Genomic DNA, 188254 nt, shown 5'->3' with positions numbered 1-188254 from the left:
GCCACGGCTCGTGACGGGACCACCCCACCGGAACCTTCTGTTTCAAGCTTTCACTGCTCGGCTTCGCCATCGCTTGGCTCGCCTTCGGCTTCGCGGTCGGCTCGCCTTCGGCTTCGGCTTCGCGTGCCTGCCGTCGTGTGCTCGCCAAAGCTCGCCGTTCGGCCTCGCCGGAGTGTCAGACCCCGTCTGTACGTTGGGTCGCGGGGGAGCCGAAACTCAAGGGGACCCTTGCGTCAGCCTGGACACGCGAAAGGGCGGCCCGCTCCTGCACGGGCCGCCCTTTCGTGCGGTCTTACTCGGAGAGCTCAGCCAGCTGGGCCTTCACCTTGGCCAGCTCGGCCTCCAGCTCCTCCATGCGGGTGCGGTGCTGGTCGCGGGCCGCTTCCAGGACCGACTCGATGCCCTGGGCGATGTCCTCGTGCAGCTCCTTCGCCGCCTTGGCCACGGCGATGGCCGGGATGACCAGGCCCGACACCACGCGCTGCGTGCCGTGGACCAGGTCGGCCTGCCACTCGCCCTCGGCGGTGCCCGTCACCGTGAGCGTGAGCTCGACGGTCCGGGTCTTCTTCGCCGTGCTCTTCGGGCGGCCCGCCTTCGGCTTCTCCGGCTTCGGAGCCTCGGCGGCGGTGGGTGCCTCGACAGGCTTCGGCGACTCTGCCGGCTTGGGAGCCTCGGCCTTGGGAGCTGCGGTGGCCGGCGCGGGAGTCTCCTCCACGACGGTCTCCTCTGCTTCCTGCACCTCGGTGAGCGTGTCCGACACGATCAGGTTTCCTCTCTGCGCAACGACGTGACCCCGCGCACAGTCTAGAACACGTGTTCGATCAGACGTGAATGGGGTCGACGCAGAGCCTAGTCAGTACGGCGGGAGCTGCACGCGCCACTGCCGTTCGACGTCGAGCACGCCGGGTACCGCCTGGAGTGCCGGGATCGCCTTGACCTCCACTGTTCCGGTGATGACGCCCAGCGCCTCCAGGACCGTGTCGACCACCAGGCCCGCCTCCCTCAGGTCGTCGAGGACCTTCGGGAGGCTGCCCTCCGTCACGGAGACCATCACCTGGTCCACCGGGGTGGTCATGGCGCCTGGACTAGCCCGCCGCCGATGTCGGTGGACGGCAGTGGCAGCCGCAGGGCCGTCGAGGACAGGCGGGCCCACAGCTCGTAGCCCCTCGCGCCGGTCCTCTCCGCGATCAGGGCGGCCACGCCCGACACGTGCGGGGTCGCCATCGACGTGCCGCGCAGGCGCTTGTACTTGTCCGGCAGCTTGAACGACGAGTAGACGTCCACGCCGGGGCCTGCCAGGTCGACCTGGCCGATCTTGTCCACCGTGCCCGACGAGAACGAGGCGATGGCCCTGTTCACGTCGACCGCCGCCACCGCGATGATGCTGGGGCAGCGCGCGGGGTGGCCCACCGGCGCCACGCGGGCCGGGCGGGTCGAGGCGTTGCCGGCCGCCGCGATGATCAGCGTGCCCTTGGCCAGCGCGCGCTGGGCGACGGTCTCGTAGATCTGCGAGTACGGCGTGTTCGCCGGGACGTCGGCGCCCAGCGACATCGAGATCACCGCGCAGCCGTTGGCGACGGCCCAGTCGATGCCCGCGAGGATGCCTCCGTCGGCGCCGGAGCCCGCGTTCGACAGGACCTTGCCCGCGAAGATCTCGGCCTCGTACGCGATGCCGTAGCCGGGCAGCGTGGCCGGCTTGCGCGGGCCGCAGGACGTGCCGATGCAGTGCGTGCCGTGGCCGTGGCCGTCCTGCACGTCCTCGCCGGTGATGAACGACTTCGTGGTGATCGTGCGGCCGGCGAAGTCCGGGTGGTTCTGCTCCCAGCCGGTGTCCAGCACCGCGACCTTGACGCCCTTGCCGGTGGCCGTGCTGACGTCCGCGCCGACGGCCTGCAGGCCCCAGGTCAGCACCGACTCGTCGGCGGCCGGTTCGACCTCCTCCTCCGCCGGTGCCGCGAACGCGTGCACGACGCGTTCCGGTTCGACGATCTGCACCGGGCCGGGGCGCTCGGCGGCGCCGTTCAGCTCGGCCAGCAGGTTCGGGTCGGCGGACACCACCGCGACGCCGAGCTCCGGGAACACCTGCACGGTGTCCACGTCCAGGTCACCGCTGTTCGGGTCGAACCCGGCGATCGCGCCGAGCTCGGCCACCCCCTCGTCGACGGCGTCCTCCTGCAGCAGCACCAGGAAACGGCCTGTGGTCTCCACTTCCGCGGGTTCGGTCATGACGTTTCGCCCCTACTCTCCGTCTTGCTCTCACTAGAGAGTCGTCACGCGGAGGCGGTTGTTTCAGGCCATCTGCCGTCTGCGTTGAAAGAATTCACCGATTGGCTCAACGTACTTGGCCGCGATGGGCCCGAGGATCGCCATCAGCAGCACGTACGCGGTGGCGAGCGCCGCCAGCTCGTCGTCCACCTGACCAGACGCGACGGCCAGACCGGCGATCACGATGGAGAACTCCCCGCGTGCCACCAGCGCCACACCCGCGCGCATGCGTCCCATCTTGCCGATGCCCTGCCGTCGTGCCGCCCACCACCCGGTGACGATCTTCGTGGCCGTCGTGACGACCGCCAGCGCCACCGCGATTCCGAGGACGGGTGGAATCGTGCGCGGGTCCGTGTTGAGGCCGAAGACGACGAAGAACATCGCGGCGAACAGGTCCCGCAGCGGCTCCAGCAGGCGCGTCGCGTTCTCCGCCGTCGAGCCGGAGATCGCGATGCCGAGCAGGAACGCGCCGACCGCCGCCGACACCTGCAGCTGCGACGCGACACCGGCGACGAGCAACGCCGAGCCGAGCAGCTTCAGCAGGAACACCTCGTGGTCCGGACTGTCCACAATGGCCGAGATGAACCGCCCGTACCTCAACGCCACCACCAGCACCACGGTGATCGCGAGCAACGAGATGCCGACCGACGTGAGCCCGCCGAGGAAGCTGACACCGGACAGCACGGCCGTGAGCACCGGCAGGTACACGGCCATCGCCAGGTCCTCGAACACGAGCACGGACAGCACGACCGGCGTCTCGCGGTTGCCCAGCCGGCCGAGGTCGCCGAGCACCTTCGCGACGATGCCGGACGACGAGATGTAGGTGACGCCCGCCATCGCGAGCGCGCCGACGGGACCCCAGCCGAGCAGCAACGCCGCGATCGCGCCCGGAGCCGCGTTCAGCACCAGGTCGAGCACGCCCGCCATCCACGAGCGCTTCAGGCCGGTGGTGAGCTCGGCCGCGGAGTACTCGAGACCGAGTAACAACAACAGCAGCACGACGCCGATCTCGCTGGCGAGGTGCGTGAACTCGTCGATGCCGTGCAACGGGACGAACCCGCCCACGCCGAAGCAGAGACCGCCGACGAGGTAGAGAGGGATCGGCGAGATGCCCATCCTCCGAGCGACGCGGCCGAGGAGTCCCAGACCGAAGAACACCGCGCCGAGCTGGATGATGGCGATGGTCGTCTCGTGCACTGTGCTTAACCGCCGTGGAGGATCTCGGCGGCGGCGTCGAGGCCCTCCGCGGTGCCGACGACGACCGCGAGGTCGCCGTTCTCGAACAGGAAGTCGGGGCCGGGCGACGGGTGGGCGTTGCCCGCGCGCACCACGGCCACGATGGACACACTGGTCCTCGTGCGCAGGGCGGTCTCGCCGAGCGTGCGGTTCGCGAACGCGGTGACCGGCAGCTGGCGGGTCGTGATGCCCTCGATGTCGCGGTGCTCCTCGCGCAGGTGGGCGACGAGCTGCGGCGCGCCGAGCAGGCCCGCGAGCGTGTTCGCCTCCTCCGGGGAGAGGGGTATCGACGCCGAGCAGGAGTCGGGGTCGTTGGCCTTCGAGACGATGAGCTCGAACTTGCCGTCCCGGTAGGTGATCACGCCGACGCGGCGTCCGGCGCGGATCATGAAGTCCTGGCGCGTGCCGATTCCCGGCAGGGGCGTGATCTCTACGTTCACACAGATCATGATACGGGGATGTTTCCGCGAGTACGCCCTGTGCGACATGGGTGGGTGGTACGCGACCGGGTGCCGGGACCCGACGTCGACGAGTTCGCCGAACCCGGTCAGGTGATCGGCGCGCTCGCGAGAGCCCCGCACGGCACGTTGCTGGCCGTGCAGCACCCCCACCGCACGCCCGCCGCGCTGGCCGCGGGCACCGGGCTGCTGGACGCGTTGCCGCACGCCCGCGCCGAGCTCTCGGCGCTGATCAGACGGGCGTATCGCGAGGTCAACGACGTCGTGGCGCCGTATCGGGTGGATGGACCGGACGGGACGGCGTGCGGGCTGTTGTGCCTCGTCGACCCCGACGCCATCTCTCACACCGAGGACGTCTATCCGGACGTGGTCGCCGAACGCGGTCAGGTGCTCGCGACGCTGGGCATCGCGACGAGCGCGGCGATGCTGGTGCCGGTCACCCCGCACGACGGCCTGACGTCGCTCGTGCTCGGGATGACCGACGAGCCGGCCGCGTCCGTCGTGGACTCGGGCGGGCGCCGTCACTGGGTGTGGCTGGTCGGGCCGGGAGAGCTGCAGGACGCGTTTCTGGACGCGGCGGGCGCGCACCCGTTGCTCGTGGCGGACGGCAACCACCGGGTCGCGGCGGCGCGGTCGGCAGGGCTGTCCGGGCTGCTGGCGTTGATCACCTCGGGGCCGGGCTTGCGGGTCGGGCCGATCCACCGCGCGATCGTCGGCACCGGCTTGGGCGCGGCCGACCTGGTGGCGGCGTGGGAGCGCGTCGGGCTGACGGTGACCTCGCTGCCGTACGTGGTGGATCCGGAACCGGGCGTGGTCGTGGTGCGGTGCGCCGACGAGGTGCTGCGCGTCGAACTGCCCGCGGGGCAGGGGATCGACCACGCCGTCGTGGAGTCGGTGCTGCTGGACTCCGCGCTCGGGCTCGACCCGGAGAGCCCGTGCGTGCGGCCGGTCGTCGACCCGTCGGTGGAGGCAGAGGCGGTGCTGCTCATCGCGCCGGTGCCGCTGGCGGAAGTGCTGGCGGGCACCAAGATGCCACGCAAGAGCACGTATTTCACGCCCAAGCCGCGCAGCGGGCTGCTGCTGGCCGACCTGACGCCTTAGGGGAGGTTCGTTTGGCTCCGGTCGTGGGTGGGACCTGGGAGAGCCCTCTGGCACTGGCGAAGGTGGGGCGCATGTCGTCTCATGGCGGTGCAGGACCCGCTGCACCCCCGACTCATGAGGCGCCAGAGATGAAATCCGGACCACGCTTGCTGGAGGTGCGTCGTCGGGGCGCGTCGCTGGCGCTCGTCGGAGAGGTCGACCTGAACACCAGCGACCTGCTCCGGTCGGAGCTGGAGCTGGCCTGCGCGTCGGGGGAGGGCGATGTGGTCGTCGACTTCACCGACCTGACGTTCATCGGGTCGAGCGGCCTGCACGTGCTGATCGAGACGGCGGAGTCGCTGCGGGAACGGCGGCTCGTGCTGCTCGGCGGCGGCTGGGCGGCCTACGTGGTGAACCTGCTCGGCCTCACCGTGCGGTACCCGAACATCGTCGTCGGCGGTGACGTCCACTGAGGACGCGCTAGGGTCGGTGTCATGGCGGTGCGAGCGATCAGGGGAGCCACGCAGATCGACGCGGACTCGCGCGACCTGCTGCTGGAGGCGACGGCCGAGCTGGTGCGGGAGGTCATGTCCCGCAACGGCCTCACGACGGACGACCTGATCAGCGTGGTCCTCACGGCCACGCCGGACCTGGTGTCGGAGTTCCCGGCCTACGCCGCGCGCCAGGCGGGTTTGTCCGATGTGCCGCTGTTGTCCGCGACCGAGATCGCCGTGCCCGGCTCGATGCCGCGCGTGGTCCGACTGCTCGCGCACGTGGAGACGGACCTGCCGCGGTCGTCGGTGAAGCACGTCTACCTGCGCGGCGCCGCGGCGTTGCGGACCGACCTCAACCACTGACCGCCCGGCTGATCGCGTCGACGTGCCGGTGGTCCGTCCCGCAACAGCCGCCCAGCACGGTGATCTGCGGGAACTGCTCCCGGATCCGGACGTAGCCGGCGGCCAGCGCCTCGGGATCACCCCGGTCGAGCGTCTCGGCCTCGTCGAGCTCGGCGTGGCTGAGCGTCGACGCGTTGGCCCGCATCCCCCTGATCCGACCGGTCCAGGGCGCTCCGGGTTCGAGCGCCGGCGCGTAGTGGGTGGGGTGCGCGCAGTTGACCATGTAGTAGGCCGGGTAGGCGTCAGTGTCGCGGTCGACGGCCTCGATCGCCGCTCCGAGCGTCTGGCCGGACGGCAGCCTGCCGTCGGTCTCCACGGTGAACGAGATGACGACCGGTGTGCCGGCCTGCCTCGCGGCGTCGACGATGCCGGTGGCCTCCTGGCTGGTGGTCAGCGTCATGGCGGTGACCAGGTCGGCGTTGGTGTCGGCGAACGTCCGGACCTGCGGCGCGTGGTAGGAGCACGCTTCCTCGCGAGTCATGACGTCGTCCACGCGGTAGCCGTCGCCGCGCGGCCCGATGCACCCGCTGATGACGACCGTCGTGGCGAACCGGCGTCTGATGTCTTCGAGCAGCTCGACGGCCTTGCGGTTGGCCTCGTGGAGTCTTGTCCCGTCGTACCCGCGTCTTCTCGCCCAGTCGGGGTTCGCCCGCCACGTGACGGTCTCGAGCACGATCCCGACGCCGTCACGCTCGGCGATGCCCGCGTACCGCTCGAAGTACCGCGTGAGCGCCGCCCGTCCGTCGGGGTCGTCGAGCAGCGGGAACGCCGCGAAGTCCGGCAGGTCGATGCCGTCGTCGAAGATCAGCGTGGTCTCGGCGCCGCCGTCGGTGAGGAAGACGCCGGGGGAGAGCTGGGGCAGCGTGGCCATCGGGTGCCTCCAGGGCGGAGGCACCAGTGTGCGGCGCCCCGCACGATCCCGCAGGGCGCCCGCCCTCAGAACTCCTTGCCGGGCAGCCAGCCGTTGGGGATGTCCGTGACCCGCCACCGCGGCACGTCGATCCTGACCGTGCGGATCGGCGTGGCCAGGAACGGCCCGACCTCGGGCACCTTGGCCACGAGGCGCTGCCGGGCAGCCTCGTCCTCGGCACCCTCGACGACCACGGCCGTGCCGCGCGCCTGCAGGAACGGCTCCATCGGCGACCCGGTCGACACGACGAGCGCGACCTCGGGGTTCTCCTTGATCGCCTTGAGCGTCCGCCCGCGCTCCTCCAGCACGAGCACGAGCGCGTTCGGCCCGTCCTCGGCGAAGTAGACGCCGCTGACCCACGACCCGTCGGCGCCCGCCGTGGCGAGGAACATCGACTTGTGCGCGGCCAGCGTGCTGTGCAGCAACGCCTCGACGGCGTCGTGCTGTTCGATGGTGGTCACTGAGCCCTCCGTGTGTTCGGTGATGCGCACACGAGATCGGCCTCGGCGCAGTACGGCTGTTGTGGATTCAACCGATCGATACCGCGGAGGCGCCGTGGGCGAGGAGGTACGGCAGTACCCCGAACGGCTGCCAGATCATGGCCAGTTCGTTGTCACCACCGCTCTGGCGGACAGCCCGAGTCCTACTGTGCCGTGTGGCAGAGCAGGGTGAGTCCGGAACAGAGGACGACGTGGCAGCAGACTTCTTCGTGTCGTTCGCCAAGCACGAAATCGACTGGGCGCGCTGGATCGCGGGCGTACTGGAACTGGAGGGCCACACCGTGGTCTTCCAGGAGCAGGACATGCTGCCGGGACACAACGTCGTGCGGCAGATGCAGCTGGGCGCGGCGGCGACGCGCACCATCGCTGTCCTGAGCCCGACCTACGCGGACCGGCCCTACCCGCTGTCGGAGTGGGCCGCCGCGTACGTGCGGGACCCCGTCGGGGTGGAGCGCACCCTGATCCCGGTGCGGGTCAAGGAGTGCAGGCCGCCTGGTCTGCTGGCGGCCATCGTCTACATCGACCTGGTCGGAACCAACCGGGACGAGGCGAAGCGGCGGCTGCTCAGGGGGATTGAAGTGGAACGCCCGAAACCGACCGAGGAACCGCCGTTCCCGGGAGGGTGATCAGTCCGGGAACAGCCGAGGCCGGCCCTCACGCGACCGTGTGCCGTCGAGCCCGTCGAGCAGTCGCGCCACCGCGAGCCGCTTGTCCAGTCCGACGAGGTCGATGCAGCGAAGATCCCTCAGCAGTCCCTCCGGTCGGCATTCCGCGACGCGGACCGGGACCAGCTTGCGGCGGACTCCGGCGGGATCCGCCTCCCAGGCGGAGTGCCACTCGGTCGCGAGGGCCTCGTCCGCCAGATAGGTGGGGGACAGCACGACCAAGGTGCGCCGGGACGACCTCACCGCCTCGTCGAGCCGGTGAACCCGGTTGTGTCCGGGAGCGCGGTCGCGCACCTCGACCCGAACGTGGTGACCTGTCCGCTCGAGGTGGAACGCCACCCACTCCGCCCAGTCCCGATCGGATTCGGAACTGGACACGAAGAAATCCCAGAGCATGTATTCCACCCAGTTGCCGAATAGTTCCCGCCGCGTGCGCCTCTGGTGGCAGAATAGTCGGCCTTCACGAGACTTGGGGTGTGGATGACTGTCTACGGCATCGACCTCGGAACAACATATTCCTGCATCGCACGAATCGACGAGGCGGGAAAGCCTCACATCATCAGGAACGCCACCGGTGACGAGTCGACGCCCTCTGTGGTGTTCTTCGAAACCGCTTACAACGTGGTGGTGGGCAAGGACGCGAAGAACGCCGCGTTGAGCGATCCGGAACTCGTCGTCTCGCTCATCAAGCGCGACATGGGCAAGCCGGACCTGTCGCTCGACTTCCACGGCGTCGACTACACGCCCGAAAGCATTTCCGCGCTCATCCTGAAGGAGTTGGCCAAGTCGGCAGACGGCGCCGGTGAGACGGTCCAGGACGTCGTCATCACCGTGCCGGCGTACTTCGGCGTGGCCGAGCGCGAGGCGACCAGGGCTGCCGGCGAGATTGCCGGGCTCACCGTCGTCAACGTGGTGCCAGAGCCTGTCGCGGCGGCGTTGTACTACGGCGTGCTCAACAGCGGGGTCAACCGAACAGTGCTGGTCTACGACCTCGGTGGTGGCACCTTCGACACCACGGTGATCAAGCTGGCGGGTGACGACGTGACGGTGGTCTGCACCGACGGCGACCACGAACTGGGTGGCGCAGACTGGGACGACAAGCTGGCCGGACTGCTCTGCGAGCGGTTCATGGCCGAGCACCCCGACTCCCGCGCGACCGAGAGCGAGGGTTTCCTGCAGGACGTCGGACTGGTTGCGGAGGACCTGAAGAAGGTGCTGAGCACCAGGCAGAGCAGGCGGCAACTCGTCCAGTTCGAGGGCCGCAAGGCGATGCTCGAGATCAGCAGGCTCGACTTCGAGCAGGTCACGGCCGAGCTGCTGGAACGCACCATGGACATCACCGAGCGCACCCTGGCGCTGGCGGCGCGGCGCGGCGTGACGCGGTTCGACGAGGTCCTCCTGGTCGGAGGCTCGACGAGGATGCGTGCGGTCGGGGAGGCGTTGCGCTCCCGCTTCGGGTTCTCGCCGAAGATGCACGAGCCGGATCTCGCCGTGGCGAAGGGCGCGGCCCTGTTCGCCCTGGCCGAGTCGCTGAAGCTGGCCGGGAGCGACACCCAGCAGCTCGGCGTCTCCAGCGCCGCTGTGGCGGCGGCTGCCTCACGCAAGGTCACGATCGTGACGCCAAGGGCGTTCGGGGTGGCTGTCGTCGACCCCGCTCACCCGGACGACGACGACCGGTTCCTGGTGGCGCACCTGCTGGAGGCCAACACCCCGCTGCCCGCGCAGGAGACCGAGCAGTTCCGCACGTCGGGGCACGACCAGCGCGCCATCCTGATCCAGATCTGGGAGCAGGCCGGCGCGATCGCCTCCGACCAGCCCGAGCACAACAAGCGCATCGGCGAGGCCCTGATCGACAGGCTTCCGCCGTTGCCGAAGAACTCGCCCGTGAACGTCACCTTCCGGATGGACGAGAACGGGATGCTACACGTCACCGCCCAGGACCTGCGCACGAACAAGACCGCGGTCACCGAGATCAAGATCGGAGACCTCACCAGGCAGCAGATGGCGGCCGCGAAGGACGCCGTCGCGCGCCTGTCCTGACCGCTCAGACCGACGGCGTCACGACCGCGGGCACGCTCGACACCCCGGACGGCAGCGGTGCCAGTTCGCGCACCACGTCGTCGATCGACGGCCCTACACGGGCCACCAGCCGGTCACCGGAGGAGATCTCGCCGTCGGACGCGCGGCGGCGGCGCAGCCACAACAGCTCCGTGAACTCGGCGTTCGCCGCGGGGACGAGGGACGGATCGCCGCTCAGCAACGCCTGAGCGGCGGCGAACGTGGCCGGCACCCGGAGCTCCTCGGCCAGGACGGCGGCCTCGGCCAGTTGGCGGCGGTCGCCCAGGGTGGCGCCCCACATCCACCGAACGTGCATGGTCATCAGGTGGTCCTTCTGCCGTTCGCTGACCGCGAGCGCCGCGGCGAACTCGTTCAGCGCCTCCTGCTCCTTGCCCTGGTGCGCGGTGACCAGCGCCAGGTGCAGCCTGCAGTCGGCGAGCAGGGAGTGCGCGCCGGTGTCGATCGCCAGCCGACGGGCGTCGTGGTAGCGGTTCCACGCGGAGTCGAGGTCGTCCTCCGCGCAGGCTCCGTCGCCCGCCAGCAGCAGACCGACCACCGCGGACGCGGACGGTGGCACGTCCTCGGCGATCCAGCCGGTGCCGCGCATCACCGCGGACGCCGACGGCCGGCCACTGGCCGACAGCACCCAGCTCAGGGACACGAGCGTGGTCAGCACGTCGGGGTAGCGGCCGCGTTCGCCGAAGATCTCCTCCGCCGTGGCCAGCGCCTGGACGGCCGCAGTGGTCGCCCCCAGGCTCGCCAGGCATCTGCCGGTCTGGCGGAGCAGTTCCGCGTGCAGGTCGGGGACGCCCACGTCGGCGACGACCTCCGCGCACTCGTCGTAGAGCTCCATGGCCCCGGCCGCGTCCCCCTGCTCGAACAGCAGGTCCGCCTTGCGGATGAGGCCCTCGGACACCAGCCGGGGATCGTCCTCGGCGACCGTGACCGCCTCGTTGTACCAGCTCACGGCTTTTCGGGGATCGTGGCGGGACCGGGCGATGAGCCCCAGGGCCAGCATGCACACGGCTCCGCCACGGCGGCTGTTGAGCGCCAGCGCTCGGTCGATACCGCGCCGGAACAAGGCTTCGGCACCGGCGATGTCCTCCAGCCGGAGGCGGACCAGCGCCAGCTGGATCACGAATCCCATCGCGAGCAGGTCGGCGCTGGCGGCGAGACCGCTCTCCAGCACCGTCGCAGCCTCCTCCAGCTGCCCCGCACTCGCGAGCACACCGCCGAGCACCAGCTGAGCTGTGCCGGCCAGCAACGGGTCCATCGCGACCGACCGCCGCAACGACTCACGTGCCGAGGCGAGATCGCCCCGCGCCGCCCAGATGCGGCCGAGTTGCTGGTGGGCGACGGCCTGGCCGCGACGGTCGTCGAGGCTCTCCGCCAGCTCGATGAAGTACTCGTAGGTCTCGCGCGCCTCGCTCAGCCTGCCCAGCTGCAGCAACGCCTCGCCCTGCAACTGGACGCAGACGGCGTGCAGCCCGACGTCCCTGACCGCCTCCGCGTGCTCGCTCGCGGCGGCGAGGTGGTCCTCCGCCTGGTCGAACAGCTTTCGCACGACGCACACCGCCCCGAGCTGCAGCAACGCCGCCGCGATCACGCGTCGCACGTCGACTCCGGCGGCGGAGACCTCCTGGGCGTGCAGTTCGTGCTGTTCGGCCGCGGCGTGGTCGCCGCACGCGCGGGCGAGTACGGCGAGATCGGAGTGGATTGTGACGGAGTCGGTCTCCTCGCCGATCTCCCCGGCCACCTCCAGCGCACCAACGCTGAAGAAGCCGGCCTCCTCCTCGTCGCTGCGCGCGAGCGCAAGTCCGCCGAGACGCTGGTAACAGCCCGCCAGCACGATCCGCGCGTCGAGCCGCTCGGCGATCGCCGCGTCACCGGCGACCTTGATCGCCTCGCGATAGGCATCCTCCGCGGTCGCCGCGTCGTCGCCGAGGTGCGCAATCGTGCCGAGTTGCTGCAGCCCGGCCGCCACCGCGACCAGGTCACCGGCCGCCCGCGCGAGCTGTTGGGCTCGCAGTTGGGTGGCCTTGGCCCGGCTGAAGTCGCCGCGGCGCAGCGCCACCACCGACAACCGGTGGTGGAACGACCGTGCCCGCGGATCTTCGTCTCCGACCAGGGCGAGCGTCTCGGTGCACAGGTGCCACTCCCAGTCGAGCGCGCCGATGCGGTCGAGTACCGCGCACATCTCCGCGCTGATGGCCATCGCCTGGCCCGTCATGCCCGCGGCCCAGCTGTGGTGCCGAGCCTCCTCCATCGCGAAGAGGCTGATGAACAGGTCGGACCGCCACAGCCCCGCCCGCCAGCGGTGGTACTCCGCCGCCCTTCGGTGGGCCGCGGTGAGCTCGCTCGGCCCTGCCAGTCCGGCGAGCGCGTCGGCGGTCCAGCGGTGGACCATGAAGCCGTCGCCGGACGGCGTCAGCAGGGTGAGTCTCGCGAGCTCGGCACACGCCTCGGTCAGCTCGGCGCGTTCGGCGGGCAGCAACGCGGCCAGATCGGTGTTGAGCTGCGCGTGAAGGCTGTGGGGCAGCGGGAGCTCCGCACGTGAACGGGCGGTTCCGTGCCGTTCGGCCTCAGTCAGTCGCGCATACGCGGCGGTCAACCGGGCCCGCGCGGCCGGGCTGGGGCTCGGGTCGGACGCGACGACCCAGGCGATTCCCTGGGCATCGACCGGCTGCCGGTAGACCGAAGCCGCGACGAGGAGCCGGGCCGTGGCGGGTGCCGCCTCGGCCAGACCCGTGAACAGATCCTCCAGCAGCACGTCGGAGGCCGCGATCGCCACGGTCGCGGCTATCGCGGTGTCGAGGTCCCTGCCGTCCTCGCGCCACCACGTGGCCTTGTCGGTCAGCCTCTCAATGCGGCGCACGACCGTGTCGAAGTGCGCGCCGGAGCCCCGTGCCGAGGTGTCCCGCCTGCCGCCGCGCAGCACCGCGTCGAGGTACTCCAGCGCTCGCGGATGGCCGCCGACCGCCTGGTGGGCGCGTCGTACGTCGTCCGGGGGCAGCCTGTCGAGCGCGGGCAGCCGGTAGATCAGCTTCCTGGTCTCCGCGAGCGACAACGGGCCGAGGTGGTGGGTCGCCAGGCCGTCCGGCTCCTGGCTGAACGGGACACGGGTGGTCATGATCAACCGGGCCGGTGTGCGCAGGCCGAGCCAGGCGGGCACCAGTTCAGGCAGGCCGTCGTTCTGCTCGCCCTGGTCGAGCGGGTCACCGACGGGGTCGTCGAGCAGCAGCACGACCTCGGCGCCGAGCCGCGGCAGCACGTACTCGTCCAATTCGTCGAGCCGGTCGCGCCACGGCTCTGATTGGTCGAGCAGGAACTCCAGGTCCTCGCGCCGCACCCCGCGCCAGCGCAGCGCCTTGGCGAGGCTTTTGAGCACCTGGTTCGGTTCGCACCTGCCGTGCACCGCGACGGGGACGATCGCGCGCGACTCCCCGAGCAGGTGCACCAGCGCCGCCGCGAGCGTGCTTTTGCCGACGCCGCCCATGCCGTGCACGAGCACCCCGCGCAGCAGCGTGAGTCTGCGCAGCAGTTGGCGCAGTTCGGCGCGGCGCCCGACGAAGTCGCCGATGCCGAGGTCGGTGATGCCCTTGGCCAGCACCTCGCGGCTCAGACCGTCGACAGGGCCGGTATGACCGGGTTCGAACAGTCGGTGCTGCCGGACCCGCTGGAACAACGCCGGCGTGGCCCATTCGGTGAACCGCCGCTCCGCGTCGACCTGTCTGCGCACCTCCGCCACCGCCGCAAGCGGTTCGGGTGCCTCCTGGCTCGCCAGTTCGCCGTACACGCGGGCGAGGAACTCGGTGGCGTAGTCGTCACTGACCGACGCTGTCATCGCGAGCACGGCGGGCACCCCGTGCTCGATCAGGCCCTGTGCCAGTCCTGGCATCTCGTCGGCGGACTGCGCTGTGCCGCAGCCGGCGAGCACGACGAACGGCACCACCCGGCCCGCGACGATCAGCTGGTCGATGAATTCCCTGGTCGTGAGTTCGTGGGCGCGGCCGTCGACCGTCTCCAGCACCAGTGCGCCGGGCCGGGCGTGGCAGGAGATGTGCAGGACGTGGAAGTCCTCTTTGAGGGCCTCCTTGATGGCGTCGACCGAGCCCCAGTTGAGGATGCGCACGTGGGCCTGCCGCCGTCGGGCGCCATGCACCTGGTCGAGGATCCTGGCCAGCTCGTACTCGTGGTCGAGCAGCTCACCGCCGCCGGTGTCCGGGCTCGCGATCACCGCCAGCACCCGCAACGGTCCCGGCACGTCGGTTCGTGCGGTCGGGCCGAGGCCGGGGAGGTGGCGGTAGACAGCCACTCCCGCGCGCAACGCGAGCGGGCTGCCGTCGAGGACGAGGCTCTCCCACGGCAGGTCGGCGAGTTCTGGCGCGACGTCGAACGCGACGTGCGCGGGTCTGCCGGACCGGGTGGACTCGCCGAGCCGGTCAGTGAGAGCCGCGGCCACTGTGCCTGGCAGGAAGGCGGAGGCGAGCGTGCGACCGAACGAGCGCGTGGCGGTGTCGAGATCGCGTTCGGCGGCTGCCCGAACGGGGCCGTCTCGCAGGATTCGGCCGGAGGCGGACCGGGCCCGCTTCAGCTCCCACTGCTCGTGCCGCACTCGTTCCGTGAGCCCCCGGTGCGCCGCGGACACCTCCGCGGTGTCGGTCGTCAACGTCGTCGAGAAAGGCCTGACCTGGATCGTCGTCCACAACGGGCCGCTCGCGGTGCGAGCGTGGTCGGCGGGCACCAACAGCGAGACGTCACCACTGCGCCCCGGTCGTCCGGATCTGAGCTCGGCGATGAGGCCGCTGGTGAGAGCGTCGAAACTGGCCTGGTCCACGGCGGCGGCGAAGTCGTATGCGCGCCAACTGTTCAGAACGGGTGGCAACACCGCCTGGGCGTCGCGCAGCACCGGGATCAGCCTGTGCAGCCGGCCCTCGAGCGCCTTGGTGGCGAGCGCGGCGTACTCCTCGGTGACCCGGAGGTCGTTCCTGTTGGTGCCGCTGCACACCACGATGCCGATGCCGGCGGCCGCGAGCGCCTCGTCGATGCGGCCGATCCGGGACTGCCCCGGGAGCACGTCGAGGGCGTAGAGGAAAACCTCGAAACCTTCCGACCTCAGCTTGGAGTGGAGCTCCTCGGCGAATAGTTCATCCGCCGTGGAATATGAGATGAAAATCGGCGGCTCCATTGTTCGAACGATGTCACTCCTTCTGTGAAGAGTCGGCGCTGACAACTAGTTGGCATTGAACTGACCACCTATAGGAGAGTCTGCCGGTGATAGGAAATGCGTCATGTTTCCCGTGCCGGGCACGCCCGCCGAAGAAATCCGAACCGAGCCGGCGGGGCCGGACGGCCTTGTCGAACTTGCTGAACGCCTCGGTGCCGTCGAAACGGCGCTGAAGGATTTCCATCGCAGGTCCGCACATCGTGAATCGGTGATCGACCGGCTGCACGAGGAAAACCAATCGCTGCGGACGGGGATGCGCCGAGAGGTGCTCGAACCCGTGGTCGCCGACCTCGTGCGGCTGCACGACGGGCTGGCCGCGCAGGCGGAGCAGTCGTCGAGCGAACTGTTCGCGAGCTTCGCCGACGACGTGGTGCTGGCGCTCGACCGGTGCGGAATCGAGGTCATGCCCGCCCGGCGGGGTGACCTGTTCACGTCTGGGCTGCACGCTGTCGGCTCCGTCGAGGAGTGCACCGACCCGGCGCTGCACAACACCGTGGCCGTCCCACTGCTCGCGGGTCTGCGCGACCGCGACACGGGCCGGATCCGACGGCTGGCGAAAGCGGCCTTCTACCGCGCCAACGAGACCGAGGCCTGAGGAGAACGCAGTGGGCATCTACGGAATCGACCTCGGAACGACGTACTCATGCGTCGCGCACATCGACGACACCGGGCGGCCGACGATCGTCAAGAACGCCGTCGGCGAGGACACCACTCCATCGGTGGTCTTCTTCGAGACACCGGACAACATCGTCGTGGGCAGGGACGCGAAGAGTTCGGCGAAGATCAGCCCGGCGCTGGTGGTGTCGCTGATCAAGCGGCAGATGGGCGACAAGGTGTCGTTCACGTTCCACGACGCCGAGCACACGCCGGAGAGCATCTCCGGGCTGATCCTGCGCGAACTGGCGCGTGCGGCCGCCGAGCACACCGGTGAGCCGGTGCACGACGTCGTGATCACCGTGCCCGCGTACTTCGGGGTGAGCCAGCGGGAGGCGACGCGAAACGCCGGCAAGATCGCCGGTCTCAACGTGATCGACGTGGTGCCGGAGCCGGTGGCCGCAGCGTTGCACTACGACGCGATGAACACGGGCGAGGACCGCACGATCCTCGTGTACGACCTGGGGGGCGGCACGTTCGACACCACTGTGATCCGGTTGACGGGCAATGACGTCTCAGTCGTCTGCACGGACGGCGACCACCACCTCGGTGGTGCCGATTGGGACGAGAAGATAGCCGGTTTCCTGCTGGACGCCTTCGTATCCGAGCACCCCGACGCGGGTGCCGCCGACAGCGAGGACTTCCTGCAGGAGTTGGCGAACGCCGCTGAGGAGCTCAAGAAGGCGTTGTCCGTGACGACCTCGCGACGGCACAACATGCGGTTCGCAAGCCAGGTGACGCGGGCCGAGCTGACCCGTGAGCTGTTCGAGCAGACCACGGCCGAACTGCTGGACCGGACCATGGACATCACGGCGCGCACCGTGGAGACCGCCAAGTCCAAGGGAGTGACGAAGTTCGATGACGTGTTGCTCGTCGGCGGCGCGACCCGGATGCCCGCTGTTGCGGAGGCGCTGCACTCGAGGTTCGGCTTCGATCCCAAGATCCACGACCCGGACCTGGCAGTGGCCAAGGGCGCTGCCATGTTCGGGCTGATCCAGTCGGTGAAGATCGCGCTGCCAGATGGTGAGGGCACCGGCGCGCCGCCGAGCGAGAGCGCTGTGGCGCTCGTCGCCGACCAGTTGGGCATCGCTCCGGAGCAGGTGGCGGAACTCGCGGAGAAGAAGGTCGTCACCGTGTCGCCGCGGGCCTTCGGCGTGAAGATGCTCAAGGGCGACAGCGACGTGCAGTTCATCGATCACCTGATAAACGCGAACGACGCACTGCCGGCCGCACCCCCGTCCAAGCAGTACTACACGCGCTACGACCGGCAGGTCTCCATCCTGATCGAGGTGTGGGAGCAGGCCGGGGCGCGTGCGTCGGAACTGCTGGAGGACAACGAGAAGATCGGGGACGGCCTGATCAGCGGCCTGCCGCCGTTGCCACAGGGGTCCCCCTTGGACGTGACGTTCCGGATGGAGCACAACGGGACGTTGCGCGTGCACGCGGTGGAACTGAGCACCCGCAAAGAGCTCGCGATCGAGCTGATGATCGACGGGCTCAGCGGTGCTGAGGTCGAGCAGGCGCGCGACGTAGTGGCGCGCTACACAGTCGGTGGGTAGTCGCTGATGGCGGACGACTTCGACGCATACCGCGAGACCGTGCTCGACCCGTCGAGGACGGCGGGCAACGTGCCGCCCGCGGATCTGTTCGTGCGGTACCACCTCGAACCCGGTGCCGTCGGCGACCCCGCGGAGTTCACCCGCCGCGTCGACCTGGTGGTCAAGTACTGGCGCAAGCTCAAGCTGCAGAAGAAGTACCTGGCGCTCGCCACCGCGTTGCTGGCGGCGGACACGGACCTGCGGCGCAACAGCCTGCTGAACCTGGAGGCGTTCACCAAGCGGCGTGAGGAGAGCAGGGGAGACGCTCACGGGCGGCTCGACGAGGAGATCGCCGTCATCGCCGCGGACAGGCCTTGCGTCACGCAGGCCGGCCTGCGCCGGCTGGTCGCCTCGATGGACAACGTGTTCTCCGCAAAGGAGATCCAGGACGCCCTCGCGCAGCGCAACGTCAGGGTGATCGACCCTCCGTGGGAGCTGCCGCCGGGGCAGCCGATCCCCGCGGTGCGGTCGTTGCGCGCACCATTGACCGCGCTCGGCTTCCAGCTCTCGCCCGAGGCGCTGTTCGGCACCGAGGCCGTTCGCCAGGGGTTCACGCTGCGCAAGGGTTTCCGACTCGCCGACGGGCGGGCGGTGACCGTCGACGTGCTCGAGAAGGCGCGCGCCGAACAGTCGCGGAGCAAGCAGGACGAGCGCAAGACCGCTATGGACAACGTCATCGCCATCCTGCTCAACGCCGCCACCCAGGCCGCGAACCTGGATGAGCTGCTGCTGTGGGAGATGAGGGAACAGCTTCGGCCCGCGATCGAGGCGGGCGAATCGGACAAGCTCGTGGCGCTCGTGGCCACCAGGCTGGGTCTCGACGCCGAGGAGGCGATCGAGCTCGCCGTCACACTCGCCGGACAGAGCGGGGAGGTGCGGCGCGGCGACGACACGGCCGGTCAGGTCGCGGAGGCCCTGCGCGCGGGTGAGCTGCTGGAAGCCCGCAGACTGCTCGATGGAGTGCCGCCGGGAGACTGCGCCGAGCAGCGGGCGCAGCTCGACGAGGCTCTGCGGCGCGTGGCCGATCTCGTGGGACAGGCCGAGGAAGCTCTGCGCGGCGACGACTTCGAGGAGGCGGCCGGGTTGTTCGCAGCCGCCGCCGAGATCGCTCGCGATGACTACGCCCTCGAGGCTCGGCTGGCGGAGATCCCGCCGCCCCCGGTGCCGGAGGTGTCCGCCGGCACCGACTCCGGCCGCGTCGTGGTGAGATGGGTGCCGAGCCGCGCTCGCACTCCCGGCGTCCGGTACCGGCTCGTCCGTTCGGAGAGCGCGCCCGCGATGACGAGCGCGTCCGGGACCGCGGTGGTCGAGACGCAGGGCAACGAGGCGTCCGACGACCTGCCACCGCCCGCGGTTCCCCTGTACTACACGGTCTTCGCGTCTCGCGGCGAGGTGTGGTCGGCGGGCACGAGCGCGCCTGTGCTGGACGTGACGCCCCAGGTCAGCGACGTGGTGGTGCGCACGGACGAGGGTTCGGTGAGCGGGTCGTGGCACGCGCATCCGGCAGCGACCGAGGTGGTGGTGACCCGTGCCGCCGGGAACGGGGGTGCCGAACGCCGGATCCCTGTCACGGCGGCCGCGGCGACGTTCAACGACAACGACGTCGTCAGCGGCGAAACCTACGAGTACGCGTTCCGCGCCGTGTACCTGAACAAGAGCGGCGAGCGGCGGACATCCGACCCCGTGGTCGTCTCGGCGCGACCGGACGCCCGGCCCGATGCGGTGACCGATCTCGTCCACGAGGTCCGCCAGGAGCAGGGCAAGGCCGTGCTGGTCGTGGGGTGGCGACCGCCCCGGGCCGGCGCGGTCGAGTTGCGCACGTCGGCGAGCACCCCTCCATGGCCGGCGGGCACCCTGGTGACCAGGACCGAGGCACAAGGGTTCGGTCAGCCCGTCGGTGGCTCCGCGACGCCGGGTGACGACGGCCGAGTGCGGGTCGCGTTGCCGGTGCGCAGCGGCCGGGTGACGGTCACCGCGGTGACCGTGTCCGGTGACCACGCGGCGATCGGCGGCACCGTGACGCAGTCGCTGGTCGAACCGGTGACCGGACTCCGGACCGAGCGGTTCGGGGACGTGGTCAGGGTCCGCTGGGTGTGGCCCTCGGGCGCGACCGTCGTGCGCGTCCGCTGGTGGCCTGCCTCTGAAGGGGACACGCCGATTCACGTGGAGGAGCAGGAGATCTCCGCCCGCGTGCACACCGACTCCGGCGGTGCAGAGCTCAAGGTCGGCCCGGACTCCGCGGTCGTCGCACTGCAGGCAGTCGCGCAGGATCGGGACGGGGAGAGCGTCTCGGCCGCCGTGCGCGCCTCGGTGGCGGGACGGACGGTCACCGTCGCTTACTCGATCCGCCAGGCCGGCCTGTTCGGCAGGCGCCTCGACGTCACGTTCACGAGTGATCACGCTTGCAGAGCGCCCGGAATCGTCGTCGTGCACCGTGCGGACGGGATCCTCCCGCTCCGCGCCGATCGCGGCAGGGTGGTCGCCACGCTGCCGCCGTGCAGCTTGACAGCCGGAGTCCCGGTGACCGTGACGCTGCCGGAACGGGTCAGCCCGCTGTCCGGCCTCGCCTGCTTTCCCGACCCAGCCTCCACGACCTCCGACGAGGTGACGCTTGTTCCCCGCACTGCTCGGTAATGGGATGCACTGCCCGTACTGCTACCGGTCCTTCCGCGCCAAGGAGATCCGCTTTCGCTGTTCCGGCCGGGTCGGGACGAAGAAGCGGTGCGAGACGAAGCTCGACCGGGTCCTCGCCGACCAGATGGGCGATCACGACCCGCAGTACCCCGTGTTCGACGGTGACGGGCGCAAATCCACCGCGGTGCACGACGCGTGCCGCGCGGAGACCCACTACCGGGTCTGCCCGCGCTGTCACAGCCAGCTTCCCGTCCAGTTCGGACAGATCGACAGCAAGCTGATCGCGTTGGTGGGGGCCAAGGACAGTGGCAAGACCGTTTACATGACGGTGCTGCTGCACGAGCTGATGAACGATGTCGGCGCGCGGATCCGTGCCTCCGTCCTGGGCGCCGATGCATCCACGAACACCCGGTTCGAGAACGTCTACCAGCACGTCCTGTACGAGAAGCACGAGCTGTACCGGGCGACGCGCACCGCGAGCGCGGAGAAGGGTGGGCGGCGTCCTCTCGTCTTCAACCTCACAATTGGCGGCCGCAACAAGGTGCGTAGCACCCTGCTGTCGTTCTACGACACCGCCGGTGAGGACATGAACAACGAGCGCAGCATCGACCAGAACGTGCGCTACATGACGAGCGCGGATGGCATCGTCCTGCTCCTCGACCCGTTGCAGATGCGAGGGGCACGGCCGCACGCCGACGCGGACGCGTTGCTGCCCAAGCTCGTCTCCGCCGAGGACTCGCCGTCCGCCGTGCTGGCGAACATCATCAAGCAGCTGCAGGGCAGCACGAGCGTCAAGGCCGGCAAGCGCATCGACAAGCCGATCGCGGTGGCGTTCACGAAGATGGACGCCTTGCAGGGCTCCCTGCCACCGGGCAGTCCGTGGCACCGCACCCCACCGGACAGCGCTGTGTACAACGAGCCGGACAGCCTCGAAGTGCACCGGCACATGCAGGCGCTGTTGCACGAGTGGGCCGGCCGCAACCTCGACGAGACGCTGGCCAACAGCTTCACCCGGTACCGGTTGTTCGGGCTGTCCGCGCTCGGCGAGAGCCCCAGGCTGGAAGGGGAGGACACGCAACGGGTGTCCGACCGTGGTGTGCAGCCGCACAGGGTCGAGGACCCGTTCCTGTGGCTGATGAGCGAGTTCGGCGCCATCCGCAAGACGACGAAACCGGCAGGTGAGTGAGATGGGGTTCAGCCAGCTCTACTACACCTCCTGCGAACGGGGACTGTCCGGTCACCCCGGCTACCAGTTCAACGCGGCGACGCCGGGCGTGAGCCACGAGGCCATGGCCGAGGCGGAGAAGATGACCGGGTACGAACCACCCGGCTCACTCACGTACGGCGCGGACGCCGCCGCGATCGCCGCGGCGCCGGTGAACCTCTGCTACCAGCCGGGGGCCACCAGGACGATGCTGGCCCAGGTCGCGTTCGTCGGCACCGACTACTCGCGCCGGTTCGGCAACTACTTCGCGCACACGCTCGTCACCTCGAACCCCCGCGCGGACTTCGGGGACGTGCTGCCGATCGAGCTGTGGGGTTCGGCGCTGTGGAGCAGGGAACCGGTCGACGACCCGGCATTGCCGGCACTCGGCGGCCTCGTGCCCGGTGCTCTGGACCGGGCCGCCGCCGCGGCGTTCGTCGAGGCGCATCCGGGAAGGGCACATCTGCCCGCGTTGCTGACCGCGATCGACCTCGCGTTGCGCCCAGGAGGCCGCAGGGTCGTCGTGGTTGAACGCGACGCGGCCACGGTGGCCGGCTGGATCGCCGCGGCCTCGTACCTCCTGCCACAGGAGAGCGTGCGCCAGATGTCGTTCGCCACTTACGAGCACGAGCCGCGGTACAGCGGCATGCACGTGGTGGGCACACTCGCCGAGTCCGAGGTGAACAGGGCGGCGTTCGACACCTACCACCTGTTCGACTTCGTGGCGGACGAGATCAGCCCTGTTCCGGTGCATCCGCTGGCCGAGTACCTCGCCGAGACCGTCGGCGTGGAATCGGCGGAGGCGCAGTGGCAGCGGGCCGCAGCGCTGGCCGAGGGCGACGAGCACGGTCTCGACGGATGGCATCCTGTGGTGCTGGCGGACGCTGGCACAGGTGCGGCCGTCGTGGCGCCGTGGCTCACCGAACACGCACCACGGCTCGGTGGGAGGACCGTCGAACAGATCGGCTCCCTGCTCGACGTCGGGGAGTGCTCGCTGGACGTGCTCGCCGGGATGGCGCAGGCGGCCGGCGCCGTCGGTGCCGCGGTGTTCGCCGAGGCGGTCGAGTTGGCCTGGGCGAAGAGGTTCATCGAGTCGGTGCCCGCCGGGCAGGCGCTGCCGGTGCGGTCGGCCACCACCCGCGACTACGTGGCGGCGGCGCTGGCGGAGCGGTTGCCGCGCGTCGACGCCCACAGCGCGGCGGCGTTGCTGAACTGGGCCGGGGCGTGCGGTATCCGCATACGGGACGACGTGCAGTACCAGACCGGAGTCCGAGCCGTCGGACCGGCGGCGTTCGACGAGGGCGCGGCGGAGTGGCTGGTCCCGTTGCTGCGCTCGTGGCCAGGCTTGGGAGACGGCATCGTGGCGCACATCTCGTCATCCGTCCGCGCCAGGCTGTCCGATGTGGTCGATGTCGTGTCGTCGGACCTCTCGCCCGTCTTGAGGTTGCGGGACGCGCCAGGACTGGCCGTCGCCGTGTCGATCGCGGACGCGAAGGCGGGGCGGATTCCGCCGACAAGGGCACTGGCACGGGTGACGGACTCCGGGTACGTGCCGGTCGAGGTGTTGACGTTGCTGTGGCCGGACGGCTGGACGCACCACGACGCGTTGTTGCTGCTGGAGAACGTGGAAAAGCGGTTGTTCTGCGAGTCGCCTTTGCTGGAGTGGCTCAACTCCGTGTTGCTGACGCCGGTGTCCGGCGGCGACACCTACGACCGGCTGTGCGCGAAGGTGCGCGAGGAGCCCGTGCTGGAGGTTCTGCCGCGGGACACGGTCAAGCGGATCACCGCCCGGTTCGAGGCGGCTTCGCAGGTGGACCGGATGGTTCGGGCTCGGTCGGAGCAGCAGTTCAGTCATGCCATGAACGAGTTCATCGGCGCGTACCGCGGCACCCGCAACGAGCACCGTCGCACTGAGCTGATGGCGGTGCTGATCAGCAAGGCGGGGGAGATCCCGCCGGACCGGTTCGCGGTGCTGTACGCGCGGCTGCAGGACCTGCGCGACGCCTACCGGGCCGCGGCACAACCTTCCCTCGAACCGCGCCAGGCCGATCCCGCGGTCGCCGCCGACCTGCTCATGGTGGCGCGGTACCTCGGCGACGTTGTCGGAGTGCGGGGGACCAACGCCATGCGCCACGAACTCCACGAGCAGATCCTGCCGGCCGTGCGGAAGTGGCGACGTCCGTTGGTGCGCCAGGTTCTCGACCTGCTGCGGCGGCGCGGACCGCAGGACTTGGCGGACTGGTTCGCTCACAAGTCCCAGGCCTACGCGGGAAATCCACTGGCGAGGTTCGCGCTTGAGCAGATGCGCTCCAAGAAGCGGAGTCGGTGATGCTCGTGATCCTGGTGATGGCGCTGTTCCTCGTGGTGTTCGTCCCGCCGCTCGTCGCGGCGATGGCGTTCGCTCACAAACTGCTGCGCGGGTACGTGGTCTCGCTGGCGGCCGGTTACGGGATGGGCAAGGAGGCCAACGCCGCCACGGCGAAGAGGCCCCCGGCGAAGCGATCGGCCAAGGAGGAGCCCGCGTGGGACTTCTACCTGCGTGGTCAGGCGTGGCGCGACATCGTCCACGCGCACCGCGCCGGTGCGGCCGCAGCGCGCGGTGTGATCGTCAAGCGCGCCAAGGAGATCGGGGAGAAGTACTTCAAGAACCCGGTGGGCAAGAACTGGTTCGGAGTGTTCCACTACCTCGGTCTCGCGCTCGGTCTCCTGCTGGCGTTCGCGGCCCTCGCGAGCGCAGGGGTGGGGGCAGGGCTGTCTCTCCTGCTGCTGCTCGGACTCAGCTACTTGGCGCTGTACATGTTGCGGCTCGTCGACGTCGTGATGCTGAGGGTCCGCGGGATCACCATGACGTGCAAGGTGTGCGGACATCGGGTGAACAAGGTGCTGTACGGGTGTCCCGGCTGCAAGACGACGCTGCACGGCGACGTTCGGCCGGGCCGCTACGGCATGACCTATCGCAGGTGCCAGTGCGGCAAGCCGTTCCCGTCGCTGATGGTGCTGATGTGGTTCATCAAGCAGGACGACAAGCCCACGCTGTGGTGCCCTCGCTACCGCGAAGGTGAGGAACCGCACCAGCTCACCGGCCACACCGGGGAGATGGCCGAGATCGTGCTGCCGGTGTTCGGCGCGCCCAGTGCCGGCAAGACGCAGCTGATCACCGTGCTGATCATCGCGATGGAGGCGATGACGACTCGGTCCGGCGGTGACTTCACCTACGCCGACGACCAGAGCAGGAAGTGGGCGGAGGACGGCCAGCGCAAGCTTGCCGCCACCTCACGCCCGGACAAGACCAAGGTCGCCACCAAGGGAGGTGTCGCGCCACCCGCGTGCTCGGTGCTCGTCGCACCGCGTCGCGGCACCCGCAAGCTGGTGCATGTATTCGACGCCGCCGGTGAGGTCTTCAGCAACGCCAAGCAGATCCAGGAGCTGCAGTACTTCCGGATCGCGCGGACGTTCGTCTTCGTCGTCGACCCGATGTCGATCAAGTCCGTGTGGGACGAGTTCGACAGCGTCGAGCGCGAGACGCTCGAGGAGCGGCGCGCACAGCAGGAGCCGCACGTCACGTTCTCCGAGACGGTGTCGACCATGACGGCCATGGGCGTGGATCTCAGCAAGATCCACTTGGCCGTTGCCGTGAGCAAGGCTGACCTGATCAGGCGGATGCTCGCGGACGTCGACACCGAGGACTCACTCGCGATCAAGGAATGGCTACAGGGCGTCGGCCAGGGCAACATCGTCCGCCGCATGGAGGCGACCTTCAAAGAGGTGACGTTCTTCCTGACCGCCGCGCTGCCCGACGAGCACAACGACGCGCACCCGAGCGTCGAGGCGTTCACCGGCCGCACCCTGGCCGACGAGGGACTCCGCCTCTAGAAAGGTAGATCAGACGTGCACAAACAGCCATACCACCGATGGCGGGTGACCACGTTCGTGCTGACCGTGACCATCGGATCGATCATCGTGCTGGTGTTCCTGCTTTTCGTCGTGTTCGGTGTCCTGGGGCTGGTGATGGCACCGTTTGGTTAAGTCCACAATGGATCCGGCAGGCGGCCGAAACGCTGTTGGCCAGGGGTGCGACGGACCAGCGTGACGTACGCGGCCTCGCGAGAGCAGATCGGCGAGGCCGGAACCGTTGTTGTGGAAGCGCCCGCCATGTCGCCTGGCAGCTCCACCTGCACGGTTCCAGCTGACGCGGCTGTATCGGCAGTACGGGGGTATCAGCCGCAGGTCGCCAGGATCCTCAACGACCACACCTCTACCACAAGGAAAGGACCTCGTCCGGCCCAGGTTCGGTGCCGGACTGGTCTACCGGCTGGTGGGGAAGTACGAGGAGCGGCTGGTCTTCACTCAGGGCGTGCCGATCTTGAGTCGCACGTGCTGGGCCACATGCGGCGGTAGTGCGCCTTGGACGACATCGCCCTGCTCGACAGGTCCGTCAGTCCGCGCGGTGCCGGCGGTTCCGCGATGGCTGCTACGCGGGGAGACCACCAGCGTCAGTCGTGGGACACGACCCGGTGTCGACATCTGGGACGAGGTGTTTCGGACGCCCTCGAGGAGCTCCTGCTGAGCCATCTGCCGCACCTCTCCTGGGGGTCCCCGTCCCCGTTCCCTCCTCGTGAATGACGTGGTCCGGCTCTCCGGGGCGTCCCGGTGCCGATGTGAGCGTCCGCACCAGGCACAATGTGGACCGTGGGTGTCTCGGAGGGAGCTGTGGTGGGCCAGGGTCAGTTGCGCGGCGTGGTGGCACTCGACGGACCGGCCGGCACCGGCAAGTCCACCGTCGCGAAGCGCCTCGCCACGGCGTTGGACGCCCGCTACCTCGACACCGGCTCGATGTACCGGGCGGTCGCGCTGGCGGTGCTGCGCGCGGGCGTCGACCCGGCCGACGAGGTGAAGGTCTCCGAGGTCGCGGACAACGCCGTGCTCGTCGTGGGCACGAGCCCCGAGAAGCCGGGCATCACGCTCGACGGCGACGACGTCGCTGCCGAGATCCGCGGGCCCGAGGTGTCGCTGGCCGTCTCGCCGGTGTCCGCGACCAGGCACGTGCGGGAGCTGCTCGTGGCCCAGCAGCGCGCGATCATCGCCGACGCGCTGGACCACGTGGGCGGGATCGTCGTCGAGGGGCGCGACATCGGCACGGTCGTGTCGCCCGAGGCGCCGCTGAAGGTCTTCCTGACGGCGTCGGCGGACGCGCGGGCCGCGCGCAGGACCAAACAGGACACCGCGGCCGGCCGTCAGTCCACTGTGGACGCCGCGCTGGCCGACGTGCGGCGCCGCGACAAGTACGACTCCTCGCGTGCCGTGTCGCCGATGAAGGCCGCCGACGACGCGGTCGAGGTCGACAACACCGAGCTCGACCTCGCGGGCACCGTGGACGCGTTGCTGGACCTGGTGCAACAGCGCGGGCTGCGGGTGACAGGGTGACCCTTCCCCGCGGGAGCTCGCCGTGGCTCACCGATCTCGGCCGGTGGATCGCGCGCGTGCCGTACGCGTGGCAGTTCCGGATTCGGGTGCACGGCCGCGACCGCGTACCCTTGAGCGGCGGCGTGGTCGTCGTCGCCAACCACAGCTCGATGACCGATGGGCCGATCCTGTTCGGTGTGCTGCCCCGGCGCGTGACGTTCCTGATCAAGCAGGAGATGTTCAGCGGCGTCGTGGGCCACCTCCTGGGCAGGATCGGGCAGATCCCCGTCAAGCGGGGAGAGGCTGACCGCACCGCGCTGACCAGCGCGTTGTCCGTGCTCAAAGCCGGTGGGGTGATCGGGGTCTTCCCCGAGGGCACCCGCGGCGAGGGCGACGTGGCGAACGCGCAGAACGGCGCGGCGTGGCTGGCCAAGACCTCCGGCGCGGTGGTGCTGCCGGTCGCCTGCCGCGGGACCTACCAGGCCAAGGGCTTCCGGCCCGAGGTCGACGTGCTGATCGGTGAGCCGTTCCACCTCCCCGAGGGGAAGGGGCGGGCGGCCCTGGGCGTTGCCACCGAGCAGGTGCGCGACCGCCTGGCGACACTGGTCGCCGAACTCGATGGACTTCGTGTGAGTGAGGGAAGACGATGACGGACCTGGACGGCACCTGGGAGGACGAGGCCGACTGGTCAGCCTTCGACGACCTCGACGGCACGGGGGAGGACGAGTCCGCGCCGCCGCAGCCGGTGCTCGCGGTGGTCGGACGGCCGAACGTCGGCAAGTCCACGCTGGTCAACCGCATCATCGGCCGCCGTGAGGCCGTGGTGCAGGACGTGCCGGGCGTGACGCGTGACCGGGTGGCCTACGACGCGCTGTGGAACGGCCGCAAGTTCACCGTGGTCGACACGGGCGGCTGGGAGCCGGACGCGCAGGGCTTGCAGGCCGCCGTGGCCGCGCAGGCCGAGCTCGCGATGGCGACCGCCGACGTGATCCTCGTGGTCGTGGACGCGTCCGTCGGCGCGACGACGACCGAGGAGGCCGTCGCGAAGGTCCTGCGCCGGTCCAAGAAGCCGGTGATCCTCTGCGCGTCCAAGGTGGACGACGACCGCCTGATGGCCGACGTCGCGTCGCTGTGGTCGCTCGGCCTCGGCGAGCCGTTCCCGGTGTCCGGCCTGCACGGCCGCGGCTCCGGCGACCTGCTCGACGTGATCCTCTCGAAGCTGCCGGAGACCCCGCGCGACGACTTCGGCGCCCGCGGTGGTGGCCCCCGCCGCGTCGCCCTGGTCGGCAAGCCGAACGTGGGCAAGTCGTCCCTGCTCAACCGCCTGACCGGCGAGAACCGCTCGGTCGTCGACTCGGTCGCCGGCACCACCGTCGACCCGGTCGACTCGCTGGTGGAGCTCGACGGCGAGGTCTGGCGCTTCGTCGACACCGCCGGCCTGCGCAAGCGCGTGAAGTTCGAGAGCGGCGCGGAGTACTACGCCTCGCTGCGCACCAAGTCCGCGATCGAGACCGCCGAGGTCGCGATCGTGCTGCTGGACTCGCACGAGCCGCTGTCGGAGCAGGACCTGCGCGTGCTGACGATGGTCGTCGAGTCGGGCCGCGCGTGCGTGCTGGCGTTCAACAAGTGGGACCTCGTCGACGAGGACCGCCGCAACGAGATGGTCCGCGAGCTCGAACGCGGCCTGGTGCGCGTGCCGTGGGCCGACAAGGTCAACATCTCGGCCCTCACCGGCCGCGCCGTCCACAAGCTCGCCCCGGCCCTGCGCACGGCGCTGAACTCGTGGGACACGCGCGTCCCGACCGGCCGCCTGAACCAGTGGCTGACCGACCTGATCGCCGCCACCCCGCCGCCCGTGCGCGGCGGCAAGCAGCCGAAGGTCCTGTTCGCCACCCAGGCCTCCACCCGCCCGCCGACGTTCGTGCTGTTCACGACCGGTTTCCTCGAGGCCTCGTACCGCAGGTTCATCGAGCGCAAGCTGCGCGAGGAGTTCGGCTTCGAGGGCAGCCCGGTCCGCATCTCCGTGCGCGTGCGCGAGAAGAAGAAGGCCGGCGCCGGCAAGAAGTAGTTCTTCAGGATCACCTGGCTGATCTATTTGCCCTCCGGCCGTGCGTGCGGTTGGTTGGGTTGGTGGCCGTAAGCGTGGTGCTAGCCGACGACGAGGCCCTGCTGCGGCGGGGCCTCAAGGTCCTCCTCGAAGCCGACGGCAGAGTCGAGGTGGTCGGCGAGGCCGCCGACGGCGCCGAGCTCGTCGACGTGGCCACGGCCCACCTGCCCGACGTGGCGCTGGTCGACGTGCAGATGCCCGGCGTGGACGGCCTGGAAGCGGTGCGCAGACTCCGCGCGTGGGCCACCCCGCCCGCCATCGCCGTCCTGACCACGTTCGACCTGGACGACTACGTGGCCACGGCCCTCGACCTGGGCGCTCAGGGCTTCCTGCTGAAGGACGCCGAACCGGACACCCTGGTCCAAGCCGTGGTGGACCTGGCAGCCGGCGGCGCGGTCCTGGACCCGCGCATCACCGCCCGCCTGCTCCCTCGCCTGAGGGGCTTCCGAGCCAACCGCCAGCTGGACTCCTTGTCAGCCCGCGAACGCCAAGTGCTCGAACTGGTGGCCGGCGGCCGCTCGAACCACGCGATAGCCGACGAGCTCTGCCTGTCCGAGGCAACGGTGAAGAGCTACGTCTCCACCGTCCTGACGAAACTGGGCGTCGAGAACCGGGTGCAGGCGGCCTTGGTCGCCCACCAGGTCGGTGTGTGGTGAAACGGCTGCTGCGGGAGCTCCTCACCGTGACCCTGGTCGTGGGCGTGGTTATGCTGACCCAGGACCGTCCGTTCCCGTGGTCGCTGTGGACAGCTCTGGCAGCATCGTTGCTGCTCCCTCTACGCCTCCGCTGGCCCTGGCTGACTTCACTGCTCTGCGTCCCGGCCGTCGCAGGCGGCCTGGGCTGGGCCCCAGCGCTGGTAGCCCAGTACCGCCTGGGCCGCAAGGAGAAGTCCTTCCCCGTCCAGCTCTTCTGGGTCCTTTCCCTGACCTTCGCCGCCATCACCCCAGTACTCCTGACTGGTTCGATTCCCCTGGCGCCGCTGCTACTGGCCTCCGCGTTCGCCTTCGGCCTGGCAGCGGCTCCCACGGCCCTGGGCGCCCTGGTCACCACCCGCAAGGACCTGACCCGCTCACTGCACGAAACCCGCAGAGCCCGCGCGGCCGAGCTGGAAGCCCAGGAAACCTCGGCCAGAGCAGCAGAACGAGCCCGCATAGCCCGCGAGATCCACGACGCCGTAGGCCACCACGCCACCCTGATAGCCGTGGAGTCAGCAGCCCTCGCATCCACCGCCACCGACCCGTCCGTGCGAGACACAGCCCTGCGCTTGCGTTCCCTGGCAAAGGAATCCCTGTCGGAGATGCGAGCCGCCCTGGGCCTGCTGAACTCCTCCGACGTGGCCTACCCGTCCGTGTCCGAACTGGTGGACCGAGCCCAAGCCGCAGGCGTCTCCGTAACGCTGTCGGAAACAGGCGACGGGATGTTGTCGCCGGCCATCTCCAGGGCCTTGTTCAGGGTTGTGCAGGAAGCTCTGACGAACGTGACGAAACACGCCCCAGGCGCAGCCGTGACCGTGACAGTGGACCGCTCCTCACCAGTACGAGTGGCCGTCGTGAACGGCCCAGGCGCATCGCCTGTGTCGGCTGACCGAGGCGGCGCGGGCCTGCACGGCCTGTCCGAACGAGTCCGCCTGGCAGGCGGCACCCTGACCACCTCGTACCGAGCGGACGGCGGCTTCAGCGTCAGCGCCGTCCTACCACCCGGTAAGTCGAAGGTTGACGGACAAGACTCGACTTTCGGCGGTGGTGGCACTGGTCCGACCGGCGCATAGTGGACGCTGTCGGTCGAGGATCGGGGGATCGGTCGGACCGAGGGACGCGGGGACCCGAACTTCGGGTCCCCGCCGTATATCCGCAGGTAGCGACCGTTGTGGGGTCCCGTTTTTGATCTCTGTCCGCGGTGTTGTACGATTCTTCCTGCACGCCGGGGAACCGGGAGTGTGGCCGGGACGTGGCGCAGTTTGGTAGCGCACTTGACTGGGGGTCAAGGGGTCGCAGGTTCAAATCCTGTCGTCCCGACGGTCTGAATCAGCCCGCTGATTCTGGGTGAAATCCCAGGTCAGCGGGCTTTTTCGTGCGCTCGAAACGATCTTCGCTTGATCATCAATTTCATGATCAACAGGCGGATGAAGGAGTGAATAAGGAGCCGCTGGCTCCTTCGTTTTGACCAACGCCAAATGGGGTCGCCACGAACGGGTGAACTTGCCGAACGGCGCTGAACAAGCGTCAATCTGCGGGAACTGACGTCGGCATCAAACTGGCCTAGTGGCGTGCTGCCGCGACTGAACTAGCAGGAGGCGGCGTTGCGACTCGCGGCCATTCTCATGATCTTGTCGCGGTAGGGCGACAAGATCGTCGAAGTGCTGGAGACTACGCGCGGCAGCACATTTTCCCGGTGAGCTGGGATCCCTTTTCAATCTTACGTGCTGGTCGAGGAAGTCGCCCGCAGCATCGGATAGGGCCCTGTACACATGACCAAGCGCTCTCGGGCACTGTCGTCGCGGAGGTCCAGGAGATGTTGGTGGTGGTCGAGCATGCGGAGTTGGGTGACTTTTCGGGGCGTGCGTGGCAAGCGGTGCGGTTGAGTCGTGCGGATGCGTCGCCGCTGTATGAGCAGCGCTGCACAAGACTTTCTGAGTGAGCATCCGCTGTGGCCGAGCGAGCTTTCGACGAGGTCGGTCCGATCGCGGTGGCCGTGGCTGCGTCGCACTGGCTGCGTGTCGCCGCCAGGATTGCGAGCGAGGTGTCAGGTGTCGCCCCTGCGAGTGTGATCGTCCGCGTCCGTTTCGCGTGGGTCTTTCGTGAACGACTCGTGCACTCCGTATCGGTGGCGTGCTTCGTCGGCGAGGTCTGAGTGTTCGTGGCGGTCCAGCAGATCTGCCAGATGATGGCCGAACAAGACGTTGTGCTCGTCGCCCGGACGGGGGAGCAAGTCGTCTGGGGAGTTGACTTGCTCGGCATGGCTGTCGACAGTGCCTGAGCTGTCCACAACGAACACCGTCTGACCATTGGAATCGGCTGAGCTGCCGTTGGCCAGGTCGAAGAGGATGTCGTGTTGTGCCGATGTGGGCCGCAGGTGTTCGGGCAGCAGGTGCCGGAATGCGCCGTCCACCTTCGCGTCGTTGGCCGCCGCCGAGAGCTGGGCGAGTGTGCCGATCAAGTCGACCGTTTCCCGGACCCTCGTCCGGTCTTGCGCCAACCACCACACCACGGTGCTGCCAACGCTGGTGAGGACCTCCTCGCCCAGGTACGAGCGCACCATTCGCTCGTGGTCGATCCGCAGCACATCGAGCTGCCGCTGCCTGCGCAAACTCGACAAGTCCTGCAGGTGAGCGCGATGTTCCTCACCAACGGTCAGCTTTGTTGCCGTCGCCCAGGCCATGACCGCGTTCGTGTCGTCGGGCGCCGGCTGGCCCAGTGTGGATGCGAGCACGACCGCAGCGGCGACGCTGTCCTCGGGATGGTGCAGTTCGGTCACCTGGCGGGCTCTCTTGAGCACTGCTTGAACGGCCAGAGCCGCGGGCTCCGCGTGCGTTACCCCAGAGCCGTACCCCTGTGCGAGCCAATGCACGGTGCCGTCGAAGGCGAATGGGATTTCGTCGACTGAGCTGGGCAGGCGCACGGGGGTGATCGACACGGTGGCAGGCGGGTCTGCTGCCGGGGGTGGTTCGGGTGGCGGTGAGTGCTGCTCAGCGCGCTCCTGTTCCCGTTCGCGCCGCCACTGCTCGGCCAGAATGCTCTGCTGGATGTGGTGTTGACGACGACGTAGCACCACCACCGCGGTGGCGGTGAGCAGAACGATCACCATTACGGCGGTGACCCAGGTGGCCCACTCGAAGAGCGCACCCACGCAGATTGGCAACAACAGGGAGAACGTCGTGCCTGCTGCCACCTCCTTCATGCTCCTGTCCATCCCTGTCCCTTCGGTTCGTCGATGCGCAGTGCCGTGTTGATGTGCCACAGCAACGTTCGGACGCGCTCGGTGGCCGTTCGCCGTGTCGCCGCGTCCTCTTCGCGCCGTGCCCGAGCCGAGGCCAGCACGAAGAGATCGTTGAGCAGGGCCACCCGGCCGTCGCATGCCTCCACAAGCAGTGCTGGATGCTTGCCGATCCACTCCCACAACTTCGCGGGCGCGATGTCGTGCGTGCTGACGCTGAACAACCGCCGCCACAGGTTCAGCAGGTTGCGCCTCGTATGAGGCTCCCGAGCCATGCGCGGGGGCACGTTGAGGTCGAGCAGGATGTCGCGGTCGGTTTCTCCCAAGTCGCCTCGAACCAACCGGTAGAGCAGCCACCTCTGGAAGCCGTAGCGCTCCGTCGAACCGATCAGCGCGTCGTGTGCGGCAGACCGCACCGAACTGTCGTTGTGACGGGTGAAGTGGTGCAGCCGGACCAGCGCCTGCGGTGGCTGGTTCGGAGCTATGTCGTCCACGCACACGGCTATCAGCACCTGGGCGAACGGAGCCGGCAGGTTGTGTTCGCGTGAGCGGAAGTAGACGTACTCCCTGAACTTCTTCGACCACCTGTCGTGGCGCAGTCCGATCGCCAGTGCCTGTGCCGCCAGTTCGGGCTTGCCCTTGGCATCATTTCCGGCCCACCTGCGTGCCAGGTTCATCAGCGGCTCGGGAGGGCCTGTGAGCAGTACCAGTTCGGCAAAGCGGTCCAGCAGGTCGGCTGCGGTCTGGTGCGGCGTGGTCGGCAATGAAGGGACGGCCTGAACCCATTGCTCCACCCGGTCTCGCAAATCCGGGAAGTAGGTCCAGAAATGGGTGCGCAGGGCGCTGTCCATGGCGAGGTCGGTGAACTCCACTGTGCGACGCCCGTCGACGCGCAGGGTCGCCTGTTTCATGCGCTCGGCCAGGTGGGCGCCGTCCAGGACGTGTCGGTCCTCGCGGGGGAGCCGCACCATTCCACCGAAGACGGCTTCAGCCGAGACCATGGCTTCCAGCGGTGCTCCTGGTAGAAAAGCGGCAACGACCAGCAGGGCTCGCGCCGAAGCACGTTGTTGGTCGGTGAACAGCTTCGCCGCATTGGCGGCTCGATCGAGCCGGGCTCCCAGCGCTGCGGACAGCCACTCCGTCAGGTTCGTGCCACGTCCCGTGTCACGTGCTTCGACAGTCAGCTGAGCCAGGGCCGCGATGTCGCCCACCGTGGAGTTCCGCAGGTAGTCAGGCAACCGGTCTGCGGAGGGCAGCGGGTCGGGAAGGTTGATGTCAGCGGGAGCAAGGTGTGCTTGCAGGACCGCGGTGCCGTCAGGACGTTCGAACCTCACGACGAGCGCGGCCAAGGACGCGGCCAAGTGCTCGACCTGATCGGAGCGCACGACTACGACGAGGCGGGCTTTCTTCTCGGCCACGGCCGCGCGGTAGAACTCCAGCTGCGGCTGCAGTTCGCGAACGCGAGCCTCGTCCGTCTCGCGCAGGTCGAGCAGGAGCGGTTCACCAGGTCGTAGTTCCTCGACGTCGAACGCGTCTTCGTCTGGATCGTCGGTCCTGTCGTCCAGCACCCGCAGCCGGTCTACGTCGTTCCTGCCGACATCGGTCAGCAACATGAGCGCGGTAGTGCGTCTGCCGGATCCGTCCTGCGCGGTCAGGACGGCTGTGCTGGACACGGTGAACGCGTCGAACGGGAACCGCGCCGGCCGGACGAACCGATCGGCCAGGCGGCGGATCTCCTCGCCCGCTACGACGCGCAACTCGCGTCGTCGTCGCAAGGGGATGTGGAGGAAATTGATCTGCGTCCCGTTGCCGCTGTTGACGTTGCCGGTGCCCTGGAAGTCATAACTGGTGGTGGTTGGGGTGACCGGCGTTCCGATGTCGGTCATCACGACCCGCGCCTGTCGTAGTACCGGGTATCGGCGCCGTTGAACTGGTTGCCCGCACCGCTGTTGACGTTGCCCGTGCCGTGGAAGGTGTAGTTGGTGTTCCCCTGGTTGACGTGATCGCGACTTTGGGAGAGAACACCTCGCACGTCCTGAGAGCTGTTGGTCGTGGAGCCTGCTTCCTGCGGGCGGTCCTCGGTGCTCGCGTGTTCGTCGATGCCTTCTCCGCCCGGTTCGGTACGCGGCAGGAAACCGCTGTGCAGCAGGTCGCCGGTCGGTGAAGGAACCCTGAGGTACGCCACGTCGGTCAACTGCTTGACCTGAACCGGCGCTGGTACGTACAGGTCTTGGGAATCTTCGGTGTAGCCGCCGACGACTGCATCGTGAAAAGCGCGGACGGACACGATTGCCGCGACTCGGGTGGCAGGACCGGAGCGGGACAGCAGATCGCGCACGGGCTGGGCGTCCAGCAGCCGGTGTGTTTCCACCCTGGATGCCCCGCTGCCCTCGCTCATCAGCTCCTGACCGGAATCGGTGACCGCGCCGATGTTGACGCTGACCCGCATCCGGAGTGGCATCGGGTCAGCGCGTACTTGGTCGCGGTAGTCCAACTCGTCCTGCAGGCCTTGGAGGAACGGAGTCAGCAACAGCGGAAGCACTGCGGACGGGAAGCCCATCGCGCAACCGTCGCCGGTGCTGATGAAGAAGCGCCTACCGGACCACACCTCGATCAGGCCGCAGCGTTCGAAGGCCGACCGCAGGATCACCGGCACCAGGTCGGTCACCTCAGCCTGGTACCGCCCAGGCACACCGCTGAATTCCTTGATGTCCACCACCAGCAGAGCGCGGTAGGGCGGTAGTTCGGACGCCTTGTGGACCACGTCTTCCTCCTCGTCGTGTACTTGACGAGGAGCTTGGCGATCCTGGACCAGGACTGATGTCCGCTGTCGGACAATTGGAATGTGACGCGAGTCACAGTCCTGCAATGGCTTTCAGGTGATCCGGGTCCGCCACTGAGAGGCGTGGACCGGTTCGCAGGGCTCCGCAGGCCTTGAGACGCTGCACGTAGTGCGCGACGGTGCTGCGAGCCATGCCCAGGGAATCGGCGACCTCCTGCTGGGAGAACGGCACCCGCTCGGGATCCGAGGACGCCTCATCGGCCAGCGCGACGACTTCCAGCAGCAGGCGCGCGATCTTGCGCTCCGGGCTGAAGTGGACCATCTCGACCTGATAGGGGACGGTCTGGGACAGTTTTGCGATCGAATAGTCGGTGAGAGCTGCTTCGCCGTCGTGTTCCTGCAGGAACGTGTTGAAACGATCGGCCGACATCATGCGGACGGTGCACCGATCGATCGTCTCCGCGGTCGCCGTGCGGGGTGAGGTTGAGCGCGCTGAGATTTCGCCCAGGAGATCCCCGGCGCCGCGTAAGGCGAGCAGCACACGCCCTCCATTTCGCTCGGTGCCGAAGACCTTCACTCGTCCGGAGACCACCGCGAGGACGGTCGTCCCAGGTTCTCCTTGTCGCAGCAGGGGAACTCGAGGACCGTGAACACGATCCAGGCCCTGCTCGAGCAGGCGCGCCCACTTCCGCTCTCCGAGCAGGCTGCGGAACCCCCTGGGTGGCCGTGGCATGACGATTCGCACAGTCGATGAGTACCGCAAGTGTCGAACCGAGTGCGCTCCGTCATCGGCACATCACTCGATCGCTGTAAAACTTGCCAGCGGTGGTCATCCGCCGACGGGGGTGGTGCCGGCCTGCTGGAGCGTTGCTGTCGAGGGCCTGCGCACCGCGCACAGCTGGTCCAGCTGTGCGGCGCTGCTATCCCAGTGCGCAACGCCGATGTCTCCATGGTCGACGAGTGGCCAGTGCGGTACGTCCGAGCGCCAACCGCACCGGACGGCAGCTCACGCTCGATGATCGACCTAATCACACGCGAAGAGAGCATCAGGTCGCTCTTCCATGCCGACGTCGGCACCAGTCGAGTGGATGCGCGACTGGGGCTCGGCGTCCGAGGCACAATGGCCGACCAGCCGCACTCTGTGTAGCGCCTGGCCGATCAACTCATCCCGCTCGGCACGTCACTGTTCGGCGACGGCGCCCACACGTGGGTCCGGATCCGCTGACCGTGCACCGGCGTTGTGATCAGCCGATGTTCGAGGTTGTCAACACCATCGCCCATGGTGGCCTGATGATCGACGGCACCGCTCACCGACCCGGTCTGAGCGGAGTGGGACGCTCGACTACAGCAGCCGGGCGTACAACGAGTCAGGACCGGTCCATATCCGGAGAACGGCGTCACGTCCTCTGCGCAGACCGCGCTCGGAGGTGCGCGTCGCCCCCGTGGCCACGGTCCTCCCGGATGGACCGTCTGGTGGGCGGGTCGAGCACGGCGCCTGTCGAATCAGGTCGGATTGCATCGCATCCTCCGGAGGCGAAGCAATCCGGTGAACGCTTCGCATGGCCAAGTCCTCGCTGAAGAGCTGGGTGTTTTGCGGCGTACTCGGCGATCTGCGCGGGCGGTGCGTGACGTGGAACGATCAGTTCGCCCCAAGCGATCGCGACCGGCCGGGTCGATGGACCTCATTTAAGTTGCTTCGCGTCAACTTCGTATAAGCCGACGTGTGGTGAGCCTGTCCATGTATTGTCCACTATTCCAGTGGTCGATCCTGTGGCTCGCGTGTATTCCATGCGAACCACTGCTCAAATGGTTGCCGGGCGAAGGTTATGTGTTCGTTCGGGGCTTTACAGTCGAGAAAGAAGATGGCCATACTCTCTCGCTCGTCGAACCTGCAGTGATGCGTTGAGAGGGTCATGGTCGAGGAAGAAACCCGTTTCGCTGGGGTGAGAGGTGTAGGCCAGCTAGTCGGTGAGCTGCTCGGACGTCCGGATCGGCAAAGCCGTTCATTGCCCGTGGTGGTTGCGCTCGGATCGAGAGGCGCCGGCAAGACGGCATTGGTGAACGCGCTGGAAGAGAGCTTCACCGGACATGTGCCCAGGGTTCTCCTGGACTTCGAGAAATACCCGGACGCGCGACCGTACGAGGTGTTCTCGAAGCTTGCTGTCGGATTGAGCAGGAGCTGCCCGCAGTTCGGGAGGTTGCCGTTTCCGCTCGTCTCGCTGTGCGCGGCAGTTGTCGCCAGGAAGTCGGATGTCGGTGCCGGGACGCGTGTCGGTGACGAGCTGCGCGCGGTGATCGACCAGGTCAGTCCCACGGTCGGTTTCGCGACGAGGATGGGTGAGCTGGCGCGCAAGGTCACCGAGGCCGGAAGCGTGCCCGAGCTCAGTGGCGCCGTGGACGTCTTGCTGAAACTGATCGCGGCGGCCGAGGGGCGGCGGCTGTCGAACCGGTTCCGCACCATCGGAGCGGGCGACGCCCAGTCGGTTCTCACCGATCTCATGACGGCGATCGGTGACGGTGCTGACGACGACGCCGTCGACACGACGTTCGGCAAGGCCTTCTTCTCCGATCTGCGATACGCCTTCGCCGGCTGGGTCAACCGTGCACGCAGGTCGGCGAACTGCCTGGTGTTGCTGGACAACAGCCATGCGCGGTCCGGTCAGGCGTTCCTGGATGTGCTGCAGCGGGTCCGGGGAGAGGATCCCGTTGCGTTCGTCGCGACGAGCAGGGAGTGGAACGCGTCGTGGCGGGACGCGTGGCAGCGGCCGGGAATCGCCGACGAGCGAGGCGCCGCGCTCGAGCCTCCTCGTCGTCCCGCCCAGGCGGCCGGTGACAGCACGAAGCTCGAGCGCTGGGGTACGCCCTGGTACTTGGTCCTGCTCGGTGAGCTCACCGAGCAGGACACGGCCGAGCTGACGCCCTCGCACGCGCCGTTCGTGCACCGGCTGACCGGAGGGCTGCCGTGGGCGGTGCGTCGGGTGACCTCCGTGTTGCCGGGCTCTCCCAAGACGACGGAACTGCGCTCGGTGCTGGACGGGCTCGCGGAGGAGAGCACGGAGTACCTGTTGCAAGAGTTCGGGAGCCTGACCGAGCGGGACGATCTGATCACCGCCAGCGCGGGGCCGGGCATCGAGCTCCTCGCGGACACGAAGGTGCTCGGCTCTGAGATGTCCTACGGCCTCCACGCCCTGAAAGCGCCACTGGTCAACAACTTCTGGGTGCGCAGGGAGCACGGCCGGCTGGTGTTGAACCCCTGGCTGCGCCGCGTTCTGCTGCATCAGCTGGCGGTGCGTCCCGACGACCACCGGGCGAGCTGGATCAGGGTGCACACGCAGTGCCGAACGCGGCACGAGAAACACGACAGCCAGGTGGACGCTCTTTATCACGGCCTCGCGCTCGGCGACGTCGAAGCCGTCGTCGCCCACCTGAGCGGGCCGCTCGACGCCGATGAGGTCCACTTCGACGAGGACGCCGGTCGGCACTGGCTCCACGACCTGGACGCGATCACAGCCGCGCCGAACCGGCTGACGCCGGACGCTGATCCGCGCGACCAGGTCGAACACATCATCGGAACGGCCAGGCACGCCAAGGACTCCCGGGCCCTGTCCCGTCTCGTGGCGGCGCAGTGGTTGTACGGCGATCCACTGGCCGACCCGTTCAGGACGCTGCGGCAGACGATCGCGACGGCGCTCGACCACATCGCGATCCAGGTGCACGGCGCTGGGACGTTGGCACTCCAAGACCGCGCGGAAGCATATCGAAAGGGTTTGCTGTGAGCAGCTTGGTCACCCCGCACGTTCCCAGGCCCTGGTGGCGCAGGAGAACCCCCTGGATCCTCATCGCGGTCGCGGCCCTCCTCGCCGGTGGCGGTGTCGCGGTGCCGATGGTCATGGGCGCGGCGCGCACGTGTGCCGAAGGCGTCGTTCGCCGAGATGGCGAATGTGTCGGTGTCACGGATGGCAGCTACGAGTTCGCTCCTGAACTCGCGAACGTCCAGCAGCGCATCCGCGACGAGAACGACGATGTTCTGCGTTCCAAGAAACCTTACGTGACCATCGGGTTCTTCGCGCAGATGACGGTGACGGAGAAGGACTCGGTGTCGATGAGCTGGGTGAGGCACCAGCTGCAGGGCGCCTACCTGGCGCAGTACCGCGCCAACCACGACCACGTCGCCGGCGACCTGCCGCGGGTCCGCTTGCTGATGGCCAACGCGGGCAGCCAGCTCGCGGGGTGGGAACCCGTCGTCGGCGAGCTCTTGGCCAGGACGGCCGCACCCGACCACCTGGTGGCAGTCGCCGGTATGGGGACCAGCACCGACAACGCGCGGAAGGCGATGAACCGGCTGTCCGAGCGGGGAATCCTGATGCTGGGATCGACAGTCACGTCGGACGATCTGCGGACGGTCCCGAACCTGCTGAGGATGGCGCCGACCAACTCCGGGCAGGCGAAGGCCATCGCCACCTACATCAAACCGAGAGCGCACAGAGCACTGCTGGTGCAGGACGCCAGCAAGACAGATCTGTACCCGGCCACGCTCGCCGAGTCGTTCACCGATCACTTCCCCGACCAGGACCACACACTGTTGGGGCAGACCGAACTCTACGACTCCAGCCTGCCGAGCGTGGACAACACGTTCCTGCAGATGATGCCGAACATCTGCAACAGCAAGCCGGAGATCGTGTTCTTCGCGGGCCGCGGCAAGCACCTCGCATCGTTCGTCGCCCAACTGACCGGACGCCGCTGCCGGGAACATCCGATCACGGTCCTCACCGGGGACGACGTGTCCACCGCGATCTTCGGCGACGGTGTCGTCCACAGGGCGCTGGAGTCCGGGGTGGAGGTCGTGTTCACCACGCTCGCACACCCCGAGGCGTGGAGCCGTGAACCGAAGGCGTTCGAGAAGGACGCCACGTTCATGCTCGTGGAGAAGATCTGCGGATACTGCTTTCCCAGCGCGTTCCCAGGCGACTCGCTGGAGGACGCCGCCGCGATCATGGCCTACGACTCGGTGCTGACCGGCGTCTACGCGATCCGCTACTCGACCGGCAAGACCGCTGACGTGGTCAGCGCGGAGGACGTTCTCCAGACCAAGAACCGCTTGCACAACACCATGTCCGTGCCTGGCGCGAGTGGGCGGTTGTCCTTCGACAAGGACGGTACGGCCGTGGACAAGGCGGTGCCGATCATGAAGCTGCGCTCGGACGGGACCGCGGAGTTCCTCAGCCTCTCGTCGGCCTGACCGGTCGAGTCGCCGCAACGCCGATTCCCTGAGCTCGCCAGGAACCGACTTCAGGGTCGGTGACGCGACGAAGGAGAAGACATGACCAAGTCTCGCGCGCGCCGCCGCCACTACGTGGCGCTCGGTCTGGAGCCCAGCCCTCGCAGGCAAACCGTTCAGAACGCCGCGGTGAGCGTTCTGTCGACGACCTTCCTGGTCATCCGTCTCGGTGACACCTCGCCCACACCGACGGATATCACGGCTCGGTGGGCCATCGGTCTCTTCGTGGCATGTTCATTGCTGGCCACCCTGGGTGCCGCTCGTCTTTGGTACACGATCAACCAGGTCGTACGGCTATCAGCTGAGCCGGATCTGGCACCGGCTGAGGCGGAGCGGGCAACGGACGCGGAGCCCTTGATCGCGCCGTCGCAGCCACCACCCGTGGTGCTCTTCGAAACACCTCCGACGCTGTTTCGCCGGGTAGGGCGACGTCGGCGGGTGACGGCCACCGCGAATGTCCTGGGTGGCCAACCCTTGCAGATCGTCTACCTTCGTCTGTTCGCGAACCGCGCCCGTCAGGACTGCTTCGAGCGAGGTGCGTGGCGGGAGTTCGGCTACGTTCATCTGCTCTCCGACGCCGAGTTCGTCGCACCTTCGGAGTTGGCGCGCCTGAGGCGGAAAGGCCGACTGGATGAGCTGTTCGTGACCTCCGAACGACAACTGCTCGATCACCTTGACGCCGCGCCGACCGGGCCGGAGCAGTGGGACTGGTGGAGCTGGTACGGCCAGTACCCCGTCCGGGCAGCGTTGTGCCACGACGCCTTCTGGAAAAAGGCTGTTGCGGTGCTGCTTCACCAGGCCGATCTCGTGGTGCTGGACCTCTCGGGATTCGACCTGTCAGCCCGGGGAACGCTTTACGAGCTGCAACAGGTCGTCAACACCGTGCCGGCACATCGGACGGTGCTGCTCGCCGATCCGAAAAGCGACATCGACTTCCTCACCACGCAGATCAAGTCTGCGTGGAGCACCATGGCAGAGGGTTCTCCGAACATCGGAATCGCACCGCGCACGCTGCACGGCTACGTCATCGACTACTTCCGAGACGTCCACGACAAGGACGGCCACGTCGTCGGCAGGCAGCTGCACGCCAGTCGTTCGGAAACGCGCTGGCTGATGCGCCAGGTCCAGGACAGGCTTGTCGCTGCGGCCGACAGACTGGACTCGGTTTGCGACCAACGCCGAGTCTGAGCGCCCGTGGGACGCCAATGCGGTAGAGCCTACGGTCGTTTCGCTTGGTCGAGTGGGCCTTGAGGTGGCGCTCCGTGCAAGCCGCACGATCGGGATCGACAAGCCGAACCCCCAGGCCCGGAATAGTCTTCCATGTTAGGCTGATTGGCGTAATACTGGTTTGGGGTGCGTGAAGTTGGGCGGTGAAGTGGGACGGTTTCGCGGCGGAGATCGAGCCCGGTCCCGGCTGCTCGCTGGCGCTTTCGGCGGCACCCTGTTGATGACCTACATGACCGCGTTGCAGGTCGCCGCGACGGTGCGGGTGCGGGCTCGGGCCGGCGAACTGGATGAGGCGCGGCCGGTCGGGTTCGAGAGCTGGTCTGCCGCTGAGGAGGACTTGGACGCGTGGCTCGCCAGGATCCAGGCCCGGCAGGCCGAGGTCGGGCGGTGACTGCGAGAGGCGCGGGAGAAGAGCGACAGTCGCTCTCGTGACGTCACGGAGATTCGCGGTACGTACGGGTGCGCGGTGTTGCAGATGCGTGTGGGCGCACTGGTCGGTCTGACCGTGGATGCCGATCGGGTGCTGCTTGCGGAGGTGGGGTCGGCAAGGTGGCCATGAGCGCGTCGCAGTCACCCTTGGCCTCGCAAACCGTTGTGGTGAAGGACAAGTACGTCGGGAGCGTTCCCGGCTGCGCGGAGCTGGCGCGGCGGGTGCCGGGACTGCTGCCGGTGGCGCGGGACGACGACACGCCCACGAGTGCCGACATGAACCTGCGCTGCGAGTTCAGTGGTGCCGCGGGTGCGTTCGTCGAGGTGGACCTGGCGGCGTGGAAGAGCGATCAGGACGATCCGAGTTTCCCGGCCTAGGTCGACAGGGGCCGGGGGATGGCACGAGAGAAGTTCGCCGCTGGCAAGGACGTCGTGGACGACGGGGCCGCGGACGCCCTCGGGCTGGGGTAGAAGGCCGTGTGGCAGTATTCGGCCACCTATCGGGGGTGTTTTCTCACCGTCCTCGACGATAACGCGGTGGTGAGAATGCGGTACTGACGCGATTGCCGAAAGCGAACGGGATCCCGATGTCCGCGTGGTGTCGTAATGCGGTTTCCTTTGTTTTCAAAGAAATTTGTGGTGTCTGACCTGCGTCGACTGTGCGCATGGGACGTTCGCTGCTTCTGCTGGTGTTGACACGGGCACTCTCGCGATCAACTATGGAAGCGCTCTCATAACCGGTATGTACCAGTTCTCGGAGCGCGCGGGCCCCGGCCGTCCCTGAAACCAGGTCGGGTGGCCTGCTGACAGAGCACCCTGCACAAGGAGTTTCATGCGTACGCGAACGAAGTGGTTGAGCGCGCTGGCCTCGCTGGCGGCGATCGCCTCGGCGGCGGTCGCGACCACACCGGCACAGGCTGTTGGTCCTGAGCTGTTGCCGCTGAACGTTACGAACAACAGTGGCCGGTCCGAGGCCGTGCATCTCTATGTTTTGGGTACGGACATTCGCAGTGGCCGGCTCGGGTACGTCAACCAGGCCGGCGCCTTCACGCCGTGGTCGCCTGGTGGGAACCCGCCCACGCCGGCACCGGATGTCTCGATCGACGGGCCCGGCGCTGGTGGTACTGCCACGTTGCAGGTGCCGCGGTTCATCTCCGGGCGTGTGTACATGTCGTTCGGGGAGAAGCTGAAGTTCTTCCTCACGCCGGACGGGCTGGTGCAGCCGGCGCCGTGGGCGGGTGGGGACCCGAACAGCGGGATCTTGTTCGACTGGAGCGAGTTCACCTACAACGACGCTGGTCTGTGGTTGAACAGCTCGCAGGTGGACATGTTCGCTGTGCCGCACGCGGTGTCCGTCACGGGCGCCGGCGGTGAGACGAAGAAGGCCGGTGAGCTGAAGGCCGGTGGGCGGGACGCCGTCATCGACGGTCTGCGCAACCAGGCCGGCTGGTCCGGGGCTGTCGTGTCCGGTTCGGACGGTTCGGTGTTGCGTGTCCTGGCGCCTGGCAAGGCGGCTGATGTCGGCAAGTTCGACGCGAACTACCTGGACCCGTACATCGCCCAGGCGTGGAACGCCTACACGGGCAAGACGTTGACGGTGCAGCCGTTCGGTGATCGGCCGGATGTGAAGTACTTCGGCCGGACTTCCGGCAACAACATGAACTTCACCGACTCCACCGGGAAGCAGGTGGCGTCGTTCGCCAAGCCCTCCACGTCCAACGTGTGGGGTTGCGATGGCGCGTTGCAGGCTCCCAACGACCAGGTGGTCGGGCCGATCGCACGTACGTTGTGCGCGGCGTTGCACCGGACCACGTTGGACCGGATCGACGTTCAGCCCGGTGGTGGGGCCGGTGACTTCTACCAGGGGTCGATCACGAACCACTACTCGCGGCTGGTGCACCAGAACATGGTGGACGGCAGGGCCTACGGGTTCGCGTTCGACGACGTTCAGGCGCAGGAGTCGCTGGTGCACGATGGCGACCCGCGTTCGGCTGGGATCACGCTCACGCCGTTCAGCGGCGCTGCCGCTGTCGCTCCTGTGGTGAGCAGCGGTGCCGTTGAGTCGTACGTGCCCAACTGGAACTTCGTGCTGAACTGAGAACGACAGGAGCCTGGTGACCAGGCTTCGGCAACGGCGTCGCGGATCTTGTCCGCGGCGCCGTTGCCGTTTTCGGGCATGGTGACTCGAAGTGATTGTGGTTGCTCTCGGTGGCACCGGTCCGTTCCGGTATTGACAGAGGTTGCTTCCGCGCACAACCATGGAAGCGCTCTCATAACCGGTCTGGACCAGTTCTCGGAGCGGAGGCCGCCCGACCGTCCCTGAAGCCGGTCTGGCGGCCTGCTGACAGAGCATCCCTGCACAAGGAGTCACATGCGTACGCGAACGAAGTGGTTGAGTGCGCTGGCCGCGGTCGCGGCCACCGCGTCGGCGGCTGTCGCGATCTCGTCGCCCGCACAGGCGATCGGGCCTGATCTGTTGCCTCTCAACGTGACGAACAACAGCGGCAGATCCGAGGCCGTGCACCTGTACGTCTTGGGCACGGACATTCGCAACGGGCGCCTCGGGTACGTCAACCAGGCGGGCGCGTTCACGCCCTGGTCGCCGGGCGGCAACCCGCCCACCCCGGCACCGGACGTGTCCATCGCCGGTCCTGGGCTCGGTGGCACCGCCACGTTGCGGGTGCCGCGGTTCATCTCCGGGCGTGTGTACATGTCGTTCGGGGACAAGCTGAAGTTCTTCCTCACGCCGGACGGCCTGGTGCAGCCGGCGCCCTGGGCGGGTGGCGACCCGAACAGCGGCATCTTGTTCGACTGGAGCGAGTTCACCTACAACGACGCCGGGCTTTGGCTCAACAGCTCGCAGGTGGACATGTTCGCGGTACCGCACGCGGTGTCCGTGACGGGCGCCAGTGGTGTCACCAAGAAGACCGGCGAGCTCAAGTCCGGCGGGCGGGACGCCGTCCTCAACGGCCTGCGCAACCAGTCCGGGTGGGGCGGTCTGCTCATGTCCCGTTCGGACGGCACGGTGTTGCGCGCGCTGGCGCCGGGCAAGGCCGCCGACGCCGGCAAGTTCGACCGCAACTACCTGGACTCGTACATCACGCAGGCGTGGAACACCTACACGGGCAGGACTCTGACCGTGCAGCCGTTCGGCGACCGTCCGGACGTGAAGTACTTCGGCCGGACCTCCGGCACCACGATGAACTTCACGAACACGTCCGGGCAGCAGGTGGCGTCGTTCCAGAAGCCGTCCACGGCGAACGTGTGGGGTTGTGACGGCGCTTTGCAGGCGCCCAACGACCAGGTGGTCGGTCCGATCGCGCGCACCCTGTGTGCCGCGTTGCACCGCACCACGCTCGACCGCATCGACGTTCAGCCCGGCGGCAGTGCGTCCGACTTCTACCAGGGCTCGGTCACCAACCACTACTCGCGGCTGGTGCACCAGAACATGGTCGACGGCAAGGCCTACGGCTTCGCCTTCGACGACGTTCAGGCCCAGGAGTCGCTGGTGCACGACGGTGACCCGCGTTCGGCAGGCATCACGCTCACGCCGTTCAGCGGTGGCTCCACGCCTCCGCCGTCGACCACCACCAGCATCGTCAGCGACTGGCACGGCAAGTGCATCGACGTTCCGAACTGGAACTTCGCCGACGGCCAGCGGCTGATCGTCTGGAACTGCACCGGTGGCACCAACCAGAAGTTCGAGTGGGTCAACGGCACGCTGCGGACCGAGAACAACAAGTGCATGGACGTGGCTTGGGGTTCGACGGCCAACGGCGCCGCCGTGCAGATCGCGACCTGTTCCGGCAACCCGGCTCAGCAGTTCGTGCTGTCCGGTGCGGGTGACCTGGTGAACCCGCAGGCCAACAAGTGCGTGGACATCGCGGAATGGAACCCGAACAACGACGCCGTCCTGCACATGTGGGATTGCGTCGGCGGCGCCAACCAGAAGTGGCACCGCGGCTGATCCAGCATTGCCAGACCCGACGCCGGGGCGCACGCCGCGCCCCGGCGTCTCCCTGTGTCAGGGGGTGGGAAGGCGCCGTCGGGCCGAGCTCCTCGGCAGGTCGAGGTGTGCCGTCAGGCCGCCGCCGCGGTTGGGGTGCAGCTCCAGCCGGCCCGCGTGGGCCCTCGCGACACCGGAGACGATCGCGAGGCCCAGGCCGTGCCCCGACCCGCGGGTGAGCACGCGGCCGGAGCCCCGGACGAACGGCTCCACCAGGGCGTCGAGGGAGTCCCCTGCCACGGGCTGCCCGGTGTTGGTCACCGTGATGCGCGCCTTTCCGTCCTGAGTGGACAGAACGACGGTGGCGCGTCCTCCTGGTTCGTTGTGGCGGACGGCGTTGCGCACCAGGTTCGAGATGGCCTGCCGGACTAGCACCGGGTCGCCGACCGCGAACGCGTGCCCCGTCGGCTGGGGCAGGTCGATCCTCGCCGTCACCGCCTCGGCGCGGAGCTCGCCCACGACCGCGCTGGAGATCTCGCGCAGGTCGAGAGGCGCGCTGACCAGGGGGCCGCCGTCCACCGCCGCCAGGTCGAGCAGGGCGTTCACCGTCTCGATGTTCGACCCGTTCACCTCCCGGACGCGTTCGGCCAGCGCCCGCAGCTCGTCGGCGTCCGCGTGCGGGTTGGCGAGGGTCACGTCGATCATCGTCTTGGTGGTGGCCAACGGCGTCCGCAGCTCGTGGGAGGCGTTCGCGGCGAACCGGCGGTGGGTGGCGAAGGAGCGTTCGAGCGAGGCGAGCATGCGGTCGAACGTGTCGGAGAGGTCGCGGATCTCGTCGCGCGGCCCGCCCAGGCCCACCCGGTGGTCCAGTTCGCCCGTCGCCGCACGGGTGGCCGCGGCGTTGATGGCCGCCAGGGGCTTGATGATCCGGCCCGCGACGACCCATCCCACGGCACCGCTGAGGACCGCGAGCACCACCAGCGCCACCAGGGAGACCATGAGCAGCACCGTGAGGAAGTCGGTGGGCGTGACGATCGAGATCGAGTCGGTGCGCGGCGTGGTCCGCTCGAACGGCCGGGGCACCGGCGGTGACCCGTCGACGACCAGGTAGCTCGGCACGAACCGCATGAACAGGTAGACGATCACGACGAACGCCGCACCGCACCCGGTGACCATGCCCGCGTAGCTCAGCGTCAGCCGGACGCGGATCGGCAGCCTGCGCACCCGCACGTCACACCCCGAACCGGTAGCCGGCGCCCGGCACCGTCTGGATCACCCGCGGCTCGCCGAGGCGCTTGCGCAAGTGGGAGATCGTCACGCGCGGGGTGTTGGTGAACGGGTCCGCGTTGGCGTCCCAGGCCTTCTCCAGCAACGTCTCCGCGCTCAGCACGCCGCCGTCCGCGCTCATCAGCACCTGCAGCACCGCGAACTCCTTGCGGCTCAGCCTGACCAGGCGGCCGTCGCGGTAGACCTCGCGGCGGAACGGGTCGAGGCGCACGCCGTGCGACTCCAGCACGGGCGGCCTGGCCGGTTGGCTGCGCCGTTCCAACGCCCGCAGCCTGGCCACGAGCTCAGGGAAGTCGAACGGCTTCATCAGGTAGTCGTCCGCGCCCAGCTCGAAACCGCCCACGCGGTCGCCGAGCGACCTGGCGGCGGTGAGCATCAGCACGCGCACCTCCGGGTGATCGGCGGCGATCCGGCGGCAGACCTCGTCGCCGTGCACGACCGGCAGGTCGCGGTCGAGCACGACCACGTCGAAGTCGCTGACCGCGATCGACTCCAGCGCGGCCGCCCCGTCGTGGACGACGTCGGCCGCGATGGTCTCGCGCCGCAGGCCGATGCGGATCGCGTCGGCCAGGTACGGCTCGTCTTCGACGATCAGGACGCGCATGCGGTGATTCCTCCGCCGGTGGGCACCGGGGCAGCCAACCACGTCCGTTGTTGCGGGTTCATAAACGAATTCCTGAACGTCCCGGCAACCCCCGCGTTGATCGACTTCCCGGCGGCCGCGGCACGACCGCCGCGGTCCGCGAAGGAGTGATCACGATGGTGAAGCGCTGGACCACGATGCTCGTCGCCGCGGCGGCGGTCTCGCTGCTGGGCGCCTGCGGCTCGGCCGACAGCCCCGCCGGTGGGGGACCGAGCACGTCGAAGCAGGCGGGGAAGTCGTTCGAGTCGCTCGAGCAGTTCCAGTTGGCGTTGTCCGCCTGCCTGCGCGAACACGGGGTGAACGTGCCCGATCCCTCGGCAGACGGGGGTTTCAGGCTCGACGGCAGCCTCGACATGGCCGCGTTCGAGACCGCGGCCAAGGCCTGCCGGGAGCAGCTGGGCACGCCTCCCGCGCAGGAGGGCAAGGGCGTGGGGAAGTCGGACGAGGAGCTGCTGGCCGACCAGCTGAAGATCGCGCGGTGCCTGCGCGAGCACGGCCTGGACGTGCCGGACCCCACCGCCACCAAGCCGCTGGACGTCCCGCGGGACGCGCCGGAGGACGTCCTGACCAAGTGCGCGCCCAACGGCGTCGTCGGCCGCACCGGGGGCAGGTGATGGGGCGACGTCCGCTCCTGGTCGGCGCCGTGGCGGTCGTCGTCCTCGCCGCGGGAACAGGCGCCGGGATCGCCGTGGTCGGGTCGCGGGACGACGGCGAGAGCGCGGCGCAGACCTTCGACGGCGCCACCGAGGAGGTCGTGAAGGGCAACCTCGAAAGCAGCACGAGCACGTCCGGCAAGCTGCGGTTCGCCGACGCGCGCACGATCCAGTCCTCGCGCAGTGGTGTGGTCACGGAACTGCCGACGCCCGGCTCCGTGGTGAAGCTCGGCGGCAAGCTCCACGCCGTCGACAACGTCCCGGTGTTCCTGTTGCGCGGCACGGTTCCCGCGTGGCGCGACTTCCAGTCCGGAATGGACAGAGGGCCGGACGTGCGGCAGCTGGAGGAGAGCCTGCGCGACCTCGGCCACTTCACGCAGACCCCCGACGACCAGTTCTCCTGGTACACCCTCGACGCGGTCCAGCGCTGGCAGAAGGCGGCAGGGCTGCCGGTCACCGGCAGGCTGCCGCTCGGGTCGGTGCTGTTCGCCGCCGGTGACGTGCGGATCGGCACGGTCAAGGCGAAGGTGGGCGACCTGGCCGCTCCGGGAGTCGAGCTGTTCGCGACGACGGCCACGACCCGGATCGTCGACGCGGACCTCAAGCTGGCCCAGCAGAAGCTCGGCGTCGTCGGCGCGAAGGTCGGCCTGCTGCTGCCCGGTGGCGTCCGGACCGCCGGGACGATCGCGTCGGTCGGCACACCGGCCGAGAAGCCGGGGGAGCAGAAGGAGACCGTCATCCCGGTCGTCGTGACGCTGGACGACCCCGCGGCAGCAGAGTCGCTGCAGGAGGCGTCGGTGACCGTCAGCGTCCCGAGCGCGCGCCGGGAGAACGTGGTGTCCGTGCCGGTCGGCGCGTTGCTCGCGCTCACGCCCGGCCAGTTCGGGGTCGAGGTCGTGGACGCCGGTGGCGCGACGCGGAAGGTGCCCGTGACCACGGGACTCTTCGCGGGCGGACGGGTGGAGGTCACCGGCGTCGAGGCCGGGCAGCGAGTGGTGGTGCCGAAGCGATGACCGCGATCATCTCGCTGGAGGACGTCCAGCGCTCCTACGGGCGACCCCCGGTGCTCGCGTGCGCCGGCGTGACGCTCACGGTCGACCGGGGTGAGCTGGTCGCCATCGTCGGGCCGAGCGGGTCCGGCAAGTCGACGTTGCTGAACATCATCGGGACACTCGACCGCCCCACGGCCGGTGTCGCGCGCATCGACGGCCAGGTCGTGGGCGACCTCGACGACCGGGAGCTGTCGGCGTTGCGGGCGCACCGGATCGGGTTCGTGTTCCAGCAGTTCCACCTCGCCGAGGGCGTGAGCGCGGTCGACAACGTGGCGGACGGCCTGCTCTACACCGGGGTGCCGCGGGCCGAGCGCCGCCGCCGGGCCGTCGAGGCACTCGGCAGGGTCGGTCTCGGGCACCGGCTGCGTCACCGGCCGGACCAGCTGTCCGGTGGCGAACGCCAGCGCGTGGCCATCGCCCGCGCCGTGGTCGGCGACCCGCCGCTGCTGCTCGCCGACGAGCCGACCGGCAACCTCGACACCGCCTCGGGAGCCGCCGTCGTCGACCTGCTGCACGAGCTCAACCAGCAGGGCACGACCGTCGTCGTCATCACCCACGACGTGGAGCTGGCCGCGACGTTGCCGCGGCGCATCGCGATCAGGGACGGCCGTGTCGTCGCCGACTCGGTGCCGGCATGAGCGTTCCCCGTTCCCGGTTGCTCGGCCGCGACGTGCTGCGGCTCGGCACGACCGGCCTGCGCGCCCGCCCGACCCGCGCGGTCCTGTCCGCCCTCGGCATCGCGATCGGCATCGCCGCGATGATCGCCGTGGTCGGGATCTCCGCGTCCAGCCAGGCCCGTCTCGACGACGAGCTGGACCGGCTCGGCACCAACCTGCTCACCGCCAGGGCGGGCAAGAGCCTGGACGGCAAGGCCGTGACGCTCCCGCCCGACGCCGTGGGCAAGGTCGGCAGGGTCGAGGGCGTCGAGTCGGTGGCCTCCGCCGCCGCGCTCACCGTCCCGGTGTTCCGCAGCCCGCTGTCGGACCCGGCGGAGACGGGCGGGATCACGACCGTGGTCGGCGACGAGTCGTTGCTGCGCGTCGTGTCCGGCAGCGTGCGCGGCGGCACCTGGCTGAACCCCGCCACCTCCACGTTTCCGGCCGTCGTGCTCGGCGGGGTCGCCGCGCAACGGCTCGGCGTCGTGACTCCCGGGACGCAGATCTGGCTGGGCGGCAACCACTTCACCGTCGTCGGCGTCCTGGAGCCCGTCGCGCTCGCTCCCGAGCTCGACCGCGCGGCCGTCATCGGCGCCCCCGTCGCCGAGCAGCTGTTCGGGTTCGACGGCAGCCCCACGACGATCTACGAACGCTCCGCCGATTACGCCGTGGACCGCGTTCGTGCGCTGCTCGGCCCGACCATCTCACCGCAGGCGCCCAACGAGGTGGAGGTGTCGCGGCCGTCGGACGCCCTCGCCGCCCGCAACGCCGCCAACCAGGCGTTCACCGGCCTGCTCGTGGGGCTCGGGTCGATCGCGCTGCTCGTCGGCGGCATCGGTGTGGCCAACACGATGGTCATCTCGGTGCTCGAACGCCGCCGCGAGATCGGGCTGCGGCGGGCACTCGGCGCGACGCGGTGGCACGTGCTCGTCCAGTTCCTCGGCGAGGCGCTGTTGCTGTCCGCGCTCGGTGGCGTCGTCGGTTCCGCGCTCGGCGCCGCCGTGACCGGGGTGATGGCCGTCGTCAACGACTGGCCGTTCGCGTTGCCCGCGGTGACGATCGCCGCCGCCGTCGGGGCGACCTTGGTGATCGGCGCGGTGGCCGGGTTCTACCCCGCAGTGCGTGCCGCACGCACCCCGCCGACCGCCGCCCTGAGTTCGTGAGGTTTCCCAGTGAGGAGTGTCGTGTTCAGAAAGTTGTTGTGCACCAGCATGATCGTGGTCCTGGCGGCGGGCATGCCCGTCCCGGCCGCGGCCGATCGGGGGGTCGAGTGGAGCCCGTGCGCGGAACCTCCGCCGCCGGACCCCTCGGAGGAACCCGACAACGGCATCAGCTTCGACCTGTGGAAGGGGCAGTGGAAGTACATCGAGTGCGCCACCGTGATCGTCCCGGTGGACCACCGCAGGCCGCAGGACGGCAGCCTCCGCATCGGGATCAGCCGCCTGAAAGCGGGGGATCCCGTGCTGCGCAAGGGAGTCGTGCTGTTCAACCCCGGTGGTCCCGGCGGCGGCGGGCTGAGCATGCCCTTGGCGCTGCGCGGGTCGGAGCTCGCGAAGCACTACGACATCATCGGGTTCGACCCGCGAGGAGTAGGGCGGTCCAGCGCGGTGAAGTGCGAGCGGATCCCCGACACTCGGCCACGCACCTCGCGGCCGACTGACGCGGAGTTCGTCGCGTTCACCGAGTACGCCCGCGCCCACGAGGACGCGTGCCGGCGGGCGGGTGGCGGCATCCGGCCGTTCATCAACACCGCCAACACGGCTCGTGACATGGACGTCATCCGCACCGCGCTGAGCGAACGGAAGATCAACTACGTCGGCTACTCCTACGGCACCTACCTGGGAGCCGTCTACGGCAGCCTGTTCCCCCACCGGTTGAACCGCAGCGTGCTCGATTCGTCGATCCACCCGGACTGGCCCTGGCGGGACCAGGGCCGACAGCAGTCGGTGGCGGCGCGGTTCAACGTCGAGCAGTGGACGGACTGGGTGGCGCAGCGCGACGGCACCTACCACCTCGGCACGACCCGGTCCGCGGTGCTGGCGACCATCGAGGAACTGGCTGCCCGGCTGGCGGACACGCCGGTTCCGTTCACCCGCGATCGTCCGGAGAACTGGCCCACCTACTGGCCGCGCAGCTTCGACCGCACCGTGCTGGACCGGTTCCTGGCCCTCGCCACCCAGCCGCGCTCGGTCTGGGACGTGACCGCCGAGGTCGTCGCGGAGGTACGTCGGGCCGTGGCGGACGGCACGGCGATGTCCGCGGACGCGAGCACCGCGGTGAGCCTGGTTCGCGGGATCGCCAAGGTAGACGACGGCGTCTACGACACCGTGACCTGCGAGGCCGACTGGCCGACCGACCTCGCCGCGTACTACGAGGACATGCGGGCCGTCCGCGAGCACTCACCGTGGGTCGACGGCAACGGCAGCGGCGTGATCAGCGCGGCGCCGACCAACTGCACGTTCCGCTCGTTCACCCCGCCGGAGCCGCTGGTCCCGCTGCGGCGCGCCGGGTACCCGGCCGGGCTGGTGGTCCAGGCCGACGGCGACCCCGCGACCCAGTACGACGGCGGGCCCGCGATGGCAGCTCGGCTGGGTGACCAGCTGATCTCGGTGCGGGACAGCGGACGGCACGGGCACTACGGCTCCAACCCGTGCGTCACGGCGAAGGTCGACGACTACCTGATCAACGGCGTGCTGCCGCCGTCGAGGTCGGAGTGCGCGGACGAGCCCCGTCCGTCGACGCCGGCCGACGGGGGTGGGCGGGACAAGGCGGACCGGGTCCGGATGGCCGCTGACCGCTCGTACTGGAGGTGACCGGGTCGCCGCTGCCCGTCGTCGCTGTCACGGGCAGCGGCGACGCGCCGGTATGACGTGCGTCTCCGCGGTGAACCGTGGTGAGCCCCCGTCCGTGTGACCGGTGGCGGCCGGATGTGGCTGTGCCGCAACGACCACGGGAGGACGGGTTCGCATGTACGTCGTCGGTGCCAACGACGCTGTCCCGCTCAAGGACACCGTCTCCTCGGGTCAGGTGCAGCTCGACCCGGAGGCGGGGGAGGAGCTCCGCAAGCAGTTCCAGGCCCAGATCGACCAGGTCGACTCGTGGCTCGAGCGCGCGAACACCAGCATCGCCCGGCCGGCCGCGCTCGGCGCGAACCCGGTCGGTGACGCGATGCGCGAGAAGTTCGCCGACCGGGCGGAGGGTGAGCAGTACTCGTTCGTCAGCGTCATGACGGCGTACCGGACCGTGCTGGAGCAGACGAAGAACTCGATCGTGGAGGCGATCGAGAACTTCACGCGCCTCGACGAGGAGCAGCAGGCCGAACTGAAGAAGCACATGGGTGTGGGCTGAGCCCGTGCCGAACGAGTCGAGAGGCGGGCCGGTCATGGTCCAGGAGAGCGACCTCCGCGAGGTCGAGAACGTCCCGGTCCTCACGGACCCGCAGAACTGGGCGTCGCGGTCGCACCAGGAGCTGTTCGCCGCGGTGCACAACAACAACGACCCCGGTCAGGCCGGGCAGATCAGCTCGGACTGGGGCAAGTACGGCAGCGAGCTGACCGAGGCGTCACGGGTGATCAACTCCGTGATCACCGCGTCGGAGTCCAGGTGGACGGGCGGGGCAGCCGAGGCCGCGCGGGACGCGATGAAGAAGCTCGGGGACTGGGTCGACCAGACGGCGCGGACGGCCGTCGAGGTCGGCACCAAGGTCGCCGACCAGGGCCGTGTGATGGAGTCCGCCCGCGCGCAGATGCCCGCGCCCGTCGAGTTCGACTGGGACCGGGCCGCGGCGGCGTTGGCGCAGCCGGGCACGCCCGCGTTCGTGCTGGCCACTGTGGACATCGCCATCGCGAACGTCGTGTCCCGTGCGGCGCATGACGAAGCGGTGTCGGTGATGACCGCGATGGAGAGCCAGTCGCGGCAGATCGACTCGTCCGTGCCGGCCTTCACGCCGCCGTTCAACCCGAACACCGGCCAGATCGAGGAACCGGTCATGGCCGTGGCGCGTTCGGGTGCCGCGCCCGCGCTGGGTGGCGTCGACTCGTTCATGTCCACGCAGGCCGCGAGTGATCGTGCCGTGGCGGCCCCGCCCGCGGTCGGCGGTGGGGCGGGCGCCGGTGGTGGCGCGGGTGCGAACCAGCCGGTCGCGTACTCACCGTCGGCTCCTGCGGGTGGCGGCTCCGGTGGTGGCTACCCGCCGCAGATGCCGAGCTACAACCCGGGCACCACCAATGCCGCGGCCGCGTACACGCCTTCTGCGCCGGGCTATTCGCCGGCAGCCGGCAGCGGCAGCACGTACACCAGTGGCGCCGGCAGCACCTACACGCCTCAGATGGGCGGCTTCACGCCTGGCAGCACCACGAACAAGGGCGGCGAAAGCCAGTACACGCCGCAGAATCCCAAGTTCACCCCGACGGCGCCGGGCTTCACCGGTCCCGGCGGTCCTGGCGGTTTCGGTAGGCCTGGTGGGTTCGGCGGGCCCGGCGGCGGTGGCGCGGGTGGCGGTGGTGGTGCCGGTGTGAAGGGCGGCCCGATGCCGTTCACGCCCTCGATGGGCGCCGGTGGTGGCGGTGGCGCGTTCGGTGGTGGCGCGGGAGGCGGCGGTGGTGCGGGCGGTTCGATGACGTCCGGCGGTGCCGCGGGTGTGCAGAGCCAGATGCGCGGCGGCGTGCCGATGGGCATGACCGGACCCGGCGGTGCGTCCGCGGCGGGTGCCGGCATGGGCGGTGCCCCGATGGGTGGCGCTCCCGGTGGTGGCAAGGGCGAGGACGACAAGGAGCACCGTTCCGCCAGCTACGTCATGGGCGGCGACCTGTTCGAGCTGCCCGGCGAGAACCTGCCCCCGTCGGTGATCGGCGCCGCGAAGGCCAGGACGCGCTGACCAGGGCACCTCACGGCTGCCACGCGTGGACCGCGAAGACCACGGCCGCCGACGAGTCGAACTTCGACGCCGTGGTGGCCTTGATGCGCAGCCAGCCCACGCGGCCCGCTGAGGTGACGAAGCAGTACTGCGTTCCGACCGTGCCGGGGAACACGGAGGTGGTGCTGTTGTCCCCGTGGGCGACGGCCTCGGTGCACCGCTTCCGCGCCTCCTGCTCCGGGCCCCGGTCATCGGAGAAACCGCTTCCGTTGGCGTTGAGCAGGCTGAACTCGGTCAGGTACAGGTCGGTTTCCCCGGTGGCCCCCTCCACGCGTCTGGCCGTGGGGTCGTCCCCGTCGACGTCGACACCGGTCTTGGGCTGCAGGCGCACTTCTCGCGTGGCCGTGGCGCTGCCCTGCGCGGGGACCGACGAGGTCGGTGGTGTCGGGCCGGGAAACGGGTCGTCGGTTGCCAGCACCTTCCACACCACCAGGCCGATGACCACGGTCATCACCACGCCGATGACCACTCCGACGGCGGAGAGGCTGACCGTCGTCGTGCGCGAGTGGTAGGTGGACGTGCCGACGTTCACGTCGCCCCGAGCTTCACCCGTCTGGATGGAGTTTCCGAGGTTCTGGTCCACCCGGTTGTGCGTCCAGGCTCCGTCGCCGCCTCGCTGATCAGGTTCGATCACGTCCTCCTCGTCGTCCGCGGGCCACGAGGGCCGATGAACCATCGCCGCGGGGGCCTCGGACGTTTCTCGTTTCCCGTGGCCATTTTTTGTCCTCTTTTCCGCCTAACGCCCGGCCGTCACCGAACGATGAGAGGTCCGAACGGGCGAACGGAGGAAGCGGGTGAGCGTGGTGATTCGCACCGGCGTCACGACGCATCCCGGTGTGGTGCGGGAAGTCAACGAGGACAACGCCATCGCGGGCCGCAGGGTGTTCGCGGTGGCGGACGGCGTGGGCGGGCACGCGGCCGGTGAGGTGGCGAGCGCTCATCTCGTCGCCCGGTTGCGGCAGCTCGACGAGCTGGACGGGCACGGGCTGGACGACGTCCGCGCGACGCTCGCCGCCGCCGGCAGGTCGCTCGAGGAGGCCGACCACGGTGGCATGACCACGGTGTCCGGCATCGCGCTCGTCACGGTGTCCGAGCGGCCGCACTGGGTCGTCTTCAACGTCGGCGACTCGCGGGTCTACCGGTTCGACGGCGCGGAGCTCACCCAGCTCACCGTCGACCACTCCGAGGCGCAGGAGCTCGTCGAGGCGGGCCTGCTGACGGCGGACGAGGTCAGGACCTACCCGCGCCGGCACGTCGTGACCCGCGTGCTGGGCAGCGCCGGCATCTCCGACCCCGACCTGTGGCTGTTCCCGCCGCACGCCGGTGAGCGGTTCGTCATCTGCACGGACGGGCTGACCAACGAGGTGGCGGACGGCGAGATCGAGGACGTGCTCAGGTCGCACGCCGACGCGGAGGGCGCCGCCGCGGCGCTCGTCGGCCGGGCCGTCGCCGCCGGGGCGCGCGACAACGTGACGGCGCTCGTCGTCGACTACCCGGCCGTCGTCGAGTCCACTTGCGACACCCTGCCGCGGAGCCCGCGATGACCGCCGTCGAGTACGTGCCGGGCACGTGGGTCGCCGTGGTGGGGGAGAGCACGTGGCTCCTGCTGGCCGTGGCACCCGAGACCGAGCTGGTGCGCCGTTGCTGGGAGCTCGTGCGGTCGGACCAGCCGCTGGACGAGGTGATCGCGGCGATCATGGACGAGGGCTTCCGCGCGGTGAGCGGGTTCGCGCTCGTGCGGTTCGCCGCCGGCGAGAAGCGTGCTGTGGTGCGCGGCGGGGCGCGGTTGCAGGTCATGCGCGAGGCCGGAGACGTCGAGGAGATCAGCGCTGCCGGTGTGGGGACGTGGGTCGACCGCAACCTGGAGGACGTGGCACGGCTGCGGGTCGCGATCGGGTCCGGTGGTTCCTCACTGCCGGTGCACGCCGGTGTGGTGTTGGCGAGCGAGCTCGTGGTGACGTTGACCGACGTCCCCGTTTCGCTGCCTCAGCCTGCCGAGCCCGTGGTGGCCGTTCCCGACGTCGTCGTTCCCGAGGTGGTCGTCCCCGCGCCGCCGCCCGAGGTGGTCGAGCACACCGTGGTGGTGCAGGAGGAACCCGTTCGCGAGCAGGCGCCGCCGCCGGTCCCGCAGGTCACCCAGATGACCGGGGTCATCCAGTCCTTCGACTGGGCACCCCAGCCCGCGGCGCCCGCACCCGCCTGGGCCGAACCGGAACCCGAGCCCGTCACCCAGACCGTGTTGCGCAGCAACGCCTCGCCCAACGACACGCGGATGCTGCACGCAGGCAGGACCGGGGGAGCGCGGCTCGCCCGCGCGAAGCGGTGCCCGGCCGGGCACCTCAGCTCCGACTACGCGGTGCACTGCCGGGTGTGCGAAGTGCCGCTGCCGCACCAGGACGCGGCGATGCTGGCGATGCCGGTGCTCGGCCTGCTGCGACTGTCCAACGGGGACACCATCGCGCTCGACCGTGACGTGGTGATGGGCCGCGACCCGAGCGGGGACGTCCGGGGCGCGAACCTCGTGCAGGTCGGCAGGGAGAACGACACGGACATCTCGCGGACGCACGTGGACGTCCGGCTCTCCGGCTGGGACGTGCTGGTGCGCGACCTGGGCTCGACGAACGGCACGACGGTGTCCCGCCCCGGCTGCCCGCCCGAGAAGCTCGCCCCGCACATCGAGCAGTTCCTCACGCCCGGCACCCGCGTGACGCTCGGCGACCAGGTCTACTTCACCTTCGAGGTGACCGGATGAGCCAGGGACCGCCGGAGATCCCGCACTTCGAGTACCGCGGTGACATCGGCGCCGGCGGGTTCGCGATGGTGCACCGCTACTACGACCGCAACCTCAAGGACGACGTCGCGGTCAAGGTGCCCAAGTCGGCCGTCCTGTCGGACGCGGTGCGGGAGCGGTTCATCGCCGAGGGCGAGTCGATGGCGAAGCTGCGCAAGCACCCCAACGTCGTCACGGTGTACGGCACGGGCACCGCCGCCGACGGACGGCCGTACCTGGTCATGGAGTACTGCCCCGGCGGCGACCTGGCGAAGGTCGCCGGCCGGGCACCGTTGTCGCTCAAGGAGGTCCTCGACATCGGCGTGCAGGTCGCCGGCGCGATCGAGACCGCGCACGAACGCGGCATGCTGCACCGCGACATCAAGCCCGCCAACGTGCTGATGAACGAGTACCAGCGGCCGTGCCTCACCGACTTCGGCATCGCGAGCCGCCTCGCCGAACGCGACGCGGACGCCGAGGTCGCGCTGTCCCTGCCGTGGTCGGCGCCGGAGCTGCTCGACCGGTCCGCCGTGGAACGGGACGGGATCCCGTCCGAGGTGTTCTCGTTCGCCGCGACGTTGTGGCACCTCATGGTGGGGCACTCGCCGTTCATGCCTCCCGGCGCGGACAACTCCTCGGACGCGATCGAGCAGCGGATCGTCAGCGGCTGGCTGCCGAACGGCCTGACGGGACCCGCGGACCTGCAACGGTTGCTGCTGCGGGCCCTGTCGAAGAACCCGGCGGCACGACCGGGGTCGTTGCACGAGTTCGCCGCCGGGTTGCAGCGGATCCAGAAGGCGCAACGGTTCCGCGAGACCGAGCTGGAGCTGACGCCCGTCTCCGCACCCGAGCCCGAACCGGTGCGCGCGGCGTTCGTCGCGCCTCCGCCGCCGATCTCGCCGCCTACGCAACGCAAGCTGACCCCGGTGGCGGAGTACGAGCCACCGTTGCCCCGCAGCGTGACCCAGTCGCCGCAGACGGCTGTCAGGCCAGCGCGGACGGTCGGGCCGGCGCAGACGACCGTCAGGCCGGCCAAGCCCACCGTCATGCCAAAATCGTCCACTGTGGAGTCAGGAGCCCCGAAGCGCTGGCCCCTCTACGCGGCGGGTGCGCTGGCCGCCGTCGCGATCGTCGGGGTGGGGATCTTCCTGTTGTCCGGCGAGGACAAGGGCGGAGGTGGTCCGGTGGTGGCCACGATCGCCGACGTCCCCGACCAGAACGCGGGTGCCGGTGACGCGCCGCCGGGCAGGCCGGCGATCACCGCGACCAGGCTGGACGGGAAAACCGTCCGCTTCACGTGGAATTACTCGGCCCAGCAGGCGACCGACACGTTCTCCTGGCGCACCTCCGACGGTGTGCGCAGCGGTGTGGAGAAGCAGCCGCAGGTCGACGTGGAAGGCGCGAATCCAGTGTGCCTGCAGGTGAAAGTGGTGCGCGCGGACGGTGGCAACGCGACCGCGGACTGGTCGCAGGAGAGCTGCGGATAAAGCGTTCACCGCATTCGGGTGAATGCTGCAACGAATTCGAGGATCGGCCCGATAGGCGGTTGACCGAACCGCCGGCGAACGCACGCGACCGCAGTGAGGGAAACAGTGGGATTCTTTCGGAGGCACCGGACCACGCTCGCGTCCGGAACGGTGCTCGTCCTCGCCGCTGCCTCACTAGTCGCGTACGCGTTCACGTCCACCGGGAATCCGGTGCGCCAGGTCGACCTGAACGACGGCGGCGTCTGGGTCACCAGCGACCGCGACGGGTTGTTCGGCAGGCTCAACAAACCGGTCGGGTCGCTCGACGCCGCCTTCAACCCGCCGGGTGGAGCGCAACGGAACTACCAGCTCGACGTCGTCCAGGACGCCGCCGCCGTGGTTGCGAGGGACCGCGCGGGCGGCAAGCTCTACCCGGTCGACGTCGCCCGCTCGGTGACGTCGGGTGACCACGGACTGGCGTTGCCCAGCGGCGGGCAGGTCGCGCTCGCGGGCGGCACGCTCGCCGTGCTCGACCCCGCCGCGGGCAAGGTGTGGGCGAGCAGGGTCGACGTCGAGGCCGGTGTGAGCGCGCTCGACCAGTTGAGCCAGGAGACCACGCCGCTCGCCACCCTGGACGCGGCCGACACCGCGGCCCTCGCCGTCGGTCTGGACGGCACGGTGCACGTCGTGTCCGCCAACGGCCGCACGGCACGGGTGACGGCACAGGGCACCGCGTTCGGCGAACCCGAGTACGGCGAGCTGAGCAGGAAGCCGAAGGATCCGAAGATCACCGCGGTCGGCGGCGAGGCCGTGGTCCTCGACGCCGAGTCCGGCACCCTCTTCCTCCCCGGCGGCGCCACCGCTCAGGCCGGCCGGGAGTCCGTCCTGCAGCACGCCGGACCGGAGGCGGCCGCGGTCGTCGTGGCCACCAAGAGCGAGCTCAAGACGTTCGACCTCGACGGTGACGGCACGGCCGTTCTGCACGAGGGCGTCAACGGTGCTCCCGCCGAACCGGTGCGGCTCGGCGAGTGCGTGCACGCGGCGTGGGCGGGCGCGTCCGGCGGCTACTTCCGTTCGTGCGACGGGAAGAAGGCGTCGGCCGGCAACATCAAGGACGCGAAGGCGTTGGTGCAGCCGGTGTTCCGGATGAACCGCAAGGCGATCGTGCTCAACGACGTCGCGACCGGCGCGGTGTGGGACCTGAGCACCCAGCGCAAGGTCGACGACTGGCAGTCGGTGAAACCACCGCCGGAGCAGAACTCCAGCGACAAGGAGAAGAACGAGAACACCACCGAGTCGGCCAAGGACAAGCCGCCGAAAGCCACCGACGACACCCTCGGCGCACGGCCGGGCCGCACGACCGTCCTGCACGTGCTCGACAACGACTCCGACCCCGCCGGCAACATCCTGTCCGTCACGGCGGTCAGCGATCTCGACCGCAAGGACGTCGCGCTCGCCATCGCCCCGGACGGCCAGACCGTCGAGGTGACGCTGCCGGAGCAGGCCCAGGACGCGCACTTCAAGTACACGGTGGACGACGGCAAGGGCCTCAACGCGACGGCCGCCGTCACCGTGCAGGTCCGCACTGCCACCCAGAACGAGGCACCCGCCGTGCGCAAGGGCGCGGAGCCGCACGAGTGGTCCGTCGCGTCCGGCGGCCGGCTGACGATGCCGGTGCTCGCGGACTGGCGCGACTTCGACGGCGACCCGGTCGTGCTCACCGAGGCGGCCGCGAAGGCCGGTGTCGCGACCACCACGACCACCGGGTTCGTCGAGTACGCGGCGCCGGTGCCCGCCGGGCAGCAGCAGGTCGACTACAAGGTCACCGACGGCATCGCGAACGCCGTGGCCGGTGCCGAACGCGTCCGCGTGCTCGACGCGGCCGCTCCCGCCGCGTTGCCGCCGGTCGCCCGCCCGGACGTGGCACGAGGTCAGGTCGGCACGCCGGTGCTCGTCCGCCCGCTGGAGAACGACCTGCCCGGCGCGGACCCGGTCGATCCCGCGGCCGTGCTCCGGCTCGCGGCCGACGTGGCCCCGATCGCCGGCGCGACGATCATGACCGACACCAAGACCGGTCTCGTGACGCTGACCGCCACGAAGCCGGGCACGTTCCCGCTCGACTACACCGCCGCGTTCGGCAACGCGCCGTTCGCGAAGGGCGCCATCCGGATCGACGTCGCCGCCGCGCCCGCCTCGCCGCTGCCGCCGGTCGCGATGCCGGACAACGCGGTCGTGCGCGGCCAGGAACCGGTCGTCACCGACGTGCTGGCCAACGACTTCAGCCCGGCGGGGTCGCTGCTCGGCGTCCAGCACGCCGAGAGCACGTCCGGCCAGCTGGAGGTCGCCGTCGTCAAGGGCCGGTGGCTGCGGATCAACGCCACCGCGCCCGCCCTCGACCGCAACCCGCAGGTCGTGCGCTACACCGTGACGGACGGCGTGACCGGTCCCGTCACCGGCGAGGTCACCGTCACCCAGCTGCCGCCGCCGGCCGACGACACCCCGGTGCCGAAGGACGACCGGGCGGCGGCGCGCGCCGGTGACTCCACGACGATCCCGGTGCTGGACAACGACATCTCGCCCGCCGGAGCGCCGTTGACGTTGCAGGCCAACGTGCAGGGCGCGCCGGGCAACGGGCGGCTGACCGTCCGGACGCAGGACGGCCGCGACGCCGGCACCGCGTACGTCTCCGGTGACGTGGTCCGTTATGTGGCACCGGATCGCGTCGACACACCGCTCACCGCCGAGATCTCGTACGTGGTGCAGAACCCGGATGGCGACCAGGCCGTCGGGCACGCGCAGGTCACCGTGAACCCGGCGCCCACGCCGACCAACCCGAACCAGCCGCCCGCGCCGGAACCCGTCGAGGTGCGGGTCGTCGCGGGGGACCGCGTGACGATCACCGTGCCGTCCAGCGGTGCCGACCCGGACGGTGACTCGGTCGCTGTCACCGGTATCGCTTCCGCGCCGACGATCGGCCGTGTCGTCGGGATCGCCAGCACGAGCCTCACGTACGAAGCGTTCCCCACGTCCAACGGCACGGACACGTTCGGGTTCGTGGTCACGGACGCGTACGGGCGCACTGGTCAGTCGTTGGTCCGTGTCGCCGTTGTGCCGCCAGGAGATCCGCAGCCTCCGGTCGCCGTGGACGACGTCGTGACGGCCGCACCCGGCGCGCGTGTGGCGGTCAACGTGCTGACGAACGACGTGCGCGCGCCGGGCGACACGGTGACTGTTGAGCCGTTGAGCTCCCGCAACCCGTCGCTGCCCGGTGACGTGAAGGCGACCGACGGCCGCATTGAGCTGACCGCGCCGGATCTCACCGGCAAGCCGTTGGTCATCGCCTACGCCATCACCAACGGCCTCGGCCAGCCGTCGGTCGCGACACTGACCGTGCGCAGCCGGGACGACTACGCGGTCCCGCCGGTCGCGGGCGAGCTCTTCCCGGTGGTGAAGAAGGAGGACAGCACGGTCGACGTCGACCTCGCATCCGCGCTCTCCGATGCGGACGGGCCGGTCGACGAGGTCGAGATCACCAAGGTCTTCCACGACCAGGCCAAGGTGTCCGGGCGCAAGGTCACCGTGCCGGTCGGCGACCACCCGCGGGTGTTCGTCTACGAGGCCAAGGATGCCTCCGGCGCGACGGCCGCGGGGCTGATCCACGTGCCGTCGAAGGGCACCGGAGCGCCGCGGGCCATCCCGGACAAGCTGATCACCGTGCCGGCGGACGGCTCGATCTCCGTGCAGGTGAAGGACTACGTCGACGTCCCGTCGGGCAAGCAGCCGAAGCTCACGACCGTCGACAAGGTGACTGCGGCACCACGGGGTCTCGAGGTCCGCAACGAGGGCGACACGGGCTTGGTGCTGACGGCGAAGGACGGTTACGTCGGACCGGCCGCGGTGACGTTCGAGGTCACCGACGGCACCTCGCTCACCGATCCCGAGGCGAAGGTCGGCCTGGTCACGGTGCCCGTGCAGGTCGGTCCCGACACACCGGTGCTGCGCTGCCCGTCGTCGGCGCTGTCGGTCGTCGAGGGCGGTCTGCCGGTCAAGGTCGACGTCACCGCCGTGTGCCACGTGTGGGTGGCGGACCGCTCGAAGCTCGGTGACGTCAAGTACCAGGCGTCGTGGCTCGAACAGCCCGACGGGGTGTCGTTGGAGGGCTCCGGCGAACGCACGCTGACCGTCACGGCGGCCGGTGGCGCGAAACCGGGCTCGGTCGGGACGATCGAGGTCGGCGCGGGCGACGGTCCGAAGGGCAAGCTCGCCGTGAAGGTGGCGGCCGCTCTGCCACCCACGGTCTCGCCGGTGACGTTGGACGGTGTGAAGGCAGGTGACACCGCGACGGTCGACCTCGTTTCGTACGTGCGCTCGCAGCTGCGTGACCCGAAGGTCTCCGTCGTGTCGGTGAACCAGGTCAGCGGCGCAGGGGCGAGCGCCAAGAACGACGGTTCGACCGTGCGCATCACACCGAACAGCGACGCACACGGCGCGATGGACTTCAACGTCGTCGTCACGGACGTGACCGACACCAGCCGCGACGACCGCAAGGTCACCGGCCGGATCAGACTGAACGTGCTCGGCGTCCCCGACGCGCCCGGCGTCCCGGTGCCCGGCCGCACGGTGCTGAGCAAGGTCGTCGAACTGTCGTGGAGCACGCCGTCGGGCAACGGCGCCCCGATCGACTCCTACGAGGTCGACTACGGCCGCGGCAAGCAGGTCTGCGCCGCGTCGCCGTGCACGATCACGGGCCTGTCCAACGGCACCCAGTACACGTTCACCGTCCGCGCCCACAACCTGGTCGGCTGGGGCAAGCCGAGCGGCTCGTCCGCGCCCGCCCAGCCGAACACCGTGCCAGGAGCCGTTTCCGGTCTCAGCACGTCCGAGCCGCGTGACGGCACGTTGAAGCTCAGCTGGACCCCGGCACCCAACGAGGGCACACCCGTGCTGCGGCACGAGATCTCGTGGTCCGGTGGCGGTCGCACGACCGCGCCGGGCGGTGCGACGAGCGTGACCGCGTCCGGGCTCGACAACAACGCCCGCACCGTCTTCACGATCATCGCGGTCAACTCGCAGGGTCCCGGCCCGGCGGTCACCGTCGAGGGTCAGTCGGCCGGTGCCCCGGACGCTCCTGGCGCGCCTACCTTCACCGCTTCCAACGCCGCCAACGCCCAGACCCGCGCCGTCACGGTGTCGTGGGGTGCCGTCGGTGCCAACGGTCCTGGCCCTACTACGTACACGCTCACGCGCACCGGCGGCGGCACCAAGACCGTGTGCTCCAAGGTCACCGCCACCACGTGCGTCGACGACGGACTGCAGAACGACGGCACGATCTACAGCTACTCGGTCGTCGCCGCCAACGCCGCCGCGGAGGCCGAACCGGCCGGGCACACCTCGCCGGCCAGTGCCGCCGCGCAGATGGAAGCGACCGCCACGCCGGACCCGATCACCGGGTTCTCCGCCACTGCCACCGGTTCCGACGGGCAGGCGACGCTGCGGTTCGACGTGGGTGCGTCGCACGGCAAGTCGAACACCGTCAGCTGCACGTGGTCCGGTGGGTCTTGCGGGACCTGGACTTACCCGGTCGGTGGGCAGGCCGGGGCGACGCAGACGGTCAACGGGTTGCCGAACGGGCAGCCGGTGACGATCAGCCTGCAGGCGTGCAACGGCAGTGGGGGTGGGGCGTACGCCGGTAACCCTTGCAACAGCGCGGTTTCCGCTGGGGTGACGACGTACGGGCCGATGCGCGACCTCGTCCTTAACACGTCGAACAACAACGCTACGGTCATCAACTTCTCGGTGTCGGTGAACCCGAACGGCAAGCCGGCGAACGTCCAGGTGACGACGAGCCGCGGGTTCAACCAGTCGTTCACCACGGGTGTTGGTGGGTGGAGCTGGTCGGGGAGCCAGGACGTCGGTTACTCGCAGAACGTCACAGTGACCGTGACGGTGTCGGACGCCGGTCGTCCGACGCTGAACCAGTCCCGGCAGCAGGCCACGCCACCGCCTCCGCCGCCACCCTCCGTGACCGTGTCGAAGGGGGCCGCGTGCCCTGCCACGGGCTGCAACGGAAGTGGCGTCTGCACCTCGTCGTATTGCGCCTACATCGTGGTGCAGACCGCGAACTTCAGCGGGAACGTGAACTGCACCTTCAACAGCCAAATGGGCTCCGACGGATTCGTTGTCGAACCCTTCGGCCCGAACGAGCGAAGGCAGACCAAGAACTATTTCGGATATTCCGGAAAATGGGTTGAAGTGACCTGTGGTGGTGTCAAGGGATCGATGACCTGGTGATCGCGTCAGCAAAGCAAAGGAACAACCATGACCGTCAGTCCTGACCAGGCTCGGCTGTTCGCGCAGACCTTCGAGCAAATGGTGCTGAACATCTCCCGCGCCATCTCCGGCAAGGAGCACGTGATCCGCCTGGCGCTCACCGCTCTCCTCTCCGACGGCCACCTGCTGCTGGAGGACTACCCCGGCACCGGCAAGACCTCGCTGGCGAAGGCCCTGGCCAACACCGTGCAGGGCACCAGCGCGCGCATCCAGTTCACGCCGGACCTGCTGCCGTCGGACGTCACCGGCGTGCAGATCTACGACCAGCAACGCGGGGTGTTCCGGTTCCACCCCGGACCGATCTTCGGGTCGATCGTGCTCGCCGACGAGATCAACCGCGCGTCGCCGAAGACGCAGTCGGCGCTGCTGGAGGTCATGGAGGAGGGCAGGATCACCGTCGACGGCGAGACGCACCCGGTCGGGTCGCCGTTCATGGTGATCGCCACGCAGAACCCGATCGAGCAGGCCGGCACGTACCGGCTGCCCGAGGCGCAGCTCGACCGGTTCCTGATGAAGACCAGCATCGGCTACCCCGACCACAACGCCACCGTGGCGCTGCTGGCCGACGCGGCGACGCGGGACCGGTCGGCGAATGTGCCGCCGGCCATCGCGGCGAACGCGGTGGCGCAGCTGACCGCGCTGGCCGACCACGTGCACGTCGACCCGGTCGTGCTCGCGTACGTCAGCAGGATCGCCGAGGCGTCGCGGTCGCATCCAGCTGTGCGGCTGGGGGTTTCGGTGCGCGGGTGCCTCGCGTACGTGCGGGTGGCGAAGACGTGGGCGTTGTCGCAGGGGCGTGGGCACGTGACGCCGGACGACATCCAGGAGCTCGCGCATCCCGTGCTGGGGCACCGGATCCTGCTGCACGCCGAGGCGCAGTTCGACGGCGCGACGGTCGAGAAGGTGGTGGACTCGCTGTTCGCCGACATCGAGCCGCCGCTGCGACGGGGCGCCTGACGTGGGGCGGTGGCTGGAGGCCGTCTCGCCGTCCGGTCGGCTGCTCGCCGTCGCGGCGGTCGCGGGCTGGGTGCTCGGCGCCGTGCTCGGGTGGGACGAGCTCGTGCTGCTCGGCGCCACCGGTGTGCTGCTGATGGCGGCGGCCTGCGGGCTCACCCTGGGCCGTGGGGCTGTCGAGGTCGGCATCGAGATTCCCAAGCGCCGCCTGCAACCCGACGAGTCCACGCGGTGTGCGGTCGAGGTCGAGCACCACGGGCGCAGGACGTTGTTCGCGCCGGAGGTCGAGCTGCCGATCGGACGGGACCGCGTCGAGGTGTTCGACGGCGGGCGCGAGGTCGAGATCGACGGGCTGCGGCGCGGGGTGATCGCGGTCGGACCGGCCACCACGGTCCGGGGCGACCCGCTCGGGCTGGTGCGCCGGGCGGTCGTGGTGCGGGAGGCGATCGAGCTGTTCGTGCACCCGGTGACCGTGCCGCTGGCACCGCTGGGCACCGGGCTGCTGCGCGACCTGGAAGGCTGCACCACCAACGACGTGTCGATGAGCGACCTGGCGTTCCACGCCCTGCGCGAGTACGCGCCGGGCGACGACCGCAGGCACATCCACTGGCGTTCCACGGCCAAGCTGGCCGCGTCCACTCAGGACGGACGGTTCCTGGTGCGGCAGTACCTCGACACGCGACGTGCTCACCTCGTCGTGATCGTCGACGGAGCTCAACAGTCCTATGAGGACCCAGAGGTGTTCGAGACGGCCTTGTCCGCAGGGGCTTCCGTGGTGAAACGCGCCGCGACGGACGAGATCGACACCACCGTGGTCGCCGCGGGACACGTGTCCGGCCGGACGCAACACGTGCTCGACGTGTTCGCTCGTGCCGAACTGGGCGGGCCCGCGCTCCCCGAGTCCGCGACCCGTGCGGCGGCCGCGGCACCCGACGCCACGCTGGTCGTGATCCTCACCAGCGCGAAGCACAGTTACGCGGACCTGCGGGTGGCGGTGTCGGCGTTCCCACCCGAGGTGCGCAAGGTCGTGCTGCGGGTGGACCCGGCCGGGCGCACCACGAGGTCGGCGAGCACCGCGTTCTCCGTGCTCACGTTGCGACAGCTGAACGATCTGCCGGCGCTGCTGGCGGGAGGAACCCTGCGGTGACCAGACTCGTGCCCCGCCGTGACGACCTCGTCGACGCCGCCTTCCTGTGCGCGTTGTTCGCCGTGGCGCTGCTGGGCTTCCGGACCACCTACACCGGCTGGGGTTTCCTGGTCGTCGGCGGCATCGGGCTCGCGCTCGGCGTCCTCGCCGGGCACGTGGCGTCCGCGTTGCGCCGGCCGATGATCGCGGTCGCCGCCATGACGATAGCCGTGTTCTTCCTGCTCGGCGGCGCGGTCGCGATGCGCGAGAACGGGGGCGTGCCGACCCCCGACAACCTCGCCGGACTCGCGGGCGTCGGCGTGCACGGCTGGAAGCAGCTGCTCACCACGTTGCCCCCGGTCGACGGTGCCGGTCCACTGCTCGTGATCCCGTACATCCTCGGGCTGCTGTGCGGAGCGGGTGGCTTCACGCTGGCCCGCCGCGTGTCGCTGAGCGCGGCCCCGGTCGGCGCGCCGCTGGCCGTGCTCGCCGCGGTGATCCTGCTCGGCACCGGTGAGGCGGCCGGGGTGCTGGGCGCGGTGTTCGCGGCCGTGGCCACCGGCTGGCTCGCGGTGCGGTCGGGACGGCACCGCACCGGCGTGCGCGGGCTGCGCCGGATCCGCGCCGTGACCGCGGTCGTGCTGGTGGGAGTGGCCGCGGGACTCGCGTTGCTGGCCGCGCCGGTCCTGCCCGGTACCGGCAGCGCGCACCGGCTGGTGCTGCGCAACTACGTCGAGCCGCCGTTCGAGATCGGCGCGTACGCGAGCCCGTTGGTCGGCTACCGCAAGCACACCAAGGACGCGAACCAGCTGTGGGACCAGACGCTCTTCACCGTGCAGGGCCTGCCGGAGGGGGAACGCGTCCGGATCGCCACGCTCGACGGGTACGACGGGCGCGTGTGGGGCGCGACCAACGACGCGTCCGGTACCAGCAATCCGTTGCAACGAAACAACTTCCAACGAATCGGTGTGCGCATCCCGGTCACCGCGCCCGGCGCGGAGGCGGACGTCACGATCAAGATCGAAGCGGCCTACGCGACGGCGGACGAGCTGAGTGCGTGGCTGCCGACGGCGGGGCGTGCGCGGGAGATCGCGTTCACCGGCGACCGGAAGGCCGGCCACACCGAGAACCTGCGCTACAACCTCGCGACGTCGTCCGGCATCGTCGCCGACCGCCTGCGCGAAGGTGACACGTACTCGCTGCACACGGTCCTCGCGTCGCAAGACATCCCGGACGACGCCCAGCCGTTCGGGCCTCCCACCGTGCGGACCTCGGACCTGGCGTTCGTCCGGAGCAAGGCCGCCAAGTGGGCCGGTGACGCGTCGACGATCGCCGGACGGCTCAAGGCTGCGGCCACGTACCTGCGTGACAACGGCGCGTACACCGACGGCGGCGCCGGCGAGACGGAGTACCTGCCAGGACACAGCACCGGCCGGTTGACGGCGTTCTTCAACGCCAAGCGCCCGGCGGGCAACGACGAGCAGTACGCGGCGGCGTACGCGTTGGTGGCCAACGAGATCGGCATGCCGGCCAGGGTCGTGCTGGGCGCCGTGCCCGGCTCGGGTGGCGTGGTGCGCGGCGAGAACGTCCAGGCCTGGGTGGAGATCCACCTCGCGGACGGCACGTGGGCGGTCATCCCTAACACCGAGTACATGCCCGACCGCTCGAAACGGCCGGACCACCAGCCACCGCAGGAGATCGAGAACACCGACGCCGCCGTCGTCCCGCCGCCGAACACGATGAAGATGCCCAGCTCCCTCATCGACGCGAGCCGCGCGGACGCGTCCGGTGTCGGCATCGGCGATCCCGGCGTGGCGGTGCTGCCGCGGTGGCTGGTGGACCTGCTGGTCGACGCCGGGTCCGTGCTGCTGCCGATCGCCGCCGTGATCGGCCTGGTCGTCGGCGGGAAGGCCGTGCGCAGGCATCGCCGCCGGACGCGGGGGAGCACCGCGACGCGGTTCGCCACCGGCTGGCGCGAGCTCGTCGACCACGCCAGGGACCTGGGTGCACGGGTGCCGCGCGGGTTGACACGTCGTCAGGAGGCGAACCTGTTGGCGGGCTTCGACCTCGGCCGTCTCGCCGCGCAGGCGGACAACACGGTGTTCGGCCCCGGTACTCCTGACCAGGCCGCCGTGGACGCGTACTGGTCGGCCGTGCGGGAGGCACGGCGGCTGATGCGCACGGCGGTACCGCGGTGGCGCCGTTGGTCGGCAGTGCTGGACATCCGCACGTTCCTGCCCGTCAGAGCACGCTGACCGGAGGTGTCTCAACAGGGACGCCTCCGCGGATCTGCAGCATGATGTCCTCCGTGACGATGACACGAGCACTCCTCGCTGCCGTGATCCTGGTTGTCAGTGCCGGTTCGGCGAGCGCCGAACCCGCGGAGAGAGCGCCGTCGATCGAGTGGGCGCCGTGCCCCGACAACGCCGAGGGCCAGTGCGGGACGCTGAGCGTGCCGATGGACTGGGACAAGCCGCGGGGGCAGCGCGTCGACGTCGCGGTGGCGCGGCACGTCGCCTCCGATCCCGCCCGGCGGATCGGCGTGCTGATGGTGGACCCCGGCGGTCCGGGCGGGTCGGCGGCGGAGTTCGCGTTGTCGGGGTTGTTCAGCGACGAGATCCGGGCCCGCTTCGACATCGTGGGCATCGACTCGCGGGGGACCGGGAAGAGCTCGGCGATCCGGTGCTCCGACCTGATGACGGACGCACCGGGCATCCACCCCACCGACGAGGCCGGGTTCGACGCGGTCCTGCGGTACAACCGGCGGGTCGTGGCCCAGTGCCGGGAGCGCAGCGGGCCGGTGTTCGACAACGCCGACGGCGCCACGGTCGCGCGGGACATGGACGCGGTGCGACGGGCGCTGGGAGAGCGCGAGGTCAGCTACTTCGGGCTGTCCTACGGAACGGTGTACGGACAGACTTACGCCGAGATGTTCGGCGACCGGCTCCGGGCGATGGTGCTGGACAGCGTGGTCGACCACAGCGCGGGCCTGCAGAGGTTCGTCGGGGACCGGGCCGCCGCCGCGGACGACGCGTTCGTCGAGTTCGCGCGGTGGTGCGACCGCACGGAGTCCTGTGCCCTGCACGGGCGGAACGTCTACGACGCCTGGGAGGCGGCGCTCGTGCGGGCAGACGGGGAACCGGGCGGCCGGCAGCAGTTGCTCGACAGCATGTACTACGGGCTGCGTGGTCCGGACTGGGCCTGGGCCGCCGAGTACATCGCCGGCCGTGCCGGTGTGGCCGCGTACTTCGAGCCCAACTACGACTCGGTGCGGCTCGCGTCGGTGTGCCAGGACTTCTCGTTGCGGCTCGACAGCTTCCGGGACTACACGCGGATGCGGGAGAACGAGCTGCGGAGGTCGCCGATCATGCGCGGCACCTTCCTCGGCCACGACGAGGCCATGGCGTGCGCCGGAATCGCGGGACCGCCCGCCAACCCGCCTCACCGGCTGGACATCCGCAAGGCGCCGAAGGTCCTCGTGCTCAGCGCACGGCACGACCCCACCACCCCGTACGAGTGGGCGGTGAACATCCAGCGGCAGGCGCCGCGCAACACCGCTTTGCTCACGTACGAGGGATGGGGTCACATCGCCTATCCGCGCAACGCCTGCACGCGGGGCGGGGTGGACGAGTACCTGCTCTCCCTGAAGACGCCGGTGGCTAGCTGCCCTGCCGTCGAGCCGTGATGAAGTCGCGGTACCAGTGGTAGCTGGCACGCGGGGTGCGCTTCTGCGTCGCGTAGTCGACGTGGATCAGGCCGAAGCGGTGCTTGTAGCCGTGCGCCCACTCGAAGTTGTCGAGCAGTGACCAGCAGAAGTAGCCGCGGAGGTCGACGTCGGCGGCCTTCGCGGCGGCGATGTGGTCGCGCAGGAACGCGATCCTGTCGGTGTCCTCGAAGTTCTCGTTGTCGGGGAAGACGCAGCCGTTCTCCGTGACGTAGATCGGCGGCAGGTGCGGGTGGCGCGCCTTGAGGTCCTCCAGGGCGATCGTGAGGCCGACGGGTTCGACCGGCCAGCCCATGCCGCTGCGCGGGACGTCCGGGAGCTGGGTCGTGTCCACGCCGATGTCGTGGGCAGTGCGCTTGGCCGGGTCGGGCTCGCGGTGCGGCGCGTCGGCCACGTGCAGGCGGTAGTAGTAGTTCAGGCCCACGTAGTCCAGCGGCTGGCCGATGATCGGCAGGTCCTCGTCGTGCCGGAACGAGAAGTCGGTGATGTCGCCGTACATCGCCCGCATCTCCGCCGGGTACTCCCCGCCGAACAACGGGTCGGTGAACTGCCTGCGCAGCAACACGTCCTGGCGGACGGCCGCGGCGACGTCGGCGGGGGAGTCCGTCACCGGCACGGTGGGGGACTGGTTGAGCACGATGCCGAACTCCTGGCCCGCCACACCGTTGGCGCGCATGGACTGCACGGCCAGGCCGTGGCCCAGCAGCAGGTGGTGCACCGCCGCCAGGGCGCCGTGCCCTTCGCGGGCACCCGGCGCGTGCCGGCCCTCGCCGTAGCCCACGATCGACGAGCAGTACGGCTCGTTCAGCGTCGTCCACTTCGTCACGACGTCGGCGAGCGCCTCGTGCACGGTCGCGGCGTAGTCGGCGAACCAGCCGGCGGTGTCGCGGTTGCGCCAGCCGCCCTCGTCCTCGAGCGCCTGCGGCAGGTCCCAGTGGTAGAGCGTGACGAACGGCTCGACGTCGTGCTCCAGCAGCTTCTCCACGAGCCGCCGGTAGAAGTCGAGGCCGCGCTGCTCCACCTTGCCGCGGCCCTCCGGCAGGATCCTCGACCACGAGACCGAGAACCGGTAGGCGTCGACGCCCAGGTCCACGAGCAGACCGACGTCCTCCGGCCAGCGGTGGTAGTGGTCCGCCGCCACGTCCCCGGTGTCGCCGGACGCGACGGCACCGGGGACGGCCGAGAACGTGTCCCAGATGGACGGACCGCGGCCGTCGAGCCGCGCCGCCCCCTCGATCTGGTAGGCCGAGGTCGCCACACCCCAGCGGAAGCTGGCGGGAAAGCTCACAACAGTCTCCTCAGGCAGGGTCAGCCCTTGACGGCGCCGGACATGATGCCGCCGACGATCTGGCGGCCGAACAACAGGAACACGAGCAGCACGGGCACCGTGCCGATCGTCGCGGCGGTCAGCACCAGCGTGTAGTCGGTGGTGTAGCCGCTCGCCAGGGTGGACAGGGCGGTCTGCACCGTCGGGTTCTCCGGTACCAGCACCACGAGCGGCCAGAAGAAGTCGTTCCACGCCTGCATGAACGTGAACAACCCGAGGACGGCCGCCGCGGGCCTGGCCGCGGGCAGCGCCACGTGCCAGAACAGCCGCAGGGAGTGGCACCCGTCCATCCGGCCCGCCTCGAGCAGCTCGTCGGGGATCGCCCGCTCGAAGTACTGCCGCATGAAGAACACGCCGAACGCGGTCACCAGGCCCGGCACGATCACGGCGTGGATCTCGCCGGCCCAGCCGAACTCGCTCATCATCATGTAGAGCGGGATGATGCCGAGCTCGGTCGGGATGGCCTGGGTGCCGATCACGAGCAGCAGCAACAGGTTGCGGCCGCGGAACTTCATCTTGGCGAACGCGAACCCGGCCAGCGTCGAGAACAGCACCACCGACACCGTCACCGTGCCCGACACGATGATGGAGTTCATCAACGCCAGCGCGAAGTCCGTGGTGTCGAAGACGCGGGCGATGTTCTCGAACAGGTGGCCGCCCGGCACCAGGACCGGCGGCACCCGGTCGATCGCGTCCGGTGTCTGCGACGACACCACGAACGACCAGTACACCGGGAACGCCGACCCGGCCAGCACCGCGATCAGGGCGGCGTAGGTCCACGGTCCGGCGGCGCGCCGGACGACCCGGCGCGCCCTCGTCACGGGGCCGGTGGGACGCACCGGCGCGGGAGGATCCAGCACAGCGGTCATGGGTTCCTCACTCCGTCTGGATCCGTTTGGTCACCAGGTACCCGAAGCCGGCGACGATGACCGTGGCGATCGCCAGCACGACGGCGATCGCCGAGCTGTAGCCGAAGTCGTACTTGGTGAAGCCCTGTTCGTAGAGGTAGAGCGCGGCCGTCTGGAACTGCCGGTCCGAGCCGCCGGTCGCGGCCGCCGCGCCGGGGTTGAACAGCAGCGGCTCGGCCAGCAGCCGCATGTTGCCGGTGGTCGCGATGATCGTCGTGAAGATGATCTGCGGCCGCAGCAGCGGGACGGTGATCCGCCAGAACTGCTGCCACCCGCTCGCACCGTCCAGGGTGGCCGCTTCGTACAGGCTGGGCGAGATCGCCTGCATCGACGCCAGGAAGATCAGCGCGTGGTAGCCGGTCCAGCGCCACACCACCATCACGGCGATCGCGATGTGGGAGGTCGCCGTGCCGGCCTGCCAGTCGATCTGCCCGGCGCCGAACAGCTCCAGCACCCAGTTGACCAGGCCGAAGTCCCGCCCGAACAGCTGCGCGAAGATGATCGTCACCGCGGCGACCGAGGTGATGTTCGGCAGGATCACGCCCATCCGGAACAGCGTGCGGGTCCGCACCTTGCGGTTGAGCAGCGCCGCGACGCCCAGCGCGAACAGGATCTGCGGAACCGTGGTCAGCAGCCACAGGCTGAGCGTGTTGCCCATGGCGTTCCAGAAGTACGGGTCCGCGAACAGCGTCGCGTAGTTGTCGAACCAGACCAGGTGGGCGGCGCTCTCGTCGAGGAGGTTGCGCTCCTGCAGCGAGACCCAGATGGTGTAGAGCAGGGGGAACAGCCCGAAGACACCGAAGATCAGGAAGTACGGCGTCACGTACGCGTACGGCGCGTACCTGACGTCCCACCGGTGCCTCCTGGCCGCCTTGTCCAGGGCTGGGGGGTCCACCACGACCATGTCAGCGCGTCACTTCTGGACGTCGCCGACGAACTGGCGCCACGAGTCCTCGCCGTTCTGCTTGCCCTGCTCGACGCGCTGCATCGCGTTGCCGATCGCCGTCTGGATGTCACCGGCCTTCGGGCCCTGGTACTGCGGGTTCAGCTTCTTCGCCGCGTCGGTGAAGAGCTTGCCGATCGGGGCGTCGTTGAAGTACGGGTTCTTGTAGTCGACGATCGACGGGTCCTCGTACAGCTTCGGGATCGACGGCAGCAGCCCGGCGCTCTTGAACACCTTGGCCTGCTGCTCGGGCGCGGTCAGCCACGCCGCCAGCTCCACGGCCTTGTCGACGTTCTTGCCCGACTTCGGCACCGTCAGGTACGAGCCGCCCCAGTTGCCGCCACCGCCGGGAACCGACGTGACGTCCCACTTGCCGGCGGCCTCGGGCCCGGCCTGGTCCTTGATCTTCGCCATCTGCCACGCCGGGCAGGTCACGGTCGCGAACTGGCCCTGCTTGAAGCCGGTGTTCCAGACGGGCGTGGAGTAGAGGAGCTTGGACGACAGACCGGAGTTGACGCCGTCGACGACGAGGTCCCAGCCGGCCTTGATCTCCTTGTTGTCCCCCACCACGATCTTGTCGGACTTGTCGTAGTAGCCGACCGGCGCCTGGCCGACGATCGCGTTGAGCACGGTCGGGCCGCCGTCGAACCACTTGACGCCGTCGGGCGCCTTCTCCTGGAACTTCTTGCCGGCCTTCATGAAGTCCTGCCAGGTCGGCCACAGCGCGGCGACCTGGTCGCGGTCGGCGGGCAGCCCGGCGTTCTGCAGCAGGTCGCGGCGGTAGCAGATGGCCAGGCCGCCGACGTCGGTGCCGTAGCCGATCTGCTTGCCGTCCTTGCTGATCGAGCCCTCCCACTTCCACGGCAGCCAGCGGTCCTTGAGCTGGTCACCGCCCTTGGTGTTGAGGTCGACGAACTTGTCCGGCGTGGCCTTGAACTGGTTGATGTACCCGGTGTCGACCGCCTCGATGTCCGCGGCGCCGCTGCTGGTGGCGAGGTGCGCCGCGAGGTTCTTGTGGTGGTCGGAGTACGACGCGGTGCGGTCGGTGATCTCGACGTCCGGGTGCGCTGCCGCGTACTCCTTGAGCAGCTCGGCGTACCCGAAGTTGCCGAACAACCCGATGGTCAGCTTGGTCTTGCCGCCGGACGCGGCGTCACTGCCGCAACCGCTGAGCACCAAGCCGGTCGCCAGCACGGCAGCGCCGAGGGCGAGTGCTTTGGGGCGCATTCGAGGCCTCCGTCGATTTTTGGGCGCGTTCAAGCCCAAGAGGTGGTTCTTCGAGCGATGAACCGGCGTCGCTGAAAATCGCCGGACGAAGATGTGTGGCGCCTATGACAACGGGGTTACGCGGTAGCCGTCAAGTAACGAGATGATAAACAGATCAACTACGTCACCCGATTTGACTAGGTAAGGTCTGGATCGTAGGTTGATGTAACCGCTTACGGTGAGACGGAGGTCCGATGGCCACCGGGCGCGAGATCGCCCAGCTCTGCGGGGTGTCCGTGGCGACCGTGTCACGCGTTTTCAACCAGCCGGAAACGGTGAACCAGGAAACGCGCGAACGCGTGCTGCGGGTCGCGAAAGAGCTGGACTACCGGCCGAACGAGGCCGCGCGTTCGTTGTCCACGAAGCAGTCCACGATGATCGGGCTGGTCTGGGACACCGACCACCGCCGGCCCGGCTGGCGGCACCCGTACCTCCAGGACCTGCTGATCGGCCTGAAGTCGGCGCTCAGCGCGCACGGCTACCACCTGCTGATGCTCGCGACCAGCGGCGACGCCCGCGAGGTCGGCGCGTCGCTCGCGGACCCGGTCGGGTACGTCAACATGACCCGCCGCCACCACCTCGGCGGTGTGGTGCTGATCGACAGCGGGTCGGACGCGGAGGCGTTCGAGGTCTTCGCCCAGTCCGGCGTTCCTTGCGTCGCGCTGGACGTCGCCGTCGACGGACCCCGCGCCACCTACGTCACCTCGGACAACGCGGGCGGCGCACGCGATGCCGTCCGCCACCTGGTGTCGTTGGGACACAAGCGGATCGCGACGATCACCGGGCCGCCCGGCAACCAGCCGTCGGACGCCCGCGTCTCCGGTTATCGCGCCGGATTGCGGGAGGCGGGACTGGAGGAGCGCGCGGAGTACGTCGTCGCCGGTGACTTCTACCGAGCGAGCGGAACCGCCGCCATGGACCGGTTGCTGGACCTGGACGCCCCGCCCACGGCCGTGTTCGCGTCCTCCGACGAGATGGCGGTCGGCGCACTGCTCGCCGCCCGCGCCGCCGGGGTGCGGGTGCCGGAGGACCTGGCGCTCGTCGGGTTCGACGACATCGAGATCGCGTCCGTCGTCGAACCGGCGCTGACCACCGTGGCCCAGGACAAGCCGGGGTTCGGGGTGGCGGCCGCCAAGGCGATCATGGCGATGGTCACCGGAGCCGGGCCGGAAGGCCCTGTGGTGCTGCCGACCCGGCTGGTGGTCAGGGAGTCCTGCGGATCTTGATCGGGCCCGCGAGCCGCCGCAGCGGGCCCGATCATCCTTCTTCGACGTTCGCCACTAGCCTCGCGCGTTGACGTGCAGGGCCAGTGCGACTCCGCCGCCGAGCGTCGCCGTGAACCTGCCGGAGGAGTCGACGGTCACGCGGACGCACCCGTTCTCCTGGACGTTGCAGTAAGTTCCGGCGGGCAGGGCGGTCTGGAACGTCCGCGTGACGGCGAACGTCTCGCGGTTGATCGCCACGAAGCCCTTGTTGCCGCGCCCGAACGCGATGGCGTCGTAGCCGTTGTCCCACCAGTTGTTCACGTCGGTGTCGGCGACGGTGTTGCGGAACGCCACCATGTTCGCGATCTGCGTCCACGCGTGCTGGCACTTCCAGCCGCTGTAGCAGACGTTGTTGCCGGGCGGGCCCGCGTCCTTGTCGGTGAACTCGTAGCCCGAGTAGACCTGCGGCGCGCCGTAGTTCCACGCGAGCATGAACACGTTGGCCAGCGTGTAGGTGGAGTTGTCCTTGTAGGTCAACGTAGAACCGTTGCGCTCGGTGTCCCAGTTGTCCACGAACGGCCGCGCCTGACCGCTGGGCAGGAAGCCCCACGCCTGGCCGAACGTGCGCAGGTAAGCGAGGTTCTCGTTGGTGAAGATCCGCTTGAGGTCGTAGGCGTAACGGAACTCGTCTACGTCACCGGAGCCCGTGTACTCGCCGGGCTGGACCGCCTCACCCGCGCCGTAGATGACCTCGTGCACCCAGAACACGTTGGGGTTGCTCAGCTTCCCCTTGATCGCGGCCAGGTCGGCGGCGGCGATGTGCTTGGCCGCGTCGACCCGGAACCCGTCGACGCCCATGCCGATCAACCGGTTCAGGTAGCCGGCGATCGCGCCCCGCACGTAGTCGCTGCCGGTGTCCAGATCGGACAGTCCGACGAGCTCGCAGTTCTGGACGTTGGAACGGTCCTGGTAGTTGCTGATCGACGAGCGGCAGGAGTGGAAGTCCCAGTCGCTGTAGACGCCGGGGTAGTTGTACTTCGAGTACCCGGTGCCGCCGGTGCCGGTGCCCGAGCCCGCGCTCATGTGGTTGATCACCGCGTCGGCGATCACCTTCACGCCGGCGTTGTGGCAGGTGCTCACCATGCTCCGGAACGCGTTCTCGTCGCCCAGCCTGCCCGCGATGCGGTAGCTGACGGGCTGGTAGGAGGTCCACCACTGCGGACCCTGGATGTGCTCGGTCGCGGGTGAGACCTCCACGTACCCGTAGCCCTTGGGGCCCAGTACGTTCGTGCACTCCGAGGCCACCCGCGAGAACGGCCATTGGAAGAGGGTGACGGTGACGTCCTTGTTGCCCGGCGGTGTCGCAAAACCTTGCGACGGTGCACAGAGCACGACGGCCAGCACGGCCGTGAGCAGGACGCGAAAAGCCGAGGAAACCACGTTGTCTCCTTGCTGCAGGGGTTCCCCCGTCGTACCAGGCGGCGGCGCTCACCGGGAGAGGCTGCAAGAAGTTTCGCGGCGAATTGGTCCGCGCGCACTATATGGCCTGCCGCGGGTCCCGGCAATGGTGTCTTGCGACGTCCGGCGCCACCGGACCGTATCGATCGCACACGTGGTGGCGGCCCGTCGCCGGCTTCTAGCCTCGATGCTCCTGCCTGCAACGACGGAGGCGAGCACATGCGATTGAGGAACGTGTTCCTGGCACTCGGCGCGGCCACGGGTCTGGCCGCCGCATCCCTGTCGATGTCCATCGCCGCGGTCCCCACGCCGCAGCCCGGCTCTCTCGCCAAGTACACCATCACCAGCACCTACGTCAGCGGCATCTCGTCCGGTGGCTACATGGCGAACCAGCTCCACGTCGCCTACTCGGCCTTGTTCCAGGGCGCGGGCATCTTCTCGGCCGGCCCCTACGACTGCGCGCAGAACAGCGTGAGCACCGCCCTGTCCGCCTGCATGGACACCGTCCTGCCGCGCAAGACTCCGGCCGAGCTGGAGTCGTTGACCCGCAGCCGTGCCTCCAGCGGCAGCGTGGACTCACCGCAGAACCTTTCGGGCGACCCGGTGTGGTTGTTCCACGGCACCGCCGACTCCACGGTCGACACCGCCGTGAACAACGACCTGGCCACCTACTACCGCGACTTCGGCGCGCGGGTCGTCTACAACAACTCCTCGGCGGCCGGCCATGCGTGGGTGAGCCCGATCGGCCCGAACGCTTGCGGGGCGACTTCTTCGCCTTATATCAACAAGTGCGGTTCGGCGGATCCTGTCCGGGAGATGCTCTCGCACCTGTTCGGTTCGGTGAACTCGGCGGCTTCTTCGTTGTCCGGCAAGCTCGTGCAGTTCGACCAGAACACCTACGTGCCCGGCGGCAACGCTGCTTCCGTGAGCATGGGACGTGAGGGGTTCGCTTACGTGCCTTCGGCTTGTGAGACCGGTGCCTGCAAGCTGATGGTGACGTTGCACGGGTGCTACCAGTACTACGGGCTCGTCGGGAATGCGTTGATGGACAAGGCTTATCTCAACGAGTACGCCGACACGAACAACATGATCGTGCTCTACCCGCAGGCGACCACGCTGGGGGCGAACCCGCGTGGGTGCTGGGACTGGTGGGGGTATCAGTCGGCGCAGTACGCGGTGAAGAGCGGGCCGCAGATGACCGCGGTGGTGAACATGGTGCGGGCTTTGAGTTCGGGCGTTGGGCCTACTACCACCACCACGACCACGACTACCACCACTCCTCCTGCGTCGGAGTGCGTTTCCGCTTCCAACTACGCGCACACCGTGGCTGGGCGTGCTTATGCGAACCTCGGGCAGACCTATGCGCTCGGGTCGAACCAGGCGCTCGGGTTGTGGAACACGTTCACGACCAGTTCGATCCGGCAGACTTCGCCGGGGTACTGGGTGAAGTGCTAGGCGGAGCGCTCCTCGGTCAGCACCGGTGGTCTCAACGGGAAGGGTCTCGGGTCGTCTGCCGGTCTGAACGTCGGCTGGCTGTGCACCCTGACCAACGGCCAGGCGTTGCGATGCAGCTCGTCGTCGCCAGTCGGGACGTGGATCCAGCCGCGGAACCGCTGCGTTCCCACCCGCACCAACGGGCCGGGCAGGTATGAGTCCTGGTCGATGCCCTGGTAGCCGTGCCGGACCACGGTCTCGTGGATGTGGTTCGACACGATCAGGATCAGCGGTTCCGCGATCTCGCGGAACCGCTGCTTGAGGTCGGGGGCTTCGAGCAGCCGGCACGCCACGTCGATCGACTCGCCGAAGTGGCCGTACCCGTCCTGGTGCACCTCGCCGGCGTGCAGGACCGACCGCATCCGCATGCGTTCGTCGGGAAAGCTGTGGGCGTGCGCGGTCAGCAGCGTCGCGAGCAACGGGACGACGGTGTCCAGGAACAGCGTCTTCGGGACCTCGTCGACGGGGTGGACCAGCGCGAGAATCCCGTCTCCCCTGTCCACAAGGGGGTCCCGGTGGTGCTCACGGACCCCGGCGATCTGCATGCACTGGTCGAACAGCTCGTACATCACCCGCCGAAGGTTTCCCTTGGCGGAGTTGGTCCTCGTGGTGGAATCCTCGATGTCGATCGCGAAGATCACCCGATGCCGGGGCGGTGTCAGAGGTGGGCCGTCCATGCCATCCCCCCTGGGATCGCTGCTGCAGAGCTGCGCGGTTCGCGCGCGTCTGGCTTGCGGCTCAAGTCTGATTGCTGGTCCTCCCGCCCTGCAATTCCCACGGTGCATATTTGGAGGACGCCACCTGACTGGCCTAGGCGCGAGGTCCAGAGGCGCGCACACGTGTGGCGTATGCGGCCATTCAGGGGCCTTGCCCTGGTCTGACGGCACTTGAGCGATGCGCTATGCCACCCTGATGAGGTTGGGAAAAGGCGTGCCTCTACGATCCGCATCCTGGGAATCCCACCTGACGACTCCCAGAAGACCTTTGCGAGGGCGAGATCATGACGTCGGTCCAAGGACCAGTCAGGCCGCGCAAGCTGCTCGGAGCCGAACTCCGCAGGCTGCGGGAGGACGCCGGGCTGACGCTCGAAGACCTCGCGGAGGTCTTGATGATCTCGAAGTCGAAGTTGTCCAGGCTGGAGACCGCCCAGGGCAACCCGACACCTCGGGACGTCAAGGACCTCATCCGTTACTTCAAGCTCGAGGGCTCGGTGAAAGCCGAGCAGTTCATGCGCTGGACGCGTGCCGCGAGCAAGAAGGAGTGGTGGCACAGCTACCTGCCCGCCATCAGGGGCGGTCTCGACCTCCACGTCGCGATGGAGGCCGAGGCGGCTGTGATCCGGGTCTACACGATCCCGGTGCTGCCCGTGCTGCTGCAGGTGCCGGCATACACCCGTGCCCTGTACGAGCGGATGGAACCGTGGCACAGCCAGGAGGAGCTGGAAAGGCTACTGGAGGTGCGAGCCAAGAGGCGCCACGCCCTGGAATATCGCGATGGAATGGAAAAGCTGAAGCTCGTGGCGGTGACGCACGAGTCGAGCATCAGGCAGCTGGTGGGCAGCGCCGCCATCATGCGTGATCAACTGAATCACCTGATCGAGCGATCCAGTTTGTCCAATGTAGAACTTAGAGTCTTGCCTTTCGGCACCACTCCTCCGTTCACGAGCACCTGCATGTGGGCCTACTTCGAGTTCGACGACTCGGAGGGAGACGTCGTCCACGTTGAAACACATGCGGGTTTCGGTTCGATTGAGACGGTCGAGCAGGTTGCCAGCTATCGGGCGCACCACGACGAGCTGATGCAGAGCTCTCTAGACCCCGATGAGACGCGGCGGCTCATCGAGTCGATCAGGGACACGGCCTTCGTGGGGTGACCCTTCCCCGACCCAACACACTGATGGATGTCCGCATGACTCAACCGAATACCGCTGTGCGCGAGAAGCTCTCGGCCGAGGGCTTCGTCGTGACCAATGACCGCGAGCTGGGCATGGTCGAGGTGTTTCGCGAGAAGTTCCACCAGACCTACTTCACCGATGAGCACCTCCGCAGCTACGAGGGCGACATCCCGGCCGACCGGCTTCGCGCGCGCGACGTGCTGCGCTACGACCGCATCGGTGGGGAGATCGCGATCAAGGGTCATCACGACATCGGGATCGAGGGCCGTGGCGAGCACGCCGGCCGTCGCGAGTTCGTCCGCACCGACCTCGCCGCCGACGAGCACTTCGTCGACTGGGTGAAGGCGATCCTCTCCGTCGTCCCCGAACAGGACCAGCAGGTCCGGGGGACCTTCGGCGTCAACCTCTTCCGCACGCGGTCCAAGGTCGTGACCCGGCCCCACCGCGATGGCGAGCAGTACATCATCGTCTACGTCGTCGACAAGAACTGCGACGGCGGCGAGACCATGCTGCACGACGGCACTGGTGACGTCCTCTTCCGCGGGACGCTCGTCCCCGGCGACCTGATCATCTTCAGGGACGAGGACTTCCTGCACAGCGTCACCGAGCTCGAAGCGATCAACGGCGAGTGCCGTCGCGACGCCCTCGTGTGCACGGTGAACTACTCGGACACCTACCCCTTGGGTGACAACTAGGGCTGTCCCCACCTCGGCCGCGGGGGCTGGCCACATGGTCACGCCCCCGCGCGAGCGAGACCGTAGCGATCATGAAGACACTCCTGATGGCGGCCCTGATCGCCACGACTCCCTTACCCCCGCTCAACCCTCAAGCCCTCCAGTCGGCCATCAACGACCTGGACCACCCCGCAGCGACCTCGGCCCAGCTGCGAGTCGACGGCACGGCGGGCACCTGGTACGGCACGGCCGGCACCGCGGACCAGCACCGGCCCGTCCGGCCGGACGACAGGTTCCGGATCGGCAGCGTCACCAAGGTCTTCGTGGCGACGGTGACCCTGCAACTCGCGGCGGAACGGAAGATCGACCTCGACCAGACCGTCCAGCACTACCTGCCGGGCGTGCTTCCGCCGAACCTGGAACCGGTCACCGTCGAGCAGCTGCTCAACCACACGAGCGGCATTCCGTTCGAGGTCGACATGCCCGACCTGAGCACTCCTGAGAAGGTCCTCGAGCACCGGTACGACCGCTGGGCGCCGGGAGAACGCGCCGAGCACATCCCGAACACCAAGGCGAAGTTCACGCCCGGCACGCAGCAGGAGTACCGCGGCATCAACTACGTGCTGGCCGCGATGGTCGTCGAGAAGGTCACCGGCCACGACTACGGCCGGGAGGTCGACACCAGGATCATCTGCCGGCTCGGCCTCCGGAACACCTACGTGCCCGGCCGCAACGAGACGGCGCTCCGCGGCAGCCATGTGCACGGCTACCTGAACGTGCCGGGCCAGGGGCTGGTGGACGTCAGCGACATCAACACCTCGCGGTCGTACGGCGAGGGCGACATGGTCTCGACTACGGCAGACCTCACCAAGTTCAGCAAGGCGCTCTTCAGCGGTGAGCTGCTGCCACCGAAAATCCAGGAGAAGTTGTTCACCCTGCCCGAGGTGTCCATGGTGGACGGTCGGGACGCCGCTTACTCGACAGGGCTGCAGACGTTCACACTCAACGGTGTCACGGTGTGGGGCAAGACGGGGGAGCAGTACGGTTACAACGCGGGGATGTTCTCCACGCGGGATCAGCAGCGGCGCATCGCTTACTCGTTCACGCCGACGGCACGGGACGACTCGCAGCAGCAGATGACGCTCCGGATCGCCAACGCGGCCACGAGCTGACGCGGTTTGATGCCGTACTGCGCCATCTTGCGGTAGATCGTGGCGCGCCCGATGCCCAGCTCGGCCGAGGCCCGGCGATCGTCGCGCCAGGTGCGGCCAGGCAGCGGACGATCTCGTCGCGCTCCAACGTCTGCAGACGGGTCAGGCGGTGCCCGCCGCTCACCAGGACCTCGGCGGGCAGGTGGTCCATGTCGATCACGTCGGACCGGGCTGCCGCCGCGCGCACGATGGCGCGGAGTTTCCCGGCATCGACACCGCCGGCGGTTACGCCGAGTACCTCAAGACGTCGGCGCGCAGCGTGGTGAAGATCGACGACGCCCTCGAACCGTCCGACGTGGCCGCGCTGGCCGACGCCGGGCTCACGGCCCACCACGCGGCGGCCAAGGCGGCGCGGCGGCTGCGGCCGGGGGACCGGTGCGTGGTGATCGGCGCGGGTGGTCTCGGTCACATCGGCGTCCAGGTGCTGAAGGCGCTGACCGCCGCCGAGGTGATTGTCGTCGACCGCAATCCGGACGCGGTGGAGCTCGCTTCGTCAATCGGGGCCGACCACGGAGTTGTCGCGGACGGAACGCACATTTCATCGGTTATGGATCTAACTGACGGTCATGGCGCGGAAACCGTCATTGATTTCGTGGGAGAAGGCGGGGCCACTCGTGACGGTCTGGGCATGTTGCGCCGGGCCGGCGACTACCACGTCGTCGGGTACGGCGAGAACATCGACGTCCCCACGATCGACATCATTTCGACGGAGATCAACCTGATCGGCAATCTCGTCGGGTCCTACAACGACCTTTGCGAGCTGATGGTGCTCGCCGCACAGGGGAAGGTCGCGCTGCACACGCAGAAGTACCCGCTGGACCTGTTCCAGGACGCGCTCGGCGACCTGGCCGCCGGCAGGGTGCGTGGGCGCGCGATTCTCGTGCCCTGACCAGCACACCCCCCGCGTCGGCAAGGATCACCGCGGGAGCAGGCCGCGGACTTGATCGGACTCGAGGTAGGCCTCGACCTTGTGGAAGGCGAGGCCGAGGTCCACGTCGAGGTCCGCGTCCACCTGGAAGGCGTTTGCCAACTTGTACGGCACGGCGACGATGTCGCCGTAGTCGGCGACGTTCACCCACCGTTTGACGTTCCCCGGTCTCGGGACCGGTCGCACGCCGTTCGGGTTCGGCTCGAGCCGGTCGAAGACCATGCGACGGATCGCGAGCGGGGAGCCGAGCGTGATCAGGAGATCGATCTCGAGATCGGGATTCGCGCACAACGCCTCGTAGGCCACCACGGAACCGAGTGAGTGCGCGATCACCACCGACGGTCGCCGTTCGCGAACCACCCCGGCCACGTGGTCGCGGGCGTTGTCCCGGCGGTCACGACGCTTGAGGTAGCTGCGCACCTCGCGCGTGGCCAGCGTGATGAGTGGTTCCGCAACAGCCATGGCGATCTTGCTGCCTGCCATGGCCTCGATGAGCTGCCGGATCGGCACCAGGCCGAGGTTCATCGCGTTCACCGGTCCGAGCAACTCGGTCGCCCACCCCAGGAGCAGTTCCTGTTCCTCCTCGTCGAGGAGGTCGGGGTCGACGCTGCTCTGCTGCACGGTCTTGTGGAGGTGATGAGCGTAGTAGGCGACGGTCATGTCCACATCGCCTCCCAGCGCGCTCGCCCACCTGCGGGACAGCCCCAGAGCGACCTCCTCGGGACTGAGCTTCGGCCGGTGGTTGTTGATGCCGTGCACTCCGACGACGACTTGCCTCATCTGGACTCCCTTTGTGACAGGACGATGACCTCGTCGTCGGTCTGAACGACCAGGTGGTCCCCACGCACCGCGACGATGTTCGTCGCGGCGCCGGACAGCTCCATCTGGTAATGAAGGGTCTGCGAGTCGACGTCCCACACGCGCAGGAATCCGTCTTTGCCGCAGGTCGCGGCACGGGCCGTTCCTTTATGCCGCCACGCCGCCAGAGCGGTGATCGGACCGGAATGCGCCTCGAACTCGATCACGTCCTGATCGTCGTCCGCGAGTGGTACCAGCCTGATCTCACCGTTGTCGCCCTTCTCCACACGGACGAGGCGGTCGTGGACGAAGAGGCTGCTGTGCCCGAGCGATGGCGTGCTCTGCACGGTGTTGGCCGCGGTCTCCCACAGTTTCGCGCCGGTGATCGGATGCCACACCCGTGCGAGTCCTCGATCGTCCTCGACGATCACCGATGCGCAGTCGTCTTCCGTCACGACCGAGACACCCGCGATCGCGCGGTCGAACGGTCCCAGCGTGAGCGAGTCTCCGGTGGAGCAGTGCACGCGCACGGTGTTGTCCACGTCGACCATTGCGACGACCACGCCTTCGAACCCCCAGCCACACCGCACAAGTGGTGCGGCACGGTGCTCTTCCTCTGCGGGTGACCAGTCGTGTGCGAAGGCCGTGATGTTTTTGGAGACCGCGAACCTGGTGCGCCGCTCGACCTTCGCCGGGTCCCAGACGCTGACCTTCCCGTCCGCGGACGCGCACACGATGGCCGGCCTGCCGTTGACCACGAAGGAAGCCAAGGCCGTCACCTCGCCGCTGACCTCTCCCAGATCGGTGCGGCCACCGGTACCGGGGTCCCACAACGCCAGTCTGCCGCTGGAGTCGCCGCTGACCACCACCGGTCCGCGCAGCCCTGGAACGTAGGCCGCCGCGGTGACCGCGCCACCTGCCGAGGGCATCCAGCGCTCATGCGCGAAGGTGGCGAGGTCTACGGACGCCACGACGCCGTGCTTGCTGAAGCTCAGCGCGCTGACACCGTTCTCGGCCGGGTACAGGGCCGTCACACCGGCCTGCCCGGGGAGTTGGTCCCAGTGGTCTGCCTCGAGGTTGTAGACGTAGTTCCGCGGCGCGGACTGTACGAGCACCCTGGAGTGCATGCGCCCGGCAAGGCTGAACGGGACCAGGCCGATCACGTGCTGCGCCGCGGAGGGAATCGTCCTGAGCTTCTCCCCGTCCTCGGAACTCCACAGCCGCAACGCCTGGTCGTCCGCGGACAGGAGCATCGGTGTTTCGCCATCCCGCTCGATCGCGGCGAGAGCGCGAACTGGACCCAGGTGCCCGGCGAGGATCAGACGCGGGATGGAGCCCTCGATGAGCGGCCACACGCGTGCCGTGCCCTTGTCGTCACCGGTGACGAGCTCATCGCCGTGATGCGTTGACGCACATAACGAGACCACGGGGTAGGGGTGCCGGACCTGGAAGAGCTCGCAGTACTCGGAAGTGGGGCCGTAGATTTGCACCACCGAGCTGGAGTTGGCGCCGGACAACAGCACAGGGGACGCCGAAGTGGACGGTGGGCGAGGCAGGTCGAGCACGAGCACGGGCTTGTACGTTCCGGTGCTGACCGCTTCTGCCAGCAGGACGTCACCCTCGCGTGCCGCGACCACCGCGAGCCGTTCCAGGTCACCCGGTGCCTGTTCGTGCTCGACCATCACCGCGTGCGCCGCACGAGCCAGTGATCGCAGCTCGCCGAGTGTCGTGTCCTCGGCGACTTCCGCGACGGCGAGCAGTACCTCCGGACGACCGCAGAGCAGGAAGTCCCTGTCCTTCAACAACTTTGGCAGCTGCTCCGTCCCGCGCGCGTGGTGGAGGACGTGGCGCAGGACGTAGGGGTCGGCGGTGGCCCAGGAATGCGTGCCCAGTATCAACGCGTCGCAGACTTCGAGTGCGGTGACGGGGTTCTCAACGGTGGGACTGATCGGGTGCTCGCGCAGGTGGTCCGCGAGACCCTCGTGGAAGAGCCGGTAGAGGTCTCCGTCGTCGGGCGCTGGAAGGACGCGCAGGTAGGAGCCGAGCGCCTTGAGCACCTGAACCAGCTCGTACCGGCTGGGGCGCAGGTGTGAAGGCTTTCTGAAGAGACCGGCCAGGTCGGCGATCACCTTCGCTGGTGCTCCCAGACCGTGCACCAGGGCGAGCGCGGCGAGCACCGGGCGAGCCCAAGGTTTGTCACCGTGGGCCGCGAGCCCCAGTTCCAGCGCGTCGGCGGCGTCGAGAGGGACCTCCTCACCGAGTGCTGTCGCCTCGGCGACGTCCGCCACCACGGATCGACTCTCGATCAGGTGGTTCAGGTACAACCGAGCGATCAGGAACTCGCCCCAGGCTGGCGGGGGGTCCGCTCGCACGAGTCTGTCTGCGATCGCGCCGGCGAGTGCGCCGCGGACATCAGGCCGGTTGATCTGGTACGCGGCATCGGACAGGAGGTTCCACGCGTAGCTCTCCAGGTCCTTGCGCAGCTGCGTGGGATCGGCGACGTCGAGGTCGACCACGCCGGTGGCCGCCGAGCGGATCACGTCTGTGACCTCGGACGTACTCCTGCTCGCGATCACCACCTCGCAGATGGGCTGGTCGCGCGTGTCCCGCAGTTCGCTCAGAGTGCGCAGGAGGGTGTTGAAGACCTGTGCCGGAGCCGTGGCCTCGTCCAGCGAGTCGACGACGATGACAGCCGGCGGGTCGTCCGGGTGTTGTTCCCGGTGCGACCGCAGCGCGGTCGCAAGTCCCTGCGGTGAATGGATGTTGCTGGCGCCGAACAACTGTGCGCTGATCATCGTGACGAGACCGGCCACGTCGCGGTGCCTGGCCGGCACCGCGGCCATCATGTCGATCTGCGGTGCCGCCCCGATGCGCTGTGTGATCGACGTCGTGCGCGGGGCCAGCAACGGATGCGTGGCACACACCAGTGCACCGAGCAGGGCGGACTTGCCGGTGCCCGCACGACCGGTGACCAACCGCGGACCGGCAGTCGCACCTCCGCGCAACCATGTGAGCAGGGTGCCGATCTCAGTTAAGCGTCCGGTGAAGTCCGTGTGGTTCTGCCCGTCGATGAACTGGACGTTCGCCGCGTCGACGAAGTAGGCAAGTCCGTCCTGGGCCTCTTTTCGAGGCGGCGGACTCACCTGTCTGTTGTCGAAGAAGGGCAGGTCGCGAACGTCCAGTTCACCACCGAAGAGAGTGGCCGTGGCAGTCTGCGGGGTGCGCGACTCGCTCTTCCGCACGACTTCGTCCAACTCTTCGCGAACGGTGCGTGCGAAGTCGCTGAACGGCACGTACGGCCGTCGCGAGTCGGTTTCCAGCAATCCGTCGCGGATCAACTCGAGGGTGTTCTTGAGGGCTGTGGTAAAACGTCCGTCAAACGCCGCTCTTGCGCTGCTCGTCGCACCTACGTACCAGACTTTGTCCGGGTGCCGGACTCGCATGACGTGATCCAGCTCGGCTGCTTTGCCGGCGTAGCACAAATCCAGGGAGAACAGGATGTGCGGACCGCTCTTCTGCAGGATGAAGTCACGGAGAAGGATGGTCATGTCCATCGACGGGCCGTCACGTGTCGAGTCGGAACCGCAGATGTTGAGCGATTCGACGACTTCGCCGGTATAGCCGTGGGTCATGATGTGCACGACCACGGCATCACCAGGGCCGTGGTCGCGCACGACTGCCCGGATCTTCGCTTCCATGTCCTCCGAAGCGGGATCCGTGATCCTGTCAACCTGGTACCCGACCTGCTTGAACGCTGTGGCCAGCTCGTCGACCTCGTTGCTGAACGGCAATGCCTTCAGCTGGTCGAGGGGAACGTCGAATCCGTCATCGGTGCCCCCGAAGGTTGTCACATCGATCAGCAGTGCGGTTCGCCGGTATCTGTGCTCAGGCATTGCTCCACCTCCCGCGCGTGATCGGCACGGCCTGTTAGCCCCTGCGGCAGTCGTTGCGTCGAACGTGCGATGAGTTGCGTTAGCGAGGGTCGGCCAATTCACGCATTCGGCGCATCCCGTGGACCGCCTGTAACGGCTGTGTGCCCATTGCCGAAGCAACGTGCAGTCGTTATCCGCTGCTGCACCGGGGGTGCTTCGTGACCAGCGCTGTTGTCGCTGATTCGTACGGGACGGGCACCTCGCCGCCGCGCTGGCCGCTGCTGTTGTCCGTCGTTGTCCTATTTTTGGCAACTTTTCTGGGCTTTGTCGCGTGGAATTCTTCGCAAGCCTGGTTGTACGACGGCGTTGGCTGGTTTGGCGCGACCTGGATTTCGGAGGGGAGTTTCATCGCCTATCGGCTCGTCGACCGGAGACGGCGTGCTCGTCCCGACTACGTGACGAACTCGGTGGAGAAGCCGCTCTTCGGCGTCGTGACGGTTCTCTGCTTATTGGTCGGTGTCTGGCACGCCTACTGGCTTGCACTCTGGTGGGCGTCGTGAGGCGCGTGCTGCTGTTCCTGGTCGTGATGATCGCCGTCGGCGTCCCCGTGGTGTTGCCGGCACAGGCGGTCGCACGGGACCAGGATGCGATCTCGGAGATCGCCGGATGCGTGCGGGAGCGCGGAAAACTCGCGGTTCTGATGTTGATGGACGAGTCGACCAGCCTGCGGGAGAACGACCGCGACGACAACCGGGTGACGGCCGCGATGGTGGCGGTGAGCCGGTTGAAGGCGAGCCTCGCCGTCCCCGACTCCAGACCCGTGTCCGTGCGGATGCGCCTGGACGGGTTCAGCTTCGACGTGAAACCGGGCATCTGGCGCGACCTGGCCACGGAGGAGACCGCGATCGAGGCCGATGTCGCCGGGTTCGCACAACGCGACGGAATCGACGGAACCGACTACGTCAAGGCGCTCAGCAGTGCCAACGAGACCCTGCTCCAGCAGGTGGAAGACAGCAGGGCGCGCGACGAGGATCCGCCGTGCCAGCTGCTGCTCTGGTTCACCGACGGGGTGTTCATGCCCCGCGCCGTCTCACCGTCCGCGGAGGACATGAGCGAGTTGTGCGGTGCGGACGGCGTGGTCACGCGGTTGCGGACGACTGGTGCCACCATGCTCACCGTCGGGCTCAAAGGGGAAGGCCCTCCCGATGAGAACCTGTTGCGCTCCATCACCGGTCTGAGTGACGGATGTGGTGTCAACGCGTCTCGCGATCTCGGGTACTACCTGTCCGCGTCCGACGGGCCAGGCTTGATCGACGCGTTCGCGCGGATCGTCTACGGACCGGTGAGCGATTGTGGGAGTGACTGCCGGTTCGTGCTCGAACCGCCGATGCGCAACGCCTACGTGTTGATCCACACCGACGGTTCCGGCCAGCCCCTACGGCTGGTGCCACCCAGAGGGCAGGATGGACTTTCGTTGCTCTACCAAGGAAACGCGGCCGAGATCGCGGGAGTGTCGGTGCGCTGGGAGTGGATCAGCAAGAACCTGGTGGTGCTCAACGGCGACCTGGCTCCTGGCGACGCGGCGCGATGGAAGGGGGAGTGGCGGGTCGAGGGCAGTTCGCTGAGGTCCGGCCGGGTCTTCCTGACCAGCAATCTCGAACAGCGGCTGGCTGAGGAACCCGTTTTCCTGCAGGGAGAACCGTGGCGGGTGCGCACGGAGGTGCTGGCGGGTGGCAGGGCGTTCGCGCCGGAGAACCTTGCTCCGCTGCATCCCGAGATCGTCGTGTCCATTTCGGATGGTGAGGACACGGTGAGCCGTACGGTGCAACCCGACACCGCGCGGTCGTCTGTTGCCGAGGTGGCGTTCGACGCGCCGGCGTGGCGTGCGTCGGAGGTCACGGTCAAGGTCGAGCTGCGTGTACGGACCCCATCCGGCATCGAGATCAATCCCTCGCCGTTGGTGCGCAAGGTACCGGTGAGAACGCCGCTCTCGGTGACGCCGAAGTCGCTGTCCCTGCCGAAGCGACAGGGACGCGAACCGATCCGCGGTGTGATCACCGTCGCCGCCGGCACCACGCCCGGCTGCGCGTGGATCGACGACGCCCGGACGACGGTGCGCCCGGCCCAGGTCAAGCTGATGGCCGATGCGAAGGCCGACGCCTCTGACCGTTGTGTGCGGGTCGACGCCGGCAAGCGCGTGGAGGTGCCGTTCGAGCTGGGTGTCAGCCGAGGTTGCCGGTGCCTCGTCCGAGGCGTGCTGCCGGTGGTGCTCGAGGTCGACGGCAAACCGGTGCCCGTGGGCGTCCCGTTCGAGTTCGTGTCGGAGGCGAATGCGCTGGACCAGATCGTCGCGATGCTGGTGCTCCTCCTGCTCACCCTGGTTCCACTCGGCCTGATGCTGTTCGCGAACTGGTTCTGGGTGGCGAGGTTCGCTCATCCACGCCTGCTCACCGTTCTGTGCCTGGACGTCGAGGTGACCCCCGAGGGCGTCCAGTGGGACGACCGCTGGTGGGAGCGAGGTGAGTACTACCCGCCGAGCAGGCCACCGCGTCGCAGGCTGACCGCGCAGTCGGTGGAGTTCCGCACCAGAACTCCGCTCAACCCGTTCAGACCGCCGCTGGCCAGAGCGGTCACCACTCACGGCCGTGTGCTGGCCACACCGGACTCCACCAGTCCCGGCCGGATGGTCGACGGCCTTCCGCTCAACCTGACCGACCAGGTCGTGGTGGTGGCCGATGAGGAGCGGGCCTACCAGCGCTTCACCGCAGACGTGGTGATCGTGCTGGACGCCGGCTGGCTCGATCCCGAACGCGTGGCCCGCCTGCGCGACCTCGCGGGCAGGGCGGCGACCCGGCTGCGGCCTCCGCGCCGCGGACAAGACCAGGACCACAGACCGGACTGACACCCCAAGAGGAGCTATCCAGTGTTGCAACCCTTCCTGTTCGTCGGTGTCGGTGGATCTGGCGGCGACACCCTCCGCTTCCTGCACCGTGAGCTCAGCCAACGACTACGGCGCGCGGGCATCACCCGGATGCCCTCCGGCTGGCAGTTCGTCCACATCGACACGCGGGTGACGGAGGAGTACGCCGACGGCCTGCCGCACAGCCCGAACAGCGACTACGTTCCCCTCGCCTCGCGCAACGTCAGCTATCGCAGACTGGTGACCGCGGTGAACGACAGACCCTCCGCGGTCAGGGCCGCGTTCTCCGGCTGGCGGCCGGACCCCGACCGCGTCCACGTGGCGATCGAGGAGGGCGCCGGCCAGTACCGCGCGATCGGACGCGCCGTCGCGATCCACCGCATGCAGCAGATCAACACCAGCCTCGCGCTCGCCGTTCAGCGCGTGGAACAGGCGGACGCACTGGCGAGCCTCGACGACGTGGCCGCCGCCCTGCTCGGCGAGCGCCCCGGTGGTACCGCGCCCACCCCGATCGTCGTGGTGTTCTCGTCCCTCGCGGGCGGCACCGGATCCGGCATCTTCCTGGACGTGTGCGACCTGTTGCGCGGGCTCGACCGGACCTGGACCGACAACTCGGTGGCCGTTCTGTACGCACCGGACGTCTTCCGCGAGCTGCGCGACGACCTGCGCAAAGGCGTGCAGGCCAACGCGCTGGCAACGGTGTCGGAGATGCTCGCCGGTCACTGGCTCGCCGATCCGGGCCCGGACCCCGTGCACGTCGCCGCCGGAGCGGTCTTCCAGGACATGCGGCGCAGCGGTCCCGCACACTCGTTCCTGGTCGGCATGAGCAACGGCCAGCTGACCTTCCACGACCAGAACGACGTCTTCGGGGTAGTGGCCCGGTCGATGGCCGCATGGGCGACGAGCCCCGCGATCCAGCAGCAGTTCTCGTCATACGTCCAGAGCAACTGGCAGCAAGGCGCCGACCGCGCTGACCCGCTCGGGCTCGTCAAGTCGTCGCTCGACATGCCGTTCTCGGCGCTCGGCTATGCGAGCGTGACGCTCGGCAGAGACCTGTTCCGCCTCTACAGCGCGCAATGCCTCGCACGAGCCAGCGCTGAGCGCCTGCTCTTCGGTCCTACCGGGAAGCAGGCCGACCTCGACGAAGCGGTGCGCCAGCGCGAGAAGGAGTTCGGCCGTTCTGCCAGAGGTCTCACCAACGCGACGCAGAAGTCGTTGTTCGACAAGCTGAACCCGCGACGGTCGGAAGCACTCGCGGCCGAGCGCAGCGAGGTTTTGAAGACCGTTGGCGTCGTTCCACGTGAGATCGGCGAATGGGCGAGCGTCATCAGCACGGCTGTCGACAACCGCGTGGAGGGCTTCCTCAGCAGACAGCGGCCGATCCTCTGGCGGCTCGCGGAGGCGTGGGCGAACGAGGTCCAGGGCCTGCTGCTGAAGGAGATCCGCGAGTCGATCGTGGCGGACGGCATCGTGGTGACACATCTTCTGGTGCGTTCACTCATCGACGACATCGTCGGGACGGAGGTTCCCAGCACCCACGACCTGTCCATCCAGGACGACCAACGTGCCGCCGAGTTCGTCAGCGAGATCGTCAAGGCGCTCGGCTCCGCGCCGGCGAGGGGGTGGTTCGGCGGACGCAAGCTGTTCGGGCCGGAGAACGAGCGGGTCGTCGGCGGCGTCAACCGGGGCATCGAGGCGGCGATGGGCCGCGGGTTCGACGCGGAGGTGCGCAGGTTGTGCGCCGAGTTGCTCGCCGACTTCGCCGAGAACCTGCTGGAGCGGCTGTCGGGCGAGCTCGCCACCGCGGTGCACCAACTGCGGGAGGACTCGACTCCGGGCTCCGACGGCACGCCCGCCCTGACCAGCCAGTGGCCACAGGGACCTGCGTACCCGGTGCCCTTGGCTCTGCGGCCGAGCCGTACGCGCTTCCTCGTCGACCCCGTGGAGGACTACCCCCGCGTCTTCACCGACTTGCTCTGCGAAGCGTCGGGAGAACAGCTCTCCGGTGATGCGATCACGGCGGCGGTGCGCGCGGTCCTGCTGACGGACAGGGGGGCCGACGACACCAGCACGATCAAGTTGCTGGAGCAGACGTCGAGCTGGCAACCGGTCGCGGTGCGGCTGTGGTCGGGACGCCAGAAGGTTGAGCAGTCCGCCGCGTTCCGCGTTCGCGCCTCCGCCACTGACCTGCTCGGTCGTTGTGACGCCTGGGTGTGGGAGGTGCGGGGTTTCAGCGAGTACCTGCGGCACACGCTGTCCGACGCACTCGGTGACGACCAGCCGGACATCGTGCAGCAGGAGCGCCTGCGCCGGTTCGTCAACGGTCTGGAGCAGGCGATCGCGGCGTCCGCACCCCTGGTGCGCCTGGACAACGGGTACACGTCCAGGTACCTGGACCCCGGTGCCGCCGCGTACCGCCCGTTGATCAGCCCGATTCCGCTCAAACCGGGATCACAGGCCTACGACCAGACGAAGAACCTGCTCATGCGTCACCTCAGGCTCGACGAGGACCGGGTCGTCGCGCAGTTCAGCACCAAGGGACCGAGTGACGTCGAGCTCACCTCGTTCCTGAGCGCGCCGTGCCACCCCATCGCGTTCAGCTCGCTGACCGAGCCGATCCAGGGCGACTGGCAGACGAGGCGCGGTGAACCGAGCAAGCGGGAAGGCTTCGCAAGGTGGCGCAGGGCCCGTCCTCTGCCGCGTGCCGTACCGCTGCCCTTCGCCGAACGCAGGGCGCTGGTGCGCGGCTGGCTGCTGGCGCACGCGGTGAAGACCGAGATCCGGATCGACGAGGCAGGGGAGCAGCTGCACATGCGGACCAGGCTCACCACCCCGTTGACCTTCAAGGTCTTCACCACCACGCCGGACGTCTCCGACGCTTTCGACACGCTCGCGGCCTTGCTGGAGTCGATGCCGCTCGTGCTGATCGAGCACCTGGACCGCGATCCGATCGCGTTGCGCTCGTATCAGGAGCTTCTCAAGCTCGACGGCAACAGGGACCAGATCGTGATGGGCACGGAGGGCGCCCTGGCCGCGCTGAAGGAGGCCCTGGTGACTCTCGAGTCCGAAGCCGAGCGCAGGCTGCCGGCCATGGTGCCCGCCGACGTCGAACGCGCGTGGGACCTGCGCGAGGACATTTTCGACGCGCTACGGGTGATCCGTGAGATCGTCGAGGGGACGGGCTGATGCCGGACACGATCACGCTGCTGGCCGTGTCCGGGTCGCCTGGTGTGCGCGAGGCGATCCAGGCTTGGTCGGCCAACGGGCTGCTGCGGCAGTCGGTGTGGATCGAGCGCGAGGACCTCGCGAAGAACCCTCCAGGTGTGATGAGCACCGAGGTGACAGCGATCGGCAGAGCCGCGGTCAGCTGCGAGCTGCGCGAGGCGCTCGGATCAACCGCCTACCGGTTGATCCGGGTGGTGTCGGTGCGGCAGGTCCTCGACGACGAGACCGACACGGAGTTGAACGACCTGCTTGCCGCGTTCACGCTGAGGCTGCGCGAACGCGTCTCCGAGACCACCACGCTGCTTCGGATCAACGTGGTGGTGCCGCCTGACGGCGAGGTCGCCGCGAAACGCCTGATCGACCCGGACTGCGCTGTCAACGTCGTGGTGTCACCGGAGGACCGCCCGGCGGAGAACATGATCGACCAGGGCCTCGACGACTCCGAGGTGTTCGCGGGTCACACGGCCCTGGCCTGCGCGACCATCGGTGCGTTGTGGTCGTCCACCGAGGACGGTCCCTTCGACGACTCGCAGGAGTTCGGATCCGGTGCCCGCGGCGGTGTCGTCGTGGTGCGGCCGTTCGCTCGCGTCGCCGACTGCAGACCGTTGCCCGAGCAGATCCTGCCCGCACTGCTGCACGACGGCGTTTCGGCGCTCGGTCAGTACCGGCCGCACCGGCGCGCCTACGTGGTCGACGACAAGAAGCTGATCGAGGAGGCGGCGGAAGCGTTCGTGAGGGTCGATGGCCACGCGTTGTGCTACCACCCGCCGGAGAAACCGCCGCTGGTCAAACCGCGGCGGCGGGTGCGCAAGACGTTCAGGATGCTGTGGAGTTTCTGGCGCAAAGCGATCGGCAACGGCGTTCTGCAACTCGGCAGGACACCGTTGACGCGCCTGGAGCCGGAAGAGGAACAGTGGTTGCTCGACGCGTCGGAGGACGGGGAGCGGGGGCGGTTGTCGCCGGACGAGGCCGCCGACCTGGCCGCCCAGGCACCGGACAGCCTGCGCGAGAACCCCATGATGCCCCGCACCGTCCCGGCCGAGCCGAATCTGTGGCCACCGTTGCGGCAGCTCGGCTTCAGCCTCGTCGACGGCGGGAACTTCCCGAGTGAGCTCGAGGAGCTCGAGAAGCTGCGGCCGAGCGTCTCACACCCGAGCTGGGTCGCCGCGCCGCCAGAGGAGACCTTTGTCGTCGGTGACGCCGCAGCCAGGATCCTGGAGAGCTGCGACATCATCGTCGCCGGCATCCGACCCACGGACAGCTTCGCGGCGGGCAACCTCCTCAAGCAGCTGCGCAGGGCGGAAATGGCGGTGGCGGAGCGGAAAGGGCTCCACCGCGAGGTGAGGGCCGAGCAACTGCTCGTCCTCCAGCAGTGCAAACAGGACTTCGACGCGTGGATGGAACGCAATCACGGGAAGAACTCGTTGATCGGGCGGCTGGTCCACCACGTCGACGAGGAGATCGAGAAGGCCTTGCTGGCGCTGGTCGGTCTCAAGAACGAGTACGAGTCGCAGAACAAGCGGCGCGTGGAGAAGCTGAAACCGCTGGAACGGATCCGTGACAGGCTCGTCCTGCGCATGACCGTGTGCATGGCTCTCATGGTCGCCGCGATCGCCGGCTGGACGGCCGACCTGGTGGTCGGCCTGCCGTCCTGGCTGTTCGTGGTGGTGGGAGCGGTGACGGCTGGGGCCGTGGTGACGCAGTTCTACGTCTTCCAGCTGGCGGCGAAGGCGACCGCGCTGGAGGACGCGCTGGCTCTGCTGGAAGCTCGTCGTGTGCAGACCATGGCGGCGGTGAAGCGGTGGCCTGGTGAGGTCGAACGGCTGGGCGCCCTTTACAACATCACGCTCGACTGGGGCGAGATCATCGGCTGGATGCTGCACAAGCCGTTCTCCTACACCTACGCCGAAGACGGACTCGGGGCCATGGCTCCTCATCGGCCGGAAGCCTTCCACTGGGGACGAGCGGGGATGGATTCGTCCGCGGCGACCGAGCTGGCCACCGCGGTGACCCACGACGTGTTCACCCCGGGGTGGATTCACGACCTGTACGTCAAGGTGTACGCCAGCGCCGTCCCGGAGTCCGTCACCGCGATGGCACCGGACGCGTACAACGATGCTGATCGATCACCGGCCATGTCCAGGCCGACGAGACGGCCGGACACGTCCGATGATCCGGACGACGAACAACCTGTTCCGCCGGCGGGCCCCCCGCACGCGCGGGAGAAGCTGCTCCGGGAGTTCCGGGAACTGCGCTGCGGAGCCACCGCCGGCAAACATCTGGCCGAGGGCATCGAGCAGGTGCTGCTCACCATGCAGCCGGAGAAACTGCTGACCGCGGTCGAGGTCGGCAAGAGGCCCGACGCCGTTCCCGCCGTCGACTTCCTCACCGCCGCGCTGCCCAAACCGGTCGGTGGCGCACCCTGTCCGCAGCTCGCGATGTCAATCTTCAGCGATCACGGCCGGATCGCCAACAAGGGCAAGGTCGTTCGAGTGCACTTGTGGGGGGTCGCGCACCGGCTGCTCGACAAGCACAGCGGCCAGGTGCGGTTGCACCGGGGAGGCGCAGCGGAAGGCAGCGTCCAGTACCAGCTGTCCATCATCAGGCTCGACGTGTCCTCGGGATGTGATCCGGAGGATCTGCGCCTGCCCACGTGAGATGCCTTTCGGCTGAATCCGCAGAGGACACCACAGGACGGGCTCGGCAGTTGGGTGTCCGAAACCGACTGAAGAAATGTATTGCAAATCGAAGTATTGGCGTCGCTGTTCTCGGATGAGCGGTAGCTGAGGCAGTGTGCTCGTGCTCGCGGTGGGCCGGGCTCGCGTGGGGCAGAGCGCGATGGGGGACCGGGTGCGGTGCGGACGATCCTCGCGCACTGACGAAATTGGACTCACCGCAGCGTGTGGTCTGTCCGATGCTCGCGACAGCCGACCCGTAACCAGGGCCGGCTGTCGTCGTTGTTCCTGGAGGAGTCCTGCGCGAGACAGGCGGGCTGTCGTGATAGAACGTTCTGGAGGTGGGCCCCGAGATCGTCGCGACCGGTTCCGCGACCGTGGTGATGATCACCATCTGGGAATGGTCCTGCTTCAGCGCGTTCACTCCGAGCAGTTCGGGACTCCGGCGCCTTTCCAAACCCGCCGGTGACGGAAAGCAACGTCCGGTCGCCCTCCGTCCTGCTCGGGGCTACTTCGCGTACCCTCCTGCGGGTCTCGGTGCAATAGTTGAGACGTTTCTGGTGTTCACTTCGATAAACACCGCTCACGCACCTCTACCTGGGAAAGCGCCTTCCTGTCCCGAGTCGGCAGGACTCAACTCGGGAACAGGGGTGTTGCACACCGCATCTGACTGAGTACTCTGCTCACACCCCCTCAAGATCATCGCTGTTGATCATGCACTTCAAGCGGTGCTATCTTTCCGTCGCCAATTCGGGTGGTCGTGGAGCGTTGTGAAGCTGAAGAACGTGCCGGACACGAATTACAAGACAATTCGTTCTCGGCTCACTGGTGTCGTGGTGGTTCCCAGCATCGTCCTCTTGGTGATGTGGGCGCTGTTCTCGTCGTACACGGTGTTCGAGGGGCTGTACCTCCAGCTGGTCGCCGCCGGCGCGCGTGACGCCTCGATTCCCGCCGTGCAGTCGCTCGCGTCGCTGCAGAAGGAACGCGAGCTGACGATGACGAGCCTGAGCAAGCCGGGCTCGGGGACCACCGCGCTGGTGAAGCAGCAGCAGGAGACGGACTCGGACGTCGCGTCGATGAAGACGGCGTTCGCCGAGCTCGCGTCCCAGGCGCCGCAGGAGGTGGTCGACAAGATCAACAAGCTCAACGCGGTGCTCGACCAGCTGCCGGAGCAGCGCGAGAGGGTCGAGTCGGGCACAGCGCTCAAGCAGGAGATCTACCGGTACTACAACAGCGTGCTCGACGCCGGTGCCTCGCTGTTCAGCACCCAGGCCCGCATCGTGCCGGACGCCGAGACGGTGCAGGGCGCCCTCACCGGCTTCCAGTACTTCCTCGCCAACGACGCGATGTCGCGGTCCAGCTCGATCGCCGCCGCCGCGATCGCCGCGGGCAGGTTCACGCCGGAGGAGCACCGCGAGTTCGTCACACTGGTCGGCGGGTACCGCTCGTACCTGACCTCGACCGAGCCCGACTCGCTGCCGAACGTGCGGGACCACTACAAGGAGATCGTCAGCAGCGCCCAGTGGCAGCAGCTGGTGAACCTCGAGAACCGCCTGCTGCAGAACGCGGAACGGCCGATCGGCAACTCCGTCACCCTCGCCGACTGGGAGTCCGCGAGCCGCGCGGTGTCGACCGAGCTGACCACGCTGGTGCAGGAGCAGACGACCGGCGCCGTCAACATCGCCATGTCCAACGGCGAGAGCAAGTTCACCCAGGTGCTGATCGGCTCGCTGATCGCCCTCGTCGCGGTGATCATCGGAATCTTCCTGGCCGTGCGCATCTCCAGCCGCCTGGTCAACAAGGCGTTGATCGTCCGGCTCACGAACCTGAAGAGCGACTCGCTCAAGCTCGCCCACGAGCGGCTGCCGAACATCGTCGAGCGGCTGCGCGACGGCAAGCACGTCGACGTGGCGGCCGAGGTCCCCGCGCTCGACTACGGCAACGACGAGATCGGCCAGGTGGCCGACGCGTTCAACGCCGCGCAGTACACCGCGGTCGCCGCGGCGGTGAAGGAGAGCCAGACGCGTGAGGGCGTCAACCGGGTCTTCCTCGACATCGCGCGCCGCAACCAGGGTCTGGTGCACCGCCAGCTCAAGATCCTGGACAAGCTGGAGCGCGAGGAGGAGAACCCCGACCACCTCGACGCGTTCTTCCAGCTGGACCACCTCGCCACCCGCGCCCGCCGCAACGCCGAGAACCTGATCATCCTCACCGGTGAGCAGCCCGGCAGGCAGTGGCGCAAGCCCGTCCGCATGCTCGACGTGGTGCGCGCGGCCGTCGCGGAGACCGAGCAGTACGCCCGCGTCAAGGTGAACCCGGTGCCCGAGGTGGCACTGGTCGGCGCCGCCGTCGCGGACGCGATCCACCTGATCGCCGAGCTCGTCGACAACGCGACGTCGTTCTCCTCGCCGCGTTCGCAGGTCGAGGTGCACAGCAGCGAGGTGCCGCAGGGCCTCGTCATCGAGATCGAGGACCACGGTCTCGGCATCAAGGCGGAGGACCGCGAGCAGCACAACGAGATGCTGGCCGCACCGCCCGACTTCGAGGCGATGAGGCTGCGCGGCGAGTCCCGCCTCGGCCTGTTCGTCGTCGCCCGGCTGGCCGCCCGCCGCGGCGTCCACGTCGAGCTGCGCGACTGCCCGTCCGGCGGCACGATCGCCCTCGTGCTCATCCCGTCCGACCTGATCGTCGGCGAGGCGGGTGCCGCGGACCCGGTCGAGGCCACGCAGATGCCGAAGCCGACGTTCCGCCAGCAGACGCTGCAGCAGGCCTCGCACCCGACGCTGCAGGGCGACCTGGTGCACGAGGACGCGTCCTCCCGGCCGACCGAGACGTTCGCCCTGGACGAGTTCTGGGCAGAGGCGGGTGCGGGAAAAGGCCGCGGTCCGGTCCAGCCGCGGGAACCGGAGATCAGCGGTCGCCTCGAACTGCCGCAGGACGACGGCCGCCAGGCCGGGGCGTGGCCGGAAGACGACCAGGCGGAAGGCGTTGAGACGCGTCAGGACACCAGGCCGGAGCTGCCGCGCCGGAGGCGGCAGCAGCACCTCGTACCGCAGCTGGCCAACGACGAAATCCGGCCGATGCCCGACCTCGACGAGCTGAACAACGAGGACCGGGCGGAACGAACTCGCGACAGCATGTCGGCCTTCCAGCGGGGCACGCGCAACGCCCGCCAGACGGACGACGTCGTGGAACCGTGAAACTGAACGTGGGACGACTGAACACCGAAAGGGATACTTCAGTGGACGACAAGACCGGCGGGCACCCCGAGCTCAACTGGCTGCTGGACGACCTCGTCTCCAGAGTGATCGGCGCACGCCACGCCGTGGTCCTGTCCGCGGACGGCCTGCTGCTCGCCCGATCTCCTGAACTGTCCAAGGACGACTCCGACCACCTCTCTGCGATGGCGTCGGCGTTCCAGAGCCTCGCGAGGGGCACCGGACGGCACTTCGGAGGCGGGCAGGTCCGGCAGACCATCGTGGAGATGGAGCGCGCCCACCTGTTCGTCACCGCCGCCGGCCAGGGCGCCTGCCTGGCCGTGGTCGGGGACGAGGACGCGGACATGGGAATGATCGCCTACGAGATGAACATGCTGGTCAAGCGGGTGGGCAGCTACCTGTCCTCGGCACCGAGGACACTGGCCTCACCGAGGCTCCCCAACGCGCTCGGCCTGTCATGAGCCAGCACTCGGCCGACTGGTGGTACGACGAGGCGGCGGGCCCCCTGGTCCGCCCCTACGCGATGACCAGCGGCCGCACCAGACCGAAGCCGGCGGGCGACGAACTGACTCTCACGACCCAGGTCCGGGCTCTCCGCACGACCTCGGACCAGGGTTCGCTCCTCGTGGAGCACCTCGAGATCATCAAGCTCTGCCGGAAACCGCTTTCCGTCGCGGAGGTCGCCGCCTACCTGAACGCGCCGCTGGTCGTCGTGAAGGTGCTGCTGAGCGACCTCATCCAGCGCGGTGACGTCATCACGCGCGACCCGTCGCGGACCGCGGTCCCCATGGACCTGAACCTACTCCAGAAGGTGCTCGATGGTGTCCGTGCAATCTGAGGGGCGCGGCGAAGAACTGCTCGTCCCCTCGTCGGTCAAGATCGTCGTCGCCGGCGGGTTCGGCGTCGGCAAGACCACGATGGTCGGCGCGGTCAGCGAGATCACCCCGCTGCGGACCGAGGAGCTCCTCACCGAGGCGGGCGAGGAGATCGACGACCTCGCCGGCGTCGAGGGCAAGAACACGACCACGGTCGCACTGGACTTCGGGCGCATCACGATCAACCCGGAGCTCGTGCTGTACCTGTTCGGCACGCCGGGCCAGGACCGCTTCTGGTTCATGTGGGACGAGCTGTCCGTCGGCTCGATCGGCGCGGTCGTGCTGGTCGACACCCGCAGGCTCGACGCGGGCTTCGGCGCCATCGACTTCTTCGAGCGCAGGGGCATCCCGTTCGTCGTGGCCGTGAACTGCTTCGAGGGCAGCCACTCCTACACCGCGGACGAGATGCGCCAGGCGCTCGACGTCGCGGACACGGTGCCGCTCGTGCTGTGCGACGCCCGCGACCGCGAGTCGTGCAAGGCGGTGCTGGCGCGCGTGATCGAGCACGCGATGAACCGGCTCGACGCGATGGCCGGCTAGGACCGGTGCTCGGTCCGGCCGGTGCCGCAGCCGGCCGACCCGCGGGCGAGGCCGCCACGAGCCGGGCTCGGTGGGCTGCCACGTCCAATGCCGGGGCCTGTCGGCTCTGCTTCGGGCGAGCCGATCGCCGGTCCGGCCAACGAGGCCCGGACCACGCGGCCGGCGCGGGCTTTGACCGCCAGCACTCGGTTCCGGCCGGTTCCGTAGCCGGGCAGGGCGAAGCCGGGTGAGCCGGCCTCGGTGGGACGCCTTGGCGAACGTCGGCGGTGTGCCGGTGAGCCTGGCTGTCGACCCGGCCGACGCGGCCTGGATCGCGCGGCGGCGCTGGTGCGCCCGAATCGAGCGGCCGGCGCAGGCTTTGCCCGCCAGCACTAGATCCGGCCGGTTCCGCCGCCCGGCCGAACGAGCCGACCCGCGGGCGAGGCCGGACGAGCCGGCCTCGCTGACCCCGGTCAGTTCTCGCGCACCTGCTCCAGCCTGCACCGGAACGGCCGCAGCATCACCGGTGCCTCGACCAGTCGGTAGCCGGGCACCTGCTCCGGGTTCTTCGCGATCCCCGCGAGCGTCTCCGCCACGTAATCCAGGTGGCTGCGGGTGTACACGCGGCGCGGAATCGCCAGGCGCACCAGCTCGAACGGCGCCGGCTTGTGCAGCACGCCGGCCTCGTCGATCTCGCCGAGGTAGAGCGAACCCAGTTCGGCGCAACGGATTCCGCCCGCCAGGTACAGCTCCGACGCGAGCGCGTGGCCGGTGAAGCGGCTCGACGGGATGTGCGGCAGCAGCCTGGCCGCGTTGAGGTACACGGCGTGCAGGCCCGCGGGCCGCACACTGTCCACTCCGGCCTCTCGCGCGCAGTCGGCGAGGTAGGCCGTGGCTTCCGCTCGCTCCCGCAGGTACATCGGGTCGGTCACCTCGAGCAGGCCCTGGGCGCACATGTCGAGGTCACGGCCGGAAAGCCCGCCGTAGGTGCGGAAGCCCTCGGTGGCGATCAGCAGCAGTTCGCACCGCTTGGCCAATTCCACGTCGTTGAGCGCGAGCAACCCTCCGATGTGGACGATGCCGTCCTTCTTCAGGCTCAGCACGCAGCCGTCGGCCAGCCGGAACGCGAGCTTGGCCACCTCGCGTGGACTGTGGAAGCGGTACCGGTCCTCGCGTTGCGTCACGAGCCAGGCGTTCTCGGCGAACCGCGCCGCGTCGAGGATGAACGGAACGCCGTGCTTGCGGCACAACGCGCTCGTCGCGGCGAGGTTCTCCAACGACACCGGCTGGCCGCCGCCGCCGTTGTTCGTGATCGTCATGAGCACCAGGCCGACGTCCTCCGGCCCCGCCAGCACCTCCTCCAGGGCGACGAGGTCGATGTTCCCCTTGAAGGGCGCGTCGCTGTCGAGGTCGGCGGCCTCCGGGGACGGGAGGTCGCGCGCCACCGCGCCGACGATCTCCACGTTGGCGCGGGTGGTGTCGAAGTGCGTGTTGCTGACCGAGATCTGCCCGGGTTTGAGCAGCGCGGAGAACAGGATCCGTTCCGCGGCACGGCCCTGGTGCACCGGGAAGATGTGCTCGTACCCGGTCAGGTCCGCGCACACCTCGCGGAAGCGGAACCACGACCGGGCACCCGCGTACGTCTCGTCGCCGCGCATGCCGGCCGCCTGCTGCTCCGCGGACAGCGCGCCCGTCCCCGAGTCGCTGAGCAGGTCGATCGTCACGTCGTCGGCGGTGAGGTTGAACTGGTTGTAGCCACCGGCGGCGTACACGCGTTCCCGGTAGTCGCGGGTGGTGATGGGGATGGGCTCGACGACCTTGATGCGGTACGGCTCCACGACAACGTTGCCTTTCTCAAACAGCCAGAGCGGTGGTGCGCGGAGGCGTCACGTCGTACGCCTCCGAGGACAGGTAGACCGTGACTCCCGGCCGCGGTTTCCCGAGCCGCAGCGACACGTGGGCGATCAGCCCGACGCCCTCGCCCAGCGGCCGTCGCACGATGCTCGCCAGCGCCAGCACGAACGGCGTCGTGTCGAGCCCGCACCGGGCCATCACCGCCAGGACGCGTTCGCAGGCCTCCAGGTCGTCCTGCACGTAGTCCCGCACGGGGATGTAGAGCGAGTAGCCGCTCGGCGTGTCGACGTCGCCGGACAGGAAGGTGTAGCTGGACATCAGCGGCCGCCGGGTGAACGGGCCGGTGCCGCACGCCAGCTCCACGACGTCCGCCAGGAGCTCGGGATCGGCGTCGGGGACCGCGGAGGCCGCCCTCACCACGTCCGCCACCACGGCGTCGTCGTGGGACACGTAGGTCTTCACCCGCGCCCGGTCGGAGTCCGCGAGGTCGAGGGCGAAGAACGAGAACCGGTCCAGGCCCTCGCGCCGCAACGCGTGCTCGGCCACCGACGGGTAGGCCGCGCTCAGCCCGAGCCGGTCGAGCGCCTCGCTGACGAGCGCGGTCGCGCTCTCGCGGCCGCGCACGTCGGGGTTGAGGTAGACCTTGATCGCGGGCGCCGCGCCGGGACCGACGATCAGCGAGTACCAGAACGCGAACGCGCCCTGCGGGTCCTCCGGCAGGAACAGGTCGCGCACCCGGTCGAACCGGCCGAGGTGCAGCGAGTGCTCCGCGCTGAACCGGTCGAGGGTCTCGAGGGCCGCTGCGAGGTTCGTCCTGCTGTCCGGCCGCTCCGCGATCGACTCGACGATCATGCGCACGGCCGGTGGCTCGTTCCGGGCCAAAGCCACCGAGAATTCGACGGGTGTGTGGTCGTCGGCGACCTGGGAAGGCCATTGCGGAACCGCGGAAAGAGGCTGCCGGGATCCCGGGCCCAATGCCGCGGCCAGCAGTTTTGTCGCGCTTTTCGCGGATGCGGCTAAACCGACCGCGCGCAGTAGGTTCTGGAGTTGACCGAGGGCGAAATCGCGTAACGAGACGGCGGGCGCGCTCAAGATGGGGCACTCCTGATCGGCCGGGGAATCAGGCGGGTTCACAATCGCGACGGGGTGGAATCGCGAAGTGAATTCTCTCAAGTCCACGCCTGGGCAGGTCAAGGTCCAAGGGGGTAACGCCTGCCGCTATCGGCTGTGATCAATGTTGCACCGCCTGGCCTATTGACACGCCTGCTTCTCCCTGTTGAAGGGTGAAATTGTGCGATTGCCCGCACGTGTGCTATGGGAGATCGCTAATGGTTTCGAAGAGTGAGGATAGCGCTTGGAAAGCACATCGTGAACTCCGGCCCGAATGTCGCCCGTTTGTGCCGGTACAAAAACGGGATACATCTGAGTTGACAGATGTATCCCGTTCTGTGTCAGGTTCCGGTACCGCTCAGTTCAGCGTCCCCGCGCAACGCACCCGGCCTGGACAACTGCGGATCAGGCGCACCTGTGGCGCTGTGTCGATCCGGGAGGGAGGGTTCGCCGCGCCGTCCGGCCACTGCAGCGAGATCGCGATCGACGACGTGTTGTTGTCGTAGTCCTTCTCCAGCAACGCGCGGTCGGAGTTCACGGTGTTGACGACGTCGTACACACCGGACGGCACACGGGTGAGGTCGAGCCACTGGAAGTCGACCTCCTTGCGGTAGTCGTCGCCGGAGCCCACGGAGATGCCGAACATCGTGTCCACCGCGGACGGGTCGTGGTGCCCGCACATGTGGCCGTCCAGGCTGCGGGCGAGCTGTCCCGCCGGGGTCTCGTCGTCGGTGGGCCGGTGGGGCAGGTCGCCGGGAACCCGGTAGCGGTCCCCGATGCAGAACCCGTTCTTCCGGTCGGTCACCACCACGTCGCCACCCGGTGTGCGCAGCTGGAAGTACTCGAAGTGCAGCAGGTGCCAGTGCTCGTGCGTCGGCGCCGGCTCGTAGTAGGCGCTCGACCGGGTCGCACGCCGTGCCTCGCCGAACGTGCGGGCGATCGAACCGTCCACACCGGACTGGACCGCCTGGCGCACCTTCATCGTCTCGGTGGCGGTGGACCCGCGGTGGGCGTGCAGCAGCAACGGGCCGTCGCCGACGTTGTCGATCGCCGTGGTGAACCTCAGCCGGACCGCGCCGACCCGGCCGCCGCTGTGGACGCACTTGCCGCGCGGTTCCTCCGGGTCGCGCACCAGGCACACGTCCCAGTCGCGGCACGTGACCGGGTCGCCGGAGAAGCCGCCGGGACAGCCGATGGGCGCCTGCCGCAGATCCGGCAGCAGCGGCTCCGGATCGGCCAGGACCTGCTGGGAGGAGACGAGCGAGCTCGCGGTGATCGTGAAGCCTGCGATCACCGCGCCGATTCTGCTGACCATGCGGTGTTCTCCCGGGTCGGTGACCTGCGCGCGTCGCGCAGGAGGAGGTCCGTCACGGAGCAGGCCAGCTCGACGCTCGAGTTCCAGCTCGTGACGTTCGGGTAGACGTGGGCCGTCGTGGCGAGGAGCAGCGGCGTGCCGGGCACCTCCACGGAGGGCCGCTGGGACAGGTACCCGAGCGGGTACACGGGTTCGACGAACGGCGCCTTGAAAACGCGGACCTCGTCGACGTCGGCCGCCGTCAGTCCTTTGTGGATGCTCATCAGCTGCTCGGTCCACCGCCGCGCGATGACGTCCTCGTCCTCGCGGTACAGCTCGGACTCGCGGCCGGTGTAGCGCATGACGTACACCAGGTGCCGGTCGCCGTAGCGCTGCGAACCGGTCAGCGGGGTCATCTCGATGACGCCGTCGAAGTCCGTTCCCGAGCGCAGCACCGGCGCCCAGTAGTGCCCGGACAACGGCTTGCGGAGGAAGAACAACGCGTTGACCACGCCCTGGTACGGCAGCCGCACGTCGGGCAGCCGCCGCGCGAGCTCGTCGTCCGCGATGCCCCTCAACGCCGGCAGCGGCACGGTGGACACCGCACGGCGCGCCTCGATCGTCTCGCCCTCGTCCAGCGTCACGACGACGCGGTCGGGCGTGGTCTCCAGTCGCCGCACGGGGGCGGAGGTGCGGACTTCGCCGCCACCCGCCTCGATGGACGCGCGCAGGGCGTCGATCACGCTCTTGTAGCCGCCCGCGGGATAACCGCGGACCGACTCGTTGCTCTCCCGGCCGAGCCGCTGCCACAGGTAGAGGGCGGGCACGTCACCGAAGGCGGAGCCGAACTTGGCGCCGAACATCGGCGCGAGCACCAGGTCCCAGATCTTGTCGCCGTACAGGCCGCGCAGCCAGTCCTCGGTGCGCAGCCGGTCGAGGTCCTCGCCCTGACCGAGCCGCCGCAGCAGCAGGGAGACCACGCCGAACCGGATCCGGTTCACGAGGCTCAGCGGCGTGAACCGCAGCAGGTCGAGCGCGGAGTTGAACGAGCGGTGGACGCCGTCGACGACCATGCCCATCCTGGTGGGCCGCCAGCCGACGCTCTCGCGGAGCCCCACCTCGTCCAGCAGCGCGAGCAACGCGGAGTCGGTCGGCATCACGCAGTGGTAGAAGCGTTCGACCCACTGGTCGCGCGAGGAGAAGAACGTCCCGAGGCCGCCGAGCTGGTCGCTCGCCTCGAGCAGCGTCACGGGCAGTCCCGCGCGGACGAGCCGATGGGCGGTGGCGAGGCCGCAGATGCCCCCGCCGATGACGACGACGCGGCCGGTCATCAGAGCTTCTTGAACGGGACGGGCGTGAGCCGGTCACGCGTGAGCAGCAGCAGGTACTGCCGCAGCGTCCTGCCGAGCTTGAGCTTGCTGGCGCCGGGCTTGCGGTCGTACCGCAGCAGCAGCGGGATCTCGGTGACGACGGGCGAGCAGTGTCTGAGCTTCATCAGCAGCTCGACCATGCACGCGAACCCGCGCTCCTCGACCAGCCGCTCGCCCCAGTGCGCGGCGGCGCGGCGCAGCAGGCTCACCCGGTAGGCGCGGAAGCCGCTCGAGTAGTCCTGCACGCCCTCGACCTTGAGCGCCCTGCCGAGCACGACGGCGGCGCCGCGGGACAGGAACCGGCGGAAGCGCGGCGCGGTCGAGTCGTCCCCGCCCTCGGCGAAGCGCGAGCAGATCACGATGTCCGCTCCGGCCGTGATCTCCTTGAGCAGCACGGGGATCACGCCGGGGTCGTGCGTGTCGTCGGCGTCCATCACCACGACGACGTGGTCCGGCGCGGCCTCCGCCAGCGCGGCCCGCAGTCCCGACTGGACGGCCTGGCCGAGCCCGAGGTTGACCGGGTGGCGCACCAGCCGGACGTCGAGGCCCCGCACGCCGGCCACGCAGTCGCCCGTGCCGTCGGACGACCCGTCGTCGACCACCCAGACGGTGATCCGGCCGGCGATCTCGACGTCGGCGACGCGGCGCAGCAACCGGGGCAGCGCCGCCGCCTCGTTGTAGGCGGGGAGGACGAGGTGCACGTCGCCGCACGTGCGGACCAGGTCCTGCACGAGCGTGGCGCCCTCGGCTGAATGCCGGGTGCCGTGTTCGTCGACTCTCACTCAATGCCCCCTCTTCGGTGGCTCGCGGTTGGTGGCGTGAATTATTGACACGGCGTGCTAAAGCTTTTGAGCCGACCCTGGGCGTGTTCAGGGCAGGTGGCACCCCGAAATCTCACCCACCGCGATCAGTGATCCACTGAAGAGGGAATTTTGATACCCGAAGAGATGATTTTTCCTGTCAGATTCACTCTTTCGCGCGAGAGCGCGGTTAAAACTCCTTCGATCGGATGATCTTCCATGAGGCGATTTTCGGCGGTTGCCGTTCCGGACGCACCCCTGCCCACGCGTGAGGCCGCGCCCAGCCGGTCACCGCACCCCGCCCGAGCCCGCCGGGACCTGCTCAGCCGGGTGAACGCGGTGGCGGTGCTGCTGGTCCTCGCCGACTGCGCGACGCTCGTCGCGGTGGGCCTGGACCGCGGGGTCGGCTGGGTCTGGGGAGGCGCGGTCGCGGCCGCCGTGCTCACGATCAGGGGCGCGTGGCGGCTCTACCGCAGGCGGCTGTGGCTGTCGTGGCTGCAGGACCTGCCGCGGTCCGCCGCGAGCACCGCGCTGGCGTTCGCGCTGCTCACCGGGATCAGCCTGGCCGTCGGCGCCCCCGCGCCCGACCTCGCGGCCGCGCAGTGGGCGATGATCGAGTTCGCGCTGGTCATCGAACCGGTCCGGTGGTGCGTGTTCTGGTTCGGTCGGTGGTGCCGCAAGCGGTTCGACCGCTGCGACCGCACGATCGTCGTCGGCGCCGGCCGGGTCGGCGTGAACCTCGCGACCACCATGCTGGAGCACCCGGAGTTCGGGCTGCGGCCCGTCGCGTTCGCCGACTCCGGCCCCGATCCCGACCGCGAGCCGCCGCCGCTGGAGATCGTCGACGGCGACCTGGCCGACGCGATCGTGCGGCTGCGCGCGGGCACCGTCGTCCTCGCGTTCTCGCACACGCGCGAGTCGCCGCTGGTGGACGCCGCGATCACCGCGCACCGGATGGGCTGCTCGACGCTCGTCCTGCCCCGCATGTACGAGCTGCACCCCGACGGCCCCGGCATCGAACGGCTGCGCAGCTACCCGCTGATGCGCCTGGGCACCTCGCCGACCAGCAGCCCGACCTGGTGGGTCAAGCGCGCCGCCGATCTGCTGCTCGCCGCGGTCGCGCTGGTCGTGCTGTCGCCGGTCATCGGCCTGTGCGCGCTCGCGGTGCTGGTCGAGAGCGGCCGGCCGCTGTTCTTCCGGCAGGTCCGCGTCGGCATGGACGACCGCACGTTCGTCCTCTACAAGATCCGCAGCGTCCGGCAGTCCGGGGAGGACGACTCGCAGCGCACGTGGTCGGTCGTGGGGGACTCCCGCGTCGGCCCGGTCGGCCGGTTCCTGCGCCGCACGTCGCTCGACGAGCTGCCCCAGCTGTGGAACGTCCTGCGCGGCGACATGTGCGTCGTCGGGCCGCGCCCGGAAAGACCGGGTTTCGTTCGCGAGTTCTCCGCTATTCACGAGCTATATTGGGCACGCCATCGCGTTCCGACCGGCCTGACGGGGCTCGCTCAGGTGCACGGTTTGCGGGGCGACACCTCGATCGCCGACAGGTCTCGATACGACAACTACTACATCGCGAACTGGTCGTTGTGGCTCGACCTGAGGATTCTACTGATGACAGCGGGTGAGTTGTGTTGTCGGAGAAATCGCTGATACGTCGATTCGCCGTTGTCGCTCTCGTGCTTCTTTCGAGTGCGTGCACGGTCAGCATGGCCACCGAGCCCACCGCCTCCGGACCGGCGCCGAAACCCCTGGCGCCGTGCTCGTGGTGGTACGCCATCGGCGACTCGCCGACCGCGTGGGAGATCAAGACGGCCGCGCGCCTCTACGACGTGGTCGTGCTCAACGCGTGGGAGACGGCGCACATGCGCAAGCTCCACGAGCTCAACCCCAAGGTGAAGGTCCTGGTGTACAAGGACTTCTCCAGCGTGCGCAACTACCCCGGCGCCGTCGAGGGCAGCCGTGACGCCAAGTACCTGCCCACCGGTGTGGGGTACTTCGCGGCGGAGGAGCTGAACCCCGAGTGGTTCGCGATCAACTCCCTCGGGCAGCGCATCGAGTGGACGGGCTACCCGCAGCACTGGCAGACGACCGTGTGGGACCCGGCCTACCAGAAGGCCTGGGCGGACGCGGTCGTCGGCGAGGTGCTCCGCGAGGGCTGGGACGGGGTGCTGGCGGACAACGACTTCAGCTCGCTCAAGTACTACTCGTCCGCGGTGATCGCCGGCACCACCGACACCGCGGGGACCGACCGGCTGCTGCGCGACGGCCTCGACGCGATGCTCGCGCTCGCCGGTGACGCGCTGGAGAAGTCGGGGAAGATGCTGGTCCCCAACGTGTCGGAGTCGCAGCTGACCCCCGGCCGGTGGGCGGCGCACTCCCGGTACGCGGGCGCCATGGAGGAGAACTTCGGCCTGCGCGGCGACGACGGCACCGGTGAGCTGATCACGTTCCAGGGCAACCAGTTCAAGGAGCAGCGCGCCCAGGCCGCGCTCGGCGAGTCCTGGCTGCTGCTCGTCACGCACACGAAGTCGGAGCAGGAGGAACGCGTCGGGTACGCCTCCGCCGCGCTGCTCGCGAGCCCGCACACGTGCTGGACGAAGGCGAACCCCGACTACAAGAACCAGTACTGGTCGGTGTACCAGGACGCCCGGCTCGGCGAGGCGGTCGAGTCGGCCGCCCGGCTGGCGAGCGGGGTGTGGGTCCGCCGCTACAGCAACGGCTGGGTGGCCGTGAACCCGACGAAGACCTCCGTGCTGCTCACCCCGCCGGCCGGCCTGCTGACGCTGCGGGGCGAGCAGGTCCCGGACCAGCTGGACCTGCCGCCCGCGGACGCCGTCGTGCTCGTCAACGCTCCGAGGTGGTGAGCCTGCGGTAGAGGTCGAGGTGCCGCCGGGCGCAGACCTCGGCGGTGAACCGCTCCCGCGCCCGCGTCGCCAGCCTGGCGCCCGTGCCGCCGGGGTCGGGGTCGGCGAAGAGGGCGCTCAGCTTGGCGGCGAGCGCGGTCACGTCACCCGGCCGCGGGCAGTCCTCACCGGAGATGCCGAGCATGTCGGCCACGCCGCCGGTGTCCGTCGCGACCACGGGCTTGCCCGCCGCCATGGCCTCGGCGACGACGAGCGGCTGCTGCTCCATGGTGGACGGCAGCACCAGCGCGTCGTGCTCCAGCATCAGCTCGGGCACGTCGGACCGGAACCCGAGGAACCGGACGCGGTCACCGAGCCCCCTCCTGGTGACCCTGCCCTCCGCCTGCGCCCGCTGCGGACCGTCGCCGACGACCGTGAGGGTCGCGTCGTCCGGCATCGTGGTCTCCAGCGCGTCCAGCAGGGTGAGCAGGCCTTTGCGCTCGACCAGCAGGCCCACGAAGATCAGGTGGCGGACGGGGCCGGCCGGCGGGTTCACGGCACCGACCTCGACGCAGTTGTCGATGTGGGTCATGCGGTGCGGCGGCACGTAGAGCCGGTCGCGCAGGAACCGCCCCATCTCCCTGGCGGGCACGACCGTGCGGTGCACGACGCGGGCGACGGCGGCGTCGGCGGCCAGCACCGCCCGCGTGTAGGCCGGCGGGGGAGTGGCGCCGCGGACACCGCGGAACCACGGCTCGTCCACGTCGTCGGGCACGCCGTGGTAGGTGTGCACGATCTTGGTGCCGGTGGTCGCGAGGCCCGCGCTCACCAGCCCCGAGCGGCGGTCCTGGGCGTGCACGACGTCCGGCCGCCACGTCCTGAGCGCGGCACGGGCCAGTCGCGCGGCACGCACGTCAGCCTTGCGCGGCACCAGGATCTCCTCGAAGAACGGGTCGATCAGCTCGGCACCCCTGCGCGGGCGCGGGCCGAAGACGCGCACCTCGGCGTGGTCGGTCTTGGCCAGTGCGGCGGCCAGGCGCACGGTGACGTCCACCGGGCCACCGCTGTCCTGGGTCAGCAGGTAGGCGATCCGTGTCATCGTCGTCCTTCCACCAGCTTCTCGGTGAGGGTCGTGATCTGGTCTGTCATGCGGTCGCGGTCGAACAGCGCCTCGGCGCGGACCCGGCCGCGTTTGCCCTCGGCGGCCGCGAGCTCCGGGTCCGCGAGTCTCAGCGCAATCGCTTGCGCGAGTGCGGTCGTGTCTTGCCGCGGCACCACTTCGCCCGCGTCGTCGAGGCTCTGCCGCACGCCTTCGACGTCGAACGCGACCACGGAACGTCCGCAGGCCATGGCTTCCAACGGAACCAATGCCATGCCCTCCGCCCGTGACGGCAGGACCACGACATCGGCCTGCGCGTAGAAGTCGGCCGGGGTGTCGCTGTGGCCGTGCCAGTGGACGCCGGGGTGGTCGGTGGTGTGGAGAGCGTCCTTGAGGGGACCATCACCCACGAGCAGGAGCCGGGCGTCCGGTACCCGGTCGCGGACCAGGGGCCAGGCGTCGAGGAGCAGGTCCTGGCCCTTCTGGTGGGCGAGCCTGCCGACGCAGACCGCGGTCGGGACGTCGTTCTCCTTGGGGCGTGGGCGAAGCCGCCGGGTGTCGACGCCGTTGCAGACGACCTCGGCCCGTGCGGTCACCCCGGCCGCGCGGCCGGCCGTCAGCTCGTCATCGCTCACACACACGAGCAGGTCGGTCCAGCGGGACGCGCGGGCCTCCCAGAACCGGCAGGCGCGGCTGAGCAGACCGCCGGCGATGCGGAACGACCAGAGGTGCGGCTGGAACAGCGTGGGGGTGCGGCCGCGCAGGACCAGCCTGGCAAGCCCTGCCTTGGAGCTGTGCAGGTGCACGACATCCGGGTCGATCGTCTTGAGGGTCTTGCGGAGTGCCTTGAGCTCCAACGCGGTGCGCGGGCCGGGGGAGCGGGTCGCGTGCCACGGGAGGACCGGGATGCCGGCCTGGCGTGCCTGGTCGGTGAGCCATCCCGGTGGACAGGCGATGCGGACGTCCCAGCCCCGCCGTTGCTGGTCTCGGGCCAACGCCAGCACCACGACCGCGACACCGGCCTCGACCGGCTGCGTCACGTGGACGACCTTCACACGCGCTCCTTCAGTCCGATGAGGACGGTGCGGTTCAGCGGCAGGACGACGGCCGCGTACGCCGCGGCCAGCACGACTCCGGTCGCGACCAGGCCGGGGATGCTCGTACCGGCCGGGAGCACGCCGCGCAGTCCGAGGCAAAGAGCACCGCCTGCGACCACGGTCGCGACAGGGCGGGCGAACCTGGGGAGCGCGAGCCCGGTGCGGGCCAGCACCAGCCAGGTGACCGGGACCAGCAGCCACACCACCACGAGCTGGGTGGTGGCGACCGCCTCGGGACCGTGGCTCGTCGTGAAGACCAGCGCCGTCAGCAACGAGACCAGGTGCGCGGCTTCGAGGGCGAGGTACTGCTTGGCGTGTCCGGCGGCCCTGATCGCCTGGTACCAGACGTGCAGCAGGCCGAGCCCGAGCCCGTACCCGCAGAGCAGCACCAGGATCCGCGCCGCGTCCGCCCACTGCGCGCCCAGCACGACGATCCCGTCCGCCAGCAGCGCCACGACGACGTACAGGCCACCGGTCACCACCAGGGTCGCGACGGTGAACCGGTGCAGCGTCGCCGGGAGCTCGTCCCTCCGTCCACTTCGGACGAGATCGGCGCAGACCGGGAAGAGCACACCGCCCAGCACGACCGCCACCATGATGTACGGCACCCAGGCGACCCGGAACGCGAGCGAGTACCCGCCGACCGCCTCCGGGCCCAGTACGTGGCCGAGCGCGAGGTAGTCGACGTTGATCAGCAGCACGGCGATGAGGGCACCGGGTCCGACCACGGCCATCCACCGCGCCGCCTCGGCCGCGCAGTCGCGGTCCCAGACCGGCCGGATCCGTGCCCCGGCGACCGCGGCCAGGACCGGCTGCGCGACCGCCGTGCACAGCAACCCGGCCACCAGCGCGGTGGGCCCGCTGTCGTTGGCCGCCAGCGCCACCGTGACCGCGGCGCCGAGGAGCATCCCGCCCGCGTCCGGCAGCATCCGGCGGCGGAAGTCGAGGTTGCGGTGCATCAACGCCATCTGCACGCCCCCGGCCGCGGTGAACGGCAGGGTGAGCGCCGCGAGCCGCAGCAGTCCCGCCGACTCGGGCGCGCCGAGTGCGCCGGCGATCGGGTGGGCCGCGGCGATCACGGCGACGGCCAGGACGGCGCCGGTGCCGACGCTCATCGTGAGGACCGTGCCGGCGAGCCGGAGCGGGTCCCGTTCGGTGCGGCTGACGATGTCGTAGACACCCATCGCCTGCACGACCTGGCCGATGTTGACCACCGAGACGACCAGGGCGACCGCGCCCAGGTCGGCCTCGGTGAGGAACACCGCGAGCGCCAGGGTGACGGCGATCTGGCTGCTCTTGCTCACCAGGTTGACCGCGAAGAGCCAGAGCGAGCCGCGCACCGCCACGTCCGTCATGCGGTGCGCCGGGTGTGCCGCACCGCGAAGACGACGAGCAGGACCCAGGCGGCGACGACGGCCAGGCCGTCCAGCGTCACGCTCGCCCTGGTGCCGAACAGGTTCCTCACCGCCGTGTCGACGAAGTGCAGGTGGACGAACGGAACCGCGAGCAGCAGCACGGCGAACCCTGCCCACCGCCAGTGCCCCTCGGCCCGGCGCCGCCAGCACAGCACCGCCAGCGCGACGAGCGCGGGCACCGCGATCAGCACGTCACCGGGCTGGTGCACCAGCGCGACCACGATTCCCAGGCACGCCAGCACGTCCGCGACCTCGGACCCGTTCTCGGCCCGGTCGAGCCGGCGCGCCAGGAGTGCGGTCGCGGCGAGAACTCCGCACAGCGCCAGCAGTTCCGCCGCCGGGGGCAGCCAGCCGGTCGTGCGGAAGAACACCGCCGGGAGGTCGACGCGTTGTGCGGTCATCGAGTCGACCGCGCCGTAGCCGGTGTGGCTGGCCCAGGCGAGGTTGCGGGAGATCACGTCGAGGAACTCGCCGAGGCCACCGCCCCTGACGACGAGCAGCACGGCCACCGGGAGGCTGGCGAGCGCGGCGATCGCGGTGCCCAGGAGCGCGACCCTCCGGTCACCGCGCACGAACAGGACCACTGCCAGCGGCAACCCGAACTGCGGCTTGAGCCACGCCAGCGCCAGTGCGACCGACGCCCAGCCGGGGTTCGACGTGCGCAGCAGCAACGCGCCCGCCACGCAGACCGCGAGCAGCGGGTTGACCTGGCCGATGTACAGCTGCGCCTTGCCGACCTGGCTCGTCACCAGCAGCGTCGCGACGACGACCGTGCCGGAGACGAGCGGCAGCCGTGCCCCTCGCGCCGCCATCACCGACAGTCCCACCAGCAGCACCAGGCAGGCCAGTGCGAACGCCACCGCGCCGACCCGGTAGTCCGGCAGCGCGAACGGCAGGTGCAGCACGAGGTGGTACGGCTGATACAGGTTGAAGTTCTGCCGCACCGGCCAGTGGTCGAACATCACGGCCGGGTCGTACGGGTTGCCGCCGTTCAGGAACTCGCGGATCGGGAAGTACAGCGCGTCCCGGAAGTCCTGCATGCGCTCCTCCGGCAGGTTCGCCCCGGTCGGCAGCGGCACCTCCCACGACGGCCGCAGCGCGCGGAACGCGCTGGCGGCACCGACGAGGGCGACGAGCCCCACCAGAAGCGACTTGGCGAGCCCCGCGCGGCTGGTCGTGGTGATCACGCCAGCACCACCGCCACCACGACGGACGACTCCGGCAGCACTGCGAGGGCCGGCGCGAGGTCGGTGCGGCCCCGCTCGGCCACGGCGATGACCGCCGTGCCCTCGCCCGGCTCGGAAACCTTGTCCGGCAACGCCTGCGCGAGCTCCTCGGCCCGTCCGGCCAGCGCCGGGCCGACCGCGAGCACCCGCACCGGCCGGGCGGCCGCCACGCACAACGCCGTGAGCCGCTCGACGAGCGCGGGGTCGTCGTCGCGCGCCACGACCACGGGGTGGTCGATGCCCGCCTTGGCGAGCGCGGACCGGGCGGTGTTGCCCCGGCGCAGCACGCCGACGGCCACCCCCGCGATCACCGCGGCGACCAGCGCGAGACCGGTGGCGAGCCGCCAGTCCGGGCTCACCGTCGCGGTCTCCGGCCGCGGGTCGACCAGCCGGAACCGGGCCGCGGGCGCGAGCAGGTCGGCGTCGATCACGGCCTTCGCGACTGCGGACACGGCGTTCGCGGCGTGCTCGGCGGAGTCCGCGCGCACCGAGATCCGCGCGACACCGGACGCCGGCACCAGCTCGACGGCGATGGCGTCGGCCAGGCGGTCCGGCGACGTGCCGGCCTCCTTCGCCGCCGCCTCCAGCACGGACGGGCTGCGGACCAGCTGCACCACCGCGGGCGCCGCGAGCGAGGTGACCTCGCCGAACTGGGCGCTGTCCGGTGTGGACGGGGTGGCGAGCAGGGCGAGCCTGCCCTCGCTCACGCCGTCGCGCAGGGCGACGGCCAGCAGCACGAGCGCGCCGACCGCGACCGCGGCCAGCACCCCCTCCACCACAGCACGGGAAGCCTTCATCGTCCCTCCAGGACGGTACGGAGCAGTTCGTCGTAGGACTTCATCAACGTGAGCGCGTCGCCGCCGCCGTCCCGTGCCGCGGCGACCGAGCGCGCGGTGGGGGAGGACAGCAGCCCGCGCAGGGCCTTCGCGGTCTGTCCGGGGCTGCGGCGCGGCACGAGCACCCCGCCGCCGCCGGCCAGCACCTCCCGCACACCGTCCACATCGGACGCGATGACGGGGCGTTCCGCCGCCAGCGACTCGAGCAGCGCGATCGGCATGCCCTCCCAGTCGCTGGTGAGGACGGTGACGTCCGCGGCCTCCAGCAGGTCGCGCACGTCCGTGCGGGTGCCGAGGAACCGGACGCCGTGCAGGCGCCGGGCGCGGTCCTCCAGCGCGGGCCGCAGGCTGCCGTCGCCGGCCAGCCACAGCTCCGCCTTCCCGGGGACCAGTCCCCAGGCGTCGAGCAGGACGTCATGCCGCTTCTGGGGTTCCATCCTGGCGACGCACAGGGCGACGGGCACGTCCGGTGGCGTGCCGATCGCCGCGCGCACGGTCGCCCGGTCCGTGCGCGCGGGTTCGGGGAAGATCGCGTTGGGGATGACCGCCACGGAACCGAGCCCGGCGTCCCGCAGGCGTCCGGCGGCGGCGTTCGCCACCGTGACGACGGTGTCCGACACCCGCCGCAGCAGCTTGACCGCGCCCGTGACGTCCGCGTCGGCCACGCCGTGGAACACCGTCACGAGCGGCCGCCGCGGTGCCGCGATCCTGGCGGTCAGGCTCGCGGACACGTTGTGCGCCAGCAGGATGTCGGGCTTGAACCGGCGGACGGCTCCGCGAGTCGCCCAGGCCGCCCGCGCGACCCCGGCAGGAGACCTGCGGGCGACCGGCACGTCGAACACGGGAACACCGTCGTCCCGCAACGCATCGACGCGGAACCCGCCGCCGCTCGCCACCGCGGACTCCCAGCCGACGTCACCGCCCGCCGCCACCATCCCGGCCACGAGCGCCTCGGCACCACCCGCGCCCATCTCGCTGATCACGTGGAGGACGCGCATCGACTCTCCTTCGAGGCCCGCTGCCCGATCGCGACCGCGACGGCGACGAGCGACCACAGGGGCAGGTAGTACTGCTCGGACAGGAAGACCGAGGCGGCCAGCACGGCGATCAGCGCGGCCTGCACGGCCACCGCCTCGCGCCGGTTCGTCCGCACGGCCCGTTCGCTCGCGACGAAGCCGAGTGCGACCAGGGCGACCAGCACCGCGAAGCCGGGCAGTCCGAGCTCCGCCGCCACCTCGATGAACAGGTTGTGCGCCACCGGGGTCTGCTCGTCGATCTCCGCGTTGCGCGACGCCGCCGCGTACTCCTGGCGGAACCCGCCTGGCCCGACGCCGAGCAGCGGGTCGTCGGACAGCATCCGCGCGGCGGCCTGCCAGCGCAGCATCCTGGTGTCGGCGTTGGTGCCCGCGATGTGGCTCTTCTCCTGGAACGCCCGCTCCAGCTCGGCGTGCGCCACCTGCGCGAACACCAGGGCCGCCAGGCCGGTGACCGCGGCGGTGACGACGACGGCGCGGACCGGGATGGCCCGTCGCAGCACGAGCCACGCGAGGGCGCAGGCCAGTGCGATCCCACCACCACGGGAGAACGTCGCCGCCGCACCCGCCACCAGCACCGCGCCCAGCAGCAGGAGGACGATCCGCGACCGGCCCCTCGCCGGCAGCGCGACGAGCAACGGCAGTGCCGCCACCAGGAAGAACGACAGGTCGTTGGGGTCCTCCAACGGTCCGGTCGCCCGCAGCTCACCGGTGAAGAGGCTGACCAACCCACCGGACGCCGCCACGACCGCGCCCGCCACCGCCGCGGCGAGCAGCGCCTTCACCGGCACCTCGCGCGCGGCCACGTCGGCCAGCACCACCGTGATGACGAGGAACGGCACCCAGCGGACCAGGTACTCCAGCGTGAACGGCTCGGCCACGTGCACGGCCGAGGTGGTGAGCAGGACGACCGCCAGCAGCGCGACGAGCAGGTGCAACGGATGCGGCGCGGGCAGCCTGCGGTTCCGGACCAGCGAGACGACCCAGACCCCGATCAGCGCGGCGGGCACGACCTTGGCCAGCTGGCCGTTCACCTGCAACAGGTACCCCTCCAGCGGGGCCAGCGCGACCGTGCCGCAGGCGAGGACGCGCAGCAGGGCCGTCAGCCACATGCGACCGGATCCCGTTCGCGCAGCACCGATCCGGAGACGCGGGCGACGTGCTCGCCGGTGCCCACCACGTCGAAGTGGCGGCGCAGCAACGACAACACCCAGCCGAGCAGCGCCACCTTCTCGCTGCCCGGCATCGCCATGCCGGGGAAGAACTCCATGCCGGGCGCCTCGGCGGCGGTGAGCACGTCGGTGGGGTGCAACAGCAGCGACGGGGAGACGGTGCGGGCCCGGCACAACCGCAGCGCCGTGCGGAAGTAACCGCGCGCGAGCCGGGGCGAGATCTGGTGGAGCTGCAACAGGTACGCGCCGTGGATCGGCACCCGCAGCAGCGGCATCGTGGTGACCGGCAGCTCGACGAGCCCGGTGGAACCCCAGCGGTACGCGGAGTTGGGCGCCTTGACCTTGCCGAAGCCGCCGAAGAGGTCGGCCGCGTCGTGCGCCGACCCGGCGGTGCGGTTGTGGTAGGCGCGGGCGAGCGGGCCGATCCAGGTGGGCAGAACGCTGGCGTCGTAACGGTATCCGCGCCGCCGGAGCACGTCGAGCAGCTGCGGCGTGACGCTGTAGCCGGGGCCGCGGAACCCGGTCGGCGTCGGTGCGCCGGCGGCGGTGATCGCCTGCTCGGCCCGCGCCACCTCGGTCTCGAGCTCGTCGGGGGAGTACCGGTGCAGCCACGGCTCGTGGCCGAACGAGTGGTTCGCGACCTCGTGCCCGGCCTCGACGATCTTCGCGACGGCTTCGGCGCCGTCGTCGCGTTCGGCGTCCGCTCCGACGACGAACACCGTGGTGGTCAAACCCCGTTCGCCGAAGACGTCCAGCAACCTCGGCACCGCGGACGGCAGGAAGCTCGGCCTGCGCTCCCACGCCGGGTCGCCGTGCGTCTTGAGGTACGCCCAGAGGTTGTCGAGGTCCAGCGACACGCTGGCGACGGGCTTCACCGCGCGCCTCTGACGTCCGCGAGCTCCCGCGCCGGCTGCTTGACGGAGCCGAGCACCAGCACCCCGGACACCACCAGCAGCACGCCCAGTCCGACCCACCACTCGCGGCCGGGTGTGATCCGGTCGCCCATCAGCAGGAGTCCCGCGACCGAGCTGATCACGACCGTCGTCGCGTCCATCGACGCCACCGCGGACGTGGCCGAGCCGCGCTGCAGCGCCGTGGCCAGACAGGCCTGCCCGACGAACGCGGCGAGCACCATCACCCACGTCAGCGGGTGCAGAACGAGGTCGAGCACCGGCTTGCCCGCGACGGTGCGCGCCGCCACGGCGACCACCGCGAAGGCGATGCCGGCCAGCACGGGCGTCGCCGCCTTCAGCCTGCGCGCCAACGGGAGCACCGCGAGCGTCAGCACGCCCAGCACCGCCAGTGCGGGGACGAGGGGCAGCTCCTCGGCGGCCGACGGCGCCGCCGCGCCCGTGAGCAGCAGCAGACCGCACGCCATCACCACCAGCACCGCGATCTCGACGCGCCGGATCCGCCAGCCGAGCAGCAGCACGCCGATCACCGTCGCCAGCCCGACCGCGCTGGACGAGCCCGCCTGCACCAGGTACAGCGGCAGGTCCTCGCGCGCCAGGAAGGCGAACGCGAACCCGCCGGCCTGTCCGGTGAACCCGAGCAGGTACACCCGGTCCGACGCCAGCCGCGCGAGCAGCCCCACGCCGGTGCCGGGCCGTTCGTCCGCCCTGCGCGCGGCGACGGTCTGCGCGACTATCCCCAGCCCGTACAGCACGGTGGACACGGCAAGCGCCAGATGACCGGACACGCGGGACTCTCCGTTGGTTTCGGCGAAACACGCTTCGGCGCGCGCCTCAGATCAGATGAGCGCGCACCCTACGACACGCCTCTGCCGCAACACTTTCGAGCGATATCCCAGGCAACGCTTTCGAGTGAACCTGGGCGGTGAACGCCGGAGAACGCCGAGACCGGTGAAGTAGCTTGCGGCCGTGCGGGAAACCACCACCGTGACGATCGTCTGCGGAACCAGGCCCGAACTGATCAAACTCGCGCCGCTCGTCGACCGCTTCGGCAGCGCGTGCACCATGATCTACACCGGCCAGCACTACGACCGCTCGATGTACTCGCTCATCCGCCGTGAGGTGCCGGAACCGGGCGGGTTCCACGAGCTGAGCCTGGGCGGGCTGCGCCGCGGCGACCAGCTGGGCCGCGCCGTCGCCGCCGTCGACGAGGTGCTGGCCGCCGAACGTCCCGCCGCCGTCGTCGTCCAGGGCGACACGACCTCGGCGCTCGCGGGAGCGTTGGCCGCCAACGCCTGCGACGTCCCGCTGGTGCACGTCGAGGCGGGGCTGCGCAGCTACGACCGCGCGATGCCGGAGGAGCACAACCGGGTGGTGATCGACCACCTCGCGGACCTGTGCTGCGCGCCGACGTCGTTGAACCGCCACAACCTCCTCGCCGAGGGCGTCGCGGACAGCCGGGTCGTCGTCACCGGCAACACCGTCGTCGAGGCGCTGGCGCACGCGTTGCCCGCCGCCGACGAGGAGAACGCCGTGCTGGCGGAGTTGGGCCTGGTGCGTGACGGCTACGTGCTCGCGACGGTGCACCGCCCGGAGAACGTGGACGACGCCGGCAACCTCGAGACGATCCTGCGCGAGCTCGGCGCGTTGCCGCTGCCGGTCGTGCTGCCCCTGCACCCGAGGACGGCGGCGCGGGTGAGCACCTTCGGGCTCTCCGGTCTGCTGCGGCGCCTGCGGGTGGTCGAGCCGCAGCCGTACCGGACCTTCCTGGCCCTGGCCCACGCCTCCGCCGTGGTCGTGTCGGACTCGGGCGGGATCCAGGAGGAGGTGAGCGTGCTCAAGCGCCCGGTCGTGGTGGTCCGCCGCAGCACCGAGCGCCCGGAGATCGAGGGCACCTTCGGTACCCTCGTCCCTCCGGGACCACTGGTGGGCGACGCGGTGCTGCCGTGGCTCGACGACGTCGCCGCCCACCGCTCGGCGCTGCGGGAGATCGCTTCTCCGTACGGCACGGGCTCGCCGTCCACGCGGATCGCGCACGCGGTCCGGCAGCTGGTGGCCCAGCCCGTCGCCGTCTGAGTGGGGACGGTGTGGCCGCGCCCCCCTACGCCGCGGCCACACCCGGGATCAAAGCCGCACCAGGTTCGCGCGGTGGTCCGGTTCGACCCCCTCGGTGGGACTCTCAGCCGGCATCCTCTCGCGCAACGCCCGACCGTTCGCGAGCACCGACTGCCATGTGTCCCACACGGCGATGAGCGCTGCCGACAACACCACGGCGACGGCCACGGCGAGGACCCCGGAGTCGTTGAGCAGCACGATCGCGGCGACGACGGCCCACAGTTCGACAGCGGTGAAGATGACGGCGTACACCACCCGCTCCGTGTGCTTGCGCCGTGCACGCTGCATCTGCTTGCGGGAGGCGGTTTCCGGCAGAGTGTGGCGCTTCATGACGGCTCCTGGGTGAGTGTTCTTCGTCTGTGCACCAAGGAAACGCCGGTAGGGCCGGAACGTCTGCGTCAGATGCCACACAGCTTGCGCAATTCGTCCTCGCGCAGAATCTTGATGCTGGTGCGGCTGGTCGAGATGATCCCCCTCTCCCGCAACGTCTTCAAGGCCCTCGCGATGGTCTCCCGCGAGATCCCCGCGATGCCCGCGAGCTCGCGCTGGCTCAACGGCACGGTGGCGATCAGGTCGTCGGGCCCGCGGTGGGCCACGTAGAGCAGCACCGCCCCGACCCGGCACAGGGCGGGCCCGGTCCGCAGGTCCTGCTGGTCACCCGTCGCGCGCTGCCGGGACACGACGACCTGCAGCATCGCCCACGCGATGCCGGGATGCTTCCCGCACAACCGCTTCAGCGTGGTGTAGCGGATCACGATGCCGCTGACGGGGTCGACGGCGGTGAGCGTGGCCGACCGCCGCCGCCCGTCGATCGCCGACAGCTCGCCGATGATCTCGCCGGGCCCGCGCACGGCGAGCACGGTCTCCTCGCCGTTGTGCGTCAGCCTGCTGACCTTGACCCGGCCACGCGACACCAGCAGCACGTTGCGCGAGTTGTCACCCTGGTGGCAGATCACCGAGCCGGGCTGGAACAGCACACGCGTCGCCGCGGCTTCCAAGGCCGTGCGATCGGTCTGTTCGAGCATCCCCCAGAACGACTGGTCGATCCCCATGCTTCCATGATTCACGGACCGGTCCCCAGGTCATTGCCCCGATCGAGCTAAATCCCAGAACCCCCGACCGGGCCGAGGTGGAATCTCACCGGCGCCGCAAGCGCTTGTCCTGGACGGCCGGCGTCGTCGCGAACGTGTCGTTCTGCCGCACGTTGGTGCCCGGTGGGACGATCTCGTCGATCCGGTCCAGGACGTCCTCGCTCAGCACGGTGCCGGCGTGGTCGAGCAGGGTGGTGAGGTGGTGCGGCTTGCTGGCACCGATGATCACCGAGGTGACGGCGGGGTGGGCCAGGACGAACGCCGTGGCCAGGGTCGGCAGCGGGACACCGGCCTCGGCGGCGAGCGCGGTGAGCTGCCGCACGGCCGCCAGCTTGGCCTCGTTGGCGGGGTCGGTCATGTCGTACATGCCCGCCCAGGCGCGGCGGCCGGCGGCGCCGTCGGTGGGGTCGGCGCGGCCCGAGAGCCAGCCGCCGGACAGCGGGCTCCAGGTGAGGGCTCCCATGCCGTGGCGCTGAAGGGTGGGCAGGACGTCCGCCTCGATGCCCCTGACCAGCAGGGAGTACTGCGGTTGCTCGGTGCGGAAGCGCTGGTGGCCCCGTTTCTCGGCGGCCCACTGGGCTTCCACGATCTCGCTGGCGGGGAACGTCGACGAGCCGATGGTCCTGACCTTGCCCGCGCGGACGAGGTCCGTGAGCGCCGCCAGGGAGTCGTCGATGTCGGTGTGCTCGTCGGGGCGGTGCATCTGGTAGAGGTCGATGTGGTCGGTGCCGAGCCTGCGGAGGCTGTCCTCGACCGCCTGCTTGATCCATCGGGCGGACCCGCCGCGGCGGTTCGGGTCGTCGCCCATCGGGAAGTAGAACTTCGTGGCCACCACGACCTCGTCGCGCCGGCCCTTGATGGCCTTGCCGACGATCTGCTCGGACTCGCCGTCGGAGTAGACGTCGGCGGTGTCGATGAAGTTGATGCCCGCGTCGAGCGCGGTGCGGATCATCTCGACCGACTCGTCGTGGTCGGCGTTCGCGAAGCTGCCGAACGTCATGGCGCCCAGCGCGAACTCGCTGACGGAGATGCCGGTCGTGCCCAGAACCCTGTGTCTCATGTCTTCCACGCAACCCCAGGCGGCGTCGCTCGTGACAGGTCCTGCCAGTACCCCGCACGTGCGGCCGGCCCGTCCTAGCCTGGGCAGGTGAACACCGAGCTCCGCGAGTTCCTGCGGTCCCGTCGCGCCAAGGTCACGCCGGAGGAGGCGGGACTGCCCTCGTTTCCGGGGACGCGCCGGGTGCCCGGCCTGCGCCGCGAGGAGGTCGCGCAGCTCGCCGGGGTGAGCGTGGACTACTACGTGCGTCTGGAGCGCGGCCGGAGCGTCAACGTGTCGGAGTCCGTTTTGGACGCGCTGGCGAGGGCGTTGCGGCTGGACGAGACCGAGCGCGCTCATCTGTACACAGTGGCCAGACCGACGCGCCGGGCCCGTCCGTTGCCACCACAGCGCGTGCGGCAGGGGTTGCGGGTCGCGCTGGACGCGATGCCGGACGTGCCGGCGATGGTGATCGGGCGGCGCACCGACGTGCTGGCCGCGAACCGGCTGGCGCGTGCGCTGTACAAGGACTTCGACGCGGCACCTCCGCACGAGCGCAACATGATCCGCTACGCCTTCCTCGACCCGGCGGCGCGGGAGCTGTACGCCGACTGGGCCACGAACGCGCGCAACGGCGTGGCGGCCCTGCGGGTGTACGCCGGGCGGCATCCGCACGACCCGGAGCTGGCCGCGCTCGTCGGTGAGCTGTCGGTGCGGGACGCGGACTTCCGGCGCTGGTGGGCCGACAACGACGTGTACAGCCACGGCCACGGCTCGAAGGTGCTGGTCCACCCGGTCGTCGGCGAGATCGCGGTCGGCTACGAGTCCCTGGTGACCGAGGACGACCCGGACGTGTCGATCCTGCTGAACACGGTCGAGCCCGGCTCGTCGTCGGAGCAGAACCTGCGGCTGCTGGCGAGCTGGGCGTCCTCGCAGCCGAACTCCGTGCGCTGAAAGGGGTCGCGGCCGGTCGGCCGCACGGGTGATCCGCAGTCCGACCCCGTCCGACACCGTCCGACCCCTCTTCCGCTCCCGGCCGGCGCCGGGTGAGCGTGGCGGGCGTTGATGTTGGTCGACTGGGAGGAGCGGACCGTGAAGCGTCTCGCGAAGCTGGCCGGTGAGCGGCTCGTCGGACTCGTGCTGCCGAAGATCGACGCCGGTGCCTGCGTGCCGGAGCACGGGCAGTGTTGCAAGAAGGGCTACCGCTTCAACTGCAACGGGATCTGCTCGTCGGTGAGCAGCACCTGCAAGTGACGCAAGGGGGTGCCGGCGAGCGCGTCTCGCCGGCACCCCGCATCCGTCGCGGGAGGCCGACGTGCTCGATCTGTTCGCTCGTGTGCTGCTCGTCGTCGTGTTCGTCGCGGCGTTCGCCGGCAAGGTCCGCACCCGGCAGGGGTTCGCGGAGTTCCGGGACTCGGTCGCGGCCATTGTGCCGCGGCTGCCCGCCGACCTCGTGGCCGTCTCGGTCCTCGTGGGGGAGGCGGTGGCTGTCGTGCTGCTTCTCGTTCCCGGGACGTTGCTCGGGTACGCGGTGGTCGTCGCGTTGCTGCTGGCGTTCTGCGGCGGGATCTTGCTGGCGATGCGCGGCCGGAAGCCCGTTCGGTGTAGGTGTTTCGGCGCAGGGGGAGGCGTGCTGGGGCCCCGGCACCTCGTGCGGAACGGGGCGTTGACCGGTGTCGCCGCGCTGGGGGCCTTCGTACCGGCGCCTGGATCATGGGAGGAACCGTTGACCCTGCTCACGATCGCCGTCGTGCTGCTCGCCGTGGTGGTGGCGCTGCACGTGCTGTTCACGTTCGGGCTGGTGGCGAGGGTGCGGGAGCTGCAGGAACGGGAGAAGCCCGTGACGAACCTGCCCCGGCCCGGCCTGGTGGTCAAGCCCTTCGCGGTGGTCGACACCGACGGTCGCACGTTCACCCGCGCCGACCTCGACGGGCCGGTGCAGGTCGGCTTCTTCTCGGTCGGCTGCGGGCCGTGCCGGACGTTGACGGACGCGCTGCTCGACAGCCCACCCGCCGCGCGCTTCGTGTCCATCGTGGACGGAGACCCGAGCGATCCCGAGGCCACGCAACGCCTGGTGGAGAAGGTCGGCGGCTTCGGCCGGGTCGTGGTGGTCGGCACGGACGACCCGGTGCTGTCGGCGTTCGAGGTCATGGCGTACCCGACGCTCGTCCACACGCACGGCGGTGTCGTCACGGCGTCCGGGATCAGGCTCGACGACTTCGCCGGAGCTCCGGCGCCGGTGGCATGATCCGCACCGCCACTGCCGCGCTGGCGTTGCCGTTCAGGACCGCGCCGGTGGTCGCCGGCGGGACACTGGCGCTCACGGTGCTCGCCGGTGCCGCGCCCGCGCTGGGTGCCTGGCTGACGATGTCGTTGGTCGACGAACTGACGTCGCAGGCCGCGAACGGTGGCAGGGCGGCGTTCCTGGCGGTCGCCTCGGCGCTCGTGGGTGGCGTCGCGATCGCGGTGCTCTACCTCTGCGGCTACCTCGGGGAGGTGGTGCGGCAGCGGGTCGCGCTCACCGTGGAGAGCGCGTTGTTCCGGCGGGTCGCGACCTTGCCGGGGCTCAGCCGGATCGAGGACCCGGCGTTCCACGACCGGCTGCGGCTCGCCGAGCAGGCGGCCCAGGAGGCGCCCGGCACGCTGTCCCAGTTCGCGCAGGAAGTGGTCAGGTCGGCCGTCTTGCTGGCGAGCTTCACCGGCGCGTTGCTGGTGGTGTGGCCGCCGATGACGGTGCTGCTGCTCGCGTCCGTGGTGACCGCGGTGGTCGCCCGGCTGGCGACCGCACGGCGTGAGGCGGCGACCGAGGAAGCGTGGGTGGCGACCGATCGGCGGAGGCTGTTCTACCGGGCGTTGCTCACGGACGTGCGGGCGGCCAAGGAGATCCGGCTGTTCGGGCTCGGGGAGTTGTTGCACGCCAGGATGATCGGGTCGCTCCGGACCGTGTCCGACGCCCGGCTCTCCGCGCAGCGCAGGGGTACGGGTGTGCAGGCCGCCCTGGCGTTGCTGTCGGCCGTGGTGGCCGGCGCCGGCACGGTGGTCGTCGCGCTGAACGTCGTGCGCGGTCAGTCGTCGGTCGGTGATCTCGTGCTGTTCCTCGGTGCGGTGGCCGGCGTGCAGACCGGGTTGTCGGGCGTGGTGCTGCAGCTGGGCGAGGCAGGTCGGGCGGTGCGGCTGTTCGGGCACTACCTCGACGTCCTCGCCACGCCGGACGACCTCGCCGGCGGTGCGCAAGCGCCTCGACCGGGCGTGATCGAGCTGCGCGATGTGTGGTTCCGGTACGAGGACGACGGGCCGTGGGTGTTGCGCGGGGTGGACCTCACGATCCCCGCGGGCAAGGCCGTGGGACTGGTCGGGGTCAACGGCGCGGGCAAGAGCACGTTGGTGAAGCTGCTGTGCCGGTTCTACGACCCGCAGCGGGGATCGATCACGTGGGACGGCGTCGACCTGCGTGACCTGGACATTTTGGCGCTGAGACAACGGATCGGCGTCGTGTTCCAGGAGTTCATGGCCTACGACCTGACCGCGGCGGAGAACATCGGCATCGGCCAGGTGTCCGCTCTGGAGGACCGGGTGCGGATCGTCGAGGCGGCGCGGACCGCCCGCATCGCCGACACCGTCGAGGCCCTGCCGCACGGGTACGACACGGTGCTGTCCCGTACCCACGCCGACGAGGACGGGCCGGGCGTCACGTTGTCCGGCGGGCAGTGGCAACGGGTGGCGCTGGCGCGGTGCCTGATGCGCACCGAAGCCGAGCTGATGATCCTCGACGAACCGACGTCCGGCCTCGACGCGGAGGGCGAGCACCGGGTGCACGAGACGGTGCGACGCCACGCCGTGGGCAGGACCAGGCTCCTGATCTCCCACCGGATGGCCGCCCTGCGCGGCGCGGACCTCATCGTCACCCTGGCCGGCGGGCGGATCGCCGAACAGGGTGACCACGACGAGCTGATGGACGCCGGCGGCGAGTACGCCCGCCTGTTCCGGCTGCAGGCGGACGGCTACCAGGATGCGAGGGTGAGCTGATGTGGATCAGGGTCACCGTGCGGGGCAACAGCATGGCCCCGACCCTGCGCGACGGCCAGGAACTGCTGGCGCGCAAGCTCTTCCGCCGTCCGCGGCGCAGCGAGGTGATCGTGTTCCGGGTACCGGACCCCGAGCTGCCTCACCGCGTCAAGAGGGTGGCGGCCGTAGCGGGCGACCCGGTGCCGGACTGGCTGGCACCGGCCCTGCCCGGCGTAACCCGCGTCCCCGCCGGCTTCGTGGCCGTGGCAGGCGACAACCCGCGCTCACAGGACTCCCGTCAGCTGGGCCTCGTCGACTGCCGAGACGTCGTCGGCACGCTGCGCGGCACCTGACCGCCGGCACGCCGCAACCCACCGCAACCGCCAGCGAGCGGTGTCGCCACCACAGGCGGTGGCGATGGCCAGAACCGTGTCGAGCCGCGGAAACCGCCGCCCCGTCAACGCGTCGTGCAACGTGCTGCGCGCACACCCGGTGCGGCGCGCCAGTTCGCGGTAGGACATGCCGACCAGCAGACGCAGCTCGTCCAGGTCGATGCCGAGCTGCTTCCTGCCCCCTGTGGTCATCCAGACTCCCGTTGTCGTCGGTCCTCCGTTGCTCTCTCCGCGATCAGCCCACCCGCATGGATACCCGTGTCGTGGGCAATCCGCCACCAGCCGATGACCGCTGCTGTTAACAGGTTTCCGGGACGAACGCGTCAGCAGGCCTGCCGGAACGCGGCGTCAGCGGTACGGGCGTCCACGTCGTCGCCGGCAGGGGTCCGGCGACTGGTACTAGCGAGCGGCGGTCTCCGAGCGGCGCCGCGTCAGCACCAGCGGCCCGTCCTCCGTGATCGCCACCGTGTGCTCCGAGTGCGCGGTGCGCGAGCCGTCGGCCGACCGCAGGGTCCAGCCGTCCTCGTCGAACGTGATCTTGTCGGTGGTCGCGGCCAGCCACGGCTCGATGGCGATGGTGAGGCCCGGCTTGAGCCTCATGCCGTGCTTGCGGCGGCCGTTGTTCGGGACGTGCGGTGCCTCGTGCATGGTGCGGCCCAGGCCGTGGCCGCCGAACTCCAGGTTGCAGCGGTAGCCGAAGTCGGCGGCGACCTCGCCGATCGACGCCGAGATGTCGCCCAGCCTGTTGCCCGGCTGGGCTGCCTCGATGGCGGCTTCCAGGGCCACCTCGGTGCAGCGGATCAGCCGCTGGTCCTCCTCGCGCGGGGTGCCGACGATGATCGACACCGCCGAGTCGGCCACCCAGCCGTCGATGCTCACGGCGATGTCCATGCTCAGCAGGTCGCCGTCCTGCAGGACGTGGCTCTTCGGCAGGCCGTGCAGGACGGCGTCGTTGACGGAGAGGCAGATGACGTTGCGGAACGGGCCCCTGCCGAACGACGGGGAGTAGTCCCAGTAGCACGACTCGGCGCCTCGTTCGGCCAGCAGGTGGCGGGCGTGGTGCTCCAGGTCGAGCAGGTTCACGCCGACCGCGGCCTTGGCGGAGAGCTCGTCGAGCACCTCCGCGATGAACTGGCCGGTCACGTGCATGCTCGCGATCTCCGCGGGCGACTTGAGCTCGATCACCGTGTTCCTCCATCAGGGATGCCGGTATAACAATAACGGCATCGCGAAGACGGCTGAACAACACCACCCAGGAGTGGGACGTGCGTTGCGGCGGTCCCGCCGGGTCGCGACAGTGCGAGGTCATGAAGCAGGTGTTGCAGCACAGGATCGACTCGACCTTCGCCCACTACGACGTCAACCGCGACGGCGTCATCGAGCTCGCGGACGTCTACGCGCTCGCGAACCGGTTGCTGCGGGCGTTCGGGGAGCCGGCGTCGTCGGAACGCGGGCGGGAGCTCGTCGAGGCGTACGACCGGTTCTGGGAGCTGCTCGCCGAGCACTGCGACACCGACCGCGACGGGCGGATCGGGCCGCAGGAGTACCGCGCGGCGATGATCGAGGCGTTCGTCGAGGGCGGGCCGATCAACGTCGACCTGCTCGAGGTCGTGCGGTCCCTGCTGGACATCGCGGACACCAACGGCGACGGGCGGGTCGACGCGGACGAGTTCCGGGTGCTGCTGAAGGCGCGCGGGCTCAGCGAGGCGGACTGCGGGACGGCGTTCGCGCACCTCGACACCGACGGCGACGGGGCGATCAGCGTGGACGAGTACGTGGCGGCCGTGCGGGACTACTACACGAACCCCGCCGAGGACACGCCCGGCAGCTGGCTCTACCCGAAGGCGCTGTCGGGCGTGTCCTGACGGCTGGATTTAGTCACCAATCATGACTATCATCAAGTCATGACTACTTCGGTGGAACTCACCCGCTTCCGCGTGGCGCCAGGGAAGGTGGAGGCCCTCCTGGCCGCACGGCCGGGCATGATCGCCGACTTCGAGGCCGACCGGGAGGGCTTCCTCGGCGCGCGGCTCGTGCGGCTGCCGGACGACGAGTGGCTCGACGTCGTCGAGTGGCGCTCGTCGGCCGACTACGCGGAGTCCAGCCGGAAGGGGCCGAACCTGCCCGGCATCAAGGCCTTCTTCGACGCGATCGACTCGCTCGTCGTGGCCGAGGAAGGCGAGCTGGCCGGGTAGCGGACCTCAGCGCGCGCACCGGTAGCTGGCGGCCTTGCGCGGGTCGCCGTGCACGTACCGGGAGATCTGCGGGTAGAGGCAGAGGTCGCGGGTCGAGTCGGCCGTGGCCGCGGTCAGCGTGGCCGGTGCCTTGCCGCGTTCGACCCAGTCGACCAGCTGTCCCAGCGCGTTCGTGGGCTGGGCGCCGGGGCCGCCGAAGCAGTGGTCGACGCCGGGCGCGGTGAAGAGCCGGTAGAAGTCGTCGACGCGGGCCGTCGTCCGCTCGACCCGGTCGCGGTAGGCCAGCGTGCCGCCGGGCGGGATCAGCTGGTCGTTCGTGCCGACGAACGTGATCAGCTTGCCTCCCGAGCGGCGGAACCCCGACAGGTCGGGGTCGGCCGTGCCGATGACGTCGCCAAACTCGCGGACCGACTGCCGGAACAGGGCGCGGAACCGGTCGTAGGTGAGCGTCGAGGTGTCGAAACCGGGCTGCTTCAGCAGGAAGCTCCGCACCCACAGCGCGGCGACGGGGAAGCCGGGGCCGGTCGCGCCGGGGAGCGTGCCCGCGAGCCAGACCGGGTCGGCGCCCTTCGGCAGGCCGGGCCAGAGCTGCTTCCCGCGTTCGTCGGTGGGGCCGTCCCAGATCTTGCGCATGACGTCGGCGTCCTCGCGCGTCACCGTGACCTCGTTGCCCTCGCACAGGATTTTCGCGCCGATGAGCTGACGCGGGTCGTAGCTGCACCGGTCTGGCCGGTCGACGATGCCGTTGGTGACGCCGTCCTTCGCGTCGCACGCCTCGATGGCGGCTTTGCGGAACGCGTCCAGCACGCAGTTGCCGACGACGTGCCGGTCCTGGCTCTGCACGACCTGCGGCCACAGGGTCGCGACGGCGAACCGGGTCCAGTCGACGGCAGGCGCGTTGGCGAGGATGCCGTCGAAGTCGCCGGGGAAGTTCTGCGCCTCGGAGTAGCCCTGACGGCCGCCCGTCGAGCAGCCGTTCCAGTAGGAGTAGGTGACCGAACGCCCGTAGTGCGCGCGCACGACCTGCTTGGCGACCACGGCCGCCTCGTGCACCGACCGCGTGGCGAAGTTGGTCAGCAGGGTCTGGTCGATCTTGCCGTTCTTCAGCGCCCAGCTCGTGTTCAGGCCGTCGAGCACACCGGCGTCGGTCGTCACGGCGGCGTACCCGTCCTGGACCGCCTGCAGCAGCGGGGCGCCCGTGTCACCCGCGGCGTACGCACTGCCGCCCACGCCCTGGAGCCGGCCCGTCCAGCCCGTCCGGGGGAGCGCGACCACGACCTTCACGTGGTCGTCCGCGTGCGTGAGCGTCACGGTGATCTCGCAGTGGTCGGTCTTCTCGACGGCGCTCGTGCTCTCGACCCCGGACCCCGCGGGTGCGGTGATCGGGACGGGCGCGCACGCCGGGGTGCTCGCGGAGGCCGGCGCGAGTGGCGCGAGGCCGGTCAGGAACAGCGTTGTGGCCAACAGCTTCGTCAGTCGTCTCACGCGGCGCGACGCTAGGCGGGCCGTCCCGGTCCTCGCGCCCGTCACGTGACGCTGCCGGTGTACGTCACCGGACCGGGTGACGGTCGCGTGTCGATCGACTGCGAGACTTCCGCGCATGCGCGAGGTGGGCAACAGACGCTACCGGCTGGTCCGCGAGCTGGGGCGGGGCGGCATGGGGGCCGTGTGGCTCGGGCAGGACACCGTGCTCGGCCGCGAGGTGGCGGTCAAGGAGTTGCTGCTGCCCCACGGTGTTCCGGCCGCGGAACGGGCCGTGTACCAGGAACGCGTGCTGCGCGAGGCGCGGATCGCGAGCCAGCTGCGGGACCCCGCCGTCGTCACCGTGTACGACCTCATCTCCGAGGACGACCAGACGTTCATCGTGATGGAGCTGATCAGCGCTCCCACGCTGGAGGACCTCGTCGAGAGCTCAGGACCACTGGCGGTGCGCGCGGCGGCGGTGCTGGCCGGGCAGCTGCTGGCGGCGCTGGAGGCGGCGCACTCGTCCGGGGTCGTGCACCGGGACGTCAAGCCGGGCAACGTGATGGTGCCGGTGAAGGGCACCGCGAAGCTCACCGACTTCGGCATCGCGCAGTCGCTCGACGACCCGCGCCTGACCGCCACCGGCACGCTGATCGGCTCGCCCGCCTACATGTCGCCGGAACGCCTCGCGGGCGGGGATGCCTCGCCCGCCTGGGACCTGTGGGCGTTGGGCGCGACGCTGTTCTTCGCCGCGGAGGGACGCGGTGCGTTCGACCGGCCCACGACGTCGGCGACGATCCTGGCGGTGATGAACGAACGGCCGGTGCCGCGCGTGTCCGGCCCGCTCGGCGAGCTGATCACCGGGTTGATGGACCCGGACCCGGCGCGGCGGCTGGGAGTGGCGGCGGCGCACCGGCTGATCGAACGGGCGCTGGCCGGCGGGGACCTGACGCGGCCCTTCGACGCGCCGACGGTGGTCAGGACGCCGCCGGACGGCAGGCCGGCGGGCAGCGGACCGGTGAGCGCGGGGGTCGCCCACGGCTGGCTGCGGCAGCCCCCGGGCCCGATCACGTCGGGCCCGATCACGTCCGGTCCGGTCAGCTCGGGCCCGTTCACGTCCGCGCCCGTCACATCAGGTCCCGTCACATCAGGTCCCATCACGTCCGGCCCGCTGGCCACCGGGATGAGCGCGCCGCCCGTCCCCGTCCCGCCCCGCCGCAAGCGCCCGGTCGGCCTGATCCTGTCCGCGACCCTGGTGCCGCTGTTCCTCGTCGGCGCGCTGGTCCTGCTCTACGTCACCGTGTTCAAGCCGTTGTTCACCACCATCGGCCTCACCGACGGCCCCGCCAGCACGCCCGCCATGCAGCCCGTGCTGACCCTCGGCCCGGAAGGCGACCTCCCGTACGACTCGCTGTCGGCGTTCCGCAACTCCTGCCTGACCTGGACGCCGGACAAGGGCGCGCCGAAGCTCGACACCAAGATGAGGGTCGGCTGCTACGCCGAGCACGACGTCGAGCTGCTCGACACCGTCCTCGCCAACGCCGAGATCGAGAAGGACGTGGCGTACCCCGGCGTGGAGGAGCTCACGAAGGTGGGCGGCACCGACTGCACGCGCACGTTCCTGTCGGACAAGGTGCCGGTGCAGGACAAGGAGAAGACCCTGCGGTACTGGGTGGTCGTCCCGACCGCGGAGGCGTGGAAGGCCAGGACGGAGAACGGGTACCGCAGCTCGAACCGGTTGATCTACTGCTTCGTGGGCAAGGCGGACGGCGGCAAGCTGACCGAGCCGCTGATGAAGCAGTGATGAGCGCGGCACCGGGCGGGAGACCCGGTGCCGCACAAGGACTCCTACTCCTCGACCGCGATCGCCGACGCCGGGCAGACCGCCGCCGCGTGCTTCACGTCAGCGAGCCGCGACTCCGGAGGGCTCGCGTCGAGCAGGTCCACCAGGCCGTCGTCGTCGCGCTGGTCGAACACGTCGTCCGCCGCCAGCACGCACTGCCCGGCCCCGACGCACCTGCCCTGGTCCACCACGACCTTCACGCCGACCTCCAGGTGACGGGCAGCTCGGACACGCCACCGGTGAGGGTGGGGCGGATCGCGAGCTCGTCGAGGCCCTTGGCGAGCCTCATGTCCGGCAGGCGCTTCGCCAGCGACGCGAACACCACGCGCAGCTCCGTGCGGGCCAGGGAGGCGCCGATGCAGAAGTGCGCGCCGTGGCCGAAGCCGAGGTGCGTCCTCTCCGGACGGTCGGGGTTGAACGACTCCGCCTCGCTGTAGACGTCGGCGTCGCGGTTGGCCGCGTTGATCGACAGGACCAGCGCGTCACCGGCCTGGATCGTGACGCCCGCGATGTCGACGTCCTCCTTGGCGTACCGCAGCAGGCCGAGGTCGCCGGGCGCGCCGAGGCGCATGACCTCCTCGACCACCGCGTCGACGCGGCCGTCCGGGTCGGCGACCAGGGCGTCCCAGCGGGACCGCTCGGTGAGCAGGAACAGCACGCCGAGGCCGATGCGGTTCACGGTGGTCTCGTGGCCCGCGAACAGCAGGCCGACGCACAGCCGGACCATCTGCACGTAGTCGTAGGCCTCGTCCTCGCTCTGCGCGCGGACGAGGTCGGAGATCACGTCCTCACCGAGCTGGCCGCGCTTGGCCTCGACGAGCCCGACCATGTAACGGAAGAACTCCTCTCGCGCCTGGTGGGCCTCCTCGCCGATCTCGGTGCCCGCCATGCGCTCGGACAGCGACGCGAACAGCTCGTTGTCCTCCTCCGGCACACCGAGCAGCCGGCAGATCATGGCCACGGGCAACGGGAACGCGAGCCCGCGGTGCAGGTCGACGACACCGGTCCGCTCGTGCTCGGCGACCAGCGCGTCGAGGTAGCCGTCGACCAGCTGCTCCATGTTCTCGCCCAGCATCCGCATCCGCTTGGCGGAGAACGCGGGGGTCAGCAGCCGGCGCATGCGGGCGTGGTCGACCTCCTCGGTCTCGTACTCGCCGCTCGGGCCGTCCTGGACGGCGGCGGTCGAGATGCGGGAGGCCTTCTCCGGTTCCGGGTGCGACCGGCCGAAGCGCTTGTCGCCCAGCAGCTGGCGGACCTCGTCGTACCGGGTGACGAGCCAGGCGGGGTCGCCGGCCGGCGTGGTGACGGGCGCGATCGGTGCCTCGCGCCGCAGCACCTCGTACAGCGGAGCGAGTTCGAGGACGTTCGGCCTGGGCAGCGGCAGCTTCAGGCGCTCTGCGTCAATGCTCATGCACCGACCGTAGCGCTTTCTGGCAGATGCTGCCAATAAATCTTCCGAGTGCTTCGACGTGCTTAAATCGCCCGATGAAGGACGTTGCGACAGGAAAGCCGCGCCGGGGCCGGCCACCGGTCAGCGACGAGCAACGTGAGCGCCAGCGCTTCGACATCTCGCGCCACGCCGTCCGGCTGTTCGCCGAGCAGGGCGTGGCCGGCACGTCCGGGGAGCAGATCGCCCAGGCCGCCGGCGTCTCCGAGCGCACGTTCTGGCGCTTCTTCCCGCACAAGGAGAGCTGCGTCGAACCGCTGCTCGCCCAGGGCGTCGACGCCTTCTGCGCCGTCCTGCGCGGCTGGCCGGCCGAGCTCGAGCTGATCGACTACCTGCGCTCCGCCTACACGCCCGTCGCCGACCCGTCGCCCGCGGGCACCGTCGACTCGATGCTCGGGGTCGTGCGCCTGACCCACGACGAACCGGGCCTGCGCGCCGTCTACCTGATGCTGCACGAACGCGCGGAGAAGACGCTGGTCGACGTGCTCGCCCGCCGGCTGGGCCAGCCGGCGGACGCGATCGACGTGCGGGTGCAGGCCGCCGCCATGAGCGCGGTGCTGCGGGTGGCGACGGACGACGTCGCGCAGGCCACGGTCGGCGGCGTCACGTCGGGTGTGCTCGACGGGCACCGCGAACAGCTGGCCCGCGCGCTGGGTCTGGTGCTGCGCGGTCTGTCGCAGGCGCCGGCTACGGCGTGAAGGTCGAGAGCGCCCACAGGAAAGCGCCGACCAGCACGACGAAGAGCACGACACCGGTGGTGCCCGCGAGCACCATTCCGGAGCCGGCGGAGCGCCACGAGTCCGGCGCCGCGACCCTGACCAGGCCACCGGCGACGGCCGAGCCGAGCGCGATCCAGAAGAACGCGAGGAGGTAGGCGCCCCCTCGCCAGCCGAAGGTGCCGTCCACGAGAGCGGCGGCGGTGAGGACCAGCAGGACTGCGGGGGTGGCGAAGCCGGCCAGCGAGGCGAGCTTGCCACGGTCGATTTCGGTCACACCTCGAGAGTGCCGCCACCGGCCGCCCACGGCATCGGTACAACTACTCACCGGCGTTCGTTGGGCCGTTCGGGTGTTGCGCGCAACACATACCTCCGCTCGGGCGATTTCACAGGCAGGTGGGGAACCGAGGGGTGAGCGGCCATCATTTTCGTCAGCTACACCAGGAACGACGACCGGAGAGTGCAGGCGCTCAAGGACGACCTCGAGCGGCTGCACTGGCAGGTGTGGCTGGACCACGAGATCCACGGTGGCGAGCAGTGGTGGCGCGAGATCATCGGGACCATCCAGCAGGCCAAGGTGTTCGTCTTCGCGCTGTCCGACGCGTCGTGGCGGTCCAAGCCGTGCCAGGAGGAGCTCGACTACGCGAAGAAGCTGGGCCTCCCGGTGCTGCCGGTGCAGGTCGGGCCCGTGCACAACCTGCGCATCCCGATCATGGAGACGCAGGCGATCGACTACCGCGAGCGCACGCCGGAGGCCGTGCTGGCGCTGGTGGCCGCGCTGGCCGACCTGGCGAGCCGCCGGATCGTGCTGCCCGACCCGTTGCCGGACCCGCCCGCCGTGCCGTTCGAGTACCTCTACCGGATGGCCGAACGGCTCGGGCCCAAGCCGATCCCCGCCGACGACCAGGAACTGCTCATCGCCCAGTTCCGCAGCAAGCTCCGCAACGAGGACGACGACGTCGCGCGGGCCGACATCGTCAAGCTGCTCAAGGAGCTGCGCCGCCGCAAGGAGCTCACGGTCGGCAACGCGGAGGAGGTCGACTCCCTGCTGGAGGCCGCGGAACGGGTCGTGGCGGAGACCGAGGACGGCGCGACCCGGCTGCCGCCGACCGACCACTGGCGGCAGGGCAGGACCAAGCCCCCGCCGGAGCAGGAGACCGAACGGCCGTCACCGCCTCCCGCCGTTCCTCCCTCGGCGCCGCCGAAGCGCGAGAGGAAGCCGGAGCCGCCGCAGCCGCCCCGGCCCGCGCACCAGTGGCCCGGCACGCGCGAACCCGAGCCCGCGAAGACCGAGCCGGAACAGGAACCCGGTGCCACGCCGGAGGAACAGCCGAAGGGCGACGAGGCTCCGGTCTGGCTGCGCACGCTCGTCCAGAACGGCGCCGTGACCCCGCCGAGACAGCCGGCGACGTCGCCCGCCGCGCCGACCGGCGGGTGGTGGCAGGCGACCGAGCAGCAGAAGCCGGCGGCACCCGAGCCCGCGCCGAAGGCCAAGCGCGCCTTGGCGTTCGTGAGCGCGGTGCTCGGCGCGACCGGTCTGCCGTTCCTGTTCTTCGCCGTGGCCCGGGAGGACCGCGTCGTCGAACGCGTCGGTGTCGTTCTGCTGCTGGTCACCGTAGCGTTGGGACTGTCGCTCGCCCTCGTCTCGTTGACGCGCAAGGAACCGAGGTCCCGTGCGGCGGTCGTGATCGCCGGGATCGGTCTCGCCGGCGTTCTCCTGTTCGCCGCCTTCTCCGGCGTCTTCTAGGGCTTTCTGCCGCGCAGGGCGAACCCGCCGGCCAGCACGAGCGCGAACGCGACACTCGCGAACACCGTGGCGAGGTCCTCGTCCGCGTCCGCCGCGTCGAGCAGGCCCGCCGACGTCACCCCGGCCAGGAACCACGTCACCACGGCCGCCACGAGGACGAGCCAGACGGCGGGCTTCTTCTTCGGCTTGGGCGGCACCGGGGCAGGAGCCGTTGCCTCCCACCAGTTCGCCACGGGCCTGCGCGGTGGTGGCGGGGGAGGGACAACGGGCTGGGGCGGAATCTCCGGTCGCGGCGGCGGGACGGCGTGCCCGGCGCTGCCCGCGACGACGGTCGAGGTGCGTTGCCACCACGGCAGCGCGGAGGGTTCGAGCAGGTCGTCGAGCGCCCCGCCGGCCCTCCACCCCGGCCGGCAGCACTCCTGCAGCCGCGCGGCCAGCCGGTCGATCCGCGGGTCGCCCAGGCTCGCGAGGTGCCGCCACGCCGGGGTGTCGAACGACTGGAAGTCCTGCTGGGTGAACAGGAGGTTGTCGTCGGTGTTGAGCGTCGACCACGTCGGGCGCAGCGAGAGAGCCGACAGCGACAGGTAGATGACGAGCCCCGGAAACGTGTCCATCCAGCGGCCCCAGGGCCGTCCCGGCGGCTGGTAGTTGTGGTGGCCGGTCTCGGCGGGCGGTGCGCCGCCGGCGAAGTCCTCGATCCACGCGCAGTCGAAGTCGACCAGCCGCAACGCGCCGCGGGTGTCCACGAGCACGTTGCCGTGCTGGAGGTCTCCGTGCGCGAAGTCCGCCTGCTGCAGGCGGTGCACCAGGCCGCGCCACGACCGCGCCAGCTCCGCGAGCGCCGCGGTGTCCTGGTGCGTCACCAGTTCGTCGACGTGCCGGTTCAGCGTGTGGCCCTCGACCCACGGCATCTCGACCACGGGCCAGGTGGCGCCGCCGACGCGGATGCCGTCGTCGATCCACCGCGGCAGCGCGACGGCGTCGGTCAGCTTTCGGGACGTGAAGTGCCCGCGCAACGCGTCGTAGCGTCCGCTGTTGCTCGCGTCGGCACGGGTGAAGAACCGCAACGCGCGGGCCTCGTCGCCGGCCATCGCCTTGAACACCACCGCGCTCGCACCCGAGGCGGGGGACGGGATCTGGAACACGGGGTGCACGACCAGGTCGAGGGCGCGCAGCCCGTCGGTGGTGAACGCGTCCGGCCGCTGCACCGCCTTCATGTAGTCGTCGAACCCCGGATAGCGCATCAGACGCACACCACCAGCTGGTCCGGCCACGACGCCGCGACGCTGACCCGCATCAGCGTGACGTCGTCGTTGGTCATCTCCTTCGTCTCCCGCCGGTCGTCGGCGAGCGCGCGGAAGCGGTCGGGGTGGTCGAGCCCGGCGAGCAGGCCCCACAGCTCGTCCTCGTCCTGCCGGAGCATCCAGTGGGCGAGCGCGTCCGTCGCCAGGTAGAGCAGGTCGCCCGGCTCCACGGCGCCCTCCGCGTACGTCATCCGCTCCAGCACGCCCGGCAGCGCGGACGGCGCGGTGGAGACGCCGGCGGGGTTGACGCCGAAGTCGTCCGAGCTCATCGGCGGGAAGTGGCCCAGCAGGCGGTTGCCGCGGACGTGGAACAGCACGGTGTCGCCCACCGAGACCGCCCGCCAGCGCGGGTGCCTGCCCGTCAGGTCGGTGAGCTCGCAGCCGAGGAACGTGGCGAACGAGCCGACACTGTCCAGTTTGAACAGTTCGACGCCGGAAGCCCGTGCCAGCAAGGGGTCGTGGCGCCACTCGTCCTGCGCGCGGGCGGCCCAGCCGAGCAGTGACGACTCGGTCAGCTCGACGTCCGGCGCCACGAACCCCTCGGCGAGCCGCATCGCCCACCGCGTCGAGCCGAACCCCTCGGTGGCGCCGTCCGCCACCGCGAACCGCGGGCCGCGCCCGGTCGCCGGGTCCTCCGGTGCCGCGGCGGCACCGTCCTCCCACTCCCACGGGTCGTTGCCCTGCTTGGGAGCGGAGAAGACCACCTGCCAGGCGTGCACGACGTCACCGCGCCCGGTCCGGCACCCTGGTGCCGATCTGCAGCACCCGCAGCAGCGTCGAGCGGCCGACGTTGAGCGCGAGCCCCCGCGCGCCCTGCCGCACGTCGTACCCGTCGGCGCGGGCGTTCTCGGCCATCGGCGGCGGCAGTTCGCTGCTCAGCGCGAACAGCTCGGGCCCCGGCTGCGGCAGGCCGCTCGGGTCGGAGGGGAACACGACCTCCCGCGCGTCGGTCGGCGAGAGGAACACGTTGAAGAACAACGCGGGCCCGTCGCTGGTCTCGATCGACGTCAGCCGCTTCACCCAGTCCTGCAGCGTCGCGCCCTGGTGCGGGCTGTCGGTGACCATGCCGTCGGTGATGTTGATGATGATGGGAGGGAACGAGTCCGGGTGCGCGCCGACCCAGTCGAACACGTGCGCCCCCGCCGCCTCCACTGCCTGGCACATCGGCGTGCGGTAGCCGTGCACCGGGTCCACCCAGACCGGCATCCGCACGGGGACGGGCATCGCGTCGATCGACGGCTCGTCGCGCACCGCGAACGGGTTGGCCGCGAGCTCGGGCAACGGCACCAGGCCGCGCCCGGTCAGCGCACCGCCGAACGCGCTCTCCACGCCCTCGCCACCGGGACCGGTGATCCGTGCGCCGTAGCTGAACACGCCGACGTCGAAGTAGTGCCGGACCGGGGCGTTGACCTCGATGGTCGCCTTGACGCACATGTCGAGCAGGATGTTGTTGACCGCGAGCGCCGCGCCCGCCGCGAGCGACCCGCCCGTGGCGCCCCAGTGCAGCTTCATGGAGTCCGACCGGTCGAGGAGGATGACGACGCATCCCGGTGTCGCTCGCGACACCCATTGCCGGTACGTGCCGATGGTCATCTGTGCTCCTCCTCGGCAGGGGTGGCTCTGGTCAGGTTGTGCCGCACCACGGTCGGCGGCCACGGGGTGCCCTGGCGCCACTCCCATTCGGTGCGGCAGTGGGGGTTGCGGCAGGTGAACGCGCAGACCTCGTCGTCGCGCCGCAGGTCGAGCTCGAACCCCGCGCACCGCGGGCACTGCGCGATCTGGGCCCGGTGGGCGTCGAAGTCGTGGAGCGGCACCGCTTTCCGCGCGGTCTGGACTGGCGGCGGTGCGACGGGCCGGCTGGTCTGGTTCCACCAGTCGTTCCTCGGCGCGGGAGCAGGCGCGGAAACGGGGGCGGGCGGGGGTGCGGGCAGCGCAGGCAGGGGCCGGGGTGCGGGTGCCGGGGCCGGGAACGCCTGCGGCTCGGGTGCGTCCGCGCCGTGCACCCCGACGAGCGCGAGCGCGATGCCGAGCAGGCCGCAGAACGCGACGACGACCAGCGTCCGGATCGTGCCGAGTCCGTCGAAGAACGAGATTCCGAGTGCGGCGCCGGTCACGCCCAGCACCACCGTCGCCCCCAGGACCACCTGCGCCATCACCCGTTCCGACACGGTCAGCCCCCCTTGACGACCTGGATCGAGACCTCGCGGCTCTTGGCGGGGATCGACCAGCAGGGCGTGCCCGTCCCGTGTCCCGTCCAGCCCGCGGGCAGCGTCACGCACAGCGTCACCGGGCCGATGGCCCTGGCGAGGGTGACCGCTCCCTGCGCGCCGACCGCCAGCTCCGCGTCCGCGCCGTCCCTGCGGACGCGCACCGCGCTGCCCGCCAGCTCCGCCGGGGAGACGTCGTCGAACCTGCCCTTCTCGTTCGCCTGCTTGGCGACGAGGCGGACGGTCACCTCCGCCGGCGCGTCGTCGGAGGTCATGAGCGCGCCGAGCACCAGCGCGGCGCCGAACGAGATCAGCAACGCGTACACCGGTGCCATGAACCGGCTGGTGATCCACTCAGGCATCACTGTTCACCGGGCGCCTCCGCACGGTCAGGTGAGCACTCACCTGTCAGTCGCGCGCCGGTCGGCATGTGTGTCGGAGGGAGCGCCCAATACCCACGAATGGTCCAACGGGCCTGGGTAACGTGGTGTCGGTGGAAGATCTTGGGGACATGACCGCGCGCCTGGCTCTGCGATTCGGGCCGGGGGTCGCGCGGTGGTGCGAGGGCGTGCCGGCGCGAGTGGCGGAGCTGGAGCGGCGGTGGGGGTTCGAGCTGCTTGAGGAGCTCGAACCCGGTGCTGTGTCGGTGGTGTTCCGGTGCCGGTGGGTGGACGGCACGCCCGCGGTGCTGAAGCTCAGCCCCGGCGAGAAGTTGCTCGGTGCACAGGCCGGGGCGCTGGGGTTGTTCGCGGCGTCGGGACGGGTGCCGGCGGTGTTCGCGGCGGACGGCGACGCGCTCGTGCTCGAGGAGGTGCTGCCGGGCACCCTCGCGGAGGACCTGCCGCTCGCCGGGCTGCCGGAGAGGTGGGCGGGGCTGCTCGCGGCGTTGCACGCGGTGCCGGAGCGGCCGGTCGGGGTGCTGCGCGGGCGGTGCGAGGAGTTCCTCGGCCGGATCGGGCGGCGGCTGGACGAGCCGGCGATCGGGGCGCGGGTGTCCCCGGCGGACTGGGCTCGGACCGTCGAACGGTGTGAGAAGTTGCTGGACTCGCAGGGCAGGACCGTGCTGCTGCACGGCGATCTGCACCTCGGCAACGTGCTCGACGGCGGTGCGCGCGGGCTGGTGGCCATCGATCCCAAGGCGTGCGTGGGTGATCCGTGCTTCGACGCCGCGGACCTCGTCGTGGCCGGACCTGGGATCGAGGACCGGTGCGAGGAGGTCGCGGCGGCGTGCGGGCTCGACGGCGACCGGTTGTTCGCGTGGAGCCAGGTGTTCGCGATGCTGCTCGCCATCGCGCACCTCGGCGGCGAGCCGGACGAGGCACTGGTGGAGGAGCTGCTCACCGTGACGAGATGAGCTCCGCCACCCGTCCCTTCAACGCGTGCGCGACCGAGTCGAAGCCGTTCTTGACGTAAGCGCCCTGCGCCGCGAACACCGCGTCCGCGTACTTGCCGGTGAACGTCTCGAACGTGCGGTAGCTGCACCGGCCGGAGTCGAGCGGCGTGATCAGCTGGTCGCGGGTGCCGAGCAGGCCGGGGAACGTGTCACCGGTGTCGTACCGCAGCAACCGGGGCGGCTCGACGACCCGGATGTACTCGCGGCTGACCCACGTCCCGTCGCTGCCGTCGGGCTTGGGCAGGGTGAGGTCGATCGGCGAGCCGACGGCCAGCGTCGTGTCGACGGCCCGGGTGTACGGGTTCCAGCGCGGGTAGTTCGGGTAGTCGAGCAGGACGCTCCAGACGAACTCGGCGGGCGCGTCGATCTCCACGGTCACGGACTCCACGAGGTGGCTCATGCCGGCATGTACTCCCCGCCGTTGACGTCCAGCACCGCGCCCGTGACCTCGGAGGCGAAGCGGGACAACAGGAACAGGACAGCGCCCGCGCACGCGTCGTCGGCCGGGATGCGGCCCAGCGGGTTGCGGGCGGCGATCTCGTCGTAGACGTCCTGTTCGGACAGACCGCGCGCGTCGGCGGTGAGCTTGAGGTAGAACCGGACGCCGGGTCCGTCCAGCCAGCCCATCACGGCCTGGTTGGCGCGGATGCCGTGCTCGCCGAGTTCCAGCGCCAGGAACTGGGTCGCGGTCGCCATCGCCGCCTTCGCCACCGCGTAGCCGGCCTCGCCGCGCATCGGCTTGCGGGTGGTCATCGTGCCGATGTTGACGATCGAACCGCGGCCGGCGGCCTTCATGTGCGGCACCACCGCGCGGGTCACGTTCAGCGCGCCGAACAGGATGATGTCCATCGACCGCCGGACCGCCTTCTCCGGCGTCTCCAGCAGGTCGAAGAAGCCGGGGTGCCCGAACGCCGAGTTCACCAGGCCGGTGATCGTGCCGAACCGGTCCACCGCCGTCTCGACGAGCTTCGCGACGTCCTCGGCCCGGCGGACGTCGCACTGCACGCCGACGGCCTCGCCGCCCGCGCCCAGCACGTCCTTCTCCACCTGCTTCATCACGTCGGCGGACCGGGCGGCCATGACCACCTTCGCGCCCTCGGCCGCCGCGCGCGCGGCGAGCTTCGACCCCATGCCGGGACCGACGCCCGTGATCACCACGACCTCGTCCTGGAGCATCACAGGTAGACCTCCGAGTAGAAGGCGAAGTCACGCCGCAGCTGGTCCTCGGCGAGGCCGAAGTCCTCGGGCGTGTAGGAGTGCGAGCCGTGCCGTTCGGTGCGGTTCCGGTCCAGGTAGGCCTCGAACGCCGCGTCGTCGGCGGGACCGGCGGGCAGGCCCAGCTGGTCGAGCACCTGGCGGGCCACCTCGACGGGTTTGCCCACGGTGTCGGCGAACCGCACGTCGACGAACCGGTCCGGGCGCGCCGCCCGTGCGGAGGTGAAGTCCTGCAACGTCTTCGCGAACCGGCGCGACCAGTACCGTCCTATCAGGACCGGATCGGCGTTGTCGCTGTACTGCGAGGTCATCGCCCGCACCATCGACGCGTACGACGGCACGGCGTTCACCGGTGAGCGGTGCGTCATCACGATCTTGCACGTCGGGAACTCGTCCAGGACGGTGTCCACGGCCGTCAGGTGGTGCGGCGACTTGAGCACCCAGGGCTGCGAGCGGCCGGGGTTCTGCCACTGCAACACCTGCAGCCACTCGCGCAGCTCGCGGTACGCGGGCCGTTGGTCGGCCGAGCGCAGCCAGTCGCCGTACGACGGCACCCAGTAGAACGAGTCGAAGCTCATCGACACGAACGTCCGGTCGAGCAGGAGCACGTCCTCCTCCGGCCCGTCCCACACGACCGTGTGCAGGTCGCCGAAGTCGGGGGAGAGCTGCGCGAACACCTGCATGCGTTCCCGGGCCCGGTGTTTGCGCTTCTCGGCCTCGGGACTCTCGCCGGGGAACGGCAGCGGGTACGCGACCTCCCACGACAGCGTGGACGTGACCTGGGGCGACGCCGACAGCAGGCGGTGCAGCAGCGTCGACCCGGTGCGCGGCAGGCCGCAGATCTCGGCGGCCACCCGCACGTCGACGTCGAGCACGGACGGGTCGACGCGCTGCAACTCCCGCAACCGCAACCGGTCCGAGAGCAACGCGGTCAGCCGGTGCTTGGTCAGCTCGAAGCCCAACGGGGACAGCGCGGCCTCGGTGTTGAGGCCGCGCACCAGCACGTCGAGCGGTTCGCGGAACCAGTCGTCGCCGAAGTCGGTGAGCCCGGTCTTCGCACGGGCCTTGTCCAGCAGCTCGGCGACGTCCAGTTTGGTGGTGACCGTCATCGGACCTCCTCCAGGGGCACCACGCGGCACTTCGGGACCGGGTGTTCGGAAGCGCCGAGCCAGCGCAGCAACGCCGTGCCGGACGAGTGCCCGCAGGTGTCGATCCAGTTGCCCACGCCGGGATCCTCCGCCGCCACGACGATCGTCAGCCGGCCGTCGGACGACAGCGTCGCGGTGTGCTTGTTGACGGTGACCCGGCGGCGGTGGTCGAGCGACTCCATCCACCAGTTGTCGAGCTGGAAGTTCCAGTACGGGCAGTCCGGCACGTCGGTCTCGACCACCCACGCCTCACCGGGTTCCAGCGCCCAGTAACCGTGCAGGTAGAAGATCTCCGGGTCGCCGCCGGCGCGCTGGAACATCTCCTGGCCGAAGTCGGGCAGCTCGTTGGGGCGCGCCATGAACGTGCGCGTCCAGTGCGCGAACGTGGCCGCGGTGCCGTGCACGGACAGCGACGCCCGTTGCAACGCCTTGGCCAGGAACTCGGGGGTCAGGCCGGCGGGCGTCGACGGGCCGCCGACCTGCTCGATGTGCCACTCGCCGGGCACTTCGGTGGTGCGGTCGAGGTACGTCTGGCGCACGACCAGCCCGGTCGAGTCGGGCGCCAGCGGCAGCCAGTTCCCCGGTTGCTCCTCGGCGCTCGCGATGATCTCCACCGTGCCGTCCGCCGCGACCGCGAGATCGGCGTCGGACAGCTCGCCGGTCGACGCCATCGTGCCGTCCTTGGCGTACCGGTTGGCCTTGGAACCGATGCTGAAGTACGCGATCGTGCCGCGTTTCCCGGTGATCCGGTACGTGCGGTCGCCGCGGATGTTCGCCGACAGGTAGACGTTGTCGGGGTTGTCCGCGCCGATCTTGACGAGGTCGAGCTCGTGGAAGCGCGGGAAGTCGGGATCGGCGTTGTCGAGGCAGGAGTACAGCATCTCGCGGGTCAGCCGGGCGAGGTACCGGTAGCCCTCCGCGCGGTCCAGCGGGGTGTCCGGCCCGGAGAGCACCACCTCACCGGCCTTCTCCAACGCCCGGCAGAACGTCGACCACGCCTCGTCCGGCACGGATGCCTCCCGAATCTAGAACGTGTTCTAGTGAACGTACACGATTCTGGACAACGTTCAACAGACGCCGAGCGTGCGAAGCCGAGCCACCACGACGTCGGCGGCCGCCCCGGGGTCCAGTGCCGTCGTGTCGAGCCTGACCTCGGGCTCCAGCGGTGGTTCGTACGGTGAGTCGATGCCGGTGAAGTTCGGCAGCTCACCGCGCCTGGCCTTGCGGTACAGACCCTTCGGGTCGCGCTGTTCGGCGACCTCCAGTGGGGTGTCGACGAAGACCTCGCAGAACTCGTTCTCGGCGACCAGGTCGCGCGCGAGCGCCCGTTCCGCGCGGAACGGCGAGATGAACGAGACCAGCACGATCAGCCCCGCGTCGACCATCAACGCCGCCACCTCGGCGATGCGCCGAATGTTCTCGACCCGGTCGGCGTCGGAGAACCCGAGGTCGGAGTTGAGGCCGTGCCGGACGTTGTCGCCGTCCAGCAGGAACGTGTGCCTGCCCTCGGCGTGCAGCGCCTTCTCGACCAGGTCGGCGATCGTGGACTTGCCCGCGCCCGACAGCCCGGTCAGCCACACCACGCACGGCCGGTGCCCGTTGCGTGCGGCCCGCGCCCGTTTGTCGACGGTGAGGGTCTGCCAGCGGACGTGCGCCGGGCGCAACGCGAAGTCGATCATTCCGGCGCCGACCGTGGCGTTGGAGAGCCGGTCCAGCACGACGAACGAGCCCAGGTCGCGGTTCGTCCGGTAGCTCTCGAACGGCACCGGCGCGTCGAAGTGCACGGTGTCGACGCCGATCTCGTTGAGCCGCAACGCCTTGGTGGCGGTGAACCCGACCGTGCGGGCGCCGATCTTGGCGAGGTACTGCCGGCCCGGCAGCAGGCCCGTCTCGTCGAGCCACACGAGGTGCGCCTGGAACGAGTCGGCGACACCCGGCGGGTCCGACGCGGCGGCCAGCACGTCGCCGCGGCTCACGTCCACGTCGTCGGCGAGCACGACGGTGACCGACGAACCCGTTGGTGCGGTGGAGAGATCGCCGTCCATCGTGACGATCCGCTCCACAGTTGACCTGCGACCGTTCGCGCGGACCTCGTCGCCGGCGCGCAGCGTGCCGCCCAGCACCCGTCCGGAGAAGCCGCGGAACGTCGAGTCCGGCCGGTTGACCCACTGCACCAGGAACCGCGACGGGCCGTCCGACCTCCTGCCGGTGTCGACCGTCTCCAGCCACTGCAACAACGTGGGTCCGTCGTACCACGGCGTCAGCTCGCTGCGGTCGACCACGTTCACGCCCTCGGTCGCGGACATCGGCACGCTGGTGATCTCGGCGAGGTCCAGTTCGGCGGCGAACTCCGCGAACGCCCTGCTGACCCGGTCGAAGACCTCGCGCGAGTAGCCGACGAGGTCGAGCTTGTTCACGGCCAGCACCACGTGCCGGATGCCCATCAGCGACACGATCCGGGCGTGCCTGCGAGTCTGGTCGAGCACGCCCTTGCGCGCGTCGAGCAGGATGACCGCCGCCTCGGCGGTGGACGCGCCCGTGGCCATGTTGCGCGTGTACTGCTCGTGGCCCGGTGTGTCCGCGACGATGAAGCGCCGCGCCTCGGTGGCGAAGAACCGGTAGGCGACGTCGATGGTGATGCCCTGCTCGCGTTCGGCGGCGAGCCCGTCCACCAGCAGCGCGAAGTCCAGCTCGCCGCCGCGGGTGCCGACCCGCCGCGAGTCGGCCTCCAACGCCGCCAGGTGGTCCGCGTACAGCAGTTTCGACTCGTACAGCAGGCGGCCGATCAGCGTGCTCTTGCCGTCGTCGACGCTGCCGCAGGTGATGAACCGCAGGAGCTCCATCAGAAGTAGCCCTCCCGCTTCTTGCGCTCCATGGACCCGCTCTGGTCGTGGTCGATCAGCCGGCCCTGGCGTTCGGACGTGGTCGCGGTCCGCATCTCTTCGACGATCTCCGCCACGGTCCGCGCCTCGCTGCGCACCGCGCCGGTCAGCGGGTAGCAGCCGAGCGTCCGGAACCGGACCAGCTCGGTGCGCGGGTCCTCGGACAACGGCATGCGGTCGTCGTCGACCATGATCAGCATGCCGTCGCGGTCGACGACCGGGCGTGGCGCGGCGAAGTACAGCGGCACCACGGGAATCCGCTCGCGTTCGACGTAGCGCCAGACGTCGAGCTCGGTCCAGTTCGACAGCGGGAACACCCGGATGCTCTCGCCGGGCGCCACCCGCGTGTTGTAGAGCCGCCACAGCTCCGGCCGCTGGTTCTTGGGGTCCCACCGGTGCTGCGCGGTGCGGAAGGAGAAGACCCTCTCCTTGGCGCGTGAGGCTTCCTCGTCCCGCCGGGCGCCGCCGAACGCCACGTCGAAGCGGTGCTCGTCGAGGGCTTGGCGCAGTCCCTGGGTCTTCCACAGGTCGGTGTGCCGCGCGGAGCCGTGGTCGAACGGGTTGATGCCCGCCGCCACGCAGTCCGGGTTCCGGTGCACGATCAGCTCCAGGCCGAGCTCCCGCGCGGTGGCGTCCCGGAACGCGATCATCTCGCGGAACTTCCACGTGGTGTCGACGTGCAGCAACGGGAACGGCGGCTTCGACGGGTAGAACGCCTTGCGCGCCACATGGAGCAGGACCGAGCTGTCCTTGCCGATCGAGTACAGCAGCACCGGCCGCTCGCTCTCCGCCACGGCCTCGCGAAAGACGTCGATGCTGTCCGCTTCCAGGGTGTCTAGGTGGTTCACGCGCTCACCTCCGCTCCCACCACGGTAGGGGTAAACCGAACAACGTTCAATATGGTTCTGAACGTTGTTCAAAGTAAGCTGGTGAGGTGAGCACCGAGCAGACGGCGTGGGGCGACGCGGAGGGCAGGCGGCGGGACATCCTGTCGTCGGCCGAGCTGATCCTGGAGGAGCAGGGCTACGCGGGCCTGACCATGCGCGCGATCGCGGTGGGCGCGGGCGTCAGCTCCGGCACCGTGTACCAGTACTTCTCCGGCAAGGAGGACGTGTTCGCGGCGCTGATGGAACGGCGTCACGACGAGCTGCAACGCGCGCTCGCGTCGGTCGACCGGGGTCTCGGCGTCGTCGGGGTGCTCAAGGAGGTCCAGCCGCTGGTCACCGACTTCTGGCGGCGGTTCGGGCGGTCGGCGGCGCAGTGGGAGGCCAAGGTGCTCTCCGGCGGCCGCCGGGGCAAGGAGGTCGCCGGGTCCGCGCAGGACTACCGCAAGACGCTCCGCGCGCTCGCGACGGCGTTGCGCGAGACCGCCGAGCAGTCGGGGCAGGAGCTGGTCGACGACCCGGCGCTGCCGCACTGGGTGTGGGACACGCTGATCGGCCTCGCCGACGACCTGCTGCTGCAGGGCGCGCGGATCAACAAGGTCAAGCCGGCCCAGCTCGTCGACTTCGCCTGCCGCGCGGTCGAACGGGGGATCACCAAGCCCTGACGGGCTGGGTGTAGCGCCGCCGGATGCTGGTGCCCAGCACGCCGATGTCCGCGCCGTAGACGTGGATCGAGATCGCCACCGAGCTGGAGTTGTTGCACACCTTGTGGATGTCCCCCGGAGGCACGAGGTGGGACGCCACGCCTTCCGGGGTCTTGTTGACGCGCAACGGGATCAGCCGGCCGCCGCGCAGCGCGTAGGTGGTCTCTTCTTCCTCGCCGACGTACGTGCCGACGACGCACCACGACACGTGGTCGTGGATGCAGGTTTCCTGGCCGGGCAACCAGACCAGCCCGACGACGGAGAAGCTGCCGTCGGGTTCGACGTGCAGGACGTGCTGGCGGTAGGCGTTCGGATCCGGCTCCCGTTGCGCCGCGCTCAGCAGGAACGGGTCGGTCAGGTGGCCGGCGAGCGTCCGCGACACCCGTGCGGCGACGGCCTCGTCGTCACCGCCGCGCGCGATCGCGGCCCGGAGCGAGCCCACCAGAAGCGTGGCCGTGGGGGAGAGCAGGCTGTGCGTCATGAGCGGGGTCCTCCTTCGAGGGTCAGCTGATCAGCACCGTTCCCGTCAGCACCAGGACGACGATCAGCACCGTGGAGAGCAGGCCCAGCAGCAACACCGCCGGGCCGGAACGCAGCAGGGACCGCAGGCGCACCGCCGTGCCGAGGGCGAACATGCCCGCCGCCAGCAGCACGTTGTCCACGAACGTCGCCGTCGTCAGCACGACGTCGGGCAGCAGACCGGTCGCACGCACCGCCGCCATCGCGAGGAATCCGAGGACGAACAACGGCACGAGAGGCGGACGTTGGCCCGTGGACGGGTACTTGAGCCGTTCGGCGAAGCTCACCGCGGCGAGCATCGGCGCGAGCAGCACCACTCGCGTCAGCTTCACCGCCACGGCGATGGCCAGCGCGCCGGTGACCGGTCCGGCAGCGGCCACGACCTGGGCGACCTCGTGCACGCTCCCGCCCGCCCACACGCCGTACTGCGTGGACGTGAGGCTGGTGAGCGGGTAGAGCGCGGGCAGGCTGAACATCGCGATCGTGCCGAAGAGCGTGACCAGCCCGAGCGCCTTGGCCACGTCCTCCTCGTCCTGCTCGCGCACGCTGTTCATCGCGGCGACCGCGGACGCGCCGCAGATCGAGAACCCGGTGGCGATCAGCAACGACAGGCCCTCGCTCACCCCGAGCACCCGGCCGAGCCACCGCGTCACGACGAACGTCACCACCACGGCCACGACCGCGAGCGCCAGGATCTCGTAGCCGAGCTTGAGGACGTCCTGGACGACCAGCTTCAGCCCGAGCAGCACCACACCGAGCCGCAGCAGCCGGCGTCCGGCCAGCTTGATGCCGGGAGTCGTCGACGGCGGCAGCGTCACGACGTTGGCGACCACCGCGCCGAGCAGTACCGCGACGGTCAGCGCGCTGACCGAGGGCAGCAGGAACGAGACGACGACCGCGATCGCGACACCGCCGGCGACCAGGGCGAGTCCGGGCACCACCGAGTCGGACGTGCGCGGAGTGGCCCTGGTGATCCCCATGACCATCACGGTGGGGGCGGCGGCCTATTCGCAGTAGATGGACATTGCTTGGGGCCGTATAAGGCGGGCTTATGCCTTGGCGGCCGACGCGGAGATGAGCGCGTCCACGGTGGCCCGCATGATCGGCAGCTTGATCAGGTCCGGCCACGTGTAGAGGGCCGTCAGCCGTTCCGCCGACGACTCCACGTCGACCGCCGTCAGGCCGGGGTGCTGCAGGAACGACAGCAGCAGCCGCGGCACGAGCGCCACGCCCAGCCCGGCGGTGACGAGGCTCTGGATCGCCAGGTTGTCGTCCGTGGAGCAGGTGATGTCGGGGACGAACCCGGCCGCCGAGCACGCCAGGTGCACCGCGCGCTGGCACCGGACACAACCGGCGATCCAGCGTTCCTCGGCGGCGTCCGCGAGTGAGACTCGACCACGACCGGCGAGCCGGTGGCCCACCGGAACGAGCAACGCCAGCGGTTCACGCAGCAACGGCACCCGCAGCATCCCGTTGACGGCGGTCTCGTCCTGCGGTTCGTCCTGGTAGCTGAAGCTGATCACCAGGTCGACCTCGCCGCTCCTGAGCAGGGAGAACGAGTCTGGCGGCTCCTGCTCGACCAGTTCCAGGCGGAGGCTGGGGCGTTCCTGGGCGAGGATCGCGGCCGCCGCGGGCACGAGCGCGACGTTGGCGCTGGGGAACGCGCAGATCCGGATGGTGCCGATGTCGTGCGTGGCGATCGCGCTGACCTGCTGGTGCGTCGACGCCAGCCGGTCGAGCAGGTCCGACCCGCGTTCCGCGAGGATCCGCCCGGCCTCGGTGAGGTGCAGGCCACGGCCCGTGCGCACGAACAACGGCCCGCCCACCTGCCGTTCCAACGCGCGCATCTGCTGGCTCACGGCCGGCTGGCTGCAGTGCAACGCCCGCGCGGCCGCGCTGAAGGAGCCGGTCCTCGCGACGGTCGCGAAGACCTCGAGCTGGCGCGTGTCGAACATGTCTGCACTGTAAGTCTCATTTGCCGGTGACGAGCGAGTCGAGCGTCGACGACCCGTGCTCGCCGCAGTGCCTGCGCGAGGCGTCGAGCGTGATCGGCTTCTCCGCCTCGTCCGGCCTGCCCACCTGCCCGAAGAGCCGCCGCAGCAGCTCGACCTGCTCGTCCCCGCCCGCCCGCAGGAAGTCGCTGCAGCTCGACCGGACGGTCAGCCGGTCGTCCTGCGGCATGAGGTCCATCGGCCCGAAGACGAAGAGCAGCGCCACGAAGATGGCGAGGCCGAACGCGATGACCGCGCCGCCCGACGAGCTCTTCTTCGGCGTGAGCCACGTCTGCGCCTGCTCGATGAACGGCTCGGCGGGCGAGAGGTCGGTGTCGATCCAGAACTCGACGCTGTCGCCGCCGGTCACGTCGAACTGCACGTGCCCGGCGGCGAGCATGATGCGCATGATCGCGGTCCGCTCGTAGGAGCCCGTCCAGAACGGGTCGGGCCGCACGAGCACGAGCCGGTCCGGCAGCAGGAACACGACGTCCCGCTCGCCCCTCGCGAGGCGCGCGGTCTGGCCAGGCTGGACGACGGCACCCGCCAGCCGGGCCAGAACGAGGTCGTGCTCGTGCTCGTCGAGAGCCTGGGCGGCCGTCGACCACAGGTCGGGTTCCACGTCACTGCTATCGCTGCTGGTGGGGACCTGAGTTAGCCGGAAAGGGCGACTTTCGTCCGAATGCCGGTCAGAAAGTGAGCTTCCACGAGTCGATGAAGCCGGTGTCCTGTCGTGCGACGTCCTGGACCCGCAGCTGCCAGGTGCCGTTCGCGACCTCGCTGGAGGCGTTGACGGTGTAGGTCGCGATCACGTTGTCGGCCGAGTCGCTGCCGCTCGACCCCTTCAACCGGTAGACCGACCCGTCCGGGGCGACCAGGTCGACGACCAGGTCACCGCGGTAGGTGTGCGGGATCGCGACGTCGACCTTCAACGTCGACGGCGCGTTGCCGCTGATGCCGGAGACGGTGATCGGGCTGGTCACGGCCGCGCCCGCGTCCGGGATCGCGACGTCGGCGCTGTTCTCGAACGAGCCGCCGCCGGGAGGCTGGGTGCCGGTGTCGACCGCCTCGAACGCGTCGACGCGGCCCTCGCCGAAGAAGTTGTTCTTGGCCGTGGTGCCGCTGCACCTGCTGTCGGTGCAGCTCAGGTCGTCCGCCTGGGTCGCGAGCAGCGCGCGGAGCTGCGCCGGGGTGGCCCCGGGGTTGGCCGACTTGAGCAGCGCCGCCACGCCCGCGACGTGCGGGGAGGCCATCGACGTGCCGGACTTGGAGCCGTAGCGGCCGCCGGGGACCGTGGAGTAGACGCTGTCACCGGGCGCCGCGACGTGGACCTTGTCGGTGCCGTAGTTGGAGTACGACGACTTGCCGTTCGCGGTGGTGATCGCCGAGACGCTGACGACCCCGGACATCTCGGTCGGCACGCTCAGGCAGTCGTTGGTGATGTTCCGCTGCACCGGCGTCGAGTCGTTCGGGCTGGTGGTGTCGCGCGTCTTGCTCGCGAGGTTGTAGTTCTCGTTGCCCGCCGCCGCGACCGTGAGGACGCCCTTGCCCTCCGCGTACGCCACGGCCCGCTTGGTGCCCTCCAGGATCGCGTCCTGGTCGGCGTTGTCGGGGCAGTTGAACAGCCACGGGTCGGTGTAGTAGCTGTTGTTGGTCACCTCGAAGCCGCGGTCACCGGCGAAGACCATGGCGCAGATGGTGTTCTCGGGGAAGAACAACCCGGTCGGCTTCTCCGCGATGCGCACCGAGGCGATCTTCACGCCGGGAGCGACACCGACCACGCCACGACCGTTCTTGGCGGCCGCGATCGTGCCGGCGACGTGCGTGCCGTGCGTGTCCGTGTCCCGCCACGAGCCCGTGCGAGTGTCGAGCTTTCCGTAGGCGCACGACGCGGAGTTGGCCGCGTCGAAGTTGTCCTTGAGGTCGTCGTGCAGGTCGTCGACGCCCGTGTCGAGGACACCGACGGTCACGCTCGACGAGCCCGGGTTGACGGCCCACGCCCGGTCGGCGCCGATCTGCGACATGTCCGTGCGCACCGGCTCGGTCGTCGCCGGCGTCGCCTGCGAGGGTGCGGCCGGGATCGGCGGGTTCGCCGCCTCGGAGGGGATGTCGCTGGTGCGGGTGGCACCGACCTTCTGCACGCCACTGACGGCGCGCATGTTGGTCGCGAAGTCGGTAGTGCTCGCGTGCGCGACGATGACGCCGATCGCGTCGTAAGTGGTCCACACCGTGCCGTTGTTGCTCGCGATCGCCTCAGCGGCTCCGGCCGTGGCGCCCGGTGCCGTGATGACGAGGTACGCGCGTGTGCCCGCGAGAGGCGCCGCGGCAGCGGGGGATGCCGCCGTCAGGACGCCGGCGCCCACGACCGCGGCGATGGCCGCGGTGCGCAGGCGTGAACGTGAACGCAGAAACACTGTTCCTCCAACACTCCCTAGCGGGCGATGCCCGCGCGTGGTGCGCGGGTGCAGGGGCCCGTTGCTTGTAGTGGAGGAGGTCAAACCGGATTCGGGACGCTTCCTCGCAGAAATGCCCCGATCGGCTCACGTCGCACGTCAGAGCACTTCTGGTCAGGACAGCGCCGTCGGCAGGCTCTCGAAGCCGCGCAGGATGCGGGTCGGGCGGCGGCGGGCACCGGGCAACGGCTGGAGTCGCGGGAAACGCTCGAAGATCGTGCGCAGGCCGATCTCGCCCTCCATGCGCGCGAGCTGCGCGCCCAGGCAGTAGTGGCGGCCCGCGCCGAACGAGACGTGGTCGCGTGCGTTCGTGCGGGTGACGTCGAAGCGGAGGGGGTTCTCGAAGACGTCCGGGTCGCGGTTGGCGCCCGCGAGCACGGTGGTGACGAGCTGGCCGCGGCGGACCGGGATGCCGGCGACCGTCGTGTCCCGCGCGCACATCCGGCCGGTCAGCAGGACCGGTGGGTCGAAGCGCAGGACCTCGTCGACGGCGTTGCTCCACAGCTCCGGCCGGGTGCGGACGGCGTCCAACTGCTCGGGATGCCCGGCCAGCAGGGAGATGCCGTTGCCGAGGAGGTTCACGGTCGTCTCGAAACCGGCCGCCAGCACGAGGCCCGCGGTGGCCTTCAGCTCGCGTTCGGTGAGGCCCTCGCCGTCCTCGCGGGCGGTGATCAGGCGGCTGAGCAGGTTGTCGCCGGGGTTGCGGCGCAACGTGTCCAGGTGGTGGCTCAGCCAGGCGTCGAAGGTGTTCAGGGTCGTCTCGACGGTCCGGAACACGCGCCACGACAGGCCGAGGTCCAGGCTGGGCGCCGCCGCCGCGCCGATGGCCAGCACGGTCGCGCGTTCTTCCGGTGGCACGCCGAGGATCTCGCTGATCACCGTCACCGGCAGCAAGCCGCAGTACGCCTCGACGAGGTCGACGGGACTCGCCGGGTCGAGGCCGTCGAGCAGCTCGTCGGCGATCTCCTGGGTGCGGGTGCGGAGCTGGTCGACGGCGCGGGCGGTGAACACGCGGGTGACCAGCTTGCGGTAGCGGGTGTGCGAGGGCGGTTCGACGGCCAGCAGCGACGGCGGGCGGACGGGGTGCATCACGTCCGTGTCGGACCACGCGGCGAGCTTGCCGAGCAGGCCGGCGCCGAACCGCGGCCTGGCCGTCACGAACGCGTCGTCGGACAGCACCGCCCTGACGACCTCGTGGCGGGTCGTGGTGTGGCCGACCTGCGTGGCGGCGAGCGGCCCGCGGGAGCGGATCTCGTCGAACAGGCCGGTCAGGTCGGCGCCGGTGGAGGCCTCGACCGTGATGCGGCCCTGCAGGTCGCCGCGGCGTGCGGCCAGCCGCAGCACCGTGCGCGGCAGCGCGTGGCCGATGCCCCAGCGCACCGCGGGTTTGACGTGCTGATCAGCCAGGCTCGTCACGGTTCGCAGCGTGGCCGGTAGGCCGCTGTGAGTCAAGGTCTGCGCCATCCGGAGGAACCGGAAGTCCACTTGGGACGACCCGCTAAGGTGCCGCGCCATGGAAATCCGGGCACTGCTCGACCGCATGGACGACGACCGCTTCAAGCAGGAGGCGCAGGAGTTCGCGTCGGCGCAGGGGATCACGACGTTCGGGCAGATCGTCGATCTGATGGCGACCTCGGAGGACGGCCAGGTCGTGCGGCAGGCGTGCCGGGTGTTCTCGTTGCTCAAGGCCGGCGACGAGATCTACGTCGAGGCGCTCGCGCACCCGCACGAGACCGTCCGCCGCGAGGCCGCGAGCATGTTCCGCGGCGAGCACGCGCTCCTGCACGCCCGCGCTTTGCTGCCCGTGCTGGCCGACGAGAACTTCTACGTGCGCAGGGAAGCGCTGTGGGCGTTCGGCACGATGGGACCGGACGTGCTGCCGCTGCTGCAGGAGACGCGCCGCACGGCCAAGGGTGCGGTGCGCAGGGCGGCACTGGCCGGGATCGCGGAGGTCGCGGGCCCGGACGCGTTCTCGCCGGAGGACCGCGGGGTCGTCGAGCGGTTCATCCGCACCAAGATCGCCGACGAGGCGTACGAGACCGACGAGATGCACCTCTGCGGCGGCTGGTACGCGCTCAAGACCGACGACCAGGCCGCCGTGCTCGGTGTCTGCGGGCTGCAGGACCCGACGCCGGTGACCAAGGTCCTCGGCGCCCAAGCCTGGAACAACGACCACCACGCGTGGGCGAAGGACGACGAGCACGTCGACTGCGCCAGGGTCTACGTCACGGGCGCGTGGGACGGCTGGACGCTGGTGTTCGGCGAGCCGTTCGCGCACGGGACCCGGTCGGTGCCGGAGATCTGCGCGGTGCTCAGCGCGGTGTTCGGCGAGGCGCACTACTACGGCATGAGCTGCGGCGACGGCTGGACCGCCTGGTGCATCGCGGAGAAGGGCGAGGTCCTGCGCTACTACGACGCGTTCAAGGACGAGGACCAGTTCGGCGAGCTCGAGGTCGAGGAGGGCTGGGGCCTGCCGCACGACTGGAGCGACGAGAACGACGACCTGGAGGACATCTGGGCCACGGACGTCGCGAAGGAGCTGTCGGTCGACCCCACGTACTTCGAGGGCGACGTCGAGGGGCACGGCGTGCTCGCACTGACGCAGTGCGGCCGCATCCACGGCTCTCCCAAGGGTTTCCTGCAGATCGTCACGTGACCTGCGGGGCCTGGCGGGCTGCGGCGACGAACTCGCGCATGCGGGCGTGGTCCTTCACGCCGCGGCTCGACTCGATGCCGCTCGACACATCCACGCCCCACGGCCGCGCGACGCCGATCGCCCCGGCCACCGTCTCCGGGGCCAGCCCGCCGGCCAGCACCCACCGGCCGGACGGGCGGTTCTCGTCGAGGCGCGAGATGTCCCACTGCTCGCCCGACCCGGCGACCGGCGAGTCGATCAGCAGCAGCTCCTCGCCGAACGCGCCGGTGCGCACGTCGGTCGCCGGTCCGAGTGCGGTGGCCCTGACCAGCTGGAACGGCAGACCGGCCAGCTCGTCGAACGCTTCCTTCGGGTAGTCGCCGTGCAGCTGCAACGCGCGCACGCCGGTCTTCAACGCCAGCTCGCCGGCTTCGGCGGCCGAGATGCCCCGCACGACGGCGACGGTCAGCACGTGGTCCGGCACGGCCGCGACGAGCGTACGGGCGAGGTCGGCGTCGATCTGGCGAGGGCTGGCGGTGAGCACGAACCCCACGGCATCGGCCCCGGTCTCGACCGCGACGGCGACATCGGACTCGGTGCGCAGACCACACAGCTTCACGAACACGCGTCCGATCCTATGCCCGCACCGGAACGATCTTCCGCTCGCGCACGTCGAACCCCGATACCGAGGGAGGGATCGCTGTTGTCCGACGAGGAACCGGTCGCCGGCTGGGAACTGAGCCGCGACGGCCGCCACGAGCACTACCGCAAGCGGCTGGCCAACGGCGTCACCGTGCACGCGCGGTGGGACGGAGCGGCGGGCTCGGTCGAGGCGCGGGTGGAGCCCACCGGCATCGGGCGCACGCTCACCAGCAGCCGCACGGAGTTCCGCGACAAGGAGGCGTTCTTCACCGCCGCCCGGCTCGTCGTCGACATGGCCGCGAACCTGCCGTCGTTCCACATGGGCGCCGAGACCCACGCCGAGCACGCGTTGGGCGGCGAGGTGGCCGGGAACGTCGACGCCATGCCGGGATCAGGCGGGGTGCCGGAGGCGGAGCTGACGTTCACGCTCACCGACGGACGCTCGGTCACGCTGATCCTCACCGAGGAGCAGGCGGACGACCTCACGTCGAAGATCTACTCGCTCGGCAAGCACGTGTGGTCCGAGCAGCGGGAGCACGAGGAGCGGGTCCGCGAGGAAGTGCGGGAGATCGCCGAGTTGCGGGAGTCCGTCGAGGTGCCGGACGTGAGCCAGGTCGACGCCGGCCCGGACACCGGGCACGAGCTGATGACCGTGCTCGAACGGCGGTTCGGCGTGCCGCAGGACTTCCTGCTGGCGCACGTCGACTGGTCGGCGGTGGTCGTCGTCGGCGAGCCGGCCGTCAGCACGCTGCTCGACCGCGCCGACGAGCTGGCCGAGGCGATCGCTCCCCGCTGGTTCCCCGGCGCGGTGGAACGGCCCGGCGAGGTCTGGGTGGTGCTGCACCGGGCGTTCCCCGGCTGACACCCCCGCTCAGGGCTTGAACGGCAGCAGCTCCTCCTCGACCCCCGTCCGCACGACGACGCACGTCGACTCCGGCACCTCCTGCCACGCCCCGACCAGGTCGCCGAGCGGCTCGGACACGATCAGCCGCGAGTCGTCGGTCAGGTCGTGCAGCGCGGGGTTGTCCGGGTACTGGCGGCGCAGCGTCGTGACGTCGGTGCTGTGGAACAGCGTGCGCGACTTGCCGCGGCTCGAGTAGCGGAACGCCCAGGTCGTCGAGCCGTCGGTGACCGCGACGGTCATCTGCACGGGGTACTCGACGCCCGCGCGGCGGCCGACGTCCTCGACGAACCCGACCATGCGCGCGACGGCGGCCGGCGGGTCCTGCTCCAGGCCGAAGCTGACGGCCAGGTAGAACATGATCTCGGAGTCCGTCGAGCCCTCGACCAGCGGGAACAGCTCGGGGTCGATCGCCAGCATCAGCTCGCGCCGCACCAGGGGGAACCTGGCGATCAGCCCGTTGTGCATCCACAACCAGCTGCCGTGGCGGAACGGGTGGCAGTTCGACCGCTGCACCGCCCCGCCCGTCGACGCCCTGACGTGCGCGAACACCCGGTCGACGGTGATCTGCGCCGACAGCTCGCGCAGGTTGCGGTCGTTCCACGCCGGCTCGGTGCTCAGGAACAGGCCGGGCGTCGCGGCGTTGCCGTACCAGCCGATGCCGAACCCGTCCCCGTTCACCGCCGTCGCACCGAGGCGGGCGTGCTTGGACTGCATGACGAGCGAGTTCTCCGGTGCGTAGAGGAGCTCCTCCAGCAACACCGGCGAACCGGAATAAGCGAGCCACCGGCACATGACGACCTCCTCGAACCCGGCACCACCAGGGGAACACGTAGCAGATGGGAATCGCGAGGTTTGCGGCGACGCGCCCATCTCGGGCAGCATGGCCAGGGTGACGGTCCCTCCCGGCTTACGGCCCCCGCCCTATGAACGGCGCGGGAACTTCGAGACGATCGAGGTCCAGGCCCCGGCAGCACCGGCCCCGGCGTACCGGCCGCAGGTCGTTCCGGCCGCACCGGCCGAGCCCGCCGCCGTGCGGGAGGAGCGCTCGGACATCGCCGTCATCGGCCCGATCGCGGCGCTCGTGCTCGCCCTGACCATCTGCACGCTGATCCTCGACCACCCGGCCGCGCGCGCCGTCGCCGCGGGACTCGCCACGGTGGGGCTGATCGTCGCCGTGGTCGTGATGCTGATGGCGAAGAAGCCGAAGCCGGGACGCCACGTCGCCCGGCACTCCGTCGACCCCGAGGCCACGGACCGGATCCCGCCGGGCTGGAACGCGACCGACCGGCGCCGCTGACGGGCGCCGGTCCGGGCGTCACCGCAGGGTCGCGAGACCCGCCTTCGCGTACTTCTCGTCCAGGTCACCGCTGGGCGCCCCGCCCACCCCGATGCCCGCCACCGACGTGCCGTCGACCGCCACCGGCACCCCGCCGCCCAGGAACAGCGTGCCCGGGATGTCCCGCAGCGTCGCGCCCTGGCCCGTGACGCGGCCGGCCAGCTCCGAGGTCGGCGCGTTGAACGAGACGGCGGTGAAGGCCTTGCGCCGGGCCGACTCCTCCGTCTGCGGGCCTGCGCCGTCGCCCGCCAGCAGCACCACCAGGTCGCCGCTGCGGTCCACGACGGCCACCGTGACGCGCTGGTTCTCGTTCTCCGCCGCGTCGAGCGCGGTCTGGGCGGCCTTGAGGGCGGCGTCGATGGTCAGCACCTTCTCGGTGCGGGTGGGGGTGCGCTGGTCCGCCGCGGCGTAGCCACCGCCGATGCTGAGCACGACGAGGGTGGCGACTGCGATCTTCTTGAGGTCCATGGCCACAAGACTGCGCTGGTCAGAGACCTTTTCCATGGTGGTGACGGTTGAACCCGGGTTCAACCCATCGGTTGACCCGCGGGACCGGGGTGGTCGCCTACAGTCGCCGTCGTGTGGCTGCACCGGGCGATGCACGCGGGCTTCTACGTGCTGTTGACGGCGTCGGCGGCGCGGTACGTCGCGTACCACGGCGCCGATCTCGTCGTGCTCGGTCTCGCGCTCGCGCTGGGGCTCGGCTACCCCGCGAGCGTGCGGTGGACGCGGGCGTTGCCGGTCGTGCTGGCCGTGTGGCTGGTGCTGGTGTGGCTCGCGCCCAGCTTCGGGTGGTGCGCGATCCCGTTGTTCTTCCAGTGCCTGCGGCAGCTCCGGCCGCGGGTGGCCTTGCCGATCGCGGCGGTGCTCACGGCGGCCGTGGTGCTGGCGCAGATCCGGCTGGCCACGACGTTCGACTGGTCGCTGGTGCTCGGGCCGGTGGGGGTGGCGGTGCTGACGGCGGCGGTGTTCTTCGACCGGGCGCGGCTGCTGCACGAGGCCGGGGTGCTGGAGGAACGCCAACGGCTCGCGCGCGAGATCCACGACACCCTCGCCCAGGGGTTCTCCAGCATCAACCTGCTGCTGGAGCTGGGGGAGACCACGCGGGCCGCCGAGGTCGCGAAGGAGAACCTCGCGGAGGCGCGGCGGTTCGTCCGCGACCTGTCGCCGATCCGCGGCACGCTGGTCGACGCGCTGCACCGGTTGTGCCCGCACGTCGAGGTGGACGGCGAGCCGTACCCGTTGAGCGTGCAGACCGAGGTGGCGCTGCTGCGGGTCGCGCAGGGTGCCGTGGCGAACGCGTCCGAGCACGCCGCGGCCTCGCGGGTCGCGATCACGTTGTCGTACTTGGGAGACGCGGTGACACTCGACGTCGTGGACGACGGACTCGGCTTCGACCCGGCGGCCGTGCGGAGCGCGGACGGGCGCGGCTACGGGCTGGCGTCGATCCGCGGGCGCATCGCCGAGCTCGGCGGCACGGTGTCCGTGGAGAGCGCGCCGGGGGAGGGAACCGCCGTGGCCGTGACGGTGCCGACGCCGTGAGGGTGCTGGTGGTGGACGACCACCCGGTGGTCCGGTTCGGACTGGTGGGGTTGCTGTCGCGCGCCTTCGAGGTGGTGGAGGCGGCGACGGGTGAGGAGTCCGTGACGAAGGCGTCCACTGTGGACGTCGTGCTGATGGATCTCCAGCTGGGCAAGGGGATCGACGGCGTGGAGGCCACCCGCCGCATCCGGGCGCTCGCCGACCCGCCCCAGGTCGTGGTGCTGACGACGTACGACTCGGACGCCGACATCGTGCGCGCGGTCGAGGCGGGCGCGATCGGTTACCTGCTCAAGGACTGCGCGCCGGAGGAACTGGCGGACGCGGTGCGCACGGCCTCGACCGGCCAGACCGTGCTGTCGCCGGACATCGCCCAACGGCTGCTGCGCCAGGTCCGCGGCCCGGCGCCGAAGCTCAGCAAGCGCGAGGTGCAGATCCTCGAGCACCTCGCGCGCGGCCTGTCGAACCGCGAGATCGCCAAGGCGCTGTTCATCAGCGAGGCGACCGTGAAGACGCACCTGGTGCGGATCTTCGCGAAGCTCGGGGTGGAGACGCGCACGGCGGCCGTGACGACCGCCGTGGAACGCAAGCTCATCCGGCTTTAGTCGTCCAGGGACGGAGGGGTCGTGCGGGTCAGCCGGGCGTCAGGCTCACTGCCCGACATCGCGAGCATCCCGCGCAGCACCTGCAGCAGCTTCGCGACCCCGCTCGGCTTCTTGCTGTCGATCCCGCCGATCACCTGCTTGAGCACCGAGAGCTGGTCGAAGTAGATCCGCTCGGTGACGAGGTTCTCGTTCTCGTCGAAGATGAAGTACGCGTTCATCCGCGTGCGGTGCGTGCCACCGGTCGCCGGGATCTTGCCCAACGGGCCGAGGTGCGTGCCGATCAGCCAGAACTCCACGATCACGGCGTCCACGCTGTGCCGGAACGAGATCAGCTCGTGGTGCTGGTCGGGGAACGCCACCCGCGTGTCGGTGTAGTACTGCCGCACCGCCGCGTCGCCGTCGTGCACGACCATCTGCGCGATGACCTCGTAGTGCGGGTGCGGGAACGTCGACAGCGTGGCGTCCCAGTCGTGCGCCACCTCGTCGGCGAAGTGGTCGAGCACGAGCTTTTCCCGCGCCCGCAGGACTTCCTCGGACGGCAGGACGAAACGGGATGACATCGACACTCCTCAGTGGACGATCTGGCCGTGGGTGAACGTCGGCGTGGTGCCGGGGTTCGTCCACGCGCCGGTGAGCTCGCTGGACGGGAAGAACTGCAGGAACCGCGGGTCGGCCTGGCTGCGGTCGGCGAGCGTCTTCTCCAGCACGATCGAGTTGTACTGGTCCGCGGTGGTCTCGACGGTGTTCGCGTTGAGCACCACCTCCTGCTGCCACCGCCGCGACCAGGAGGCAAGACCGGGCAGCTTCGAGTGCTCCGGCGTCAGCGCCTCGGCGGCGATGACGTTCTCGCTGCTCACCCAGATGCCGGTGGAGGTGTTGACCACGAGGCTCTGGTTGCCGAACACGTGACCGGGCGTCTTGACCACGGCGACACCGGGACCGAGCACGACCGAGCCGTCGATCGGCAGGAACGCCTCCGCCGGCACGTCCGCGTAGGTCCCCGGCTGGTACCAGGGCTTCTGCAACGGGTGCAGCTCGGCCATCGCGGCCAGCTCGTCGCGTTGCACGATCACCTTGGCGCGCGGGAAGAACGGCTTCGTGGCCGACGTGCCGATCCACCGCCGCAGGTCCTGGGTGTGCAGGTGGTCGAACATCAGGTAGTCGACCTGGTCCGGGGTGATCCCGAGCTGTTCCAGGTGGCCGGGCACGGTGCCGTGGGTCTTGACCATGCGGCGCTCGACGACGTCGGGGGTGCGGCCGGAGAGGTCCTCGAAGTACGGCGTGTACCGGCCGTACTCGTGGTCGCTCGGCTCGAACAGCAGCACACGCTCGCGGTCGCCCTCGTGCCACCGGACCACCAGCATCCGGTTGGTGATCGACAGGAACGGCGCGATCGCCCGCGACGCCCTGAACAGCCCGAACCGGGTCGGGTAGGGCAGCGTCACCAGGTCACGCGTGACGATGCCGTCCGGTGTCCCGGTCGTGGCGAACTCCCGCCGGAACGCCTCACCGCGCTCGCGGGCCACCCGCAGCCGGGCACCCGGTCCGCCCTCGGCCGTGAAGATGCCGCCCAGCGTGTCGATCTCGGTCCCGATCGTCGGCAGGTCGGCCGCGTCGGTCGTTCCCCACGGGAACCGCATCATCATCCTCCAATATACCCACAGTGTGGGTTATTGAGGGCAAGATTAAACCCACACCGTGGGCATTCGCAAGGCACAATGGTGGGATGACCGAAGCTCGCCGCGGCCGCCCGCGCACCCCGCTGCTGTCCCGCGAGTCGATCGTCGCGGCGACGCTGCGGGTGATCGACGCCGAGGGCGTGGCCGGCGTGGGCATGCGTTCCGTCGCGCGGGACCTCGGCGTGGACGCGAAGAGCCTCTACAACCACGTCGACGGCAAGGACGGCCTGCTCGACGCCGTCACCGAGCAGCTGCTGGGCGGTCTGGTGCTGCCGGCTCCCACCGGCGATCCCCGTGCAGACCTCCGTGCGATCGCGGTGGCGTTCCGGGACCGCGCGCTGGCCCACCCCGCCGCCGCGCCGCTCGTGCTCACGCGTCAGCTGTCGTCGCTGGAGGGGCTGAAACCGGTGGACGCGGTGCTGGCGGTGCTGCTCCGGGCGGGGGCGGCGCCGGACCAGGCCGTTCGCCTGCTGCGGATGCTGATCGCGACGTTGATCGGCACGCTGCTGCGCGAGGTGTCGGCGGCTCCGGCGTTCGGTGGCGACGACGGGGCGCGGCGTGAGGTGCTGGCGGCGTCCGGGCTGCCCGCCGTGGTGGCGACGGCGGCCCACCTCGCCGAGTTCGACCGCGAGGCCGAGTTCGAGTCCACCGTGGACCTCGCGGTCACCGCCGTGCTGGACCGAATCGATCTTCGTTCTGCGCGTTAGGCCGAACGGCGGCAGACTTGCCGGGGTGAACTTTCGACGGTGGCCCGTGGTCGCGGCGGCGGGGTTCGTCTTCGCTGCGGCCGTGTACGTGCTCGCGGTGCTCACGAAAGCGGGCCAGACCATCGAGAACGCGGCGTTGCGCGGCGCCGACCAGGACAACGTGTCCGAGACGGACGCCGCCTGGACCGCGCTCGGCCAGATCACGGTCTACTCGCTCGCGGCCGCGGTCGTCGCCGTGGCGCTCGTCGGCGTGCTGAGGAAGCGCTGGGACCTCACGATCGCCGCGGTCGGCGTGATCGTCGCCGGCCAGCTCGTCGTGCAGGCGCTCAAGCGGTTCATCCTGCCGCGGCCCGCGCTCGTCGAGATCACCGGCGACTACGGCCACAACAGCCTCCCGAGTGGACACACGACGATCGCGATGACCGTGCTGTTCGCCGCGGTCATCGTGGTGCCGTGGAAGTGGCGCGGCGTGCTGCTGTTCTTCGTGCTGCCGTGGGCGACGGCGATCGGCCAGTACACGCTGACCGCGAAGTGGCACCGGCTCAGCGACACCCTCGCCGCCGACGGCATCGCGCTCGCGATCGCGGCGCTCGCTTCCTGGTGGCTGCAAAGGAGAGGATCACTGCGGCACTACGACGGACCGCGCCGGGTCGGCCGCGTGGTGCTGGTGGTGTTCTGGTCGCTCGCCGCGGCCGCGATCCTCGCGCTGGGGCTGGTGCTGTGGGTCTTCCCGTTGGCACAGGAGGGTCTGGACGCCGACGAGTGGGTGATCTACCTCGGTGCCGGCTCGTTCGCCTCGGCCGGGTCGTTGCTGGCCGCGCTGACCTTCCTCGCGTGCTGGCGCCGGGTGCACTGAGGCGTCTCGTTTCGGCAACCAGTTGATCTCCCGCGCGTCCTGGCATGTGGAGAGGTTTCACATGAAGGGGGCAGGACGTTGAGTTTCAACCGACGTGCGGTGCTGGCTCTGGGTGCCGGAGCGGCGCTCGCCGTGGCGGTGCCGTCCCAGGCTCAGGCCTCGCCGGTGACCGGCAGGCTGCGCGAGCTCGAACGGCAGCACAACGCGCGCCTCGGCGTGTTCGCGACCGACACCGGCACCGGCCGCACGGTGCTGCACCGGGCCGACGAGCTCTTCCCGATGTGCTCCACGTTCAAGACCATCGCCGCGGCCGCGATCCTGCGCCGCGACACCGACGGGTCGTTGCTGCGCAAGGTGATCACCTACACGCAGGCCGACGTCGACAAGTCGGGCCACGGCCCGGTCACCGGCAAGCCGGAGAACCTCGCGAACGGCATGACCGTCTCGGCGCTGTGCGAGGCGACCATCACCTACAGCGACAACTGCGCCGCGAACCTGCTGCTGCGCGAACTGGGCGGCCCCACCGCGATCAGCCGCTTCAGCCGCTCCATCGGCGACCCGGTGACGCGCCTCGACCGCTGGGAGCCGGAGCTGAACTCGGCCGAGCCCGGCCGCACGACCGACACGACGTCGCCGCGCGCCATCGGCCAGAGCTACGCCCGCCTCACGCTGGGCCACGCGCTCAACCGCCCGGACGCCGAGCAGCTCACGAAGTGGCTGCTGGCCAACACGACCGGCGGCAAGCGGGTCCGCGCGGGCCTGCCGGCGGCGTGGGGATGGGGCGACAAGACCGGCACCGGTCAGTACGGCACGACCAACGACGTCGGCATCGCGTTCCCGCCGGACCGCGCGCCGATCGTGATCGCCGTGCTGTCGACGCGGGAGAGCGAGCCGACCGGTGCGGCCGACGAGCCGTTGCTCGCGCAGACCGCGGAGCTGGTGGCGGCGACGTTCAGCTGACCGGCACCCACAGCTCGATCACGGTGTGCCGCCGGTAGAACTCGACCAGCGGCCGCGAGGAGTCCCAGGGCGCCGAGGCCTTCAGCTCCTCCATCGCGGGGCCGATCCGCCCGTACAACGCGGGCGGGTCGCCCTCCAGCACCGTGCGCCGGTACCACCCGCCGGGTAGCACCCCGACGGTGAGCGAGAACGAGTCGCCGGGCTTGCGGGGCGTGCACACGGTGTAGGTGCCCGCCGTCTCGTCGACGCGCGCGAACATCTTGCGCCCCTGGAGACCCACGAGGTTCTCGAACCAGTCCCACGCCTCGCGCATCGCGTCGAGCTCGTCGGCGACGGTGTGCTCCAGCACCTCGACGTCGTCGCGGTTGATCAGCTCCGTCATCCGAAACCCCCTCTTCGCACCCTATCCGCGAGCCGCCCGCACCCGCTAGCGTTTGACGTGAATCTCGTTCACGTTCCCAGAGGCGGCGGCGATGCGGCGAGCGGTTCTCCTGACGGTCCTGTTCCTGTTCTCCCTGGTGGTCACCCCGGCGAGAGCGGACTTCGACGGCACCGAGCTGAGGGTGTCCGGAGGGGTGTTCCGCGACGAGCACGGCCGCGAGGTGGTGCTGCGCGGCTTCAACGTCTCCGGCACGGCCAAACTGGCGGAGAACCGCGGCCTGCCGTTCGCGACCGTCGCCGACGCGCGCAGGTCGGCGCAGGCGATGAAGCAGCTCACCGGTGCGAACGCCGTGCGGTTCCTGCTGACGTGGGCGTGGATAGAACCGCAGCGGGGCCAGATCGACCACGGCTACCTCGACGGCGTCACCGCGCAGCTGCGCGCGTTCACGGACGTGGGAATCCGCGTCTACCTCGACTTCCACCAGGACCTCTATTCACGCCACCTGTTCAACAAGGACAGCTGGTACACCGGTGACGGCGCGCCCGCGTGGGCCGCGAGCGGATATCCCAAGGAGTCGTGCGGGATCTGCGTGCACTGGGGACAGAACATGAAGAACAACAACGCCGTCACCGCCGCCACCTACGACTTCTGGCACGACCGGAACGGGGTGCGGGAGTCGTTCGTCAACGCGGCCGGCGAGGCGTTGAAGCACGTGCGGGAAGCGCTGCCTGCCAACGAGTTCAAGCTCGTGGTCGGCGTCGACCCGCTCAACGAGCCCTACGCGGGCAAGTACGACAGCGGCCAGACGTCGCAGCAGTGGGAACGCGATCTGCTGATGCCGTTCTACCAGCGGTTCCGGGCGGAGATGGACGAGGCGGGCTGGGCAGCGAAGCCCGCGTTCGTAGAACCTTTGGTGTTCTGGAACCAAAACGTCGACTTCTTCGCCGAACCCGGCGGCCTCGCGCTGGTGCCGTCGCTCGGGGAGCGGTTCGTGTTCAACGCGCACTTCTACGACGGCAAGGCGCAGTCCGGGATCCTGATGCCGGGCAAGGCGGCGGACGGCCAGTACACGCAGGCGTTCGGCACGATCCGCCAGCGCGCCGCGGCACTCGGCACCACCGCGATCGTGTCGGAGTTCGGGCACCCGGTCTCCGGCTTCACCTCCGACAAGACGCCGTCCGTGCTCAAGGCGATCTACCAGGGCCTCGACTCGGCCGCGCCGGGTGCGCGCTGGTGGTCCGCGCCGCGCGGCACGGTGGTCTCCGGCAGCCAGTGGCACTGGGACATCAACTACGGCCGTCACCACGAGCTGATGAACGACAACCCGGACAAGGTCAAGACCGACGGCGACGCCATGAACGACGAGCACTTCTCGGCCGTGAAGCTCGACGCGTCCGGCGCCCCGGTGCTCACCGTCGACCGCGCGCTGGTCGACCGGGTCTACCCGCAGGCCGTCGCGGGCACCACGCTCGCATTCACCTACGAGGACCGCGCCTACCAGACCTGGCAGCAGATCCCGCTGCCGAACGTCCGCGCGCTCGTCGGGTCGGCGCCGTTCGCCGTGCTCGTGTGGGACTCGAACGGCGGCGACGCGCCGACCGAGCTGCACCTGCCGGAGCCGTTGCGGTCGCCGCTGGTGGTCAGCTCGGTGCCGTCGTCGGTCGTGGGCTCCACGCTATTGCTCCACGGTGGCTCCGGACGGCAGTTCGCGCTGGTCACGGCCCCGTCGAACGGCAACGTCGCGGCAGCGGAGGCCGAGATTCGCCAGTGGTACGTAAGCTGGTGAAGTGCGAACAAGGCCCACCCTGACCTGGTCGAACCCAGGCCCGTCGCTGCCGCGCACCTCCACCCTGGCCGACGTCGTGCCGATCGTCACCGAGGGCGGGGTGCTGGTGCTCAGCGGCGCCGGCCTCTCCACGGAGTCCGGCATCCCCGACTACCGCGGTGAGGGCGGGTCGCTGCGCAAGCACACGCCCATGACCTACGACGAGTTCACCACCAGCGAGGCCGGCCGCCGGCGTTACTGGGCGCGCAGCCACGTCGGCTGGCGCACCATCGCCCGTGCGCACCCCAACGCGGGTCACCACGCCGTCGCCAGGCTGTCGCCGAAGCTCTCCGGCGTCATCACGCAGAACGTCGACGGCCTGCACCAGGCCGCGGGCTCGGCGGACGTCGTCGAGCTGCACGGCGGCCTCGACCGCGTGATCTGCCTGTCGTGCAGGCTGTTGTCGCCGCGCATCGAGCTGGACCACCGGCTGCGCGAGGCAAACCCGGACTTCGCCGCCACCACCGACGAGATCAACCCCGACGGCGACGTGTTCCTGCCGGAGGAGCAGGTGCGCGGCTTCACCCTCGTCCCGTGCGTGGAGTGCGGTGGCGTGCTGAAGCCGGACGTTGTGTTCTTCGGCGAGAACGTGCCACGGCCGCGCGTCGAGCAGTGCTACTCGCTCGTCGACAACGCACGCTCGTTGCTGGTCCTCGGCTCGTCGCTGACCGTCATGTCCGGGCTGAGGTTCGTGCGCCGGGCGGCCGAGGCCGGGCTGCCGGTCGTGATCATCAACCGCGGCGAGACGCGGGGCGACCCGTGCGCGTCGCTGCGGGTCGACCTGCCGCTCGGGAAGTCGCTGACGGAGCTGGCTGACCTAGTTCTGTGACCGGAACTGGTCCAGCACGCGCCGTTCCCGCTTCGTCGGACGCCCGGCGCCGCGGTCCCGCCGCGCGATCGGGATGTCCGGCGGGGGCGGGGGAGTGCGGTCGATGAAGCACGTGGCCGCGTCCGCCGCGCCGACCCGCTTCTGGATCACCCGCACGACCTCGACGATCTTCGTCTTGTCGCCGACGCGGGCGCGGACCTGGTCGCCGGGCACGACGGTGGTGGAGGGCTTCGCCGGCTTGTCGTTGATGCGCACGTGACCGCCGCGGCACGCCTGCGCCGCGTCCGGGCGGGTCTTCGTCAGCCGGACCGCCCACAGCCAGCGGTCGATGCGCGTGGACTCCACCCCGCCATCATGGCACTTTGGAGATCATGAAGCTCTTCGCGGTCGCCCTGACCCTCGCCGCGTCCCTCACCCCCGTCGGCCCGCTGGGCGAGCTCACCGGCCTCGCCGTCCAGCGCGTCCAGGTGGCCGACCTGGTGGCGGCGGCCAAGTTCGGGACGACCCAGCCCATCGACGACCCCGTCCGCGAGCAGCAGGTGCTCGACACCGTGCGCACCAAGGCCGTCGAGCTGGCCATCGACCCCGAGAACGCCGCGCGGTTCTTCCGCGCCCAGATCGAGGCGAACAAGCTCGTGCAGCGCGGCCTCTACGCGCGGTGGACCGAGCACCCCGAGGAAGTCCCCGCGCACAGGCCCGACCTCGCCACCGAGGTCCGTCCCGTTCTCGACCGCCTGACCACGGACATCCTGGCCGAGCTCAAGGACACCGCACAGCTGCGCCGCCCCACGGTGAGGTGCGAGATCCAGGCGACGGTCGCGGAACGGTCCGCGGTGGTGCTCAACCGCCTCGACCGCCTGCACGAGGACGCGTTGGCCGAGGCCATGCGCGGCGTCTGCGCTAGGTGACCGCGTGCGGTAGCGGGTGCGCGCCTTCCGGGCGCAGACCGTCGAACAGGATCGCGAGATAGCGCTCCCACAGGTCCGGCGGCGCGTCCGGGACGTGCTTCACCACGTCGTTGGGCACGCACATCAGCAGCATCACGTCGGTGCCGGTGATGTCGTGCCGCAGCGCGCCTTCTGCCCGTGCGCGGTCGACCAGCGCGGCGATGGCCCGCGCCATGTGCTCCTGCGCGTCGGCCACCTCCGGCCCCAGGTCGCCGGACAGGAACGACAGGTCGAGCTGCTGCCGTTGCCGTGCCGCGTACCGCAGGAACTCCAGCACCGCGGCGCCCGCGTCCGCCGCGCCGAGCAGGTCGCCGGCCAGCGCGGTCAGCCTGGTGACGCGGTCCAGCACGATGGCGGCGACCAGGTCGTCCTTGGTGGGGAAGTGGCGGAACACCGTGCCCTTCCCCAGCCCCGCCCTGCGCGCGATCGCGGAGATCGGCGCGTCCACGCCCTGCCGGGCGAACTCCTCGACCGCCGCGGCCAGCAGCAGCTCGCGGTTCCGGACGGCGTCGGCACGCAGTGACACCTCGTCACCCTAACAAGTTGACCGCGCGGTCCGTTTCGTGCAGGCTAAGGTGACCAGTCGGTCCGTTTAGTGGGGGAAACATGAAGGCAGTGGTCGCGACGAGCTACGGCCCGCCGGAGGACTACGAGGTGGCGGACGTGCCGGTGCCGCGTCCGGGGCCGGGACAGCTCCAGGTCAGGATCGCCGCCGCGTCGATCAACCCGGCCGACGTCGTGCTGCCGGGCGGGGCTTATCGGGACAGCGTGGCGCTGGAGTTCCCGCACGTGCCCGGCAACGACTTCGCGGGCACGGTCACGGAGGTCGGCGCCGGTGTGACGGCGTTCGCGGTGGGGGACGAGATCTTCGGCCAGGCCGTGCCGCGCGCGCTGCGGGCGATGGCAGGGGCGACCAGGCCGTCGCTGAGCACCGGATCGCTGGCCGAGTACGCGGTGTTCGAGGCGGACACGCCGTTGCTGACGCACCGTCCGCCCGGTCTGAGCGCGACGGACGCCGCCGCACTGGCCACGACCGGTCTGACGGCACGGGCGCTGCTCGTGACGGCGCGACCGAAAGCGGGGGAGACGGCGCTGGTGGTGGGGGCGACGGGTGGCGTCGGAACGGCGCTCGTCCCGTTGCTCGCGGCCGCCGGCATGCACGTCGTCGCGACGGCCACCGCCGCGGACGAGGCGCTGCTGCGCGATCTCGGTGCGGCGGAGACCGTGGGATATGCGGACGTCCATCCGGAGGGTGTCGACCTGGCGTTCAACCTCGTGCTGCCGGGGGACCGGCTCGCGGGGATCGCCGGAGCTGTCCGTCCGGGCGGCAGGCTGCTCACGATCACCTTCCCGCCGCCCGAGCGGGTTCGCGACGACATCGGGCTGGAGTTCGTGCTGGACCTCGACGGCGCGCTCGGCGGCATGCGCGAGGTGGCCGAGCTGGCGGCCGGTGGTGCGCTGCCCGCGACGATCAGCCGCCGCTACACCCTCGACGAGGGGCCGCGGGCGTGCACCGACTTCCTGCGGGAGCACACCACCGGCAAGCTCGTCGTCACGGTGTGATCGTGTCCATTGTGGACTTGAGGCCGAGCATCCTGGCGAGGCCGGAGATCTCGAGGACCTTCGTCACCTGGGGCGACGCGGCGGACAGGCGCAGGCCGCCGGCCGCGGCGGAGGCACGGGCGTGGCCGCGCACGAGAGCGCTCACGCCGCTGGAGTCGCAGAAGGTCACCGCTGTCAGGTCGAGCACCACGTAGCGGTGGCCGTTGTCGAGGAGGCGGTCGAGACGGGCGAGCAGTCTTTCCGATCCGGAGCCGGCCAGTTCACCTGAGACGGTGACCAGGGTGGAGGCAGGTGACGACCGGGTCACCGTGACTTCGAGCATCTCGTAGCGGTACCCGCTCGGCGAACGCGTGAAACCATCCGATCGCCGTCGCCCGTCAGGGATCTTCCGGGGGTGTCGCGTGAATTCGAGATCTGATTCGATGAGATCGTCTCGTTCCGCGTTCTCAGGAATATTTCCCTGGTTCCGGTATCCGCCGGGTGACGATGTTTTGGTCCTCGGCAAAAGCTTCGACGGTATTTTCGTCCGTCCGGAGACTGGCGGTGGGGCAGGTGCTTGTTGGGGAGAACAGCCACCTGGAACACCGTGAAAAAACAGGGGGAATGAATGAAGAGGCACGTGCGCGACAGTTTCTTCGTCGTGGGCGAGGGAGTCCTGGAGTTCGACGGCGGGGGAGAGGCCGTCACGCGTCCGCCCTCCACCGCGGAGGAGCTGCGCAGGTTCCGGTTCTCGCGGCTGGGGCCGAAGGGGCCGAGGACGGACGAGGAGACGCGCGTGGCCCTCGCCACCGCGATCACCGCGAACGTCGCCCAGCCCGACGCCCCTGGCGTCCCGGCGGGGTTCACTTACCTCGGCCAGTTCGTCGACCACGACCTGACGATGGACCGCACCGACACGCAGCTCGGCCAGGACGTCAACCTCGACGAGCTGCTGCAGGGCAGGTCACCCGCGCTGGACCTGGACTCGGTCTACGGCCGCGGTCCGCGCGACAAGGACGACCAGGTCTTCTACGCCGAGGACGGCGTGAAGCTGAAGACGGGCACCACGACGCCCGTGCCGTTCCCGGACGAGGGCACCAACGTCCCGTTCGAGGGCTTCGACCTGCCGCGCCGCGGCGGGACGGCGGGCACGGCCGCGGACCGCAGGCTTCCGTTGATCCCCGACCACCGCAACGACGAGAACCTCGTGGTGGCGCAGACGCACCTCGCGTTCATCCGCTTCCACAACCGCGTGGTCGACGAGCTCGCGCTCACCGGTCTCACGGGGGAGCGGCTGTTCCGCGCCGCCAGGGAGCTCGTGGTGCGGCACTACCAGTGGATGCTGAGGACCGACTTCCTGCCGCGCGTGGTCGACCCGGCGGTCGTGGAGGACGTCTTCACCCACGGCCGCAGGTTCTTCGAGGTGCCGGGACGGCGGTACGGCCGGGACGACTCGCCGACCATGCCCATCGAGTTCTCGGTCGCCTCGTACCGGTTCGGGCACAGCCAGGTCCGCGGCGCCTACCAGTGGAACCGCGTGTTCAACTCGACCGGTCCCGGCGGCATCGCGTCGTTGTTCGCGCTGTTCACGTTCACCGGCGTGGCGGGCAACTTCGACCCGGGCTCGACGACGCCCGGCGACCTCGACGACGTCAACCGGGGCCCGCTGTTCACGTTGCCCAGCAACTGGATCGCGGACTTCCGCCGGCTCTACGACTTCACCGAGGCCGACCGCGAGGACCTGGTGGCACCGGCGGAGATCGGCGGCGGCAACGTCACCAAGCGGATCGACACGCTGCTGGTCGACCCGTTGACGCAGCTGCCGGCCGGCACGTTCGGCGGGCGCGGCACGACGTTCCGGGAGATCGAGCGCAACCTCGCGTTCCGCAACCTCACCAGGGCGTCGATGATGGAGCTCGCCACCGGCCAGCAGCTCGCGGAGCTGTTCCGCGCCGAACCGCTGACCGCCGAGCAGATCCTGACCGGCGACGGGGGCGCCGTCGTCGAGGGCCTGACCGAGGAGCAGCGGGCCCAGCTCGTGGCCGCGACGCCGCTGTGGTTCTACGTCCTGCGCGAGGCCGAGATCGGCGGCGGGCGCCTGGGCGCCGTCGGCGGCCGGCTCACCGCGGAGGTCTTCCACCGCGCGATGGAGGGCAGCCGGATCTCGATCGTGCGCTCGCCGTACTGGCGGCCGACGCTCGGACCGGACTCCAGCACGTTCCGCATGGTCGACCTGCTGCTGTTCGCGTTCGAGGGCAAGGCCGACCTGCTGAACCCGCTGGGCGACCCGCGGGCGTGATCGCCCTCGCTCGTCCTGTCTGACCGGGTGGTGGCTGTCAGACAGGAGAGGGAGATCCATGCCGAGTACAGAAACCACACGCCGCGAGAGCACGGGAGAGCGCATCGCCCGCGTCACGGGGGAGGCGGGAGTTCCGCTGCTGCGCATCGGGCTGGGGGTCGTGTACCTCTGGTTCGGCGTGCTGAAGCTGTTCCCCGGCGCGAGCCCCGCCGAGGACCTCGTGGAGCGCACGGTGTCCGCGCTGACGTTCGGACTCGTCCACGGGGACCTGGCGAGGCTCGGCGCCGCGGTCAGCGAGATCGGGATCGCGCTGGTGCTGCTGAGCTTCCGCGTGCCGAGGGCGTGCGCGGTCCTGCTGGCAGGGCACGTCGTGCTGGTGTCGACACCGCTGGTGTTGTTCCCCGGTGAGATGTGGTCAGCGCCGTTGCGGGCCTCGTTCGAGGCCCAGTACATCCTGAAGAACCTGGTGACCGTCGCCGCCGCGGTGGTCATCGCCTCATCGCACCGGGAGGTGCGGTGAACGGGAGCCGCCCGGTCGAGCAGACCGGGCGGCTCCCGCGCGTTGTACGGTGCCGGGACATGGGGGAGATGTTCGCGCCGTTGGCGCATCCGGCTTTCCGGCGCATGCTCGCGGCCCAGGTCACCACGGTCACCGGCAACGCGATGGCGCCGATCGCACTGGCGTTCGCCGTGCTCGACCTCACCTCGTCGGTGACGTCGCTGGGCGTCGTCGTCGCCGCGCGGTCGCTGACCAACGTGGTGTTCCTGCTCTGGGGCGGGGTGGTCGCGGACCGGGTGCCGCGCCAGTTCGTGCTGGTCGGGTCGTGTGCCGTGAGCGCGACCAGCCAGGCGCTGGTCGCGACGCTCGTGCTGACCGGGTCGGTGTCGGTGCCGTGGTTCGTGGTGTTGTCGGCGGTCAACGGGATGTCCAGCGCGTTCGCCCTGCCCGCGATCTCCGCGCTGGTGGCGCAGGCGGTGCCGGCCGACCTGCGGCTGCGGGCGAACGCGCTGCGGCGCCTGGGGGTGAACTCCGCGAACATCGGGGGAGCGTCGCTCGGCGGCCTGCTGGTCGCGTTCATCGGCCCCGGCTGGGGACTAGCCGTCGACGCGCTGTCGTTCGTGGTGGCAGGGGTGCTCTTCGCGTTCGTGCGCGTGCCGGCCACCCGTGCCGCCCACAAGCCGTCGCCGCTGTCCGAGCTGAAGGCAGGCTGGACGGAGTTCGTGGCACGGCAATGGGTCTGGGTCGTGGTGGTGGCCTTCACGTTCGTCAACGCCGCGCACGTGGGCGGGCTGCTGGTCCTCGGTCCCGTACTGGCCGACACGACGTTCGGCCGGGAGACGTGGGGTTTCGTGCTGGCCACGCAGACCGCCGGGATGGTCGCCGGCGCGTTCGTCGCGATGCGGGTGAAGGTGCGCCGCCTGCTGCTGCTCGGCGTGACGTGCGCGGGCGCTTTCGCGGGTCTGCCGCTGGCGATGGTCGTGCACCCGGAGCCCTGGTTGCTCATGGCCACGGCGTTCGTGTGCGGGCTGGGCCTGGAGCAGTTCGGCGTGGCCTGGGAGACGTCGCTGCAGCACCACGTCCCGGCGGACAAGCTCGCGCGGGTCTACTCCTACGACATGCTCGGGTCCTTCGCGGCCGTCCCGCTCGCGCAGCTGGCCGTCGGGCCGGTGTCGCACGCGGCCGGCGTCCAGGCGACCCTGCTCGGCTGCGCTGCCGTGCATCTGCTCGCCACCGCGGCGATGGTCGCGTCGCGCTCGGTGCGGTCGGTCGAGAACACGCCTCCGTCCCTTGTGGCGCGATGACTTTCGCGATCGTGGCAACCCGGGGCGCATCTCGTGCGTGATCACTTGATGTGGGGAAAAATCACTGTCCTGAATGGTCGAAGACGCTCACCGGGGGAAGTGCATGAGTTTCAAGCGGTTCACCGCGCTGTGCGCGGCGCTCTCGATCACGGGTGCCGCACCGGCCCCGTCGGCCAGCGCAGGAGAGGAGCACCACCACCCGCTGGCGGAGCGCCTGCGTGAGGCGATCGTCGCGCAGAACTTCAAGGACGTCATCGACCTGACGCCGCCGCAGAGCGGCACGGCGCGGGTGGCGGGGCAGCGGGAGAAGTACGACCCGAGCCCGGCCGACCTCGCGGCCAAGGCCAGGACGCTGTCGGTCCAGGCGGGGAAACCGTTGCACCAGACGCCGAACATGGACGCGGCGATCATCGAGCTCGACGGCGCCGGCCGACCGGCCGCGGTGGCGAACGTGCTGCTCAGCCCGCAGTACCCGAACGGCGTGGTCGTGCCGGTCCAGCGCGGGTCGCTGGCCACCGACCAGGTGCGCTACCGCTGGTGGGACGACGACGAGTGGGACGCGAACGGCGGCAAGGGCACGCGGGACGTGCTGGCGGGCAGGGAGAACGCGCCGATCGACTTCTCCTCGCCCTACCCGGCGTCGGTGTTCAAGCTGATGGTGGGCTTCGGCGTGCTGCGCCTCGCCGACCAGGGCAAGGTCGACCTCGACGCCGACTACGTCTACGACCCGAACCCCGTGCGCGAGGCGTGCGGCGGCAAGCAGACGAAGAAGGTCCGCCAGTTCTTCGACGAGATGATCACGAAGTCGCAGAACGAGTCCACCTGCGCGCTGATCAAGATGATCCACGACCTGAACTCGTGGGACGCCGTGAACGCGAGCTTCGTCGACCTCGGCATGCCCTCCCTGATGGTCACCGGGACCATCCCGGGCAACGGCGGCCGCTGGATCGGCTCGAACATGAGCGGCCTCGACACCGCGAAGCTCCTGCTGCTGGTCAACGGCGGTGCGGGTGTGCTGTGGACGACCGGCGCCGGCAAGCACGTCACTGGCGACGAGCTGTCGGCGTCGTCGCGGAAGTTCTACCAGGACACGCTGGCGGGCCAGGGCCACAACGAGATGCTGTCCACGCCGAACTGGTGCGGCCGCGACTACCCGGTGCAGGGCATCCCGCAGCGGGTCCCGGCGCGCTGGACCAAGGCGGACGGCACCGTGACGGTCGGTGACGCCGTCTACGACCGCGACGTGCGGCCGTGCAACGAGGCCGCCGAGGTGACCTTCGCGCACAAGACCGGCTGGGTCGACACCACGGGGTCCGACGCGGGCATCGTGAAGTCGTTCCGGGGCAGGGACGACCGCGAGTACGTCGTGGTCGTGTTCTGCAACCTCGGCACCGACTACGTCGACGCCGACCGCCCGGCCGACCCGCCCGGCGTGTTCCCGGTGCTGTACACGCAGAAGTACGCGAAGCTCGGCAAGGCGATCGACACCATCATGAAGACCCTGTAGTGCGGCGAGGCCGTGTCCCGGACGCACTTCCGGGACACGGCGCCGGTCAGACGGCCGCGGTGCCGATCAGGCCGTTGCGCGTCACCACGCCCGCGAGCTCGTCCTCCGGCAGCCCGTCCGTGCCCTCCGGCCGGCGCGGCAGCACCATGTACCGCGACTCGGCGTTCGCGTCCCACACCTCGATCCTGGTCTCCTCGGGCAGCACGAGCCCGAACTGCGCCAGCACCTCGCGCGGGTGGCTCACCACCCGCGAGCGGTAGGCCGGGCTCTTGTACCAGGTCGGGGACGGGCCGAGCAGCGAGAGCGGGTAGCAGCTGCACAGCGTGCAGACGACGACGTTGTGCACGTCCGCGGTGTTCTCGACGACGTGCAGCACCTGAGGTTGCAGCCCGCCGCCCATGGACAGGCCCAGCTCGGGCAGCGCGGCGTTCGCGTCCTGCAGCAGCCGGGCGCGGAAGCCGGGGTCGGTCCAGGCCCGTGCCACGACCCGGAACCCGTTGGCGGGCTTGGCGTTCGCGGTGAACGCCTCCAGCACCTGGTCCAGCTCCCGCGGGTCCAGCAGGCCCTTCTCCTCCAGCAGCGCCTCCAGCTCGCGGACCCTGGCGGCGATCGGGGAGTCGTCGTGGTCGTCACTCATCGCCGAGGTAGTCCTCCCAGAGGGACAGCGTCACGTTGTGGTCGCCGTGGCCGAACAGTTCGCGCGCGGAGAACCGCACGAGGTACACCTGTTGCCGTTGCTGGACTCCCTGCGCGCTCAGGTCCGCCAGCGGGTGGACGCCGTCGCTGCCGACTACCGTGCCGACCCGGCCGCGCGCGTAGTGCGGCAGCCTCGTGTGGTGGTCGGGGTCCACAGTGGACGTCCGCACGCGGTCGCCGGTCCGGAAGCGCTCAGACAACGCCCTTCTCCTTCAGGAGGGTCTCGATGGCGCGGAACCAGTTCTCGTAGTAGGACGACTCGTGCGACATCGTCCGTTCGACGGCGTCGCGGAACTCGTCGAGGTTGTAGACCTTCTGCCCGATCAGCGCGCGGTTCATCGCCATGACGTGCGCCTCCCAGTCGGCGTGGAACGGCGGCTCGTCGAGCTCCTCCAGCACGGGCCCGAAGCCGTCGAGCCCGCCGACGTCGTTGATCCTCGGCATCTCACCTCCTGCGCTCAGCCAGATTCTGCGCCGCCTTCCGCCAGTTCGGGAAGTGGAACTCGAACCCCGCCCGCTGGAGCCTGCCGGGGACGACCCGGCGGCTCTTGAGCAGCAGCTCGGTGTCGGTGCGCAGCGCGAACGCCCCGATCTCCGCCATCCACCCGGTCGCGGGCAGCCCGACCGGAACGCCCCACGCGCTGCGCAGCCCGCGCATGAGGTCCCGCTGCGGCAACGGGGTGGGCGACGCGAGGTTCACCGCGCCCTCGACCGGCGTCCTGATCAGGAACTCCACGGCCCGCACGAAGTCCTCGTCGTGGATCCACGAGACGTACTGCCGCCCGCCCGCGACCGGTCCGCCGAGCCCGAGCCGCGTCAGCCACGACAGGTAGTCGAAGACGCCGCCGCGGTCCGGGCTCATCACCATCGCCGCCCGCAGCGCGACCTTGCGGGTGTGCGGGGTGTCGGCCTCGTCGAGCTCGGCCTCCCAGCGCTTGGCGATCTCGACGCTGTACGCCCAGTAACCCGGTACGTCCTGCTCGCGGCCGCCGAGGACGCCGGTCTCCTCGTCGTTCGGCGCGTCGAACCGGTGCGCGTAGATGGTCGCCGTGCTCATCTGCAGCCACAGCGCCGGCGGGTCGTTCGCCTCAGCGATCGCCTGGCCGACCACGCGCGCCGAGTCGACCCGCGAGCGCATCATCTGTTGCAGGTTCTCGGCGGTGTAACGGCAGCTCACGCTGCGTCCGGCCAGGTTGATGACGACGTCGGCGCCGTCGATCTCCTTCGCCCACGGACCGAGCGTGGCGCCGTCCCAGTGCACGCCGCCGCTCCGGCCGATGACGACCACCTCGTGGCCGGACGCGGTCAACGCGCGACGCAGAACGGTGCCGACCTGGCCGGTGCCTCCCGGAATCACGATCTTCATCTCGCCCCCTCGCGGCCGAAGCTAGCCGTCGTTTCCTGAGAGTCGTTTCAGCGAGCCTGGTCAGCCGAGCGGGTGCCGCGCGACCAGCACCATCGCGTCGAGCAGCCGCCACCAGTCCTGCTCGCCCGCGTCCACCACCTGCCCGACGGCGGCCAGCGCGGTGACCACGGCCTCCGGCTCCGTGCCGAGCAGCGCCACGGCCTGCCGGAACCGGTCGGTGCGCCGCAGCTTCACCAGTGACGGCGGCAGCGCGGGAGGGGCCGGGTCCGGCTCGCCGAACGAGACGCGCAGGTCCGTGCCGAGCGCGGTGGCCAGGCGGGACAGGGCGCCGGTCGTGGGGTTGCCGCGGCCGTTCTCGAGGTTCGCGATGTACGGCACGGACAGGCCCGCGTCGGCGGCGACCGAGGCGACGGTGCGGCCGCTCGCCTGCCGGAGTGAGCGGAGGGTGGGTCCGAGGGTGTCCACGTTGCTATCTTGACAGAACACAACTTCGCTGTCTTTATCTTGTGGGTATGAGTGCCTGGGGGATTCGGGACTTCCGGTTGTTGTGGGGAGGGCGGGCGGTCAGCTCGCTCGGGTCGTGGTTGCTGGTGGTGGCGGTGCCGGCGCACGTCTACGCGCTGACCGGGTCGGTGTTCGCGACCGGGCTCGCGCTCGCGGCGGAGTACCTGCCGGCGGTGGTGCTCGGGCCGGTCGCCGGGGTGCTGGTCGACCGGTGGGACCGGCGGCGGGTGATGATCGCCGCGGACCTGGTGCGCGCCGCGGCGGTGGCGGTGATGCTGCTGGGGACGCCGGCCGCGATCTACGCGGCCGTGGTGGCGGAGAGCGTGGGAGCCGTGCTGTTCCGGCCGGCCGCGCAGGCCCACGTGCCGGCCGTGGTGGGCACGGGACCGGCGCTGGCGGGCGCCAACTCGTGGAACGCCGCGACCGACGGGGTGGTGGGGCTCGTCGGGCCGCCGCTCGGGGGAGTGCTGTTCGCGTGGGCCGGGTTCGAGGTGCTGGTGGCGCTCGACGTCGTCAGCTACCTGGTGTCGGCGGTGGCGATCTCGCTGACCCGCACGCGGTCCGCGGCGTCGGGCGAGCGATCGGGGTTCCTGGCCGGTGTGGAGGCGCTGCGGAAGCTGCCGTTGGCGCGGGTGCTGCTGCCGTTGGGCGCGGTGTTCCTCGCGGCGAACGCGGCGTTGACCGCGCTGCTCGTGCCGTTCGGGGTGCGTCACCTCGGCGGGAGCGCCCAGGTCGGGTTCGTGCTGTCGGCACTGGGGGTCGGGTTCCTCGGCGGGGCGGTTCTCGTGAGGTGGCTCGACGGGGTGCAGCCGCGGACGACGCTCGCGGTCGCGCAGCTCTGCACGGCGGCGGGGTTCGCCGGGCTGTTCAGCGCGCGGGAGTTGTGGGGCGCCATGGTCGCGGCGGTGGTGATCGGGGTGTTCGGCTCGGTCACCGTGGTGACGCCGAGGACCGCGGTGCAACGGCTGACGCCGAACCACCTGCTCGGCCGGATCAGCGCGCTCTTCCTCGTGGCCGAGGCGGTGGCGACGCTCGTCGGCGCGATCGCGGGACCGTGGCTCGCCGAGGCGGTGTCGCTGCACGTCGCGGCCATGGTGGCGGCCGGGACGACCGCCGTCGGCGCGGTGGTCGGCGCGGTGACCGTTCCGCGGGTTATGCTCGCCGCAAAACGCTCAAACGAACAGGCGGACACCCATGCGTGAGTCCAGCGAGGTGCGGCGGCAGCGGATCCTGGCCGTCGTCGCGTCGCAGGGCACGGTCAAGGTGAGCGATCTGGCCGGCGAGCTCGACGTCTCGATCGTCACGATCAGGCGCGACGTCGAGGAGCTCGCCCAGCTCGGCAGGCTGCGCCGCGGGCACGGGGTCGCGCGCTCGCTGACGCCGGTCGGGCAGCCGGTGGCGGAGCAGGCGCCGAACGGGGCCGTCGCGCTGGTCGTGCCGGAGCGGCACACGTACCTGTACGAGACGATGAACGGCGCCCGCACCGCGCTCGAGGAGGCGGGCATGCGGGTGGTGCTGCACATCGCGCCGCAGGTCGAGGGCGCCGAGCGGCCGATCGTCGAACGCGCGCTCAGCGAACCGGTCCAGGGCCTGCTCATCGCGCCGCGGTGGCGCACGCACGAGGAGGAGACCGCCGACGGGTGGCTGGCCGACACCGGTGTGCCGACCGTCGTGATGGAACGCCGGCCGGGCGGGCGGCTGCGGGCGATGAACTCGGTCTGCTCCGACCACTGGTACGGCATGCACCTCGCCGTGCAGCACCTGACGGACCTCGGCCACCGCCGGATCGTGCTGGCCGCGCGGGACGACAGCCCGACCGCCAGGGCGTTGCGCAAGGCGTTCACCGAGATCTCCGCCGATCTCGAGGACGCCATCACGGTCAGGAGCTCGCCCGACACGGGGCTCGTGAGCGTGCTGCGGGCCCATCGGGCGACGGCGACCATCCTGCACGGCGACGTGGACGCGTTGATGCTGGTCCAGCAGCTGACCGACGCCGGGATCGCGGTGCCGCGGCGATGTTCGGTCGTCGCCTACGACGACGTGGTCGCGGCGCTCGGCAGCATCCCGCTCACCGCCGTCGCGCCGCCGAAGACCGAGGTCGGCAAGATGGCCGCGGAACTGCTCCTGCGCCAGTTGCGCAGCGGCACCACCACGGCCGAGCGCATCGAGCTGCTGCCCGAGTTGAAGATCAGGTCATCGACTGAGCGTTTGACCGTTTCTTGACGACAAACCGATCAGGCGATCAGGATGCGAACCATGCGCCTGAGTCGTCGCACGCTCCTCGCGGCGGGCCTCACGGCACCACTGGCGGCCTGCTCCACTCCGCAACGCCGCGGTGCCGGAGGTCCGGTAGAGATCACGTTCTGGTCGGCCCTGCGCGGTAGCCAGCAGGTCGTCGACGCGTTCAACTCCTCGCAGAACCGCATCAGGGTGGTCTTCCAGCAGATCCCCTCCGGTGGGCAGGGCGGGTACGCCAAGCTCAGCAACGCGGCTCGCGCGGGCAACGCCCCCGACGTCGCCACCATCGAGTACCCGCAGGTCCCGGGGTACGCGATCGACGGTGTCGCCCGTGACATCACCGACCTCGTGACCGACCGGGTGAAGCAGAAGCTGCTGCCGCAGGCGCTGAAGCTCACGACCTTCGACAACCGGGTGTTCAGCGTCCCGCTCGACGTCGAGCCGATGGTCCTGCACTACCGCGCGGACCTGTTCGAGGCCAACGGGTTCCCGGTCCCGGCGACCTGGGACGAGTTCACCTCTCTCGCGCGCACCGTGAAGCAGAAGTTCCCCGAGAAGCGGCTTGCGCTGTTCCCCACGGACGGCGCCATGCAGTTCGCGTGCTTCGCCTGGCAGGCCGGTGCGCAGTGGTTCGACACCACAGGCGGCAAGTGGCGCGTCTCCATGACCGACGAGCCCACGCGCGAGGTCGCCGGCTACTGGCAGCGGCTGATCGACGAGGACCTGGTCTTCCGCAACGCCGCCGACAGCAAGCAGCACGACGCGCAACTCGGCCAGGACCGCATCCTCACCCGGCTGAGCGGCGCGTGGGACGCGGGCGCGCAGATGCGGGCCAGGCCCGCGCAGAAGGGCCGGTGGCGCATCGCCCCGATGCCGGTGTGGGACCGGCCGGTCGTCGGCACGCACGGCGGGTCGACGTTCGCCGTCACCAAGGACTCCCGCGAGCCCGAGGCGGCGATGGAGTTCATCGAGTGGCAGTGCACCCACCCGGACGCGCTCACCGCGCGCCTCAAGAGCGGCACCAGCAGCCAGTACCCGGCCGCACCCGGTCTGGTCGGGGCGGGCGCCAAGGCGTTCCCCGGCGAGTACTACGGCGGCCAGGACGTCTACCGGCTGTTCGAGCAGGAGGCCGACAAGATCCGCGACGGCTGGGTGTGGGGGCCGCGGATGTCCGCCACCCAGCGCGTGATGCAGGACGGGTTCGCCCGCGCGGGCGCCGGTCAGGGCACGCTGGTCGACGCCGTCCGGGAGGCGCAGAGCGGCACGATGCCCGACCTCAGGGCCCTCGGTCTGTCCACTGAGGAGGGTGAGCGATGAAGGGGAGGCTCGCCTGCGCCGTCCTGATGGCGCCGTTCTTCCTGTTGCTCGTCACGGTGTTCCTGGTGCCGACGGGCACCGCGGTCTGGCTCAGCTTCTTCGCCGCCGACCAGCCGGGGCTCGGGTTCGGCCAGGAGAGCACGGTGTTCGTCGGCCTGCGCAGCTACGCGGCCGTGCTGAGCGACCCGACGTTCCTGGGCGGCCTCGGCACCGTCGTGCTGTACTGCCTGCTCTACATCCCGCTGATGGTCGTCGGCGCGCTCACCCTCGCGCTGCTGCTGGACTCCGGCGTCGCGAAGCTGCGCGGCTGGGCGCAGATGGGGCTCTACCTGCCGCACGCCGTGCCGGGCATCATCGCCGCCCTGATCTGGCTCTACCTCTACACGCCCGGCCTGAGCCCGATCATCGACCTGTTCGCGAAGGCCGACCTCCAGATCAACTTCCTCGGCATCCACACCGTGCTGCCGTCGATCGTGAACATCGCCCTGTGGAGCAATCTCGGCTACAACATGGTGATCTTCTACGCGGCGCTGCAGGCCGTGCCGCGCGAGGTCCTGGAAGCGTCCGTTGTAGACGGTGCCGGTCCGGTCAAGCAGGCGTTGCGCATCAAGACGCCGCTGGTGCGCGGGGCGGTCGTCACGGTCGGCATCTTCACGCTCATCTGGGCGTTGCAGCTGTTCACCGAACCCGTGCTGCTCAGCCAGTCCACCCCGATGATCAGCGCGCGGTTCTCGCCGAGCATGTACATCTACGACGCCGCCTTCACCCGCAACAACTACGGCCTCGCCGCGGCCGCCTCGGTGATCCTGCTGGCGTTCACGGTCGCGCTGTCGTTCGCCGTCACCCGCTGGACGAACAGGAAGGCCGCCTGATGACCCTCCTCGGCCGGACCGCGGTCAACGTCGTCGTCGGCGTCTCGGTCCTCTACACCCTGCTCCCGGTGCTGTGGCTGCTGCTCGCCGCCACCAAGAACGTCGACGCGCTGTTCCAGAGCGACCTGCTGTCGTTGAACAACTTCTCGTTCGTCGAGAACGTCGAGGACCTCTTCGCGATGGACAAGGGCCTCTACGGCCGTTGGTACGTCAACAGCCTGCTGTACGCGGTGGTCGGCGCCGCGACGAGCGCGTTCATCTCGATCGCGGCGGGGTACGCGTTCGACAAGTACTCGTTCCGCCACAAGGAGAAGCTCTTCGGCCTCGTGCTCGCCGCCGTGATGGTGCCGCAGACCGTGCTCGCGCTGCCGCTGTACCTGATGGCGTCCGGGGCGGGGCTCGTCAACACGTTCTGGGCGGTGTTCATCCCGGCGCTGTTCAACCCGTTCGGCGTGTACCTCGGCCGGATCTTCTCCCAGGGCTACGTGCCGGACGAGGTGCTGGAGGCGGCGCGCATCGACGGCGCCGGCGACCTCGGCACGTACTTCAGGGTCGCCCTGCGCATGCTGGGACCCGGCGTGGTCACGCTCTTCCTGTTCCAGCTCACCACGATCTGGAACAACTTCTTCCTGCCGATGGTCATGCTGTCCGACCAGAAGCTGTACCCGGTGAGCCTCGGGCTCTACCAGTGGAACAGCTCGGCCACCGTCTCGCCGGAGTACTACCCGGTGGTGATCATGGGATCGTTGTTCGCCGTCCTGCCGCTCATCCTCGCCTTCATGCTGCTGCAACGCTTCTGGCGCGCGGGCATGACCGCGGGAGCCGTCAAGTGAGGGCGGCGGGCGTGATGTCGGCGGACGCCGCCGGCGCCGTCCTCACGCCCGTGCTCGCCGACCTGACGGCGCTCTGCGAGTTCGGCGGCGTCTTCCCGGACTTCGCCCGGCTGCCCGACGTCGACCTGCTCGTCACGGGCTGGGGCTGCCCGCCGATCACCGCGGAGGTGCTCGCCCGGCTGCCCCGGCTGCGGGCCATCGTGCACACCGCCGGCTCGGTGAGGGGCTTCGTCACGGACGCGTGCTGGGAGCGCGGCATCGCGGTGTCCTCGGCCGCGCAGGCCAACGCGCTGCCGGTAGCCGAGTACACCCTCGCGATGATCCTGCTCAGCGGCAAACGCGTCCTCGAACGCGCCCGCGAGTACCGCGCTTCGCGGCGGACCGCGGTGTACGACGTGCCCGCCTCCGTCGGCAACCACGGCGCCACGATCGGCATCCTGTCGGCGTCGCTGATCGGCCGCCGGGTGATCGAGCTGTTGCGGCCGCACGACTTCCACGTGCTGGTGCACGACCCGTTCGTGACCGAAGTGGACGGTGCCGAGTCCGTGGGCATCACCGAGCTGTTCCGGCGCAGCGACGTCGTCAGCGTGCACACGCCGTTGCTGCCGGAGACGCGCGGCCTGGTGAGCGGCGAGCTGCTCGCGTCGATGCGCGACGACGCCGTGCTGATCAACACCGCCCGCGGCGCCGTCGTGGACCAGGACGCGCTGGCCGCCGAGGTCGGGCGCATCCGGGCCGTGCTCGACGTGACCGACCCCGAGGTGCTGCCGGCGGACCACCCGTTGTGGCGCAGTGACGCCGTGCTGATCACGCCGCACCTGGCGGGGTCGCAGGGCAACGAGTGGGTCCGGCTCGGGCGGCACGCCGTGGAGGAGGTGGGGCGGTGGGTGGCGGGGGAGCCGTTCGCGACGCCGGTGCCGGCTGACCGGCGGGAGCGGATCGCGTGAGGTCGCCGGGGCGAGCGCTCGGCGTGCCGCGACACCCGTTGGCCCGCCACGGTCGCGGCTGCTCCGCCCTGTCGCCCAACGCCGCTGGCCCGCTACCGCCGCGGCTGCTCCGCCCTGTCGCCCAACGCCGCTGGCCCGCTACCGCCGCGGCTGCTCCGCCCTGTCGCCCAACGCCGCTGGCCCGCTACCGCCGCGT

Annotated in this window: 166 protein-coding genes, 1 tRNA gene and 1 pseudogene; 90 read left to right on the top strand and 78 right to left on the bottom strand. The window is 69.9% G+C overall.

Translation table 11 applies throughout. The features are described 5' to 3' along the window. Window positions 1–292: 292 nt before the first annotated feature. The 5 genes from ACFWV3_RS17620 to ACFWV3_RS17600 all read right to left on the bottom strand — a co-directional run bounded on the left by ACFWV3_RS17620 (window position 293) and on the right by ACFWV3_RS17600 (window position 3941). Entirely contained in the window at window positions 293–760 is a 468-nt protein-coding gene (locus tag ACFWV3_RS17620) for a DUF6319 family protein (protein ID WP_382412328.1), read from the bottom strand. A gap of 93 nt (window positions 761–853) precedes the next feature. Further along, window positions 854–1075, bottom strand: a complete 222-nt coding sequence (locus ACFWV3_RS17615) for a hypothetical protein (protein ID WP_382412327.1) — start codon at window positions 1073–1075, stop codon at window positions 854–856. Then, window positions 1072–2226, bottom strand: coding sequence for a S8 family serine peptidase (locus ACFWV3_RS17610; protein ID WP_382412325.1), 1155 nt, complete (start codon window positions 2224–2226; stop codon window positions 1072–1074). Before ACFWV3_RS17610 ends, ACFWV3_RS17615 begins: the two co-directional genes overlap by 4 nt. 63 nt (window positions 2227–2289) lie before the next feature. Next, window positions 2290–3462, bottom strand: a complete 1173-nt coding sequence (locus ACFWV3_RS17605; protein ID WP_382412324.1) for a cation:proton antiporter — start codon at window positions 3460–3462, stop codon at window positions 2290–2292. Window positions 3463–3467: 5 nt separating this feature from the next. Next, on the bottom strand, window positions 3468–3941 hold the full coding sequence (locus tag ACFWV3_RS17600) for a TrkA C-terminal domain-containing protein (RefSeq protein WP_330853007.1): 474 nt from the start codon (window positions 3939–3941) through the stop codon (window positions 3468–3470). A gap of 18 nt (window positions 3942–3959) precedes the next feature. Here ACFWV3_RS17600 and ACFWV3_RS17595 point away from each other — a divergent pair, with 18 nt between their 5' ends. From ACFWV3_RS17595 to aroH, 3 genes are all read left to right on the top strand, one after another. Continuing rightward, on the top strand, window positions 3960–5060 hold the full coding sequence (locus tag ACFWV3_RS17595; RefSeq protein ID WP_382412323.1) for a DUF1015 family protein: 1101 nt from the start codon (window positions 3960–3962) through the stop codon (window positions 5058–5060). A gap of 155 nt (window positions 5061–5215) precedes the next feature. Beyond that, entirely contained in the window at window positions 5216–5512 is a 297-nt protein-coding gene (locus ACFWV3_RS17590; RefSeq protein ID WP_382412322.1) for an STAS domain-containing protein, read from the top strand. Between the two features lie 21 nt (window positions 5513–5533). Further along, a complete protein-coding gene (gene aroH, locus ACFWV3_RS17585) occupies window positions 5534–5896 on the top strand; it encodes a chorismate mutase (RefSeq protein WP_382412321.1) in 363 nt (120 codons plus the stop codon). Here the strand turns inward: aroH and ACFWV3_RS17580 are convergent. After that, a complete protein-coding gene (locus ACFWV3_RS17580; RefSeq protein ID WP_382412320.1) occupies window positions 5886–6806 on the bottom strand; it encodes a homocysteine S-methyltransferase family protein in 921 nt (306 codons plus the stop codon). The genes aroH and ACFWV3_RS17580 overlap by 11 nt on opposite strands. A 65-nt stretch (window positions 6807–6871) precedes the next feature. Next, window positions 6872–7306: a pyridoxamine 5'-phosphate oxidase family protein gene (locus ACFWV3_RS17575; protein WP_382412319.1), complete on the bottom strand. Its 435-nt coding sequence runs from the start codon at window positions 7304–7306 to the stop codon at window positions 6872–6874. Between the two features lie 230 nt (window positions 7307–7536). Between ACFWV3_RS17575 and ACFWV3_RS17570 the strand changes: the two genes are divergently transcribed. Beyond that, window positions 7537–7971: a toll/interleukin-1 receptor domain-containing protein gene (locus ACFWV3_RS17570; RefSeq protein WP_382412318.1), complete on the top strand. Its 435-nt coding sequence runs from the start codon at window positions 7537–7539 to the stop codon at window positions 7969–7971. Here the strand turns inward: ACFWV3_RS17570 and ACFWV3_RS17565 are convergent, their stop codons facing one another. Continuing rightward, window positions 7972–8388, bottom strand: a complete 417-nt coding sequence (locus ACFWV3_RS17565) for a toll/interleukin-1 receptor domain-containing protein (RefSeq protein WP_382412317.1) — start codon at window positions 8386–8388, stop codon at window positions 7972–7974. A gap of 102 nt (window positions 8389–8490) precedes the next feature. On the opposite strand from ACFWV3_RS17565, the gene ACFWV3_RS17560 reads away from it, so the two are divergent. After that, a complete protein-coding gene (locus ACFWV3_RS17560; protein WP_382412316.1) occupies window positions 8491–10050 on the top strand; it encodes an Hsp70 family protein in 1560 nt (519 codons plus the stop codon). Between the two features lie 4 nt (window positions 10051–10054). Here the strand turns inward: ACFWV3_RS17560 and ACFWV3_RS17555 are convergent, their stop codons facing one another. Next, window positions 10055–15256, bottom strand: a complete 5202-nt coding sequence (locus ACFWV3_RS17555; RefSeq protein WP_382412315.1) for a CHAT domain-containing protein — start codon at window positions 15254–15256, stop codon at window positions 10055–10057. 103 nt (window positions 15257–15359) lie between these two features. On the opposite strand from ACFWV3_RS17555, the gene ACFWV3_RS17550 reads away from it, so the two are divergent. From ACFWV3_RS17550 to ACFWV3_RS17495, 12 genes are all read left to right on the top strand, one after another. Continuing rightward, a complete protein-coding gene (locus tag ACFWV3_RS17550) occupies window positions 15360–15890 on the top strand; it encodes a hypothetical protein (protein WP_382412314.1) in 531 nt (176 codons plus the stop codon). A 10-nt stretch (window positions 15891–15900) separates the two neighbouring features. Further along, window positions 15901–17508 (top strand): Hsp70 family protein, encoded by a 1608-nt coding sequence (locus tag ACFWV3_RS17545; protein ID WP_382412313.1) that lies wholly within the window; start codon window positions 15901–15903, stop codon window positions 17506–17508. A gap of 6 nt (window positions 17509–17514) precedes the next feature. Next, complete coding sequence (locus ACFWV3_RS17540; protein WP_382412312.1) at window positions 17515–20181, top strand: hypothetical protein; 2667 nt, start codon at window positions 17515–17517, stop codon at window positions 20179–20181. Beyond that, window positions 20159–21367 (top strand): hypothetical protein, encoded by a 1209-nt coding sequence (locus ACFWV3_RS17535; RefSeq protein ID WP_382412311.1) that lies wholly within the window; start codon window positions 20159–20161, stop codon window positions 21365–21367. Before ACFWV3_RS17540 ends, ACFWV3_RS17535 begins: the two co-directional genes overlap by 23 nt. Before the next feature lies 1 nt (window position 21368). Then, window positions 21369–23714: a hypothetical protein gene (locus ACFWV3_RS17530; RefSeq protein ID WP_382412310.1), complete on the top strand. Its 2346-nt coding sequence runs from the start codon at window positions 21369–21371 to the stop codon at window positions 23712–23714. Then, window positions 23714–25258, top strand: coding sequence for a hypothetical protein (locus tag ACFWV3_RS17525; protein ID WP_382412309.1), 1545 nt, complete (start codon window positions 23714–23716; stop codon window positions 25256–25258). The genes ACFWV3_RS17530 and ACFWV3_RS17525 overlap by 1 nt, the downstream gene beginning before the upstream one ends. Before the next feature lie 864 nt (window positions 25259–26122). Further along, complete coding sequence (gene cmk / locus ACFWV3_RS17520) at window positions 26123–26809, top strand: (d)CMP kinase (RefSeq protein ID WP_382412349.1); 687 nt, start codon at window positions 26123–26125, stop codon at window positions 26807–26809. After that, the gene (locus tag ACFWV3_RS17515; RefSeq protein ID WP_382412308.1) at window positions 26806–27438 is read left to right on the top strand and encodes a lysophospholipid acyltransferase family protein; all 633 of its coding nucleotides are present in this window, start codon (window positions 26806–26808) and stop codon (window positions 27436–27438) included. Before cmk ends, ACFWV3_RS17515 begins: the two co-directional genes overlap by 4 nt. Next, window positions 27435–28856, top strand: a complete 1422-nt coding sequence (der, locus tag ACFWV3_RS17510) for a ribosome biogenesis GTPase Der (protein WP_382412307.1) — start codon at window positions 27435–27437, stop codon at window positions 28854–28856. The genes ACFWV3_RS17515 and der overlap by 4 nt, the downstream gene beginning before the upstream one ends. Window positions 28857–28918: 62 nt before the next feature. Further along, window positions 28919–29551, top strand: a complete 633-nt coding sequence (locus tag ACFWV3_RS17505) for a response regulator (RefSeq protein WP_382412306.1) — start codon at window positions 28919–28921, stop codon at window positions 29549–29551. Beyond that, window positions 29548–30663: a sensor histidine kinase gene (locus tag ACFWV3_RS17500; protein WP_382412305.1), complete on the top strand. Its 1116-nt coding sequence runs from the start codon at window positions 29548–29550 to the stop codon at window positions 30661–30663. Before ACFWV3_RS17505 ends, ACFWV3_RS17500 begins: the two co-directional genes overlap by 4 nt. Window positions 30664–30836: 173 nt before the next feature. After that, window positions 30837–30910, top strand: a tRNA-Pro gene (locus tag ACFWV3_RS17495). Window positions 30911–31637: 727 nt separating this feature from the next. Here the strand turns inward: ACFWV3_RS17495 and ACFWV3_RS17490 are convergent. The 4 genes from ACFWV3_RS17490 to ACFWV3_RS17475 form a co-directional block, all read right to left on the bottom strand. Beyond that, window positions 31638–32792: a hypothetical protein gene (locus ACFWV3_RS17490; RefSeq protein WP_382412304.1), complete on the bottom strand. Its 1155-nt coding sequence runs from the start codon at window positions 32790–32792 to the stop codon at window positions 31638–31640. Then, window positions 32789–34717: a hypothetical protein gene (locus tag ACFWV3_RS17485; protein WP_382412303.1), complete on the bottom strand. Its 1929-nt coding sequence runs from the start codon at window positions 34715–34717 to the stop codon at window positions 32789–32791. Before ACFWV3_RS17485 ends, ACFWV3_RS17490 begins: the two co-directional genes overlap by 4 nt. Continuing rightward, complete coding sequence (locus ACFWV3_RS17480) at window positions 34714–35592, bottom strand: hypothetical protein (RefSeq protein WP_382412302.1); 879 nt, start codon at window positions 35590–35592, stop codon at window positions 34714–34716. Before ACFWV3_RS17480 ends, ACFWV3_RS17485 begins: the two co-directional genes overlap by 4 nt. A gap of 91 nt (window positions 35593–35683) precedes the next feature. Continuing rightward, a complete protein-coding gene (locus ACFWV3_RS17475; protein ID WP_382412348.1) occupies window positions 35684–36343 on the bottom strand; it encodes a Crp/Fnr family transcriptional regulator in 660 nt (219 codons plus the stop codon). A gap of 1324 nt (window positions 36344–37667) precedes the next feature. On the opposite strand from ACFWV3_RS17475, the gene ACFWV3_RS17470 reads away from it, so the two are divergent. The 7 genes from ACFWV3_RS17470 to ACFWV3_RS17440 all read left to right on the top strand — a co-directional run bounded on the left by ACFWV3_RS17470 (window position 37668) and on the right by ACFWV3_RS17440 (window position 46511). Beyond that, complete coding sequence (locus tag ACFWV3_RS17470) at window positions 37668–39386, top strand: hypothetical protein (RefSeq protein WP_382412301.1); 1719 nt, start codon at window positions 37668–37670, stop codon at window positions 39384–39386. Then, window positions 39383–40849 (top strand): ABC transporter substrate-binding protein, encoded by a 1467-nt coding sequence (locus tag ACFWV3_RS17465; protein ID WP_382412300.1) that lies wholly within the window; start codon window positions 39383–39385, stop codon window positions 40847–40849. Before ACFWV3_RS17470 ends, ACFWV3_RS17465 begins: the two co-directional genes overlap by 4 nt. Window positions 40850–40930: 81 nt before the next feature. Then, a complete protein-coding gene (locus tag ACFWV3_RS17460) occupies window positions 40931–42076 on the top strand; it encodes a hypothetical protein (protein WP_382412299.1) in 1146 nt (381 codons plus the stop codon). Between the two features lie 259 nt (window positions 42077–42335). Next, window positions 42336–42506: a hypothetical protein gene (locus tag ACFWV3_RS17455; RefSeq protein ID WP_382412298.1), complete on the top strand. Its 171-nt coding sequence runs from the start codon at window positions 42336–42338 to the stop codon at window positions 42504–42506. Between the two features lie 164 nt (window positions 42507–42670). Beyond that, a complete protein-coding gene (locus ACFWV3_RS17450) occupies window positions 42671–42922 on the top strand; it encodes a hypothetical protein (protein WP_382412297.1) in 252 nt (83 codons plus the stop codon). A 454-nt stretch (window positions 42923–43376) separates the two neighbouring features. After that, the gene (locus ACFWV3_RS17445) at window positions 43377–44642 is read left to right on the top strand and encodes a beta-1,3-glucanase family protein (protein WP_382412296.1); all 1266 of its coding nucleotides are present in this window, start codon (window positions 43377–43379) and stop codon (window positions 44640–44642) included. Between the two features lie 273 nt (window positions 44643–44915). Next, window positions 44916–46511, top strand: coding sequence for a beta-1,3-glucanase family protein (locus ACFWV3_RS17440; protein ID WP_382412295.1), 1596 nt, complete (start codon window positions 44916–44918; stop codon window positions 46509–46511). Between the two features lie 57 nt (window positions 46512–46568). On the opposite strand, the gene ACFWV3_RS17435 is transcribed toward ACFWV3_RS17440, so the two are convergent. Beyond that, on the bottom strand, window positions 46569–47720 hold the full coding sequence (locus ACFWV3_RS17435; protein ID WP_382412293.1) for an ATP-binding protein: 1152 nt from the start codon (window positions 47718–47720) through the stop codon (window positions 46569–46571). A 1-nt stretch (window position 47721) separates the two neighbouring features. Next, window positions 47722–48381, bottom strand: coding sequence for a response regulator transcription factor (locus tag ACFWV3_RS17430; protein WP_382412292.1), 660 nt, complete (start codon window positions 48379–48381; stop codon window positions 47722–47724). Between the two features lie 155 nt (window positions 48382–48536). Here ACFWV3_RS17430 and ACFWV3_RS17425 point away from each other — a divergent pair, with 155 nt between their 5' ends. The 7 genes from ACFWV3_RS17425 to ACFWV3_RS17395 all read left to right on the top strand — a co-directional run bounded on the left by ACFWV3_RS17425 (window position 48537) and on the right by ACFWV3_RS17395 (window position 55657). After that, on the top strand, window positions 48537–49034 hold the full coding sequence (locus ACFWV3_RS17425; RefSeq protein ID WP_382412290.1) for a hypothetical protein: 498 nt from the start codon (window positions 48537–48539) through the stop codon (window positions 49032–49034). Next, complete coding sequence (locus ACFWV3_RS17420) at window positions 49034–50086, top strand: peptidoglycan-binding protein (protein ID WP_382412289.1); 1053 nt, start codon at window positions 49034–49036, stop codon at window positions 50084–50086. The genes ACFWV3_RS17425 and ACFWV3_RS17420 overlap by 1 nt, the downstream gene beginning before the upstream one ends. Further along, window positions 50083–50763 (top strand): ABC transporter ATP-binding protein, encoded by a 681-nt coding sequence (locus tag ACFWV3_RS17415; protein ID WP_382412287.1) that lies wholly within the window; start codon window positions 50083–50085, stop codon window positions 50761–50763. Before ACFWV3_RS17420 ends, ACFWV3_RS17415 begins: the two co-directional genes overlap by 4 nt. Continuing rightward, a complete protein-coding gene (locus ACFWV3_RS17410) occupies window positions 50760–51944 on the top strand; it encodes an ABC transporter permease (RefSeq protein WP_382412285.1) in 1185 nt (394 codons plus the stop codon). The genes ACFWV3_RS17415 and ACFWV3_RS17410 overlap by 4 nt, the downstream gene beginning before the upstream one ends. 21 nt (window positions 51945–51965) lie before the next feature. Then, window positions 51966–53594 carry an alpha/beta fold hydrolase gene (locus tag ACFWV3_RS17405; RefSeq protein WP_382412284.1) on the top strand — a complete coding sequence of 543 codons (1629 nt, stop codon included), beginning with the start codon at window positions 51966–51968 and terminating at the stop codon, window positions 53592–53594. A 154-nt stretch (window positions 53595–53748) separates the two neighbouring features. Then, the gene (locus ACFWV3_RS17400) at window positions 53749–54129 is read left to right on the top strand and encodes a hypothetical protein (protein WP_382412283.1); all 381 of its coding nucleotides are present in this window, start codon (window positions 53749–53751) and stop codon (window positions 54127–54129) included. Next, window positions 54119–55657, top strand: a complete 1539-nt coding sequence (locus ACFWV3_RS17395; RefSeq protein ID WP_382412281.1) for a WXG100 family type VII secretion target — start codon at window positions 54119–54121, stop codon at window positions 55655–55657. Before ACFWV3_RS17400 ends, ACFWV3_RS17395 begins: the two co-directional genes overlap by 11 nt. A 10-nt stretch (window positions 55658–55667) precedes the next feature. On the opposite strand, the gene ACFWV3_RS17390 is transcribed toward ACFWV3_RS17395, so the two are convergent. Further along, window positions 55668–56330, bottom strand: a complete 663-nt coding sequence (locus ACFWV3_RS17390; RefSeq protein WP_382412280.1) for a hypothetical protein — start codon at window positions 56328–56330, stop codon at window positions 55668–55670. Between the two features lie 160 nt (window positions 56331–56490). Between ACFWV3_RS17390 and ACFWV3_RS17385 the strand changes: the two genes are divergently transcribed. From ACFWV3_RS17385 to ACFWV3_RS17350, 8 genes are all read left to right on the top strand, one after another. After that, a complete protein-coding gene (locus ACFWV3_RS17385) occupies window positions 56491–57240 on the top strand; it encodes a PP2C family protein-serine/threonine phosphatase (RefSeq protein ID WP_382412279.1) in 750 nt (249 codons plus the stop codon). Further along, window positions 57237–58448, top strand: a complete 1212-nt coding sequence (locus tag ACFWV3_RS17380; RefSeq protein WP_382412277.1) for an FHA domain-containing protein — start codon at window positions 57237–57239, stop codon at window positions 58446–58448. Before ACFWV3_RS17385 ends, ACFWV3_RS17380 begins: the two co-directional genes overlap by 4 nt. Then, a complete protein-coding gene (locus ACFWV3_RS17375; RefSeq protein WP_382412276.1) occupies window positions 58445–59953 on the top strand; it encodes a serine/threonine-protein kinase in 1509 nt (502 codons plus the stop codon). Before ACFWV3_RS17380 ends, ACFWV3_RS17375 begins: the two co-directional genes overlap by 4 nt. A 105-nt stretch (window positions 59954–60058) precedes the next feature. Then, entirely contained in the window at window positions 60059–66223 is a 6165-nt protein-coding gene (locus ACFWV3_RS17370; protein WP_382412275.1) for an Ig-like domain-containing protein, read from the top strand. 27 nt (window positions 66224–66250) lie between these two features. Continuing rightward, complete coding sequence (locus ACFWV3_RS17365) at window positions 66251–67219, top strand: AAA family ATPase (protein ID WP_382412274.1); 969 nt, start codon at window positions 66251–66253, stop codon at window positions 67217–67219. 1 nt (window position 67220) lies between these two features. Then, window positions 67221–68363: a DUF58 domain-containing protein gene (locus ACFWV3_RS17360; protein ID WP_382412273.1), complete on the top strand. Its 1143-nt coding sequence runs from the start codon at window positions 67221–67223 to the stop codon at window positions 68361–68363. After that, entirely contained in the window at window positions 68360–70597 is a 2238-nt protein-coding gene (locus tag ACFWV3_RS17355; protein WP_382412272.1) for a transglutaminase domain-containing protein, read from the top strand. The genes ACFWV3_RS17360 and ACFWV3_RS17355 overlap by 4 nt, the downstream gene beginning before the upstream one ends. Window positions 70598–70656: 59 nt before the next feature. Continuing rightward, entirely contained in the window at window positions 70657–72027 is a 1371-nt protein-coding gene (locus ACFWV3_RS17350; RefSeq protein ID WP_382412347.1) for an alpha/beta hydrolase, read from the top strand. Here ACFWV3_RS17350 and ACFWV3_RS17345 read toward each other — a convergent pair. From ACFWV3_RS17345 to ACFWV3_RS17330, 4 genes are read right to left on the bottom strand one after another with little or no spacing between them, the layout of a single operon-like run. Beyond that, window positions 72002–73354, bottom strand: coding sequence for a GH1 family beta-glucosidase (locus tag ACFWV3_RS17345; RefSeq protein ID WP_382412270.1), 1353 nt, complete (start codon window positions 73352–73354; stop codon window positions 72002–72004). The two genes, ACFWV3_RS17350 and ACFWV3_RS17345, sit on opposite strands and share 26 nt — an antisense overlap. Before the next feature lie 20 nt (window positions 73355–73374). Beyond that, window positions 73375–74262 carry a carbohydrate ABC transporter permease gene (locus ACFWV3_RS17340; protein ID WP_382412269.1) on the bottom strand — a complete coding sequence of 296 codons (888 nt, stop codon included), beginning with the start codon at window positions 74260–74262 and terminating at the stop codon, window positions 73375–73377. A 7-nt stretch (window positions 74263–74269) separates the two neighbouring features. Further along, a complete protein-coding gene (locus ACFWV3_RS17335) occupies window positions 74270–75196 on the bottom strand; it encodes a carbohydrate ABC transporter permease (protein WP_382412268.1) in 927 nt (308 codons plus the stop codon). Between the two features lie 18 nt (window positions 75197–75214). Continuing rightward, the gene (locus ACFWV3_RS17330; RefSeq protein ID WP_382412267.1) at window positions 75215–76471 is read right to left on the bottom strand and encodes an extracellular solute-binding protein; all 1257 of its coding nucleotides are present in this window, start codon (window positions 76469–76471) and stop codon (window positions 75215–75217) included. Between the two features lie 233 nt (window positions 76472–76704). Between ACFWV3_RS17330 and ACFWV3_RS17325 the strand changes: the two genes are divergently transcribed. Then, a complete protein-coding gene (locus tag ACFWV3_RS17325) occupies window positions 76705–77736 on the top strand; it encodes a LacI family DNA-binding transcriptional regulator (RefSeq protein WP_382412266.1) in 1032 nt (343 codons plus the stop codon). 54 nt (window positions 77737–77790) lie between these two features. Here the strand turns inward: ACFWV3_RS17325 and ACFWV3_RS17320 are convergent, their stop codons facing one another. Beyond that, window positions 77791–79155, bottom strand: coding sequence for an alpha-amylase family protein (locus ACFWV3_RS17320; RefSeq protein WP_382412264.1), 1365 nt, complete (start codon window positions 79153–79155; stop codon window positions 77791–77793). A 237-nt stretch (window positions 79156–79392) separates the two neighbouring features. On the opposite strand from ACFWV3_RS17320, the gene ACFWV3_RS17315 reads away from it, so the two are divergent. Continuing rightward, the gene (locus tag ACFWV3_RS17315) at window positions 79393–80628 is read left to right on the top strand and encodes a hypothetical protein (protein ID WP_382412263.1); all 1236 of its coding nucleotides are present in this window, start codon (window positions 79393–79395) and stop codon (window positions 80626–80628) included. On the opposite strand, the gene ACFWV3_RS17310 is transcribed toward ACFWV3_RS17315, so the two are convergent. After that, a complete protein-coding gene (locus ACFWV3_RS17310; protein ID WP_382412262.1) occupies window positions 80625–81344 on the bottom strand; it encodes a hypothetical protein in 720 nt (239 codons plus the stop codon). The two genes, ACFWV3_RS17315 and ACFWV3_RS17310, sit on opposite strands and share 4 nt — an antisense overlap. A 323-nt stretch (window positions 81345–81667) precedes the next feature. Here ACFWV3_RS17310 and ACFWV3_RS17305 point away from each other — a divergent pair, with 323 nt between their 5' ends. From ACFWV3_RS17305 to ACFWV3_RS17290, 4 genes and pseudogenes are all read left to right on the top strand, one after another. Then, window positions 81668–82540 (top strand): helix-turn-helix domain-containing protein, encoded by an 873-nt coding sequence (locus ACFWV3_RS17305; protein WP_382412261.1) that lies wholly within the window; start codon window positions 81668–81670, stop codon window positions 82538–82540. A 35-nt stretch (window positions 82541–82575) separates the two neighbouring features. Next, entirely contained in the window at window positions 82576–83256 is a 681-nt protein-coding gene (locus ACFWV3_RS17300; protein WP_382412260.1) for a 2OG-Fe dioxygenase family protein, read from the top strand. Between the two features lie 71 nt (window positions 83257–83327). After that, on the top strand, window positions 83328–84407 hold the full coding sequence (locus tag ACFWV3_RS17295; RefSeq protein WP_382412259.1) for a serine hydrolase domain-containing protein: 1080 nt from the start codon (window positions 83328–83330) through the stop codon (window positions 84405–84407). Window positions 84408–84639: 232 nt separating this feature from the next. Continuing rightward, a pseudogene (locus ACFWV3_RS17290) lies at window positions 84640–85335 on the top strand (zinc-binding dehydrogenase); the annotation flags it as partial. A gap of 27 nt (window positions 85336–85362) precedes the next feature. Here ACFWV3_RS17290 and ACFWV3_RS17285 read toward each other — a convergent pair. Then, window positions 85363–86154, bottom strand: coding sequence for a hypothetical protein (locus tag ACFWV3_RS17285; RefSeq protein WP_382412258.1), 792 nt, complete (start codon window positions 86152–86154; stop codon window positions 85363–85365). Then, a complete protein-coding gene (locus ACFWV3_RS17280; protein ID WP_382412257.1) occupies window positions 86151–90065 on the bottom strand; it encodes a caspase family protein in 3915 nt (1304 codons plus the stop codon). The genes ACFWV3_RS17285 and ACFWV3_RS17280 overlap by 4 nt, the downstream gene beginning before the upstream one ends. Before the next feature lie 197 nt (window positions 90066–90262). Between ACFWV3_RS17280 and ACFWV3_RS17275 the strand changes: the two genes are divergently transcribed. The 8 genes from ACFWV3_RS17275 to ACFWV3_RS17240 all read left to right on the top strand — a co-directional run bounded on the left by ACFWV3_RS17275 (window position 90263) and on the right by ACFWV3_RS17240 (window position 103497). After that, window positions 90263–90604 carry a hypothetical protein gene (locus ACFWV3_RS17275; RefSeq protein WP_382412256.1) on the top strand — a complete coding sequence of 114 codons (342 nt, stop codon included), beginning with the start codon at window positions 90263–90265 and terminating at the stop codon, window positions 90602–90604. Beyond that, a complete protein-coding gene (locus ACFWV3_RS17270) occupies window positions 90601–92946 on the top strand; it encodes a hypothetical protein (RefSeq protein WP_382412255.1) in 2346 nt (781 codons plus the stop codon). Before ACFWV3_RS17275 ends, ACFWV3_RS17270 begins: the two co-directional genes overlap by 4 nt. Window positions 92947–92967: 21 nt before the next feature. Continuing rightward, window positions 92968–96150: a tubulin-like doman-containing protein gene (locus tag ACFWV3_RS17265; RefSeq protein ID WP_382412254.1), complete on the top strand. Its 3183-nt coding sequence runs from the start codon at window positions 92968–92970 to the stop codon at window positions 96148–96150. Next, complete coding sequence (locus ACFWV3_RS17260; protein ID WP_382412253.1) at window positions 96150–98846, top strand: hypothetical protein; 2697 nt, start codon at window positions 96150–96152, stop codon at window positions 98844–98846. The genes ACFWV3_RS17265 and ACFWV3_RS17260 overlap by 1 nt, the downstream gene beginning before the upstream one ends. An 854-nt stretch (window positions 98847–99700) precedes the next feature. Next, window positions 99701–102064, top strand: coding sequence for a nitrate- and nitrite sensing domain-containing protein (locus tag ACFWV3_RS17255; RefSeq protein WP_382412252.1), 2364 nt, complete (start codon window positions 99701–99703; stop codon window positions 102062–102064). A gap of 41 nt (window positions 102065–102105) precedes the next feature. Then, window positions 102106–102543, top strand: coding sequence for a roadblock/LC7 domain-containing protein (locus ACFWV3_RS17250; protein ID WP_330857098.1), 438 nt, complete (start codon window positions 102106–102108; stop codon window positions 102541–102543). Further along, window positions 102540–102920, top strand: coding sequence for a DUF742 domain-containing protein (locus tag ACFWV3_RS17245; RefSeq protein ID WP_325518312.1), 381 nt, complete (start codon window positions 102540–102542; stop codon window positions 102918–102920). Before ACFWV3_RS17250 ends, ACFWV3_RS17245 begins: the two co-directional genes overlap by 4 nt. Continuing rightward, window positions 102901–103497 (top strand): ATP/GTP-binding protein, encoded by a 597-nt coding sequence (locus ACFWV3_RS17240; RefSeq protein ID WP_382412250.1) that lies wholly within the window; start codon window positions 102901–102903, stop codon window positions 103495–103497. The genes ACFWV3_RS17245 and ACFWV3_RS17240 overlap by 20 nt, the downstream gene beginning before the upstream one ends. 452 nt (window positions 103498–103949) lie before the next feature. Here ACFWV3_RS17240 and ACFWV3_RS17235 read toward each other — a convergent pair whose 3' ends face one another. The 5 genes from ACFWV3_RS17235 to ACFWV3_RS17215 all read right to left on the bottom strand — a co-directional run bounded on the left by ACFWV3_RS17235 (window position 103950) and on the right by ACFWV3_RS17215 (window position 109886). Beyond that, complete coding sequence (locus tag ACFWV3_RS17235) at window positions 103950–105314, bottom strand: tryptophanase (RefSeq protein WP_382412249.1); 1365 nt, start codon at window positions 105312–105314, stop codon at window positions 103950–103952. Window positions 105315–105330: 16 nt separating this feature from the next. After that, the gene (locus ACFWV3_RS17230) at window positions 105331–106464 is read right to left on the bottom strand and encodes a tryptophan dimethylallyltransferase family protein (RefSeq protein ID WP_382412248.1); all 1134 of its coding nucleotides are present in this window, start codon (window positions 106462–106464) and stop codon (window positions 105331–105333) included. A gap of 334 nt (window positions 106465–106798) precedes the next feature. After that, entirely contained in the window at window positions 106799–107755 is a 957-nt protein-coding gene (locus ACFWV3_RS17225) for a lysyl oxidase family protein (RefSeq protein WP_382412246.1), read from the bottom strand. After that, the gene (locus ACFWV3_RS17220) at window positions 107731–109065 is read right to left on the bottom strand and encodes an NAD(P)/FAD-dependent oxidoreductase (protein WP_382412245.1); all 1335 of its coding nucleotides are present in this window, start codon (window positions 109063–109065) and stop codon (window positions 107731–107733) included. The genes ACFWV3_RS17225 and ACFWV3_RS17220 overlap by 25 nt, the downstream gene beginning before the upstream one ends. Further along, window positions 109065–109886 carry a glycosyltransferase gene (locus tag ACFWV3_RS17215; RefSeq protein WP_382412244.1) on the bottom strand — a complete coding sequence of 274 codons (822 nt, stop codon included), beginning with the start codon at window positions 109884–109886 and terminating at the stop codon, window positions 109065–109067. The genes ACFWV3_RS17220 and ACFWV3_RS17215 overlap by 1 nt, the downstream gene beginning before the upstream one ends. A 237-nt stretch (window positions 109887–110123) precedes the next feature. Here ACFWV3_RS17215 and ACFWV3_RS17210 point away from each other — a divergent pair, with 237 nt between their 5' ends. After that, the gene (locus ACFWV3_RS17210) at window positions 110124–111554 is read left to right on the top strand and encodes a sugar transferase (protein ID WP_382412243.1); all 1431 of its coding nucleotides are present in this window, start codon (window positions 110124–110126) and stop codon (window positions 111552–111554) included. A 56-nt stretch (window positions 111555–111610) separates the two neighbouring features. Continuing rightward, a complete protein-coding gene (locus ACFWV3_RS17205; RefSeq protein ID WP_382412242.1) occupies window positions 111611–112768 on the top strand; it encodes a putative glycoside hydrolase family 15 protein in 1158 nt (385 codons plus the stop codon). Here ACFWV3_RS17205 and ACFWV3_RS17200 read toward each other — a convergent pair. The 9 genes from ACFWV3_RS17200 to ACFWV3_RS17160 are packed head-to-tail and all read right to left on the bottom strand — an operon-like array spanning window position 112749 to window position 122325. Continuing rightward, entirely contained in the window at window positions 112749–113846 is a 1098-nt protein-coding gene (locus ACFWV3_RS17200) for a glycosyltransferase family 4 protein (protein WP_382412240.1), read from the bottom strand. The two genes, ACFWV3_RS17205 and ACFWV3_RS17200, sit on opposite strands and share 20 nt — an antisense overlap. After that, window positions 113843–114901, bottom strand: a complete 1059-nt coding sequence (locus ACFWV3_RS17195) for a glycosyltransferase (protein WP_382412239.1) — start codon at window positions 114899–114901, stop codon at window positions 113843–113845. Before ACFWV3_RS17195 ends, ACFWV3_RS17200 begins: the two co-directional genes overlap by 4 nt. Next, window positions 114898–116298, bottom strand: coding sequence for an oligosaccharide flippase family protein (locus ACFWV3_RS17190; RefSeq protein WP_382412238.1), 1401 nt, complete (start codon window positions 116296–116298; stop codon window positions 114898–114900). The genes ACFWV3_RS17195 and ACFWV3_RS17190 overlap by 4 nt, the downstream gene beginning before the upstream one ends. Next, window positions 116295–117545 (bottom strand): glycosyltransferase family 87 protein, encoded by a 1251-nt coding sequence (locus ACFWV3_RS17185; protein WP_382412237.1) that lies wholly within the window; start codon window positions 117543–117545, stop codon window positions 116295–116297. The genes ACFWV3_RS17190 and ACFWV3_RS17185 overlap by 4 nt, the downstream gene beginning before the upstream one ends. After that, complete coding sequence (locus tag ACFWV3_RS17180; RefSeq protein WP_382412236.1) at window positions 117542–118381, bottom strand: hypothetical protein; 840 nt, start codon at window positions 118379–118381, stop codon at window positions 117542–117544. The genes ACFWV3_RS17185 and ACFWV3_RS17180 overlap by 4 nt, the downstream gene beginning before the upstream one ends. Next, window positions 118378–119418, bottom strand: a complete 1041-nt coding sequence (locus tag ACFWV3_RS17175) for a glycosyltransferase (RefSeq protein WP_382412235.1) — start codon at window positions 119416–119418, stop codon at window positions 118378–118380. Before ACFWV3_RS17175 ends, ACFWV3_RS17180 begins: the two co-directional genes overlap by 4 nt. Next, window positions 119400–120566, bottom strand: coding sequence for an O-antigen ligase family protein (locus ACFWV3_RS17170; protein WP_382412234.1), 1167 nt, complete (start codon window positions 120564–120566; stop codon window positions 119400–119402). Before ACFWV3_RS17170 ends, ACFWV3_RS17175 begins: the two co-directional genes overlap by 19 nt. Beyond that, on the bottom strand, window positions 120557–121501 hold the full coding sequence (locus ACFWV3_RS17165; RefSeq protein WP_382412233.1) for a polysaccharide deacetylase family protein: 945 nt from the start codon (window positions 121499–121501) through the stop codon (window positions 120557–120559). The genes ACFWV3_RS17170 and ACFWV3_RS17165 overlap by 10 nt, the downstream gene beginning before the upstream one ends. Beyond that, window positions 121498–122325: a hypothetical protein gene (locus ACFWV3_RS17160; RefSeq protein WP_382412232.1), complete on the bottom strand. Its 828-nt coding sequence runs from the start codon at window positions 122323–122325 to the stop codon at window positions 121498–121500. Before ACFWV3_RS17160 ends, ACFWV3_RS17165 begins: the two co-directional genes overlap by 4 nt. Window positions 122326–122506: 181 nt before the next feature. On the opposite strand from ACFWV3_RS17160, the gene wecB reads away from it, so the two are divergent. After that, a complete protein-coding gene (wecB, locus tag ACFWV3_RS17155) occupies window positions 122507–123613 on the top strand; it encodes a non-hydrolyzing UDP-N-acetylglucosamine 2-epimerase (protein WP_382412231.1) in 1107 nt (368 codons plus the stop codon). A gap of 48 nt (window positions 123614–123661) precedes the next feature. Here wecB and ACFWV3_RS17150 read toward each other — a convergent pair whose 3' ends face one another. From ACFWV3_RS17150 to ACFWV3_RS17140, 3 genes are all read right to left on the bottom strand, one after another. Then, complete coding sequence (locus ACFWV3_RS17150) at window positions 123662–123982, bottom strand: hypothetical protein (protein WP_382412230.1); 321 nt, start codon at window positions 123980–123982, stop codon at window positions 123662–123664. Window positions 123983–124050: 68 nt separating this feature from the next. After that, the gene (locus ACFWV3_RS17145) at window positions 124051–124704 is read right to left on the bottom strand and encodes a Crp/Fnr family transcriptional regulator (protein WP_382412228.1); all 654 of its coding nucleotides are present in this window, start codon (window positions 124702–124704) and stop codon (window positions 124051–124053) included. 85 nt (window positions 124705–124789) lie between these two features. Next, the gene (locus tag ACFWV3_RS17140) at window positions 124790–125803 is read right to left on the bottom strand and encodes an aldo/keto reductase (protein WP_382412227.1); all 1014 of its coding nucleotides are present in this window, start codon (window positions 125801–125803) and stop codon (window positions 124790–124792) included. 87 nt (window positions 125804–125890) lie between these two features. Here ACFWV3_RS17140 and ACFWV3_RS17135 point away from each other — a divergent pair, with 87 nt between their 5' ends. The 5 genes from ACFWV3_RS17135 to ACFWV3_RS17115 all read left to right on the top strand — a co-directional run bounded on the left by ACFWV3_RS17135 (window position 125891) and on the right by ACFWV3_RS17115 (window position 130137). Next, window positions 125891–126733 (top strand): helix-turn-helix transcriptional regulator, encoded by an 843-nt coding sequence (locus tag ACFWV3_RS17135; protein WP_382412226.1) that lies wholly within the window; start codon window positions 125891–125893, stop codon window positions 126731–126733. Between the two features lie 138 nt (window positions 126734–126871). Beyond that, entirely contained in the window at window positions 126872–127033 is a 162-nt protein-coding gene (locus ACFWV3_RS17130) for a hypothetical protein (protein ID WP_382412225.1), read from the top strand. Window positions 127034–127094: 61 nt separating this feature from the next. After that, window positions 127095–128027, top strand: a complete 933-nt coding sequence (locus ACFWV3_RS17125) for a TlpA family protein disulfide reductase (RefSeq protein ID WP_382412224.1) — start codon at window positions 127095–127097, stop codon at window positions 128025–128027. Further along, a complete protein-coding gene (locus tag ACFWV3_RS17120; RefSeq protein WP_382412223.1) occupies window positions 128024–129805 on the top strand; it encodes an ABC transporter ATP-binding protein in 1782 nt (593 codons plus the stop codon). Before ACFWV3_RS17125 ends, ACFWV3_RS17120 begins: the two co-directional genes overlap by 4 nt. Continuing rightward, window positions 129805–130137, top strand: coding sequence for a S26 family signal peptidase (locus ACFWV3_RS17115; RefSeq protein ID WP_382412222.1), 333 nt, complete (start codon window positions 129805–129807; stop codon window positions 130135–130137). Before ACFWV3_RS17120 ends, ACFWV3_RS17115 begins: the two co-directional genes overlap by 1 nt. Here ACFWV3_RS17115 and ACFWV3_RS17110 read toward each other — a convergent pair. Together ACFWV3_RS17110 and map are read right to left on the bottom strand one after the other, a co-directional pair. Continuing rightward, the gene (locus ACFWV3_RS17110; protein ID WP_382412221.1) at window positions 130069–130368 is read right to left on the bottom strand and encodes a helix-turn-helix domain-containing protein; all 300 of its coding nucleotides are present in this window, start codon (window positions 130366–130368) and stop codon (window positions 130069–130071) included. The two genes, ACFWV3_RS17115 and ACFWV3_RS17110, sit on opposite strands and share 69 nt — an antisense overlap. A 207-nt stretch (window positions 130369–130575) precedes the next feature. Continuing rightward, window positions 130576–131361 (bottom strand): type I methionyl aminopeptidase, encoded by a 786-nt coding sequence (gene map, locus ACFWV3_RS17105; RefSeq protein ID WP_382412220.1) that lies wholly within the window; start codon window positions 131359–131361, stop codon window positions 130576–130578. A 122-nt stretch (window positions 131362–131483) separates the two neighbouring features. On the opposite strand from map, the gene ACFWV3_RS17100 reads away from it, so the two are divergent. Continuing rightward, window positions 131484–132041, top strand: a complete 558-nt coding sequence (locus ACFWV3_RS17100) for an EF-hand domain-containing protein (RefSeq protein ID WP_382412218.1) — start codon at window positions 131484–131486, stop codon at window positions 132039–132041. A gap of 39 nt (window positions 132042–132080) precedes the next feature. Further along, window positions 132081–132371, top strand: a complete 291-nt coding sequence (locus ACFWV3_RS17095; protein WP_382412216.1) for an antibiotic biosynthesis monooxygenase family protein — start codon at window positions 132081–132083, stop codon at window positions 132369–132371. A 6-nt stretch (window positions 132372–132377) separates the two neighbouring features. On the opposite strand, the gene ACFWV3_RS17090 is transcribed toward ACFWV3_RS17095, so the two are convergent. Continuing rightward, complete coding sequence (locus tag ACFWV3_RS17090; RefSeq protein ID WP_382412215.1) at window positions 132378–133856, bottom strand: tannase/feruloyl esterase family alpha/beta hydrolase; 1479 nt, start codon at window positions 133854–133856, stop codon at window positions 132378–132380. 115 nt (window positions 133857–133971) lie between these two features. Between ACFWV3_RS17090 and ACFWV3_RS17085 the strand changes: the two genes are divergently transcribed. Beyond that, entirely contained in the window at window positions 133972–135639 is a 1668-nt protein-coding gene (locus ACFWV3_RS17085; RefSeq protein WP_382412213.1) for a protein kinase, read from the top strand. A 44-nt stretch (window positions 135640–135683) separates the two neighbouring features. Here ACFWV3_RS17085 and ACFWV3_RS17080 read toward each other — a convergent pair whose 3' ends face one another. Continuing rightward, window positions 135684–135878, bottom strand: a complete 195-nt coding sequence (locus ACFWV3_RS17080) for a ferredoxin (protein ID WP_382412211.1) — start codon at window positions 135876–135878, stop codon at window positions 135684–135686. Then, entirely contained in the window at window positions 135875–137089 is a 1215-nt protein-coding gene (locus ACFWV3_RS17075; RefSeq protein ID WP_382412210.1) for a cytochrome P450, read from the bottom strand. Before ACFWV3_RS17075 ends, ACFWV3_RS17080 begins: the two co-directional genes overlap by 4 nt. A gap of 74 nt (window positions 137090–137163) precedes the next feature. Here ACFWV3_RS17075 and ACFWV3_RS17070 point away from each other — a divergent pair, with 74 nt between their 5' ends. Next, window positions 137164–137823, top strand: a complete 660-nt coding sequence (locus tag ACFWV3_RS17070) for a TetR/AcrR family transcriptional regulator (RefSeq protein WP_382412209.1) — start codon at window positions 137164–137166, stop codon at window positions 137821–137823. On the opposite strand, the gene ACFWV3_RS17065 is transcribed toward ACFWV3_RS17070, so the two are convergent. Further along, entirely contained in the window at window positions 137813–138118 is a 306-nt protein-coding gene (locus ACFWV3_RS17065; RefSeq protein WP_382412208.1) for a hypothetical protein, read from the bottom strand. The two genes, ACFWV3_RS17070 and ACFWV3_RS17065, sit on opposite strands and share 11 nt — an antisense overlap. Window positions 138119–138262: 144 nt before the next feature. On the opposite strand from ACFWV3_RS17065, the gene ACFWV3_RS17060 reads away from it, so the two are divergent. Then, window positions 138263–139588 carry a toll/interleukin-1 receptor domain-containing protein gene (locus tag ACFWV3_RS17060; protein WP_382412346.1) on the top strand — a complete coding sequence of 442 codons (1326 nt, stop codon included), beginning with the start codon at window positions 138263–138265 and terminating at the stop codon, window positions 139586–139588. On the opposite strand, the gene ACFWV3_RS17055 is transcribed toward ACFWV3_RS17060, so the two are convergent. The 5 genes from ACFWV3_RS17055 to ACFWV3_RS17035 are packed head-to-tail and all read right to left on the bottom strand — an operon-like array spanning window position 139585 to window position 143461. After that, the gene (locus ACFWV3_RS17055; protein WP_382412207.1) at window positions 139585–140832 is read right to left on the bottom strand and encodes a hypothetical protein; all 1248 of its coding nucleotides are present in this window, start codon (window positions 140830–140832) and stop codon (window positions 139585–139587) included. The two genes, ACFWV3_RS17060 and ACFWV3_RS17055, sit on opposite strands and share 4 nt — an antisense overlap. Continuing rightward, window positions 140832–141611 (bottom strand): hypothetical protein, encoded by a 780-nt coding sequence (locus tag ACFWV3_RS17050; RefSeq protein WP_382412206.1) that lies wholly within the window; start codon window positions 141609–141611, stop codon window positions 140832–140834. The genes ACFWV3_RS17055 and ACFWV3_RS17050 overlap by 1 nt, the downstream gene beginning before the upstream one ends. Window positions 141612–141615: 4 nt before the next feature. Next, complete coding sequence (locus ACFWV3_RS17045; protein WP_382412205.1) at window positions 141616–142485, bottom strand: hypothetical protein; 870 nt, start codon at window positions 142483–142485, stop codon at window positions 141616–141618. Beyond that, window positions 142482–143060, bottom strand: a complete 579-nt coding sequence (locus tag ACFWV3_RS17040; protein ID WP_382412204.1) for a hypothetical protein — start codon at window positions 143058–143060, stop codon at window positions 142482–142484. Before ACFWV3_RS17040 ends, ACFWV3_RS17045 begins: the two co-directional genes overlap by 4 nt. Window positions 143061–143062: 2 nt before the next feature. Then, entirely contained in the window at window positions 143063–143461 is a 399-nt protein-coding gene (locus tag ACFWV3_RS17035) for a hypothetical protein (RefSeq protein ID WP_382412203.1), read from the bottom strand. A 149-nt stretch (window positions 143462–143610) separates the two neighbouring features. Here ACFWV3_RS17035 and ACFWV3_RS17030 point away from each other — a divergent pair, with 149 nt between their 5' ends. After that, window positions 143611–144453, top strand: a complete 843-nt coding sequence (locus ACFWV3_RS17030) for an aminoglycoside phosphotransferase family protein (RefSeq protein WP_382412202.1) — start codon at window positions 143611–143613, stop codon at window positions 144451–144453. On the opposite strand, the gene ACFWV3_RS17025 is transcribed toward ACFWV3_RS17030, so the two are convergent. Genes ACFWV3_RS17025 through cysD form a run of 6 tightly spaced genes read right to left on the bottom strand, consistent with a single transcriptional unit; the run spans window position 144437 to window position 150636 of the window. Next, window positions 144437–144892, bottom strand: coding sequence for an SRPBCC domain-containing protein (locus tag ACFWV3_RS17025; protein WP_382412200.1), 456 nt, complete (start codon window positions 144890–144892; stop codon window positions 144437–144439). The genes ACFWV3_RS17030 and ACFWV3_RS17025 overlap by 17 nt on opposite strands. After that, window positions 144889–145668: an SDR family oxidoreductase gene (locus tag ACFWV3_RS17020; protein ID WP_382412199.1), complete on the bottom strand. Its 780-nt coding sequence runs from the start codon at window positions 145666–145668 to the stop codon at window positions 144889–144891. The genes ACFWV3_RS17025 and ACFWV3_RS17020 overlap by 4 nt, the downstream gene beginning before the upstream one ends. Further along, on the bottom strand, window positions 145668–146816 hold the full coding sequence (locus tag ACFWV3_RS17015; protein WP_382412198.1) for a sulfotransferase family protein: 1149 nt from the start codon (window positions 146814–146816) through the stop codon (window positions 145668–145670). Before ACFWV3_RS17015 ends, ACFWV3_RS17020 begins: the two co-directional genes overlap by 1 nt. After that, window positions 146813–147865 carry a DUF1214 domain-containing protein gene (locus ACFWV3_RS17010; RefSeq protein ID WP_382412197.1) on the bottom strand — a complete coding sequence of 351 codons (1053 nt, stop codon included), beginning with the start codon at window positions 147863–147865 and terminating at the stop codon, window positions 146813–146815. Before ACFWV3_RS17010 ends, ACFWV3_RS17015 begins: the two co-directional genes overlap by 4 nt. A gap of 57 nt (window positions 147866–147922) precedes the next feature. Next, window positions 147923–149698, bottom strand: coding sequence for an adenylyl-sulfate kinase (gene cysC / locus ACFWV3_RS17005; protein WP_382412196.1), 1776 nt, complete (start codon window positions 149696–149698; stop codon window positions 147923–147925). Next, complete coding sequence (cysD, locus tag ACFWV3_RS17000) at window positions 149698–150636, bottom strand: sulfate adenylyltransferase subunit CysD (RefSeq protein ID WP_382412345.1); 939 nt, start codon at window positions 150634–150636, stop codon at window positions 149698–149700. Before cysD ends, cysC begins: the two co-directional genes overlap by 1 nt. 35 nt (window positions 150637–150671) lie before the next feature. Here cysD and ACFWV3_RS16995 point away from each other — a divergent pair, with 35 nt between their 5' ends. Then, window positions 150672–151286, top strand: coding sequence for a TetR/AcrR family transcriptional regulator (locus ACFWV3_RS16995; protein WP_382412195.1), 615 nt, complete (start codon window positions 150672–150674; stop codon window positions 151284–151286). Here the strand turns inward: ACFWV3_RS16995 and ACFWV3_RS16990 are convergent. From ACFWV3_RS16990 to ACFWV3_RS16965, 6 genes are all read right to left on the bottom strand, one after another. After that, the gene (locus tag ACFWV3_RS16990) at window positions 151273–151806 is read right to left on the bottom strand and encodes a cysteine dioxygenase (protein WP_382412194.1); all 534 of its coding nucleotides are present in this window, start codon (window positions 151804–151806) and stop codon (window positions 151273–151275) included. The two genes, ACFWV3_RS16995 and ACFWV3_RS16990, sit on opposite strands and share 14 nt — an antisense overlap. A 22-nt stretch (window positions 151807–151828) precedes the next feature. After that, the gene (locus ACFWV3_RS16985) at window positions 151829–152824 is read right to left on the bottom strand and encodes a YeiH family protein (RefSeq protein ID WP_382412193.1); all 996 of its coding nucleotides are present in this window, start codon (window positions 152822–152824) and stop codon (window positions 151829–151831) included. Window positions 152825–152893: 69 nt separating this feature from the next. Beyond that, window positions 152894–153799 (bottom strand): LysR family transcriptional regulator, encoded by a 906-nt coding sequence (locus ACFWV3_RS16980; protein ID WP_382412192.1) that lies wholly within the window; start codon window positions 153797–153799, stop codon window positions 152894–152896. Between the two features lie 16 nt (window positions 153800–153815). Beyond that, window positions 153816–154457 carry a hypothetical protein gene (locus ACFWV3_RS16975; protein WP_382412191.1) on the bottom strand — a complete coding sequence of 214 codons (642 nt, stop codon included), beginning with the start codon at window positions 154455–154457 and terminating at the stop codon, window positions 153816–153818. A 67-nt stretch (window positions 154458–154524) separates the two neighbouring features. Continuing rightward, on the bottom strand, window positions 154525–156249 hold the full coding sequence (locus tag ACFWV3_RS16970; protein ID WP_382412189.1) for a S8 family serine peptidase: 1725 nt from the start codon (window positions 156247–156249) through the stop codon (window positions 154525–154527). A gap of 153 nt (window positions 156250–156402) precedes the next feature. Then, on the bottom strand, window positions 156403–157752 hold the full coding sequence (locus ACFWV3_RS16965) for a cytochrome P450 (RefSeq protein ID WP_382412188.1): 1350 nt from the start codon (window positions 157750–157752) through the stop codon (window positions 156403–156405). Between the two features lie 49 nt (window positions 157753–157801). Here ACFWV3_RS16965 and ACFWV3_RS16960 point away from each other — a divergent pair, with 49 nt between their 5' ends. After that, complete coding sequence (locus ACFWV3_RS16960; RefSeq protein WP_382412187.1) at window positions 157802–158944, top strand: HEAT repeat domain-containing protein; 1143 nt, start codon at window positions 157802–157804, stop codon at window positions 158942–158944. Here ACFWV3_RS16960 and ACFWV3_RS16955 read toward each other — a convergent pair. Beyond that, window positions 158937–159548, bottom strand: a complete 612-nt coding sequence (locus ACFWV3_RS16955; RefSeq protein WP_382412186.1) for a phosphoribosylanthranilate isomerase — start codon at window positions 159546–159548, stop codon at window positions 158937–158939. The genes ACFWV3_RS16960 and ACFWV3_RS16955 overlap by 8 nt on opposite strands. A 78-nt stretch (window positions 159549–159626) precedes the next feature. Between ACFWV3_RS16955 and ACFWV3_RS16950 the strand changes: the two genes are divergently transcribed. Beyond that, a complete protein-coding gene (locus ACFWV3_RS16950; RefSeq protein ID WP_382412184.1) occupies window positions 159627–160427 on the top strand; it encodes a hypothetical protein in 801 nt (266 codons plus the stop codon). Window positions 160428–160436: 9 nt separating this feature from the next. On the opposite strand, the gene ACFWV3_RS16945 is transcribed toward ACFWV3_RS16950, so the two are convergent. Next, window positions 160437–161261, bottom strand: coding sequence for a class II glutamine amidotransferase (locus ACFWV3_RS16945; RefSeq protein WP_382412183.1), 825 nt, complete (start codon window positions 161259–161261; stop codon window positions 160437–160439). A 97-nt stretch (window positions 161262–161358) separates the two neighbouring features. Here ACFWV3_RS16945 and ACFWV3_RS16940 point away from each other — a divergent pair, with 97 nt between their 5' ends. Continuing rightward, entirely contained in the window at window positions 161359–161766 is a 408-nt protein-coding gene (locus ACFWV3_RS16940; protein ID WP_382412181.1) for a hypothetical protein, read from the top strand. A gap of 18 nt (window positions 161767–161784) precedes the next feature. Here ACFWV3_RS16940 and ACFWV3_RS16935 read toward each other — a convergent pair whose 3' ends face one another. After that, window positions 161785–162309: a heme-binding protein gene (locus tag ACFWV3_RS16935; protein WP_382412180.1), complete on the bottom strand. Its 525-nt coding sequence runs from the start codon at window positions 162307–162309 to the stop codon at window positions 161785–161787. Window positions 162310–162384: 75 nt separating this feature from the next. On the opposite strand from ACFWV3_RS16935, the gene ACFWV3_RS16930 reads away from it, so the two are divergent. After that, entirely contained in the window at window positions 162385–163347 is a 963-nt protein-coding gene (locus tag ACFWV3_RS16930) for a sensor histidine kinase (RefSeq protein ID WP_382412179.1), read from the top strand. Further along, entirely contained in the window at window positions 163344–163949 is a 606-nt protein-coding gene (locus tag ACFWV3_RS16925) for a response regulator (protein ID WP_382412178.1), read from the top strand. The genes ACFWV3_RS16930 and ACFWV3_RS16925 overlap by 4 nt, the downstream gene beginning before the upstream one ends. Here ACFWV3_RS16925 and ACFWV3_RS16920 read toward each other — a convergent pair. Continuing rightward, a complete protein-coding gene (locus ACFWV3_RS16920) occupies window positions 163946–164509 on the bottom strand; it encodes an ester cyclase (RefSeq protein WP_382412177.1) in 564 nt (187 codons plus the stop codon). The genes ACFWV3_RS16925 and ACFWV3_RS16920 overlap by 4 nt on opposite strands. Before the next feature lie 9 nt (window positions 164510–164518). Continuing rightward, window positions 164519–165595 carry a hypothetical protein gene (locus ACFWV3_RS16915; protein ID WP_382412176.1) on the bottom strand — a complete coding sequence of 359 codons (1077 nt, stop codon included), beginning with the start codon at window positions 165593–165595 and terminating at the stop codon, window positions 164519–164521. Window positions 165596–165675: 80 nt separating this feature from the next. Between ACFWV3_RS16915 and ACFWV3_RS16910 the strand changes: the two genes are divergently transcribed. From ACFWV3_RS16910 to bla, 3 genes are all read left to right on the top strand, one after another. Then, complete coding sequence (locus ACFWV3_RS16910) at window positions 165676–166335, top strand: TetR/AcrR family transcriptional regulator (RefSeq protein ID WP_382412175.1); 660 nt, start codon at window positions 165676–165678, stop codon at window positions 166333–166335. 25 nt (window positions 166336–166360) lie between these two features. After that, window positions 166361–167191, top strand: coding sequence for a phosphatase PAP2 family protein (locus tag ACFWV3_RS16905; protein WP_382412174.1), 831 nt, complete (start codon window positions 166361–166363; stop codon window positions 167189–167191). 78 nt (window positions 167192–167269) lie between these two features. After that, window positions 167270–168151, top strand: coding sequence for a class A beta-lactamase (gene bla, locus ACFWV3_RS16900; RefSeq protein WP_382412171.1), 882 nt, complete (start codon window positions 167270–167272; stop codon window positions 168149–168151). On the opposite strand, the gene ACFWV3_RS16895 is transcribed toward bla, so the two are convergent. Next, entirely contained in the window at window positions 168144–168533 is a 390-nt protein-coding gene (locus tag ACFWV3_RS16895; protein ID WP_382412170.1) for a hypothetical protein, read from the bottom strand. The genes bla and ACFWV3_RS16895 overlap by 8 nt on opposite strands. Window positions 168534–168624: 91 nt before the next feature. Between ACFWV3_RS16895 and ACFWV3_RS16890 the strand changes: the two genes are divergently transcribed. Then, the gene (locus tag ACFWV3_RS16890; protein WP_382412169.1) at window positions 168625–170319 is read left to right on the top strand and encodes a cellulase family glycosylhydrolase; all 1695 of its coding nucleotides are present in this window, start codon (window positions 168625–168627) and stop codon (window positions 170317–170319) included. Window position 170320: 1 nt separating this feature from the next. Further along, a complete protein-coding gene (locus tag ACFWV3_RS16885) occupies window positions 170321–171187 on the top strand; it encodes an NAD-dependent protein deacetylase (protein WP_382412167.1) in 867 nt (288 codons plus the stop codon). On the opposite strand, the gene ACFWV3_RS16880 is transcribed toward ACFWV3_RS16885, so the two are convergent. Continuing rightward, window positions 171176–171532, bottom strand: a complete 357-nt coding sequence (locus ACFWV3_RS16880) for an RNA-binding S4 domain-containing protein (RefSeq protein ID WP_382412166.1) — start codon at window positions 171530–171532, stop codon at window positions 171176–171178. The two genes, ACFWV3_RS16885 and ACFWV3_RS16880, sit on opposite strands and share 12 nt — an antisense overlap. Before the next feature lie 26 nt (window positions 171533–171558). On the opposite strand from ACFWV3_RS16880, the gene ACFWV3_RS16875 reads away from it, so the two are divergent. Continuing rightward, complete coding sequence (locus tag ACFWV3_RS16875; protein WP_382412165.1) at window positions 171559–172095, top strand: chorismate mutase; 537 nt, start codon at window positions 171559–171561, stop codon at window positions 172093–172095. On the opposite strand, the gene ACFWV3_RS16870 is transcribed toward ACFWV3_RS16875, so the two are convergent. Next, window positions 172088–172660, bottom strand: a complete 573-nt coding sequence (locus ACFWV3_RS16870; protein WP_382412164.1) for a TetR/AcrR family transcriptional regulator — start codon at window positions 172658–172660, stop codon at window positions 172088–172090. The genes ACFWV3_RS16875 and ACFWV3_RS16870 overlap by 8 nt on opposite strands. A gap of 80 nt (window positions 172661–172740) precedes the next feature. Here ACFWV3_RS16870 and ACFWV3_RS16865 point away from each other — a divergent pair, with 80 nt between their 5' ends. Then, window positions 172741–173697 carry an NADP-dependent oxidoreductase gene (locus ACFWV3_RS16865; protein ID WP_382412162.1) on the top strand — a complete coding sequence of 319 codons (957 nt, stop codon included), beginning with the start codon at window positions 172741–172743 and terminating at the stop codon, window positions 173695–173697. Here ACFWV3_RS16865 and ACFWV3_RS16860 read toward each other — a convergent pair. Beyond that, complete coding sequence (locus ACFWV3_RS16860; RefSeq protein ID WP_382412161.1) at window positions 173687–174019, bottom strand: STAS domain-containing protein; 333 nt, start codon at window positions 174017–174019, stop codon at window positions 173687–173689. The two genes, ACFWV3_RS16865 and ACFWV3_RS16860, sit on opposite strands and share 11 nt — an antisense overlap. A 285-nt stretch (window positions 174020–174304) precedes the next feature. Here ACFWV3_RS16860 and ACFWV3_RS16855 point away from each other — a divergent pair, with 285 nt between their 5' ends. From ACFWV3_RS16855 to ACFWV3_RS16840, 4 genes are all read left to right on the top strand, one after another. After that, window positions 174305–175975 carry a heme peroxidase family protein gene (locus ACFWV3_RS16855; RefSeq protein ID WP_382412159.1) on the top strand — a complete coding sequence of 557 codons (1671 nt, stop codon included), beginning with the start codon at window positions 174305–174307 and terminating at the stop codon, window positions 175973–175975. A 58-nt stretch (window positions 175976–176033) separates the two neighbouring features. Beyond that, window positions 176034–176495 (top strand): hypothetical protein, encoded by a 462-nt coding sequence (locus tag ACFWV3_RS16850; protein WP_382412158.1) that lies wholly within the window; start codon window positions 176034–176036, stop codon window positions 176493–176495. 59 nt (window positions 176496–176554) lie between these two features. Next, a complete protein-coding gene (locus ACFWV3_RS16845) occupies window positions 176555–177778 on the top strand; it encodes an MFS transporter (protein ID WP_382412157.1) in 1224 nt (407 codons plus the stop codon). A gap of 103 nt (window positions 177779–177881) precedes the next feature. Further along, complete coding sequence (locus ACFWV3_RS16840) at window positions 177882–179285, top strand: serine hydrolase (RefSeq protein ID WP_382412156.1); 1404 nt, start codon at window positions 177882–177884, stop codon at window positions 179283–179285. Window positions 179286–179331: 46 nt separating this feature from the next. Here ACFWV3_RS16840 and nthA read toward each other — a convergent pair whose 3' ends face one another. Genes nthA through ACFWV3_RS16815 form a run of 5 tightly spaced genes read right to left on the bottom strand, consistent with a single transcriptional unit; the run spans window position 179332 to window position 181812 of the window. Next, window positions 179332–179922, bottom strand: coding sequence for a nitrile hydratase subunit alpha (nthA, locus tag ACFWV3_RS16835; protein WP_382412154.1), 591 nt, complete (start codon window positions 179920–179922; stop codon window positions 179332–179334). Continuing rightward, on the bottom strand, window positions 179915–180181 hold the full coding sequence (locus tag ACFWV3_RS16830; protein WP_382412153.1) for an SH3-like domain-containing protein: 267 nt from the start codon (window positions 180179–180181) through the stop codon (window positions 179915–179917). The genes nthA and ACFWV3_RS16830 overlap by 8 nt, the downstream gene beginning before the upstream one ends. Next, window positions 180174–180425 carry a hypothetical protein gene (locus ACFWV3_RS16825; RefSeq protein WP_382412152.1) on the bottom strand — a complete coding sequence of 84 codons (252 nt, stop codon included), beginning with the start codon at window positions 180423–180425 and terminating at the stop codon, window positions 180174–180176. The genes ACFWV3_RS16830 and ACFWV3_RS16825 overlap by 8 nt, the downstream gene beginning before the upstream one ends. A 1-nt stretch (window position 180426) precedes the next feature. Beyond that, complete coding sequence (locus ACFWV3_RS16820; protein ID WP_382412150.1) at window positions 180427–181347, bottom strand: epimerase; 921 nt, start codon at window positions 181345–181347, stop codon at window positions 180427–180429. A 60-nt stretch (window positions 181348–181407) separates the two neighbouring features. Then, entirely contained in the window at window positions 181408–181812 is a 405-nt protein-coding gene (locus ACFWV3_RS16815) for a helix-turn-helix domain-containing protein (protein ID WP_382412149.1), read from the bottom strand. A 47-nt stretch (window positions 181813–181859) separates the two neighbouring features. Between ACFWV3_RS16815 and ACFWV3_RS16810 the strand changes: the two genes are divergently transcribed. From ACFWV3_RS16810 to ACFWV3_RS16785, 6 genes are read left to right on the top strand one after another with little or no spacing between them, the layout of a single operon-like run. Beyond that, on the top strand, window positions 181860–183053 hold the full coding sequence (locus ACFWV3_RS16810; protein WP_382412148.1) for an MFS transporter: 1194 nt from the start codon (window positions 181860–181862) through the stop codon (window positions 183051–183053). Beyond that, window positions 183046–184074 carry a substrate-binding domain-containing protein gene (locus ACFWV3_RS16805; protein WP_382412146.1) on the top strand — a complete coding sequence of 343 codons (1029 nt, stop codon included), beginning with the start codon at window positions 183046–183048 and terminating at the stop codon, window positions 184072–184074. Before ACFWV3_RS16810 ends, ACFWV3_RS16805 begins: the two co-directional genes overlap by 8 nt. A 33-nt stretch (window positions 184075–184107) precedes the next feature. Next, window positions 184108–185406 (top strand): ABC transporter substrate-binding protein, encoded by a 1299-nt coding sequence (locus ACFWV3_RS16800; RefSeq protein ID WP_382412144.1) that lies wholly within the window; start codon window positions 184108–184110, stop codon window positions 185404–185406. Continuing rightward, a complete protein-coding gene (locus tag ACFWV3_RS16795; RefSeq protein ID WP_382412142.1) occupies window positions 185403–186278 on the top strand; it encodes a carbohydrate ABC transporter permease in 876 nt (291 codons plus the stop codon). Before ACFWV3_RS16800 ends, ACFWV3_RS16795 begins: the two co-directional genes overlap by 4 nt. Continuing rightward, on the top strand, window positions 186278–187111 hold the full coding sequence (locus ACFWV3_RS16790; RefSeq protein WP_382412141.1) for a carbohydrate ABC transporter permease: 834 nt from the start codon (window positions 186278–186280) through the stop codon (window positions 187109–187111). Before ACFWV3_RS16795 ends, ACFWV3_RS16790 begins: the two co-directional genes overlap by 1 nt. Then, window positions 187108–188058 (top strand): hydroxyacid dehydrogenase, encoded by a 951-nt coding sequence (locus ACFWV3_RS16785; RefSeq protein ID WP_382412139.1) that lies wholly within the window; start codon window positions 187108–187110, stop codon window positions 188056–188058. Before ACFWV3_RS16790 ends, ACFWV3_RS16785 begins: the two co-directional genes overlap by 4 nt. The last annotated feature ends 196 nt before the right edge of the window (window positions 188059–188254 follow it).

The organism is Lentzea sp. NPDC059081, from assembly GCF_042738015.1.
In the GTDB taxonomy this organism is placed as follows: domain Bacteria; phylum Actinomycetota; class Actinomycetes; order Mycobacteriales; family Pseudonocardiaceae; genus Lentzea.
The sequence above is the reverse complement of the archived record's forward strand: the minus strand, read 5'-3'. Positions and strand labels throughout refer to the sequence as shown.

Bases quoted from the DNA above. Each gene is read 5' to 3' on its own strand.
- ACFWV3_RS17615 (WP_382412327.1), bottom strand. From the start codon at position 1,075: ATGACCACCCCGGTGGACCAGGTGATGGTCTCCGTGACGGAGGGCAGC.
- ACFWV3_RS17610 (WP_382412325.1), bottom strand. From the start codon at position 2,226: ATGACCGAACCCGCGGAAGTGGAGACCACAGGCCGTTTCCTGGTGCTG.
- ACFWV3_RS17595 (WP_382412323.1), top strand. From the start codon at position 3,960: ATGTTTCCGCGAGTACGCCCTGTGCGACATGGGTGGGTGGTACGCGAC.
- aroH (WP_382412321.1), top strand. From the start codon at position 5,534: ATGGCGGTGCGAGCGATCAGGGGAGCCACGCAGATCGACGCGGACTCG.
- ACFWV3_RS17580 (WP_382412320.1), bottom strand. From the start codon at position 6,806: ATGGCCACGCTGCCCCAGCTCTCCCCCGGCGTCTTCCTCACCGACGGC.
- ACFWV3_RS17560 (WP_382412316.1), top strand. From the start codon at position 8,491: ATGACTGTCTACGGCATCGACCTCGGAACAACATATTCCTGCATCGCA.
- ACFWV3_RS17555 (WP_382412315.1), bottom strand. From the start codon at position 15,256: ATGGAGCCGCCGATTTTCATCTCATATTCCACGGCGGATGAACTATTC.
- ACFWV3_RS17550 (WP_382412314.1), top strand. From the start codon at position 15,360: ATGTTTCCCGTGCCGGGCACGCCCGCCGAAGAAATCCGAACCGAGCCG.
- ACFWV3_RS17540 (WP_382412312.1), top strand. From the start codon at position 17,515: ATGGCGGACGACTTCGACGCATACCGCGAGACCGTGCTCGACCCGTCG.
- ACFWV3_RS17530 (WP_382412310.1), top strand. From the start codon at position 21,369: ATGGGGTTCAGCCAGCTCTACTACACCTCCTGCGAACGGGGACTGTCC.
- ACFWV3_RS17525 (WP_382412309.1), top strand. From the start codon at position 23,714: ATGCTCGTGATCCTGGTGATGGCGCTGTTCCTCGTGGTGTTCGTCCCG.
- der (WP_382412307.1), top strand. From the start codon at position 27,435: ATGACGGACCTGGACGGCACCTGGGAGGACGAGGCCGACTGGTCAGCC.
- ACFWV3_RS17490 (WP_382412304.1), bottom strand. From the start codon at position 32,792: ATGAAGGAGGTGGCAGCAGGCACGACGTTCTCCCTGTTGTTGCCAATC.
- ACFWV3_RS17475 (WP_382412348.1), bottom strand. From the start codon at position 36,343: ATGCCACGGCCACCCAGGGGGTTCCGCAGCCTGCTCGGAGAGCGGAAG.
- ACFWV3_RS17460 (WP_382412299.1), top strand. From the start codon at position 40,931: ATGACCAAGTCTCGCGCGCGCCGCCGCCACTACGTGGCGCTCGGTCTG.
- ACFWV3_RS17455 (WP_382412298.1), top strand. From the start codon at position 42,336: ATGACCTACATGACCGCGTTGCAGGTCGCCGCGACGGTGCGGGTGCGG.
- ACFWV3_RS17450 (WP_382412297.1), top strand. From the start codon at position 42,671: ATGAGCGCGTCGCAGTCACCCTTGGCCTCGCAAACCGTTGTGGTGAAG.
- ACFWV3_RS17445 (WP_382412296.1), top strand. From the start codon at position 43,377: ATGCGTACGCGAACGAAGTGGTTGAGCGCGCTGGCCTCGCTGGCGGCG.
- ACFWV3_RS17440 (WP_382412295.1), top strand. From the start codon at position 44,916: ATGCGTACGCGAACGAAGTGGTTGAGTGCGCTGGCCGCGGTCGCGGCC.
- ACFWV3_RS17430 (WP_382412292.1), bottom strand. From the start codon at position 48,381: ATGCGCGTCCTGATCGTCGAAGACGAGCCGTACCTGGCCGACGCGATC.
- ACFWV3_RS17425 (WP_382412290.1), top strand. From the start codon at position 48,537: ATGGTGAAGCGCTGGACCACGATGCTCGTCGCCGCGGCGGCGGTCTCG.
- ACFWV3_RS17420 (WP_382412289.1), top strand. From the start codon at position 49,034: ATGGGGCGACGTCCGCTCCTGGTCGGCGCCGTGGCGGTCGTCGTCCTC.
- ACFWV3_RS17415 (WP_382412287.1), top strand. From the start codon at position 50,083: ATGACCGCGATCATCTCGCTGGAGGACGTCCAGCGCTCCTACGGGCGA.
- ACFWV3_RS17410 (WP_382412285.1), top strand. From the start codon at position 50,760: ATGAGCGTTCCCCGTTCCCGGTTGCTCGGCCGCGACGTGCTGCGGCTC.
- ACFWV3_RS17400 (WP_382412283.1), top strand. From the start codon at position 53,749: ATGTACGTCGTCGGTGCCAACGACGCTGTCCCGCTCAAGGACACCGTC.
- ACFWV3_RS17380 (WP_382412277.1), top strand. From the start codon at position 57,237: ATGACCGCCGTCGAGTACGTGCCGGGCACGTGGGTCGCCGTGGTGGGG.
- ACFWV3_RS17375 (WP_382412276.1), top strand. From the start codon at position 58,445: ATGAGCCAGGGACCGCCGGAGATCCCGCACTTCGAGTACCGCGGTGAC.
- ACFWV3_RS17365 (WP_382412274.1), top strand. From the start codon at position 66,251: ATGACCGTCAGTCCTGACCAGGCTCGGCTGTTCGCGCAGACCTTCGAG.
- ACFWV3_RS17350 (WP_382412347.1), top strand. From the start codon at position 70,657: ATGACACGAGCACTCCTCGCTGCCGTGATCCTGGTTGTCAGTGCCGGT.
- ACFWV3_RS17340 (WP_382412269.1), bottom strand. From the start codon at position 74,262: ATGACCGCTGTGCTGGATCCTCCCGCGCCGGTGCGTCCCACCGGCCCC.
- ACFWV3_RS17330 (WP_382412267.1), bottom strand. From the start codon at position 76,471: ATGCGCCCCAAAGCACTCGCCCTCGGCGCTGCCGTGCTGGCGACCGGC.
- ACFWV3_RS17325 (WP_382412266.1), top strand. From the start codon at position 76,705: ATGGCCACCGGGCGCGAGATCGCCCAGCTCTGCGGGGTGTCCGTGGCG.
- ACFWV3_RS17315 (WP_382412263.1), top strand. From the start codon at position 79,393: ATGCGATTGAGGAACGTGTTCCTGGCACTCGGCGCGGCCACGGGTCTG.
- ACFWV3_RS17310 (WP_382412262.1), bottom strand. From the start codon at position 81,344: ATGGACGGCCCACCTCTGACACCGCCCCGGCATCGGGTGATCTTCGCG.
- ACFWV3_RS17305 (WP_382412261.1), top strand. From the start codon at position 81,668: ATGACGTCGGTCCAAGGACCAGTCAGGCCGCGCAAGCTGCTCGGAGCC.
- ACFWV3_RS17300 (WP_382412260.1), top strand. From the start codon at position 82,576: ATGACTCAACCGAATACCGCTGTGCGCGAGAAGCTCTCGGCCGAGGGC.
- ACFWV3_RS17295 (WP_382412259.1), top strand. From the start codon at position 83,328: ATGAAGACACTCCTGATGGCGGCCCTGATCGCCACGACTCCCTTACCC.
- ACFWV3_RS17285 (WP_382412258.1), bottom strand. From the start codon at position 86,154: ATGAGGCAAGTCGTCGTCGGAGTGCACGGCATCAACAACCACCGGCCG.
- ACFWV3_RS17280 (WP_382412257.1), bottom strand. From the start codon at position 90,065: ATGCCTGAGCACAGATACCGGCGAACCGCACTGCTGATCGATGTGACA.
- ACFWV3_RS17260 (WP_382412253.1), top strand. From the start codon at position 96,150: ATGCCGGACACGATCACGCTGCTGGCCGTGTCCGGGTCGCCTGGTGTG.
- ACFWV3_RS17245 (WP_325518312.1), top strand. From the start codon at position 102,540: ATGAGCCAGCACTCGGCCGACTGGTGGTACGACGAGGCGGCGGGCCCC.
- ACFWV3_RS17240 (WP_382412250.1), top strand. From the start codon at position 102,901: ATGGTGTCCGTGCAATCTGAGGGGCGCGGCGAAGAACTGCTCGTCCCC.
- ACFWV3_RS17225 (WP_382412246.1), bottom strand. From the start codon at position 107,755: ATGGTCAGCAGAATCGGCGCGGTGATCGCAGGCTTCACGATCACCGCG.
- ACFWV3_RS17220 (WP_382412245.1), bottom strand. From the start codon at position 109,065: ATGACCGGCCGCGTCGTCGTCATCGGCGGGGGCATCTGCGGCCTCGCC.
- ACFWV3_RS17210 (WP_382412243.1), top strand. From the start codon at position 110,124: ATGAGGCGATTTTCGGCGGTTGCCGTTCCGGACGCACCCCTGCCCACG.
- ACFWV3_RS17205 (WP_382412242.1), top strand. From the start codon at position 111,611: ATGGCCACCGAGCCCACCGCCTCCGGACCGGCGCCGAAACCCCTGGCG.
- ACFWV3_RS17200 (WP_382412240.1), bottom strand. From the start codon at position 113,846: ATGACACGGATCGCCTACCTGCTGACCCAGGACAGCGGTGGCCCGGTG.
- ACFWV3_RS17190 (WP_382412238.1), bottom strand. From the start codon at position 116,298: ATGACGGACGTGGCGGTGCGCGGCTCGCTCTGGCTCTTCGCGGTCAAC.
- ACFWV3_RS17180 (WP_382412236.1), bottom strand. From the start codon at position 118,381: ATGAAGGCTTCCCGTGCTGTGGTGGAGGGGGTGCTGGCCGCGGTCGCG.
- ACFWV3_RS17175 (WP_382412235.1), bottom strand. From the start codon at position 119,418: ATGCGCGTCCTCCACGTGATCAGCGAGATGGGCGCGGGTGGTGCCGAG.
- ACFWV3_RS17170 (WP_382412234.1), bottom strand. From the start codon at position 120,566: ATGTGGCTGACGGCCCTGCTGCGCGTCCTCGCCTGCGGCACGGTCGCG.
- ACFWV3_RS17150 (WP_382412230.1), bottom strand. From the start codon at position 123,982: ATGAAGCGCCACACTCTGCCGGAAACCGCCTCCCGCAAGCAGATGCAG.
- ACFWV3_RS17145 (WP_382412228.1), bottom strand. From the start codon at position 124,704: ATGGGGATCGACCAGTCGTTCTGGGGGATGCTCGAACAGACCGATCGC.
- ACFWV3_RS17140 (WP_382412227.1), bottom strand. From the start codon at position 125,803: ATGAGACACAGGGTTCTGGGCACGACCGGCATCTCCGTCAGCGAGTTC.
- ACFWV3_RS17120 (WP_382412223.1), top strand. From the start codon at position 128,024: ATGATCCGCACCGCCACTGCCGCGCTGGCGTTGCCGTTCAGGACCGCG.
- ACFWV3_RS17115 (WP_382412222.1), top strand. From the start codon at position 129,805: ATGTGGATCAGGGTCACCGTGCGGGGCAACAGCATGGCCCCGACCCTG.
- ACFWV3_RS17110 (WP_382412221.1), bottom strand. From the start codon at position 130,368: ATGACCACAGGGGGCAGGAAGCAGCTCGGCATCGACCTGGACGAGCTG.
- ACFWV3_RS17100 (WP_382412218.1), top strand. From the start codon at position 131,484: ATGAAGCAGGTGTTGCAGCACAGGATCGACTCGACCTTCGCCCACTAC.
- ACFWV3_RS17095 (WP_382412216.1), top strand. From the start codon at position 132,081: ATGACTACTTCGGTGGAACTCACCCGCTTCCGCGTGGCGCCAGGGAAG.
- ACFWV3_RS17085 (WP_382412213.1), top strand. From the start codon at position 133,972: ATGCGCGAGGTGGGCAACAGACGCTACCGGCTGGTCCGCGAGCTGGGG.
- ACFWV3_RS17075 (WP_382412210.1), bottom strand. From the start codon at position 137,089: ATGAGCATTGACGCAGAGCGCCTGAAGCTGCCGCTGCCCAGGCCGAAC.
- ACFWV3_RS17070 (WP_382412209.1), top strand. From the start codon at position 137,164: ATGAAGGACGTTGCGACAGGAAAGCCGCGCCGGGGCCGGCCACCGGTC.
- ACFWV3_RS17055 (WP_382412207.1), bottom strand. From the start codon at position 140,832: ATGCGCTATCCGGGGTTCGACGACTACATGAAGGCGGTGCAGCGGCCG.
- ACFWV3_RS17045 (WP_382412205.1), bottom strand. From the start codon at position 142,485: ATGACCATCGGCACGTACCGGCAATGGGTGTCGCGAGCGACACCGGGA.
- ACFWV3_RS17035 (WP_382412203.1), bottom strand. From the start codon at position 143,461: ATGCCTGAGTGGATCACCAGCCGGTTCATGGCACCGGTGTACGCGTTG.
- ACFWV3_RS17030 (WP_382412202.1), top strand. From the start codon at position 143,611: ATGACCGCGCGCCTGGCTCTGCGATTCGGGCCGGGGGTCGCGCGGTGG.
- ACFWV3_RS17025 (WP_382412200.1), bottom strand. From the start codon at position 144,892: ATGAGCCACCTCGTGGAGTCCGTGACCGTGGAGATCGACGCGCCCGCC.
- ACFWV3_RS17020 (WP_382412199.1), bottom strand. From the start codon at position 145,668: ATGCTCCAGGACGAGGTCGTGGTGATCACGGGCGTCGGTCCCGGCATG.
- ACFWV3_RS17015 (WP_382412198.1), bottom strand. From the start codon at position 146,816: ATGACGGTCACCACCAAACTGGACGTCGCCGAGCTGCTGGACAAGGCC.
- cysC (WP_382412196.1), bottom strand. From the start codon at position 149,698: ATGGAGCTCCTGCGGTTCATCACCTGCGGCAGCGTCGACGACGGCAAG.
- ACFWV3_RS16990 (WP_382412194.1), bottom strand. From the start codon at position 151,806: ATGACGCACAGCCTGCTCTCCCCCACGGCCACGCTTCTGGTGGGCTCG.
- ACFWV3_RS16985 (WP_382412193.1), bottom strand. From the start codon at position 152,824: ATGGGGATCACCAGGGCCACTCCGCGCACGTCCGACTCGGTGGTGCCC.
- ACFWV3_RS16980 (WP_382412192.1), bottom strand. From the start codon at position 153,799: ATGTTCGACACGCGCCAGCTCGAGGTCTTCGCGACCGTCGCGAGGACC.
- ACFWV3_RS16965 (WP_382412188.1), bottom strand. From the start codon at position 157,752: ATGGCGCAGACCTTGACTCACAGCGGCCTACCGGCCACGCTGCGAACC.
- ACFWV3_RS16960 (WP_382412187.1), top strand. From the start codon at position 157,802: ATGGAAATCCGGGCACTGCTCGACCGCATGGACGACGACCGCTTCAAG.
- ACFWV3_RS16945 (WP_382412183.1), bottom strand. From the start codon at position 161,261: ATGTGCCGGTGGCTCGCTTATTCCGGTTCGCCGGTGTTGCTGGAGGAG.
- ACFWV3_RS16935 (WP_382412180.1), bottom strand. From the start codon at position 162,309: ATGGAAAAGGTCTCTGACCAGCGCAGTCTTGTGGCCATGGACCTCAAG.
- ACFWV3_RS16920 (WP_382412177.1), bottom strand. From the start codon at position 164,509: ATGTCATCCCGTTTCGTCCTGCCGTCCGAGGAAGTCCTGCGGGCGCGG.
- ACFWV3_RS16915 (WP_382412176.1), bottom strand. From the start codon at position 165,595: ATGATGATGCGGTTCCCGTGGGGAACGACCGACGCGGCCGACCTGCCG.
- ACFWV3_RS16910 (WP_382412175.1), top strand. From the start codon at position 165,676: ATGACCGAAGCTCGCCGCGGCCGCCCGCGCACCCCGCTGCTGTCCCGC.
- ACFWV3_RS16895 (WP_382412170.1), bottom strand. From the start codon at position 168,533: ATGACGGAGCTGATCAACCGCGACGACGTCGAGGTGCTGGAGCACACC.
- ACFWV3_RS16890 (WP_382412169.1), top strand. From the start codon at position 168,625: ATGCGGCGAGCGGTTCTCCTGACGGTCCTGTTCCTGTTCTCCCTGGTG.
- ACFWV3_RS16875 (WP_382412165.1), top strand. From the start codon at position 171,559: ATGAAGCTCTTCGCGGTCGCCCTGACCCTCGCCGCGTCCCTCACCCCC.
- ACFWV3_RS16865 (WP_382412162.1), top strand. From the start codon at position 172,741: ATGAAGGCAGTGGTCGCGACGAGCTACGGCCCGCCGGAGGACTACGAG.
- ACFWV3_RS16860 (WP_382412161.1), bottom strand. From the start codon at position 174,019: ATGCTCGAAGTCACGGTGACCCGGTCGTCACCTGCCTCCACCCTGGTC.
- ACFWV3_RS16855 (WP_382412159.1), top strand. From the start codon at position 174,305: ATGAAGAGGCACGTGCGCGACAGTTTCTTCGTCGTGGGCGAGGGAGTC.
- ACFWV3_RS16850 (WP_382412158.1), top strand. From the start codon at position 176,034: ATGCCGAGTACAGAAACCACACGCCGCGAGAGCACGGGAGAGCGCATC.
- ACFWV3_RS16845 (WP_382412157.1), top strand. From the start codon at position 176,555: ATGGGGGAGATGTTCGCGCCGTTGGCGCATCCGGCTTTCCGGCGCATG.
- ACFWV3_RS16840 (WP_382412156.1), top strand. From the start codon at position 177,882: ATGAGTTTCAAGCGGTTCACCGCGCTGTGCGCGGCGCTCTCGATCACG.
- nthA (WP_382412154.1), bottom strand. From the start codon at position 179,922: ATGAGTGACGACCACGACGACTCCCCGATCGCCGCCAGGGTCCGCGAG.
- ACFWV3_RS16825 (WP_382412152.1), bottom strand. From the start codon at position 180,425: ATGCCGAGGATCAACGACGTCGGCGGGCTCGACGGCTTCGGGCCCGTG.
- ACFWV3_RS16820 (WP_382412150.1), bottom strand. From the start codon at position 181,347: ATGAAGATCGTGATTCCGGGAGGCACCGGCCAGGTCGGCACCGTTCTG.
- ACFWV3_RS16810 (WP_382412148.1), top strand. From the start codon at position 181,860: ATGAGTGCCTGGGGGATTCGGGACTTCCGGTTGTTGTGGGGAGGGCGG.
- ACFWV3_RS16805 (WP_382412146.1), top strand. From the start codon at position 183,046: ATGCGTGAGTCCAGCGAGGTGCGGCGGCAGCGGATCCTGGCCGTCGTC.
- ACFWV3_RS16800 (WP_382412144.1), top strand. From the start codon at position 184,108: ATGCGCCTGAGTCGTCGCACGCTCCTCGCGGCGGGCCTCACGGCACCA.
- ACFWV3_RS16795 (WP_382412142.1), top strand. From the start codon at position 185,403: ATGAAGGGGAGGCTCGCCTGCGCCGTCCTGATGGCGCCGTTCTTCCTG.
- ACFWV3_RS16790 (WP_382412141.1), top strand. From the start codon at position 186,278: ATGACCCTCCTCGGCCGGACCGCGGTCAACGTCGTCGTCGGCGTCTCG.